Origin of the sequence: Nocardioides sp. (assembly GCF_044226765.1) — a bacterium.
In the GTDB taxonomy this organism is placed as follows: Bacteria; Actinomycetota; Actinomycetes; order Propionibacteriales; family Nocardioidaceae; genus Nocardioides.
This window is the reverse complement of sequence record NZ_JBGAGJ010000003.1, coordinates 57,672-282,605: the sequence shown is the minus strand read 5'-3', so window position 1 is coordinate 282,605 and position 224,934 is coordinate 57,672. Positions and strand designations below refer to the sequence as shown.

219 protein-coding genes and 1 tRNA gene (2 of these 220 running past the window's edge) are annotated in these 224,934 nt (G+C 73.2%); 92 read left to right on the top strand and 128 right to left on the bottom strand.

The genetic code is table 11. The annotated features are described in order from the left end of the window. The 5 genes from ACILRH_RS08975 to ACILRH_RS08955 form a co-directional block, all read left to right on the top strand. Nucleotides 1-816: the 3' portion of a DUF2785 domain-containing protein gene (locus tag ACILRH_RS08975; RefSeq protein ID WP_395692538.1), read on the top strand. 36 nt of this gene lie to the left of the window's left edge; the window shows 816 of its 852 coding nt (coding positions 37-852); its start codon lies off the left edge, out of view; its stop codon occupies nt 814-816. 9 nt (nt 817-825) lie between these two features. Next, nucleotides 826-2,481, top strand: coding sequence for an acetolactate synthase (locus tag ACILRH_RS08970; RefSeq protein WP_395692537.1), 1,656 nt, complete (start codon nt 826-828; stop codon nt 2,479-2,481). Beyond that, nucleotides 2,474-2,974, top strand: a complete 501-nt coding sequence (locus tag ACILRH_RS08965) for a GNAT family N-acetyltransferase (protein WP_395692535.1) — start codon at nt 2,474-2,476, stop codon at nt 2,972-2,974. The genes ACILRH_RS08970 and ACILRH_RS08965 overlap by 8 nt, the downstream gene beginning before the upstream one ends. A 1-nt stretch (nt 2,975) precedes the next feature. Next, nucleotides 2,976-3,347, top strand: a complete 372-nt coding sequence (locus ACILRH_RS08960) for a thioesterase family protein (RefSeq protein ID WP_395692533.1) — start codon at nt 2,976-2,978, stop codon at nt 3,345-3,347. Between the two features lie 288 nt (nt 3,348-3,635). Continuing rightward, on the top strand, nt 3,636-3,710 hold the full coding sequence (locus ACILRH_RS08955; protein WP_369759046.1) for a 50S ribosomal protein bL37: 75 nt from the start codon (nt 3,636-3,638) through the stop codon (nt 3,708-3,710). A 69-nt stretch (nt 3,711-3,779) separates the two neighbouring features. On the opposite strand, the gene rsrA is transcribed toward ACILRH_RS08955, so the two are convergent. The 5 genes from rsrA to ACILRH_RS08930 form a co-directional block, all read right to left on the bottom strand. Further along, the gene (gene rsrA / locus ACILRH_RS08950) at nt 3,780-4,067 is read right to left on the bottom strand and encodes a mycothiol system anti-sigma-R factor (RefSeq protein ID WP_395692532.1); all 288 of its coding nucleotides are present in this window, start codon (nt 4,065-4,067) and stop codon (nt 3,780-3,782) included. Continuing rightward, nucleotides 4,064-4,699, bottom strand: a complete 636-nt coding sequence (locus ACILRH_RS08945; RefSeq protein ID WP_395692530.1) for a sigma-70 family RNA polymerase sigma factor — start codon at nt 4,697-4,699, stop codon at nt 4,064-4,066. The genes rsrA and ACILRH_RS08945 overlap by 4 nt, the downstream gene beginning before the upstream one ends. A gap of 62 nt (nt 4,700-4,761) precedes the next feature. Beyond that, nucleotides 4,762-5,412 carry an alpha/beta family hydrolase gene (locus ACILRH_RS08940; protein ID WP_395692529.1) on the bottom strand — a complete coding sequence of 217 codons (651 nt, stop codon included), beginning with the start codon at nt 5,410-5,412 and terminating at the stop codon, nt 4,762-4,764. Beyond that, entirely contained in the window at nt 5,409-6,173 is a 765-nt protein-coding gene (locus ACILRH_RS08935) for an SOS response-associated peptidase (RefSeq protein WP_395692527.1), read from the bottom strand. Before ACILRH_RS08935 ends, ACILRH_RS08940 begins: the two co-directional genes overlap by 4 nt. 123 nt (nt 6,174-6,296) lie before the next feature. Continuing rightward, the gene (locus ACILRH_RS08930; RefSeq protein ID WP_395692526.1) at nt 6,297-7,043 is read right to left on the bottom strand and encodes a hypothetical protein; all 747 of its coding nucleotides are present in this window, start codon (nt 7,041-7,043) and stop codon (nt 6,297-6,299) included. A 136-nt stretch (nt 7,044-7,179) separates the two neighbouring features. On the opposite strand from ACILRH_RS08930, the gene ACILRH_RS08925 reads away from it, so the two are divergent. Genes ACILRH_RS08925 through rsgA form a run of 4 tightly spaced genes read left to right on the top strand, consistent with a single transcriptional unit; the run spans nt 7,180 to nt 11,498 of the window. Further along, complete coding sequence (locus tag ACILRH_RS08925) at nt 7,180-8,658, top strand: sigma-70 family RNA polymerase sigma factor (protein ID WP_395692524.1); 1,479 nt, start codon at nt 7,180-7,182, stop codon at nt 8,656-8,658. A gap of 9 nt (nt 8,659-8,667) precedes the next feature. Continuing rightward, the gene (locus ACILRH_RS08920) at nt 8,668-9,162 is read left to right on the top strand and encodes a DoxX family protein (RefSeq protein WP_395692523.1); all 495 of its coding nucleotides are present in this window, start codon (nt 8,668-8,670) and stop codon (nt 9,160-9,162) included. A gap of 34 nt (nt 9,163-9,196) precedes the next feature. Continuing rightward, entirely contained in the window at nt 9,197-10,471 is a 1,275-nt protein-coding gene (gene aroA, locus ACILRH_RS08915; RefSeq protein ID WP_395692521.1) for a 3-phosphoshikimate 1-carboxyvinyltransferase, read from the top strand. A gap of 22 nt (nt 10,472-10,493) precedes the next feature. Continuing rightward, nucleotides 10,494-11,498 carry a ribosome small subunit-dependent GTPase A gene (gene rsgA, locus ACILRH_RS08910; RefSeq protein WP_395692519.1) on the top strand — a complete coding sequence of 335 codons (1,005 nt, stop codon included), beginning with the start codon at nt 10,494-10,496 and terminating at the stop codon, nt 11,496-11,498. A 9-nt stretch (nt 11,499-11,507) separates the two neighbouring features. On the opposite strand, the gene ACILRH_RS08905 is transcribed toward rsgA, so the two are convergent. Beyond that, the gene (locus ACILRH_RS08905; protein ID WP_395692517.1) at nt 11,508-11,939 is read right to left on the bottom strand and encodes a DUF2231 domain-containing protein; all 432 of its coding nucleotides are present in this window, start codon (nt 11,937-11,939) and stop codon (nt 11,508-11,510) included. A 63-nt stretch (nt 11,940-12,002) separates the two neighbouring features. On the opposite strand from ACILRH_RS08905, the gene hisN reads away from it, so the two are divergent. The 3 genes from hisN (at nt 12,003) to ACILRH_RS08890 (ending at nt 13,777) form a co-directional block, all read left to right on the top strand. Next, nucleotides 12,003-12,875 (top strand): histidinol-phosphatase, encoded by an 873-nt coding sequence (gene hisN, locus ACILRH_RS08900; protein ID WP_395692515.1) that lies wholly within the window; start codon nt 12,003-12,005, stop codon nt 12,873-12,875. A 69-nt stretch (nt 12,876-12,944) separates the two neighbouring features. Then, a complete protein-coding gene (locus ACILRH_RS08895; RefSeq protein ID WP_395692513.1) occupies nt 12,945-13,376 on the top strand; it encodes a CBS domain-containing protein in 432 nt (143 codons plus the stop codon). A gap of 32 nt (nt 13,377-13,408) precedes the next feature. Further along, entirely contained in the window at nt 13,409-13,777 is a 369-nt protein-coding gene (locus tag ACILRH_RS08890) for an FKBP-type peptidyl-prolyl cis-trans isomerase (RefSeq protein WP_395692512.1), read from the top strand. Nucleotides 13,778-13,792: 15 nt separating this feature from the next. On the opposite strand, the gene ACILRH_RS08885 is transcribed toward ACILRH_RS08890, so the two are convergent. The 3 genes from ACILRH_RS08885 to ACILRH_RS08875 form a co-directional block, all read right to left on the bottom strand. Next, the gene (locus ACILRH_RS08885) at nt 13,793-14,038 is read right to left on the bottom strand and encodes an RNA-binding S4 domain-containing protein (RefSeq protein ID WP_395692510.1); all 246 of its coding nucleotides are present in this window, start codon (nt 14,036-14,038) and stop codon (nt 13,793-13,795) included. 500 nt (nt 14,039-14,538) lie between these two features. After that, the gene (locus ACILRH_RS08880) at nt 14,539-15,948 is read right to left on the bottom strand and encodes a M1 family metallopeptidase (RefSeq protein WP_395692508.1); all 1,410 of its coding nucleotides are present in this window, start codon (nt 15,946-15,948) and stop codon (nt 14,539-14,541) included. Nucleotides 15,949-15,969: 21 nt separating this feature from the next. Further along, nucleotides 15,970-17,232: a DUF445 domain-containing protein gene (locus ACILRH_RS08875; protein WP_395692506.1), complete on the bottom strand. Its 1,263-nt coding sequence runs from the start codon at nt 17,230-17,232 to the stop codon at nt 15,970-15,972. Between the two features lie 269 nt (nt 17,233-17,501). Between ACILRH_RS08875 and ACILRH_RS08870 the strand changes: the two genes are divergently transcribed. Together ACILRH_RS08870 and ACILRH_RS08865 are read left to right on the top strand one after the other, a co-directional pair. Continuing rightward, nucleotides 17,502-17,900 (top strand): adenylyltransferase/cytidyltransferase family protein, encoded by a 399-nt coding sequence (locus tag ACILRH_RS08870; protein WP_395692504.1) that lies wholly within the window; start codon nt 17,502-17,504, stop codon nt 17,898-17,900. A gap of 92 nt (nt 17,901-17,992) precedes the next feature. Next, nucleotides 17,993-19,294, top strand: a complete 1,302-nt coding sequence (locus ACILRH_RS08865; RefSeq protein ID WP_395692502.1) for an APC family permease — start codon at nt 17,993-17,995, stop codon at nt 19,292-19,294. Here the strand turns inward: ACILRH_RS08865 and ACILRH_RS08860 are convergent. Further along, nucleotides 19,242-20,654, bottom strand: coding sequence for a PLP-dependent aminotransferase family protein (locus tag ACILRH_RS08860; protein WP_395692500.1), 1,413 nt, complete (start codon nt 20,652-20,654; stop codon nt 19,242-19,244). The genes ACILRH_RS08865 and ACILRH_RS08860 overlap by 53 nt on opposite strands. Before the next feature lie 34 nt (nt 20,655-20,688). Further along, nucleotides 20,689-21,912: an IS110 family transposase gene (locus tag ACILRH_RS08855; RefSeq protein WP_395692498.1), complete on the bottom strand. Its 1,224-nt coding sequence runs from the start codon at nt 21,910-21,912 to the stop codon at nt 20,689-20,691. Between the two features lie 246 nt (nt 21,913-22,158). On the opposite strand from ACILRH_RS08855, the gene ACILRH_RS08850 reads away from it, so the two are divergent. Beyond that, nucleotides 22,159-22,965: a ceramidase domain-containing protein gene (locus tag ACILRH_RS08850; RefSeq protein ID WP_395692496.1), complete on the top strand. Its 807-nt coding sequence runs from the start codon at nt 22,159-22,161 to the stop codon at nt 22,963-22,965. Here ACILRH_RS08850 and ACILRH_RS08845 read toward each other — a convergent pair. The 7 genes from ACILRH_RS08845 to ACILRH_RS08815 all read right to left on the bottom strand — a co-directional run bounded on the left by ACILRH_RS08845 (nt 22,959) and on the right by ACILRH_RS08815 (nt 28,936). Then, entirely contained in the window at nt 22,959-24,338 is a 1,380-nt protein-coding gene (locus ACILRH_RS08845; RefSeq protein ID WP_395692494.1) for an LLM class flavin-dependent oxidoreductase, read from the bottom strand. The genes ACILRH_RS08850 and ACILRH_RS08845 overlap by 7 nt on opposite strands. 161 nt (nt 24,339-24,499) lie before the next feature. Further along, a complete protein-coding gene (gene ribA, locus ACILRH_RS08840) occupies nt 24,500-25,123 on the bottom strand; it encodes a GTP cyclohydrolase II (RefSeq protein WP_395692493.1) in 624 nt (207 codons plus the stop codon). Next, a complete protein-coding gene (locus ACILRH_RS08835) occupies nt 25,120-25,815 on the bottom strand; it encodes a RibD family protein (RefSeq protein WP_395692491.1) in 696 nt (231 codons plus the stop codon). The genes ribA and ACILRH_RS08835 overlap by 4 nt, the downstream gene beginning before the upstream one ends. Then, the gene (locus ACILRH_RS08830) at nt 25,808-26,572 is read right to left on the bottom strand and encodes a lysylphosphatidylglycerol synthase domain-containing protein (RefSeq protein ID WP_395692490.1); all 765 of its coding nucleotides are present in this window, start codon (nt 26,570-26,572) and stop codon (nt 25,808-25,810) included. The genes ACILRH_RS08835 and ACILRH_RS08830 overlap by 8 nt, the downstream gene beginning before the upstream one ends. Beyond that, a complete protein-coding gene (locus ACILRH_RS08825; RefSeq protein ID WP_395692488.1) occupies nt 26,569-27,516 on the bottom strand; it encodes a glycosyltransferase family 4 protein in 948 nt (315 codons plus the stop codon). Before ACILRH_RS08825 ends, ACILRH_RS08830 begins: the two co-directional genes overlap by 4 nt. Next, entirely contained in the window at nt 27,513-27,905 is a 393-nt protein-coding gene (locus tag ACILRH_RS08820; RefSeq protein ID WP_395692486.1) for a 6-pyruvoyl trahydropterin synthase family protein, read from the bottom strand. The genes ACILRH_RS08825 and ACILRH_RS08820 overlap by 4 nt, the downstream gene beginning before the upstream one ends. Further along, the gene (locus ACILRH_RS08815) at nt 27,893-28,936 is read right to left on the bottom strand and encodes a zinc-binding alcohol dehydrogenase (protein ID WP_395692484.1); all 1,044 of its coding nucleotides are present in this window, start codon (nt 28,934-28,936) and stop codon (nt 27,893-27,895) included. The genes ACILRH_RS08820 and ACILRH_RS08815 overlap by 13 nt, the downstream gene beginning before the upstream one ends. A 20-nt stretch (nt 28,937-28,956) precedes the next feature. Between ACILRH_RS08815 and ACILRH_RS08810 the strand changes: the two genes are divergently transcribed. After that, nucleotides 28,957-31,008: a CDP-alcohol phosphatidyltransferase family protein gene (locus ACILRH_RS08810; RefSeq protein WP_395692483.1), complete on the top strand. Its 2,052-nt coding sequence runs from the start codon at nt 28,957-28,959 to the stop codon at nt 31,006-31,008. An 89-nt stretch (nt 31,009-31,097) separates the two neighbouring features. Here the strand turns inward: ACILRH_RS08810 and ACILRH_RS08805 are convergent, their stop codons facing one another. The 4 genes from ACILRH_RS08805 to ACILRH_RS08790 form a co-directional block, all read right to left on the bottom strand. After that, nucleotides 31,098-31,496: a hypothetical protein gene (locus ACILRH_RS08805; RefSeq protein ID WP_395692481.1), complete on the bottom strand. Its 399-nt coding sequence runs from the start codon at nt 31,494-31,496 to the stop codon at nt 31,098-31,100. 192 nt (nt 31,497-31,688) lie between these two features. Beyond that, on the bottom strand, nt 31,689-32,381 hold the full coding sequence (locus ACILRH_RS08800) for an anti-sigma factor family protein (protein WP_395692479.1): 693 nt from the start codon (nt 32,379-32,381) through the stop codon (nt 31,689-31,691). Then, complete coding sequence (locus tag ACILRH_RS08795; protein ID WP_395692478.1) at nt 32,378-32,890, bottom strand: sigma-70 family RNA polymerase sigma factor; 513 nt, start codon at nt 32,888-32,890, stop codon at nt 32,378-32,380. Before ACILRH_RS08795 ends, ACILRH_RS08800 begins: the two co-directional genes overlap by 4 nt. 79 nt (nt 32,891-32,969) lie before the next feature. Further along, nucleotides 32,970-35,102 carry a DEAD/DEAH box helicase gene (locus ACILRH_RS08790; RefSeq protein ID WP_395692476.1) on the bottom strand — a complete coding sequence of 711 codons (2,133 nt, stop codon included), beginning with the start codon at nt 35,100-35,102 and terminating at the stop codon, nt 32,970-32,972. A 516-nt stretch (nt 35,103-35,618) separates the two neighbouring features. Between ACILRH_RS08790 and ACILRH_RS08785 the strand changes: the two genes are divergently transcribed. After that, nucleotides 35,619-37,058 carry an MFS transporter gene (locus tag ACILRH_RS08785; RefSeq protein ID WP_395692475.1) on the top strand — a complete coding sequence of 480 codons (1,440 nt, stop codon included), beginning with the start codon at nt 35,619-35,621 and terminating at the stop codon, nt 37,056-37,058. Here the strand turns inward: ACILRH_RS08785 and ACILRH_RS08780 are convergent. The 7 genes from ACILRH_RS08780 to ACILRH_RS08750 all read right to left on the bottom strand — a co-directional run bounded on the left by ACILRH_RS08780 (nt 37,031) and on the right by ACILRH_RS08750 (nt 44,774). Beyond that, nucleotides 37,031-37,465 carry a MarR family winged helix-turn-helix transcriptional regulator gene (locus ACILRH_RS08780; protein ID WP_395692473.1) on the bottom strand — a complete coding sequence of 145 codons (435 nt, stop codon included), beginning with the start codon at nt 37,463-37,465 and terminating at the stop codon, nt 37,031-37,033. The two genes, ACILRH_RS08785 and ACILRH_RS08780, sit on opposite strands and share 28 nt — an antisense overlap. Before the next feature lie 67 nt (nt 37,466-37,532). Further along, a complete protein-coding gene (locus ACILRH_RS08775; protein WP_395692471.1) occupies nt 37,533-39,749 on the bottom strand; it encodes a heavy metal translocating P-type ATPase in 2,217 nt (738 codons plus the stop codon). Beyond that, complete coding sequence (locus tag ACILRH_RS08770) at nt 39,746-40,594, bottom strand: hypothetical protein (RefSeq protein ID WP_395692470.1); 849 nt, start codon at nt 40,592-40,594, stop codon at nt 39,746-39,748. Before ACILRH_RS08770 ends, ACILRH_RS08775 begins: the two co-directional genes overlap by 4 nt. Beyond that, the gene (locus ACILRH_RS08765) at nt 40,591-40,806 is read right to left on the bottom strand and encodes a heavy-metal-associated domain-containing protein (protein WP_395692468.1); all 216 of its coding nucleotides are present in this window, start codon (nt 40,804-40,806) and stop codon (nt 40,591-40,593) included. Before ACILRH_RS08765 ends, ACILRH_RS08770 begins: the two co-directional genes overlap by 4 nt. A gap of 50 nt (nt 40,807-40,856) precedes the next feature. Then, nucleotides 40,857-41,876 carry an LLM class flavin-dependent oxidoreductase gene (locus ACILRH_RS08760; protein ID WP_395692466.1) on the bottom strand — a complete coding sequence of 340 codons (1,020 nt, stop codon included), beginning with the start codon at nt 41,874-41,876 and terminating at the stop codon, nt 40,857-40,859. 25 nt (nt 41,877-41,901) lie between these two features. Further along, nucleotides 41,902-43,686 (bottom strand): MFS transporter, encoded by a 1,785-nt coding sequence (locus ACILRH_RS08755; protein ID WP_395692464.1) that lies wholly within the window; start codon nt 43,684-43,686, stop codon nt 41,902-41,904. Then, complete coding sequence (locus ACILRH_RS08750) at nt 43,683-44,774, bottom strand: phosphatase PAP2 family protein (RefSeq protein WP_395692463.1); 1,092 nt, start codon at nt 44,772-44,774, stop codon at nt 43,683-43,685. The genes ACILRH_RS08755 and ACILRH_RS08750 overlap by 4 nt, the downstream gene beginning before the upstream one ends. Before the next feature lie 134 nt (nt 44,775-44,908). Between ACILRH_RS08750 and ACILRH_RS08745 the strand changes: the two genes are divergently transcribed. From ACILRH_RS08745 to ACILRH_RS08735, 3 genes are all read left to right on the top strand, one after another. Next, the gene (locus ACILRH_RS08745) at nt 44,909-46,129 is read left to right on the top strand and encodes an MFS transporter (RefSeq protein WP_395692462.1); all 1,221 of its coding nucleotides are present in this window, start codon (nt 44,909-44,911) and stop codon (nt 46,127-46,129) included. Further along, the gene (locus ACILRH_RS08740) at nt 46,126-46,695 is read left to right on the top strand and encodes a TerD family protein (RefSeq protein ID WP_395692460.1); all 570 of its coding nucleotides are present in this window, start codon (nt 46,126-46,128) and stop codon (nt 46,693-46,695) included. Before ACILRH_RS08745 ends, ACILRH_RS08740 begins: the two co-directional genes overlap by 4 nt. 61 nt (nt 46,696-46,756) lie before the next feature. Continuing rightward, nucleotides 46,757-47,008, top strand: coding sequence for a hypothetical protein (locus ACILRH_RS08735; protein ID WP_395692458.1), 252 nt, complete (start codon nt 46,757-46,759; stop codon nt 47,006-47,008). A gap of 4 nt (nt 47,009-47,012) precedes the next feature. On the opposite strand, the gene ACILRH_RS08730 is transcribed toward ACILRH_RS08735, so the two are convergent. From ACILRH_RS08730 to ACILRH_RS08710, 5 genes are all read right to left on the bottom strand, one after another. Then, nucleotides 47,013-47,561 carry a response regulator transcription factor gene (locus tag ACILRH_RS08730; protein WP_395692456.1) on the bottom strand — a complete coding sequence of 183 codons (549 nt, stop codon included), beginning with the start codon at nt 47,559-47,561 and terminating at the stop codon, nt 47,013-47,015. Nucleotides 47,562-47,665: 104 nt separating this feature from the next. Next, entirely contained in the window at nt 47,666-49,687 is a 2,022-nt protein-coding gene (locus ACILRH_RS08725; protein ID WP_395692455.1) for an acyltransferase family protein, read from the bottom strand. A gap of 168 nt (nt 49,688-49,855) precedes the next feature. Further along, nucleotides 49,856-50,182: a type II CAAX prenyl endopeptidase Rce1 family protein gene (locus ACILRH_RS08720; protein ID WP_395692454.1), complete on the bottom strand. Its 327-nt coding sequence runs from the start codon at nt 50,180-50,182 to the stop codon at nt 49,856-49,858. Nucleotides 50,183-50,255: 73 nt separating this feature from the next. Next, the gene (locus ACILRH_RS08715) at nt 50,256-51,248 is read right to left on the bottom strand and encodes a TIGR00341 family protein (protein ID WP_395692452.1); all 993 of its coding nucleotides are present in this window, start codon (nt 51,246-51,248) and stop codon (nt 50,256-50,258) included. Between the two features lie 66 nt (nt 51,249-51,314). Next, complete coding sequence (locus tag ACILRH_RS08710) at nt 51,315-52,145, bottom strand: class II glutamine amidotransferase (RefSeq protein WP_395692450.1); 831 nt, start codon at nt 52,143-52,145, stop codon at nt 51,315-51,317. Nucleotides 52,146-52,284: 139 nt separating this feature from the next. Here ACILRH_RS08710 and ACILRH_RS08705 point away from each other — a divergent pair, with 139 nt between their 5' ends. Continuing rightward, nucleotides 52,285-53,514 (top strand): hypothetical protein, encoded by a 1,230-nt coding sequence (locus ACILRH_RS08705; protein WP_395692449.1) that lies wholly within the window; start codon nt 52,285-52,287, stop codon nt 53,512-53,514. A gap of 157 nt (nt 53,515-53,671) precedes the next feature. Here the strand turns inward: ACILRH_RS08705 and ACILRH_RS08700 are convergent, their stop codons facing one another. The 13 genes from ACILRH_RS08700 to ACILRH_RS08640 form a co-directional block, all read right to left on the bottom strand. After that, nucleotides 53,672-54,337 carry a PaaI family thioesterase gene (locus tag ACILRH_RS08700; protein WP_395692448.1) on the bottom strand — a complete coding sequence of 222 codons (666 nt, stop codon included), beginning with the start codon at nt 54,335-54,337 and terminating at the stop codon, nt 53,672-53,674. Continuing rightward, nucleotides 54,334-54,720 (bottom strand): carboxymuconolactone decarboxylase family protein, encoded by a 387-nt coding sequence (locus ACILRH_RS08695; protein ID WP_395692446.1) that lies wholly within the window; start codon nt 54,718-54,720, stop codon nt 54,334-54,336. Before ACILRH_RS08695 ends, ACILRH_RS08700 begins: the two co-directional genes overlap by 4 nt. Next, nucleotides 54,717-55,595: an NAD(P)-dependent oxidoreductase gene (locus ACILRH_RS08690; RefSeq protein WP_395692444.1), complete on the bottom strand. Its 879-nt coding sequence runs from the start codon at nt 55,593-55,595 to the stop codon at nt 54,717-54,719. The genes ACILRH_RS08695 and ACILRH_RS08690 overlap by 4 nt, the downstream gene beginning before the upstream one ends. After that, entirely contained in the window at nt 55,541-56,287 is a 747-nt protein-coding gene (locus ACILRH_RS08685) for an SDR family oxidoreductase (protein WP_395692442.1), read from the bottom strand. The genes ACILRH_RS08690 and ACILRH_RS08685 overlap by 55 nt, the downstream gene beginning before the upstream one ends. A gap of 126 nt (nt 56,288-56,413) precedes the next feature. Continuing rightward, on the bottom strand, nt 56,414-57,871 hold the full coding sequence (locus tag ACILRH_RS08680) for an aldehyde dehydrogenase (protein ID WP_395692440.1): 1,458 nt from the start codon (nt 57,869-57,871) through the stop codon (nt 56,414-56,416). Further along, nucleotides 57,868-58,485 carry a hypothetical protein gene (locus ACILRH_RS08675; protein ID WP_395692438.1) on the bottom strand — a complete coding sequence of 206 codons (618 nt, stop codon included), beginning with the start codon at nt 58,483-58,485 and terminating at the stop codon, nt 57,868-57,870. Before ACILRH_RS08675 ends, ACILRH_RS08680 begins: the two co-directional genes overlap by 4 nt. A gap of 2 nt (nt 58,486-58,487) precedes the next feature. After that, entirely contained in the window at nt 58,488-58,691 is a 204-nt protein-coding gene (locus ACILRH_RS08670; protein WP_395692437.1) for a ferredoxin, read from the bottom strand. A gap of 7 nt (nt 58,692-58,698) precedes the next feature. After that, entirely contained in the window at nt 58,699-60,057 is a 1,359-nt protein-coding gene (locus ACILRH_RS08665) for a cytochrome P450 (RefSeq protein WP_395692435.1), read from the bottom strand. Next, complete coding sequence (locus tag ACILRH_RS08660; RefSeq protein WP_395692434.1) at nt 60,054-60,842, bottom strand: SDR family oxidoreductase; 789 nt, start codon at nt 60,840-60,842, stop codon at nt 60,054-60,056. The genes ACILRH_RS08665 and ACILRH_RS08660 overlap by 4 nt, the downstream gene beginning before the upstream one ends. Further along, nucleotides 60,839-62,059 carry a cytochrome P450 gene (locus ACILRH_RS08655; RefSeq protein WP_395692432.1) on the bottom strand — a complete coding sequence of 407 codons (1,221 nt, stop codon included), beginning with the start codon at nt 62,057-62,059 and terminating at the stop codon, nt 60,839-60,841. Before ACILRH_RS08655 ends, ACILRH_RS08660 begins: the two co-directional genes overlap by 4 nt. Further along, the gene (locus tag ACILRH_RS08650) at nt 62,056-62,637 is read right to left on the bottom strand and encodes a TetR/AcrR family transcriptional regulator (protein WP_395692430.1); all 582 of its coding nucleotides are present in this window, start codon (nt 62,635-62,637) and stop codon (nt 62,056-62,058) included. The genes ACILRH_RS08655 and ACILRH_RS08650 overlap by 4 nt, the downstream gene beginning before the upstream one ends. A gap of 154 nt (nt 62,638-62,791) precedes the next feature. Beyond that, complete coding sequence (locus tag ACILRH_RS08645) at nt 62,792-64,342, bottom strand: FGGY-family carbohydrate kinase (RefSeq protein WP_395692428.1); 1,551 nt, start codon at nt 64,340-64,342, stop codon at nt 62,792-62,794. Next, complete coding sequence (locus ACILRH_RS08640) at nt 64,339-65,748, bottom strand: pyridoxal phosphate-dependent decarboxylase family protein (RefSeq protein WP_395692426.1); 1,410 nt, start codon at nt 65,746-65,748, stop codon at nt 64,339-64,341. Before ACILRH_RS08640 ends, ACILRH_RS08645 begins: the two co-directional genes overlap by 4 nt. Nucleotides 65,749-65,951: 203 nt before the next feature. Between ACILRH_RS08640 and ACILRH_RS08635 the strand changes: the two genes are divergently transcribed. From ACILRH_RS08635 to ACILRH_RS08625, 3 genes are read left to right on the top strand one after another with little or no spacing between them, the layout of a single operon-like run. Then, a complete protein-coding gene (locus tag ACILRH_RS08635) occupies nt 65,952-66,356 on the top strand; it encodes a DUF6069 family protein (protein WP_395692425.1) in 405 nt (134 codons plus the stop codon). A gap of 5 nt (nt 66,357-66,361) precedes the next feature. Next, entirely contained in the window at nt 66,362-67,459 is a 1,098-nt protein-coding gene (locus ACILRH_RS08630; protein ID WP_395692423.1) for a sensor histidine kinase, read from the top strand. Continuing rightward, nucleotides 67,456-68,064, top strand: a complete 609-nt coding sequence (locus tag ACILRH_RS08625) for a response regulator (protein ID WP_395692422.1) — start codon at nt 67,456-67,458, stop codon at nt 68,062-68,064. The genes ACILRH_RS08630 and ACILRH_RS08625 overlap by 4 nt, the downstream gene beginning before the upstream one ends. Before the next feature lie 152 nt (nt 68,065-68,216). Here ACILRH_RS08625 and ACILRH_RS08620 read toward each other — a convergent pair whose 3' ends face one another. Together ACILRH_RS08620 and ACILRH_RS08615 are read right to left on the bottom strand one after the other, a co-directional pair. Beyond that, entirely contained in the window at nt 68,217-68,780 is a 564-nt protein-coding gene (locus ACILRH_RS08620) for a hypothetical protein (RefSeq protein ID WP_395692420.1), read from the bottom strand. Nucleotides 68,781-68,972: 192 nt separating this feature from the next. Further along, on the bottom strand, nt 68,973-71,219 hold the full coding sequence (locus ACILRH_RS08615; protein WP_395692419.1) for a catalase: 2,247 nt from the start codon (nt 71,217-71,219) through the stop codon (nt 68,973-68,975). Between the two features lie 129 nt (nt 71,220-71,348). Here ACILRH_RS08615 and ACILRH_RS08610 point away from each other — a divergent pair, with 129 nt between their 5' ends. Beyond that, nucleotides 71,349-72,824 carry a hypothetical protein gene (locus tag ACILRH_RS08610; protein ID WP_395692417.1) on the top strand — a complete coding sequence of 492 codons (1,476 nt, stop codon included), beginning with the start codon at nt 71,349-71,351 and terminating at the stop codon, nt 72,822-72,824. Here the strand turns inward: ACILRH_RS08610 and ACILRH_RS08605 are convergent. From ACILRH_RS08605 to hsaA, 4 genes are all read right to left on the bottom strand, one after another. Beyond that, the gene (locus tag ACILRH_RS08605; protein ID WP_395692416.1) at nt 72,758-73,573 is read right to left on the bottom strand and encodes an SDR family NAD(P)-dependent oxidoreductase; all 816 of its coding nucleotides are present in this window, start codon (nt 73,571-73,573) and stop codon (nt 72,758-72,760) included. The genes ACILRH_RS08610 and ACILRH_RS08605 overlap by 67 nt on opposite strands. Before the next feature lie 94 nt (nt 73,574-73,667). Beyond that, a complete protein-coding gene (locus ACILRH_RS08600; protein ID WP_395692414.1) occupies nt 73,668-77,189 on the bottom strand; it encodes a BTAD domain-containing putative transcriptional regulator in 3,522 nt (1,173 codons plus the stop codon). A 62-nt stretch (nt 77,190-77,251) separates the two neighbouring features. After that, nucleotides 77,252-78,418 (bottom strand): Rieske 2Fe-2S domain-containing protein, encoded by a 1,167-nt coding sequence (locus ACILRH_RS08595; protein ID WP_395692413.1) that lies wholly within the window; start codon nt 78,416-78,418, stop codon nt 77,252-77,254. A 13-nt stretch (nt 78,419-78,431) separates the two neighbouring features. Further along, nucleotides 78,432-79,604, bottom strand: a complete 1,173-nt coding sequence (gene hsaA, locus ACILRH_RS08590) for a 3-hydroxy-9,10-secoandrosta-1,3,5(10)-triene-9,17-dione monooxygenase oxygenase subunit (RefSeq protein ID WP_395692411.1) — start codon at nt 79,602-79,604, stop codon at nt 78,432-78,434. A 149-nt stretch (nt 79,605-79,753) separates the two neighbouring features. On the opposite strand from hsaA, the gene ACILRH_RS08585 reads away from it, so the two are divergent. After that, nucleotides 79,754-81,118 (top strand): flavin monoamine oxidase family protein, encoded by a 1,365-nt coding sequence (locus tag ACILRH_RS08585; protein ID WP_395692409.1) that lies wholly within the window; start codon nt 79,754-79,756, stop codon nt 81,116-81,118. Nucleotides 81,119-81,127: 9 nt separating this feature from the next. On the opposite strand, the gene rocD is transcribed toward ACILRH_RS08585, so the two are convergent. The 4 genes from rocD to ACILRH_RS08565 form a co-directional block, all read right to left on the bottom strand. Beyond that, nucleotides 81,128-82,348: an ornithine--oxo-acid transaminase gene (gene rocD / locus ACILRH_RS08580; RefSeq protein ID WP_395692407.1), complete on the bottom strand. Its 1,221-nt coding sequence runs from the start codon at nt 82,346-82,348 to the stop codon at nt 81,128-81,130. A 169-nt stretch (nt 82,349-82,517) separates the two neighbouring features. Continuing rightward, a complete protein-coding gene (locus ACILRH_RS08575) occupies nt 82,518-83,519 on the bottom strand; it encodes a cytochrome c oxidase assembly protein (protein WP_395692896.1) in 1,002 nt (333 codons plus the stop codon). 159 nt (nt 83,520-83,678) lie between these two features. Next, nucleotides 83,679-85,007 (bottom strand): hypothetical protein, encoded by a 1,329-nt coding sequence (locus ACILRH_RS08570; RefSeq protein WP_395692405.1) that lies wholly within the window; start codon nt 85,005-85,007, stop codon nt 83,679-83,681. A gap of 114 nt (nt 85,008-85,121) precedes the next feature. After that, on the bottom strand, nt 85,122-85,733 hold the full coding sequence (locus ACILRH_RS08565; RefSeq protein ID WP_395692404.1) for a hypothetical protein: 612 nt from the start codon (nt 85,731-85,733) through the stop codon (nt 85,122-85,124). Nucleotides 85,734-85,892: 159 nt separating this feature from the next. Here ACILRH_RS08565 and ACILRH_RS08560 point away from each other — a divergent pair, with 159 nt between their 5' ends. The 4 genes from ACILRH_RS08560 to ACILRH_RS08545 are packed head-to-tail and all read left to right on the top strand — an operon-like array spanning nt 85,893 to nt 90,059. Further along, a complete protein-coding gene (locus ACILRH_RS08560) occupies nt 85,893-87,149 on the top strand; it encodes a cytochrome P450 (RefSeq protein ID WP_395692402.1) in 1,257 nt (418 codons plus the stop codon). 32 nt (nt 87,150-87,181) lie between these two features. Then, on the top strand, nt 87,182-88,168 hold the full coding sequence (locus ACILRH_RS08555) for a PDR/VanB family oxidoreductase (RefSeq protein WP_395692400.1): 987 nt from the start codon (nt 87,182-87,184) through the stop codon (nt 88,166-88,168). Between the two features lie 13 nt (nt 88,169-88,181). Beyond that, nucleotides 88,182-89,228 (top strand): Rieske 2Fe-2S domain-containing protein, encoded by a 1,047-nt coding sequence (locus ACILRH_RS08550; protein ID WP_395692398.1) that lies wholly within the window; start codon nt 88,182-88,184, stop codon nt 89,226-89,228. A gap of 30 nt (nt 89,229-89,258) precedes the next feature. Further along, nucleotides 89,259-90,059 (top strand): acetoacetate decarboxylase family protein, encoded by an 801-nt coding sequence (locus ACILRH_RS08545; RefSeq protein WP_395692397.1) that lies wholly within the window; start codon nt 89,259-89,261, stop codon nt 90,057-90,059. Between the two features lie 145 nt (nt 90,060-90,204). On the opposite strand, the gene ACILRH_RS08540 is transcribed toward ACILRH_RS08545, so the two are convergent. Both ACILRH_RS08540 and ACILRH_RS08535 read right to left on the bottom strand, forming a co-directional pair. Next, nucleotides 90,205-91,626, bottom strand: coding sequence for a pyridoxal phosphate-dependent decarboxylase family protein (locus ACILRH_RS08540; protein ID WP_395692395.1), 1,422 nt, complete (start codon nt 91,624-91,626; stop codon nt 90,205-90,207). A 10-nt stretch (nt 91,627-91,636) separates the two neighbouring features. Further along, complete coding sequence (locus tag ACILRH_RS08535; RefSeq protein WP_395692393.1) at nt 91,637-92,977, bottom strand: glutamine synthetase family protein; 1,341 nt, start codon at nt 92,975-92,977, stop codon at nt 91,637-91,639. A 133-nt stretch (nt 92,978-93,110) separates the two neighbouring features. On the opposite strand from ACILRH_RS08535, the gene ACILRH_RS08530 reads away from it, so the two are divergent. Further along, a complete protein-coding gene (locus ACILRH_RS08530; RefSeq protein ID WP_395692392.1) occupies nt 93,111-93,842 on the top strand; it encodes a type 1 glutamine amidotransferase in 732 nt (243 codons plus the stop codon). 9 nt (nt 93,843-93,851) lie between these two features. Beyond that, nucleotides 93,852-94,511 carry a MarR family winged helix-turn-helix transcriptional regulator gene (locus ACILRH_RS08525; protein ID WP_395692390.1) on the top strand — a complete coding sequence of 220 codons (660 nt, stop codon included), beginning with the start codon at nt 93,852-93,854 and terminating at the stop codon, nt 94,509-94,511. Nucleotides 94,512-94,745: 234 nt separating this feature from the next. Here ACILRH_RS08525 and ACILRH_RS08520 read toward each other — a convergent pair whose 3' ends face one another. After that, a complete protein-coding gene (locus ACILRH_RS08520; protein WP_395692388.1) occupies nt 94,746-95,456 on the bottom strand; it encodes a gamma-glutamyl-gamma-aminobutyrate hydrolase family protein in 711 nt (236 codons plus the stop codon). Nucleotides 95,457-95,546: 90 nt separating this feature from the next. Here ACILRH_RS08520 and ACILRH_RS08515 point away from each other — a divergent pair, with 90 nt between their 5' ends. Genes ACILRH_RS08515 through ACILRH_RS08495 form a run of 5 tightly spaced genes read left to right on the top strand, consistent with a single transcriptional unit; the run spans nt 95,547 to nt 101,319 of the window. Continuing rightward, nucleotides 95,547-97,016 carry an aldehyde dehydrogenase family protein gene (locus tag ACILRH_RS08515; protein ID WP_395692386.1) on the top strand — a complete coding sequence of 490 codons (1,470 nt, stop codon included), beginning with the start codon at nt 95,547-95,549 and terminating at the stop codon, nt 97,014-97,016. Between the two features lies 1 nt (nt 97,017). Continuing rightward, nucleotides 97,018-97,968: a catechol 1,2-dioxygenase gene (locus ACILRH_RS08510; protein WP_395692384.1), complete on the top strand. Its 951-nt coding sequence runs from the start codon at nt 97,018-97,020 to the stop codon at nt 97,966-97,968. A gap of 12 nt (nt 97,969-97,980) precedes the next feature. Continuing rightward, nucleotides 97,981-98,862 carry a fumarylacetoacetate hydrolase family protein gene (locus tag ACILRH_RS08505; protein ID WP_395692383.1) on the top strand — a complete coding sequence of 294 codons (882 nt, stop codon included), beginning with the start codon at nt 97,981-97,983 and terminating at the stop codon, nt 98,860-98,862. Beyond that, entirely contained in the window at nt 98,863-100,362 is a 1,500-nt protein-coding gene (locus tag ACILRH_RS08500; RefSeq protein ID WP_395692382.1) for an aldehyde dehydrogenase family protein, read from the top strand. 24 nt (nt 100,363-100,386) lie between these two features. Next, a complete protein-coding gene (locus ACILRH_RS08495; RefSeq protein ID WP_395692381.1) occupies nt 100,387-101,319 on the top strand; it encodes a TIGR03619 family F420-dependent LLM class oxidoreductase in 933 nt (310 codons plus the stop codon). A gap of 69 nt (nt 101,320-101,388) precedes the next feature. On the opposite strand, the gene ACILRH_RS08490 is transcribed toward ACILRH_RS08495, so the two are convergent. Further along, entirely contained in the window at nt 101,389-102,915 is a 1,527-nt protein-coding gene (locus tag ACILRH_RS08490; protein WP_395692379.1) for an APC family permease, read from the bottom strand. 364 nt (nt 102,916-103,279) lie between these two features. Here ACILRH_RS08490 and ACILRH_RS08485 point away from each other — a divergent pair, with 364 nt between their 5' ends. The 4 genes from ACILRH_RS08485 (at nt 103,280) to ACILRH_RS08470 (ending at nt 106,951) form a co-directional block, all read left to right on the top strand. Then, entirely contained in the window at nt 103,280-103,729 is a 450-nt protein-coding gene (locus tag ACILRH_RS08485; protein WP_395692378.1) for a hypothetical protein, read from the top strand. 106 nt (nt 103,730-103,835) lie between these two features. Then, nucleotides 103,836-104,021, top strand: a complete 186-nt coding sequence (locus ACILRH_RS08480) for a hypothetical protein (protein WP_395692377.1) — start codon at nt 103,836-103,838, stop codon at nt 104,019-104,021. 106 nt (nt 104,022-104,127) lie between these two features. Beyond that, nucleotides 104,128-104,952, top strand: coding sequence for a patatin-like phospholipase family protein (locus tag ACILRH_RS08475; protein ID WP_395692376.1), 825 nt, complete (start codon nt 104,128-104,130; stop codon nt 104,950-104,952). 100 nt (nt 104,953-105,052) lie between these two features. Beyond that, complete coding sequence (locus ACILRH_RS08470; RefSeq protein ID WP_395692375.1) at nt 105,053-106,951, top strand: SulP family inorganic anion transporter; 1,899 nt, start codon at nt 105,053-105,055, stop codon at nt 106,949-106,951. Here the strand turns inward: ACILRH_RS08470 and ACILRH_RS08465 are convergent. Further along, nucleotides 106,914-107,612: a class I SAM-dependent methyltransferase gene (locus ACILRH_RS08465; RefSeq protein WP_395692373.1), complete on the bottom strand. Its 699-nt coding sequence runs from the start codon at nt 107,610-107,612 to the stop codon at nt 106,914-106,916. The two genes, ACILRH_RS08470 and ACILRH_RS08465, sit on opposite strands and share 38 nt — an antisense overlap. A 105-nt stretch (nt 107,613-107,717) precedes the next feature. On the opposite strand from ACILRH_RS08465, the gene ACILRH_RS08460 reads away from it, so the two are divergent. The 4 genes from ACILRH_RS08460 (at nt 107,718) to ACILRH_RS08445 (ending at nt 110,790) form a co-directional block, all read left to right on the top strand. After that, the gene (locus ACILRH_RS08460) at nt 107,718-108,293 is read left to right on the top strand and encodes a hypothetical protein (protein WP_395692371.1); all 576 of its coding nucleotides are present in this window, start codon (nt 107,718-107,720) and stop codon (nt 108,291-108,293) included. Between the two features lie 73 nt (nt 108,294-108,366). Further along, nucleotides 108,367-108,996, top strand: a complete 630-nt coding sequence (locus ACILRH_RS08455) for a class I SAM-dependent methyltransferase (protein ID WP_395692369.1) — start codon at nt 108,367-108,369, stop codon at nt 108,994-108,996. A 94-nt stretch (nt 108,997-109,090) separates the two neighbouring features. Next, complete coding sequence (locus tag ACILRH_RS08450; RefSeq protein WP_395692367.1) at nt 109,091-109,990, top strand: ABC transporter ATP-binding protein; 900 nt, start codon at nt 109,091-109,093, stop codon at nt 109,988-109,990. Next, a complete protein-coding gene (locus tag ACILRH_RS08445; RefSeq protein ID WP_395692365.1) occupies nt 109,987-110,790 on the top strand; it encodes an ABC transporter permease subunit in 804 nt (267 codons plus the stop codon). The genes ACILRH_RS08450 and ACILRH_RS08445 overlap by 4 nt, the downstream gene beginning before the upstream one ends. 26 nt (nt 110,791-110,816) lie before the next feature. On the opposite strand, the gene ACILRH_RS08440 is transcribed toward ACILRH_RS08445, so the two are convergent. After that, on the bottom strand, nt 110,817-111,476 hold the full coding sequence (locus ACILRH_RS08440) for a response regulator (RefSeq protein ID WP_395692363.1): 660 nt from the start codon (nt 111,474-111,476) through the stop codon (nt 110,817-110,819). Next, nucleotides 111,473-112,612, bottom strand: a complete 1,140-nt coding sequence (locus ACILRH_RS08435; RefSeq protein ID WP_395692361.1) for a sensor histidine kinase — start codon at nt 112,610-112,612, stop codon at nt 111,473-111,475. Before ACILRH_RS08435 ends, ACILRH_RS08440 begins: the two co-directional genes overlap by 4 nt. 163 nt (nt 112,613-112,775) lie before the next feature. Here ACILRH_RS08435 and ACILRH_RS08430 point away from each other — a divergent pair, with 163 nt between their 5' ends. Together ACILRH_RS08430 and ACILRH_RS08425 are read left to right on the top strand one after the other, a co-directional pair. Next, on the top strand, nt 112,776-113,255 hold the full coding sequence (locus ACILRH_RS08430; RefSeq protein WP_395692359.1) for a DUF6326 family protein: 480 nt from the start codon (nt 112,776-112,778) through the stop codon (nt 113,253-113,255). 449 nt (nt 113,256-113,704) lie between these two features. Beyond that, nucleotides 113,705-114,856 carry a tyrosine-type recombinase/integrase gene (locus ACILRH_RS08425; protein ID WP_395692357.1) on the top strand — a complete coding sequence of 384 codons (1,152 nt, stop codon included), beginning with the start codon at nt 113,705-113,707 and terminating at the stop codon, nt 114,854-114,856. A gap of 171 nt (nt 114,857-115,027) precedes the next feature. Here ACILRH_RS08425 and ACILRH_RS08420 read toward each other — a convergent pair whose 3' ends face one another. From ACILRH_RS08420 to ACILRH_RS08405, 4 genes are read right to left on the bottom strand one after another with little or no spacing between them, the layout of a single operon-like run. Next, nucleotides 115,028-115,579 (bottom strand): NAD(P)H-dependent oxidoreductase, encoded by a 552-nt coding sequence (locus ACILRH_RS08420; RefSeq protein ID WP_395692356.1) that lies wholly within the window; start codon nt 115,577-115,579, stop codon nt 115,028-115,030. 37 nt (nt 115,580-115,616) lie between these two features. Then, the gene (locus ACILRH_RS08415; protein WP_395692354.1) at nt 115,617-116,504 is read right to left on the bottom strand and encodes an LLM class F420-dependent oxidoreductase; all 888 of its coding nucleotides are present in this window, start codon (nt 116,502-116,504) and stop codon (nt 115,617-115,619) included. Next, on the bottom strand, nt 116,501-117,400 hold the full coding sequence (locus ACILRH_RS08410; RefSeq protein WP_395692352.1) for an SDR family oxidoreductase: 900 nt from the start codon (nt 117,398-117,400) through the stop codon (nt 116,501-116,503). The genes ACILRH_RS08415 and ACILRH_RS08410 overlap by 4 nt, the downstream gene beginning before the upstream one ends. A gap of 2 nt (nt 117,401-117,402) precedes the next feature. After that, nucleotides 117,403-118,080 carry an NADPH-dependent F420 reductase gene (locus ACILRH_RS08405; protein WP_395692351.1) on the bottom strand — a complete coding sequence of 226 codons (678 nt, stop codon included), beginning with the start codon at nt 118,078-118,080 and terminating at the stop codon, nt 117,403-117,405. Between the two features lie 90 nt (nt 118,081-118,170). On the opposite strand from ACILRH_RS08405, the gene ACILRH_RS08400 reads away from it, so the two are divergent. The 3 genes from ACILRH_RS08400 to ACILRH_RS08390 are packed head-to-tail and all read left to right on the top strand — an operon-like array spanning nt 118,171 to nt 120,408. Then, nucleotides 118,171-118,743: a TetR/AcrR family transcriptional regulator gene (locus tag ACILRH_RS08400; protein WP_395692350.1), complete on the top strand. Its 573-nt coding sequence runs from the start codon at nt 118,171-118,173 to the stop codon at nt 118,741-118,743. Between the two features lie 56 nt (nt 118,744-118,799). Continuing rightward, on the top strand, nt 118,800-119,813 hold the full coding sequence (locus ACILRH_RS08395; protein WP_395692349.1) for an aldo/keto reductase: 1,014 nt from the start codon (nt 118,800-118,802) through the stop codon (nt 119,811-119,813). A 10-nt stretch (nt 119,814-119,823) separates the two neighbouring features. Then, nucleotides 119,824-120,408, top strand: a complete 585-nt coding sequence (locus tag ACILRH_RS08390) for a TetR family transcriptional regulator (protein WP_395692348.1) — start codon at nt 119,824-119,826, stop codon at nt 120,406-120,408. 305 nt (nt 120,409-120,713) lie between these two features. On the opposite strand, the gene ACILRH_RS08385 is transcribed toward ACILRH_RS08390, so the two are convergent. From ACILRH_RS08385 to ACILRH_RS08360, 6 genes are all read right to left on the bottom strand, one after another. Continuing rightward, nucleotides 120,714-120,787: transfer RNA gene (locus ACILRH_RS08385), tRNA-Met, on the bottom strand. A gap of 62 nt (nt 120,788-120,849) precedes the next feature. Continuing rightward, nucleotides 120,850-123,921 carry a UPF0182 family protein gene (locus ACILRH_RS08380; protein WP_395692347.1) on the bottom strand — a complete coding sequence of 1,024 codons (3,072 nt, stop codon included), beginning with the start codon at nt 123,919-123,921 and terminating at the stop codon, nt 120,850-120,852. Nucleotides 123,922-123,940: 19 nt separating this feature from the next. After that, nucleotides 123,941-124,525 carry a PPA1309 family protein gene (locus ACILRH_RS08375; RefSeq protein WP_395692345.1) on the bottom strand — a complete coding sequence of 195 codons (585 nt, stop codon included), beginning with the start codon at nt 124,523-124,525 and terminating at the stop codon, nt 123,941-123,943. After that, nucleotides 124,522-125,586, bottom strand: a complete 1,065-nt coding sequence (locus tag ACILRH_RS08370; protein WP_395692343.1) for a PDZ domain-containing protein — start codon at nt 125,584-125,586, stop codon at nt 124,522-124,524. The genes ACILRH_RS08375 and ACILRH_RS08370 overlap by 4 nt, the downstream gene beginning before the upstream one ends. An 86-nt stretch (nt 125,587-125,672) precedes the next feature. Beyond that, a complete protein-coding gene (locus ACILRH_RS08365; protein WP_395692341.1) occupies nt 125,673-125,918 on the bottom strand; it encodes a hypothetical protein in 246 nt (81 codons plus the stop codon). 61 nt (nt 125,919-125,979) lie between these two features. Further along, on the bottom strand, nt 125,980-126,426 hold the full coding sequence (locus tag ACILRH_RS08360) for a molybdenum cofactor biosynthesis protein MoaE (RefSeq protein ID WP_395692339.1): 447 nt from the start codon (nt 126,424-126,426) through the stop codon (nt 125,980-125,982). Between the two features lie 75 nt (nt 126,427-126,501). Here ACILRH_RS08360 and ACILRH_RS08355 point away from each other — a divergent pair, with 75 nt between their 5' ends. Together ACILRH_RS08355 and ACILRH_RS08350 are read left to right on the top strand one after the other, a co-directional pair. Continuing rightward, nucleotides 126,502-127,863: a zinc-dependent metalloprotease gene (locus tag ACILRH_RS08355; RefSeq protein WP_395692337.1), complete on the top strand. Its 1,362-nt coding sequence runs from the start codon at nt 126,502-126,504 to the stop codon at nt 127,861-127,863. Then, complete coding sequence (locus tag ACILRH_RS08350; RefSeq protein ID WP_395692335.1) at nt 127,860-128,459, top strand: NUDIX hydrolase; 600 nt, start codon at nt 127,860-127,862, stop codon at nt 128,457-128,459. Before ACILRH_RS08355 ends, ACILRH_RS08350 begins: the two co-directional genes overlap by 4 nt. Here the strand turns inward: ACILRH_RS08350 and ACILRH_RS08345 are convergent. The 3 genes from ACILRH_RS08345 to ACILRH_RS08335 all read right to left on the bottom strand — a co-directional run bounded on the left by ACILRH_RS08345 (nt 128,396) and on the right by ACILRH_RS08335 (nt 131,161). Continuing rightward, a complete protein-coding gene (locus ACILRH_RS08345) occupies nt 128,396-128,941 on the bottom strand; it encodes a M48 family metallopeptidase (protein ID WP_395692333.1) in 546 nt (181 codons plus the stop codon). The genes ACILRH_RS08350 and ACILRH_RS08345 overlap by 64 nt on opposite strands. A 17-nt stretch (nt 128,942-128,958) precedes the next feature. Continuing rightward, nucleotides 128,959-130,002, bottom strand: a complete 1,044-nt coding sequence (locus ACILRH_RS08340; RefSeq protein ID WP_395692332.1) for a PHP domain-containing protein — start codon at nt 130,000-130,002, stop codon at nt 128,959-128,961. Between the two features lie 331 nt (nt 130,003-130,333). After that, nucleotides 130,334-131,161: an enoyl-CoA hydratase/isomerase family protein gene (locus ACILRH_RS08335; protein WP_395692331.1), complete on the bottom strand. Its 828-nt coding sequence runs from the start codon at nt 131,159-131,161 to the stop codon at nt 130,334-130,336. 189 nt (nt 131,162-131,350) lie between these two features. On the opposite strand from ACILRH_RS08335, the gene ACILRH_RS08330 reads away from it, so the two are divergent. Together ACILRH_RS08330 and ACILRH_RS08325 are read left to right on the top strand one after the other, a co-directional pair. Continuing rightward, nucleotides 131,351-131,509, top strand: a complete 159-nt coding sequence (locus ACILRH_RS08330; RefSeq protein WP_011754982.1) for a DUF5679 domain-containing protein — start codon at nt 131,351-131,353, stop codon at nt 131,507-131,509. A 154-nt stretch (nt 131,510-131,663) separates the two neighbouring features. Beyond that, nucleotides 131,664-132,419, top strand: a complete 756-nt coding sequence (locus ACILRH_RS08325; protein WP_395692329.1) for a hypothetical protein — start codon at nt 131,664-131,666, stop codon at nt 132,417-132,419. A gap of 22 nt (nt 132,420-132,441) precedes the next feature. Here the strand turns inward: ACILRH_RS08325 and ACILRH_RS08320 are convergent, their stop codons facing one another. The 6 genes from ACILRH_RS08320 to ACILRH_RS08295 all read right to left on the bottom strand — a co-directional run bounded on the left by ACILRH_RS08320 (nt 132,442) and on the right by ACILRH_RS08295 (nt 136,087). Beyond that, a complete protein-coding gene (locus ACILRH_RS08320; RefSeq protein ID WP_395692327.1) occupies nt 132,442-132,603 on the bottom strand; it encodes a hypothetical protein in 162 nt (53 codons plus the stop codon). Between the two features lie 116 nt (nt 132,604-132,719). Further along, entirely contained in the window at nt 132,720-132,875 is a 156-nt protein-coding gene (locus ACILRH_RS08315; RefSeq protein ID WP_395692325.1) for a hypothetical protein, read from the bottom strand. Nucleotides 132,876-132,944: 69 nt separating this feature from the next. Continuing rightward, a complete protein-coding gene (locus ACILRH_RS08310) occupies nt 132,945-133,109 on the bottom strand; it encodes a hypothetical protein (RefSeq protein ID WP_395692323.1) in 165 nt (54 codons plus the stop codon). Between the two features lie 75 nt (nt 133,110-133,184). Next, nucleotides 133,185-133,529, bottom strand: a complete 345-nt coding sequence (locus ACILRH_RS08305; protein WP_395692322.1) for a WhiB family transcriptional regulator — start codon at nt 133,527-133,529, stop codon at nt 133,185-133,187. Nucleotides 133,530-133,652: 123 nt separating this feature from the next. Continuing rightward, a complete protein-coding gene (locus tag ACILRH_RS08300) occupies nt 133,653-133,883 on the bottom strand; it encodes a hypothetical protein (RefSeq protein ID WP_395692320.1) in 231 nt (76 codons plus the stop codon). A gap of 152 nt (nt 133,884-134,035) precedes the next feature. After that, a complete protein-coding gene (locus ACILRH_RS08295) occupies nt 134,036-136,087 on the bottom strand; it encodes an ATP-dependent DNA helicase UvrD2 (protein ID WP_395692319.1) in 2,052 nt (683 codons plus the stop codon). A gap of 80 nt (nt 136,088-136,167) precedes the next feature. Here ACILRH_RS08295 and ACILRH_RS08290 point away from each other — a divergent pair, with 80 nt between their 5' ends. Then, entirely contained in the window at nt 136,168-136,419 is a 252-nt protein-coding gene (locus ACILRH_RS08290) for a mycoredoxin (protein WP_395692318.1), read from the top strand. A 124-nt stretch (nt 136,420-136,543) separates the two neighbouring features. Here the strand turns inward: ACILRH_RS08290 and nudC are convergent, their stop codons facing one another. After that, nucleotides 136,544-137,455: an NAD(+) diphosphatase gene (nudC, locus tag ACILRH_RS08285; RefSeq protein ID WP_395692317.1), complete on the bottom strand. Its 912-nt coding sequence runs from the start codon at nt 137,453-137,455 to the stop codon at nt 136,544-136,546. Nucleotides 137,456-137,485: 30 nt separating this feature from the next. Between nudC and deoD the strand changes: the two genes are divergently transcribed. After that, a complete protein-coding gene (gene deoD, locus ACILRH_RS08280; RefSeq protein WP_395692316.1) occupies nt 137,486-138,193 on the top strand; it encodes a purine-nucleoside phosphorylase in 708 nt (235 codons plus the stop codon). 9 nt (nt 138,194-138,202) lie between these two features. Here the strand turns inward: deoD and ACILRH_RS08275 are convergent, their stop codons facing one another. Together ACILRH_RS08275 and ACILRH_RS08270 are read right to left on the bottom strand one after the other, a co-directional pair. Then, the gene (locus tag ACILRH_RS08275; protein WP_395692314.1) at nt 138,203-141,415 is read right to left on the bottom strand and encodes an ATP-dependent helicase; all 3,213 of its coding nucleotides are present in this window, start codon (nt 141,413-141,415) and stop codon (nt 138,203-138,205) included. Next, the gene (locus tag ACILRH_RS08270) at nt 141,412-144,675 is read right to left on the bottom strand and encodes an ATP-dependent helicase (protein ID WP_395692312.1); all 3,264 of its coding nucleotides are present in this window, start codon (nt 144,673-144,675) and stop codon (nt 141,412-141,414) included. The genes ACILRH_RS08275 and ACILRH_RS08270 overlap by 4 nt, the downstream gene beginning before the upstream one ends. Nucleotides 144,676-144,734: 59 nt before the next feature. Here ACILRH_RS08270 and ACILRH_RS08265 point away from each other — a divergent pair, with 59 nt between their 5' ends. The 3 genes from ACILRH_RS08265 (at nt 144,735) to ACILRH_RS08255 (ending at nt 148,307) form a co-directional block, all read left to right on the top strand. Further along, the gene (locus tag ACILRH_RS08265; protein ID WP_395692311.1) at nt 144,735-145,325 is read left to right on the top strand and encodes a DJ-1/PfpI family protein; all 591 of its coding nucleotides are present in this window, start codon (nt 144,735-144,737) and stop codon (nt 145,323-145,325) included. A 372-nt stretch (nt 145,326-145,697) separates the two neighbouring features. Beyond that, a complete protein-coding gene (locus tag ACILRH_RS08260) occupies nt 145,698-146,855 on the top strand; it encodes a CaiB/BaiF CoA transferase family protein (RefSeq protein WP_395692309.1) in 1,158 nt (385 codons plus the stop codon). Nucleotides 146,856-146,939: 84 nt separating this feature from the next. Further along, complete coding sequence (locus ACILRH_RS08255; RefSeq protein ID WP_395692307.1) at nt 146,940-148,307, top strand: glutamate decarboxylase; 1,368 nt, start codon at nt 146,940-146,942, stop codon at nt 148,305-148,307. Between the two features lie 272 nt (nt 148,308-148,579). On the opposite strand, the gene ACILRH_RS08250 is transcribed toward ACILRH_RS08255, so the two are convergent. The 4 genes from ACILRH_RS08250 to ACILRH_RS08235 form a co-directional block, all read right to left on the bottom strand. Then, a complete protein-coding gene (locus ACILRH_RS08250) occupies nt 148,580-149,683 on the bottom strand; it encodes a ring-opening amidohydrolase (protein WP_395692305.1) in 1,104 nt (367 codons plus the stop codon). A 20-nt stretch (nt 149,684-149,703) separates the two neighbouring features. Further along, the gene (locus ACILRH_RS08245) at nt 149,704-150,639 is read right to left on the bottom strand and encodes a carbamate kinase (RefSeq protein WP_395692303.1); all 936 of its coding nucleotides are present in this window, start codon (nt 150,637-150,639) and stop codon (nt 149,704-149,706) included. Nucleotides 150,640-150,728: 89 nt separating this feature from the next. Continuing rightward, nucleotides 150,729-151,463: an SDR family oxidoreductase gene (locus ACILRH_RS08240; RefSeq protein WP_395692301.1), complete on the bottom strand. Its 735-nt coding sequence runs from the start codon at nt 151,461-151,463 to the stop codon at nt 150,729-150,731. Further along, nucleotides 151,460-151,864: a cupin domain-containing protein gene (locus tag ACILRH_RS08235; RefSeq protein WP_395692300.1), complete on the bottom strand. Its 405-nt coding sequence runs from the start codon at nt 151,862-151,864 to the stop codon at nt 151,460-151,462. The genes ACILRH_RS08240 and ACILRH_RS08235 overlap by 4 nt, the downstream gene beginning before the upstream one ends. A gap of 101 nt (nt 151,865-151,965) precedes the next feature. Between ACILRH_RS08235 and ACILRH_RS08230 the strand changes: the two genes are divergently transcribed. Next, nucleotides 151,966-152,643, top strand: coding sequence for a TIGR00266 family protein (locus ACILRH_RS08230; RefSeq protein ID WP_395692298.1), 678 nt, complete (start codon nt 151,966-151,968; stop codon nt 152,641-152,643). A gap of 16 nt (nt 152,644-152,659) precedes the next feature. Here ACILRH_RS08230 and ACILRH_RS08225 read toward each other — a convergent pair whose 3' ends face one another. From ACILRH_RS08225 to ACILRH_RS08210, 4 genes are all read right to left on the bottom strand, one after another. Further along, on the bottom strand, nt 152,660-153,094 hold the full coding sequence (locus ACILRH_RS08225; RefSeq protein WP_395692296.1) for an META domain-containing protein: 435 nt from the start codon (nt 153,092-153,094) through the stop codon (nt 152,660-152,662). Continuing rightward, nucleotides 153,094-154,341 (bottom strand): arginine deiminase, encoded by a 1,248-nt coding sequence (locus tag ACILRH_RS08220; protein ID WP_395692294.1) that lies wholly within the window; start codon nt 154,339-154,341, stop codon nt 153,094-153,096. Before ACILRH_RS08220 ends, ACILRH_RS08225 begins: the two co-directional genes overlap by 1 nt. Before the next feature lie 25 nt (nt 154,342-154,366). Beyond that, the gene (locus ACILRH_RS08215; RefSeq protein WP_395692292.1) at nt 154,367-155,818 is read right to left on the bottom strand and encodes a basic amino acid/polyamine antiporter; all 1,452 of its coding nucleotides are present in this window, start codon (nt 155,816-155,818) and stop codon (nt 154,367-154,369) included. A 61-nt stretch (nt 155,819-155,879) separates the two neighbouring features. Beyond that, nucleotides 155,880-157,946 carry a hypothetical protein gene (locus ACILRH_RS08210; RefSeq protein ID WP_395692290.1) on the bottom strand — a complete coding sequence of 689 codons (2,067 nt, stop codon included), beginning with the start codon at nt 157,944-157,946 and terminating at the stop codon, nt 155,880-155,882. 90 nt (nt 157,947-158,036) lie between these two features. Here ACILRH_RS08210 and ACILRH_RS08205 point away from each other — a divergent pair, with 90 nt between their 5' ends. Continuing rightward, entirely contained in the window at nt 158,037-158,579 is a 543-nt protein-coding gene (locus ACILRH_RS08205; protein WP_395692288.1) for a hypothetical protein, read from the top strand. Between the two features lie 104 nt (nt 158,580-158,683). Further along, on the top strand, nt 158,684-159,373 hold the full coding sequence (locus ACILRH_RS08200) for a hypothetical protein (protein ID WP_395692286.1): 690 nt from the start codon (nt 158,684-158,686) through the stop codon (nt 159,371-159,373). Here ACILRH_RS08200 and ACILRH_RS08195 read toward each other — a convergent pair. The 8 genes from ACILRH_RS08195 to hrpA form a co-directional block, all read right to left on the bottom strand. Next, nucleotides 159,327-159,953: a TMEM175 family protein gene (locus ACILRH_RS08195; RefSeq protein WP_395692285.1), complete on the bottom strand. Its 627-nt coding sequence runs from the start codon at nt 159,951-159,953 to the stop codon at nt 159,327-159,329. The genes ACILRH_RS08200 and ACILRH_RS08195 overlap by 47 nt on opposite strands. A gap of 58 nt (nt 159,954-160,011) precedes the next feature. Continuing rightward, nucleotides 160,012-161,955, bottom strand: coding sequence for a hydantoinase B/oxoprolinase family protein (locus ACILRH_RS08190; RefSeq protein ID WP_395692283.1), 1,944 nt, complete (start codon nt 161,953-161,955; stop codon nt 160,012-160,014). After that, nucleotides 161,952-164,042, bottom strand: a complete 2,091-nt coding sequence (locus ACILRH_RS08185; protein WP_395692282.1) for a hydantoinase/oxoprolinase family protein — start codon at nt 164,040-164,042, stop codon at nt 161,952-161,954. Before ACILRH_RS08185 ends, ACILRH_RS08190 begins: the two co-directional genes overlap by 4 nt. 258 nt (nt 164,043-164,300) lie before the next feature. Further along, nucleotides 164,301-165,503: a fatty acid desaturase family protein gene (locus ACILRH_RS08180; protein WP_395692280.1), complete on the bottom strand. Its 1,203-nt coding sequence runs from the start codon at nt 165,501-165,503 to the stop codon at nt 164,301-164,303. 25 nt (nt 165,504-165,528) lie between these two features. After that, nucleotides 165,529-166,905, bottom strand: coding sequence for an ABC transporter substrate-binding protein (locus ACILRH_RS08175; RefSeq protein WP_395692278.1), 1,377 nt, complete (start codon nt 166,903-166,905; stop codon nt 165,529-165,531). A 96-nt stretch (nt 166,906-167,001) separates the two neighbouring features. Beyond that, nucleotides 167,002-167,334, bottom strand: coding sequence for a type II toxin-antitoxin system PemK/MazF family toxin (locus ACILRH_RS08170; RefSeq protein ID WP_395692276.1), 333 nt, complete (start codon nt 167,332-167,334; stop codon nt 167,002-167,004). 259 nt (nt 167,335-167,593) lie between these two features. Further along, nucleotides 167,594-168,190, bottom strand: a complete 597-nt coding sequence (locus ACILRH_RS08165; RefSeq protein WP_395692274.1) for a hypothetical protein — start codon at nt 168,188-168,190, stop codon at nt 167,594-167,596. A gap of 9 nt (nt 168,191-168,199) precedes the next feature. Next, the gene (hrpA, locus tag ACILRH_RS08160; RefSeq protein ID WP_395692273.1) at nt 168,200-171,997 is read right to left on the bottom strand and encodes an ATP-dependent RNA helicase HrpA; all 3,798 of its coding nucleotides are present in this window, start codon (nt 171,995-171,997) and stop codon (nt 168,200-168,202) included. 151 nt (nt 171,998-172,148) lie between these two features. On the opposite strand from hrpA, the gene ACILRH_RS08155 reads away from it, so the two are divergent. From ACILRH_RS08155 to ACILRH_RS08145, 3 genes are all read left to right on the top strand, one after another. Beyond that, a complete protein-coding gene (locus ACILRH_RS08155; RefSeq protein ID WP_395692271.1) occupies nt 172,149-173,660 on the top strand; it encodes an FAD-dependent oxidoreductase in 1,512 nt (503 codons plus the stop codon). A gap of 1,699 nt (nt 173,661-175,359) precedes the next feature. Further along, a complete protein-coding gene (locus ACILRH_RS08150) occupies nt 175,360-176,091 on the top strand; it encodes a response regulator transcription factor (RefSeq protein WP_395692270.1) in 732 nt (243 codons plus the stop codon). 2 nt (nt 176,092-176,093) lie between these two features. Next, nucleotides 176,094-177,593, top strand: coding sequence for a sensor histidine kinase (locus ACILRH_RS08145; RefSeq protein WP_395692268.1), 1,500 nt, complete (start codon nt 176,094-176,096; stop codon nt 177,591-177,593). Here ACILRH_RS08145 and ACILRH_RS08140 read toward each other — a convergent pair. Further along, nucleotides 177,496-178,125 (bottom strand): TetR/AcrR family transcriptional regulator, encoded by a 630-nt coding sequence (locus ACILRH_RS08140; RefSeq protein ID WP_395692266.1) that lies wholly within the window; start codon nt 178,123-178,125, stop codon nt 177,496-177,498. The genes ACILRH_RS08145 and ACILRH_RS08140 overlap by 98 nt on opposite strands. Before the next feature lie 50 nt (nt 178,126-178,175). Between ACILRH_RS08140 and ACILRH_RS08135 the strand changes: the two genes are divergently transcribed. Then, entirely contained in the window at nt 178,176-179,717 is a 1,542-nt protein-coding gene (locus ACILRH_RS08135) for a flavin-containing monooxygenase (protein WP_395692264.1), read from the top strand. Further along, nucleotides 179,714-180,556, top strand: a complete 843-nt coding sequence (locus ACILRH_RS08130) for an SDR family NAD(P)-dependent oxidoreductase (protein WP_395692263.1) — start codon at nt 179,714-179,716, stop codon at nt 180,554-180,556. Before ACILRH_RS08135 ends, ACILRH_RS08130 begins: the two co-directional genes overlap by 4 nt. Here the strand turns inward: ACILRH_RS08130 and ACILRH_RS08125 are convergent. Then, nucleotides 180,519-181,862: a threonine/serine exporter ThrE family protein gene (locus ACILRH_RS08125; RefSeq protein WP_395692262.1), complete on the bottom strand. Its 1,344-nt coding sequence runs from the start codon at nt 181,860-181,862 to the stop codon at nt 180,519-180,521. The genes ACILRH_RS08130 and ACILRH_RS08125 overlap by 38 nt on opposite strands. Nucleotides 181,863-181,899: 37 nt before the next feature. Here ACILRH_RS08125 and ACILRH_RS08120 point away from each other — a divergent pair, with 37 nt between their 5' ends. Both ACILRH_RS08120 and ACILRH_RS08115 read left to right on the top strand, forming a co-directional pair. After that, complete coding sequence (locus ACILRH_RS08120; protein ID WP_395692260.1) at nt 181,900-182,439, top strand: DUF402 domain-containing protein; 540 nt, start codon at nt 181,900-181,902, stop codon at nt 182,437-182,439. Nucleotides 182,440-182,458: 19 nt separating this feature from the next. Continuing rightward, nucleotides 182,459-183,589: a glutamate--cysteine ligase gene (locus ACILRH_RS08115; RefSeq protein ID WP_395692259.1), complete on the top strand. Its 1,131-nt coding sequence runs from the start codon at nt 182,459-182,461 to the stop codon at nt 183,587-183,589. Nucleotides 183,590-183,615: 26 nt separating this feature from the next. On the opposite strand, the gene ACILRH_RS08110 is transcribed toward ACILRH_RS08115, so the two are convergent. The 3 genes from ACILRH_RS08110 to ACILRH_RS08100 all read right to left on the bottom strand — a co-directional run bounded on the left by ACILRH_RS08110 (nt 183,616) and on the right by ACILRH_RS08100 (nt 186,219). Further along, nucleotides 183,616-184,722 (bottom strand): DNA polymerase IV, encoded by a 1,107-nt coding sequence (locus ACILRH_RS08110; protein ID WP_395692257.1) that lies wholly within the window; start codon nt 184,720-184,722, stop codon nt 183,616-183,618. After that, nucleotides 184,719-185,816 carry an aromatic acid exporter family protein gene (locus ACILRH_RS08105; RefSeq protein WP_395692256.1) on the bottom strand — a complete coding sequence of 366 codons (1,098 nt, stop codon included), beginning with the start codon at nt 185,814-185,816 and terminating at the stop codon, nt 184,719-184,721. Before ACILRH_RS08105 ends, ACILRH_RS08110 begins: the two co-directional genes overlap by 4 nt. Nucleotides 185,817-185,886: 70 nt before the next feature. Then, on the bottom strand, nt 185,887-186,219 hold the full coding sequence (locus tag ACILRH_RS08100) for a hypothetical protein (protein ID WP_395692254.1): 333 nt from the start codon (nt 186,217-186,219) through the stop codon (nt 185,887-185,889). A 191-nt stretch (nt 186,220-186,410) separates the two neighbouring features. Between ACILRH_RS08100 and ACILRH_RS08095 the strand changes: the two genes are divergently transcribed. Both ACILRH_RS08095 and ACILRH_RS08090 read left to right on the top strand, forming a co-directional pair. Further along, entirely contained in the window at nt 186,411-187,727 is a 1,317-nt protein-coding gene (locus ACILRH_RS08095) for a serine/threonine-protein kinase (protein WP_395692252.1), read from the top strand. Nucleotides 187,728-187,806: 79 nt separating this feature from the next. Further along, on the top strand, nt 187,807-189,216 hold the full coding sequence (locus tag ACILRH_RS08090) for a wax ester/triacylglycerol synthase family O-acyltransferase (protein WP_395692250.1): 1,410 nt from the start codon (nt 187,807-187,809) through the stop codon (nt 189,214-189,216). Here ACILRH_RS08090 and ACILRH_RS08085 read toward each other — a convergent pair. After that, nucleotides 189,213-190,403: a site-specific DNA-methyltransferase gene (locus tag ACILRH_RS08085; protein WP_395692249.1), complete on the bottom strand. Its 1,191-nt coding sequence runs from the start codon at nt 190,401-190,403 to the stop codon at nt 189,213-189,215. The two genes, ACILRH_RS08090 and ACILRH_RS08085, sit on opposite strands and share 4 nt — an antisense overlap. 23 nt (nt 190,404-190,426) lie before the next feature. Here ACILRH_RS08085 and ACILRH_RS08080 point away from each other — a divergent pair, with 23 nt between their 5' ends. Together ACILRH_RS08080 and ACILRH_RS08075 are read left to right on the top strand one after the other, a co-directional pair. Beyond that, complete coding sequence (locus tag ACILRH_RS08080; protein ID WP_395692247.1) at nt 190,427-191,653, top strand: phosphodiester glycosidase family protein; 1,227 nt, start codon at nt 190,427-190,429, stop codon at nt 191,651-191,653. Between the two features lie 124 nt (nt 191,654-191,777). Beyond that, nucleotides 191,778-192,788, top strand: coding sequence for an IS481 family transposase (locus ACILRH_RS08075; RefSeq protein WP_395692245.1), 1,011 nt, complete (start codon nt 191,778-191,780; stop codon nt 192,786-192,788). Here ACILRH_RS08075 and ACILRH_RS08070 read toward each other — a convergent pair. Then, complete coding sequence (locus tag ACILRH_RS08070) at nt 192,785-193,195, bottom strand: hypothetical protein (protein WP_395692243.1); 411 nt, start codon at nt 193,193-193,195, stop codon at nt 192,785-192,787. The genes ACILRH_RS08075 and ACILRH_RS08070 overlap by 4 nt on opposite strands. Nucleotides 193,196-193,248: 53 nt before the next feature. On the opposite strand from ACILRH_RS08070, the gene ACILRH_RS08065 reads away from it, so the two are divergent. Continuing rightward, complete coding sequence (locus ACILRH_RS08065; protein ID WP_395692241.1) at nt 193,249-193,815, top strand: mismatch-specific DNA-glycosylase; 567 nt, start codon at nt 193,249-193,251, stop codon at nt 193,813-193,815. Here ACILRH_RS08065 and ACILRH_RS08060 read toward each other — a convergent pair. Together ACILRH_RS08060 and glgC are read right to left on the bottom strand one after the other, a co-directional pair. After that, nucleotides 193,742-194,422, bottom strand: a complete 681-nt coding sequence (locus ACILRH_RS08060) for a hypothetical protein (RefSeq protein WP_395692239.1) — start codon at nt 194,420-194,422, stop codon at nt 193,742-193,744. The two genes, ACILRH_RS08065 and ACILRH_RS08060, sit on opposite strands and share 74 nt — an antisense overlap. 89 nt (nt 194,423-194,511) lie before the next feature. Next, entirely contained in the window at nt 194,512-195,756 is a 1,245-nt protein-coding gene (gene glgC / locus ACILRH_RS08055) for a glucose-1-phosphate adenylyltransferase (protein WP_395692238.1), read from the bottom strand. Between the two features lie 45 nt (nt 195,757-195,801). Between glgC and glgA the strand changes: the two genes are divergently transcribed. Next, nucleotides 195,802-196,989 carry a glycogen synthase gene (gene glgA / locus ACILRH_RS08050; protein ID WP_395692236.1) on the top strand — a complete coding sequence of 396 codons (1,188 nt, stop codon included), beginning with the start codon at nt 195,802-195,804 and terminating at the stop codon, nt 196,987-196,989. Here the strand turns inward: glgA and ACILRH_RS08045 are convergent. Further along, nucleotides 196,971-198,230 (bottom strand): MFS transporter, encoded by a 1,260-nt coding sequence (locus ACILRH_RS08045; RefSeq protein WP_395692234.1) that lies wholly within the window; start codon nt 198,228-198,230, stop codon nt 196,971-196,973. The genes glgA and ACILRH_RS08045 overlap by 19 nt on opposite strands. 139 nt (nt 198,231-198,369) lie before the next feature. Between ACILRH_RS08045 and ACILRH_RS08040 the strand changes: the two genes are divergently transcribed. Beyond that, entirely contained in the window at nt 198,370-199,038 is a 669-nt protein-coding gene (locus ACILRH_RS08040; protein ID WP_395692233.1) for a hypothetical protein, read from the top strand. On the opposite strand, the gene ACILRH_RS08035 is transcribed toward ACILRH_RS08040, so the two are convergent. From ACILRH_RS08035 to ACILRH_RS08010, 6 genes are read right to left on the bottom strand one after another with little or no spacing between them, the layout of a single operon-like run. Further along, nucleotides 199,017-199,403 carry a DUF427 domain-containing protein gene (locus ACILRH_RS08035; RefSeq protein ID WP_395692231.1) on the bottom strand — a complete coding sequence of 129 codons (387 nt, stop codon included), beginning with the start codon at nt 199,401-199,403 and terminating at the stop codon, nt 199,017-199,019. The genes ACILRH_RS08040 and ACILRH_RS08035 overlap by 22 nt on opposite strands. 52 nt (nt 199,404-199,455) lie before the next feature. Beyond that, nucleotides 199,456-200,508, bottom strand: coding sequence for a DUF1707 domain-containing protein (locus ACILRH_RS08030; RefSeq protein ID WP_395692229.1), 1,053 nt, complete (start codon nt 200,506-200,508; stop codon nt 199,456-199,458). A gap of 15 nt (nt 200,509-200,523) precedes the next feature. Next, the gene (locus tag ACILRH_RS08025) at nt 200,524-201,879 is read right to left on the bottom strand and encodes a GntP family permease (protein ID WP_395692227.1); all 1,356 of its coding nucleotides are present in this window, start codon (nt 201,877-201,879) and stop codon (nt 200,524-200,526) included. A gap of 30 nt (nt 201,880-201,909) precedes the next feature. After that, the gene (locus ACILRH_RS08020) at nt 201,910-202,401 is read right to left on the bottom strand and encodes a gluconokinase (protein ID WP_395692225.1); all 492 of its coding nucleotides are present in this window, start codon (nt 202,399-202,401) and stop codon (nt 201,910-201,912) included. Then, nucleotides 202,398-202,979 carry an alpha/beta hydrolase gene (locus tag ACILRH_RS08015; RefSeq protein WP_395692223.1) on the bottom strand — a complete coding sequence of 194 codons (582 nt, stop codon included), beginning with the start codon at nt 202,977-202,979 and terminating at the stop codon, nt 202,398-202,400. The genes ACILRH_RS08020 and ACILRH_RS08015 overlap by 4 nt, the downstream gene beginning before the upstream one ends. 29 nt (nt 202,980-203,008) lie before the next feature. Then, nucleotides 203,009-203,557 carry a hypothetical protein gene (locus ACILRH_RS08010; protein ID WP_395692221.1) on the bottom strand — a complete coding sequence of 183 codons (549 nt, stop codon included), beginning with the start codon at nt 203,555-203,557 and terminating at the stop codon, nt 203,009-203,011. Between the two features lie 102 nt (nt 203,558-203,659). Here ACILRH_RS08010 and ACILRH_RS08005 point away from each other — a divergent pair, with 102 nt between their 5' ends. The 7 genes from ACILRH_RS08005 (at nt 203,660) to ACILRH_RS07975 (ending at nt 209,011) form a co-directional block, all read left to right on the top strand. Continuing rightward, nucleotides 203,660-204,814, top strand: a complete 1,155-nt coding sequence (locus tag ACILRH_RS08005; protein WP_395692219.1) for an acyl-CoA dehydrogenase family protein — start codon at nt 203,660-203,662, stop codon at nt 204,812-204,814. Nucleotides 204,815-204,824: 10 nt separating this feature from the next. Beyond that, nucleotides 204,825-205,964: an acyl-CoA dehydrogenase family protein gene (locus ACILRH_RS08000; protein ID WP_395692217.1), complete on the top strand. Its 1,140-nt coding sequence runs from the start codon at nt 204,825-204,827 to the stop codon at nt 205,962-205,964. 54 nt (nt 205,965-206,018) lie between these two features. Continuing rightward, complete coding sequence (locus ACILRH_RS07995; RefSeq protein ID WP_395692215.1) at nt 206,019-206,675, top strand: CPBP family intramembrane glutamic endopeptidase; 657 nt, start codon at nt 206,019-206,021, stop codon at nt 206,673-206,675. Between the two features lie 61 nt (nt 206,676-206,736). Further along, nucleotides 206,737-207,048, top strand: coding sequence for a WXG100 family type VII secretion target (locus ACILRH_RS07990; RefSeq protein WP_395692214.1), 312 nt, complete (start codon nt 206,737-206,739; stop codon nt 207,046-207,048). Next, nucleotides 207,045-207,350, top strand: coding sequence for a WXG100 family type VII secretion target (locus ACILRH_RS07985; protein WP_395692212.1), 306 nt, complete (start codon nt 207,045-207,047; stop codon nt 207,348-207,350). Before ACILRH_RS07990 ends, ACILRH_RS07985 begins: the two co-directional genes overlap by 4 nt. After that, entirely contained in the window at nt 207,347-208,711 is a 1,365-nt protein-coding gene (locus ACILRH_RS07980) for an RNase A-like domain-containing protein (RefSeq protein WP_395692210.1), read from the top strand. The genes ACILRH_RS07985 and ACILRH_RS07980 overlap by 4 nt, the downstream gene beginning before the upstream one ends. Nucleotides 208,712-208,720: 9 nt before the next feature. Next, nucleotides 208,721-209,011 carry a contact-dependent growth inhibition system immunity protein gene (locus ACILRH_RS07975; RefSeq protein WP_395692208.1) on the top strand — a complete coding sequence of 97 codons (291 nt, stop codon included), beginning with the start codon at nt 208,721-208,723 and terminating at the stop codon, nt 209,009-209,011. 79 nt (nt 209,012-209,090) lie between these two features. Here the strand turns inward: ACILRH_RS07975 and ACILRH_RS07970 are convergent, their stop codons facing one another. Then, nucleotides 209,091-209,231 (bottom strand): hypothetical protein, encoded by a 141-nt coding sequence (locus tag ACILRH_RS07970; protein WP_395692207.1) that lies wholly within the window; start codon nt 209,229-209,231, stop codon nt 209,091-209,093. 244 nt (nt 209,232-209,475) lie between these two features. Further along, the gene (locus ACILRH_RS07965; protein ID WP_395692206.1) at nt 209,476-209,625 is read right to left on the bottom strand and encodes a hypothetical protein; all 150 of its coding nucleotides are present in this window, start codon (nt 209,623-209,625) and stop codon (nt 209,476-209,478) included. Between the two features lie 31 nt (nt 209,626-209,656). Between ACILRH_RS07965 and ACILRH_RS07960 the strand changes: the two genes are divergently transcribed. From ACILRH_RS07960 to ACILRH_RS07940, 5 genes are all read left to right on the top strand, one after another. Then, nucleotides 209,657-210,262 (top strand): hypothetical protein, encoded by a 606-nt coding sequence (locus ACILRH_RS07960; RefSeq protein ID WP_395692205.1) that lies wholly within the window; start codon nt 209,657-209,659, stop codon nt 210,260-210,262. 122 nt (nt 210,263-210,384) lie between these two features. Next, entirely contained in the window at nt 210,385-210,903 is a 519-nt protein-coding gene (locus tag ACILRH_RS07955; protein ID WP_395692203.1) for a hypothetical protein, read from the top strand. Further along, nucleotides 210,900-211,667 carry a CPBP family intramembrane glutamic endopeptidase gene (locus ACILRH_RS07950; RefSeq protein ID WP_395692201.1) on the top strand — a complete coding sequence of 256 codons (768 nt, stop codon included), beginning with the start codon at nt 210,900-210,902 and terminating at the stop codon, nt 211,665-211,667. Before ACILRH_RS07955 ends, ACILRH_RS07950 begins: the two co-directional genes overlap by 4 nt. Before the next feature lie 10 nt (nt 211,668-211,677). Beyond that, the gene (locus ACILRH_RS07945) at nt 211,678-212,853 is read left to right on the top strand and encodes a sensor histidine kinase (RefSeq protein WP_395692199.1); all 1,176 of its coding nucleotides are present in this window, start codon (nt 211,678-211,680) and stop codon (nt 212,851-212,853) included. Next, nucleotides 212,850-213,575: a response regulator gene (locus ACILRH_RS07940; protein WP_395692198.1), complete on the top strand. Its 726-nt coding sequence runs from the start codon at nt 212,850-212,852 to the stop codon at nt 213,573-213,575. The genes ACILRH_RS07945 and ACILRH_RS07940 overlap by 4 nt, the downstream gene beginning before the upstream one ends. On the opposite strand, the gene ACILRH_RS07935 is transcribed toward ACILRH_RS07940, so the two are convergent. Both ACILRH_RS07935 and ACILRH_RS07930 read right to left on the bottom strand, forming a co-directional pair. After that, nucleotides 213,568-215,733 (bottom strand): glycoside hydrolase family 15 protein, encoded by a 2,166-nt coding sequence (locus ACILRH_RS07935; protein ID WP_395692196.1) that lies wholly within the window; start codon nt 215,731-215,733, stop codon nt 213,568-213,570. The two genes, ACILRH_RS07940 and ACILRH_RS07935, sit on opposite strands and share 8 nt — an antisense overlap. Before the next feature lie 44 nt (nt 215,734-215,777). Continuing rightward, nucleotides 215,778-216,320: a DUF4234 domain-containing protein gene (locus ACILRH_RS07930; RefSeq protein WP_395692195.1), complete on the bottom strand. Its 543-nt coding sequence runs from the start codon at nt 216,318-216,320 to the stop codon at nt 215,778-215,780. 127 nt (nt 216,321-216,447) lie between these two features. Between ACILRH_RS07930 and ACILRH_RS07925 the strand changes: the two genes are divergently transcribed. Then, nucleotides 216,448-217,065 carry a maleylpyruvate isomerase family mycothiol-dependent enzyme gene (locus tag ACILRH_RS07925; protein ID WP_395692193.1) on the top strand — a complete coding sequence of 206 codons (618 nt, stop codon included), beginning with the start codon at nt 216,448-216,450 and terminating at the stop codon, nt 217,063-217,065. A 6-nt stretch (nt 217,066-217,071) separates the two neighbouring features. Here the strand turns inward: ACILRH_RS07925 and ACILRH_RS07920 are convergent, their stop codons facing one another. Next, nucleotides 217,072-217,503, bottom strand: a complete 432-nt coding sequence (locus ACILRH_RS07920; RefSeq protein WP_395692191.1) for a hypothetical protein — start codon at nt 217,501-217,503, stop codon at nt 217,072-217,074. A gap of 107 nt (nt 217,504-217,610) precedes the next feature. Between ACILRH_RS07920 and ACILRH_RS07915 the strand changes: the two genes are divergently transcribed. Beyond that, nucleotides 217,611-217,802 carry a hypothetical protein gene (locus ACILRH_RS07915; RefSeq protein WP_395692190.1) on the top strand — a complete coding sequence of 64 codons (192 nt, stop codon included), beginning with the start codon at nt 217,611-217,613 and terminating at the stop codon, nt 217,800-217,802. Nucleotides 217,803-217,966: 164 nt separating this feature from the next. Here the strand turns inward: ACILRH_RS07915 and ACILRH_RS07910 are convergent, their stop codons facing one another. Then, on the bottom strand, nt 217,967-218,968 hold the full coding sequence (locus ACILRH_RS07910; RefSeq protein WP_395692188.1) for an aldo/keto reductase: 1,002 nt from the start codon (nt 218,966-218,968) through the stop codon (nt 217,967-217,969). Between the two features lie 80 nt (nt 218,969-219,048). On the opposite strand from ACILRH_RS07910, the gene ACILRH_RS07905 reads away from it, so the two are divergent. Then, the gene (locus tag ACILRH_RS07905; protein WP_395692186.1) at nt 219,049-219,381 is read left to right on the top strand and encodes a TfoX/Sxy family protein; all 333 of its coding nucleotides are present in this window, start codon (nt 219,049-219,051) and stop codon (nt 219,379-219,381) included. Here ACILRH_RS07905 and ACILRH_RS07900 read toward each other — a convergent pair. After that, nucleotides 219,354-219,722: a TraR/DksA family transcriptional regulator gene (locus ACILRH_RS07900; RefSeq protein WP_395692185.1), complete on the bottom strand. Its 369-nt coding sequence runs from the start codon at nt 219,720-219,722 to the stop codon at nt 219,354-219,356. The genes ACILRH_RS07905 and ACILRH_RS07900 overlap by 28 nt on opposite strands. Further along, nucleotides 219,719-220,855 carry a 23S rRNA (uracil(747)-C(5))-methyltransferase RlmC gene (gene rlmC, locus ACILRH_RS07895; RefSeq protein WP_395692183.1) on the bottom strand — a complete coding sequence of 379 codons (1,137 nt, stop codon included), beginning with the start codon at nt 220,853-220,855 and terminating at the stop codon, nt 219,719-219,721. Before rlmC ends, ACILRH_RS07900 begins: the two co-directional genes overlap by 4 nt. A gap of 250 nt (nt 220,856-221,105) precedes the next feature. Between rlmC and ACILRH_RS07890 the strand changes: the two genes are divergently transcribed. After that, nucleotides 221,106-223,463 (top strand): DUF11 domain-containing protein, encoded by a 2,358-nt coding sequence (locus ACILRH_RS07890; RefSeq protein ID WP_395692181.1) that lies wholly within the window; start codon nt 221,106-221,108, stop codon nt 223,461-223,463. A 4-nt stretch (nt 223,464-223,467) separates the two neighbouring features. On the opposite strand, the gene ACILRH_RS07885 is transcribed toward ACILRH_RS07890, so the two are convergent. Next, complete coding sequence (locus tag ACILRH_RS07885) at nt 223,468-224,430, bottom strand: bile acid:sodium symporter family protein (protein WP_395692179.1); 963 nt, start codon at nt 224,428-224,430, stop codon at nt 223,468-223,470. Between the two features lie 45 nt (nt 224,431-224,475). Next, nucleotides 224,476-224,934, bottom strand: the 3' portion of a protein-coding gene (locus ACILRH_RS07880; RefSeq protein ID WP_395692177.1) for a hypothetical protein. The gene runs 1,140 nt beyond the window's last position; 459 of the gene's 1,599 nt are visible here — the last part of the coding sequence; the start codon falls outside the window, past its right edge; the stop codon is at nt 224,476-224,478.

Sequence of the window (224,934 nt, the reverse complement as noted above, 5' to 3'; positions counted from 1 at the left end):
GGGCTGGCGGTCCCCCAGGACCGTCCCCTCGACGACCTCACCGCCGAGCTCACCCGGATGCTGGGGGACCCGGACCCGGCGCTGCGCGACGGCATCGCCTACCCGACGCTGACCACCTGGATCGACCGCGGCGTCTACGACGACCTGCTGGGCGGACTGGGCGACGGGATGGCGGTGGGCCTGCAGGTGGGGCTCGGCGAGACCGGCACCGACACGGTGTTCCGCCGCAGCTTCTCCGCGCTGGTGCTCGGCGAGTGCATCGCCCGCGACAACGCCCGCCCGCTGCTGGCCAGCGGCAAGATCCTCGAGTGGGGCGACCGGGTCGCGACCTGGCTGCTGCGCGAGCGCGACCTGCGCGCGTTCGTGCCGGCCCGGGGGTGGGCGCACGCGGTCGCGCACGGCGCGGACACCCTGGCCGTGCTCGCGCAGTCGCCGCACCTGGCCCAGCCCGAGCTGACTGTCGTCCTCGACGTGATCGCGGACCGGGTGCTGCTGCCGGTCGACCGCCTGTTCACCAGCGGCGAGCCGGACCGGTTGGCGTTCGCCACCATGAACGTGCTGCGCCGCAACGTGGTGCCGCTGCGGGTGCTCGAGCCCTGGGTGCGCCGGCTCGCCGCGTCGGCGGGCACCCGGTCGTCGTACGACGGTCGCGACCCGTACCTGCTCGGCGGCAACGCCGAGTCGTTCCTGCGCGCCCTCTACTTCCAGCTCGCGATGGGCGGACGGCCACCGCAGGTGCGGTCGGACCTGCTGCTGGTCGTCGTCGACGCGCTGAAAGCGACGAACTCGGCGTTCCTCGCTGCTACGGATGAGTAACATCCGACCATGTCCACGGAACTGAACGGCCACGCCGGCGAGCTCGCGGTCGCCGTCGCCCAGGCGCACGGGGTCGAGACGATGTTCACCCTCTCCGGCGCCCACGTCTTCCCGCTGTACGACGGCGCGGTCAAGGCCGCCAGCCCGCTCCGGCTGCTCGACGTGCGGCACGAGCAGACCGCCGCGTTCGCCGCGGAGGCGACCGGCAAGCTGACCCGGACCCCGGGCCTCGCCGTGCTCACGGCCGGGCCGGGCGTGACCAACGGCCTGAGCGCCGTCGCCCAGGCGCAGTTCGCCGGGTCGCCGATGGTCGTCGTGGGCGGTCGCGCCCCGCAGGGCCGGTGGGGCACCGGCGCCCTCCAGGAGCTCGACCAGCCGCCGATCTTCGCCCCCGTGTCCAAGCTGGCCCGCACGATCCCGACCGCGGCCGACGTCGTGGCGGGCATGGACGAGGCGTTCGTGACGGCCGGCTCCTCCCACCGCGGCCCGGTCTTCGTCGACGTCGCGATGGACGAGCTGTTCAACACCGGTGCCGGCACCCTCGCCACGGTGAGCGTGCCGCGCGGCGCCGAGCCGGACCCCGACGCGCTCGCCACGGTCGCCGGCCTCCTCGCCCGCGCCGCCCGGCCGGTGCTGATCCTCGGCACCGACGTGTGGGCCGACCGTGCCGAGGAGGCCGCGCTGCGCTTCGTCGAGGCGACCGGCGTGCCCGCGATCACCAACGGCATGGGCCGCGGCGTCGTCCCCGGGGGCCACCCGCTGCTGGTGACCAAGGCGCGCAGCCACGCCCTGGGCAACGCCGACCTGGTCGTGGTCGTCGGCACGCCGCTGGACTTCCGTCTCAACTACGGCGTCTTCGGGGGACGCGACGGCGCCGACCCCGCCCAGGTCGTGCACGTGGCGGACTCCCCCGGACAGGTCTCCGGGCACGCCGCCCTCGCCGGCTCGGTGTCAGGCGACCTGACCAGCGTCTTCGACGGGCTGCTCACCTCCCTCGAGGGCGCCGGGAGCCGCGCGGACCGCTCGTCGTGGGTCGCCGACCTGCAGGCGGCCGTGGCGGCCGCCCAGGAGCGGGACGCGGCGCTGCTGGGCGCCGAGGCGGACCCGATCCACCCGGCCCGCATCTACGGCGAGCTGGTGCCCCGCCTGGCCGACGACGCGGTCGTCATCGGCGACGGCGGCGACTTCGTCAGCTTCGCCGGCAAGTTCGTGGAGCCGAAGCGGCCCGGCTGCTGGCTCGACCCCGGCCCCTACGGCTGCCTGGGTGCCGGTCTCGGTGCCGCGATCGCCGCGCGGCTGGCCCGCCCGTCCGCCCAGGTCGTGCTGCTGCTCGGCGACGGCGCCGCCGGCTTCTCGCTGATGGACGTCGACACGCTGGTGCGCCACGGCCTGCCGGTGGTCATGGTGATGGGCAACAACTCCGCCTGGGGCCTGGAGAAGGGGCCCATGCAGATGCTCTACGGCTACGACGTCATCGCCGACCTCGCGCCCCGCACGGCGTACGACGAGGTGGTGCGCGCCCTGGGCGGCGCCGGTGAGACCGTGACCGACCCGCGTCAGGTCGGCCCGGCGCTCGACCGGGCCTTCGCCTCGGGCGTGCCCTACCTGGTCAACGTCATCACCGACGTCGACGCGACCTACCCACGGAACAGCTTCGGTGTCTGACCCCGCTCCCGGGCTGCTGGTCCGGCGAGCTCGTCCGGAGGACCTGGACGCGGTCGGCGACGTCACCGTGGCGGCGTACGCGGAGTTCACCACCGGCCCCGACGACCACTACGTCGCGCTGCTGCGAGACGCCGCCCGGCGCGACCGCGAGGCCGAGCTGTGGGTCGCCGAGCGCGCCGGCGAGGTGCTGGGGACGGTGACGATCGCGCTGCCCGGATCGCCGTGGCGCGAGATCAGCACCGACGACGAGGGCGAGTTCCGGATGCTCGCCGTGTCGCCCGCGGCCCGGCGGCAGGGGGTCGGGGAGACGCTGACCGCGCACGCGCTGGACCGCTTCCGAGCCCTCGGGTTCACGGGCGTGGTGCTCTCCAGCCTGGCCGAGATGACCGCCGCCCACCGGGTCTACGAGCGGCACGGCTTCCGGCGCGCCCCCGAGCGCGACTGGTCGCCGATGCCGGGAGTGCACCTGATCGCCTTCGTGAAGGAGCTGTGAGGTGGAGTCCGCGCTGACCTTCACCGTGACCGACGCCGACACGGCCGCCGCCGTCGGCTCCGGCAGCCTGCCCGTGCTCGGCACGCCCCGGCTGCTGGCGTGGTGCGAGGCCGCCACGTGCGCCGCCCTCGAGCCCACCCTCCCCGAGGGCTCGACCAGCGTCGGCACCCGGGTCGACCTCGAGCACCTCGCCGCCAGCCCGGTCGGGCAGGAGGTCGAGGTCACCGCCTCCGCGTCGTACGTCGACGGCCGGCTGCACCGCTTCACCGTCGCCGCCCGCCACGTCGGCGGCAGCTCCCCCGGCAGGGTCGTCGGCACCGGCGAGATCACCCGCGTGGTCGTGGACGCCGAGCGGTTCCTGTCGCGACTGTGACGCTCCCCCTGCCGCCCGGTCGTTCCCGCGCAATTGAACGATCACGCACCGGTTGCGGGTCCCCCAGGCGCTCGAGAGCGCACAATTGAACGCCCAGGCGCGGTTCCGAGACACGTCGCAGCGGGTCGCTGCGCGCACCACCGCCGACGCCCTCGACCTCCTCGCCGGGTCGACCGGCCCTCGCCGGCTCGGTCCGATCGGCTCGGAGATTTCGCCCTCGGCCGGGCATTTGAGAGACTGGTCGTTGGCCCCTGAACGGGCCGACCACGTCCGATCAGGAGGAACACCATGGGCAAGACCGGCCGCAAGCGCCGCGCTCGGAAGAAGAAGGGCGCGAACCACGGCAAGCGCCCCAACGCCTGAGCGCTCCTGCTCCAGCAGGAACAGCAGAACCCCCGGACCAGCGGTCCGGGGGTTCTCGCGTTACGGGGCTCAGCCCTCGCGGATCTCGACCTGCACCTGGCGGATCTGGAAGAGCACCCGCTGACGCAGCTCGTCGGGGGCGGCCTCGTGGCACGACCGGGCGACGACGGACTTCACCGTGCGCTGGAGGTCGTACTTGGCCAGGCAGGGGTTGCAGGTGTCCAGGTGCACCTGGACCTCGCTGCAGTCGGCCTCGTCGAGCTCGTTGTCGATGAAGTAGACGATCCGCTCAAGGAAGTCGGCGCAGTCCTGGGCGCTGGGCTCCGGCCCGGCGTGGGAGTGATGATCGTGGGTCACGACGCACCCCCGTCCCGGCCGACCGTGAGGAGGTCGTTGTCGCGCACGTAGTCCGAGAGCATGTCGCGCAGCTGGCGCCGGCCCCGGTGCAGCCGGGACATGACGGTGCCGATCGGGGTCTCCATGATCTCGGCGATCTCCTTGTAGGCGAAGCCCTCGACGTCGGCGAGGTAGACGGCGAGCCGGAACTCCTCGGGCAGCCGCTGCAGGGCGTCCTTGACCTGGGAGTCCGGCAGGTGCTCGAGCGCCTCCATCTCCGCCGACCGCAGACCGCTGGACGAGTGCGACTCGGCCCGGTGCAGCTGCCAGTCCTCGACGTCCTCGGACATCGACTGCTGCGGCTGGCGCTGCTTCTTGCGGTAGGAGTTGATGAACGTGTTGGTGAGGATGCGGTAGAGCCAGGCCTTGAGGTTCGTGCCCGGCTTGAACTGGTGGAACGAGGAGTACGCCTTCGCGAACGTCTCCTGCACGAGGTCCTCGGCATCGGCCGGGTTGCGCGTCATCCGCATCGCGGCGGAGTAGAGCTGGTCCAGGAACGGCAGCGCGTCACGCTCGAAGCGTGCCGACCGCTCGGCTTCGGTCTCGGTGTCGAGGTCGACGACCTCCGGGGTCGTCTCAACGGGATCTGTCATCGTCTCCCAGACTAGCCCCGCGGCGGGGCGTTCGAGCACGGCGAGCATGCGGGAGGAACGCCTCAGCCGGTGCGGTCATTCCCGGCGACCTCGCGGGTCACCCACTCAAGGGTCGACTCCACGATGATGCCCAGCGCCTCCTCCTGGCTGAGCTCGCCGGACCGCGGCACCCGGAAGGAGTGGTCGGCCCCGGGGACCACCGCGAGGTCGACGTCGGCCGGGAACTCGTCCGGCCGGCCCATCGTGTCGCGCTCCCCCTGCACGACCAGGGTCGGCACGCCCGCGCCCTCGAGCTCGGCGAGCCGCGACCGCTCCGGGCGGCCCGGTGGGTGCAGGGGGAAGGCCAGTGCCAGGCAGCCGCTCGCGCCGAGGGAGCGGGCGCACCGCGCGGCGGAGCGGGCGCCGGCCGACCGGCCGCCCACCACCAGCGGGGTGCGCACGCGCAGCTGGTTGGCCGCGGCCGTGAGCCCGTCGTCGAGGGTCGGTGGGGCGGTGGCGACCTTGCGCCCGGCCACCCGCCAGGGCTGCTCGAGGCGCACCACCGTGACGCCGTTGCGCGGCAGGTCGCGGGCGAGCGCCTCGAGGTCCGCGGTGTCGATGCCGACCCCCGCACCGTGGCTGAGCAGCAGCGTCGCGAACGGGTGCCGGGCCCGGTCGGTGACCAGCCGGGCCTCGCCGTGCGGGGTCTCGATGCGACGCTCGGTCGAGGTCATGGCGTCACCCCCTCGGGGACGTCGGCCAGCGGCAGCGGCTCGAGCAGCTCGGGGCCGTTGTTGCGGACGTTGCTGACCAGCGTGGAGACCGGGTAGGCCTCCAGCGTCCCGGGCGCGGCCGGGACGAGCAGCTCGAGCAGGTGGTCCGGCGGCTGGCGCGGGTCGAGCCAGGACGCCCAGCGGTCACGCTCGACCATCAGCGGCATCCGGTCGTGGATGTGACCGACGGCGTCCTCGGCGTCGGTGGTGATCACCGTGCAGGTCCAGCGGAACCGATCCGGGTCGTCGTCGGCCTTGGTGGGGTCGCGCCAGATCTCGTAGAGACCGGCCATGGCGAGGATCCCGTGGTCGCGCGGCCGGATGAAGAAGGGCTGCTTGCGCGGCTTCCCCTTCACCGTCAGCTCCTGCGTCGGATACCACTCGAAGTACCCGTCGGCCGGCAGCAGGCAGCGCCGCTTGGCGAACGCCCGCTTGTACGCCGGCTTCTCGGCGACGGTCTCCATCCGGGCGTTGATCATCCGGTTGCCGATGGAGGGGTCCTTCGCCCAGGACGGCACCAGGCCCCAGGTGACCACCCGCAGCTGCCGCTCCGGCGGCTCCTCGCTCTCCCGGCTGGGCGGCCGCTCGACGACCGCGTAGACCTCCTTGGTCGGCGCGACGTTGTAGTCGGCGGCCAGCGGCTCGGGGATCCGCACGTCGGCGATGTCGAACTCCTCGACGAGGTCCTCGGGTCGCCTGCTCGACGCGTACCGGCCGCACATGTCACGACCCTAGCCGGGCACGACGGAGGAGTGCACGGCGTGGGGCGGGAGGTTGAGCAAGCCTGCGGCCGAGCTTGCGAGGACGCAACGGCGCGTCGAAACCCCACCGGGGCAAGGGTGACGCTAGGCGCGGGCGAGCTCGTCGAGGAGCCGACCGGCCCCGTCGTCGGTCTCGGGGAGCCCCTCGATCCAGACCCGGGCGACGGTCGGGCCGGCGGAGAGCATCCGGCGCAGCAGGCCGGCGCGGCGAGCGATCCGGTCGTCGCGCTCGGCGAGCACGACCACCCGGGCGGGTCCCACGCGCCCGATGGTCTCCGCGCCGGCGAACACCGTGCGGGCGGTGTCGCCGACGCGGGCGACCCGCAGCGCCCGGGTCAGGGCGTCGTCACCGCCCTCGGCGGACCCCGGTGCCGTGGGGCCGGAGACGACCACGAGCGCGTGCGAGTCCGCCGCCGGCGTACCGCTGTGGCGACCCGCGCGGTAGATCTCCGCGATCCGGCTGCGGAGGTGGGCCTGGCTGGCGAGCCCGGTCAGCGGGTCGTCGCAGGCGAGGTCGTGGACGTAGCCGAGCATCACGTCGCTCCAGGCGACCGCCAGGGCGACGGTGTCGGCGTGGTCGGGCGGGGTCCCGCGCACCAGCCGGCTGGTGGCGGCGAGGGCGGTGAGCGCCTCGGCGAGCGACCGGCCGTCACGAGCGAGGTCGCCCCCCGCGACCTCGCACGCGCCGGTCGTGCCCGACCCCGAGGCGAGGGCCTCTCCAACTGCCTCCAGGCGCGGCGGCAGCGCCGCTCGCAGCCTCGGGGACAGCTCCCCCACCGCCTCGGGGCCGGCCGTGGCGCCACGTCGACGGTGCGTCGTGAACTTCCCCACGGTGGCTCCCCCTCAGTTGGTCTGCCGAGGGTGGAACGGGCGGGACCGGAGACCATGACGCGACTTCGCCGAGGTCACCCGGAGATATTTCCGGGCCTCCACCGTGATCTTTGGCCCGCTCGCGCGTTGGACGGTCATGCCGACCACCCTGGTGACCGTCGACGGTCCTCCGAGCGACGCCGAGCTGATCTCGGCCGTGCGCGCCGGGGACACCGACGCGTACGGCGAGCTGTTCGCCCGGCACGTCGACGCCGCCCGCCGGCTGGCCCGACAGCTGGTGTCGGCCGGGGACGCCGACGACCTGGTCTCCGAGGCGTTCGCGAAGGTGCTCCAGGTGCTGCAGCGCGGGGGCGGGCCCGACCTCGCGTTCCGGGCCTACCTCCTCACCGCCGTGCGCCGCCTGCACGTGGACCGGATCCGGAGCACCGCGCGGCTGCGCACGACCGACGACCTCACGCCGTTCGACCCCGGCGTGCCGTTCCGCGACACCGCGATCGAGGGCTTCGAGAGCGAGACGGCCGCCCGCGCCCTGGCCTCGCTGCCCGAGCGCTGGCAGGCCGTGCTGTGGCACACCGAGGTGGAGGGCCAGCGGCCCGCCGAGGTCGCGACCCTGCTGGGCATGACGCCGAACGCGGTGTCCGCGCTCGCCTACCGTGCCCGCGAGGGGCTGCGGCAGGCCTACCTGTCGCTGCACGCCCAGGACGTCGAGGACGACGCCTGCGCACGCACCCGGGCGGCGCTCGGCGCCTACGTGCGCGGCGGGCTGTCCCGGCGCGACTCCGCCCGCGTCATCTCGCACCTCGAGGAGTGCCGGGCCTGCGCGGCGATCTACCTCGAGCTCACCGAGGTCAACTCCCACCTCGGGGCGCTGCTCGCGCCGCTGCTGCTCGGCGCCGCCGGCGCCGCCTACCTCGCCGGCAACGCCGGGGGGGCGACGCTCGCGGGCGGGCTCGTCCTGCTGGCGGACCGCGCGAAGGAGGCCGTGGTCGCCCATGCCTCGACCGTCGCGGTGTCCGGGGCCGCGGCCGCCGTCGTCGCCGCTGCCGTCGTGCTCGGGGTGCAGCAGCGCGGGTCCGACGTGCCGACCGCCACCGACGTCCCCGCCCGGACCGCCGACGTCCCGGGCGGCTCCCCCGCCGCCACCCGCCCCACGAGTGCCCCGACAGGCGCCCCGACCGCCGCTGCGAGCGCCCCGGGGGGACGCGCCGGCGCGGGTCGGGGTACGCCGGTCCGGTCGGGTGTCCAGGCGCCGAGCGGCCCCGCGGCAGGCGCCGCGACCGGGCCCGGCGCGGACGGCCCGGCCGGACCTGGTGCCGGACCTGGTGCCGGACCTGGTGCCGGACCCGGTGCCGGACCCGGTGCCGGATCTTCGGGCGGCCCGTCCTCGGACGGTGGGCCGGCACAGCCGTCCCCCCCGCAGCCGACCGCTCCGTCGCCGAAGCCGTCGCCGCCCGCCCCGGTGCACGTCGACGTCGCCGCCTGGGCGGGCCCCGGCGGGGTGACGGCCAGCGTCGGCGCCGGGGTCGGCGGGGCGTCGCTGCCGCCGGTCCAGGTGACGGTGCCGCTGCCCGACGGCGGCTCGTCCGGTGGACTGCTCCCGCGCCCGACCGGGTAGAGGGAGGGCATGACCGTCAGCAGACTCATCGCCCGTCCGATGCTCGCGTCGATCTTCGTGGTGGGAGCGACGACCGCGCTGAAGAACACCGCCGGCTCCGCCGGCAAGGCGGATCCCGTGACCTCGCGCCTGGTGCCGCTGGCCCAGAAGGCCGGGATCCCACTGCCGAGCGACCCCGAGACCCTGGTCAAGCTCAACGCCGGTGTCCAGATCGGCGCGGGCCTCGCGCTCGCCACCGGCCGCCTGCCGCGGCTCTCGGCGGCCGTGCTCGCCGCCTCCCTGGTCCCGACGACCGCTGCCGGTCACCGGTTCTGGGAGTCCGACGACGAGGCGACGCGCACCCAGCAGCGGCTGCACTTCTTCAAGAACGTCGCACTCGTGGGCGGCCTGATCATCGCCGCGGGTGACACCGAGGGGCGGCCAGGTGTCGCCTGGCGGGCCCGGCACGCGGCGAAGGACGCGCGTCGCGAGGCCAAGCTGCTCAAGGCGAAGGTGGCGTCCTGACGCCCCACCCGCGCGGGCTCTAGGCTGTCGGCTCGTGACCGAGCCCTGGCCAGCACCGCGCGCCCACCACCCCGTGGACGCGGTCGTCTCGCTGCCGGGCAGCAAGTCGCTGACCAACCGGGCGCTCGTGCTGGGCGCGCTGGCGGACGGGCCCAGCGTCGTACGCAGACCGCTGCGGTCCCGGGACACGACGCTCATGGTCGGGGCGCTGCGCGGCCTGGGCGCCGGCATCGACGACTCGTCCGACGGCGAGTGGACGGTGACCCCCGGGGCCCTCTCCGGGGACGCGACGGTCGACTGCGGGCTGGCCGGCACCGTGATGCGGTTCGTCCCTCCGGTCGCCGGCCTGTCCACCGGGACGGTCTCCTTCGACGGCGACCCGCACATGCGGCTGCGACCGGTCGGGGAGATCCTCGGGGCGCTGCGCACGCTCGGTGTCGACGTGGTGGGCGACGCGCTGCCGTTCGCCGTCCGGGGCACGGGCGCGGTGCGCGGCGGCACGGTCGTCGTCGACGCGTCGGCGTCGTCGCAGTTCGTGTCCGCCCTGCTGCTGGCCGGCGCGCGCTACGACGAGGGCGTCGACCTGCGCCACGACGGCCCGCCCGTCCCCTCGCTGCCCCACGTGGAGATGACGGTCGCGATGCTGCGCGAGCACGGCGTCGAGGTCGACGCTCCGACACCGGGGGGCGACGCGAACCGGTGGCGGGTCGCGCCGGGACCGGTCCACGCGGTCGACCGCGTCATCGAGCCGGACCTGTCGAACGCCGCGCCGTTCCTGGCGCTCGCCGCCGTCTCGGGCGGCAGCATCACCGTCCGTGACTGGCCGCGTGAGACCACCCAGGCCGGCGACGCGCTGCGCGAGATCCTGACGACGATGGGCTGCGAGGTCGCGTTCGTCGACGAGGGCCTGCGGGTCACCGGAAGCGGCACGCTGGCGGGGATCGACATCGACCTGCACGACGTGGGCGAGCTGACCCCTGCCGTCGCAGCCCTCTGCGCGCTGGCCGAGGCGCCCTCGCACCTGCGCGGGATCGGCCACATCCGCGGCCACGAGACCGACCGCCTCGCGGCACTGGCCACCGAGCTCACCGGGCTCGGCAGCATCGTCACCGAGCACGCAGACGGCCTCGACATCGAGCCCGCTCCCCTCCACGGCGGTGTCTGGCACACCTACGCCGACCACCGGATGGCCCACGCCGGCGTGATCCTCGGCGCGGCCGTCGAGGACGTCCTCGTCGAGGACGTGGCGACGACCGGCAAGACCTTCCCCGAGTTCGCCGCCCTGTGGGCCGGGCTGGTCTCGGGCTGAGGACGAGCGGGGCCGACCGGGGATGAGCGGGCGCTACTCCGACCACGACGTCGAGCACTACGACCGTCCCCGGCGGCGCACGCGCCCGCGCACCAAGGAGCGCCCGACCTACGACGACGCCGAGGACGCCCTCGTCGTCACCGTCGACCGCGGCCGGTTCACGCTGCTCCTCGACGGTCGCACGGTCCTCGCGATGAAGGCGCGGCCGCTGGGCCGCAAGGGCGTGGTGGTCGGTGACCTCGTGCGCGTCGTCGGTGACACCAGTGGCGACGACGGCTCGCTCGCCCGCATCGTCGAGGTCACCCCGCGGCGCACGGTGCTGCGCCGCACCGCCGACGACGACGACCCCGTCGAGCGGGTGATCGTCGCGAACGCCGACCAGCTCGTCGTCGTCACCGCGCTCGCCGACCCCGAGCCCCAGCCGCGCCTGATCGACCGCGCGCTCGTGGCGGCGTACGACGCCGGGCTGCAGCCGCTGCTCTGCCTGACCAAGTCCGACCTGGCCGACCCGGAGACGCTGCTGGCGACGTACCGCTCCCTCGGCGTGCCCTGGCTGGTGACGCGCAAGGGCGGCGACCTCGACGAGCTCCGCGGGCGTCTCGCGGGGCGCACGAGCGTGCTGCTCGGCTCCAGCGGGGTCGGCAAGTCCACGCTGGTCAACGCGCTGGTGCCCGACGCCGGGCGCGACGTGGGGCGGGTCAACGCGGTGACCGGGCGCGGGCGGCACACGTCGACGTCGGCCTACCTCCTCCAGCTGCCGGGAGACGTCGACGGGCCGGGCGGGGGATGGATCGTCGACACCCCCGGGATCCGGTCGTTCGGGCTCGCGCACGTGCAGCCCGAGCACCTCATCGAGGCGTTCCCGGACCTCGACGAGATGACCGAGGACTGCCCACGCGGCTGCACCCACGGCGACGACGAGCCCGAGTGCGGCCTCGACGAGGCCGTGCGCGAGGGACAGGCGGACCCGCTGCGCGTCCAGTCGTTCCGCCGGTTGCTGGAGGCCCGCAGCGAGTCGGCGTACTGACCCCCGGCCTCAGCCCCAGACTGCCCGCGCCCCGGCGTCACCGGTCAGCACGACCCACACCAGCAGCGCGACCGCCGCGGCCGCGAGGAGCACGTCGAGCACGACCTTCAGCGCACCGCTGCGAGCCAGCCACAGGTCCAGCAGCGCGACGACCCCGAAGCCGACCGTGATCCACAGCAGCTGCCGCGCCCGGTGCTCGTGGGTGAGGACCGCGCTGCTCCCCTGCAGCTCGGGCTTGCTGCCCAGGAAGCTGGTGCCCGTGACGTACGCCGTCACGATCGCGCCGACGGCGAGGACGACGACCACCAGCAGCGGCCAGGTCAGGCGGTCGCGCCAGCGCGGGACCGCGACCCTCACGAGGGCGGTCAGTGCCGCGACCGGACCCAGGACCACGGCCGCGTGGACCACGAGCGGGTGCAGGGGGAGCCCGTTGACCTCCATGCCCCGTACACGGCTCCGCGGGCCCACCGGTTCAGCGGGCGCCGCAGTCACTAGGGTGAGGTCGTGCCGACCTCCACGGACTACACCGACGACCTGCGCCTGGCGCATGTGCTCGCCGACGACGCCGACTCGATCACCGAGAGCCGGTTCCGCGCCCTCGACCTGCACGTGATGAGCAAGCCCGACCTGACGCCGGTCAGCGACGCCGACCACGCGGTCGAGGAGAGCATCCGTCGCACCCTGTCGCGGGTGCGGTCGCGCGACGCCATCACCGGCGAGGAGCAGGGCTCGACCGGGCACAGCCAGCGGCGGTGGGTCATCGACCCGATCGACGGCACCAAGAACTTCGTCCGCGGCGTCCCCGTCTGGGCGACGCTCATCTCGCTGGTCGTCGACGACGAGGTCGTGCTCGGCGTGGTCTCGGCGCCCCTGTTGCAGCGGCGCTGGTGGGCCTCGACGGGCCACGGTGCCTGGACCGGCCGGTCGCTGCTCAAGGCGACCCGGTGCCAGGTGTCCGACGTGCGGCGGCTGGAGGACGCGTCGCTGTCCTACGCCTCACTCTCGGGCTGGGAGGACCGGGGCCGCCTGGAGGACATGATGTCGCTGATGCGCCGCTGCTGGCGGACCCGCGCCTACGGCGACTTCTGGTCCTACATGCTGCTCGCCGAGGGCGCGGTCGACATCGCCGCGGAGCCCGAGCTGCAGGTCTACGACATGGCGGCGCTCGACGTGATCGTCCGCGAGGCCGGCGGCCGGTTCACCTCGCTCGAGGGCACCGACGGACCGTTCGGCGGCAACGTGCTCGCGACCAACGGCCACCTGCACGAGGCGGCGCTGTCGTTCCTCGGCTCGCTGCCCGACGACGGTGACGACCCCGACGTGCCCCGCACCGGGCCGGGGTCGGTGTCCGAGCTGCGCGACCACCGCCGCGACTGACCCGCGCCCGGTCCCCAGCATTGGACGCAGGGGTGTACGACGGCGCACTGCCCGCACTACGGTCGACCCATGCGCATCGGTGAGGTTCTCCAGGCCAAGGCGAGCCACGAGGTGGTCACGATCACTCCGGAGGCGGGCGTCCGCTCGCTCCTCGCGCTGCTCGCCGAGCACAACGTCGGCGCCGTGGTCGTCAGCTCCGACGGCCAGACCGTGGACGGCATCGTGAGCGAGCGCGACGTCGTCCGCCACCTGCACCACGACGGCACCGTCATCAACAACACGGTGGGCGCGATCATGACCGACGTCGTCGAGACGTGCGACGAGGACGCCCCCGTCGACGTGCTGATGAAGGTGATGACCGACCGCCGGATCCGGCACGTCCCGGTCGTCACCGACGGCCGGCTGGTCGGGATCATCAGCATCGGCGACGTGGTCAAGCACCGCATCGACCAGCTGGAGTTCGAGCGCGACCAGCTGGACAGCTACGTCCACCAGATCTGACCCGACGACCACCGGGTCCTAGGGTGGTCGGCATGGACAAGCCCGAGATCGACTTCCCCGACTACGACCCGCCGGCCGACCTCGTCGTCACCGAGATCACCGAGGGCGACGGCGCCGAGGCGACCGCCGGCTCGACCGTGTCGGTGCACTACGTGGGCGTGGCCCACTCCACCGGCGAGGAGTTCGACGCGTCGTACAACCGCGGCCAGCCGCTGCAGTTCCGCCTCGGCGTCGGCCAGGTCATCTCCGGCTGGGACCAGGGCGTGCAGGGCATGAAGGTCGGCGGCCGCCGGCAGCTGGTGATCCCGCCGCACCTCGGGTACGGCGACCGCGGCGCCGGAGGCGTGATCAAGCCGGGTGAGACGCTGATCTTCGTGGTGGACCTGCTCGGCGTCAGCTGAGCCGCCGGCCGGCCCTCACCAGGGCAGGCCGTCGTCGGCCCCCTCGTCGGCGACCCGGGCGGCCTGCGCGGCCAGCGACACCACGTCGCCCTTGACCAGCTGGCGGCCCCGCCGGGTCTCGACCTGGTCGTTGACCCGCACCATCCCGGCCGCGATCAGCGGCTTGGCCTCCGAGCCGCTCTCGACGAGGTTGGCGAGCTTGAGGAACTGCCCCAGGCGGATGGACTCGTCGCGGATCGGCACGTCGTACGGCTCGGGCATGGCCCCATTGTCCCTGCTCGGGGCGGGTCCTGGTGTCACCCGGGCGCGGGCGCATGGCCGGGGTGGTGGGGTGGCGCGTGTCTGGCTGGCCCCACGCGTCGCAGTTTCATCAAGGGATGCAGGCCTACCTGCACCTCCCATGGTGGGCATGCCGTGGGAAGGGCAGGCTCGACCACAGACCTTGATGAACCTGCGGCGGCCGGGGCGAGCGGGGCCGTCGGGTGGGTGCGGCGCTGGCGCGGCTGCTCGACCAACCACCCGGTGGTCCAGCAGCGAGCGCCAGCGACCCCGGAAAGCCGGGAACCGGCGACGACCCCCGGCGCGCCGTCCCCCCTTCGCTGCCTGTCGGTCGCAACCCGAACGCAGACCCGCGGGCTCCCGGCAGTCACCACCGCGTCGGGTGCGGGGAGCTCGACGGGCGGTCGTCGCTGCGCTCCTCCCAGCTCGACCGACGGCGACGGGCGGTCGTCGCTGGCGCGGCTGCTCGACCACCGGAGCCGTCAGCGGCCGAGGCCGCCCGGGAACAGGTTGGCGCGGGAGGGGCGGCCGGTCGTGAGGACCCAGTCGCGCCAGAACGACGTGAGGTCGACACCGGTGAGCCGCTCGAGCTGGTCGCGCCAGCCGTTCATCGAGAGCACGCCACCGCCGTCGCGGCGCTGGATGGTGCGCATGGCGGCGAAGAAGCGGGCGTCCCCGATCTTGTTGCGCAGGGCGTGCACGAAGTACGCGCCCTTGACGTAGACCGGCGAGTCGAACTCGTCGCCCGCGCCCATGTCGTAGAGCTTCCCGCCGAACAGCTCCTCGCCGCCGCGGCGGACGCCCTGGCGGTAGATCCGGTCCAGGTCGGCGCCTTGGTGCTCGCGCCAGAGCCACTCGGAGTAGGACGCCAGGCACTCGTTGAAGCAGATGTCCTTCCAGCGGTGCAGCGCGATGTGGTCGCCCCACCACATGTGTCCGTTCTCGTGCACGATCGTGAGCAGGCTGGTGCGCGTGGAGTAGACGGGCCGCCCGTAGGTCTCCAGCTCGTAGGGGATGTCGTCGTCGACGAACATCCCGCCGGCGGCCGGCGCCGGGTAGGGCCCCCAGCGCTGGGAGAGCACCCGCAGGATCTCGGGCAGCCGCGCCTCGCGGCGCATCACGGCGGCATGGCCGGGGCCGTACGCGGACACGACCGGCGTCCCGTCCGCGAGCCGCGAGCGCTGCACGGTCAGCCGGTCGGCGTACCAGCCGACCAGGTACGTCGAGATCGGCTCGCTCATCCGCCACCGGTAGGTGCGCACCGGGACGCCGTCACGCACGCCGGCCGTGGTGGGCCCCTGGACGCCCACCGAGACCAGCTCCAGGGGGCGGGGCACCGTGATCGCGAGCGCGTAGCGCGCCTTGTCGGTGGGGTGGTCGTTGCAGGGGTACCACGTCGCACAGCCGTGCGGCTCGCCCTCGAGGTAGCCGGCGCCCGGGGCACCGCCGCCGGCGATGAAGCCGCTGGGGGCGCCGCCGTCGTCGACGTTGTGCAACCGGCCGTGGTAGCGCACGACCACCTGGAAGGCGGCACCGCTGCCCACCGGCCGGGCCGGCGTGATCACCAGCTCGTGCGCACCTGCCCGGCGCCAGGTCGCGCGGCGCCCGTCGACGGTCACGTCGGTGACGGTGAGCCCGTCGAGGTCCAGGTCGAAGCGGGGAAGCCGCTTCGTCGCCCGGGCGCTCACCGTCGCGCTCCCCGCGATCGTGTGGTCCCGGCCGCCGTAGTCGACGGCGATCCGGTAGGACCGGACGTCGTAGCCGCCGTTGCCGTCGGTCGGGTAGTACGGATCACCGATCCCCACCCGGGACGCGGACGCCCCCGGCGCCAGGGTCGCGGTCAGCAGGAGGCCGAGCAGGGTCGCGAGGAGGATCCGGGTCCGAGAGGTCACTCCACCACGCTAGCCCTGGGGTCAGCCGATCAGCAGGGTGATGGCGTGGATGAGCACCCCGACCAGACCACCGACGATGGTGCCGTTGATCCGGATGAACTGCAGGTCGCGCCCGACGTGCAGCTCGATGCGCCGCGCGGCCTCCTTGCCGTCCCACCGCTCGATGGTGTGGGTGATCACCGTCGTCACCTCGGTGCCGTAGCGCTCGACGGAGAAGACCGCCGCGTCCGCCGCGAGCCCGTCGAGACGCTCGCGGAGCGTGGCGTCGGCGACCAGCCGCTCCCCGAACGACGTCAGCTCGTGGAGCACGCGCTCGCGGACCGCGCCCTCGGGGTCGTGGAGCGAGCCCAGCAGCGACCGGCGCAGCGCGTTCCAGAGCGAGACCGACGAGGTGAGCACCTGCGGGTGGTCCAGCAGCCGCTCCTTGAGCCGCTCGGTGCGCTGCTGGGCGACGGGGTCGTGCTGCAGGTCGTGGGCCAGCTGGGCGAGCATCGAGTCGAGCGCCTCGCGCACGTGGTGGTGGGGGTCGTCGCGGACGTCGGCGACCCAGCGCACGAGTTCGCGGTGGACCCGCCAGGTCACGGCCTCGTTGAGCCGGTCCGGCGCCCACCAGGGCGCCCGCTCCCCCAGCACCTCGGTCACCGTGTCGGGGTTCTCGACCAGCCACCGGTGCAGCTCCTCCAGGCCGAGGTCGACGAGCCCGTGGTGGAGGTCGTCGCGGGTCGTCTCCTCCAGCAGCGACCCCAGCAGGGGCGCGAGCTGCTCCTCGCGGAACCGCGGCACCAGCGCGTCGCGGATCAGCCCCTCGACGTGCTCGTCACGGACCCGGTTCAGCACGCTCACCGCGATCTCCGCGATCTCGTCGGTCGCCCTGCGGGCGTGCTCGGGCACCGCCAGCCACCGACCGACCCGCAGGGAGATCGTCGCGGCCGCGACCCGGTCGCGGACGATGTCCTCCTGCAGGAAGTTCTCGCCCACGAACTCCTCGAGGCCGCGCCCGAGGTCGTCCTTGCGCTTGGGGACCAGCGCGGTGTGCGGGATCGGGAGTCCCAGCGGGTGCTTGAAGAGGGCGGTCACGGCGAACCAGTCGGCGATCGCGCCGACCATGGAGGCCTCCGCCCCGGCGTTGACGAACCCGAGGAACCCGTCCTGGCCGAGCGTGGCGACGTACACGACGGCGGCGAGGACCAGCAGCGACACGGCGAGCGTGCGCATCCGGCGCAGTCCCTGGCGGCGCAGGGCGTCCGCGGCGGGGTTGGGCGTGATCATGGCGACGGTGCTCATCGGGGTCCCTGCGGCGTTGTCGGGCGGAGGAGCGGAGCGGGGGAGGCCGAGAACGGCGTGGGGTGGTTCATCGGGGTCCCTGCGGCGTTGTCGGGCGGAGGAGCGGAGCGGGGGAGGCCGAGAACGGCGTGGGGTGGTTCATCGGGGTCCCCGCGGCGTTGTCGGGCGGAGGAGCGGAGCGGGGGAGGCCGAGAACGGCGTGGGGTGGTTCATCGGGGTCATCCTCCCGCATGCGGGGTAGCCGCCCGGCGCGTGCCAGAATGCGCCGCATGTCACGCACGGTCATCACGTTCGGCACGTTCGACGTCTTCCACGTCGGCCACCTGCGCGTGATCGAGCGCGCCGCCGCCCTGGGCGACCGCCTCGTCGTGGGTGTCTCCGCCGACGCGCTCAACCTTCGCAAGAAGGGCCGCGAGCCGGTGTTCAGCCAGGCCGAGCGGCTGGCGATCGTCGCGGCGCTGAAGCCGGTCGACGAGGTGTTCGTCGAGGAGAGCCTGGAGCTCAAGCGCGACTACATCGTCAGGTACGGCGCCGACGTGCTCGTCATGGGCGACGACTGGGCCGGCCGCTTCGACGAGATGGAGGACATCTGCGAGGTGGTCTACCTGCCGCGCACCCCCGCCATCTCCACGACCGCCCTGATCGAGAAGATCTCCAGCACCTCCTGACCCGGGCCGGTCCGGGCGCCACCCGATTGGCCCAGCCGACCGCTCCCGGATTGGCGCTGCGCCAGGACCGCTGCGGACCCTAGGTTGAGCCCGTGACCCGCGCTCTCACCCCGGACCCGCTGCCCGCCGGCGACCCCCTGGCGACACCCTCGCTGGGGGTCGCCCAGGGCGCCGCGCTCACCCTGGGGGCCGTCCTCGGCACCGGCGTCATCTCCCTGCCCGCGCTCGCCCTCCACGAGGCCGGCCCGGCGTCCCTGGTCGCCTGGCTGACGCTGGTGCTGCTGTCGGTGCCGCTGGCCACCACGTTCGCCGCGCTCGGCGCCCGCCACCCCGACGGCGGGGGCGTGTCGACGTACGCCCGCCGAGCCTTCGGCGCCGGCGTCGCCACGGTGATCGGGTGGTGCTTCTACGTCGCGATCATGCTGGGCGCCCCCGCAGCGGCCGGCTTCGCCGGCGCGTACGTCGCCGACGGCCTCGGCGGCGGACGGCCCACCCAGCTGGTGACCGCCGGCCTCCTGATCGGCACGGTGGCGGTGATGAACTGGTTCGGCATCCGGGTCTCCGGACGGGTCCAGCTCGCGATCGCCGGGACCCTCGCCGCCCTGCTGCTCGTCGCCACCCTGGTGGCGCTCCCCCATGCCAGCAGGGCCAACCTGACGCCGTTCGCGCCGCACGGCTGGGCCTCGATCGGCACCGCGGCGGCCCTGCTCATCTGGGCCTTCGCCGGGTGGGAGGTGGTCACCTCGCTCAGCGCGGAGTACCGCGAGCCGGCGCGCGACATCGGCCGGGCCACGGTCGTGGCGCTGGTCGTGATGGGCGTGATGTACCTCGGGGTCGCCTTCGCCACCGTCGCGGCTCTCGGCGACCACGCCGGCAAGGCTCCGCTCTCGGACCTGCTCGTCCTCGGCTTCGGGGAGCCGGCGCGCGGCGTCACGACCGCCGTCGCCGTCCTGCTCTCGATCGGTGCGATGAACGCCTACTTCGCCGGCAGCGCCCGGCTGGGGGCGGCGCTGGGACGCGACGGGTCGCTGCCCGCCTGGTTCGCGCACGGCGCCACGGCCGGCCAGGTGCCGCGCCGCTCGCTGGCGGTGGTGACCGCGGGCGCCCTCCTCACGCTGCTCGGCGTGGCGGTCACCGGCGTCGCGATCGAGCGCACCATGCTCCTGGTCACCGGCGCGTTCGCGATCGTGTACGTCGTCGGCACGGCCGCCGCCCTGCGGCTGCTCCCCCGGGGCACCTGGGCGCACCGCGGCGCCGTCGTGGCGTTCGCGTCGTCGCTGGTGCTGCTCGGCCTGACCGCGCGCTACCTGCTCCCCCAGCTCGTCGTCGCGGTCGTGGCGGTCATCTGGCTGGCCCGCCGAGCAGCCGCGCCAGCCGCTCCAGGCCCGGCGTGACCGACGCGGTCGCCGCGGCGCCGTAGCCGACCACGAGGCCCGTCACGCGCTCCTCGACGGCGTAGGACGACAGCGCCTCGACCGCCACGCCCTCGGCGAGCGCGGCCGCGACGACCGCCGCCTCGTCGACCGGCCCCCGGAAGGTCGCGGCCACGTGCAGCCCCGCCGCCGAGGGCACCACCTCGAGCGCCGGGACGCGAGCGATCCCGGCGAGCACGAGCTCGCGCCGCTCGGCGTAGACGCCGCGGGCCCGGCGCAGGTGCCGGGCCAGCTGTCCGTCGGCGACGAACCGGGCCAGCGCGACCTGCTCGTGCGGCGCGCCGAACCCGTCCGCGAGCTGGCGGGCGCCCACCAGGGCGTCGCGCAGCGACCGGGGCGCCACCAGGTAGCCCGCCCGCAGGGCCGGCAGCAGCGACTTGGAGAAGGTGCCGAGGTAGACGACCCGGCCGTGCCGGTCCAGCGCGTGCAGCGTCTCCAGCGGGCGCTCGGTGAAGCGGAACTCGCTGTCGTAGTCGTCCTCCACGATCGCCACGCGGTGCCGGTTGGCGAACTCCAGCAGCGCCTGGCGCCGCGCGAGGGACAGCGGCGGCCCGAGCGGGAACTGGTGCGAGGGCGTCGTGAACACCAGCCGGGTCCTCGGCGGTAGCGCCTCGACGACGAGGCCGTCGGCGTCGACCGGCACCGGCACCACGCGAGCGCCGTGCGACGCCAGCACCTCGCGCGCGAACGGGTAGCCCGGGTCCTCGATCGCCACCACGTCGCCCGGCTCGACGAGCACCCGGGCGACCAGGTCGAGCGCCTGCTGGGTGCCGTGGGTCACGACCACGTCCTCGGGGTCGGCCGCCACCCCGCGGGAGTGCGCGAGGTGGCGCGCGAGGGCCGCGCGCAGGGCGGGGTGTCCCGCCGGGCTCGCGTAGCGCCCGGGATCGTGCGCGCCGCTGCGGAGCTCGGCGGCGACCAGCCGGCGCCAGGTGTCGAAGGGGAACAGCGCCGCGTCCGGGATGCCGACGCGGAAGTCGTACGGCGGCACGCCGGTCTCGCCGCTCACGCGCACGGGCGAGAAGGTCCAGCCCGCCCGCGGGTGCAGCGCGCCGGGGTGCCGCGGTGCCGGCGCTGGGGCCGCGAGGTCGGCGACGAAGGTGCCGTCCCCGACCCGCGCGTCGAGGAACCCCTCGGCGACCAGCCGCTCGTACGCGGTGGCAACCGTGTTGCGGGCGACCCCGAGGTCACGGGCGAGCGAGCGCGTCGGTGGCAGCCGGTCGCCGGCCCCCAGCCGACCCGACCGGATCGCGGCCAGCAGCGCACGGTAGATCGCCCCGACCCGGTCGCCCCGGGTGTCGAGATCGACCGACAGGTCCATGCCGACACCCTAGATATCCCAGGGGTGCAGGGCGTCAAGCGGCTGCGGGTTGGCGGTGTGCCCAGGCGGTGGTCTCGTCGTAGGTCGTCTGGTTGCGTAGGCAGCCGTCGAGGATGCCGACGAGGCGGTTGGACAGGGCGCGGAGTGCTTGGTGGTGGGTGGCGCCGCGGGCTCGGTGATGGTCGTAGAAGGCCCGTGCGCCAGGTGAGGCGCTGAGGGCGGAGAAGGCCTGCTGGTGCAGCGCGTCGGCCAGTCGTTTGTTACGGGCGTAGCGGGCGAGGACGACCTTGCTTTTGCCCGAGGTCTTGGTGATGGGGCTGGTCCCGGCGTAGTTGCGGCGGGCCTTGGCGTCGGCGTAGCGGTCCTTGTCGTCACCGAACTCGGCAAGCACCCGGGCACCGAGGACCACACCGAGGCCGGGCTGGCTGGTGATGATCTCAGCGTCCGGGTGCTGGCCAAAACACCGCTCCACCTCGCCCTCGAGGGCAGCCGCCTGGGCGACCATCGTGGTCAGTACCGCCACCAGCGAGGTCACGCTGACGCCGTAGGCCTCGGTGAGCGCGTCGGACAGCCCGAGGTGCTCGGCGCGCAGGGCGGTGGAGATCTCCTGGGCCCGGGCCTGCAGGTTGCGCTGTCTTCCGGCCTTGCGCAGCACACTGACCAGCCGTGCCGTGGAGAGTGCCCGCCCAGCGGCCGGTGTCGCAGCGACCGCGAGCACGGCGAGCGCGTCGCGGCTGGCCAGGTCCTCGCCGAACGCCTCGAGGGCGGCGGGGTAGAACTCTCGCAGCATCGAGCGCAGCTGGTTGGCCTGCCGCTGCCGGGTCCAGATCATCGTCTGGTGGGTGCGGGCCACGGTCTTGACGACCTCGGCCTGCTCGCTGTCCCCGGCGATGACCCGGTGGTGCTCACGGTCCAGGCGGACGATCTGGGCCAGCACGTGCGCGTCACCGGGGTCGCTCTTGGCGCCGGAGGTGGTGAGCCGTTCGCGGTAGCGGGAGGCCTGTTTCGGGTTGATCGCATAGACCGTGTAGCCGGCCGCGACCAGCGCGTGGACCCAGCCGCCGCGGTCGGTCTCGATCCCCACCAGGACCGACTCCGGCTCATCGTGGTCGGCGAGGTGATCGGCGATCAGCGCATGGAGCTGGCCCAGCCCGGTCACCCCCTCGGGCAGCCGACACCGTTTCAGCACCCGGCCACGCTCGTCTTGGAGCTCGATGTCGTGATGGGACTCGGCCCAGTCATCACCCAGGAACAGCACCCGATCTCTCCTCAGTCGCGAACGGATCGTCCAGAAGAGGCTCGCAGGCGACCTAATGGTTCAGTGCTCACCGCACACAGCGGGGCTCGTCATCCCAGCAGCCATCAACGCCTCCTCGTCACCGGCGGGGGCACGATCTAGAGCTAGACCTCCCGGGCCTGGGTGGAACAGTGCTCACCCACCGGCGGACTCGGACACCACTCTGGCCGAAACCCGACCGGTGCAGCCCCATTAGGGTGGGTGACCGTGCCCGACCGGTCGCTGCGTCCACTCGCCACGGCCGCCGTGGTGGCCGTCGCGTCGACCGGCCTGCTGGTGCTGGCGGTCGGCGCGGGCTGGCTGGGGCCGGACGTCGGACGCGGCGCGAACTTCTGCGAGGCGGCCCGTGCGGGCTGGGTGAAGCAGCCGGCGAACACCTGGTCCAACGCGGGCTTCGTGGTCGCCGGTCTGGTCGTCGCCTGGCACGCCGGCCGCGCGGACGTGGCCCGCACGCTGCGCGGCCTCGCGACGCCGTACGCGTGCTTGGTCGTGCTGTTGGGCCCGGCCAGCGCGGCGATGCACGCGACGCAGTCGGCGGCGGGCGGTCAGCTCGACCTGCTGAGCATGTACCTGGTCGCGTCGTTCGCCGCCGCGTACGCGCTGCTGCGGTGGTTCGACCGGGACCGGGTCTTCTTCTGGCAGCTCTTCCTGCTCTTCGTCGCGGGCTGCGAGCTGGTGGGGCTGTACGGCGGCCACGTCCCGGTGGTCACGTACGCCGGCAACGTGGCGTTCGCGGCGCTCCTGCTCGTCGCCGTGGTGATGGAGGTGCGGCTGTGGCGGCGACCGGCCGGTCCGCACACGGACCTGCGCTGGGGCGCGGGCGCGCTCGGCTCGATCCTCGTGGCCTTCGCGATCTGGAACGCGACCAAGACCCGGTGGTGCGACCCGCAGTCGCTGCTGCAGGGGCACGCGGCGTGGCACCTGCTCGACGCGCTGTCGGCCTACCTGCTCTTCCGGCTGTGGGCCTCCGAGCGGACCCCTGTGGGGGAAGCCCCCGGGGCACCACCTCAGTAGAAGCCGAACCGGTCCAGCGGCCCGACCAGCTCGGACTCCTCGAAGGCCAGGTGCGCGGTCAGGGTCCGGGCCAGCTCGTCGACCGCGGCGCGCAGGCCGGTGAGGCCGCCCGGCTCGGCCACGAGCCCGACCAGCGCCCGGTCGACGGCCTCGAGGGTGCCGTGGATGACGTGGTGCTCCTGCTCGAGCCGGTCGAGGACCGGGCCCAGGGCCGGGTCGGCGGCGCGCAGGTGCGGGAAGACCGCGGTGTCCTCCAGGGTGTGGTGGGTCGTCACGAGCCGGCAGTAGGACTGGCAGTAGGCACCGAGGGTCCACTCGTTCTGCCGCATCGTCATCTGGTTGATCGCGCCGCGCGCCGCGGCCGGGTCCAGCGTGCCCGCCTCCACCTGGTCGATCAGGTCGTGCACCTGGCGCAGCTCGGCGCGCAGGTGGTCGTGGACGTCGACGAGGTGCTGACCCGCTCCCCCGGCCGCCGGCTCCACCCGGTCCCGGGCCGGGGCCGCCGGCGCGGCGACCGTGCCGGCCCGCTCGGCCGCGACGAGCTCGCGCACGGCGGGGGCCACCTCGGCGCCGTACCGCTGCACCAGGGCGGGGTCGTCCCCGGTGACGATGAAGACGCTGGTGCCGTGCGTCAGCGCCTGCTCGGCCAGCCACTCCGGCCAGCCGGGGTCGTCGGAGGGGGTCACGTTGTAGAGCCGGCGCACCTGCACCGGGTCGCGGCCCGCGGCCACCGCGGCCTCGTCGATGCGGGCGTTGCGCTCGGCGAGGGTGTCGGGCGGCACGTAGGACTGGCTGGGCAGCCAGCCGTCGCCGACGCGTCCGATCAGCTCGAGCATCCGCGGCCCGACCGCACCGACCCAGATCTCGACGGGGTGCGCGGGCGCCGGACCCGGGTGCACGCCGCGCACCGCGTAGTGGTCGCCGTCGACGCGGACCGACCGCTGCGCGGTGTCCCACGCCCCACGGATGACCGCGATCCCCTCCTCCAGCGCCCGCAGCGCCTCGCCGGGCGTGCGTCGAGGGCCACCGGCCGCCTCGATCGCGTCCCAGAACCCACCCGCGCCCAGCCCGAGCTCGACGCGACCCCGGCTGAGCACGTCGAGGCTCGCGACCGCCTTGGCGAGCACGAACGGCGGCCGCAGCGGCAGGTTGGTGACGTTGGTCGTCACCCGCAAGGTGCTGGTGCGCGCGAGCACGGTCGCCGCCAGCGCCCAGGCGTCGAGGAACCGGGCCTGGTAGGGGTGGTCCTGGAAGGTAGCCAGCTCCAGGCCCGCGGCCTCGGTGAGCAGCGCGAGCTCGACGGCACGCTCGGCCTGCGCGGCGTCGGGCGTGATGAAGGTGCCGAACTGCAGGTCGTGGCCGTAGTCGGTCATGGCCCCATCCTCGCGTGCGGTCGGGTCACCCGGTCCGCACGACGCCCGGCTAGCGCCGCCTCATGATCAGCGCGAGCACGATCACGAGCGCCGAGACGACGGCGAGGAAGAGCATCAGCTCGAGCGGTCCGACTCCGAACATGCGGCGAGACTACTCATGATCAGCCGACGTCGCTCCACGAACCGTCGCAGAGCCGGTGCCCCTGGCGCGCCTTGGCGGCGAGGTAGCGGGCGTTGGCGGAGGACAGGTGGACGGCGGTGGGCACCAGCTCCACCTCGAGCCCGTGCCCGGTCAGCTGCCCGGCCTTGTCCGGGTTGTTGCTCAGCAGCCGCAGGCGCGGGACCTCGAGCGCCTCGAGCATCTGCGCGGCGACCGTGTAGTCGCGGGCGTCGGCGGCGTACCCGAGTGCGAGGTTGGCCTCGAACGTGTCGAGACCCTCGTCCTGCAGGGCGTAGGCGTCGAGCTTGGCGTAGAGCCCGATGCCGCGGCCCTCCTGGCGCAGGTAGAGCAGGTAGCCGCCGTGGGCGTCGATGCGCTGGACCGCCTCGTGCAGCTGGGGTCCGCAGTCGCAGCGCTCGCTGCCGAGGACGTCGCCGGTGAGGCACTCGCTGTGCAGGCGCACCAGGGGTACGTCGGCGGGCGGCCCGAGGCGCAGAGCCAGGTGCTCCCCGCCGTCGGCGAGCCCGGTGAACGTGGTCACCTCGGCGATGCCGGACCAGCCGCGCAGCCGGAGAGGGAGCACCAGCGAGGTGCGGACGGTCGCGGCCTGGTGGGGGCTGCTCATGCCGACTCCGCGAACCGGTCGGAGAGGGCGTAGCGCAGCAGCACCACCTCGCCGATCCGGCGCACCTCGACCAGCTGCGCGGGCCGGTCCGGACGGAAGGGGAACGGCCCGTCGTCGACGAACCGACGGGCGCGCGAGTCACCGACGAAGAAGGGCGCCACGACCAGCTGCAGCTCGTCGGCGACGTCCTCGGCGAGGAACTGGGTGTGGATCGTGCCCCCGCCCTCGACCATCAACCGGGCCACGCCGCGGGCCGCGAGGTCCTCGCAGAGCCCGCGCATCGACACCCGCGCCGACGCGTCGACCACGGTGGCGACGTCGCCGAACCGGGTGCGCGCCGCACGGCCCGAGGACGCCGGGCAGTAGACGAGCTTCTCCGCGTCCCCGGTGGTGAAGAAGCGGCCGCGCGGGTCGAGGTCGGCCCGGCAGGTCACGGTCACCTTGGCCGGGCTGGCCGCCATCCCGCGGGCGACCCGCTCGCTGCGGCGCTCCGCGCGCCGCACCAGCAGCCGGGGGTCGTCGTTGCGCACCGTGCTGGCCCCCACCAGGATCGCGTCGCACCCGGCGCGCACCTCGTCGACGCGGTCGAAGTCGGCCTCGTTGGACAGGATCAGCCGCTCGTCGCCGGCGCTGTCGAGGTAGCCGTCGATCGACATCCCACAGCTCAGCAGCGTGTACGGACGGTCAGCCACGGACCACTCCCCTCGTCCAGCCTCTCGTCAGGACCACCGCGCCCGGCAGCGTCGCGACCAGCGCCAGGACGCCGTAGAGGACCGCGACGGTGGCGCCCTGCGCCGCCCCCAGCCCGGCCGCGGCGAAGGCCCACGCAGCGACGCCCTCGCGCGGCCCCCAGCCCGCGAGGTTGAGCGGGACGGCGGCGGCCAGCATCACCAGCAGCGCCAGGGGCAGCAGGTCGGGGAGGGAGGCGGCCGTGCCCGCGGCTCGGGCCGCGACGAGGAACACCACGACGTGGCCGGCCGCCGAGACCAGCGACGTCGCCACGACGTGCGGCCACCGGACGAGCGCGACGAGCACCACCAGGCCGAGCAGCGCCGCGGCCCAGGGCGCGGGGCCGAGCAGCAGCAGGGCACCCGCCGCGACCAGCTGCACCACCTGCCCGGAGCCGCGGTCGGCCACGACGGGCAGTGCGCCGTGGCGGACGGCCCGGTGGACGTCACCGACCACGCCGCCGGGCAGGGTGGCGTTGAGGAACTGGGAGCGGTAGTACGCCGAGACCGCCTCGGGGAGCGACACCTCGACCCCCATCGCTCGGGCGAGCACGCGCCACCGCCAGGCACAGGCCAGCGTCGTGACGGCGGTGATGGCCAGGGCGGCGGCCAGGGCGCCCGGGCCGGCCGACCGGACCGCCTCGGCGAAGGGCTGCGGGCCCACCCACCACACCACGACGGCCAGCACCGAGGCGCCGACGAGCACCTTGAGCCACCTCATCGCGCCGCCTCGAGGGCTGCGTCGAGGGCTGGGTCGAGGGCCACGTCGAGAGCTGCGGAGAGCCGGGCCACGGTGCGGTCCCAGCCGGCCAGCCGCACCCGTCGCCCGCGCGCCACCATCCGCAGCGCCGCCCGGCGCGTGGGCGAGGTCAGCCAGGCGCGGAGCGCGGCCGCGAGTGCGTCCGGGTCGTCCGGCGGCACCAGGAGCCCACCCCCGTCGAGGGACTCGCGCACCCCGCCCACGTCGGTCGCCAGCACCGGGATCCCCCGGGCCAGCGCCTCGGTGACGACCATCCCGTAGGTCTCCGCCCGGGACGCCAGCACGAGCAGGTCGGCCTCGGCGTAGGTCGCGTCCAGCTCGGCCCGGGTCATCGGCCCGGTGAGCCGGACCGTGTCGCCCAGTCGGGCCGCGAAGTCCGGCTCGACGGCGGTCGACCCCACGCCCCGGCAGGTCCACGCGAGGTCGCCGAGCCGCTCGAGCGCGGCCGCGAGCACGTCGTACCCCTTGGTCGCGGTGACGGCGCCGACGGTCAGCAGGGTGGTCCCCTCGGCGCTGCCCGGGACCACCTCCGCCGGGTCGACGCCGGGCTCGGCCACGAACACGCGATCGGGGTCCAGACCGTCGCGGACCAGCAGCCGGTCGCGGCTCCACCGGCTGGTGACCACGACGCCGGCGGCCGCGCGGAGCACCTGGCCCTCCCAGGGCTCCCCGCGCGGCATGTGCACCAGCACGACGATCCGCAACCGCTGCGACTCCGCCACCAGCTCCGGCGTCGCGCAGAGCCCGTCGACCAGCACCAGCGCGCCGTCGGGCACGGTCGCGGTCGAGGTGTGCTCGACGGCGCCCAGCGCCGCGGCCACGCGCCGGTCGTAGACGTTGCCGCCCGACGGGCGCGCCGGGTCGTCGACCCAGGCGGGCCGCACCAGGTGCACGGCCCGGCTCACCGGGCCTCCTCCAGAGCCCGCTCATAGCTGGCCCAGGCGACGTGCGACTCGTGGAGGGTGACCACCAGCCGGGTCACCGGGCCCAGCGACGCGACGCCCGGGGCCAGCCGGTCGGCCACCACCTGGGCCAGCACCTCGGTGGACGTGTTCGTCCCCGAGAAGGCCGGGTCGTCATCGAGGTTGCGGTAGGTCAGGCCGGCGAGCACCTCGTGCAGCAGGCCGGTCGCCGCGCCGATGTCCAGCAGGATCCCGTCAGGCCCCAGCTCGGGACCGGAGAACGAGGCGTCGACGACGTACGTCGCCCCGTGCAGCCGCTGCGCCGGACCGAAGACCTCCCCGCGGAAGCTGTGGGCGACCATCATGTGGTCGCGGACCGTCACGGTGAACACGGATCCTCCTCGGCGGCGGGGTAGCCGATCGTGTGGCACAGCGCCGGCAGGTCGCCGGACGCCAGCCGCGCCATCACGCCGGGCAGCTCGTCGAACGGCGACTCGCCTGTCAGCAGCGCGTCGTACGCCGGGTCGCGCAGCAGCCGCAGCGCGAGCGCCAGCCGGTCGGCGGGCGTGCGGCTGGACCGGCGCGCCGGCGCGACCTGGCCGACCTGGCTGGCCCGGACCGCGAGCCGCCCGGAGTGAAAGGCGCCGCCGAGGTCGAGCTCGACCGGGCGGTCGCCGTACCAGCTCAGGTCGAGCACGGTCCCCTCGCGCCCGAGCAGGTCGAGGGAGAGCCGGAGACCGGACGCCGTCGCGCTGGTGTGCACGACGGCGTCCCGCTGGTCCGCCGCGTCGTGGGGGGACTCGAACGCGACGCCCAGCTGCTCCGCGACCCCGGCCCGACCGGGGTCGACGTCCACGAGGGCGACCTCGACGCCGGGGACGCCCGCGAGGAGGCGGGCGACGCAGCAGCCCACCATGCCGGCACCCACGACGGTCACCCGGTCACCGACCAGCGGTCCGAGGTCCCACAGCGCGTTGACCGCCGTCTCCACGGTGCCGGCGAGCACCGCCCGCCGGGACGGCACGCCTGCGGGGACGGGGTGCACCGCGGACGCCGGCACGACGTACGCCGTCTGGTGGGGGTGCAGGGCGAAGACGGTGCGGCCCACCAGCGCGTCCGGGCCCTCCTCGACGACCCCCACGCTGAGGTAGCCGTACTTGACCGGTCCGGGCAGGTCCCCAGCCTGGAACGGCGCCCGCATCACCCGGCGCTGCGAGGCCGGGACGCCACCGCGGAAGACGAGGGTCTCGGTGCCCCGGCTGATCCCGGAGTGCAGCGTGCGGACCAGGACCTCCCCGGGCCCCGGCGCCACCAGGTCCTCGGAGCGGATCTCGCCCCGGCCGGGCTCTCGCACCCAGAACGCCGCAGCGCTCGTCCGCCGGGCGCTGAACCCCGTCGGCCGCGCCTCCGTACGACTGGTCACACCACACACACGGAGGACGCGTGCTCCAGGTTCAGCACCCCGCGAACGTCGTGACGGGCACCCGGGCCGTCCTCGCGCTGACGTTCGCCGTGGAGGGCCCGACGACCCTCGGGCTGACCCTGGTCGTGGTCGCCCTCGCGCTGGACTGGGTCGACGGTCAGGTGGCGCGGCGCACCGGCACCGTGTCGGCCGGCGGCGCCCGGTTCGACATGGAGACCGATGCGTTCCTCATCGCGGTGCTGAGCGTCTACGCGGCCCCGTCGTACGGCTGGTGGGTGCTGGCGATCGGGGCCGCGCGGTACGTCCTCTGGCTCGCCGAGCGGGTGCTGCCCTGGCTGCGGCGGCCGGTGCCCCCGCGCTACTGGCGCAAGGTGGTCGCCGCCGTGCAGGGCGTCGTCCTGACGGTCGCGCTCTCGGGGATCCTCCCCCACGCGCTCGGTGAGGCGCTGCTCGTCGTGGCGCTCGCGCTGCTCGCGGAGTCCTTCGGGCGTGACGTGTGGTGGCTGTGGCGGACCCGGCTGCCCGCGGGCGCCGGACTGCCCTACCCGACCGGCGGCGGGGCGACGCTGGTCGCCGCCGGGGTGGTCTGGGCCGCCCTGGTGCTGCCCGAACGGGTCGGCGACCTGCTCCGGTTGCCGGTCGAGGCACTGCTCGTGCTCGTGGTGGCCCTGCTGCCCTGGCGCCGCGCCCGCCGGCTCGCGGCGGTCACCCTCGGGGTGCTGCTGGGAGCGGTCGTCGTGCTGCACGCGTTCGACGTCGGCTTCCGCACCGTGATGGATCGCCCGTTCGACCCGGTCGCCGACTGGGTCTACCTTGGACCCGGGGTCGGCGTGCTCGGCGACTCGATCGGGGTGGCGGCGGCCCGGGCGACCGCCGTCGCGGCGGTCGTGGCCGCCCTCGCCGTCGTCGCTCTCGTCCCGGCGGCCACGGTCCGGGTGACCGGCTCGCTCTCGGGCCACCGGCGCGGTGTCGCCGTCGCCGCCGGGGTGCTTGCGCTCGCCGCGGTCGCGCAGGTGGGCTCGACGAACGCTGCTGTGCTCGCGATCGGCCAGGTCGGCCAGGTGCGGTCCGACCTCGCCGACCGGCACCGGTTCGGCACGGAGATCGCCGCGGACCGCTGGGCCGCGGTCCCGCCGGACCGGCTGCTCGGCCGGCTGCGCGGCACGGACGTGCTGCTCGTCTTCGTCGAGAGCTACGGCCGCGTCGCGGTGCAGGGCTCGTCCTTCTCCCCCGGCGTCGACAGCGTGCTCGACGACGGGAGCCGGCGGCTCGCCGCGGCCGGGTGGACGGCCCGCAGCGGCTTCCTCACCTCACCGACGTTCGGCGCGGCAAGCTGGCTCGCGCACTCGACCACCCAGTCCGGGCTCTGGGTCGACAGCCAGCGCCGCTACGACCAGCTGCTGGACTCCGACCGGCTGACCCTGACGTCGGCGTTCTCGCGGGCCGGGTGGCGCACGGTGTTCGACGTGCCGGCGGACACCCGCGACTGGCCCGAGGGCGCGGCCTTCTACGGCTTCGACCGGATCTACGACTCCCGGGACGTCGGCTACGCCGGCCCGCAGTTCGGCTACGCCCTGGTGCCCGACCAGTACACCTGGAGCGCCTTCTCGCGTCTCGAGCTCGACCGGCCCGACCGGCGCCCGGTGATGGCCGAGATCGACCTGGTCTCCAGCCACCACCCGTGGGCACCCTCGCCGGACCCGGTGCCGTGGGACCGGGTCGGCGACGGCTCGGTCTTCGCGACCACGGGCACCCAGCCCGACTCCTCCGACGTCCGGACGCTCTACGGCCAGTCGGTCGAGTACACGATGAGCACGCTGGTCTCGTGGCTGCAGACCCAGCCGGACCGCGACCTGGTGCTGCTGGTGCTGGGTGACCACCAGCCGCACTCCTACGTGACCGGTCCGGACCCCGGCCACGACGTCCCGGTCTCGGTCATCGCGCGCGATCCCCGTCTGGTCCGGCGCCTCGCCGACCCGGGGTGGACCACCGGGTTGCGACCGGCCCCGGACGCCCCGGTCTGGCCGATGAGCCAGGTCCGTGACCGCTTCCTCGCTGCCTTCAGCTCCTGACCCCCGCCGAGTCGGCGTGAATGCATGTCAACAAGAGCCCGACTCGGCGTGAGTGCAGAGGTTGCGCGCCGCACCGGCGCCGAGTCGGCTCAGCTCGGGTGGGAGCTGACCCAGTGCGCGTGGAAGTGACGGGCGGTGCCCCCGTGCGTGCCCTGGTTCCACGCGCCCTTGACCGCGTGGCTCGTCGTCCACTCACCCCACGAGCAGTAGTACGCGTCGGCGCAGCTGGTCGACCAACGCGCGTGGGACACGTCAGCCCCGCCGATGTCGAGGTGGTTGATCCGGAAGTGGTCGACGCGGCCGTGCCGGTAGTTGAAGCGGATGTGGTTGCCGTGCCCGTCCCGGCCGGCGTAGTGGCCTTCCAGCGCCACCCCGCTGCGCATCGTCGCCGGCAGCGGCGTCGTGCCGGCGCTCGCGGTCGGTCCGGCTGCCAGCAGGCCGGCGGCCGCGACCAGCAGGGCGACGGCGGCGGCGATCCTCAGCTTCATCCCGGTGCCTTCCGGACGACGGTCGCGTGTCCCGGGACCCGAGGCCGGGGGCCTCGACGAGCACCGAACCTACTGCGCTCCGGCGGGCGTGTCAGCCCTGACCTGGACCGCATTCACGCCGACTCGACCCCTCACGGCGCGGCAGTGGCGCCGACTCGACCCCTCACGGCGCGGCAGTGGCGCCGAGTCGGCTCAGCTGGTGAGGCGCAGGACCGGGGCCCCGGTCTCGGTGCGGACCTCGACCGAGGCGATCTCGGCGGTGGTGAGCGCCGTCGCGCCGGTGACGTGCATCGTCCGGCCCGGGAGCGCCTTCCAGGTGGCGACCCGCTCGGACCCGCCGTCGCGGGTGCGGACGACCAGGGCGTAGGTGTGCGGCTGCTCCGAGTACGTCGGGGTCGGCTCGTCGTAGGCGCAGGTCAGGTCGACCCGGGTCCCCCACGCGACCGGGGTCAGCGCGAGGTCGCCGTCGACGGCGCTCTGGTCGACCTGGGCCATCTCGCGGGCGGGCGCCAGCGACGGGGCTGCCTGCGGCGGCGCCCCGTCGTCACCGGACGTCGAGACGAGGACCGCCGACCCGGCGCCGACGACCACGACCGCCGCGGCCGCCGCCAGCCCGACCGCCCACCGCCGGCGCAGCTGCCGGCGGCGTACCTCGTGGACCAGGGCGGGCAGCAGCGTCGGCGGCACCGGCTCGGGCTCGGGAGCGGACTCCACGACGTCGGCCGAGACCTGGGCGAGCAGGCCCGGGAGCCCGGCGAGGTCGCGGACCGCCGCCGAGCAGGTGGGGCACCCGGCGAGGTGCCGCTCGTAGGCCAGCCGCTCGTCGGGCGCGAGGGCACCGAGGACGTAGGCACCATCGAGGTGGCTCTCGGGGCACGCGCTCACGCCACCACCCCCATCTCCTGGAGAGCGAGCCGCAAGGCGCGCAGCGCGTAGTGGGTGCGTGACTTCACGGTCCCCTCCGGCACGCCCAGGCGCCGGGCCGCCTCGGCGACCGACTGCTGGCGGTAGTAGCACTCCAGGAGCACGGCCCGGTGGTCGTCGGACAGCCGGGTGAGCGCCTCGGCGACCACCCAGGACTGCAGCAGCTGGTCGGTCTGCTCGGCGCCGGTCGGCGTCTCGGGCACGTCGGCGACGCTGAGCTCGCTGCGGGCGCGCTTGGTGCGCCACTCGTCGATGACCAGGTTCCGCGCGACGGTGAACAGCCACGCCCGCACCGACCCCGTGGACTCGTCGAGCTTGGGCAGGCTCCGCCAGGCGCGCAGGAACGTCTCCTGCACGACGTCCTCGGCCCTGGCCCGGTCGTGGCCGGTCAGACCCAGGCAGTAGCCCCAGAGCGCCGCGGCGTGCTCGTCGTGCAGCCGCGTCATCGTCACCACCGGACTCCCGTCCATCACACCTCCCACCCCTCTCACGGGCGCGGGGCCCCGGTGGTTCAGTCCGCCCCCCGCCGTACGGCGGCGGAGCGGCCGCTCAGGCGGCCAGCCGCTCCTCGAGAGCAGCGGTGAGCAGCGCGACCAGGGCCTCGAGCTGCACGTCGACGGAGGACCCGACCTCCTCGTCGGACCCGTCCAGAGCGACCGCGGCGAGCCCGGCCTTGCTGTCGATGAGCTCGGCGACGCGGGTGTCGATCGTCTGCGAGGCGATGATCCGCCACGCCGTGACCGGCTCCTCCTGGCCGATCCGGTGCACCCGGTCGATCGCCTGGGTCTGCTCGGCGTCGGTCCACGACAGCTCGCTGAGCACGACGTTCGAGGCGACCTGGAGGTTGACGCCGACGCCGGCCGCGGTGAGCGAGCAGACGATGACGGCGACCTCCGGGTCGTTGGTGAACGCGTCGATGTTGCGCTGGCGGACCGTCGTCGTCTGGTCGCCACGGATCGAGGAGTAGCGCAGCCCGCGGGCGGCGAAGGTCTCCTCGGCGGCGTCCATGACCTCGATGTGCTTGGCGAAGAAGACGACCTTGCCGACGCTGCGGGCCAGCTGGGCCGCGTAGTCGGCAGCCAGCCCGGCCTTCGCGGCACCGATGCGGCGCATCATGCTGAACACGTTCTCGCCGGTCGAGGTGTCCATGTCCTCGCGCTCCCACGTGGCGACGCGGCGCACCAGGTCGTGGTCGATGCCCTCGACGGTGCGGCCCTCCTTGCGGGTGGCCAGCGCCATCTCGTAGCGCTCCACCAGTCGGCGGGCGAGCTCGCGCTCGGCCGCGCGGATCGAGCGGCCGGCCTCGTCGTCGAGCTCGACGGGCAGGTCCGCGATCCGCCGGGCCGGGATGTCGGCGGCGACGTCGATCTTGCGACGCCGCACGATGCCCATGTCGACGACCGCACGCCGAGCGTTGGGGTAGAAGCCCGGGTCGGCCGGGGTGAGGCCGGTGTCCTCGAGCCGGTCCATCAGGCCACCGAGGGGGCGTTTCTCGTCGATCCAGCCCAGGAACTCCCAGATCGCCTGGAAGTCCTCGATGTCGTTGATCAGCGGGGTGCCCGTCAGCGCCATGAGGAGCGGCCGGCCGAAGCGGCTGCGGATCCGGTCCGACAGGTGCAGCACGTGCTGGGAGCGCTGGGAGGACTTGTTCTTGATGAAGTGCGCCTCGTCGACCACCATGCCGCGCATGCCGTGGTTGCCGAGCCAGCCGACGTGGCGGTCGAGGATCTCGTAGTTGACCACGAAGATGTCGGCGAAGCCGTCGACGTCCTCGCCGTCGCCGTGGATGACGGTCACCGAGCGCTCCGGCGTCCACAGACCCACCTCGCGGGCCCAGTTCATCTTGACGACGTTCGGCACGACGACCAGCAGCGGATAGGCGTCCGCGGCCTGGGCGGCGAGCAGCGCCTGGGCGGTCTTGCCCAGGCCGGGCTCGTCGGCCAGCAGGAAGGTGCGGTGACCGTCCGCGGCCGAGGCGACCAGTTGCGCCTGGTGGTGCATCAGCTCGCGGCCCGCGGGGAGGCGGACGGGCTCGGGCTCGGGCAGCGGCATGCAGGAGACGCCGTTGCTGGCGTACTCGAAGGACCGGAACAGCGGCCCGAGCAGCTCCCAGCCGGCCAGCCGGCGGGGCCGCCCGCTGCCGGGCCGGACCACGGTGAAGTCGGGGACCAGGAACGGGTTGGCCAGCTGGCGGGCGACCACCGACTGCGGGACGACCCGCCGGCTGGTGACCGGCGCGGCATCGGGGTCGGGCTCGGCGACGACCTCCTCGGGGACCTCGATGCCGGCCTGGCCGAGCATCCGGCGGCGCAGCGCCCGGGCGTCGTCGGACACCTCGGAGTCCTCCGCGAGCAGGGCCAGGAGGGACGGGTGCACGGCGGCCGTCTTGGCGAGGATCGTCGCGATCCCGTCGAGGCGCTTGAGCTGGTCGGCCCGGTGCGCCTCGGTGGCCTCCTGGTCGGCCTTCAGGCTGGCCCGCTCCTCGCGCACCAGCAGCGCGACGACCTGGAACTTGGTGCGGGTGGAGTCGTTGACGTTGCCCCGTTGGACCGCGGTCTCCACCTCCCGCACGGCGCGGGCGAGCACCGGGATGATGCCCTCGTTGTCGAGGGCACGACCGCGGCGCTGGTTGCGCGCGGGCGTACGACGGTTCGCCTGCTGGCGCTGGCCCTGTCGAGCCAAGGACCCCTCCTCCGGAGTGCCCGGACGTCATGATCTGGGTGGTACGACGTCCGCCGGGTCCGGGCGGCCCCAGCGAACGGCTGTGCGAACGGCTGTGCAAACGGCTGGGGAGGCGTCTCGGTGGACGATCGCGGATGGACGATCGTGGCCGACCGGGTCGGGGTGGGGCCCCGCGACGTGCTCCCACGGTGCATGCGCCGGGGCCACGCTGCTGTCGCGCGCTGCCGTCGGCTCGCCGCCATGCTAGCAGCCGGGTGGCCGCCGGTGGCCATCCCTGCGGACCCAGCGGGTCGGCTCGTCACCATGCCGGTGCCGGAAATGGCGACGTTTGGTGACCAACCCCCCGACTCGAGCCCGAGAACCTGCGGTTGGTGACCAAACGTGGGGTGTCTCGACGACTGGCGGCCGGTCCGGGTCCAGCGTGCTCCGGTCGGCGTCCCGCCGGGTGGCGCACACCACACCGGAAGCCGCCACCACCGGATAGTTGTCAGCGGCAATCATATGTACGATGCATCGGTGCCCGACGACTCCCCCGGCTCCGGCCGCCCGCGGTTGGCGGTCGCCGTCCTCTGCTTCGGCGGCCTCGCGGCGTCCCTGACCCAGACCCTGGTCATCCCGATCCAGGCCGAGCTGCCCGACCTGCTGCACACCTCGGCGGCGAACGCCGCGTGGGTCGTGACCGTCACGCTGCTGGCCGCCGCCGTCTCGATGCCGGTCGCCGGGCGGCTGGCGGACCTGTTCGGCAAGCAGCGGGTGCTGGTGAGCACCTCGGCGATCCTCGTGGTCGGGTCGCTCGTCTGCGCGCTGTCCGACACCCTCGCGCCGCTGCTGGTCGGCCGGGCGCTCCAAGGCATGGCGATGGGGTTCATCCCCGTGGGCATCTCGCTGATGCGCGAGATCACCCCGCCGCACCTGACCGCCACCGCGGTCGCGGCGATGAGCGCGACACTCGGCGTGGGTGGTGCGATCGGCCTCCCCCTGTCGGCCTGGATCGTGGACGCCGGCAGCTGGCACGACCTGTTCTGGGTCGCCACCGGGCTGGCCGCCGCCGTCACGGCGCTGACCTGGTTCGTGGTGCCGCACGTGCACGACGCCCAGCCGGGACGCCTCGACGTCGTCGGTGGGCTTGGCCTGGCGGTGGGCCTGGTCTCGCTGCTGGTCGGCATCTCCAAGGCGACCACGTGGGGCTGGGGCGACGCCCGGACCTGGGCCGCGATCGTGGCGGGCATCGCGGTGCTGCTGGTCTGGGGTGCCTACGAGCTGCGCCAGGACGATCCGTTGGTCGACCTGCGCACGACCGCCCAGGTCCCGGTGCTGATGACCAACGTGGCGGCGGTCGCGATCGGCTTCGGGATGATGGCGCAGGCCGTCGTCGTGCCCCAGCTGCTCGAGATGCCCATCGCCACCGGCTACGGCCTCGGTCAGACCATCCTCGAGGCCGGGCTCTGGATGGCTCCCGGCGGTCTGATGATGATGCTCTTCGCACCGGTCTCGAGCCGGTTGATCCGGACCATCGGCGCCAAGGTGACCCTGATGATCGGCGGCACGGTCCTCGGCGCGGGCTACCTGGTGGCGTTCTTCCTGATGGACGCCCCGTGGCAGCTCCTGGTCGCCTCGTGCATCGCGAGCGCGGGCGTGGGGATCGGGTACGCCGCGATGCCGACCCTCATCCTGGACGCCGTGCCGATGCGCGAGGCGGCGTCCGCGGTCGGCCTGAACGCGCTGATGCGATCGGTGGGCACGACGCTGGCGGCCGCTGTGATGGGCACCATCCTCACCGGCGGCACGATGGCGCTGGCACCCGGCGTGGAGGTGCCGACGATGGGCGCCTTCCAGCTCTGCTTCGTGGCCGGGGCGGTCGCCGCCTTCGCCGGCGTCGCGCTCGCTGCAGCCATCCCGCGGCGGACCGTCGACCGACCGGCGCCTGCTCAGCGCGAGGTGCGCACCGCGGCGTGAGCCCGGTCGAGGGCGTCGTTGAGGTCGCGCAGGCTCGCGACCAGGGCCTCGCCCCGCTCCGTCCCGAGCGCCTCGAGGGCACAGCTCCAGACCGCGCCGCGCAGCCGGCCGTCGTGACGGTAGGCGTCGCGACCCTGCTCGGTCGGGCGCACCCGGCGCGGTGACGCGCCGTACCGCTCCACCAGACCGTGTCCCAGTGCCGCGGTGACCTGCCGGCTGATCGTCGACTGCTCGACCTGCAGCTCCAGGGCGAGCTCGCGCAGCGACCGCGGGCCCTCCTCGACCAGCACCATCAGGATCCGGAACGCCGACTCGTCGAGGACGGAGCCCGGGTACGTCGTCGCGCGGCGCCGGGTCAGCCGCATCACCTCGGTGCCCAGCGCACGCACCCGGGCCTCGTCGTCCACGCGTGCGACCCTACTGTCCCGACGGGCCCGGGGCTCCTGCCCAGCGGCACGTCGGGCAGCGGCGCCGTCAGCGGAACCGGCGCAGCCGCAGGCTGTTGCCGACGACGAAGACCGACGAGAACGCCATGGCGGCACCCGCGATCATCGGGTTCAGCAGGCCGGCGGCGGCCAGCGGGATCGCGGCGACGTTGTAGCCGAAGGCCCAGACGAGGTTGCCCTGGATCGTCCGCAGCGTGCGCCGGGACAGCCGGATGGCATCGGCGGCCACCCGCAGGTCACCGCGGACGAGGGTGAGGTCGCTGGCCTGGATGGCCACGTCGGTGCCGGTGCCCATCGCGAGCCCGAGGTCGGCCTGGGCGAGCGCCGGCGCGTCGTTGACGCCGTCGCCGACCATCGCGACCACCCGACCCTCGGCCTGCAGCCGCTGGACCACCTCGACCTTGTCCGCGGGCAGCACGTCGGCGACCACGCAGTCCGGCTCGATGCCGACCTCGGCCGCGACGGCCCGGGCCACGCTCTCGTGGTCGCCGGTCAGCAGCACCGGGCGCAGCCCGAGGTCGCGGAGCAGGGCGACGGCCTCGGCCGAGGTGTCCTTCACCCGGTCGGCGACCGCCAGCACTCCACGGGCGCGACCGTCCCAGCCGACGGCGACCGCCGTGCTGCCCCCCGCCTGTGCGTCGGCGAGCGCGCGCTCGAGGTCCGCCGGGAGGTGCTGGGACCACTCGGCGAGGAGACCGGGTCGGCCGACCAGCACGGCGTGGCCGTCGACGACGCCCTGGACGCCGAGCCCCTCGACGTTCGTGAAGCCGTCGACGGCGGGGAGCGGCCCCGCCTCGCGCGCGGCGTCGGCGACCGCCCGGCCGATCGGGTGCTCGGAGGCGTCCTCGAGCGCCCCGGCCAGGCGGAGCACCTCGGCGCCGTCCTCGCCCTCGGCCGCGGTCACCGCCGTCAGCGACATCCGGCCCGTGGTGACCGTGCCGGTCTTGTCCAGCACGATCGTGTCCACCGTGCGGGTCTGCTCGAGCACCTCCGGGCCGCGGATCAGGATGCCCAGCTGCGCGCCCCGGCCCGTCCCGACCATCAGGGCGGTCGGTGTCGCCAGGCCGAGCGCGCACGGGCAGGCGATGATGAGCACCGCGACGGAGGCGGTGAGGGCCGCGGTGGCCCCGGCGCCGGTGCCGAGCCAGAAGCCCAGCGTCGCCACGGACAGGGCGATCACGACCGGCACGAACACCCCGGAGATCCGGTCGGCCAGCCGCTGGGCGGAGGCCTTGCCGTTCTGCGCCTCCTCGACCAGGCGGGCCATCTGGGCCAGCTGGGTGTCGGACCCGACCCGGGTGGCGCGCACGACCAGCCGCCCGCCCGCGTTGACGGTGGCGCCGGTGACCGGGTCGCCCGGGCCGACCTCCACCGGCACGGACTCACCGGTGAGCATCGCCGCGTCGACGGCGGAGGTGCCCTCCTCGACGACGCCGTCGGTGGCCACCTTCTCCCCCGGCCGCACCACGAAGAGGTCACCGACCACGAGCTGGTCGACCGGCACCCGCAGCTCCACGCCCTGCCGGAGCACCGCGACGTCGCGGGCGCCCAGGTCCATCAGGGCGCGCAGGGCCGCCCCGGCACGGCGCTTGGCGCGAGCCTCGAAGAACCGGCCGGCCAGGATGAACGTCGTGACCCCGGCCGCGGCCTCGAGGTAGATGTTGCCGCTCCCGCCCGAGCGCTCGACGGTGAGCTCGAACGGGTGCGTCATCCCGGGCTCGCCGGCATCGCCGAGGAACAGCGCGTAGAGCGACCAGCCGAACGCGGCCAGCACGCCCATCGAGACCAGGGTGTCCATCGTCGAGGTGCCGTGCCGCAGGTTCGTCCAGGCGGCCCGGTGGAACGGGTAGGCGCCCCACACCACCACCGGCGCCGCCAGCGTCAGCGATGCCCACTGCCAGTAGGTGAACTGCCAGGCCGGCACCATCGCGAGGAGGGCGACCGGCACGGACAGCACCGCGCACACGACCAGTCGCTGCCGCAGCGCCCGGACCTCGGGGGCCTCGTCGTCCTCGTCGGGCTGCTCGGGGACGCGAGGCACCGGGAGCCGGGCGCCGTAGCCCGCAGCCTCGACCGCCGCGATCAGGTCGTCGGTGGTGATGGAGTCATCGAAGCTGACCTTGGCCTTCTCGGTGGCGTAGTTGACCGTGGCGGTCACGCCCTCGACCTTGTTGAGCTTGCGCTCGATCCGGTTGGCGCAGGACGCGCAGGTCATCCCGGTGAGCAGCAGCTCGGTCTCGCTCATGACGCCTCCAGGACGAGATGAGCCGTCCGGACCGCACCGTCGTGGGCGTAGTCGAGGAAGAGGTGGTAGGTGCCGGAGCTCGGCACCTCGACGCCGAACTCCAGGCCGTCGCCCGGGTGGACGTGGAGGTAGGCGAGGTCACCCTCCCGCAGCGCGATCAGGTGGCCGGCGGCACCCAGGTACGGCTCCAGGTCGGTCACCGGCGCTCCGTCGCGCGTGACCGCCATCGTGAGCATCGAGTGCTCACCCGCGACCAGGTCCCCGTCGACGGTGACGGTGTCGCCGTCGACGGTGTCCGTGCGGGTCACCGGCGCCGCGGGAGCCGGCGCGAACCGGCCCGGGACCAGCAGGTCGGCGCCCAGCACCAGGTCCTCCCCACCGGCCGGCACGAAGTCGGCCAGCACCCGCCAGGCCCCGGCGGCCAGGGGGACCTCGGTCGACCACTCGCCGGTCGCCCGGTCCAGGACCGGGTGGACGTGCCGGAAGCCGGTCAGGTCGCGGCGCACCACGACCAGGTGCAGCCGCTTCTCGTGGGCGACGTCGTACGACGTCACGGGCCGCCCGTCCGGGCCGACCACCGTGAACGCGACCCGCTGTCGGCCGGCCGGCAGCACGCCGTCGGCGAGCACCAGCCGGTAGCCGTCCTGCGCGACCGCGAGGCCGCCGGGGAGATGCTCGCCGGAGGCCGCCTCCTGGTGTCCGTCGTCTCCGGCCGCCGGCATCGCGTGGCCGGCCGGCACAGGGTCGTCGACCACCGGTCCGACTGCCGCCCCGGCCGCCCACGACACCCCGAGCACGACCACGAGACCGCCGACGAACCCGGCGACCCGAGCAGCGGCCTTCATGCCAGCTGGTAGCCGGCCTCGGTGACCGCGGCTCGCACGGCCTCGGGGTCGACGGGCCCGGAGGCGGTGACCGTGAGGGACCCGCTCGCGAGGTCGACGTCGACGGCGGTCACCCCGGGCACCTCCTGGACCTCCTCGGTCACCGACGCGACGCAGTGGCCGCAGGTCATCCCGGTGACGGTGTAGGACGAGACGTACTGGTCTTCAGCCATGCTCGCAATATACCCCCCAGGGGTATCACTCTCAACCGGGGGTCACGTCGTCAGCGCCAGCCGAGAGCAGGTGCCACATGGGTGAGCACGCTCTCGAGCACGTGCGCGTTGTAGTCGACCCCGAGCTGGTTCGGGACGGTGAGCAGCAGCGTGTCCGCCGCGGCCACGGCCTCGTCCTCGACGAGCGCCGCGACCAAGCGGTCCGGCTCGTCGGCGTAGGTCTTGCCGAACCGCGCCGGCCCGCCCTCGAGGTGGCCGACCTGGTCCTGGCTGCGCGACTCGTGGCCGAAGTACGCCCGGTCGGCGTCGCTGACGATCGGGAAGATGCTCCGGCTGACCGAGACCCGGGGCTCGCGCTCGTGCCCCGCCTCGGCCCAGGCGTCGCGGAACCGCTGGACCTGCTCGGCCTGCAGCTGGTGGAAGGGCACACCGGTGTCCTCGGTGAGCAGCGTCGAGCTCATCAGGTTCAGGCCCTGCCGGCCCGTCCACTCCGCGGTGGCGCGACTCCCGGCACCCCACCAGATCCGCTCGCGCAGGCCCGGCGAGTACGGCTCGACGCGCAGCAGTCCCGGCGGGTTGGGGAACATCGGACGCGGGTTGGGCTGGGCGAACTCGCGGCCGTCGACGACCTCGAGGAACACGCGCAGGTGCTCCCGGGCCATGTCGGCGTGGTCGGAGCCCTCGGATGGCGCGTAGCCGAAGTAGCGGTAGCCGTCGATCACCTGCTCCGGTGACCCGCGGCTGACGCCGAGCTGCAGGCGACCACCCGCGATCAGGTCGGCTGCGCCCGCGTCCTCGGCCATGTAGAGCGGGTTCTCGTAGCGCATGTCGATCACCCCGGTGCCGATCTCGATCCGGCTCGTGCGCGCGCCGACCGCCGCCAGGAGCGGGAACGGCGAGGCCAGCTGCCGGGCGAAGTGATGGACCCGGAAGTACGCGCCGTCGACGCCCAGCTCCTCCGCGGCGACGGCCAGGTCGATCGACTGCAGCAGCGCGTCGGCGGCCGAGCGGGTCTGCGAGTGGGGGGACGGCGACCAGTGCCCGAAGGACAGGAACCCGATCTTCTTCATGGCCGCACCAACGCTCGTTGAACGCTCAATCTTCCGGGGCGGTCGGGCAGGTCGAGCCGCGCGGCAGCTTGTAGGGCGCCGCGATCCGGTAGGTGCCCGCCGCGGGCGCGTGCAGGACCAGCCAGTTGTCGCGCAGCGAGCGCGGCGACTCCTGCGGCAGCTCGGCCGCCAGGCTGCTCAGGCAGGCCTGCGCCTCGGGATCGGCGACCGCTCCCGCGCCGTCGCTCGACTCCGCGGACGGCAGCGGCTCGCCGTCCGCGTCGACCAGACTCAGCCAGGGCGAGTCGGCGATCCGCACCACGACCCGCGCAGGGCCGGGCGTCCTGATCGTCAGCTGGGCGGCGTCGTAGGAGACCACCTGCGCCGGCGGCGTGACGAGCGGCGTGGCGTCGCGGACGTGGTAGAGCACCCAGTCGTCGTCGGACCAGACCCGCACGAGGTACGGCGGCGCGCTCGCGACCAGCTCCGCCTCCTGCGCCGCGGCCGGGTCCGGCGTCGCGGAGGTCGACAGCACGACGTAGCCCACCGCCCACCGGTGCAGCCAGTGGTGATAGGCCCGCGCGGTCAGCGGCGGACGGTCACGGTAGAACAGCGGGTTGCGCTCCGCGTCCGCCTGCCGGTTCCACCCGCGGGCCAGCGGCACGTGCGGCGCGAGGGCCGCGGCCTCGCGGTGGCTCTTGGTCGGGACCACCTCCACCCGGGCCAGAGCGGCCTGGCGGGAGTCGAGCTGCGCGAGCAGCGGTGCCAGGTCGGAGGTGAACGACTCCGGCGGCGCGGAGCTGACCACGTCGCGGACCGCGTAGGCGACCTGCCAGGTGGTCGAGGTGATCAGGGCGACGGCGAGCAGCACCTGGGCGGCGCGGGTGCCGTAGCGGCGGCCGACCCACGAGCTGCGCCAGGCGCCGAGGGTGACCGCCGCGACCAGCACGACGCCCCCGAAGAGCAGCCCGAGCCGTGACACGTTGGTGCCAACCGGTGAGGGCACCAGCCAGGCACCGACCACCGCGACGACGTAGAGCGCCGCACCGAACTGGACGGTGCGCCAGCTGCGCGGGGTGAGGATGACGACCGCGACGCCCATCGCGATCGGGAGGATCGTGGAGTACCACGCCATCGGCTGCCGGCCCGAGAAGGGGAACAGCAGGGCCGAGGCCGCGACGACGACCACGGGCGGGACCCCGAGCGCGTACGCCGCCGGCCGGCGCCGCCGCAGCCACAGCGTCGCGGCCACCAGGCCCAGGAACGCACCGGCGACGGGGCTCGCCGCTGTCGCGAGCCCGCTGGCGCCCGCGGCGAGACCACCGCGGACCCATCGCTCGGCGGTCGACGTCGAGGGGCGCGGCCAGGCGAAGACGACGCAGAGGGCGGCCAGCGCGAAGAGCGTGCCCAGGGCGAAGGTCACCCGGCCGGACAGGGCGTTGCCGGCCAGTGCGACCGCGCCGTAGACCGCGACGACCCAGCGGTTCTTGTCGTCGCTGCGGCTGACGACCAGCCAGGCCAGCAGACCCGCCGAGAGGGTGCCGGCCAGGATCATCGTCGCCCGGACGCCGACCTGGGCCATGATGTAGGGCGAGACCACGCTGTAGGAGACCGGGTGCATCCCGCCGTACCACGCGAGGTTGTAGGCACTGTCGGGGTGCGTCCTCGCGAACTCCGCCCAGGCGTCCTGGGCGGCGATGTCGCCGCCGGACGTGGCGATGAACTGCCACCACAGCAGGTGCAGCACGGCCGCGACGAGGACGGCGAGCAGCACCGGTGGGACCGCGCGCATGCGGTCGGTCACCAGCGCCGGACGCTGGACCAGCGTCATCCGGTCCTGCCCCGGTCGTCCAGGTGGGGCCAGTGCACGGTGAGCCGGGCCAGCAGGACGGCCACGACCGCGATGGCGACACCGGCGACGTCGTCGACGACGAAGTGCATGCCGAAGTAGATGGTCGCGAGCACGACGAGGAACAGGTAGGCGGACATCACGGCGCTGAGCCAGCGCAGCCGCAGGTGCAGCGCCACGAGCAGGATGGCGCAGGTGAACGCCGTGTGCAGGCTGGCGAACGCCGAGATGCTGGCGAACGCGTCCGGCGCGGCCGGGTCGGCGAGCAGGTGGGCGCGGTCGACCAGGTACTCCGCCTGCGCGGTCGACACCCCCGTCACGGGGAGCCGGGCGAAGTCCTCCGGCGACGTCGCGAACGGACCGAGGCTGGGCACCAGGTAGTAGGAGGCCACGCCGAGGATCCACACCCACGTCCCGGTGACGAGCATGACGTAGGCGTCCTTGATGCGGGGCAGGAGCGCGATCGTGCCGACGACGGCCGCGACGACGACGTACACGAACGACTCGTAGAAGAAGGCCAGCACGGTGGCCGCGTGGCCGGTGCCGAGCAGGTCGTGCAGCAGGGCGGCGGGGTCGTGCCCGAGGAACAGGGTGCGGTCCAGGTCGTGCAGCGCCTGGTCCCGGTCACGGTTGAACGCGTCCCAGCTCTTCAGGTTGCGGTAGCAGACGTAGACCACGTGGTAGGCGACCAGCCCGGACACCGCGAGGAACGTGCGCCGCACCGTCCACCGTCGCCGCAGCGAGTCGACGAAGCCGCCCACCAGGCCGCGCAGCGACCGCTCCGACCACCACGCCCGCACCGCCGCGTCCACGAGGACCAGCACCAGGAGCAGGGTGAAGGCGCTCTGCATCCGGCCCAGGAACATCCGGCCGTCGGGGTCGCGCAGCGGGATCCCGACGGCCTGGGAGCGGGCCAGCGTGACCACGCCGAAGGCGAGGGCGACCGACCAGAGCGCCAGGGTGAGCCGGAGGACCTCGCGGCGCGGCGGGTCCGCGGGCGCCGTCGCGCGACCCCCGCCCGTCCCACCGGTCGGCTCCGTCAGCGGGCGGACCTGCTCGTCCGCGCTCACCGGGCACCCGTCCGAGTCACCACTGCCACGAGGCCGAGGCTACCGGCCGGGAGCCCCGCCACCGGCATCAACGCCCACCGCTCCGGAGAGTGGCCGGCTGCGGCTCGGGGCCGGTCGTGGTCGAGACTGGACGGGTGACCGAGGTGAGGACCCGGGGCGAGCACGACTGGACGCCGTGGCGTGCGGTCGTCGCGTTCGGCCTGGTCTCGCTCGCGGCCGACATGGTCTACGAGGGCATGCGGTCGGCCGCCGGACCGTTCCTGGGCGAGCTCGGCGCCTCCGCACTGACCGTCGGCCTGGTGACCGGTGCCGGCGAGGCGATCGCACTCGGGCTCCGGCTGGTCACCGGTCCGGTCGCCGACCGGACCGGGCGGCACTGGGGCCTGACGACCCTCGGCTACGCGCTGACCGCGGTCTGCGTGCCGCTCCTCGCGGTCACCCCGCTGCTGGGGGCCGCGGCCGTCGCCGCCGCCAGCCTGCTGATGCTGACCGAGCGAGCCGGCAAGGCGATCCGCTCACCCTCGAAGTCGACGCTCCTCGCCACGATGGCCGTGCCGGTGGGTCGAGGCCGCGGCTTCGCGGTGCACAAGGCCCTCGACCAGGTCGGCGCGTTCGCCGGCCCGCTGGTCGTCGCGGGTGTCGCCGCGCTCACCGGCCAGCTGGCCCTCGGCTTCCTCGTGCTCGCCGTGCCCGGCGTCGTCTCGCTGGTGCTGCTCGCCCGCCTGCGCCGGCACGCACCGGCCGAGCCGCCGCAGCCGCACGAGGCCGAGGAGGTCTCGGCCGGTCGCCCCGCTCGGCCTCCGCTCCCCCGCTCCTTCCGGCTGTTCGCGTTCTCGTGCTCCGCGAGCACCCTGGGCCTGATGACCTTCGGGCTCATCTCCTACGCGTTCGTCGACACCGGACTGGTGCCGCTCGCCTGGGCCCCCGTCGTGTACGCCGGTGCGATGGCCGTGGAGGCCGTCGCGGCTCTGGCGACCGGGGGCCTCTACGACCGGTCCGGCGCGCGGGTGCTCTACCCCCTCCCCCTGCTCGTGGCCGTGGTCCCGGCACTGGTCTTCGCCGACCGGCTCGCGGTCGTGCTCCTGGGCGTCGCCGTCTGGGGGGTCGCGACCGGGGTCCAGGACTCCACGGTCAAGGCGCTCGTGGCCGACCTGGTCCCGGCCGGGTCGCTGGCGACGGCGTACGGCGTCTTCGCCGCCGCCCAGGGCGGCGCAGCGCTGATCGGTGGGGGCCTCGCCGGACTGCTGTACGCCGACCACCTCGGCGCGCTGGTCGCGGTGGTCGCCGTGCTGCAGGTGGCGTCCTTGGCGACTCTCCTGCTCGCCGTCCGGGAGCGGGATAGGTTCGGACCGTGATCGAGCTGAGCAGGGGCGAGGAGCTGGTGCTGGCCACCGAGGAGGGTGCGCCGGTCACCCACCTCCGGATGGGCCTGGGATGGGACAAGTCCCGCACCGCGGGAGCTGCCGGCAGCGGCCTGCCCGACATCGACCTGGACGCGTCGGCGGTCCAGTTCACCGGTGACCAGCTCTTCGACCTCGCCTTCTACAACAACCTGCGGACCCGCGACGGCTCGGTGGTGCACCTCGGGGACAACCTGACCGGGCGGGGCGACGGCGACGACGAGGTCGTGACGGTGGACCTCGGCCGGGTGCACCCGCCCGTGGACCGGATCGTGCTCCTCGTCAGCAGCTACCAGGGTCACAGCCTGGAGTGGATCGGGCACGCCTACTGCCGACTCGTCGACGACGACAGCGACGTCGAGCTGGCTCGCATCTCCCTGACCGGAGGGGTCCCCGAGACCGGCCTGGTGATGGCGGTGCTCGCGCGCGACCCCGAGGGCTGGCGGGTCCGGGCGGTCGGTGCCGGGATCGCCGTGACCGTCCCGTCGCAGGCGACCGCGAAGCTCCGCCCGTTCCTCTGATCCGACCACCGGTGGTCCAGGCAGGACGTGTCGGGGCCTGCGGCAGCGGGTACCGACGGGCATGGCAGTCCACGGCACGGACCCGACGACGGACCGCACCATCATGTGGGCGGTGGTCCTCGTCATCGGGACGCTCGTCGCGTGGGGCGCCGCCGGCAGCGCCCTCGGCGAGGCACCCGGGTTCGCGACCGCGCTGGTCCTCGGCACCGTCGTGGCCGCCGTCGGCTGGCGCGACCGGATCACCTTCGACCTGATGTGCAACCTCGCGCTGGTCGCCCTGCCCGCCGCGGTCGTCGGGCTGTGCGTGTCCTGACCGGCTACCGGTCGACCAGCCCGCTCTCGACCGCCCACCGGACCGCCTCCGAGCGGCGGGTCACGCCGAGCTTGGCATAGGCGGAGCGGATGTAGGACTTCACGCTGTTGATGCTGAGGTAGAGCTGGTCGGCGATCTCGGGGTTGGTGCGCCCGCGCGCGATCAGCCGCAGGATCTCCTTCTCCCGGCCGGAGAGCCCGAGGCGGTCCTGCACGACCTCCGTCGCGGTGCCCAGGCCGACCAGTCGCTCGACCACCTCCAGCAGCTCGGCGCCCTCGACGGTGAACGGCACCACCGCGACGGCTCCGAGGTCGAGCGCGAGCTGGGCGAGGTCGGGCCGTCCGGCCGGCTGCAGGCCGACGACCGCGCTCGTCGCGGCGAGAGCACCCAGGTCGGTCGGCCGGTCGTCGATCCCGTCCAGGTCGTGCACCACGACATCGGGGTCCCGGCCCCGCGGCGGGCCCTCGAGCACGCGCAGCCTGCCGGAGGAGGTGGCGGAGAGCAGGGTCGACAACCCGGCCCTGACGACCGGGAACCGACTGACGACGACCACCGTTGGCGCCTGCCTGCGCACCCTCGCTCCCTCGACGACTCCCTCCGAGACCGTTCTACCCGGTGCTTCGTCGTCCCGTCGGCCGCGGATGGGATGGCGCGCGACTAGTCCAGACCAGAGCCGACCACGCAGCCCGGGGCGGGCGTCCCGCCCGCGGGGAAGGCCCGGGCGAGCGCGTTGCCGATCCGCGCCGCGCGCGCGGCGTACCCCGCACTGGTGAAGTGGATCCCGTCGGAGACGAACCAGCTGTCGCGCACCTCGGAGCGCCAGTCGTAGACGCGCAGATCGGGGTACCGTCGGCACGCGTCCAGCAGCGCGTCGTCGAAGGCCCGCATGTTGGCGTCGTCGTAGGGGCCGCTGTCCAGCCGGCTCTTGACCGTCAGCCAGAGGACCGGCTCGTGGCCGATGGCGTGCATGAGGAGGTCGATACGCTCGGCGTACGGGTGGACGCCGCCCACGGCCTGGTTGGCCGCGTCGTTGGTGCCCATCGCGACCGTCCAGCACCCGGTGTAGCCCGACGCCCGCAGGGCCTGGACCGCGTCCTCCGCGTTCGGCTCGTCGTGCCAGCGCTCGACGATCGAGCGCGCTCCGCGGATGTCGGTGCGAACCCGTCGGACGCCGTGGCTCTCCAGGCGGGCCGGCAGCCGCAGTGCGGCCTGCGGCAGGTACGCCGGGTCGACCAGGCCGATCGAGGTCGACTCGCCGATGTGTGCGACCGCCCGGCACGAGGTCTGCAGCGGCTGGTCCCGGCGGGTGCCCGCCGCCGACCCGGCGTGTGCCCGGACGGGCGGTGACGGCACCGGGTCGGGGTCCACGACCGTGCCGACGTCGGGTGGGACCGGTGGCAGCCCCGAGCCGGCGAGGGCGGCCTGGGCAGGTGCCGCGCCGTCGTCGTGCTGCCAGGGCACGAGCACGAGCGTCCCGAGGAGGACGAGGCACGCGGCGCTCACCGGCAGGACCGGGACCCGGAGCACCCGCACGGTGCCGCGCACCGGAGGCACGGTGACCTGGCGGATCTGGCGGAACGCCCCGACGAAGCCGTGGCGACGGATCGGATCCTCCACGAACCGCCACGACAGCTCGGCGAGCACCAGGGTGGCACCCACGAGGACGACCGACGTCAGGGCGCGGCTCCCGGCGACCGCGGTCGTGCCGATCGCCACCACGATCGGCATCTGCCACAGGTAGATGCCGTAGGAGCGCTCACCGATCCAGCGCAGCGGCTCGAGGCCGAGTGCTCGGTTCAGCACGCCGCCCGGGACGGCGACCGCCGCGACCGCGGCAGCGGTGGCCACCGAGAGGACGAGGATGCCCCAGTCGTAGAGGCCGAGCGAGTAGTCGTCGGTGCCGGCGACGAGCCACCCGGCGACGACGAGACCGAGGACGCCGGCGACCTGCACGGCGTACCGCACCGCCGCACTGCGGTCCACAGCCGCGACGACCTGCGGCCAGCAGAGGGCGAGCACGGCTCCGACGAGGATGCCGCCGGCCCGGGTGTCGGTGCCCTCGTACGCGCGGGTGTGGTCGAAGCCCGGCACGGCGAGGAGGGACAGGAGCGCGAAGGAGGCGGCCGCCCCGGCGACGGTGGTCGCCACGACCTGGGCCCGGGTGAACCGGAGCCGGAACATCGCGACCAGGAGCAGCGGCCAGAGGAGGTAGAACTGCTCCTCGACCGACAGCGACCACAGGTGGTCCAGCGGCCCGGGCCCCGCGAACCGGTCGAAGTAGGTGTCACCCCGCGCGATCGTGTGCCAGTTCGCGACATAGACCAAGGCGCTCCAGGACTCGCCCCAGCGGCGGCCGAGCGCAGCCCGGTCGACCAGCGCCGTGCCGGCGAGGACGGTCACCAGCACCAGCACGACCGCCGGCAGGAGCCGCCGGGCACGGTGCACCCAGAACCGCTTGAGCTGGAAGCTCCCGGTGCGGTCGTGGCTGGCGACCAGGATCCGGGTGATCAGGAAACCGCTGAGCGTGAAGAACATGCCGACCCCGAGGAGGCCGCCGCTCATCCACGGCACCCCGAGGTGGTAGCCGAGGACCGCAACCACTGCCAGCGCCCGCAGCCCGTCGAGGCCGGGCACGTAGCTGCCGGCCTGCTCCGGGTTCGTCCCTACGGGGCGGGGCATCTGGGCTCCTGGTCGACGGTCGTTGTCGGTGCGGCCGGGCAGGTGCCCACCAGGGGGCACGACCGTACCGAGGTCGCACCCGCGCCCGCCAGCCCACCGGTCCTCCCCAGCATGAGGGTCACGCGCGGCCGCATCGGGAGGGCGCGCCGTCGCCCGGTGCCCATGGCGTCAGGCGGCGACCGGCTGCCGCGCCGCGACGGCGTACGGCGCCAACGTCGGCTCGTCGCGATCGAGCCGGGTCAGGACGAGGGCGAGGACGACGGAGGCGATGCCGACCGGGATGTTGACGAACGCCAGGATCGCGCCGCCGGTGTCCACCAAGGCTGCGCAGTCCCAGAAGCCGTGCAGGACCATCGCGAGCAGCAGGGTCCCCGTGCCACGGCGGAGCAGGTAGAAGGTGGTGCCGGAGAGGAAGGCGAGCCCGACCTGGCCGACTGCGGCCGGTCCACCCCCGAAGACCCAGTTGGGCAGGTGCATGAGGCCGAAGAGCAGCAAGCGCCGCCGGCCTGACGCTCATCTCCACCGGGGCGCTCGTCTTCTGAGGCGACTCGGGGGTCGTCACGTCCGCCTACGACACCGTGCCGACGTCGATGGTCTCGCCGTGGACGAGATCGACCTCCACCTTGAGGCCGCTCGGGACCCTCCCGTTGAGCCGCTCGAGGAGGGTGTCGGAGGACGGCAGCTCGTCCGGCGACTCGACGTGGATGACGAACGTGATGCCGTCGTGGTCGACTCCGGTCACGCGGGCCTTGGGCTCGCTCGCCAGCCATCGGGTCGCCTCCGCGTCGACGGTCGAGGTCCACGACGCGACCAGCCAGACACCGAGGGTGTTGAGACCGAGCGGCACGAGGACGAGCACGAGGAGCGCGCCGAGCTTGAGGTACTGGCGCCGGAGCGAGTGTGCGGCGCCGGCCGGTTCCTTCTCGTATCCCAGGACCGTGAAGACGAAGACGCCCGCGAGGACGAGCGCGACGAAGTTGGACACGAAGAGCAGCAGCGCACCCAGCGCCCACTCGACCTCACCGTCGCCCAGGCACACGCCCACCACCGCGAGCGGCGGGACCAGCGAGATCGCGATCGCGACTCCCGGCAGCACGGCGGCCACGTCGCGCCGGGCCAGCGCCACCGCCCCGGCCAGCCCGGTCGCGACGGCGGCCACCAGGTCCATGAGGTTCGGCGAGACGCGCGAGGTGATCTGGCCGTTGTCGGCGAGGGGTTCGGTGTTGGGGACCAGGGAGAACAGCACACCGACGGCGACCACCAGCACGACCCCGACCGACACGTAGAACAAGGACCCGTTGCGCTGCCCCTTCACCGCAGCGAGGGCCAGCCCCATGATCGGGGTCGACAGCGGAGCGATGATCATGGCGCCGATGACAGTCGCCGTGGAGTCGGTGAGCACGCCGGCGGTCGCGATGACCGACGACAGCACGAGCATCGTCCAGAAGGCCGTGGTCTTCGACCGACGGTCCCCCTGCCGCAGCACCAGGTCGTCGGTCAGCTGCTCGAGGGTGCGTCGCTGCTGCTGGGGGACGAGGCGGGCACGGATGTTCCGGGACACGGCGTCATTCTCGACGAGTCGCTAGGGACGCACCGAGGATTGCCCGAGATCTCAGGGCGACACCTCCTACGGCGCGACGGGCGCGAACGAGCCGAGGTCCTCGCCCGCACCGTGCACGACGACGTATGACGACTCGGGCACCTCGCGCCACGCACCCTGCAGGTCGCCCAGGGGCTCGGAGACCACGAGCCGCGCGTCGTCGGACAGCTCGTGCAACATCGGGTTGTCGGGGTACTGGTCGCGCAGCGTCGACACGTCGGTGCTGTGGAACAGCGACCGCGAGTCGTGGACGCTGGAGTAGCGGAACGCCCAGGTGGTCGACCCGTCGGTGGTCGCGACCGTCATCTGGATCGGCTGCTGCACGCCGTGGCGGCGCCCGGCCTCCTCGATGACCCCGACCGCGCGGGCGACCGCGGCAGGTGGGTCGTCGCGCAACCCGAAGCTGAGGGCGAGGTAGAAGAAGAGCTCGGAGTCCGTGGAGCCCTCGATGTCGGCGAACAGCGCCGGGTCGACGGCGACCGCGAGGTCGCGCTTGACGAGGTGGAAGTCCCCGATGACGCCGTTGTGCATCCACAGCCAGTTCTCGTGGCGGAAGGGGTGGCAGTTCGACTGCTGCACCGCGGTCCCCGTGGTGGCCCGGATGTGCGCGAACACCCGCCGCGAGGAGGTGACCCCCGACAGGTCGCGCAGGTTGCGGTCGTTCCACGCGGGCTCGGTGCTGCGGTAGGCACCGGGCCGGCCCTGGTCGTCGTACCACCCGATGCCGAAGCCGTCGCCGTTGACCGTGGTCGCCCCCAGCTGCGAGTGCATGCTCTGCATGACCAGGGAGTTCTTCGGCTTGAACAGCAGCTCCTCCAGTCGCACCGGCGCGCCCGAGTAGGCCAACCATCGACACATGTCCTGCCTCCTGCCCCGGGTCGCCCGACCCGGCTCTCGGACCGACTGTCCTCCGCGGGACCGGCCGCTCCTAGAGGCCATGGTCCCGACCCCGAAGCACCTGCTTGACACCTGTCTGAACACCTGCTCGAATCGCGTGGTGGTCACGTCCAGCCGCTACGCCGACCTCACCCACGGCGCGCTGGCCGGACTGGTCCCCGAGCTGCTGCTGACCGGCCACCTCATCGACCGGGCCGGCATGGCGTTCTGCATCGAGGCGTTCGGCCAGCAGGGGATGACCGACGTCGCCATCGAGGAGTGGGCCGGCGCGAGCCCCCTCTACACCCGCCGGATGCAGCGGGCGCTGCGGTTCGAGGGCGACGACGTCGTGACGATCTTCAAGGGCATGCAGCTGGAGATCGGCGCGCCCCCGCAGTTCATGGACTTCCGCTACTCCGTGACCGACCGTGACCACGGCGCGTTCCACCTCGACCACTGCGGCGCGCTCCTGGACGTCGAGCCGATGGGTGAGTCCTACGTACGGGCGATGTGCCACGACATCGAGGACCCCACCTTCGACGCGACCGCCGTCGCCACCAATCCCCGGGCCCGGGTGCGCCCCGTGCACCGCCCACCGCGGCACCCCGCCGACCGGCAGCCGCACTGCGCCTGGACCGTCACCATCGACGCGGACTCCCCGGAGGTCCAGCCGATCCCGGCGCTCGCGGTGAACGCCCGCAGCCGGGCCGCCGGGCTGGAGCTCGCCGAGGTAGACCGCAGCCAGCCGGGCCTGGCCGACTACAGCGGACCGCTGGTCGACGACGTCGACTTCACCGCGTTCTCGCACTCGGCGCTGGTCCGGATCGCCGACGAGGTCTGCCTGCAGATGCACCTGCTCAACCTGTCGTTCCTCCTGGCCGTGCGGGCCCGCACCACCGACGAGGCGACCGCCCGACGGATCGCGGTGCGTCAGCTGACCGGGCACGCCGGACTGACCGCCGAGCGGCTCCACCGGGCGCTCGGCCTGCCCGCCACCCCCGAGGGCGCGGCGCGCCTGCTCGAGCTGCACCCGCTGGCCAACCCGGCGGCGTACGTCGACCTCGCCCGCGACGGCGCCACGGTCACGGTCCGACGGTCACCGGCGCACGAGGACGGCGCGTGGATCGCGCTCTGCGGACCGGGCAGCACCGCACCGCTGCAGGCGGTCGTCCGGGCGGTCGACCCGCACCTCGACGTCGACGTGACCGGCTCCGCGACCGAGTGGGTCGCGACCGTCGTCCGCACCGACGTCGCCGCCCCCGAGGCCGGCGAGGTCGCGGTCGCCAGGCTCAGCGGCGGCGCCCGCTTCAGCTTCGAGCCGCGCCGGTCGCTGCCGATCTTCACGGCCTGAGGGGCCGGATGAATCCCCGGTCAGCCGGGGATTCATCCGGGGTTGTCAGGGGTTGCGTGACGTTGTCAGGGGTTGCAACGCCTGACAACGACAGGTTGAGCCTGACCGGCCTCCCGGCCTCCCGCCTCCCGGCCCCGGCCTCCCGCCCCGGCACAGGTCACTCCCCCAGCGCGTCGATCAGCCGCTCGGCCTCCTCGCCCGCGGCCCAGCGCGGGACGACGAAGAGGCCCTCGGCCTCGACGGTGACACCGTCGGGGTCGGCGACGGTGGCCTCGACCACGACCTTGCGGCCCTCCTCGCGGACCACCCGGCCCTCGAGGCGCACCGGTCCGAGCGGCGTGCCGCGGCGGTAGCGCAGGGTCAGGGTGCCGGTGAAGGTCACCCGCCGGTGCCCGCTGGCGGTCTCCCCCATCAGGTGGTCGAGCAGGAGGGCGGTCACGCCACCGTGGACCAGGCCGGGCGGGCCCTCGTACGCCGCGCCGAGCACCACGTCGGCGTGCACGAGGCCCGAGGAGTCGTGGACGACCTCCATCGGCACCGCCACGGCGTTGCGCTGGCCGACGACCGCGTTGCCCCAGCTCCAGCTCCGGCCCTCGGAGTTGTAGCGCACGCCCGCGGGGCCGGGGAGCTCCGCGGCCCGCAGCCGCGCCGTCAGCGCCTCGACCTCGGCCTGCACCGCTCGCACCTCGTCCTCGGCCACCGTGGTGCGGATGGTCGCGTCGACCAGCGACCGCACCGCGTCCGCCAGCCCACGGTGCAGCGCCTCGAGCCGGTCCACCTCGGCGGTCGGCGTCTCGTCGTGGACGAAGCTGCCCAGGCTCATCCGTCGGCGCCGCGCCGGCGCGCCTTCGCGATCGTGTCCTCCACGATCGAGCTCAGCCGCGCGCCGTTGGGCCACCCGGCGTAGTGGCACAGGAAGATCACGATCTCGCGCAGCTCGTCCTCGTCGAGCTCCCCGGCGGCGTACGCCGCAGGCACCTGGATGGTCAGCACGTCGTGACCGCCGCTGCCGGCGAGCAGCCCGATCAGCAGCAGGCGCCGGTCGCGGTCACTGAGGCCGGGCCGGTTCCAGATGTCGGCGAAGAGGTGGTCGGCGGTGTAGCGGAAGAAGTCGCCACTGCCGTCGGTCATGTCGAACCCGTAGACCTGCTCCATCCGCTCCAGCCCCCGCCGCCGCACCTCCGGCAGGTCGTCGAACTTGCTCATGCCAGTCCCAGCTCCTTCCCCAGCCTCGGCAGCGCGTCCCGCGCCATGGGTACGTCGACGCCGAGCTCGTCGGCGAGCGCGATCGCGAACGTCAGGTCCTTCTCGCCCAGCGCCACCACGTGCTCCATCACGCCGTGCCAGAAGTCATCCGGCGCGATCGGCGCGGTCGTGTCGCGCAGCATGATCGCCCCCGGGCCACCCGTGATCGCGTCGGTGTGCCGGACCACCCGGCCCAGCTCAGCGACGTCGAGCCCCGCGGCCTCGGCGAGGCGCGAGGCCTCCATGGCTGCGGTGAAGGACACGAAGTGCAGCAGGTTGCGCGCCAGCTTGAAGCGGGTGCCGGCACCGACCGGTCCGGCGTGCACCACCTTCGAGCCCATCGCCTCCAGCGCTGGGCGGGCGGTCTCGAAGGCGTCGTCCGGACCTCCCACGAGGATCGCGAGCGACCCTGCGGCCGCCCCCATCGGGCCGCCCGACACGGGGGCGTCCAGCACCCGGTGCCCCGCCGCCGCGAGCTCGGCGGGCGTCCCGGGAGCAACCGTCGAGTGGACGACCAGCACCGGGTCCGGCCCGACCTCGCCGGCGACCGCGCGCACCTGGTCGTCGTCGCGCACCATCACGCACACCACGTCGACCTGCGCGGCGAGCTCCCCGACACTCCCCGCCGCGGTCGCGCCGGCCGCGACGAGCTCCTCGACGGGCTCGGGCACGACGTCGTGGACGCGGACGTCGATGCCCTCCGCCGCGGCCAGCCGCAGCGCCATCGGCTTCCCGATGTTGCCGAGCCCGACGAAGCCGACCCGGAGGTGGCGTGACGTGATCATGGCCGGAACGTCTGTCCGCCGTCGACCGCGACGATCTGCCCGGTCACCCACGACGACTCGTCGGAGAGCAGGAAGAGGCAGGCGCCGACCATGTCCTCCGGCTGGCCCATCCGCTTGATCGCGAGGTTCTTGACCAGCTCCTTCGCGGCGTCGCCCGCCTGTGTCCGCGTCGCGGCGGTGTCGGTGGGGCCGGGCGCGATCGCGTTGACCCGGATGCCCATGCCCCCGAGCTCGTGCGCCAGCTGCTGCGTCAGACCGTTGACGCCCACCTTGGCCAATCCGTAGAAGCCCGAGTAGAGGTAGGCCGCGGTGCTGGACTGGTTGACGATCGAGCCGCCGCCTCGGCGCTGCATGGACCCGTACGCCGCGCGGGTCATCACCAGGGCCCCGTCCATGTTCACCGACATGAAGCGGCGGTAGTAGTCCCAGTCCACGCTGATGAGCAGGTCGAACTGCATGTCGCCGTAGATCGCCGCGTTGTTGACCAGACCGTCGATGCCGCCGTACTCGGCCTCGGTCACCTCGACCAGGGCGGCGGCGGACTCGTGGGATGAGACGTCGGTGCGCACGAACAGGGCCCGCCCACCGGCTTCGCGGATCTCCCCCGCCACCCGCTCGCCGGAGTCGGTGTTGAGGTCGGCGACGACCACCGCGGCGCCCTCGACCGCCAGCGCCCGCGCGTACGCCTCGCCGATGCCCTGCGCCGCGCCGGTGACGACGACGACCTTGTCCTGGAACCTCATGGGTTGCTGCTGCCTTTCGTCTCAGGGGTCTCGATACGCCGCTCGTTCCTCGCGGCTACTCGACCACCGATCGCTCTCGCCGGTCGAGTAGCCGTCGCGAGGGACGAGCGACGGCGTATCGAGACCTCACGCGGGCTCCGCCACGACTTTGGTCTCCAGGTACTCCTCGAAGCCGGCGACGCCCATCTCCCGGCCGATGCCGGACTGCTTGTAGCCGCCGAAGGGCGCGTCCGGGCTGAACCAGACGCCGCCGTTGACCGCGACCGTGCCGGTGCGGATCCGCGCGGCGACCGCCTTCGCGCGCTCGAGCGAGCCGGACTCGACCGACCCCGACAGGCCGTAGGCGGAGTCGTTGGCGATGCGCACGGCGTCGTCGTCGCCGTCGTGGGGGACGACGACCAGGACGGGGCCGAAGATCTCCTCCTGCGCCAGCCGCGAGGAGTTGTCGAGACCGGCGACGACGGTGGGCTCCACCCAGAACCCCGGCCGGTCGATCACGTGGCCCCCCGTCGCGAACGTCGCGCCCTCCTCCTCGGCCAGCCGCAGGTACGCCGCCACCCGGTCGCGCTGGGCCCGGGAGATGACCGGTCCGCAGATCGCGCCAGGATCGGCGGGGTCCGCGACCCCGATGGACTCCATCGTGGCCGCGGCGACCTGCACCGCCTCGTCGTACCGCTCGCGGGGGACGACCAGCCGGGTGGTGATCGCGCACCCCTGGCCGGCGTGGATGCACGCGGCGAACGCGGTCGCCCCGGCGGCCGACGCCACGTCGGCGTCGTCGAGCACGACCGCCGCGGACTTGCCACCGAGCTCGAGGAACACCTTCTTCAGCGTCGGTGCGGCGGCGGCCATGATCGCCCGGCCGGTCGCGGTGGAGCCCGTGAAGGACACCATGTCGACGCGAGGGTCGGTGCCCAGCACCGCCGCGACCTCGTTGGACCGCGGCGTGACGACGTTGAAGACACCGGACGGCATGTCCGTGTGCTCGGCGACCAGCCGGCCGAGCTCGCACGCGAGCCATGGGGTGTCCGGTGCCGGCTTGAGCACCACCGTGCACCCGGCGGCCAGCGCCGGACCGACCTTGGCCAGGTTGATCTGGGTCGGCACGTTCCACGGCGTGATGGCGGCGACGACGCCGACGGGCTCGCGGCGCACCGTCCGGCGCGAGGCGATGCCCATCGGGTGCGCGACGCCGAGGTCGGTCTCGAAGTCGTAGGACTCCAGCAGGTCCGTCACCCACCGCAGGCCGTCGACGGGCACGTCGAAGCCGGCTGCGCCCATCATGAAGCCGGGCATGCCGACCTCGGCCGTCGTCAGTGCCTTGAACGCATCGGCGTCGTCCAGGAGCGCGGTGTGCAGCTGGCGCAGGCAGCGGACCCGCAGCTCCCGGTCGGTGGCCCACCCGGACTCGTCGAAGGCGCGCCGCGCCGCGGCGATCGCAGCGTCGACGTCGGCGGCCGTCCCGTCGGGGGCGACGCCGATCTCCTCCCCCGTCGCCGGGTCGACGATCGGGTACGTCGTCCGGCCGGACGCGCCCGCGAGCCTCCCGTCGACCAGCTGCTGGGCGGGCGGCGGCAGGCTCACGACGTGGGCTCCTGCGTCACGAACTCGCCCGCCTCGACCGGCGGCGGCCACACCGTGGACGGCAGGTCCTCGGGCCGGTAGTGGCCGGGAACGCCGAGACCGAAGACCTTGAGCCGCTCGAGCAGGGAGTCGGGCGCCTTGCCCGACGCGACGACCGCGCCCATCGTGTGTGCCATCGCGCCGAAGTCGAACCAGTCGCGCTGCCAGGCGATCCGCACCTCACCCGCGTCCGAGCCGGCGGTCTGCCGCTCGACGCCGAACCAGCTGCCACCCAGCCCGGGGACCTCGAACTCGCGGCCGGTCGCGTCGTCGACGATGCCGGAGCGCTGCTTCCAGAAGCCCACGATCATCGCGTTCTTCTCGTCGATCACGGTGGCCAGGTAGTCGTAGTGCCAGCCGTCGAAGCCGTCCATCTCGATGCCGATCGCCCAGTCCCGGATCTGGTCGCGGCCGACGGCCATGAAGTGCTCGTCGGGGGTCAGCATCCAGCCGTACGTCGCGTCCTCGGCGTAGCTGTCGGCCAGCACCCGCCAGTCGCCGGTACGCTCGGCCTCGCGGTTGACCGCCAGCCAGGAGTCCCAGAACTCCTCCATCTCGGTGCGGGTCAGGGACATCCTCACTCCTCCTCGAGGGCAAGTGCCATGGCCGGGCAGTAGCGCACGGCCGCCTCCACCTGGGGACGCAGGGACGGGTCCGGGTGCTCCTGGAGCACCGTCACCTGGTCGGTCCCGTCGTCGAAGCCGAACACGTCCGGCGCCTCGCCCTGGCACATCTGGTGCCCCTGGCACAGGCCGCGGTCGGCCACCACCCGCAAGCTCATCGCGACCTCACCTGTCTCGGCGCCGGTAGCGGACCCGGCAGGGTTGCTCGAGCTGGATGACCATCTTCGACAGGTCGTCGCGGTAGCTCTGCGACGGCTGGGCCATCTCGAACTCGTAGTCGCGCAGGACGACCGAGAAGATCGCCTTCATCTGCATCAGGGCGAAGGCGTTGCCGACGCAGCGGTGCTTGCCCGCTCCGAACGGGATCCAGGTCCAGCGGTGCTGCAGGTCGTCCTGGCGGGGGTCGACGTAGCGCCCGGGATCGAAGGCGTCAGGGTCGGGGAAGTCCTCCGGCAGGCGGTTGGAGACCCGCGGCGACGCCGCGACCAGGGTGCCGACCGGGATCGTGTGGCCGGCGAGCTCGACCTCCTCGGCGACCACGCGCATCAGGATGATCAGCGGCGGGTGCAGGCGCAGCGTCTCCTTGAGCACCGACTCCAGCACCGGGATGGACCGCAGCGCCTGGAAGGAGACCTCGGAGCCATCCGCGTAGAGGTCGTCGAGCTCCCGCACCACCTCGGCCATCACGTCGGGGTGGCGCATCAGCTCGATCAGCGCCCACGACGAGGTGCCCGACGTGGTGTGGTGCCCGGCGAACATCATCGAGATGAAGATGCCGGTGATGTAGTCGGCGGTCATGTCCAGCGAGATCAGCACGTCGAGGAGGTCGCGCTCCTCGCGCGCGACCGGGCCGCGCTCGCGGCGGCGGTCCACGATGCCCTGCACCATCTCCACCAGGCCCGCCCGGCCGGCGTCGCGGCGCCGGAACGACTCGATGTCGGCGTACGGGTCGACGTAGGCGATCGCGTCCGTCCCGCGCTCCAGGTCGTGGAAGTAGCCGACGAAGCCGGGATCGAGCTCCTCGCGGAACGGCTTGCCGATCAGGCAGGCCGAGGTCGTGTAGACGGTCAGCTCCCCGAAGAAGTCGAGCAGGTCGATCTCGCCGCCGTCGCCCCAGCCGGCGACCATCCGCCGGACCTCGGCCTCGATCGTCGCCGCGTGGCCGCGCATGTGGTCGCCGCGCAGCGCCTGGTTCTTCAGCATCTGCTGGCGCTCCTCGGGCGACGCGTCGAAGACCACGCCCGGGCCGAAGACCGGCTTCATGAAGGGGTAGGCCGCCGCCTGGTCGAGCGTCGCGTCCGGCGCCCGGAAGAACTGCTCCTGCGCCTCCGCGCCGAAGACGAGCACGACGTCGCGGTCGGCGAGCCGGAACCGCCCGATCTCGCCGCACTCCGCGTGCACCCGGTCGAAGAGGCCGACGGGGTCGACCCGCAGCTCGGCGAGATGGCCGTGGCCGTCGTCGGGGACTGCGAAGGAGACCTCGGGGATGCCGGCGAGCGCCGGCTGCGTGGCGGTGCTGGTCACGTGTCCTCCAGGGGTGCCTCGGGCGAGACCTCGATCAGGTTGAGGTGGACGCCGCGGGGTGCGCTGACGACGGTGGTGATCGCGTCGGCGATCGCGGCCGGCTTGAGGAAGTGCGGATGTCGCGCATGCCCGAAGCGCACCCACTGCTCGAGCACGCGCGCCGCCTCGTCGACGTCCCAGTCGCTGCCCATCTCGCTCCAGGTCGGGCCGGGGCGCACGATCGAGGCGCGGACGCCGGTGCCCTCGAGCTCCATCTGCATGGCGTGGGCCAGACCCTCCAGGCCCCACTTGCCGGCGGCGTACGCCGACATGAACGGCCGCGCCCGCACGGCGACGTCGGAGGAGACGAAGACCAGGTCACCGCGCCGCCGCTCGACCATGCCGGGGACGAAGGCCCGCACCAGCCGGTGCACCCCGATGATGTGGAGGTCGAGCTCGCGCGCGAAGCGGGTCGTGTCCACCTCGTGGGTGGTGCCCGGGGCGACCGAGCCGGCGTTCGAGACGACGACCTCGATGTCACCGAGCTCGGCCGACACCCGCTCCGCGAAGCCCGCCACGGAGGTGTCGTCGGTGAGGTCGAGCGAGTGGGCGACCGCCTCCCCGCCGGCGGCCCGGACCTGCTCGGCGACCTCCTCGCAGCGCTCGGCCCGGCGGGCGCCGAGGGCGACGGGGAACCCTGCGGTGGCCAGGGCCAGCGCCGTCGCCGCCCCGATCCCCGAGGACGCCCCGGTGACCACGGCGGGGCGGCGGGCCGGCTGGGCGTACTTCTCGCGACCGCCCGTCACCTGGCCACCATCCGCACCGGCACCGACGAGAACCCGCGGACGTTGATCGAGTGCACGCGCTCGCACTCCTCGTGCGCCACCTCGACGGTCCCCACCCGACGGACGAGCTCGCGCAACGCGATCTGTGCCTCGAGCCGGGCCAGGTTGGCGCCGAGGCAGAAGTGCCGGCCGCCGCCGAAGCTGAGCAGCTGGGCGAGCTCCTCCTTGTCCCGGAAGATGTCGTAGCGGTCCGGGTCGCGGAAGACCCGGTCGTCGCGGTTGGCCGACCCCAACACGAGCACCGCCTTCGCGCCCGCGGGCGCGACCCGGCCGTGCAGCGCGACGTCCGCGAGCAGGTGCCGCGCGACCATCTGGCTCGAGGTGTCGTGGCGCAACGTCTCCTCGATCCACGGCGACACGAGGTCGTGGCCGTCGTCGGGGTCGGCGAAGACCCGCTCCTGCTGCTCGGGGTGGGCCGTCAGGTGGAACAGCGCGTTGCCCAGCAGCTTCGTGGTCGTCTCGTTGCCGGCGACCACCATCAGGAAGAGGAACGCGATGATCTCCTCCTCGGTCAGCCGGTCGTCCCCGAGGTGGGCGGAGATCAGCGCGCTGGTCAGGTCGTCGGTCGGGCGCTTCGCGCGGCTCTCCACCATCTCGGTGAAGTAGACGACCAGCGTGAGCGCGGCCTCCGAGCCGGCCCGCGGGACGTCACGGACGCCGGGCTCGCGGTGCACCAGCAGGTCCGCCAGCCGGCGTACCTCGGCCCGGTCGGCCTCCGGGACGCCCATCATCTCGGAGATGACGTCCATCGGGAGGCGGCCGGCGAAGTCGTGGATCCAGTCCGAGGACCCCGCCTCGATGCACCGGTCCAGGTGGAGGTCGGTCAGCCGCCGGATCTGGGGAGCGAGCTCGGCGACCCGGCGCGGGGTGAACCCCTTGGAGACCAGCGACCGCAGCCGCGTCTGCCGGGGCGGGTCCATGCCGAGGAAGGACATCACCCGGTGGGCATCGGGACCCCACGCGCTCTTGTCGATCGAGACCCCCATCGCGTTGGAGTAGACCTCCGGGCTGCGCACCGCCTGGTGGACGTCGGCGTACCGGGTGATGAACCAGACGTCGAGCTCCGGGTTGTGGTGGAGCGGGTCCTCGTCGCGGCAGCGCCGGTACGTCGGGTAGGGGTCCTCCTGGAAGTCGTAGTCGTAAGGGTCGAACACGATCCCGCCGTCTGTCACCGTCATCGCACGTTGTCGTTCATGATCACGGCCACGACGTCGTCGAGCCGCACGGCCAGCTCGTCGTAGGTCAGCAGGCCCATCCCGCACTGCAGCAGCGCACCGAAGAACGCGAGCGTGACCGCCTCGACGAGGGCCGGTGGTGCGTCGGCGCCGAGCGCCGTGGCGAACCGGTCGACGACCTCCGCGCCGATCCGCAGCCGTAGCCGCTCGACGTCCGGGTCGCTGCCCAGCAGCGCGGGGGTCACCGCCGCGGCCAGGGCGGGCGCCTGGGCGAGCCGGGCCGCGAGGTGCCGGGTGACGGACTGGACCCGCGCGACCGCGGTCTCCCCCACCGGCTCCCGCTCGGCGTCGTCGACCAGGTAGCGCCAGAAGAGCTCGGCGAACAGGTGGTTCTTGGACGCGAGGTAGGTGTACGCCGTCGCCGGCGAGACGCCGGCTCGCTGGGCCACCGTGCGGATCGTGAGCGCGTCGTGGCCGACGGCCGCCAGCTCCTCCGCCCCGGCGGCGAGCAGGCGCTCCGCCGTCTCCGCCTGCCGCGGGTTGAGGCCCTGACGCGGCGACACGGACAGTTGGCTGGACATGTGTCCAGACCTTAGGGAGGGTCGACGCCCGGCGCAACCCCCCGACATCGCAGGTTGAGTTGAGGATGGTGACCGGTCGAGTTGAAGGTGGTGCCGGCCCGGGTGGTCACGACCCTCAACTCATGTGGCCACAACCCTCAACTCGACGTCGAGGTCAGCGGTTGAGGCGATGGAACATCTTGCGCTGGGACGTGTAGAGGCCGGGGAACTCCGCGAAGAGGCGGTCGTAGACGCCACGGTTGGCCGGGTCGGGGGTGAAGGTCCCGGCGAGCGGGACCAGGTCGCGCAGCTCGCCCCGGTCGACGTCGCCCAACGTCATCCCGGCCGCCAGCCCGACACCGCGCAGCCCGCACAGCAGCGGGTCGGCGACCTGCTCGACGGTCCGGTCGGTGACGTCTGCGACGATCCGGCACCACAGCGCCGACCGCGCGCCTCCCCCGACGATGCGCAACGGCTCGAGCCGCCGGCCGGTGAAGTGGTCGGCCGCCTCCAGCAGCCAGCGCACGTTGCACGCGACCCCTTCCAGCACCGCTCGCGCCAGGTCGGCCGTCGAGGTCGTGACCGAGACGTTGTGGAAGCCGCCGCGCGCCGAGCGGTCGTCGACCGGGCTGCGCTCCCCCGCGAGCCAGGGCGCGAAGAGCACGCCCCCCGACCCGGCCGGGGCCGTCTCCGCCAGCGCGACGATCTCGTCGTACGACGCCTGCGGCAGCACGGTGTCGCGGAACCACTCCAGACAGCGGCCGGCCGTCTCCTGGTTGTTGCCGAGCACGTACGGCGCCTCGGCCCACGACCCGACCCCGGGGACCGACGCGAGCTGGCGGATGACGTCGGTCTTCTTCACCGGCAGCGGACAGCCCACCCAGGAGGTGGTGCCGATGGAGACGTGGGTCTCGTAGGCGCCGACGCAGCCCGAGCCGACCGTCGTGCCGTGCAGGTCGGGCAGTCCCGTGACGACGACCGCGTCCTCGGGGATGCCGAGGAGCTCGGCGACCGACGGCTGCACGGGGGCGATCAGCGACCCGGACGGCACCAGCGGCGGCAGCTTCTCCGCGGCGACGCCGGAGCGGCGCAGCAGCACCGGGTCGTACTCCAGCACGTCGAGGCGCCGGTTGTCGGTCAGCCAGGCGGCCGTCATCGACATGTGCGAGGCGGCCGCGACACCGGTGAAGCGCATGGTGAGGTAGTCCACCGGCTCGAGGTACCAGCGGGCCCGCCGCGCGACCTCGGGACAGTCCCGCTCGAGGAAGAGCAGGTGACCGAGCGGGTCGTCGCCGTTGGGCGACGGCACGCCCGCGGTCCGGCGCACCCAGGAGACCAGCGCGCGCGGGTCGTAGCCGGACACCGGCCCACCGACCACCGCCCGGGAGTGCTCGCGTCCGCGCGAGTCCATCCACATGACGCAGTCGCCCACCGGCACGCCGGCGGCGTCGACCGGCACGGTGCTCGCCCACTGCGAGGTCACGGCCACGGCGACCACCCGGCGGCCGTCGACGCCGGACTCGGCGAGGCCGGCGCGCGCCCCGTCGACCACCAGGCGCCACCACTCCTCGGCGTCCTGGGTGGCCGCACCGCCCGGACCGCGGTGGGTCTCGACGGCACGGTGCCGCCACCAGAGGACCTCACCCCGCGTGGTGACCAGGCCGACCTTGGGACCGCCGGTGCCGAGGTCGACGGCGAGGACGACCCGGTCGCTCGCTGCGGTCACGACGCCGCGGGCGGCAGCGACTGCTGCGTGTCGAGCATGTCGGTCATGACCAGCGAGACGAAGTCCGCCACGTCGTCGGTCAGGCCGCCGGCGACGCCCCCGTAGATCGCGGCGCTGAACGCGTCCTCGCCCGCGGCGGCCTTCGCGACGGCGTACGGCACCGCCTCGGCGAGGTCGGCCTCGAACTGCTCGACGAGGCCGGGCTGCGTCTGCGGGCCGGTGACGGCCATGTGGATGGCGTTGGGGTACTGCTGGCCGTTGAACCGCCAGCCGCGCTCCCGCATGAAGTCGGCGACGTGGTAGATGTCGAACGCGTCGGAGGTGAAGCTGAAGCAGAACGTCGGTGCCCCGAGGATCCGCAGCTCCGGGTGCGAGCGGACGGCGTCCTTCATGCGCTCGGCCGTCGAGAAGATCGCCCGCGCGTGCTCGAGGTAGCCCGCACGGCCGTACTCGACCATCGCGGCCCACGTGGCGGCGATGAGGCCGCCGGAGCGGGAGCCGGCGATGCTCGGCGACATGTACTTGCCGCCGCTCCAGCCGACCAGCTGGAAGTACTGCGCGTTGCGGTAGGCCTTGTCGCGGAAGAGCAGCGTCGAGGTGCCCTTGAACGCGTAGCCGTACTTGTGGGTGTCCGCCGAGATGGTGGTGACGCCCGGGACGCGGAAGTCGAACGGCGGCACGTCGTACCCGAGCTGCTCGCCGAAGGGCAGGATGAAGCCACCCAGGCAGCCGTCGACGTGCAACGGCACCCCGCGCTCGAGAGCCACCTGCCCGAGCTCGGCGATCGGGTCGATCGTGCCGTAGCCGTAGTTGCAGGCCGAGCCGATGATGCCGATGGTCCGCTCGTCGATCAGACCCGCCACCGCCGCGGGGTCGACCGTGGTCGCCTCGGTGACCGGTGCGACGCGCAGCTCGAGACCGAGCAGGTGGGCGGCCTTGTCGAACGCCGGGTGCGCGGTCTCCGGCTTGACGATGTTGGGTCGGCCGGTCGAGCCGTCGATGCCGCGGACCTTCGCGGCGTGCTCGCGGTAGGCGAGCATCGCGTGGAGGATGCTGTCGGTCCCGCCGCTGGTGATCAGCCCGGCCGGCGTCGTGTCCTCGACCGCGTCGGCGTGCATGAGGTCGAGCGCCATCGCGATGATCTCGCCCTCGAACTTCGTCGCGCTCGGGCACATGTCGCGCTGCAGCACGTTGACGTGCGCGAAGAGCCCGAAGACCTCGTTGAGGTAGGCATAGTGGTCGTGGTCGCCGGAGTACATCGTCCCCGAGCACTTCCCGGTCTCCCAGGTGGCGTCCTCCTCGGCCGCCATCGTGCGCAGCTCGGCGAGCACCTCCTCGCGCGGGCGCCCGCGGTCGGGCAGCCGCCGGTTCACCGGGAACCGCTCGGCGTACGGGAAGTCGGACATCTGGCACCAGCCCCTCTGCAGTCGTCAGCCTGCACGCTAGGGGCTCCCGACGGCCGCCGTCAGGGAGTCGGAGCACCTCACCACCGGCATCGGACATTTGTCGCGGTCGAGCCCCCACATCCGGCCCTGCCGCCGGAGCCGTCGCCGCTCCTAGCGTCGTCCTCGTCGTCCCGCTCGGGACGGGAGCGAGGAGGAGCGAGATGATGACCGACCTGGTGGAGCGGGCCCGGCCCGCGCGCGGCAGCTGGCACGACGACCTGCCGGTGGCGGGGGTGGCGGCCGGGGCAGCCGGTGCCCTGTGGGGCGCGGCGTGGGCCGCTGGCATCGCGCTGGACGTGCACGCCGGCTCGGGCACCCAGCCGGTCGGGCTCGTGTCCGTGCTCGTCACCGCGGTCGTCGTCACCCTGGTGGGTGGCACGGCGCTGCGGGTCCTCAGCCGGCGCCGACGCCGTCGGTGGTGGAAGGTGGTCGCGCTGGGCGTGCTGACCCTGTCGATGCTCGGCCCGCTGTCGGCGGCGTCCGCCGCGGCCGGCCTCGTGCTGGCGACGATGCACCTCGTCGTCGGCGGGGTCGTCGTGATCGGCCTGCCCCGGCGGGCACTAGCGTGAGCACCGTGCGGGATCGTCTCGGGTGCGGGTGGCGACGCAACGCGGTCGCGCTGGTCTGGATCCCGGTGCTGCTGCTCGGGCCGGTCCTGGACCTGCACGGCAGCCCCGGCGAGGTCGCCTTCCAGGTCACGATCATCCTGGTCATCGCGGTCGCCACCGCGACCGCGGGTCTGACCGGCGGGCCGCCGTGGCGGTCGGCGACGCCGTACGTCGCCCTCTCGACGTCGCTGGCGGCGACCGTCGCCGGGGCGATGCACGCGAGCAGCCAGTGGCTGCCGACCTGGATCCTGCTCGCCAACGCCCTGCCCGCGGTGCTGCGCGGACGCGTCCTGGTGGCGGCCGTGCCGTCGGTGGCCCTGCTGTCGATGGGCGCGGCGGCGGTCGTCGAGCCCTTCGAGTGGGCCCGGCTCTGGGCCGAGGGCTTCGTGGTGCTGCTCGCCGGGCTCGCGAGCTCGGCGTTCATCGCGCTCATCGACACCGTCGGGGAGCTGCGCCGCACCCGTGCGGAGCTCGCCCGGGTCGCGGTGGCGGAGGAGCGTGAGCGCTTCTCGCGCGACCTGCACGACCTGCTCGGGCACACGTTGTCGGTGATGGTGGTCAAGGCCCAGGCGGTGCGCCGACTGGCCGGGCACGACGATGAGGCGGTCGTCGCCCACGCGACCGACATCGAGAAGATCGGGCGGCAGGCCCTGGTCGACGTGCGTCGGGCGGTCGACGCGATGCGCGTCCCGACGCTGACGGACGAGCTGGACAACGCCCGGCGCGCACTGGCCGCCGCCGGCATCGCCACGACGGTGTCCGGCGACGGCCCGGACGTCGGCGGACCCGACGAGGTGCTGGCCTGGGTCGTGCGCGAGGCGGCGACCAACGTGCTGCGGCACTCCGGCGCCTCGACCTGCCGCATCGAGGTGGTCGAGCGGGACGGGCGGGTGGCCCTAGCGGTGACCGACGACGGGGTCGGGGCCCCGGCGTCGCCGACAGTCCGGTTCGGCGGTCTCGACGGCCTCCGCGACCGGGTGGCCGCGGCGGGCGGAGAGCTGCGGGTGGACGCCACCGACGGCGGCTTCCGGCTGGTCGCCACCGTGCCGGGAGGCGCCCGATGACCATCCGCGTGCTGCTCGCCGAGGACCAGGCGATGATGCGCGGCGCCCTCGCGGTGCTGCTGGACCTCGAGCCGGACGTGGAGGTCGTCGCTCAGGTCGGGACCGGGACGGAGATCGTCCCGGCCGCGCTCGACGCGCGCCCTGACGTGGCCCTCCTCGACATCGAGCTCCCCGGTCGCTCGGGGCTCGAGGCCGCCGCCGACCTCGCCCGGGAGCTGCCCGGCTGCCGGGTCGTCATGGTGACGACCTTCGGTCGGCCGGGCTACCTCCAGCGGGCGATGGCGGCCGGCGCGGTGGGCTTCCTGGTCAAGGACGGCCCGATCGAGGGCCTGGCCGACGCCATCCGACAGGTCGTCGCGGGCCGGACCGTGGTGGACCCGCAGCTGGCCGGGCAGGCGCTGCGCACCGTCGCCAGCCCGCTGACGCCCCGCGAGCGCGACGTCCTCGCGGCCGCCGAGGACGGGTCGAGCGTCGCCACCATCGCCGCCCGCCTGCACCTCTCCGCGAGCACCGTGCGCAACTACCTGTCCGACGCGATCGGCAAGACCGGCACGCGCAACAAGACCGAGGCGGCGCTGCTGGCACGGCGCAACGGGTGGCTCTGACCTGCCCGCCCCCCCGGGTGCCAGGACGTCATGCGTTCCGAGCAACCCCGTGCTCGGAACGCATGACGTCCCCGGCTCGTCCACAGGCAGACAGGGAGCGGTGGGCCGCCGTCCTCCTCGGCGGCCCGCGCGCCCAGCTCGACGGCGCTGCCTCACTCGTCGCGTCGGGGCTGCAGCGCTTCGACCTGCACCGGATCCGGGTCTCGGTGCCTCGCGGCTCCCGCGTGCGACGGAGCGCCCGCTACGACATCCGCCAGACCCGCCGCTGGTCGGCTACCGACCAGGCCCCGGGCGGCATCCCGCGCACGCGGGTCGAGGTGGCAGCCGTGCGCGGCCCGCTCTGGGCCCAGACCGACCGTGAGGCGACGTACCTGTTCACCCTGGCCGCGCAGCAGGGGATGGTGCGGCCGGAGACCCTCGGCACCGAGCTCCTGCGGGTGCGACGCGATCGGCGCCGGCTGCTGCTCCACACCGTCGTCAACGACCTGCTCGACGGCGCCCGGAGCCTGGGCGAGCTCGACGTCGCCCGTGAGCTGTGCCGGCGGGGACTGCCGGCACCCGACCGGCAGGTGTTTCGCAGGGACGGCGCGGGTCGCTACTACCTCCACCTCTACTGGCCCGACCTGCGGCTCGTGGTCGAGATCGACGGTATCCACCACGCCTGGGCTGAGAACGTCGTGGGTGACGCGCTCCGCCAGAACGCACTCGCTCTCCACGGCGCACCGTCCTGCGGTTGCCGCTGCTGGGCCTCAGGCTCCAGCCCGACGACTTCTTCGCCCAGGTCGAGTCCGCCGTCCGCGCGGCCGGCTGGGTGCCCGACGCCGCCTGACGACCCGGGACGTCATGCGGACGGAGCAACCCCCGGCTCCGAGCGTATGACCTCCGGGCCCGCCGCCCGGGCACTGGACTCAGGCCGAGAACCGCTCCCACACCCGGTGGCCGGCCATCTGCTCCTGCACCCGCTCGAGCACCTCCACGGCCGCGTCGCCGCGGACGATGCCCGGGGCACCGGCCACGCCGGCGGTCTCCAGGACCGTGGCGCCCGCGCCCCAGGCGCCGATCACCTTGCAGTGCCGGTAGGCCTCCTCGAGCAGCAGCACCACCCGCGGGTCGACCGTGGCCGTCGCCGCCGCGCCGGCCTTCGCGTCGCGGGCCGGCAGCGCGTCGGGGGCGGGGACGGGCGAGCCGGCGACGAGGACGACGTCGAGCTCCACCGACCGGACGGTGGCGAACGTCCGCTGCACGGGCAGGCCGCCGATCGTGCCGCCGTGCGGCCCGATGACCAGCGGCACCATGCCCGCGGCGAAGACGGCCGCGCGCACCTCCTCGACACCGGCGAGGTCACCGTCGGGGTCGACGACGATCCCGACCATCCGTCCGTCCGGAGGCCAGGTCTGCCCGACCTGCGAGAGCGCGGGGCTCGGCTCCGCGTCGACGAGCGGCACGATCGGCTCGGGGGCTGGCAGCCCGAGCCCGGCCGCCACCTCGGCACACAACCGCGCGTCGATGTTGGCCAGGCACTGCAGCTGGCGCTCCTTGACCACCTGCTCGTAGCACTTGCCGAGCTCGAACGCGTAGGCGCGGATGATGTGCTCCTGCTCCACCGCCGACATGCTCGACCAGAACTGGCGCGCCTGGCTCCAGTGGTCGTCGTACGACGCCGGCTGGGCGCGCACCTTGGTCCCCTCGGCCACCCGCGCGGGCAGGTGCTCGAACGACCCGGGCACGTCCGCGCCGGCCACGAACGGGCAGCCGCCGTCCAGCGAGTTCGGCCGGTACGGCGCCACCCCCGCGTGCACCGCGTGCTGGTGGTAGCCGTCGCGCAGCATGTCGTTGGTCTCGGCGTGGGGGCGGTTCACCGGGATCTGGTTGAAGTTCGGGCCGCCCAACCGGGTCAGCTGGGTGTCGACGTACGAGAAGAGGCGGGCCTGGACCAGCGGGTCGTCGGTGGCGTCGATGCCCGGCACCAGGTGCCCGACGTGGAAGGCCACCTGCTCGCTCTCGGCGAAGAAGTTGGTCGGGTTGCCGGTGAGCACCATCAGCCCCACCGGCTGCACCGGCGCCAGCTCCTCGGGCACGAGCTTGGTCGGGTCGAGCAGGTCGATCCCCTCGAAGACCTGCTCCGGGTCGTCCGGGAAGACCTGCAGTCCGAGCTCGTACGCCGGGTACGCGCCCGCCTCGATCGCGTCGTAGAGGTCGCGTCGGTGGAAGTCGGGGTCGAGCCCGGCCAGCAGCTGCGCCTCCTCCCAGGTCAGCGAGTGCACGCCGAGCTGCGGCTTCCAGTGCAGCTTGACCAGCGAGGTCTCCCCTGCCTCGTTCTGCACGCGGAAGGTGTGGACGCCGAAGCCCTCCATCATCCGGTAGGAGCGCGGGATGCCGCGGTCCGACATGTTCCACATCGTGTGGTGCTGGGCTTCGGTGTGCAGCGAGACGAAGTCCCAGAAGGTGTCGTGGGCGCTCTGCGCCTGCGGGATCTCCCGGTCCGGGTGCGGCTTCCCGGCGTGGATCACGTCGGGGAACTTGATGCCGTCCTGGATGAAGAAGACCGGGATGTTGTTGCCCACCAGGTCGAAGTTGCCCTCGGTGGTGTAGAACTTCGTCGCGAAGCCGCGGGTGTCGCGCACCGTGTCGGCGGAGCCGCGAGAGCCCAGCACGGTGGAGAACCGCACGAACGTCGGCGTCTCGACGCCCTCGCGGAGGAACGCGGCCTTGCAGACGGGATCGGCGGTGCCGTAGCCGACGAAGACCCCGTGCGCACCGGCGCCGCGCGCGTGCACGACCCGCTCGGGGATCCGCTCGTGGTCGAAGTGCGTGATCTTCTCGCGCAGGTGGTGGTCCTGCAGCAGGGTCGGGCCACGCTCGCCCGCCTTGAGCGAGTGATCGGTGTCGCGCAGCCGCACGCCGGTCGACGTCGTCAGGTGCGTCTCCTGCTGCGAGCGCGCCGTCGGCGGGGCGCCGGTGTCCACCCCGGTCGCGGTGCGGACCTCGGGCGCCGCCTGGTCGTGGCGGGGCGGCAGCGGTGCCCGGGCCTCGACCGGCTCGGTCAGCGACGGCGGCTCGGGTGCCGGGGCTCCGGGGACGGCCGGCTCGGCCTCGCCGGTGACGCCCGCCACGATCTTCGCGAGGGTCTGCTTGGCCAGCTGCGTGGGGTCCATGGGCCTCGGTAACCCGACCCGCGGGGGCCATGCCACCCACCGGGGTGATCGACCGAGGAAGCGCCCCGCCCTGGCAACCGCGGCGACGCCGGCCTTGTTTTCGAACGAATCTTCGAATATGATCAGGCCATGTCTCGGGAGGACGCCATCGACGATCTCGACGCCAGCGGGGTCCTGGCCGCCAGCGGCGCGACCCGCTCCGCACGGCTGGCCGCCCAGGTCCGGGACCTCGAGCTGGTCCTCGCCTGGGCCGACCTGCACTCCAGCGACCCGCAGGCGGAGCCCGGAGCCGTGCCCGTGCGGTACGGCGGGGACCGACTCGTCCTGCTCGGCGGCGACGGCACCCCGCGGGTGCAGGACCTCTGCGTCCACGAGCTCGCGATCGCCCGCCAGACCCACCCGGCGGCGACCCGGGCGACGATCGGCGACGCGTTGGACCTGCGGCACCGGCTCCCGCTCACCTGGGCGGTCGTGCAGGACCTGGGCTGCGAGGTGTGGGTCGCCACCAAGGTGGCCCGGATGTCCCGCGACCTGGACCGCGACCGGGTCGGCCTGGTCGACGCCGCGGTCGCGCAGGCGATCGGGGGGACCGCGCCGGGGCGGGTGCTGGCACTGGCTGAGGGCAAGGTCGTCGAGGCCGACTCGGCCGCCCACGCCGCCCGGCTGGAGGAGGAGCGCCGCCGGACCGGTGTGTGGGCCGGGCGCACCGACACCCCCAGCGGCACCCGCACCGTGGTCGCGCGGGTCACGCCCGGTGACGCCGCCTGGGTCGACGGCGTCCTCGAGCGCATCGTGGACGCCTTCCTGGCTCGACCCGACGTCCTGCGCGACCACCACCCCGACCTGCCGGCCGACATCGACGATCTGAGTCGGCAGCAGCTGCGGGCGATCGCGTTCGGCTGGCTGGCCCGCCCCGAGGACGTGCGGGACCTCTTCGCCGCGGCCCAGGAGGCGAGCGTCACCGTGCCCCGCACGGCCCGGTCGGGCCAGCGGGTCGTGGTCTACCTCCACCTGCACGAGTCCGCCGTGCTCGGCGCATCCACCGCCCCGGCGCGGGTCGAGGGGCTCGGGCCGATGCTGCTCGAGCAGGTCACGCGCCTCGTCGCCCACGCAGAGGTGGTCGTGAAGCCGGTGATCGACCTCGAGGAGCACACGGCCGTCGACGCCTACGAGTTCCCGGCGGCCGTCACCGAACGGACGCGGCTGCGCTGCGTCGGCGACACATTCCCGCACGCGGTGGGCACCCTCACGATGTCGGGGCGCTACGACGACGACCACCCTGTCCCCTACGACGGCAACGGACCCCCCGGGCAGACCGGTGACCACAACGACGCACCGCTGAGCAGATCCCACCACCGGGCGAAGACCCACCGGGGCTACCGGGTCCGACAGCTCGACGACGCGACGTACCTGTGGACCAGTCCGCACGGGCTCCACCGGCTGGTCGACCCGACCGGCACCCACGCCGTCGACGACGCGGATGCCTGGCGGATGACGCACGCCGACGTCATCCTCGCCGCCCTCGACCGGGTGTCCGGTCAGCCGCCGAAGGCGGCCACCGAGACCGGCTCCCAGGCATCCCACTCCGCGATCCGGCCGGCGTAGGTGGCCTTGGCCAAAGCTTGGGGGTTGCGGCCGAGGAAGATCCGCAGCGGAGGCTCCGCGGCGTCGACCACCGCGAAGATCGCCGGCGGCGTCGCCTGCGGGTCTCCCGCCTCCGCCTCGTCGATCATCTTCTCGACGGCTGCGTGGACCTCCGCGTACTCCGGCATCCGGTCGGCCACCTGCAGCGACGAGCCGAGCCAGTCGGTCGCATAGCCCTCGGGCTCGACCAGGGTCACCTTGATGCCGTGACCGGCCACTTCCGCCGCGAGCGACTCCGAGAAGCCTTCCAACCCCCACTTGGTGAGCTGGTAGGCGCCGAGCGTGGGGACCTGGAAGTGCACGGTCTGGGAGGAGACCTGGACCACGTGGCCGCCGCCGTTCGCCCGCATGACCGGAAGCACGGCCCGAGTCAGCCACCACGGCCCGAGCAGATTGGTCTCGACGACCCGCCGGAGCTGCTCCTCGCTGACCTCCTCGAGGGCGCCCACGACGCCGTAGCCGGCGTTGTTGACCAGCACGTCGATGCGACCGAAGTGCTCGGCGGCCGCGCGGACCGCCGCCTCGCTGCCCGACATGTCGGTGACGTCGAGCTCCAGGGGCAGCACGGCCTCGCCGTACCTCGCGGCCAGCGAGTCGAGGGCGGCGATGTCGCGCGCGGTGGCGGCGACCCGGTCGCCCCTCTCCAGAGCCGCTTCAGCCCACGTGCGTCCGAGCCCGCGGCCTGCGCCGGTGATGAACCAGGTCAACATGTCGTTCTCCTTCGCTCCTGCCGGGCCTGAGCGACCCGACGCGAGCACGGTCGCGCACGCCGCTGCAAGCGTGCTGCAACCGGACCGCTCAGGATCAGAGCCGGCGCAGGCGCCGGGCGTCGTCCCTGGCCAGCTCGAGATCGACACCGGCGCCGAGGGCGGCCCACGCGATGACCGCCTCGTCCAGCAGGCCGGCGTCATCGAGGACGAGCCCGCGCACCGACGCACCCAACGCGCGACCCAGCGGGGTCGGCTCGAACGACACCTCGGCGAGCTCACGGCCGACGTCGTCGAGACCCGCGCGCCCCCCGAGCCGGAGCACGCGGGGCAGGAGCTCGGCGGCGCCGTCCCGTGCGGCGTACGCGCCGAGGTCACCGAGCCCGGTCAGCACCTCGATCGCCTGCTGCACGTCACCGACGTCGAGCGCGTGGCGGGCGCAGATCACCGCGGTCGCAATCACGTGCCGCAGGTCGGTCGCGTCGGCCGGTGGCGTTGCCAGCACCTCCTCGACGGTGCGGTCGTCGACGCGTCCGAGGTCACCGAGCGCGAGCGCCCGCTGCACCACGACGTAGCGGCCCATGGCATCGCTGGCGTGCTCGATCCGGTCGGCCTCGGCCACGCACTCCTCGGCCCGACCGAGCTCCCACAGGCACCGCAGACGCTCGGCAGCGCCGAAGGAGACCAGGAACTCCATGCCGGTGCGCCAGGCATAGTCCTCGAGCTCCTCACGGATCCGCAGCTCGGTCGCCGGACCCGACCAGTGGTGGGCGGCGCCCGCGAACCACTGTCGGGTGCCGAGCACGACGAACGGGGGCAACCGGCCCGGACCACGCTCCTGGGCGCGCTGCATGTCGGCGAGCCCGCGCCGGTCGCCCAGGGCGAGGCGGGCCCGCCCGCGGGTCGCGAACGACAGCACGGCCAGGTCCGGGTCTCCGTGCCGTTCGGCCAGGGCGATCGCACGGTCCGACACCTGGAGCGCGCGCGTGAACGCCTCGGGGGTCTGTCCGATCACCAGGTTGACCGCGAGCACGCCGAGCGTGCTGATGTGCTCGGGACCGTCGGGGAAGTCCTGCAGGATCCCGGCCAGCAGCGCCTCGTCCTGCGGACGGCCCCAGGCGAAGTCGAGCTGCAGCGTGAGGAAAGCCGCGGCGACCCTGGTCGCGCCGTCACGCGCGTCAACCAGGCTCCGCGCTCGGAGCACCGCTGCGTCGGCTTCCACGAGGGCGCGCTTCTCGGCGAGTGCCTCACCGAGCTCGACGAGCGTCGCGGCCTCCTCGGGGCGACCGACCGAGAGGGCGACCGCGCGCTCCAGGAAGGTGACCGCCGCGGCGGTGTCCAGCCCCCGGGCGGCAACCGCGGCGGCGCGTGATGCACGCCTCGCCACGTCCGCCGCCTCCGCAGCCGCCGGGTCGGTGACACCGGCGGCCGTGAACAGCTCGTGAGCGAGCCAGGCGTGCTCAGCCACGATCGCCTGATCGGTCGCCCGCTCCAGCGCCGCCCACCAGCGTGCCGCGGCAAGGTGACCGCGGGCCCGGTCGGGTCGCAGTAGCCGTTCGTACGCGGCGTCGCGGAGCAGGTCGTGCCGGAACCGGTACTCGTGCGCCTGCGCGACCGTCGACGGTTCGACGGGCACGACGAACTCGCGCTGCAGCAGGGCATCGAGCGCGGCCGGGTCGGCGCCGATCGCCTCGGCCCAGAAGGTCGAGCCCAGCACGGAGGCGTCGAGGAGCAGGTCGCGTGCGGCCTGCTCCAGGCTGTCGATCCGGGCGGCCAACAGCTCGCCGAGGTGGGTCGGCACCCGCTGACCGGCCCCGGAGCTGATCGCTCGTCCGAGCTCGACCGCGAAGAGGGGCACCCCACCGCTGGCGGCGGCGAGCTCAGCGACCGTCGCACCCGAGCCGCCCGCGTGGGTGAGCACGGCGCCCACCAGCGCGGACGTCTCCTCGGGGCCCAGCGCGCCCAGCCGCACGGTGGAGGGCCCGGATGCCCAGCCGGGGCGGCGCCACTCGATCTCCGGGCGCGCGGTGACGACCAGCACCAACGGCGCTCGGACCGGAGCCACGGCCAGCTGGTCGACCAGGTCGAGCAGGACCTCGCTCGCCCAGTGCGCATCCTCGAGGCACACGACGACCGGCTCGTCGGCAGCCAGCGCGGCCAGCGCGTCGGACCATGCGGCGATGGCCTCGGTCCGTGTCCCGGCTGTCGCTGCGGCCAGGCCCGGGAGAGCGTCCGCGAGCGGGTCCATGCCGCTGCGCTCGCCGAGCGCGTCACACTGCACCGAGACCCAGCGCGCCGCACTCGTCCGGCTCCGCGCCTCGGCCACCAGGCGGGTCTTGCCGATGCCCGCCTCCGCGACGACGAGAACCACGACCCCGCGTCCGGTGCGGCCCGACTCGCGGACCGCCGCAGTCAGCCGGTCGACCTCTCGGTCTCGACCCACGAAGGGGACCAGGCCGTGGTCCTCCACCGGAGGCCTCGGCGCCCAGTCGGCGCTGACCTCACCGGTCGGAGCCGTCAGCGCGAGCGCGGCCGCCCGGTCGGCGACCGGTCCGAGCCGGTCCAGCTCCCCGGTCACCAGCGCCCAGCCCGAGGTCACGCCAACCCGCGCACCGGTCGCCGCGATCCTGCGGGCACAGAGCAGGGCCCGTGCCGCGTCGTCCTCGTGGGCGGTCTCGGCGCCGAGGACGCCGATCACGACCGCGCCCGGGGTGCGGACGAGGCGTCCCCCGAGTCGGGACAGCTCCTCGGCCGCCACGGCCTGCAACCGGTCGTGCGCCAGCTGCGCGACCTCGGGATCGGCCTCGCGCTCCGAGACCGCGGCCGCGACCAGAGTGACGTGACGGCGCTCGCCCCGGCGCGCGCTCGCCGGTGGACGTCTCGCTGTCGCCGGCCGGAGCACCTCGGCCTGCGCCGCTCGCAGCTCGGCGCCGGGCTCGAGCCCGAGCTCGTCGCGCAGGGTCTCGCGAGCCCGGGCGTACGTCGCCAGGGCCTCGGCCGGGTCGCCGACGCCGCGCCACGCGCGGACCAGCAGCACCCACAGGCGCTCGTTGGTCGGACTGCTGGCGAGCAGTGCCTCGAGCTCGGCGACCAGCTCGCGCGACGGCGAGGTCGCGAGGTCGACCTCCATCCGACGTTCGAGCGTCTGCATCCTGAGCTGGCCGAGGCGCTCACGCTCCTGATCGACAAGGGGGCTGCCCTCGACCCCGTCGTAGGCGGGACCCTGCCCCGGCCAGAGGGCCAGCGCTCGACGCAGCGCCTCGGCTGCCTCCCGGGTGCGGCCCTGGGCGAGTAGCGCCGCGCCGCGACCGGCCGCCGAGTCGAACTGGTGCGCGTCCACGGCGGCCGCCGGGAGCGCCAACCGGTAGCCGTTCGTCGTCGTCACCACGCGGGTCGGCCCGATCACCCGGCGCAGCCGCGCGACGTGCGACTGCAGCGTCGCCCCGGCCGCCGCCGGTGCGGTGGGTCCCCAGACCTGGTCGATCAGGACCTCGGCGCGCAGCCCCGTCTCGAGCTCGGTGGTCAGGAGCGCCAGGATCCGCCCGGGGATCGCTCCCGGCAGGGGGACCTCGACACCCGCGTCGACCACCCGGACCGGACCGAGGACACGGACCAGCACGTCACCGCTCCCGAGTCGCCCACGGCTGCACCCGACGAGGGTAGGACAGCCGCGGCGGGTCGTCAGCCCGACCCGGCCGGCTCCTGCGCTGCCGCCCGACGCGCGAGGTTGTCGGCGACCTCGGCCTCCCAGTTCGCCCGCGAGTACGACGTGTCGACCTCGTACTCGAACCGTGCCGTCATCTCCGGGGTGATGTCCGCGACGTCGACGTAGAACTGCTCGTACCAGCGCCGCAGCTGGTAGACCGGACCGTCCTCCTCGCACAGCAGCGGGTTCTGGATCGGCGTCTTGTTGCGCCAGATCCAGACGTCCTGCAAGAACCCCTCGGCGAACATCTTCGTGAACTTCTCGGCGACGTCCTGCGAGGTCGCGTCGTCGAGCCCCTCGATCTTCTTGACCATCAGCCCGAACTGCAGGCGGAAGTCGGTCGGGGTCACCGGGTAGTGGCAGTTGACGAGGATGACCTCGATGTCCAGGCCGTGGTAGCTCGTGGTCAGCGGGTTGATCATGTAGGACGGCCCGTAGTAGGCAGCCTCCGACGTCAGCAGGCTCTCCTCCGCCGGCGACGCCGAGCGGGTCATGTCCGGCCTGCTGCGGGAGTTCATGTACTGCGCCGCGACATGACCCTCGAAGACGTTGCGGAAGTAGGTCGGGAACCCCCCGTGGATGTAGAAGAAGTGCGCCATGTCGACGATGTTGTCGATGATCTCGCGACAGTTGGAGCCGGGGATGTCGATGACCTCCCACGTCATCGCGCTCCAGCTGCCGTCGTCCAGCTCGGGGATCTCGGGGACCATCTGCTCCGCGATGGGCGGGTTGAGCTCGGGGTCGTGCCACACGAAGAGCTGGTGGTTGCGCTCCATCGCGTGCCAGGTGCGTGTCTGCGCTCGCAGCGGCACCCGCTTCGCGTAGGGGATCTCCTTGCAGCGCCCGTCACCGCCCCAGCGCCAGTCGTGGAACGGGCAGGCGACCTCGTCGCCCTTGATCGAGCCCTGGCCCAGGTCACCCCCGAGGTGGCGGCAGTAGCCGTCGATGACCTGCAGCCGGTCCTGGGTGTCAGCCCAGACCACGAGCTTGGTCCCGAAGGCCTCGACGGTGTGCGGGGCGCCGTCCCGGAAGGTGTCGGCCATCCCGAGGCAGTGCCAGCCCCGCGCGAACCGAGTCGGCGGCGTGCCCGGGTCGATCAGCCGCGAGCTCCTGCGTGCCGGTTGCTGCTCCGTGGTGCTCATCCCCTCGCCCCCATCAGTACATCCCCGGCGCGATCTTCTGGCCGACCTCGGCCGCGCCGTACATCCGCAGCGCGCGGTCCGGGTCGTTGGCCGCGTGCACCCGGCCCGCATGGGCGTCGCGCCAGGCGCGTTGCAGGTGGCCGCTGCGGGCCAGGGCCCGGGCTCCCGCGCTGTCGAACATCAGGTCGATCGCCTCGATCGCCCGCTCGGTCCCGACGACCTGGTCGCGCCGCACCTTCAGGCGCAGGGCGAGCGGGATCTGCTCACCGCGTGCCACGCAGGCCTGGAGCTCACGCAGGTTCTGGGTGAGCAGCGCCCAGGCCGCGTCGACCTCGGAGGCCGCGCGGGCGATCCGCACGTGGGAGAACGGGTCCTCCGCCGCGCGCTCGCCGACGTACGCGGCGCGCACCCGTTCGCGCTGGGTGGCGACGTGCTCGGCGTACGCGCCGTACGCCATGCCGATGATCGGCGTGGTGATCGCGGAGGTGAACAGGGAGTGGAACGGCAGCTTGTAGAGGTCTCCGTCGTTGACCGCCTGGCCCGGACCCTCGCACCGCCCGGTCTCGGTCATCGACAGCGTGTGGTCCGCCGGCACGAACGCGCCCGGGACGACGATGTCGTGGGAGCCGGTGCCGGCGAGCCCGACGGTGTCCCAGGTGTCCTCGACCAGGTAGTCGCGGCGCGGCAGCAGGAACGTGCGGAAGTCCACCATCCGGCCGTCGTCGTCGGTCACCAGCGCGCCCAGCAGCACCCACTGCGCATGGTCGCACCCCGAGGAGAACGACCAGCGCCCGCTGACCTGGTAGCCGCCGTCGACGACGGTGGCCTCGCCGGTCGGCGCGTACGACGAGGAGACGAGCGTCCCCGCGTCGGCACCGTAGACGGCCTGCTGGGCCGGGTCGGGGAAGAGTGCCAGCTGCCAGGCGTGCACCGCCAGCACCGATGCGACCCAGCCGGTCGAGGCGTCGGCCGACGCGATCAGCCGGATGCCCTCGTAGAAGTCGAGCGGGTCGCCCTCGAGGCCGTCGTAGCGGCGCGCCTGCAGGATCCGGAGGAAGCCGGTCGCCGCCAGCTCCTTGACCGACACCGCCGGGACGCAGCGGTCGACCTCGGTCTCCGCGGCCCGCTCGCGGAACGACGGGAGCAGGTCGCGGACGTGGTCCAGGACGGGTGCGGTGGCCGGCATGGGTCCTCCTCGGGGCGGGCGCCTCCCCGAGGCTAGAACGTGTTCTATTTCCCGGCGGAGGGCGAGAGGTCCCGCTGCGCCGGGCCTTGGGTCCCGAGCTCGACGGGCCCTCTGGCCGCCGTCGCACCATCACCGCGATGCTGGTGCCCATGAGCCCTCCGACCTCCCGACGTGCCGTCCTGCACGGTGGCGCCGCGGCCGCCGTGGCCACCCTCGCGGCGCCCGCGCGTGCCGCCGCCCGTCGTCGCGTGCTGGTGGTCGGCGCCGGCATGGCCGGGCTCGCCACGGCGTCGTGGCTGCACCGCCGCGGCCACGCGGTCACCGTGGTGGAGGCGCGCGAGCGCCTCGGCGGCCGGACCCACACCTCCACCGGGCTGGGCGTCCCCCTCGACCTCGGGGCGAGCTGGATCCACGGCTCTCACGGCAACCCGTTCACCCCGATCGCCCGGCGGCACGGATTCGCCACGGTGCCGACCGACTACGACAGCGAGGTCATCGTGGGCGCGGACGGCCGGGAGATCGGCCGTCGCCGCGAGGTGCGGGTCTACGACGACCTCGACCTGCTCTACCGCGCGATCGCCCGCGCCCAGCGACGCCGGCCCCGGGACGAGCCGCTGGCCCGCTTCGTCGACCGGTTCCTGGCGCAGCAGCGGTGGGACGCGGCGCGCGCGCACGACCTCCGGTTCGCGGTGAACACCGAGATCGAGCACGAGTGGGGCGGCAGCACCTCCGACCTGTCGCTGTGGTGGTTCGACGCCGACGGCGCGTTCCCCGGCCCGGACCTGCTGCTGCGCGGCGGCTACGTGCAGCTCGTGGAGCTGTTCGCCGCGGGCCTCGACGTCCGTCTCGGCGAGGTCGTGCGGGAGGTCCGGCACTCCTCGCACGGGGTGCGCGTGCGCACCGAGCAGACGACGTACGCCGCCGACGTCGCGGTGGTCACGGTTCCGCTCGGCGTCCTGAAGCAGGGGGACGTGACCTTCTCCCCCGCGCTCCCCGCTCGCAAGCAGCAGGCGATCGACCGGCTGGGCATGGGCGTGCTGGACAAGTGCTTCCTGCGCTTCCCCCGCGTCTTCTGGGACCGTCGGTTCCAGCTGATCGGCCACATCGGGGCGCGCACCGGGCGCTGGCCGGAGTGGTACGACATGGAGCGGGTCGTCGGGGCGCCGGTCCTGCTGGGGTTCAACGCCGGCGACTACGGTCTCGCGCTGGAGCGCCGCAGCGACCGCGAGGTGGTCGCCGACGCGCTGTCGGTGCTGCGCACGATCTTCGGCCGGTCGGTCCCCGACCCCACCGGCGCGCTCGTCACGCGGTGGGGCCGCGACCGCTACGCGCTCGGCTCCTACTCGCACCTGCCGCCGGGATCCTCCCCGGCCGACCACGACACCCTGGCCGAGCCGGTCGGCCGTCACCTGGTGTTCGCCGGCGAGGCGACCCACCGGCGCTTCCCCGCCACGGCGCACGGCGCCTACCTGTCGGGGCTGCGCGCCGCTCGCCAGGTGGCCGGCGCGGCCTGAGCGGTCGCCTCAGCCGGCGGCGGCGACCAGGTCGCCGACGGCCCCGCGCACCTGCTCGAGCCCCCACTCCAGGTCGGCGCGGTCGATGGTCAGCGGCGGGGAGACGCGGATCGTCGAGCCGTGGGTGTCCTTGACCAGCACGCCGCGGCCCACGAGGGCCTCGCAGAGGTCGCGGCCAGTGCCGAGCGCCGGGTCGAGGTCCAGCCCGGCCCACAGGCCGCGCACGCGCAGCCCGACCAGGCCGTGCCCGAGCAACGGCGCCAGCCCGTCGCGCAGCACCGGCTCCAGGTCGCGGGCCCGCTGCTGCGGCTCCCCGGTCGCGAGCAGCCGGATCACCTCACGTCCGACGGCGACCGCCAAGGCATTGCCGCCGAAGGTGCTGCCGTGGCTGCCCGGGTCGAGCACGCCGAGCACGTCGCCGTCGGCGACGACCGCCGACAGCGGCACGATGCCACCGCCGAGCGCCTTGCCGAGCACGTAGACGTCGGGGACGACGCCCTCGAGGTCGCAGGCGAACGTCTCGCCTGTGCGGCCGAGACCGGACTGCACCTCGTCGGCGACCATCAGCACCCGGTGCTCGGTGCAGATCCGGCGCACCTCGGCCAGGTAGCCCTCGGGCGGCAGGACGACGCCGGCCTCGCCTTGGACCGGCTCGACGAGCACGGCGACCGTGGTCTCGTCGATCGCGGACTCCAGGGCTGCCGCGTCGCCGTACCCGACCACCCGGAAGCCGGGCGTGTAGGGCCCGTAGTGGTCGTGCGCCACCGGGTCCCCGGAGAAGCTGATGATGCTGATCGTGCGACCGTGGAAGTTGCCGTCCATCACGACGACGGTGGCCTGCTCGTCGGGCACGCCCTTGACCTCGTAGCCCCAGCGCCGCGCGACCTTGAGCGCCGTCTCGACGGCCTCGGCGCCGGAGTTCATCGGCAGCACCATCTCCTTGCCGGCGAGCTCGGCGAGCTCGGCGCAGAACGGACCCAGGAGGTCGTGGTGGAAGGCGCGGCTCGTCAGCGTCAGGCGGTCCAGCTGCTCGTGCGCCGCGCGCACGAGGTCGGGGTGGCGGTGGCCGAAGTTGAGGGCCGAGTACGCCGCCAGGAAGTCGAGGTAGCGGTGGCCCTCGTCGTCCCAGACCCAGGCGCCCTCGCCGTGCGAGACGGTCACCGGCAGCGGGTGGTAGTTGTGCGCGCCGTGGACGTCCTCGAGCTCGATCGGGGTGGCGGTGACGGACATCGGGGTCCCTCCAGGTCGTCAGGCGCGCGACGTCCCGGCCCCGAGCACGGGCGTCGACGCACCGTGCGGTCGCGTGTCAGACAATCCCACGGTAGCGCCACCCGACCCCCGCCACCGCTGCGGGCATCAGACCGGGCACGGCCGGGGACCGTGCTCCTCCTGGGCGGCGTCAGGGCCGCTGACCAGGCTCCTGGGCCGACCCGTCGAGCCGGCGCAGCATCCGGTTGTAGGCCTCGAGTGCGGCGTCGTCGTCGTCGATCGTCGCGCTCGTCGACCGCTCCGCCTCGGTCCCGACGTGCTCGTAGAACGCCTGGGTGCGGGCCGAGTCCAGCCACGAGCCGAGGAACTGGTCGCGCCCGTGGCCGAGGAGCAGCGCGACGACGATCCCCACCGCCAGCACCATCATCAGGCCGTCCCCGCCGACCCACATGAGCGAGCCCGCGACGTCGATGTCGTCCAGCGGCGCCATCGTCCACGCCGGTCGCATCATCATGTAGTCGGGGAACGGCACGGTGGTGGCCTGCATGAGGACCAGCCCGACCAGGGTGTCCGGGATCATCGCGGCGATGAGGATGATGATCCGGAACAGGTAGGGCGTGTGCCAGCGGATCGGCTCGTCGCCGATCGTGCCCACCAGCAGCATCCAGCCGGCCACGACGTACGCCACCTGCTCGGCCGGCATCAGCCAGGGGTGCACCATCATCTGGTCCATGAACGACGTCATGTGGGTGTAGAAGATCACCGACGAGTAGACCAGCAGCCCGACCAGGGGGTGCGTGAGCACCGCGACGGGACCGTGCTGCACGACCCGGTCGAAGCGGGCCTGCCACCGCTCGTCGCCGGCGGCACGCACGACGGTCAGCGGGCTGCCGAGCACCAGCAGTGCCGGCACCACCATGATCAGCGTCAGGTGCTCGACCATGTGCACCCAGAACAGCGCCATCGCGTAGCCGTCGATCGCCGAGGCGGTGCACCAGGCGAGCACCAGCAGGGCGCCGTAGAAGCAGGCCACCCGCGCCGGGTGCACCGGCATGCCCGCGCGACCGCGCGCACGGCGCAGCGCGACCAGGTAGCCGACGCCGGCCAGCACGCAGAAGAGCAGCCACCCGAGGTTCAGGTGCCAGGTGTGCCAGAACGCATGCCACCCGAAGGGTGGGAGGTCGGGCATCATGTGCACGCCGTCAACCTCCGCATGTCCGGTCTCCCGGCCCCGCGACGCCGGCCTGTTGCTCGAACTCTAGGCCGACCTGTCGTCGCTCCGGCGCCGGGGTCCCCGACCACGTCGGGTCGGCTACTCCCGGCGCCGCGACCGACGCCGCGGGACCGAGCGTCACCGGTCTGACAGCACGCGCATCCGCAGCGGGCGCTCCTCCTGCTCCCACAGCAGGGCCACGTCACCGCTCGGCGTCACCTGGACCGCGAGGTCCTCGAGGACGTCGACCTGACCGACATCGGCCTGCACCGTGGTCGTGGCCTGCCAGCCCCGACCAGCGGCCTGGTAGCGGCCCCAGATCCCGTAGTTGTCGTGCCAGCCGGCGAACAGGTCGCCGCGGGCGTCCACCCCGGCGACCACTCCGGCGGGCTGGTGCTCGGGGACGACGAGGGTCGTCGGCCCGCTCCAGCGGCCACCGGGGGCCCGGCGTACGGCGTCGACGCGGTCGGGGCGCACCAGGTAGGTCACCAGCACGGCACCGCGCGCGCTGATCGCCGCGGCCCAGTCCTGCACCCGGAGGTCCGGAGGCGTCACCGCGTCCGGCGGCGCCCAGGTGCCTGCGGCGCCACGGTGGGCGACGAGCACCCGGCCGCGGGACAGCAGCGCCACGAAGAGCACCCCGTCCGCGCGGACGCCGATCGCCCCGACGGCACCGAGCGCGACCCGCTCGGCGGGTCGCCAGCCCGAGGCCGCGCGCGACCGGACCACGACCCGCTCCCGGCCCCTCGTGGGGGCCCAGGTGTAGGCCACCGAGGCGGTGCCGTCACGGGCCACGACGGCATGCACGTCGATCGCCTGGCCCGGGCCGTTGGTCAGGGTCTGCACCCGCCCCCAGGCACCGCTCCCGGTCCGGTAGACCACGTCGACGCGGAAGGGGACCTCCCGGTCCCAGCTGCCGGACCGCCACGTCACCAGGGTGGCTCCCGACGGGCTCGTCGCGATGTCGAGACCCGTGGCCCCGTAGGTGGACGCACCGTCGGGGTAGCCGGGTGCGGCGCGGTCCGTCGAGACGTGGACCGGCCGGGTCCACGGCCCTCCCGCCGGTTTGCGCGCGACCCACACACCGGTCGTCCAGCCGGCCCTGTCCCGGCACCAGGTGACCGTCAGGTCGCCGCCGGCGTCGCTCGCGACGACGGGTGCGTAGCCGACACCGAGCGTCACGGGCGCCCGCCACCGGCCGTCGGAGGTGCGCTGCGCCACCTTCACCCGCTCGGGCCACCCGCGCTGGGAACCCCAGGCCACGGTGACGACGTCGTGCGGACCGACGGTCACCGACTGGCCGCGCGGGTCACGCTCGAAGCGGTGGACCGGCCCCCAGGTGGCCGCTCCTGCCGAGGAGACCACCCGGGGGGTCGCCGCCGTTCCGGCACGGGCGACCTGGACGGCCTGGGTGGACATGGTCAAGGACAGCGCCGTCAGCAACAGCGCCCACGATCGAACGGACATCCCGAAACCTCTCCGTGCGGCGGTGACGGCGTTGTCACCACCTCCTTCGAGGCTCCCGCCAGGTCGTCCCCCTCACCAGAGGAGGTCGCCCCCGATGATCAGGGGTACTTCGTCCTAGCCGCGCGGGCGGGTCTTCCCGCGGTTCTTGTACAGCTCGACCAGCATCGCGGTCACCTTCGCCTTCGTCGGCAGCACCGCGGTCCGCGTGTACTGCTGGTTCTTGCACGAGGGACCACCGTCGTTGACGATCACGTAGGTGAAGCGGAACCGCCACCCGGCCTGGTAGATCCGCATCCGGGAGATCTTCCCGGAGGGCAGGCTGACCGACTGCGACCAGGTCTTGGTCTGGGAGTTGCCGGTCGTGCTGCTGCGGTTCCACTGGTGGTTGTACTTCGTGCTCACGTTGGCGACGCCGAAGTTGAGCCCTCCTCCGGCCTCGGCCGTGTCCGCCGAGCCCTCGGTCTTCGAGGTCTGGGCACCGTCGGACTCCGAGTAGCCCTGCTGGCCGCCCTGCTGCCAGCCGCTGCGGTTGCTGGGCGAGCTGAAGTGGTTGCTCGTCGGGATCCAGACGGCGGCGCCGCGCTCGGTGCTCTTGACGAACGCGTGGTCGTGGAAGCAGATCCGGGCCGAGGCCGAGTCGACCGTGGCACCGACCGCGAGCGGGGTGAGCGCACCCGCGGCCAGCGTGGCGGCGGCGAGCAGACGAGAGGAGCGTGCGTGGGCCATGGGGCCGACCTTCCCGAGAAAGATGCGAGGACTGGTGCGCACCTCGTTCCCCTGACCGCGGATCGCAAACCCACCCCTTGACGCGCCCTACCCCGGCCGTTACGTTCGGATCCAAACGAACTGCGCAACGGAGCCGCTCGGAGCAGCAAGGAGCCTCGCATGGAACCCACTCCCGTCCCGCTCGACGAGGTCGACCTGGCGGACCTCGACGTGTTCGTGGAGAACCGCGCATGGGGCATGTTCGACACCCTGCGGCGCGAGGACCCCGTGCACTGGTGCGAGGAGCACGACGGGGGCTCGGGCTTCTGGGCGATCACGCGCTACGACGACATCGAGAAGGTCGACAAGGACCCCGAGACGTTCACGTCGATGAACTTCACCAACCTCGAGGAGCCGCCGCCCGAGCACCAGGAGCGTCGTCGTTCCATCCTGGAGACCGACGGACCCCGGCATCTGGCGCTGCGCAAGCTCCTCATGCGCGACTTCAGCGTCGCGCAGCTGCGCCGCTACGAGGACTTCCTGCGCGGGCTCGCCAGCTCGACCGTCGACGCCGCCCTCCAGCAGGAGGAGATGGACTTCGTCGACGCCATCGCCGCCGACTACCCGATCGCGGTCCTGGCCCGGCTGCTGGACACCCCCGAGGAGATGACGCCCCAGCTGATCGCGTGGGGCAACGAGATCGTCGGCTTCTCCGACCCCGAGTACGCCCGGGTGCTGGTCAACTCCGAGGAGGCGCAGAAGTACCGCCACCTGCCCTTCAGCTCCCCGGTGTCACTGGAGATCTTCGAGTACGGCCGCAAGCTCGCCGCCGAGCGCACGGGCGGCGACGCCGACGACCTGGTGAGCAAGCTGGTGAACCGGATCCCCGAGGACGGGGTCCCGCTCTCCCCCGAGCACTACGACAACTACTTCCTGCTGCTGGTCGTCGCCGGCAACGAGACCACCCGGCAGGCGATCAGCCACTCCATGAAGGCGCTCATCGACTACCCCGAGCAGCGGCAGTGGCTCCTGGAGAACCCCGACAAGATGCAGATCGCGATCGAGGAGCTGATCCGCTGGGCCTCGCCGGTCTACCACTTCCGGCGCACGGCCACGCGCGATGTCGAGATGCACGGCAAGACCATCAAGAAGGGCGACAAGGTCGTCATGTGGTTCGCCTCGGGCAACCGCGACGAGACCAAGTTCGACGACCCCTACGAGCTGCGCCTCGACCGGATGCCCAACGACCACATGACGTTCGGCAAGGGCCCGCACACGTGCATGGGCTCGAACCTGGCGCGCTTCGAGATGCGGATCATCTTCGAGACGCTGCTGCCGCGGATCGCCGAGATCGAGCAGACCGGCGAGATCCGGCGGGTCCGCAGCAACTTCGTCAACGGCATCAAGCAGTTCCCGCTCCGCATCGTCAGCAAGTAGCCGCGCCGATGACTCAGCCGATGACCCAGCCGATGACAGAGTCCACCACCGCAACCCGCACCACGCTCCGCGAGCACGAGGGCGACCTGGTCGTCGAGGCGGTCGACCGGGTCGCCGACGACGTCGTCGCGCTGACCCTCGTCGATCCCGACGGCGACGCGCTGCCGCCCTGGACGCCCGGCGCCCACGTCGACCTGATCCTCGGCGACGGGCTGGTGCGGCAGTACTCGCTGTGCAGCGACCCGGCCGACAGCCGGGTCATCCGCGTGGGGGTGCTCAAGGCGCCCGACAGCCGCGGCGGCTCGGCGTACGTCCACGACCAGCTGGCCGTCGGCAGCACCGTGCGGGTGCGCGGCCCGCGCAACCACTTCTCGTTCGTGGCGTCGCCGCGCTACGTCTTCCTCGCCGGCGGGATCGGCATCACCCCGCTGCTGCCGATGATGGCGGAGGCCGAGGCGGCCGGTGCGGACTGGCACCTCTGGTACGGCGGTCGCACCCGGTCGTCGATGGGGTTCGTCGACGAGCTCGCGGCGTACGGCGAGAAGGTCACCCTGGTCCCGCAGGACGAGGCCGGCCTCCTCGACCTCGCGACGGTCCTCGGCGAGCCGCGCGCGGACACCCTGGTCTACGTCTGCGGGCCCGAGGGGCTCCTGGGCGCCGTCGAGGCCGTCTGCGAGACCGGCTGGCCCCCCGGGGCGCTGCACCTGGAGCGGTTCGCGGCCAAGGAGACCGAGGCGCCCGCCGAGGGCGAGCGCTCCTTCGAGCTCGTGCTGGCCTCGTCCGGCATGACGCTCACCGTGCCGCCGGACCGGTCGGTCTTCGACGTGATCCAGGACGCCGGCATCCCGGTCCTCGGCTCCTGCCACGAGGGCATCTGCGGCACCTGCGAGCAGCTCGTCCTCGAGGGCGATGTCGACCACCGCGACTCCGTCCTGAACGAGGCCGAGCAGGCGGCGAACGACGCCATGATGGTCTGCGTGTCCCGGTGCCGTTCCGACCGCCTCGTCCTGGACCTGTGAGGAGGGCCCGCCGATGACGTCTCCCCGCAGAGCCTTCTCCTCCGCCGTCCCGAGCGACTGCTGGTACGCGCTCTCGTCCTCCGAGGACGTCGGCCGCGACCTCCTGTCCGTCCGCACCGTCGCCGGCCCCGTGGTCCTCTACCGGACCGAGGGCGGCGCGGTCGTCGCGCTGGAGGACCGGTGCGCCCACCGCCCCTACCCGCTCTCGGCGGGCAGCCTCGTCGGCGACCACGTCCGCTGCGGCCTGTGCGGCTTCGTGTACGACGCCGGCGGCCAGTGCGTGTCCGTGCCGACCCAGCCGCGGGTCCCCTTCGGCGCGTGCGTCACCGCCTATCCCGTGGACGAGCGCGACAGCGTGGTCTGGGTCTGGCTGGGCGAGCCGGGCCGGGCCCGCCTGCACCGGGTGCCCGACCTGCCCTGGCTCGCCGGCGCCGGGTGGGACACCGTCGGCGCGACGACGGAGGTCGCCGCCGGCCTCCTGCTGCTGCACGAGAACTTCGCCGACGTCACCCAGGTCCCCTTCGTCGCGCCCGAGATCGCCCCGGCGGTGCTCGACGGCGCTCCCCCGCCCCTGGACGTCGTGGTCACCGAGACCACCGTCGAGCTGCGCCGCCGCTTCCCACCGGCCCCGATGCCGGCGTGGCAGGCGGCGATGACCGGCAGCGGGGGCCGCGAGCTCGCGACGATCCAGGAGGGCTACTTCGTCTCCCCCGCCCTGTGGGTCGACCACTGGGACGTCGCCGACGACGACGGCGTGGTCGCCCGGCTGCGCTTCACCCACCTGATCACCCCGGTGGACGAGGGTCGCAGCCGCCTGCACTGGCGGGTCAGCCGCGACTTCGCCCTCGGCGACGCGGACGCGGACGAGCAGATGCGCACCATGTTCGCCGACTACTACGCGCGGGTGCGGACGGCGATGGAGCTCACCCAGCGGGTGATCGACACCGACGGCCCCGGACCCGAGGTCAACGTCGGCGCCGACGTCGCCGGCCTCCGGGTGCGCGAGATCGTCCTTGCCATGCTGGCCGACGAGGGCGTCGTGCCGGCGACCCGCGCCTGACCCGCTCACCACCGACGACAGGAGCCTCCCGTGCCCGAGCTCAAGGGCTTCGCCCCGCCGTTCACCGAGAGCGGACGCAGCGCGCTCATCCCCCACCCGCCGTGGTTCTACAGCGGCGACCTGCTGACCGTTGAGTACCGCACCGACGTCGAGCGGGTCCGGGCGATCCTGCCGGACGACGTCGAGCTCGCCGAGGAGGATCCCGGTGCCGTGGCCTTCATCTGGGCCGACTGGCAGTCCTGCTCCGACGGCGGCGCCGAGCTGCTCGACCCCGCGCGGTCGCAGTACAAGGAGGCGTTCGCGGTCGTGCGGTGCCGCTACGAGGGCGTGACCTACTCGCGGTGCGTGCTGATCTGGGTCACCACCGACTTCGCGATCGCCCGCGGCGTCTACCAGGGCTATCCCAAGAAGCTCGGCTCGATCCACCAGACCCGGCCGATGCCCTTCGGCAAGGCGGCGCCGCGCATCGAGGCCGGCGGCCGCTTCGGCGCCACCCTGGCGGCGTACGACCACCGCCTGGCGCAGGCCACGATCACCCTCACCGGGCCCAGCGACACCAACGGGTTCGTCAACGCGCTGCCGATGCTCCACCACCGCCAGGTCCGCCCGATCGAGCGGGGCGCCGACGGGTGGTCCCTGGACGAGGTGCTCACGATGAGCGGCGTGGGCTTCGAGGCGGGGCAGGCCTGGAAGGCCGACGCCACCCTCGAGCTCTTCGACTCCCCGTGGGACGACGTGGCCTCCACGCTGCCGGTGCGCGAGGTCATCAGCGGCTACCACGTGCAGGTCGGCACCAGCTGGGACGGCGGCACGACGCTCGCCCACCGCTGAGCCTGGCCCTCCGGGCCGGCGGTGCGTGAGCCACCGGCTCGCCGCCCGCATCGGTGTCCGGCTCACCGCCCACCCGCGCCCACCCCGGCCGGCGGTGACTCATCCACCCTTCGACCACTCGATTCGGTGGCCAGCTCACCGCCGGTCAGCCGGCGTCCAGCTCCCGCCCCAGCTCGTCGGCGAGGTCGACCAGCGCCTCGACGTCGGCGAGCGTGGTGCGGAAGTTGACCACGCACGGACGCAGGTAGGTCACCCCGTCGATGACGGCACTGGTCACGTAGACCCGGCCGTCCTCCTGCAGGGCCCGGGCCAGGCGCCGGTTGTGGGCGTCGGGGTCGCCCGTGGCGGGCAGCCGCCGGAAGGGCACGGTCGACAGCTCGGGAGCGCCGTCGAGCAGCTCGAGCCCCGGCCGCTCCCGCACCAGCTCGGCCAGGTCCCGGGCCAGCCCGATCGTGGTCGTGATCGACCGGCGGAACGACACGGCGCCGTGGGCGCGCAGGGCGGTCCAGAGCTTGAGCGAGCGGAACGGGCGGGAGTACTCCATGGTGCCGTCGACGGGGTGGACGTAGCCCTCCTCCTCGACCATGTACGCCGCGTCGTGGCGGAAGGCGTCCCGCAGCGTGGCCGGGTCGCGGACCAGGAGGATCCCGCACGCCTTGGGCACGAACAGCCACTTGTGTGCGTCGACCGATGCCGAGTCGGCGCGGTCGAGGCCCGCGAAGAGCCGGCCGGCCGGCTCGCTGCACGCCGCCGGCAGCCCGTAGGCGCCGTCGACGTGGAGCCAGGCGCCCGTGCCGTCGACCACGTCGGCGATCGCGCCGATCGGGTCGACGCTGCCGGTCAGCGTCGTCCCCGCGGTGGCGACCACGGCCATCGGCGTCACGCCGGCGGCCCGGTCGGCGGCGATCGCCGCGGCCAGCGCAGACGCGTCCATCCGCCGCCGGCCGTCGATGGGCACGTCGCGCAGCGCGTCGCTCCCGAGCCCGAGGACCTCGACGGCCCGCGCGACGCTCGAGTGCGCCTCGGCGCTCGCGTAGACCGCGGCCCGGGTCCCCGCCATCCCCGCGCGCCGGCTGTCGGGGAAGACCCGCGTCCGGGCGGCCATCAGGGCGGTCAGGTTGGAGACCATCCCGCCGCTGGTCACCGTGCCGCCCCCGGCCGGGTAGCCCACCAGCTCCGCCACCCAGTGCAGCGTCTGCTGCTCGACGAGGTACGCCGCCGCCGACTCGGCAGCGAGGTTGACGTCGTGGGAGATCGCGAGCGCGTCGGCCAGGACCGCCGACTCCAGGCCCGAGGAGCCGACGTACCCGAAGAAGCGCGGGCGCGACTGGGCCAGGCTCTCGTCCAGCACCCGGTCGGCCTCGTCGAGCGCGGCCCGCACGCCGATCCCCTGCTCGGGTAGCGGCGCCCGGAGGAGCGAGCGCCGCTCGGGGGAGATCGGCGGCTGGTGCGGTCGCGGCTCGTCGAAGGAGTGCCACGACCGCCGCAGCAGCTGCACGCCGTGCTCCAGCGCCTCGGCGCGCTCGTCGCGCAGGGAGAGCGGCCGCCCGGCCTCGGCGTCGGTCACGATCGCCGGCTCACAGGTGGTAGGCGTACTCGCGGAACTCCCAGTCGGTGACGAACCGGCTGAACCGCTCGACCTCGTTGCGCTTGTAGGTCAGGAACGACTCGACGAAGTAGCTGCCGACGACCTCGCCGAACTCGGTGTCGGCCTCGAGCGCGTCCAGCGCCTCGGGCAGCGACTGCGGCAGCATCGGCGCCGCCTCCGGGTCGTAGCCGTAGCCCTCGAGGGCCGCCTGCGGCTCCAGCTTGTCGCGCACGCCGAGGTAGGCCGCGGCGCAGACGCCGGCGATCGCCAGGTAGGGGTTGGCGGTGGCGTCACCGAGCCGCACCTCCATCCGGGAGCCGGGCCCGCGCTCGGGCGGGATCCGGACCATCGCGCTGCGGTTGTCCAGGCCCCAGTCGATCAGCCACGGCGCCAGGGTGTCGGGACCGAACCGCTTGTAGGAGTTGATGGTCGGGTTGAGGATCGCGGCGAGCGCGGGCGCGTGGGCGAGGACGCCGGCGATCGCGTGCCGGCCGACATCGGACAGCCCGTCCTGCCCGTCGGGGTCGCCGAAGACGTTGTCGCCGGCCTCGTCGACCAGCGAGACGTGGAGGTGGAAGCCGCTGCCGCCCTCGTCGTTGAAGGGCTTGGCCATGAAGGTCGCGAGCATGCCCTCGTAGCGGGCGATCTCCTGCACCGCGGACTTCATGCGGAACGCGCGGTCGGCGGCGTCGACCATCTCGGAGTGGTCCAGGTTGATCTCGAACTGGCCACCGCAGAACTCGTGGTTGGCGGCGGTGACGTGCAGATCGGCGTCGCGCAGGTGACGCAGCATCGTGAGCAGCACGCCCTTCGGGTCGCCCTTGCGGCCCACGACGTACACGTTGCCCGGCGCGTCGGCGTAGCGCCGCCAGCCCGGGGTGCCCTCGCACTCCTCGAGGAGGTAGAACTCCAGCTCCGGTCCGACGACCGCCCGCAGCCCGAGGCCACCCAGCATCGCGGAGACCCGGCGGGCCACGTCGCGGGGCGACTCCTCGGCCGGCCCACCGCCCTCGGCGTGGGTGTCGGCGAGGCACCACAGCGCGCCCGGCTCCCACGGCAGGTCGGTGAGGGTCGCGAGGTCCGGCACGGCCTTGATGTCCGGGAGCCCGGCCTCGATCCCGCCGGCGACCGGGACGACGTCGCCCATCGGGGTGGTGTGGTAGACCGCCCGGCAGAACGCGATCCCGTGGCCGAGGGCGCTCTCGAGCTCCTCGAGGAGGACGTCGCGCCCCCGGTCCACGCCGATCAGGTCGGGGTAGGACACGCGGATCACGTCGATGCCGCGCGACCGGAGGTCGTCGACGAGGGCGGCGATGTCAGCCTGGCTCATGGGGATCTCCCGGGTGTGCATCCGTGCTATCGTTCGGGACCGAACGATGGAGGCACTGTAATGGCCCCGCCAGGCGTTGGGAAGGGTCCTTCCGCCTGACCTCCGGCCCGTGGTGCCGGGGAAGGGAGCCCGGATGCGCGTCCTGTTCGTCCAGCACGACCACGTCTCGCCGGTCGGCACGATCGGCGACCAGCTCGCGGCGCACGGGTACGACGTCGAGGAGCTCCTCGTCGTGCCAGAGGACCGGTTCCACGACCCCGCGGTCAGCGTCACCTTCCCCGACCCCGAGGAGTACGACGCGCTCGTCCCGATGGGTGCGCCGTGGTCGGTCTACGACCACAGCACCATCGGCGCCTGGGTGCTGGAGGAGCTGACCTTCCTGCGCCGCGCGCACGAGGCCGGCGTCCCGGTGCTCGGCATCTGCTTCGGCGGGCAGGCGGTCGCGGCCGCCCTGGGCGGCTCCGTGGTCCGCGCCGAGGAGTCCGAGATCGGCTGGTACCCGATCGAGACCGACGACCCGGGCCTGGTCGGGGCCGGGCCCTGGTTCGAGTGGCACCACGACCGGTGGGTCGCGCCGCCCGGCGCCCGGGTGGTCGCCCGCACGCCGGCCGCCGAGCAGGCCTTCGTGCTCGGGCGCACCCTGGCCGTGCAGTTCCACCCCGAGCTGACGCCGCCCATGCTGGACGGCTGGCTGGCCAACGGCGGGCGGCAGTACATCGAGTCGCACGGGATCGACGTGGAGGAGCTGCGTGCTCGCACAGCCCACGAGGCGCCGGCGGCCGAAGAGCGCGCCCGTCGCCTGGTCGACGCGTTCGTGGCGCAGGTGGCCACCGCGGACCCCGGCGCCTCGGCCCGACCTGCCTAGGATGACGGCGTGCCCAGGCTCCCCCGCTCCGCCGACGACACCGCCCCCCTGCCGGGCGGCCACGGCGGGCCGCCGCACACCGACGAGTGCGACCCCGAGCGCTGCCCCTGCGACGACGCTGCCTGCTCACTGAGCCGCTACGCCCGCGCCGCGGCCGCCGCCGGGGACGCCGGGTCGGGCGAGTTCACGCTCGAGGCCACCGAGCAGGCCGTCGCCGACCGCCTCGACGGGATGGCTGTGGACATGGCGGCGATGACCGCGGTGTCGAACATCTACCGAGCGGCCAACGCGGTGCGCAACCACCTCGAGCGGACCGTGCTCGCCGAGCACGGACTGACCTGGACCGGCTGGGTGGTGCTCTGGGTGATCTGGATCTGGGGCGAGGTGGAGAGCCGGCACGTCGCCCACGAGGCGGGCATCTCCAAGGGCACCCTGACCGGGGTCCAGAAGACCCTGCAGGCCAAGGGGCTCGTGCACCGCGAGGTGCACCCGCAGGACGCCCGCCGCGTGCTCCTCTCGCTCACCGACGAGGGTCAGGCGCTGATGGCCGAGCTGTTCCCGGCGTTCAACGCCCAGGAGGTCTTCGTGACGCAGGCGCTGAGCGAGGAGGCCGTGCTGAGGATGGCCCGGTCGCTGCGGGCGGTCGTCAAGCAGGCCGAGGGCGCCTGAGCGCTCGACCTGCAAGGCCGCACCATCAGCGCATCGTCGGCCACTCGATGTCGGCCGTGGGACGTGCTGAGGTCGGCGCTGGTTGCTGCCACCTGCCACCCGATCGCGGCGAGCCGGTCAGGCTCTGCCTGACGTTGTCAGGGGTTGCAACCCCCGACAACGTCAGGCAACCCCTGACAACCCCGGATGAATCCCCGGCTGACCGGGGATTCATCCACTCCCCACGACCAACCCTCAGCGGGAGTGGGCGGCGTCGACGAGCGCGCGGAAGAGCGCCAGCTGGGCCGGGTCGGTGGTGACGGTGTCCTCGGGGTGCCACTGGACGGCGAGGAACCAGCCCGGTGCGTCGGTGAGCACCGCACCCTCGACGGTGCCGTCGGCCGCCCAGGCGACCGGCTCGAGCCCGGCGCCGAGCCGGCGGGCACGCTGGTGGTGGTAGCAGGACGCGGCGACGGTCGGGCCGACCACGCTCGCCAGCAGCGACCCCGGCTCGGTCGACACCGGGTGGACGACGTGGCGGTGCGGCTGCGGCATGTGCTGCTCGAGGTCCCCGCCGAGCGCGACGTTGACGACCTGCCAGCCCCGGCAGACCGCGAGCAGCGGGACGCCCCGCTCGACGGCCCAGCGGGCGACCGCGAGGTCGAAGGCGTCCTGCTCCGCGTCGACGTCGTAGACCTCGTCGCTGACGGGCGGCTCGCCGTACGTCGCGGGCGCCAGGTCGCCCCCGCCCGGCAGCAGCACCGCGTCGGCGAAGCCGAGGCGTCGGTCGAGGTCGGCCGCGGTCACCTGTCCCTCGGGCGCCCAGGGGTGCACGGCGAGCGGCTCTCCACCGGCGCGCAGGACGCCCTCGGAGAGGGTGCGCGCCGTGGTCAACGCCTGGTAGCGGTGGGCGGAGGCGGACGCCGAGAAGCGGGCCGGGACCACCACCAGGGGGTTGCCTGACATGTCTTGACGCCTCCGCCGCTCGGCAATACGTTTGTGTCCGAACGATATCGGTGTCCTGCACGCTTGACCAGACGAACGACCGGAGTCCCCATGAGCATCGTGACCGTCGCGGGCGTCGAGGTCGACACCCGCCACTGGATCGGCGGCGAGCGGGTCGCCGGCACCGGGACCTTCGAGGACGTCTCCCCGCTCGACGGGCAGGTGATCGCCGACGTCAGCCGGGGCGGCCAGACCGAGGTCGACGCCGCGGTCGCCGCCGCGAGGGCGGCGTTCGCCACCTGGTCGCGGACCACCCCGGAGGAGCGCGCCGACGTCCTGGGCCGGGTCGCCGACGGGGTCGAGGCGCGCATCGAGGACCTCGCCCAGGTGGAGACCCGCGACAACGGCTCGCTGCTGCGGTCGCACCGGCGCGGCGTGATGCCACGGGTGGCGATGAACATCCGGTTCTTCGCCGAGCACCTGCGCAGCCTGGCCCATCCCGACTTCGACACCCGCGGGCACCGCAACCACGTCACGTGGGACCCCGCCGGCGTGACGGCGATCGTCACCCCCTGGAACGCCCCCTTGATGCTCGCGACCTGGCGGATCGGCCCGGCCCTGGCGGCCGGCAACACCGTGGTCGCCAAGCCGCCGGAGTGGGCGCCGCTGACCGCCTCCCTCTTCGCCGACATCGCCCACGAGGCCGGACTGCCCGCCGGCGTCTTCAACGTCGTGCAGGGGCTCGGGGTCGAGGCCGGTGCGCCGCTCGTCGCGCACCCCGACGTACGACGGGTCTGCTTCACCGGCTCGGTCCCCACCTCGGTGAAGATCGGCGAGGCCGCCGCGCGCAACACCACCCCCGTCAGCTTCGAGCTCGGCGGCAAGTCCCCGCTGCTGGTCTTCGACGATGCAGACCTCGACCTGGCGGTCGACCTGGCCGTCGAGCAGTTCGACAACTCCGGGCAGGTCTGCCTGGCCGCGGTCCGGATGCTGGTGCAGGACGGCGTCTACGACGAGTTCCGCACCCGGTTCCTCGAGCGCGCCGCGCAGGTCCGGCAGGGCGACTCCCGCGACGAGTCGGTCGACATCGGCCCGCTGGTGAGCAAGGCGCACTTCGACCGGGTCGACGGCTTCGTCAAGCGGGCCGTCGCCGACGGGGCGCAGGTGATCCTCGGTGGTGGCCCCCACGACGAGCTCAACGCCGCCACCGGCGGCTTCTACTACCGGCCCACGGTCTTCGAGGGCGTCGACCGCACCCAGGAGATCACCTGCCAGGAGGTCTTCGGACCGGTGCTCACGCTCCAGCGCTTCACCTCCGAGGAGGAGGGCGTGACGATGGCCAACGACACCGACTACGGGCTGGCGGCGACCATCGTGACCGGCAGCCAGGAGCGGGCCGAGCGGGTCAGCGGCCTGGTCCGAGCCGGCACCGTGTGGGTCAACTGCTTCTTCGTCCGCGACCTGTCCGCGCCGTTCGGCGGCAGCGGCCGGTCGGGCATCGGTCGCGAGGGCGGCACCTGGTCCTTCGACTTCTACTGCGACGTGAAGAACACGGTTTTCGCACCGAGAGGATGGAACTGACATGGGCGAGGTCGTCGGCGCGGGTCTGCTCGCGCACGTCCCCACGATCATGCTTCCGCCGGAGACCCGGCTGGAGCTCAACGACGGCAAGGAGATCTCCCTGGTCCCCGGCCTCCATCAGCTGCGCGCGGACGTGTTCGAGACGCTCGACTACGACACCGTCGTCGTCCTGGACTCCCACTGGTTCACCACGGTCGAGTTCGTGGTGACCGCCCAGGACCGCCGGGCCGGGCTCTTCACCGCCGAGGAGCTCCCCCGCGGCATGTGTCGGATCCCCTACGACTGGCGCGGCGACCCCGAGCTGGCGTTCGCGATGGAGGACACCGGCAGGGAGCACAGCACGTGGGTCACCGCCATCGACGACCCGTACCTGCCGATGTACTACGCGACGCTCAACCTGTGGAAGTTCCTCGGCGAGGGCCTGGACAAGCGCTGGGTCTCGGTCAGCGTCGCGCAGACCGGTGACCGCGAGGACTTCCTGCGGGCCGGCCGCGCCGTCGGCGACGCGATCGCGCGCAGCGACCGCAAGGTCCTGCTGATCGCCTCCGGCGCGCTGTCCCACACCTTCCACAAGCTGCGCCACCTGCGCGACCACGAGGCGAGCGACCCCTCGCACATCCACAGCAAGGAGGCGTACGCCGCCGACCTGGACCGGATCGCCTGGTTCAAGGAGGGTGACCACGCCCGGGTGCTCGACACCATGGACGAGTTCATGCCGTTCCGGCCCGAGGCGATGTTCGCGCACTACCTGATGCTCGCGGGCGCCTGTGGCGAGTCGGACCTGCGCGCCACCGCGCGGCAGTACGGCGAGTACGAGAACTCGATCGGGACCGGCCAGGTCCACCTGTGGTTCGACCGGCCCGACGGCGGCTTCCCGGCGCCGCACCGGACGCCGGTGGACCCCGACTTCGTGCGCCAGAGCGGCGGCCCCGACCTGCCCGCGGCCGGCTGAGGGCGCCGCGACATGACCGAGCTGCGCCGCATCCTGCTCGACGGCTCCGCCGTCCAGGTCGTCCGCCACGGGGACACCCTCGTGGCCGGTGACGGCCGCGAGGTGGCCGTCGACGACGCCATCCACCTGCCCCCGACCGAGCCGACCAAGATCATCGCGGTGCACCTGAACTACGCCAGCCGCACCGAGGAGTTCATGACCCGGCTGCCGGCGGCGCCGACGTACTTCCACAAGCCCGTGACGGCGCTGAACTCCCACCGCGGCGCGATCGTGCGCCCGGCCGGCTGCAGGTGGCTGAACTACGAGGGCGAGATCGTCATCGTGATCGGGCGCACCTGCCGCAACGTCTCGCCCGACGAGGCCGGCGACTACATCGCCGGCTACACGATCGGCAACGACTACGGCCTGCACGACTTCCGCGACACCGACGCCGGGTCGATGCTCCGGGTCAAGGGGTCGGACACGCTCGCGCCGGTCGGCCCGGGCCTGGTGACGGACTGGGACTTCCGCGGCAAGACGTTGCGCACGCTGGTGAACGGCGAGGTCAAGCAGGAGGCGTCGACCGACGAGATGGAGTGGGACATGCACTACCTCGTCGCCGACATCGCCCGCACGATCACGCTCAGCCCCGGCGACCTGCTCTTCTCCGGCACCCCGGCGAACTCGCGCCCGGTGCAGCCGGGCGACGTGGTCGAGGTCGAGGTCGACGGGCTCGGCCGCCTGACCAACCACGTCGTCACCGGTCCGACCCCGATCCGCACCGACGTCGGCGCCCAGCCGACCGAGAGCGAGGAGGTCGTCTCGACCGCGCTCGGCGGCGACTGGGAGTTCCGCGGCATCCGGACGCCCAGCAAGGACCTCTACCCGTCCACGGTCGAGGCGGAGGAGGACTGAGTGACCGCGACGTTCACCGAGGACGCCGGCCACTGGAGCCGTCTCGCCGCGTCGATCATCCTCCCCCAGCAGATGCTGGTGGGCGGCGAGGACGTGGCCGGCTCCGGCACCCTCCCGATCGTCTCCCCCCGCGACGGCCGCACCCTGGTCGAGGTGGCGACCGCGTCCGACGAGGACGTCGACCGGGCGGTCGCGGCGGCGCGCGCGGCGTTCGACGAGGGCCCGTGGCCGCGCCTGAAGCCCCGGCAGCGTGCCGAGGTGCTGCTGCGCTGGGCCGACCTGATCGAGGCCGACCGGGACACGATCGCGCTCCTGGTGTCGCTGGAGATGGGCAAGCCGATCCGCGACGCGTGGAGCATCGAGCTGCGCGCGCTCCTCACGACGATCCGCTTCTACGCCGAGCTGGCCGACAAGGAGGCGGGCGAGGTCCCCGCCGTCGGCGAGGACGACCTGGCGCTGGTCACGCGTGAGCCGACCGGCGTGGTCGCGGCCGTGGTGCCGTGGAACTTCCCGCTCACGCTCGCCGGCTGGAAGCTCGGGCCGGCGCTCGCCGTGGGCTGCACGGTCGTGCTCAAGCCGTCGGAGCTCTCGCCGCTGTCGGCGCTGCACGTCGCCTCCCTGGCCCGCGAGGCGGGCCTGCCACCCGGCGTCCTCAACGTCGTGAACGGCACCGGCATCACCGCCGGCAGAGCCCTCGGGCTGCACCCTGACGTCGACGTGCTCGCCTTCACCGGGTCGACCGAGGTGGGCCGCCACTTCCTGCGCTACGCCGCGGACTCGAACCTCAAGAGGGTCTGGCTGGAGCTCGGCGGCAAGTCCCCCAACATCGTCTTCGCCGACGCCCCCGACCTGGACGCCGCTGCGGAAGCGGCCGCCTGGGGCATCTGCTTCAACTCCGGTCAGATGTGCACCGCCGGGTCGCGCCTCCTCGTCGAGGAGGACATCGCCGACGACTTCACCCGCCTGGTCCTCGACAAGGCGGGCGGGTGGGTGGCGGCCGACCCGTTGGACCCGGCCACGCGGCTGGGGCCCGTCGTGAGCGAGGACCACCTGGCCCGGGTGCTCGGCCACGTCGAGCGTGCCCAGCACGCCGGTGCCCGGCTGCTGGCCGGCGGGTCCCGCACGCTCTCCGGCACCGGGGGCTCCTACGTCGAGCCGACCGTCCTCGACCGGGTCCGGCCCGACAGCGACCTGGCCCAGCAGGAGGTCTTCGGCCCCGTGCTCGCGGTCCTCCCGTTCCGCGACCGCGACGACGCGGTCCGCCTCGCCCGCGACACCAGCTACGGGCTGGCCGCCGCGGTCTGGACGTCCGACCTGCGCACCGCGCACCGGGTCTCCCGTGCCGTGCCGGCCGGGACCGTCTGGGTCAACTGCTACGAGGAGGGCGACCTGACGGTGCCCTTCGGCGGGATGAGGGCCAGCGGCAACGGGCGGGACAAGTCGCGCCACGCCCTGGAGAAGTACACCGAGCTGAAGACCACCTGGATCAGCCTCGGCTGATCCAGGAGCCTGTCGAGGAGCAGCATGGGCGACGTCCGCTGGTTGATGGTGCTGACCGAGAACGAGGCGATCCTCGACCCCCGGGACCTCGGCGGGCTGGTCGACCTCGCCGTGACCGCGGAGGCGCACGGCATCGACGCCGTGCAGCTGAGCGAGCACGTGGTCCTCGGCCGCGACTCGGGGGCCGCGGGGCCGATGCACAACCCGCGGGACTACGCGGCACCGGGCAACCAGTCCCCCGACTACCCCTGGCCCAGCAGCCTGGTCCTGATGTCGGCGATCGCCCGGGCCACGACGACGCTGCGGCTGGTGGCCGGCGCGGTGATCCTCCCGCTGCGCCACCCGCTGCTGCTGGCCAAGGAGCTCGGCACGCTCGACCTGCTCTCGGGGGGCCGGCTCGTGGTGCTGCCGACGGTGAGCTGGAGCCGCGACGAGTACGCCGCCCTCGGCGTCCCGTTCGGCGAGCGGGGCCGGATCCTCGACGAGCAGCTCGAGGTGCTCGCGAAGGCCTGGGGGCCCTACCCGATCAGCCACGACGGGCCGCGGTTCCCCTTCACCGACGTCTGGCTCGAGCCGGGCGCCGCCACCCCGCAGGGGCCGCCGCTGTGGTTCGGCGGCCAGGGCATGCCGCCGCACGTCGTACGCCGGATCGCCCGCTACGGCCGCGGCCTCGACCCGTTCGGGGCGCTGACCGACGAGGACCTCGCCCGGCTCGCGGCCGGGATGCAGGAGGTCGGCCGCGACCTCTCCGAGCTCGAGCTGGTCGGCGGCATCCGTGGCCGGTTCGACGGCCCGGACGCGGTCGCCGACGTCGACGAGGCGCTGGCGGACCTGCCGCGTCAGCTCGAGCAGGGGTTCACGACCGTCTCGTTCAAGCCGGCGATGTTCTGCCGCAGCGTCGACGAGGTGCCCGCGCTGTGCCGCCACCTCGTCGAGGCCGGACGCCGGCTCTCCTGAGCAGGCGGCGGGCCCCGGAGGAGTCCTCCGGGGCCCGCCGTACGCGCGCTCGTGTGACGACCTGGTGACTCAGGTGACGAGGTCCGCCACGGCGTCCTCGTTCTCCTCGCTGAGCCGCAGCTTGCCGACGATCGTGCCGACCACGAAGAGCACGAACGGCGCGAGCACCAGCGTCCAGCCGGTCGCGTTGAGACCCCAGGGCTGCGTCGTCGGGTCGACGCCGTCCTTCACCGTGCCGGCCAGCAGCGCGAACCGCGACATCAGCAGCCACAGCCCCACCAGCAGGCCGCCGATCGACAGCAGCGGCGCGAAGACCGACGCCCAGACCGATGCCTCGCCGCGGTGCCGGGAGAAGAACGCGATGACGGCGACCGAGACCAGGATCTCCACGAAGACGATGGCGATCACCGCGAGGCCGGAGAACCAGTAGAAGAGGTTGAGGACCGGGTCGCGGCCGGTGATCGCGAAGGTCGCGATGACCGCCAGCGAGATGACCGAGGTGACGACGGTCGCCGTCCACGGCGCACCCCGGCCGTTGACGCGGTCGAGCGACTGCGGCAGCACGCCGGCGCGGCCCATCGCGTAGAAGTAGCGTGCGGCGGAGTTCTGGAACGCCAGGAGGCCGGCGAAGAGCGACGAGATCACCAGCCAGCTCATCAGCTCCTTCATCCAGCCGCCGACGTAGGTGTCGGCGACGCTGAAGAGCACGTTCGCCGGGTTGGCCAGCGGCACCTTGTCGACGGTGGAGAGCTCGACGGTGCGGTCGATCACGGTCGACGCGCCCAGCCCGGTGACGATCGCGAAGGCGGTGAAGCCGAAGATCACGGTGATCGTGATGACCGCGAGGTACGTCGCGCGGGGCACGGTGCGGTGCGGGTCCTTGGACTCCTCGCCGTAGATCGCGGTGGCCTCGAAGCCGATGTAGGAGGCGAAGGCGAACGCCAGCGCGATGCCCGCCGTGCTGCTCAGGCCGCCGGAGAAGATGTTGGCGAAGGAGAAGGAGGCTCCCAGGTCGATGCCCTCGGGCTTGTCGGAGGAGAGCAGCACCGCGAAGGCGGTCACGACCAGCGAGAGCAGCTCGATCCCCATCAGGACACCGAGGACCTTGGCGCCGATGTCGACCGACAGGGCCGAGAGGCCGGTGACGACCGCCCAGGCGATCAGCGTCCAGACCCACCACTTCCACTCGATGCCGAAGCTGTCGGCCATCTGCCCGGTCACCACGCCGCCGAAGAAGCCGAACACGGCCAGCTGCACCGCGAGGTAGGCGACCAACGAGACGAACGCCGACCCGACGCCGGGGATGATGCCGAGCCCGCGCCCGACGAAGGCGAAGAAGGCACCGACGTTGGTCACCTTGGTCGCCATCGCGGCGTACCCGACGGAGAAGAGCAGCAGGATGATGCCCACGACGACGTAGGCGCCCGGTGCCGCGGCGCCGTTGCCGAGCACGATGGCCACCGGCACGGCGCCGGTCATGCCGACGAGCGGGGCCGCCGCGGCGACCACGAAGAAGACGATGCCCAGGATGCCGAGACGGCCGCGGTGCAGCGCGGTCTCGGGCGTCTCCTGGGGTGCTGGCTGGAGCTCGGTCATGTGGCTCTCCTGGACGGCCCGAGACGGCGGGTCAACGGCACAGCAGATCCGTTCGGATCCGAATGACTTTCGGTAGCGTGCCGCCCCCACCGTGTGATGTCAAGCACTTCGGCAGAACCGGCGCCTGCTGGGAGCAGCAGCCCGCGCGGCGTGCCCCCGCGGGTGGTCGGCCCGGTGACGTCATCCGACCTGGTCGCCCCCACAGCCACCCCGGATGACGTCCCGCCGCCCCCACGCAGTCGTCATCCGACCTGGTCGCCCGAGCAGCCGGACCGGATGACGTCCCGCCCGCCCCCCACGGCTCACCGATCGCGCCCGGCACGCCGCAGTCGACCGATCCGGCCAGGAGGGGGACGATGGGGTCATGCGCCACCTCCTCGCTGCCACCCTCCTGGCCGGCACCGTCCTGCTCGCCGGCTGCGGCGACGGCTCCGACTCGACGGCCACCGACCCCACCGGCCAGTCCTCGAGCCCGGCGCCGTCGTCCGCCTCCGCCTCGCCCTCCCCCACGTCGACGGTCGAGCCGGTCAGCATCCGCAAGACCTGCAAGGCGCTCTACTACACCCCGCACCAGTGGATGCAGCACGCGATCGCGGTGGTGCGCGGCAAGGAGTCGGACAAGGGCCCGACGGCCGCCGAGATCGTCGCGGGGCTGGCCGCCGTCAAGGCCGAGGCAGCGCCCCAGCTGGTGGACGACCTCGAGATCACCAGGGCGGGCGTGGCCGCCGCGGCCGCCGGGCAGGACGTCGACAAGACCGCGTTCTTCCAGGCCGGCAACCGGCTCGCCGACCACTGCGAGCTCTACCTCGACTGAGGCCCGGACCTGGGGCTGGCTCGCCGCGCCACACGGGTCGACCCGCGGGGGTGTGGTCCTCGGCGTTCGGGTACCGGGGACTCGACCGCGGCGAAAGGGCTCGGACATGACCACTCGGGACTCGGGCGGGCCGACTCCCGTCCAGAAGGCTCGCACCGTCGGACTGGTCCTGCTCGGCGCGATCTTCCTGGTGCTGGCGATCTTCTTCGTGATCACGCTGCTGGCGGGAGACCCCACCGATCACCTGCAGGAGCGCCAGCCGCAGCGTGAGGCGCCGAGCTCGACCCGTTGAGTGGGCCGGCCCGGGACCAATGGCGCGCGCGCACCGGGGACTACGGCCCTGACCGGGTGCGCGTCGGCGACCTCACGCTGAGGGTGGACCCACCTCAGGAGGTGTGATGGCCAAGCGCCACTCGCGTGCCGGAAACGTCGACGTCGACGGCCAGCCCGCGCTGCTCCAGCAGCGGCACCCGCTGGCGATGGTGTACGGCGGCGGCGGCGTCGTCGGCATCGCCTACACCGCCGGCGTCGCGGCCGGCCTGGTCGCCGCGGGCATCCCGGTGGCGGGTGCGCCCGCCCTGGGCACCTCGGCCGGCTCGTGGACCGCGTCGGCGCTGGCCCTCGGTCTCACCTACGACGACCTCGCCGACCTGCCCGTGCCCTCGGTGCCCGCCGTGCGCAACGGGGTCCTCGCCGAGATCGCCCGGATGGTCTTCGAGGAGTCGAGCCACCCGCTCGTGTCGGTCTCGGCCGTGTGCGTGCGGTCCCGGCGCCGACACATCCTCGACGGTGGCAAATATGCGCTCGCCGACCTGGTCGCCGCCTCGTCGGCCGTGCCCGGCCTGCTCCCGCCGCACCGGGTCGACGGGCGGCTCTACGTCGACGGCGGCATGTGGTCCGCCACGTCGGTCGACGCGGCCGAGGAGGCCGACCGGGTGATCGTCGTCGCGCCCCTGGCGGGCCGGGTGATGGGCCCGATGGGGCGCGTGGCCGGCGCCCTGCTGGACCGGGAGCTCGACCGGTGGCAGCAGCGCCACCCGGAGGCCGACATCCACATGATCCGGCCGAACCGGGAGATGTCGAAGATCGTCGGCGTCCGTCCCCTGGCCCTGTTCGACGTCGAACGGGCCCGGGCCGTCCACCCCCTGGCCTACGAGCAGGGCGTGCGGTGGGGCGAGCACATCCAGTCCACCGGGTCGTCCCGCCGCGAGAGCACCGGTTGACCAGGACCGGCTGGGAGCGGCCGGCCCGATCCACGCTTTCCCGACGCCGACCCGGCGGCGCCACTAGCCTGCGACGGACAGGTGGCGAAGGTGGACCGGCATGACGGACGGCGCGCAGGTCGGGGAGGGCCGCTCGTGGCGGCGGCTCCCGGTCGCGGTGTGGCTGCCCCGCTACCAGCGGGGCTGGCTGCGCGGTGACGCCGTCGCGGGCGCCGTGGTCGCCGCCCTCGCGGTCCCCCAGGCGCTCGGCTACGCATCGATCGCGGGCGCGCCGGTGCAGGTGGGGCTCTACTCGGTGCCGGTGGCGCTGGTCGTCTACGCGGTGCTCGGCTCGTCGCGACAGCTCGTCGTCGGGCCGGTGTCGACGGTCTCGGTGCTCACCGGCTCGTTCCTGGCGGGGTTCGGCGTCGCCGGGACGGCGCAGGCGGCGTCGTACGCCGCCGCGCTGGCCCTCGGGGCCGGACTCGTCCTGGTGCTGGCGGGGTTCCTCGGCGTCGGCTGGATGGCGGAGTTCCTCTCCAAGCCCATCGTCACCGGCTTCGTCCTCGGCCTGACGGTGCTGGTGATCCTGGGCGAGGTGCCGCACCTGCTCGGGGTGCCGACCCCGCAGGGCCAGGTCGTCGAGCGGATCGGCGCGCTCGGCTCCAGCGTCACCCACGGCAGCGCGGACTCCACCACGGTGCTCGTGTCGGGCGTCGCGCTGCTCCTGCTGTTCGGGGGTGAGCGGGTGGCGCCTCGCGTCCCGTGGGCGCTGGTCGTGCTGGTCCTCGGCCTGGTCGCCTCGTCCGCCCTCGACCTCGCCGCCGACGGCGTCGAGGTGGTCGGACCGGTGCCGCGGGGGCTGCCCACCCCCGGCGTCCCCTCGGTGGCGGCCGGCGACCTCGGCAGGCTGCTCACCGCAGGTGCCGCCCTGGCGCTGGTCGGTCTCGCCGAGGGGCTCAGCGCCGCCCGGCTGTTCGCCGGCCGCGGTCACTACCGCATCGACGCCGACCAGGAGCTGGTCGCGGCCGGCGCCGCCAATGTCGCGTGCGGGCTGTTCGGCGGCATCGGGGTGGCCGGCAGCCTCTCCAAGACCGCGGCGGCCGACGACGCCCGGAGCCGGAGCCAGGTGTCCGGCCTGGTGGCGGCGGTGCTCGCCGTCCTGGTCATCCTTGTCATCGCCCCCGTGCTGTCCGACCTGCCGCGGGCGGTGCTGAGCGCGATCGTGGTCAACGCCGTGTGGAGGCTGATGGACTGGGGCGCCCTGCGCCGCTACGCGCGGGTCCGCCGCAACGACGTGATGGCCGCCGTCATCGCGGCGACCGGCGTCCTCGTGCTCGGGCCGCTCGACGGCCTGCTCCTCGCCGTCGCCGCCTCGGTGGTCGGGCTGGTCTACCGGTCGAGCCGGGTCCACGTCGACGTGATGGGCAAGGTGCCGGACGAGAAGGCTGCGTGGGGGAGCCTGCACGACCACGCCGAGCGGCCGACGTACCCCGGCGTGCTCGTGCTGCGGGTGGACGCCCCGATGTTCTGGGTGACGGCGGCCCCCATCCAGGACACCGTGCTGAGCCGGGTCGAGGCCGTCCCGGGGACCCGGGTCCTGGTGCTCGATCTCGAGGCCACCAACCAGATGGACGTGACCAGCGCCGACGCGCTCTCGGACCTGCTCCGGACGCTGCGCGAGCGCGACGTCGACCTCTACCTGGTGCGGGTGATGTGGCCGGTGCGCCGGGCGCTGGCGCGCACCGGCTTCATGGCCGAGATCGGCGAGGACCACCTGTGGCACAGCATCTCCCAGGGGGTCCGCGAGGCACGTCGCGCGCACGGGCTGACCGACCTGCCGGCCGAGCCCGGAGTCCGCGGCGCCCCCCAGCCCCAGCTGCCGCGGCTCGAGCTCGACGTCGCCGAGGGCCCGGAGGAGGAGCAGGAGGTCGAGGAGCACATCGCCGCCCGCACGCCCGAGCCCGACCCCGGTAGGGACGTCAGACCGCCTCGAGGACGAAGAACAGGAAGCACATGAAGGACCGGCCGGGCTCCAGTCCCGGCGGGAGCAGGTCGGGAGGGGTGTCCGGGGCCGGCGGCGGCTCGCTCACGGTCCGGATGCGGAACCCCGCGGCCGCGAACGCGTCGGCCATGGCGTGCAGCGGCCGGTGCCAGAAGGTCAGCCAGACGACCTCGCCGTCGAACGTGTAGTCCTCGGAGTACCGCGTCACCGCGAAGTAGTCGCCGTCGGGATGGACGATCGCGTACGCCGCCGGGTGGTTGACCGAGACCAGGAGGCGACCCCCGGGCCGCACGACCCGGCGCAGCTCGGCCAGCGGCTGGGTCCAGTCCTCCAGGTAGTGCAGCACCAGGGACGCCACGACGTCGTCGAACTCCGCGTCGGCGAACGGCAGCCGCCCACCCAGGTCGGCGACGCGCAGGTCGACCTCCTCGCCCAGCCTGCGGCGGGCCAGCTCGACCATCGCCGGGCTCACGTCGAACCCCGAGACGACGGCACCGCGGTCGCGCAGCCCCTCCGTCAACGGGCCCGATCCGCACCCGGCGTCGAGCACCCGCCGGCCTGAGACGTCGCCGAGGAGGCCGAGCATCGCGGGTCGCTCGTAGTGGGCGTTGAAGAGCCCGGTCTCGTTCTCCGCCGCATAGGCGGCGGCGAAGCGGTCGTAGTCGGCGGTCGTCATCGTGGACTCTGTCCCGAGAGAGGCATGGTGACTTCCTACCAGGGGCACATCGCACGGCCTCCGCGCTGACCGACAGCGCGCCGTCTCTGGACTAGGCTCGGCGCCATGAGCGCGCGAGTCCACCCCCTGCTGTGGATCGTGGCCGCGACCGCTCTGGTGGCCGGGCTCCAGACCCCGGCCGCTGCTCCCGCAGCACCCGCCGGGCGCACGCTGCCACCCGCACCGGTGACCTGGAACGGTTGGCGGGGCGTCGGCTTCGGCACTCCGCTCGTGCGTGCTCACCAGAGGCTGGGTGGGACCCTCCACCTGGAGGCGAGCCCGTATGGCTGCGGGGACGTGCTGACCATGCCGCGAGCCCAGCTGGACGGCAACGTGTCACCGCGGCCACACCGGTTCGGCACCATCCTCGCGCGCGGGCCGCTGCGCTTCCCCCTGGGCATCCGCTCGGACATGACCCCCGACCGGATGACGGCACTGGTCGACCGCAGCGGGTTCCGACTCCACGTGAAGCGCGTCGACCCCTACGGCACTGGTGACTACGACTACCTCAACTGGGTGGTCGGGCCCAGCGGCCGCACGCTGTGGTTCGCCTACACCAGCGGTGACGACTCGGCGTACCGCATCGGCCTGTCGGCCACCAAGCGGGTGGCGATGGGCCAGCTGACGATGAACGGCTGCTGACCGCCCGCGGCCACCGTCCGCGCGCCCGGGCCCGTCCCTTCCGTGAGGTGAGCCGACCGCGGACAATGGGGCGGTGGGCCTCGCGCAGCAGTTCGGTCGTCCGTCCGGGCTGATCGGTGCCGTCGTGGGACGGGCGATGGCCCGGGGCAACGCGGCGCTCAGCCGGTGGGTGGTCGACCAGGCTGCTGCCGGTCACGACGACCCGGTCGAGCGCGTCGCCGAGCTCGGACCCGGCCCTGGAGTCGGCATGGAGGCCCTGCTCGCCCGGTTTCCGGATGCGCACGTCTGGGGCGTCGACATGTCACCGGTCATGCTGTCGCAGTCACGCAAGCGCAACCGGTCCGCGGTCACCGCCGGTCGGCTGACCCTCATCGAGGGCGGCGTGCCCGAGCTCGCCGCGAGCGCCCCGGCCGACCTCGTGATGGCGAACCACGTCCTGTACTTCTGGGCGGATCCCGTGGCCGAGCTGACCCGCATCCACGCGGTCCTGCGCCCCGGCGGTCTGCTGGCCCTGGGCTACCAGCTCCGGCACGACATGCCGGCGATGGCCCAACGGAAGTTCCCCGTCGCCGGACATCGCCTCTACGACGCCGAGGACGATGTGACCGGGCTCGCCGACGAGGCGGGCTTCGGCTCGGCGACCCAGATCGTCAAGGGTCCCGCGGACGCGCCCGGAGGTCGGGTGCTGCTGGCCGTCTCCTGACCCGAAGGAACGGGTCCGGCCCCGTACTTCCGGCCAGGCCAGGACCGACCACCGGACCGATGACCGCCCGGCGTCACGACGCGAGGGTGGGGCCATGATCACTGTCGACTCCCTGACCCGGAGGTACGACGGCATCACCGCCGTCGAGGACGTGTCCTTCACCGCTCTGCCCGGTCGGGTGACCGGGTTCCTCGGACCGAACGGCGCCGGCAAGTCCACCACGATGCGCGTGCTCGTCGGCCTGACCGCCCCGACGTCCGGCGCCGCGACCGTCAACGGAGCGCGGTTCGCCGAGCTCCCGAACCCGGGCCTCGAGGTGGGCGTGCTGCTGGACGCATCGGCGCAGCACGCCGGCCGCACCGGACGCGAGGTCCTCACGCTCGCCTCCGACACGATGGGCCTGCCCCGCTCCCGGGTCGACGAGATCATCGGGCTGGTGGGCCTGACGTCCGACGAGGCCGGGCGCCGGGTGCGCACGTACTCCCTCGGCATGCGACAGCGGCTGGGCATCGCGACCGCGCTCCTCGGAGACCCCGAGGTGCTGGTCCTCGACGAGCCCGCCAACGGGCTCGACCCAGCGGGGATCCGGTGGATGCGCGACCTGCTGAGGGGGTTCGCGGACCGTGGCGGCACCGTGCTGCTGTCCTCGCACCTGCTCCACGAGATCGAGGTCGTCGCCGACGACCTTGTCGTGATCGGCAAGGGACGGATCGTCGCGGCCGGCACCAAGGAGGAGCTGCTGGCCGCCGGGGGGACCCAGGCCCGGTCGACCTCGCCGCGCGACCTCGTCGACGCCCTCGCGCAGGCGGGTATCCCCAGCACGATCTCGGAGGACGGCGCGGTCCGCACCGACGCCGAACCCGCCCGGGTCGGGGCGGTCGCCCTGGCTGCGGGCCTCGCCCTCACCGAGCTCCGGTCCGCCGACGGCACCGGGCTCGAGGACCTGTTCCTGTCGCTCACCGCCGACAGCCGGCGCGACGGAGCTGCGGCATGACCGCCCTGACCGCGACCTCGCCCGCCACCACGACCCGTCGGTCTGCCCGGCCCATCCCCCTGACCCGGCTCGTGACGGTCGAGCTCCGCAAGATGTTCGACACGCGGTCGGGTCTCTGGCTGCTGGTCAGCATCGCGGTCCTGTCGGTCGTGGCGACCGGGGCGGTCGTCGTCCTCGCTCCCGACGACGCCGTCACCTACGAGACCTTCGCGGCGGCGATCGGCCTGCCGGTGTCGGTCCTCCTGCCGCTGCTCGCGATCCTCGCCGTCACGAGCGAGTGGAGCCAGCGCACGGGACTCACGACGTTCACGCTCGTCCCGAGCCGCGACCGCGTGATCGGCGCCAAGGCACTCGCGACCCTGGTGGTCGGGGTCGTCTCCATGACCGTCGCCCTGGCGGTGGGCGCCCTCGGCAACGTCACCGGTTCGGCGCTCGCCGGGGTCCACACCGTCTGGGACGTCTCGTGGTCCACCGTGCCCCAGGTCGTGCTCGGCAACCTCGTCGGCATGGCCGTCGGATTCACCCTCGCCGTCGGGCTGCGCAGCTCGCCCGCAGCGGTCGTGGGCTACTTCGTCGCCTCGTTCGTCGTCTCGGGCATCCTGGTCCTCCTGGCCCAGGTCCGCCCGGGGTTCGAGGACCTGCAGCCGTGGATCGACTGGAACGCCACGCAGGAGACACTGCTCGACGGCTCCACGGACACCGCGGAGGAGTGGGCGATGCTCGGCTCGACCACGCTGATCTGGATCGTCGTCCCGCTGGCCGTCGGCCTGCTGCTCCTGCGCCGCTCCGAGGTGCGGTAGCCACCCTCACGCCCACCGGCCCGATGTCAGCCGTCCGTCCTGACGCGTCTGGTGTCGTAGGCCCACATCGCGATCTCCACGCGGTTGCGGGCGCCGAGCTTGGCCATCAACGAGGCGACGTGGGTCTTGACGGTGCTCAGGCCGACGAAGAGCTCGGTGGCGATCTCGGCGTTGGTCCGGCCGCGCGCCACCAGCGCGAGGACCTCCTCCTCACGCTCGGTAAGCGGGACGACCGGCTGGACCGGCACCGCCGGCGCCTGGTCGGCGAACGTCGACAGCAGCCGGCGGGTGATGTTGGGCGCGATCAGCGCGTCCCCCGCGGCCGCCGCCTCGATGGCCTGCACCAGGAGCTCCGGCCCGGCGTCCTTCAGCAGGAAGCCGCGGGCACCGGCGCGCAGCGCCCCGAGGACGTACTCGTCCAGGTCGAAGGTGGTGATCACGACGACTGCCAGCGGGTCGGCCACGTCCGGCCCGGCCAGGCGCCGCGTCACCTCGACGCCGTCGAGGCCCGGCATCCGGATGTCGACGAGGAGGACGTCGGGACGCAGCCTGTTCGCGAGGTCGAGTGCGGTGAGCCCGTCCGCTGCCTCCCCCACGACCTCGAGGCCGGGTTGCGCACCGAGGATCATCACCAGCCCGGCGCGGACCAGGTCCTGGTCGTCGGCGACGACGACCCGGATGCTCATGCCGGCGTCTCCACGGGCAGCACTGCCTCGACCACCCAACCACCCGCGCGCCCCGGCCCCGCGATGAGCGACCCGCCGAGGAGCTGGGCGCGCTCGGTCATCCCCAGCAGGCCGAAGCCGGGCTCCGGGACCGGCCCCGGCTCGGTCCGTCCGTCGTCGATGACGCGCAGCCTGACGGCGTCACGCTCCCGGCGTACGTCGATCCGGATGCGCGTCGCGCCGCGGGCGTGCCGCAGGGCGTTGGTCAGCGACTCCTGCGCGAGCCGGTAGACCGCGGCATCCACGGGCGGTGCCAGCCGGGTCGACGAGCCGTCGACCGCGACCTCGACGGTGGGCGTCCCGTCGGCGCGGGCCAGGGCGGGCAGATCCGTGACACCCCGCTGCGGCGTGTAGGCGACGGCTTCCTCCTCCCGCAGCACCCGCACCATCGACCTCATCTCCGCCAGGGTCCGTGACGCCTCGGACTCGATCGCGGCCAGGACCTCGGCGGCCTTCTCGGGCTGGACCCCGGCGACGACCCCACCGGCCTGCGCCTGCACCGCGATCGCGGAGACGTGGTGGGCCACGATGTCGTGCAGCTCGCGCGCCAGCGCCACCCGCTCCTGGTTGCGGATCTCGCGCTGCTGGCGGTGCCAGAGGTCGGCGCGGTAGCGGAACACCGCCGCCAGGGCGACGACCAGCAGCAGCAACGCGACCCCGCCGAGGGCGTCCGCCCAGTCCGCTGCAGCGGCGTACATGCCCAGAGCGACCACGACGGCCACGAACGCCGATCCCGCGACGACCTCCCGGCCCGAGCCCCACCGCGCCAGCGAGTAGAGGAGGACCAGGACGACCATCATGGAGAGGAGTCCGAGGTCGTCGGTGTGTGCGGTCAGCTGGAGCACCGACAGCAGCCCGGCGACACCCCACCCGACCAGAGCAGCCGGCAACGGGTGGTCCCGACGCCAGAGCAGGGCCGGAGCCAGCGCCAGGGCGAGCACCGTCACGAGGGGTCTCCAGGCCAGGTCCGGCCGGAGGGCGCCCTCGGCCAGGGCAGCGACCGCGAACGCGCCCACCAGCAGCCAGTCGGCACGACCGACCGGCGGGGCGTCGGCAGGCCTCGGCTCCTGCCAGAGGGAGCGCCGCACACGGACCACGTCCTCAGCCTAGGGACCCTCGCGCCCCGGCGGACCCGCCGAAAGAACGAGACGGCGACCATCCCATCGGCCGGGCGACCTGCGGCCTCCGGGCCGATGTGCGCAGCGCCGCGCCCGGCGATCGTGGATGGGCCGATCCCCTACCACCACGACGGAGCCCCCGATGAGCACCAGCCGACCCGGCCCAGCACTGGACGACCAGCCGGTCCCGGTGCGGGTGAAGCTCGCCGCAGCGTGGACGAGCCTCACGTTGCTGTATGCCTACGTGGACATCCTCAACTTCTACACACCCGGCGTCGTCGCGGACATCCTCGACGGCAGGGTCTTCGAGTTCGACGTCTCCCAGACCTTCTCGACCGTAGCGCTGGCCCTGGTGGCCGTCCCGACCCTCATGGTCGTGCTCTCGGCGATGCTGCCGGCCCGGGCGAACCGGGTCACCAACCTGGTCGTGGCTGCTCTCTACGTCCCCGTCACGGCGTTCAACCTGTCGGGCGGGTCCTGGCTGGCCTTCTACGGCCTCGGCGTCGCGCTGGAGCTGGCCCTCCTCGCCGTCATCCTGCGCTGGGCCTGGACCTGGCCCCGCACGGCGCCGTCGCTGATGACCGCACCGGACCGCGCCGTGCCTGCCCAGCAGCCCGCGTGACGTCCGCCGGCGGGTTCGATCTGAGGATCATGTGCTCAGGGTCGTGTGCTCAGGGTCGTGTGCTCAGGGACGTGTGCTCAGGGACGTCAGGCGTCTGGAGCCGTCGGTGGCACCAGGCGCAGGACGTCCTGGGCAGATATCCGGTCGTGCCGTGCTGCGCGTCCAGCTGATGCCCACATGCGAGAGGCCCCCACCGTCAGACGGTGAGGGCCTCTTGCGATTTGTAGCGGGGGCAGGATTTGAACCTGCGACCTCTGGGTTATGAGTGCCGTGTCAGCCTCACACACTGCCTCACATTCCCCTCGACCCACGCCTTCTGTGAGCGTAAAGTCGCAGTTCACAGGCATATTCGGTTTCCGCGATCCTTCGCTGACCTTCGCCGACCTTCGGGGCAACGTTTGCGGACACCGTGCGGACATCAAGATTTGAAGCCCTTCCGGGAGGCACCGATGGCGTGGGTCAAGGAACGCATCACCGACGAGGGCGACAAGCGGTTCGTCGCCTGCTACCGCGACCCCGAAGGACGCCAACGCTCCGCCGGCACCTACTCCTCTCGCCGGGCCGCCGAACGCGCCGCCAACCGGGAGGAGGCCAAGGTCCGCGAAGGCGCCTGGCACGACCACTCCCGCGGCCAGGTCACCTTCGCCGAGTACGTCGAGACCGTATGGCTGCCCTCCAAGCACGTCGAGACCTCCACCCTCGCGGCGTACCGGTCCTACCTCGACAAGCACTTCATCCCCACCTTCGGGAAACGACCGATGGGCAAGATCCTGCCCTCAGAGATCCAACGCTGGGTCACTACCGCCACCGAGCACGGCCTCTCGGCCGCCAGCGTCCGCAAGTACCACACCATGCTGCACTCGGTCTTCGAACGCGCGCAGCGTGACCGGGTGGTCACCTTCAACCCCTGCGCCCACACCGAGTTACCAAAGGTGATCAAGAAGAAGGCCCGGACGCTCACGCCAGAGGAGTACGTCGCCATCCTGACTGCCCTCCCGGCCCAGCATCGGCTGATGATCGAGACCGCCATCAACACCGGCCTCCGCTGGGGCGAGCTCATCGCGCTGAAACCCCGCCATCTCGACCTCATCAAGCGCACGCTGAGCGTCGAAGAGACAGTCGTGGAGGTCTCGATCAAGAACTCCCCCACCGGCGCGCGGATGCTGACCAAGCCCTACCCCAAGGACAACGAGGCCCGCACGATGGCACTCCCGGCCGACCTCGTCGGCCAGCTGGCCGACTGGATCACCTCTCGGCGCCTCGGACCTGATGATCTGCTGTTCGCGACCCGCGAGGGCACCCCGATCTCACGGAACACCTTCCGCACCCGTGTGTGGCTGCCCGCCGTACGAGCATCCGCAGTCGACTTCGACGTCCGCGTCCACGACCTCCGCCACGCCCACGCCTCCTGGCTCCTCGCAGGCGGGTCCGATCTGAAATCGGTGATGGATCGCATGGGTCATGCGCAGATCACCACCACGCAGAAGTACCTGCATGCCCTGCCCGACGCCGATCAGAAGAACCTCGACGCCCTCAATCGCATCCGCGGCAGGGAGGCCCACCCCGACGGCGCAACCGGCGAGGAGGGGCAGGCGGACTGACGGGCGGATCCGCAGCCGCGCCACCGCCGAGCCAAGGCAGTGCTGGGCCTTCTCGGCGGGCAGGTTGGCCTCGGCGCCGCGCAGTTACGCCTCCCTGGTTCTGGGTGTGATCGGTTTCGCGGCCCTCGCAGCGTCATCGTGACGCGGGCGCGCGGTGATGCGGCGGGCGTCTCAGGCGGTGGCGCGGAGTTCTTCGCCGGCGAGGAGGTCTCGGTAGCGGGCGCCGTACTCTGCAAGCGCTGCCTCGTCGAGGTGGCGGACGCCGTGCACCACGAACGGCTCGGCGAGCGCTATGCCACACAGGTGCGCGGTGGCGTCGAGCGGGCGGAGCAGGTCGCTCATCGTGAACCTGTTGTAGCCGCTGGCCCGGTAGGACTCGTTCGGACCGCCAGTGGTGGTCACGACCTGCAGGGTCTTGCCGTGCAGCTTGGTGCCGCCTGCCCCGTAGGCGAAGCCGTAGAGCAGCACCTGGTCCATCCATTCCTTGAGGATGCCGGGGACGGAGTACCAGTACCAGGGGAACTGGAACACGACGGTGTCGTGCTCGACGAGCAGCGGCTGTTCCTCGGCAGCGTCGAAGCCGTCCGCTCGACGGACCGCGGCGAGGTCGCGGATGTGGACGCCTTCCAGGTCGCGGATGGCGTCGGTGAGTGCGCTGTTCACGCGGGACCCTGCGGGATCTGGGTGGGCGAGGAGCACGAGGGTGCTGGGCTTCCGAGACATGGCGCGTTCCTTTGTCGGTGCGGTTCCGGTGGTGCGGTCAGAGCTGGGAGAGGTGGGGTACGACGTGTTCGCCGAGAGACCTGACGAAGCCGACCGGGTCGCCTTGGAGCGGCATCACGTGCACCTCCTCGATTCCGACGTCCGCGAGTGCGCGCATCTCCTCGACGAACGCGGCGCCTCCGGCACGATCGGGTCCGACGAGGCCGTTGTAGAGAACGGTCTTACGGATCGCGTCGTAGGCCCGTCCCTCCTGGTCGCACCACTCGCGCAGGACGGCGAGCTTGTGTGCGACCTCGTCGGGACCGGCGCCTTGGCCGGCGAAGACGTTGCAGGCGTCGGCGTGCTTCGCCACGAGGCGGAGCGTCTTTCTCTCACCGCCGCCACCGACCATGATCGGCGGGTGGGGCTTGTGCAGCGGTTGCGGGGAGTTGATCGTCTCGGCGAGCTGGTAGTGCTTCCCGACGAAGGGGCCGTCGTCGTCGCTCCACATCTGACGCACGATCTGCAGGGTCTCCTCGAGCCGTTCGAACCGCTCGGACAGTGGCGGGAACGGTACGCCGAGGGCGCGGTGCTCCCGTTCGTACCAGGCCGCGCCGATGCCGAGGGCGGCACGCCCGCCGGAGACCACGTCGAGTGTGGAGACGATCTTGGCCAGCAGCCCCGGGTGGCGGTAAGTCACTCCCGTCATCAGGAGCTGGAGCTCGACCGTGGAGGTGTGCGCGGCGAGGAAGCCGAGGGCGGTGTAGCCCTCGAGCATCGGGTCGTTGGCCCCGGCGAGGAACTCGAGCTGGAAGTAGTGGTCCATGAACGACACGTTGTCCAGCCCTGCCTCCTCGACCGCCGTGCCGGTCGCGGCGAGGGTAGGGCCAATCGACTCGGGGCCGCCGGGCAGGGTGAAGTTCACCAGGTGAACGCCGAGCTTCATGTCTGATCCTTCGCGTCGAGCTGGGAGTTGTTGTCGTGCTGGATGCCTACGAGCGTGGAGCTGACCTCCCAGAGCCTGTGTGCCAGGTGGCGGTCGTAGCTGGCGTTCGATGACTTCTTCGCCTGCTGGTTGGCGAAGTAGGCACCGCTCACGCCGTCGACGTCGGGGGAGCTCGCCAGGTAGATCGGGGTCGCGGCCCCCTGGTCGGGGGTCTTCATGAAGGGCCGCACCAGGGGGAGCATCAGCCGCATCCATCGACCGCTGTCTTCGTGACCGAAGGAGGTGCGCACCACGCCGGGGTGCAGCACGTTCGCGGTCACGCCGGTGCCCTCGAGCCGGCGGGCCAGCTCGTAGGTGAACAGCACGTTCGCGAGCTTGGACTGGTTGTAGGCGCGCTGGCCGTTGTAGGACCGCTCGCCCTGCAGGTCGTCGAGGTCGATCCGCCCCATGGCCTGCGCCCCCGAAGACACGGTCACCGCCCGAGCGGGAGCGCTGGCGACGAGCAGGTCGTGCAGCTCGCGGGTGAGCAGGAACGGGGCGAGGTGGTTGAGCGCGAAGGTGTGCTCGAGGCCGTCCACGGTGACGTGCCGGTGCGCCCAGTAGCCGCCGACGTTGTTGACCAGCACGTCCAGACGCGAGTAGGTCGCCTTGACCTCAGCGGCCAGGCGCCGTACCTCGGCCTGGGCGGACAGGTCCGCCTCGAAGACGTCCACCTGCGCCGACGGCACCTTGCTTCGTACGGCGTCGGCCGCGGCCGCGCCGCGCGTGGCGGAGCGGCCCACGATCCCCACGCGGGCACCGAGGCCGGCGAGACCGGTGGCCGTGGCCAGCCCGATCCCGCCGGTGCCCCCGGTGACCAGCACGGTCTTGCCGCCCATGAGGTCGCGGGCGCTCATGGTCAGCGGACGATCTTGAAGTTAAACGTGCCGGTGCCCAGCGTGCCCATCAGCCGCAGCCAGACAGGCAGGAGCATCTCGGTGCCACGTGCCGTCTCGAGCGGGCCGAGGTCGATGACGTCGTCGTGCCCGAAGCTCTCCAGGAGCGAGACCACGGTGGCCTTGGCCTGGGCATCGTCGCCGGAGACGAAGATCGTCGAGGACTCCCCGAGCGACTTCGGGTCGACCATCAGCGAGGCCGTCAGCGTGTTGAGGGTCTTGACGACCTTCGTCTCGGGGAAGGCGCGCTGGATCTGCTCGCCCAGGGAGTCGGTGTCCTTGACCGACAGGGTGGGCGGGAACCCGTTGGAGAAGTCCAGCGGGTTGGCGATGTCGACGAGCACCTTGCCGGCCAGGTTGTCCGCACCGGCGAGGCCGAGCACGTCGAGAGCGGCGGCGCCGGAGGAGGCGTTGACCACGAGCTCGGCGCCAACGGCGGCATCGGCGAAGGTGGCGACTGCCACGCCCTCGTGGGCCGCGCGCCAGGCCGAGAACGGCGGGTTGCCCATGCCGACGGGCTCGGTGCGGGCGAGCGTGGCCTCCGGGTCGCGGGTGCCGATCACCACGGTGTGGCCGAGCTCGTGCAGACGGCCGGCGATCGCCTGGCCGACCATGCCGGTGCCGAGAACTGCGATGTTCATGAGATGCCCTTCGAGAGGTTCCGAGACGGTAGACAGGTTTGTCTGCCGTTGGCATGGACAGTAACAGACAGGTCTGTCTATCATCAAAGGGTGACCCCCTCCCCCGCCCGCGAGCGCATCCTCGACACCGCCTTCCGGCTGTTCTATGCCCGTGGTATTCGAGCGGTCGGCGTGGACCTGATCATCGCCGAGTCCGGCGTGGCGAAGGCGACCTTCTACAAGCACTTCCCGGCCAAGGACGAGCTCGTCCTCGCCTACCTCGAGAAGGTGGACGGGATCTGGACTGGACAGCTCCGGGCGGCCGCCGAAGCCGCCGGCCCCAACCCCGCGGACCAGCTGGTCGGGCTCTTCGACGCCCTGGGAACGGCCTGCCGCCGGGACGGCTACCGGGGCTGCGCGTTCATCAACGCTGCCGCAGAGGCCGCTCCCGGCACTCCGGTGCACGAGCGCACCATCGCGCACAAGCGGGCCGTGCTCGCGTGGCTGCGCGACCTGACCGCCCGCACGGGCGCCGACGACCCGGACTCGCTGGCGAGGTCACTGGCGCTGTTGCTCGACGGCGGCCTCGCGGACGGCGCGCTCGCCGCGGACCCCGAGGCCCCACGTGCAGCCAAGCAGGCGGCTCGCGCCCTGATCGCAGGCGCGCTCACCCGCGCGGCGTAACGTTAGATCAAGTGACAGAATTTGCAATCTGTCACTTGATACTTCACCATGGTGGCATGACTACGCACCCCTCCACCATCACCCCGCCGCGTCGACTGGGCACCACGGGCCCCACCGTCGCCCCCCTCGGCCTCGGCCTGATGGGTATGTCCGACCTCTACGGGCCGGCCGACGAGGCCGAGAGCATCGCCACCATCCACGCGGCTCTCGACGCCGGCGTCACACTGCTCGACACTGGCGACTTCTACGGCATGGGCCACAACGAGCTCTTGCTGCGCGAAGCGCTCCGCGGCCGCGACCGTGACCAGGTGCAGGTCAGCGTCAAGTACGGCGTGCTGCGTGGCCCGGACGGCTCCTGGAACGGCGTCGACACTCGGCCGGCGGCGACCAAGAACGCCCTCGCCCAGACGCTGCGCAAGCTCGGCACCGACCACGTCGACATCTACCGACCCGCACGCCTGGACCCGTCGGTCCCGGTCGAGGAGACCGTCGGCGCGCTCGCCGAGCTCGTCGCGGCCGGCTACGTACGTCACATCGGCCTGTCCGAGGTTGGCGCGCAGACCCTGCGCCGGGCGGCCGCCGTGCACCCGATCGCCGACCTGCAGATCGAGTACTCCCTGGTCTCGCGCGGCATCGAGGCCGAGATCCTGCCTGCCGCCCGTGAGCTCGGCGTGGGGATCACGGCCTACGGCGTCCTCTCTCGAGGGTTGCTCTCCGGTCACTGGAGCGCCGACCGGGAGGTCCGTGACTTCCGTGCGCACCTTCCCCGGTTCACCGGCGAGAACCTGGAGGCCAACCTGCGCCTGGTCGAGGTGCTCCGCGACGTCGCCGAGGCCCAAGGCGCCACCGTCGCCCAGGTCGCGATCGCCTGGGTGGCCTCGCGGGGCACAGACATCGTGCCGCTGGTCGGCGCTCGGAGCCGGGCCCGGCTCGAGGAGTCCCTCGGTGCGCTGGACCTGGACCTGTCCGAGCCTGACCTGGCAGCAATCGAGGCGGCCGTGCCCCCGGGCGCGGTGGCCGGCACCCGCTACGACGCGGCGCAGATGTCCTTCCTGGACAGTGAGAAGTAGGTTGCCGCCCGTGCCCGAGGCGCTGACCGCCGAGAGCATCATGCAGGCCGCTGAGGAGGTGCTGCGTCGCTACGGACCGGCCAAGACCACCGTGGTCGACGTGGCCCGCGCCCTCGACGTCAGTCACGGCTCGGTCTACCGGCACTTCCCCAGCAAGGCCGCCCTGCGCGACGCGGTCACCCAACGCTGGCTGGACCGAATCTCGGCACCACTTGAGGAGATCGTCGCCGAAACCGGCGACCCGGCGGGGCGGCTGCGGACCTGGGTGCGGCAGTTGGCCGCGTCCAAGCAGAGCATCGCTCGCGAAGACCCGGAGCTGTTCGCCACCTTCCGCAAGGTCACCGCGGAGTCCGGCGAGGTGATCGACGCGCACGTCGAGCACCTCGCCGCCCAACTCGCCCGGATCGTGCAGGACGGAGTCGCCGACGGCGTACTAGCCTCCGTCGATCCGCAGGTGTCCGGCCGAGCCGTGCTGCAGGCCACGGCGATGTTCCACCACCCGGCACACGCCGACGAATGGGCGGACCCCGCTCTCCACGACCAGCTCGAGGCCGTGCTCGACCTGCTCCTCGAGGGGCTCCTGCCCCGCGGCTGAGGACCCCCCGGCAAACGTGTCGACCGCTGGGCACTGAACCTGCGGTCGCTGATTGCCTTTGTCGCCGATCAGGCGAGGCGAACGCCAGGCCAACACTGGCTGGCGATCGCGACCTCTGGGTCATCGGCAAAAAGGTCGCCCAAATCGACCTTCCGCCATTCCTCGCCAAGCATCGCGGTTCTTCGCCAGACGACCTTGCCGGCATCCCTTTGGAGGCAATGTCAGCAGACATCGTGCTGACAACAGATGCCAGAACCGGGCCCTGGTAACCCACGAGCCCGGCTCTGACCTGCGATCTTCCTTTGTAGCGGGGGCAGGATTTGAACCTGCGACCTCTGGGTTATGAGCCCAGCGAGCTACCGAGCTGCTCCACCCCGCGTCGGTGAACACCACCGTAGTCGAAGGTGGCGGCCAACCCAAATCGGACGGGCGTGGGGGTGATCACCCGGAGGCGGAGCCGGAGGACGACGCCGACGGCGAGGAGCCGGCGGAGGCGCCGGCCGACGGGGACGCCGTAGCGCCCGCCTTCTCCTTGTCGGGCAGCTCCTTGGCGAGGTCGAAGGCCCTGGCGACGAGGGCCTTGCCCTCCTCGGTCAGCCGTGCGGCCTCCACCGGGTCGCCCGAGCGGGCGGCGGCGTCGGCCGCGGTGAACTTGCCCTGCGCCTGGTCGAGCAGGTCGTGGATCCGGCTGACCAGCGATCCGCTCGAGGTGTCACCGCCGTTGTCGCCGCCGTTGTCACCCCCGTTCCCGGTGCCGCCGTCGCCCGTGTCCCCGCCGGTGTCACCGCCCGTGTCCGGCGGCAGCGAGCTGTCCAGCGCATCGGCCAGCGCCGCGGGCAGCGAGGTGCCGATCCCCACCTGGCCGTTGTAGGAGACCAGGACGTACGCCAGGCTCGGGTAGCTGACCGACGACGCCGCGCGCTGCCCGTAGACCGGCTCGACGTAGAGGAATCCGTCGTCGAGGGGGATCGTGAGCAGGTTTCCGTTGATCACCTGACCGCCGCTGCGGTTGAAGACACCGAACTTGTCGGCGACGTCGGCGTCGGAGTTGAAGTCGTTCGCAACCTGGCCGGGGCCCTTGGCGCCCTGGTCGGCGAGCTGGAGGACCCTGATCTTGCCGTAGTCAGGGGAGCTCGCGTCGGAGTCGACCGTCATGAACGCCGCCAGGTTGCTCTTCTTGTAGGGCACCAGGCTCGATGTCAGCGAGAAGACCGGCTGACCGGCCCCGGCGCCCTCGGACTGGTCCACGAACAGCCGGTACGGCGGCTGCAGGTTGCTGGTCGAGTTCGGGTCGACCGGCACCTCCCAGCGGTTGTTGCCCTGGTAGAAGTCGCTCGGCTGCACGTGGTAGCGGGCGAACTGGTAGCGCTGGGCCTTGAACATGTCCTCGGGGTACCGCAGGTGGTCGGTCACGGCCTGCGGGATCTCCGACTTCGGCAGCACGGTGCCGGGGAACGCCTTCTCCCAGGTCTGCAGGATCGGGTCGGTCTGGTCCCAGGCGTAGAGCTTGACCGTCCCGTCGTAGGCGTCGACCGTCGCCTTCACCGCGTTGCGCATGTAGTTGATCTCGTCGGTCGGCACCGTGCGCAGGGTCTCGTTGGTCTGCAGCGAGTCGTTGGTCATCGTGTCGAACGACTCGCGCTGGGAGCCCGGGTAGCGATCGGTCGTGGTGTAGCCGTCGAGCACCCACAGGATCCGGCCGTCGGCCACGATCGGGTAGGCGTCGCCGTCGACGGTCAGCCAGGGTGCCGCCTTCTCGACCCGGGTCCGCGGGTCCCGGTTGTAGAGGATCTTGCTGTCGGCGTTGACCCGCCCCGAGAGCAGGAAGTTCGGCTCGCCGTACTTCACCGCGTACATCAGCTGCCGGAACGTGCTGCCGATCGGCACCCCGCCGGTGCCGTCGTACGTCGTGGTCTGGTCGGAGTCGGACTGGTCCTCCGACGAGGTGCCGGTCGGCAGGTCGAGCTCGACCGAGCTGGTGCCGGGCACCTTGCCGACGATCGAGTAGTCGGGGCTCTGCTCACCGAAGTACACCCGCTGCTCGAAGTCGCCGGTCGCCTGGGCGAGGGCGTCCTGGCCGGCCCCGCGACCCTGCGCCCACTGGGTCGTGTCGAGCGAGCTGTCGGTGCCCGAGGGAAGCTGGTCCGCGGTCGTGCGCTGGTTGCCGTAGGCCGCGATCACGCCTGAGCCGTGGGTGTAGACGGTGTGCAGGTTCGACCAGTTCTGGTCACCGTCGGGGATGCCGGACTGGTCCAGCTCGCGCACGCCGAGGACGAGCGCGCGGTCGGTCCCGTCGATGGGGTAGTGGTCGACGTCGAGCACGTCGGCGACCGAGTAGTACGCCCGTCCCTGCTGCACCTGCTCGAAGGTCGGGCTCACCAGCTTCGGGTCCACCAGCGGCACGGATGCGGTCTGGGCGTCCAGGAGCGTCCTGCTGGACGTGCTGATGGTCGCGTCGGGGACCGTGGTCACGCTGATGTCGTCGATGTCGTACGCCGCGCGGGTCGCCTCGATGTTGCGGGTGATGTACGGCAGCTCCTTGTCGGCCTCCGAGGGCTTGACCTGGAACTGCTGCACGATGCCCGGCCAGATCAGCCCGAGCAGGATCGCGGAGACCGCGAGCAGCGCGAGACCGACCGAGGGCAGCAGCCAGGTGCGCCGCCAGACGTTGACGAAGAACAGCACCGCGCAGAGCAGCGAGATGGCGAGCAGGATGTTCTTGGCCGGCAGCACCGCGTGGTCGCCGGTGTAGTTCATGCCGGTGATCAGCGACCCACCGTGGTTGACCAGGTCGAAGCGGTCGAGCCAGTAGTCGGCCGCCTTCGCGAGCACGAAGAGGCCCAGCAGCAACGACAGCTGCGCCTGCGCCGGCCCGGAGAAGCGGTCGCGCGGCGTCTGCAGCCGGATGCCGCCGTAGAGGTAGTGCGTGACGGCGGCGGCGATGACCGAGATGACCAGCGCGGCCATCGCGAAGTCGACGAGGTAGTGCAGCCACGGCAGGTCGAAGACGTAGAACCCGATGTCCTTGTTGAACCAGTGGTCCTTCTCCCCGAAGGGGACGCCGTTGCGCCACAGCAGGTAGTCGCGCCACTCCCCGATCGCCGAGCTGCCGGCGAAGGCACCCAGCACCAGGGAGATCCCGACCAGCAGCCAGGTGCGGATCGGCGTGACCGCGTCGCGGTAGCGGTCCAGGCCGGTCTGCTCGTTCGAGCTCGGCCGGAAGAACGGGCGGAATCGGTAGGCGAGATAGATGTTGAGCCCGACCACCACCGCCATCAGCGCCCCGAAGCCGAGGAACAGGCCGGTCTTGGTCCAGAAGAGGGTCGAGAACACCGAGCCGTAGCCGCCGACCCGGTACCAGAGCCGGTCGGTGTAGAGCGTGGCGAAGGTGCTCAGCCCGAAGAACAGCACCACGAGCACGACCGCGGTGATGATCAGGGCGCGCGACCGGCGCGACCCCTGGCGGGGCGCCGGCCCGGCGGGCTCGGTCCCCTCGTCGAACAGCTCACTCATGCGGGCCTCACTCCGGTGTTCACTCCCGGGTCTCCTCCTCCAACGTCGCCACGAGCAGCTCCAGCAGCCCGGGCACCAGCTGCGCACCGCCCACCACCGACTGGTCGTCGTCGTGGGCACGCAGTCGCAGCGCACAGTACGTCGACCCGCCACGCGTCGCCCCGGCCACGATCCGGACCTCCTGCCGGTCGGGGTGCTCGCGGGCGAACTCCTCGGCCGAGCCCGGGTCCTCCGGCAGGTCGTCGTCAGCCCCCGGCGGCAGCACGAGCCGCTCGACCACGGCGGCACACCCGGCGACCTCCGGCGACCACGTGATCGACTCCAGCGCCACCTCCAGCGGCTGGTCGGCCGCGAGGTGGTCCTGCTCGACGGCGGTCAGGGAGCCCTCGGCCGACGCGTCGTCCAGGCCCATCGCGGCCGCCAGGGCCGGCTCCCGCCGCACCAGGGACGCCGTCTCGACCAGCGCGTACAGGCGCGCGGGACGGTCCCAGCCCTCGGCGGCGGCGTGGCCCTCGATCTCGAGCACCGCGGTCGCCAGGGCCGGGTCGACGTCCAGGTCGGGCTCGTGGCCCGGCTCGCCACCGGGCTCGTCGGCGTCGCTCACGAGGCCACTCCCTCACAGCTCGGCAGCGTCGCGTCCGGGTCCTTCACCCAGGCCTGGATGGCGACCCGCGCGTCGTGCATGGTGTCGGCGCGCACCAGGCGCATGTCGCCGTTGGGTGCGCCCAGCGCGTCCTGGCAGTTGTCCGGCGGCACGAGGAACAGCTGGGCGCCGGCGTCCCGGGCGCCCACGATCTTCTGCTGGATCCCCCCGATCGGGCCGACGGCACCCGTGGCGTCCATGGTGCCGGTGCCGGCGACCGTCTTGCCGCCGGTGAGCGAGCCCGGGGTGAGCGTGTCGTAGATGCCGAGGGAGAACATCAGCCCGGCGCTGGGACCACCGATGCCGTCGGACAGGTTGATCGCGACGTCGACCGGCAGGTCCTTCTTGACCTGCGCCCCCACCGAGATGCCCACCTGGGGCTTGCCGTCCACGGTGCGCGGCGTCACCTGCACGGTGCGGCGCTGGCCGTCGCGGCGGACCACGAACGTCACCGGCTCGCCCGCCGACGCGGACGTCACGGCGTCGACGACGTCCTGGGTCGTCGCGGTCGCGGCACCGTCCACGCTCAGCACCACGTCACCGGCCCGCAGCCGGCCCTCGGCCGGGGCGCCGGCGGTGACGTCCGCGACGACCGGCTCGGTGACGTCGTAGCCGAGCTCCTCCAGCGCGACCGCTGTCGCAGCGTCCTGGGAGGAGGTCATCTGGGCCGCTCCCTCCTGCTTGTTCTGGGCGACCGTCTCGTCCTGGCGGTAGACCGCGTCGTAGGGGTAGACGGCGTCCTCGTCGCTGGCCCAGTCACGCATCAGCTCGAAGAGGTTGTTCTTGCCCTCCGGGCGCGGCTGGGAGACGTAGACCGTCGTCATCCGCAGCTGCCCGTCGTCGGCGTAGGACTTCGCCCCGGTCACGGCGATGATCGGCTTGCCGTCGTCGTTGTCACCGAGCACGTTCACGGTCAGGCCGGGCTCGTAGGTGACGTAGGGCAGCGGGACGAGCGCGGCGGTCACCCACAGACCGATGAGCAGCGGCACGGCGAGGATGCCGGCGAGGGTGCGCTGCGTCATGGCGCAAGCCTGTCAGATCCACCCTGAACCGAACCCAGGTGACCCTGAGCGTGGCCCAAGAGTTCCCCCGCGGACCCGGTGGTCCCTCAGGAGGCCCGGCGCGACGGCCGCACCGCGATGCCGGTGGAGCGGTCGGCCTCGGGTCGGGGTGCGGCGTAGCCCGGGGTGGGCCGGCGGCGGCGCCGGTCGTCGGGCTCCAGCGCGGCGGCCAGCCGGCGTACGGCGATCTCCCGGTCGACCTCGCCGCGGCCCTCGCGGCCCCACCAGGCGACCCAGAGCATGGCGACGAAGGTGACGACGACCGACGGCACCAGCCAGAGCAGGACCTCCACGCGGACGAGGGTACGGACCGCGGGGCCCCGGAGCGGGGAGGCGCGCTCGGCCTGCTGCCGGCTACGGCGTCCCGACCCACTCGTCGGAGCCGTCGCCGAACCGCTGGTGCTTCCAGATCGGCACCTCGGCCTTGAGCGTGTCGATCAGCGCCCGCGAGGCGTCGAAGGCGACGCCGCGGTGCGCGGCGGTCGTCGCGACGACGACCGCGATGTCGCCGACCGCGAGCGACCCGACCCGGTGGACCGCGGCGACCCCGTGCACCGGGTGGTCGGCGGCCACCCGCTCGCAGATCGCGCGCATCGTCTCCAGGGCGGTCGGGTGCGCGGAGTAGTCCAGGCCGTCGACGCCCTTGCCGCCGTCGTGGTCGCGCACCCGGCCCACGAACAGGGTCAGGCCGCCCGAGGCGTCGTCGTCGAGCGCGGCGACCACCTCGGCGACGTCGAGGGGCGTCTCACGCAGGTCGACGAGCCGGACGGTCGGGAGGGCGGGACGCTCGAGATCGGTCACCCGGCGATGCTAGGCGGCGGTCCGCCGCCGGAGAAGGCCCGCCGCCGGTTGCCGCCGGGCGCGTACCGTGGAGGCATGACCGACAAGCCCGGCGACGGCTCCGACTCCCCGGACGAGGGCCAGAACCCCTTCAAGGGCACCCCGTTCGAACAGCTCTTCAGCGCGTTCGGCGGCGGCTTCGGCGCGATGGGCGCCCCCGGCGGCGCCGCGGGCGCCGGCATGCCCGACCTCAACCAGATCTTCAGCCAGCTGCAGTTCCTCATGCAGCCCCACGACGGCCCCCTCAACTGGGACTTCGCGCTCGACGTGGCGCGCAAGACCGTTGCCCAGGAGCCGGACCCGAGCCCGACCCAGCGGCAGCAGGACGCCGTCGCCGACGCCGTGCGGCTGGCCGACCACTGGCTCGACGACACCACGACGTTCCCCTCCGGCGTCACCTCGACCGCGGCCTGGAGCCGTGCCGAGTGGATCGTCGCGACCACCGATGTGTGGAAGGTCCTCGTCGAGCCGATCGCCGAGTCCTCGGTGAACGCGTTGTCCGGTGCGCTGCCGGCCGAGGCGCAGGCGATGTCGGGGCCGTTGCTGGGCATCCTGGGGCAGGCGGTCGGCGGCATGCTGGCCCAGCAGGTCGGCTCCGGGCTCGGCACCCTGGCCGCGGAGGTGCTGAGCGTCTCCGACATCGGGCTGCCGCTGGCGACCCGGGGCCGGGCCGCGATCCTGCCCGCCAACGTCGCGCGGTTCGCCGAGGGCCTCGACGTGAGCGAGGACGACGTGCTGCTCTACCTCGCGCTGCGTGAGGCCGCCCACCAGCGGCTGTTCGCGCACGTGCCGTGGCTGCGCGACCACCTGATCGGCGCGGTCGCCGACTACGCGCGCGGCATCGAGATCAACGCCGAGGGCATGCAGGCACGGATGGAGGAGCAGATGCGCGGCATCGACCCCACCAACCCCGAGTCGATGCAGCAGCTCCTCGAGGGCGGCATGTTCGACCTGCCCCAGTCCCCCGCCCAGGCGGCCGCCCTGCAGCGCCTCGAGGTCACCCTCGCGCTGGTCGAGGGCTGGGTGGACGAGGTGGTCGGTCAGGCCACCGCGGAGCGGATGCCGACGGCGACCAAGCTGCAGGAGGCGTTCCGACGGCGCCGGGCCTCGGGCGGGCCGGCGGAGCAGACCTTCTCCACGCTGGTCGGCCTCGAGCTGCGTCCGCGCCGGCTGCGTGACGCCTCCACGCTGTGGGCCTCGTTGCGGACCCGGCAGGGCACCGAGGCGCGCGACGGCGTCTGGATGCACCCCGACCTGCTCCCCACCGCCGCCGACCTCGACGACCCGCTCGGCTTCCGCGAGGACGCGACCGCGCCGCCGGAGCTCAGCGACGCGGACTTCGACGCCGAGCTCGCCAAGCTCCTCGACGGCGAGACCGGCGACGAGCCGGAGGCGTGACGCTCCACGCTGACGCGCTCGCGCTCCTCCAGGGTTGGGCCGCGCCGTCGCCCGCCCAGGAGCGGCTGCGCCGTCGGTACGTCGAGCACCTGCGCGCCCACCCCGACGGGCTGGACCGCGGCTGCCGGCCCGACCACCTCACCGCGAGCACGCTGGTGCTGGACACCTCCCGGGACGCGGTGCTGCTCACCCTGCACGCCAAGGCACATCGGTGGTTCCAGCTCGGCGGGCACTGCGAGCCCGTCGACGAGTCCCTCGCGGGCGCGGCGCTGCGCGAGGCCCGCGAGGAGTCCGGGATCGGGGGGCTGGTGCTCGACCCGGTGCCGGTGCAGCTCAGCGAGCACCCGGTGCCCTTCTGCGGCCCGGACGGCGACGTCCACCACCTCGACGTCCGGTTCGTCGCGGTCGCACCACCGGGGAGCGGCTCGACGGTGAGCGAGGAGTCGCTCGACGTGCGCTGGTGGCCCGCCGACGCGCTGCCCGAGCCCCAGCCCGACCTCGTGGAGCTGGTGGAGCTCGCGCGGGCTCGCGCTCAGTCCAGCTCGTCGCTGGGCGGCGGCTCCAGACGCGCGGCGGCCGACCACCCGATCAGGTAGCCCTTGGCCCGCTCGGCCTGCGGGTAGCGGTCGACCCAGGCCCAGAAGTTGGCGTCGTGCCCGGGCTCGAGGAGGTGGGCGAGCTCGTGGACGAGCACGTAGTCCACGACCCACTGCGGCATGCCCCGCAGCCGGCCCGACAGCCGGATGGTGCGGTCGCCCGGGGTGCACGACCCCCACCGCGACTGCTGGTTGTCGACCCACCGCACCGACTCGGGGACCGCGAGGCCGCCGAGGTAGCGGTCGCTCAGGTCGTGGGCGCGGCGCAGCAGGTCGCCGTCGCTGGGCCGCCGCCGTCGCTCGGATCGCTCGAGGCGGGCGATCATCGTCTCCACCCACTCCGCCTCCTCCTTGCGGGAGAGCGACGCCGGGATCATCACGACCACGCGGTCGCCGTCGCGGTAGGCCGAGACGGTGCGGCGGCGGCGCTTGGAGCGCCGCACCTCCACCTCGGGCCGCGCACCGGACGGGGTCGTCGACATGATTCGAACCTACCCGGTCACGCCCCCTTCGCGGCCCAGGCGAGCAGCCGCTCTCGGGGCCAGGTGTTGACGATCCGGTCGGTGTCGATGCCGGCCGCCTCGGCCCGCTCGCACCCGTAGACCTGGAAGTCCAGCTGACCGGGCGCGTGGGCGTCGCTGTCGATCGAGAACAGGCAGCCCACGTCCCGGGCCAGCTCCAGCAACCGGGTGGGCGGGTCGCGACGCTCGGGGCGGCTGTTGATCTCGACCGCTACGTCGTGCTCGGCGCACGCCTCGAACACCGCGCGCGCGTCGAACTGCGATCCCGGCCGGGTGCCGCGGTTGCCGGTGACCAGCCGCCCGGTGCAGTGGCCCAGCACGTTCGTGCGGGGGTTGCGGACCGCCGCCACCATCCGGCGGGTCATCGCGTCGGCGTCCATCTTCAGCTTGGAGTGGACGCTGGCGACCCGGACGTCGAGGCGGGCGAGCAGGTCGTCGTCCTGGTCGAGGCCGCCGTCGTCGAGGATGTCGACCTCGATGCCGGTCAGCAGTGTGAAGCCCGCGCCGGCGAGGTGCTCGTTGACGGCCTCGACCACCCCGAGCTGGCGGACCAGCCGCTCGCGGCTCAGGCCGTGGGCGACGGTCAGGCGGGGCGAGTGGTCGGTCAGCACGAGGTAGTCGTGGCCCAGCTCGATCGCGGTGAACGCCATCTCCTCGATCGGCGACCCCCCGTCGGACCAGTCCGAGTGCGAGTGCAGGTCGCCGCGCAGCCGGGCCCGCAGCTCGGCGCCGCCCGGGACCAGCGGGCCGCCGTGCTCCTCCTCCAGCGCCGCCAGCCGGTCCGGCAGCTCGCCGCGCACCGCTGCGGTGATCACCTTCGCGGTGCTGGCCCCGACGCCCGGCACCGACGTGATGGTGCCGTCGGCGACCATCGCGGTCACCTGGTCCGGTGGCAGCGGGAGGATCGCGGCGGCCGCGGCGCGGTAGGCCTTGACCTTGTACGTCTCCTCCCGCCCCCGCTCGAGCAGGAACGCGATCCGGCGCAGCGCGGCCACGGGACCGCCGTCGTACGGCTCCGACACGCCGGCCTCCTCCGAGAACTCGGTTGGTTTTCTTCTCTCCACACCCGGTGGACGGCCATTGTCGCTGGTCAGCACCGGGGCCGCGACGCCCGGGCCCGGGCTCTCCACAGGTCCGTCCCGGGCTTGTCCACCGGCTCCGGCCGCTCGTCCACAACGTTGTCCACAGCGTTGTCCACAGGTGGGGTCCACCCGGCGTTGACCCCCGTCCGCCCCGGCTCCTAGCGTGGGCGGCAGATGAGGCCCCCGGCCCACCGACGGACGCTCGCAAGGGGAAGGCAAGCGTCCGCGCGGAGGGTCGGGGGCCTCTCTGCGTCTGCTCGGCCGTGCCGCCTCAGCGGCCGGTGAAGGTCGGCGCCCGCCGCTCCTGGGCGGCCCGGATGCCCTCCTGCAGGTCCGCGGTGGCGAGCGTGACCGGCTGCGCGAGGGCCTCCCACTGCAGGCAGCTCTCGAGATCGGCGTGGCCGCCGTCGCGCAGCGCCAGGGTCGTCAGCCGGCTGGCGATCGGCGCGGTCGCCGCGATCCCCTCGGCCGTGGCCAGCACCTCGTCGAGGAACGTCGCCGGCTCGATGACCCGGGACACCAGGCCCAGCCGCAGCGCCTCCTCGGCGTCGACCACCCGCCCGGTGAGCAGCAGGTCGCGGGCGTGCGCCTCCCCGACCACGTTCGGGAGCAGGTAGGTGCCGGCCATGCCCGCGTGCATCCCCAGCTTGACGAAGGGTGCGCCGAGGCGCGCGCCGGCGGCGGCGTACCGCAGGTCGCAGGCCAGCGCGAGGCAGAGGCCGGCACCGATGGCGGGTCCGTTGACCGCCGCGATCGTCGGCACCTCCAGGCGGCGGATCGACAGCCAGGCACGGTAGAAGGGCATCATCCGGTCGCGCAGCTCGTCGACGGTCGCGTGCGGCTCGCTGGCGATCCAGGACGTGTTGCCCCCGGAGCAGAACGCCGATCCCGCGCCGGTCACGACCACGGCCCGCACGGTGCGGTCGGCGGCGAGGGCGTCGATCGCGCGGACCCACGAGGCGGTCATCTGGTCGGACATCGCGTTGCGCTGGTCGGGGTTGTCCAAGGTGAGCACCGCGACCCCGTCGGAGGGGCGCTCGAGGCGCAGGTGGACGAGGTCGGACGGGTCGCTGGGGGTCGCTGCGGGCTGGTCGGGCATGGGCACAAGGTACTGGGGCCCCGCCGTCGCCGCCGTGACCGGATTCACCGCCTGCGGTGTGCCTGTCACGCTCACGACCGCCCGTGTCGTAGGGTCAGGGACGGTTCGGCGGCATCGTGCCGGACTCCGACGGGTCTTCCCTACCTACCCCGTCGCGACGACCGAGATCAACTAGGCAAGGAGGCCGTCATGGCGGAGACCTGGAGCGGCGAGTTCTACTGCGTGAAGTGCAAGGAGAAGCGCGAGGCCGAGGGCGAGGTCAAGGTCAACGACAAGGGCACCCGGATGGCCAAGGCCGTCTGCCCCGTCTGTGGCACCAACCTCAACCGGATCCTCGGCAAGGCCTGACGCGCGAGCGCAGCGCCCCACGAGTTCCACGACGGCGCCCGGCCGGTCCCCTGCGGACCGGACGGGCGCCGTCGGCCGTCCGGCCCGTCGGGTCCGGACGAAGCAGCCTGTGGACGACCGCGTCCGACGGGCGCCCAGGGGGTAGGTGTCGGTCATGGCACCTCCCCGAACGGGACCACTGCGACTGCGCCCGGGGCTCTTCGTCGTCCGTCGCGACGATGACCACCTCCAGGTCGGGCTGGACCCGCCGTGGCGGGTCGTCGCCCCCGACCGGCCCGACGTGCGCCGCCTGCTCACCGACCTGCGCGCGGGGCGGCCCGCGGACCCCGCCTCACCGGCGGCCCACCGCACGCTGCGGGAGCTGACAGACGCCGGGATGCTGGACGGCGGGTCCCCGCCGCCCGCCGGGGTGCGGCGCGTCGCGCTGCACGTCGAGCCCGGCCTGCGCGAGGAGGCGGAGGCTGCGCTGGGCGCGGCCGGCGCCGTGCCCGACCCGGCCGGAGCGGTCGCCCTGGTCGTCGCCCCCGGTGAGCTGCACCGGCCCGACGTCGACGCGCACGTGCGCGACGGGCGGGCGCACCTGGCGGTGGCCGCCGGGCCGCTCGGGTGGACGATCGGCCCGTTCGTCGTCCCCGGCGCGACCGCGTGCCTGCGGTGCGTCGACGCCCACCGCGGGGAGCTCGACCCGCGTCGCGCCCTGGTCGTCGACCAGCTGGCCGGTCGGCCGGCGGCCCCGGCCGACCCGGTGCTCACCGCGCTCGCGCTCGGCTGGGCGGTCCGCGACGTGCTGCGTCACCTCGACGGCGAGCGGCCCACGACCTGGTCGGCGACCGTCGAGCTCGGCCTCGACCTGCGCCCGCGCCACTGCCCCTGGGCCCGGCACCCGCACTGCGGCTGCGCCTGGGCCTGACGTCCCGGCTGCTCGGGGAGGCTCACCAGAACTCGGAGTCGAGCTTGCCCTCCATCGCGCGCAGGTGGGTCCGCGAGCACTCGTCGCAGTAGGTCCGGCGCCGTCGGTTCTCGACCGAGACGGTCCAGGAGAGGGTCGCGGCGTCGTCCGGCTCGACCCGGCCGCAGAAGTCGCAGGTCGCCATGGCCCCACGCTACGCCCGGAACGACGAAGAGCCGGTACGGCGACCGGCTGGTCGCCGTACCCGGCTCGGTGACACCCGCGATCAGGTCGGGCCTGAGGTGTCGTCACGCCACCCGGTCAGAGCGACCGGGCGAGGGCCAGGCGGGCCCGCTGGGCGGCCTGCTCGGCCTTGCGGCCGAGCCGGCGGGCGCGGGCCAGCTGCGCCCCGCGCTGGAGCTGCTGCGCCTCTCCCAGGCGCGCGGACTGTTGCGCGCGGGCCAGGTTCTCGTGCATGAGATTCATGGTGGTACGTCCGTTCGGGTCGGTGTTCATCGGTGGTGGTTCCTTCGGTGGTGGGACCGCTCAGAGGGTCCGGGCGAGCGCGAGCCGGGCCTGCTGGGCGAGCTGCTCGGCACGGCGGCCGGAACGCCGCGTGCGCGTCAGCCGGCGTCCGGCGCGGGCCTGCTCGGCCTCGCCGAGGCGGGCACGCACGTGCGCGCGGGCCAGGTCCTGGTGGTGGAGGTTCATCTCGGTGTCCTTTGACGTCGTTGTCGCAGAAGGGTGGAGGTGGTGCTGGGACGCTGCCGGTCGAGCGGTGCTGGACTAGGCGGCGACGTGGTTCTTGCGGGGCCGGCCGCGGGGCCGCTTGCGCGGGATCACCACGCCCTGCAGGAAGAGCTGGCCTCCCCAGACTCCCCACGGCTCGCGACGCTCGAGCGCGCCGTCGAGGCAGAGCGTCCGGACCGGACAGTCCTGGCACAGGGCCTTGGCCGCCTCGACGTCCGCAGGGGACTCGGCGAACCACAGCTCGGGGTTGTTGACCCGGCAGGGCAGCAGCTCGTCGTCGACCCGGCTGGCCTGGTCGTGGAGCTCCCCGAGGCTCAGGGCTGCGGGGGGCAGGTCCACCGGCAGGACCGCGTCGGTGCGGACGAGTTCACTGATGGTCATGTTTCACCTCCTTCTTCTGACCTGATCGCGATGGGTGGTGCGGTTCGGGTTCGGAGAAACGAAAAGGCCGCGGATCCCGGGTTTCGGGTTCCGCGGCCTGGAGGCTGCCGGTGGCTGTCGGTGTCAACAGCTCGGTGGTCTCCAGGCACTGGTCCCCGGGAAGTAGGACGGCGCGAGGCCCATGTCTCCCTTGGTGGCGCCCTGGGCGGCCGCGACGATGGCGTTGCGCTCACGCACGGCGAGTGCCGTCGCGGCGGTCCGGACATCGGTCGTCACGCGGAAGGCGTGGCCGCACGTGGGCATGCCGATGGGCGACGGGGTCTGGACCGTCGTACGGGTGATGGTGCTGTTCACGGGGCCACCTCCTTCGGTGAGTCGGGCGCCGATCCTGCCAAGATCGTGTGCGCGGACGTGCAAGGCCAGAAACGTATCGTCCCCGCCGTGTAATGGGCAAACGATTTAGTGGCCATTTCGCGAAATTTTTTCGTCGGGGCCCGTCGAGACGGTCAACCGACCAGCTGGAGGACGTCCTCGCCGTACCGCTCGAGCTTGGAGCGGCCGATCCCGCTGATCCGCAGCAGCGCCTCGGGGGTGCGCGGCTTGTGCTCGGCGATCAGTTGCAACGTGGCGTCGGTGAACACCACGAACGCCGGGACGCTCTCCTCACCCGCCCGCTCCTTGCGCCACTCGCGCAGCCGGTCGAACAGCTCCTCGTCGTACGACGCCGGGCAGTCCGCGCAGCGGCCGCGCTTCTTCTCCGCACCGGTCGTCAGCGGCCGGCCACACTCGCGGCAGCCCGCCACCTTGCGGTGCCGCGGCAGCTCGCGCTGGGCGCGGGCCTCGTCCGGCAGCAGCGTGTCGAGGAAGCGCGAGGGCTTGCGCGAGGCCCGGCCGCCCGGCGACCGGGCCGCCGACCAGGACAGGTGCAGATCGACGCGTGCTCGGGTCATGCCGACGTAGAGCAGCCGGCGCTCCTCCTCGATCGCCGCGGGGGTCTCGGCGTAGGTGATCGGAAGGGTGCCGTCCTGCAGCCCGCACAGGAACACCGCGTCCCACTCCAGGCCCTTGGCGGCGTGGAAGGTCGCGAGCGTGACGCCGTCGGCCACCGGGGCGTGCTGCTCGGCGGCCCGCCGGTCGAGGTCGTCGACGAAGGCGTTGAGTCCCGTTCCCGAGGCATCGGCGGCCCGACCGGCCGCGAACTCGGTGGCCTGGTCGACCAGCGCCTGCCAGGACTCCCAGCGGTCGCGGGTCTGCCCGCGGGTGGTCGGTGCCGTCGGGCTCCAGCCCATGCCGGCCAGGGTCGCACGCACCACGTCGACCCAGTCGTCGGCAGCGTCGGCCTCGCCGGACCGGGCGGCGCCGCGCAGCCGGGTGACCGCCTCGCGGACCTCCGGACGCTCGAAGAAGCGCGCGGCGCCGCGCACGACGTACGGCAGGGACCGCGCGGCCAGCGCCTCCTCGAACGCCTCGGACTGCGCGTTGATGCGGAAGAGGATCGCGACCTCACCGAGCGACCGGCCCGCGTCACGCATCCGCTGCACCTGCGCCGCGACCGCCTCGGCCTCGGCCACCTCGTCGGGGCGCGGGGTGTAGGACACCTCCGGCCCGGAGGGCCGCTGGGCGCGCAGGCGGACCCCCGCGCTGCCGGTGCCGGCCAGCAGGGTGTTGGCGGCGTCGACCACCTCGGGGGTGGACCGGTAGTTGCGCACCAGCTCGACCGAGGTGGTGCCCGGGTGCTTCTGGGGGAAGTCGCGCAGGTAGGCCGCGTTCGCGCCGGCGAAGGAGTAGATCGTCTGCGCCGGGTCGCCGACGACGCAGATCTCGTCGCGCCCGCCGAGCCATAGGTCGAGGAGGGCCGACTGCAGCGGCGAGACGTCCTGGAACTCGTCGACGACGAACCACTTGTACTGACGGCGCACCTGCGCCGCCACGCGCTCGTCGTCGGCCAGCATCCCGGCGGTGAGCAGCAGGACGTCCTCCATGTCCATCCGGCCCTGTCCGCGCTTGACCTCCTCGTAGCTGCCGAACACGCGTCCGACGGTGTCGGGGTCCTGTCCGGCGACGCTGCGCCCGCGGCCGGCGGCGATCCGCGCGTAGTCGTCGGGGTGGACGTTGCTGACCTTGGCCCACTCGACCTCGGACGCCAGGTCGCGCAGCAGCGCCTGGTCGGCCTGCAGCCGGTGCCGCCGGGCCGCGACCGCGAGCATCCCGAGCTTGGACTCGGTCAGCGTCGGCAGCTCGGTGCCGTGCACGGTCGACCAGAAGTAGCGCAGCTGGCGCAGGGCGGCCGAGTGGAACGTCCGGGCCTGCACCCCCGGCGCCCCCAGGGCCCGCAGCCGTCCCCGCATCTCGCCGGCCGCCCGGGTCGTGAACGTGACGGCCAGGACCTCGGTCGGCGCGTAGACACCGGTCGCGACGCCGTACGCGATCCGGTGGGTGATCGCCCGGGTCTTGCCGGTGCCGGCACCGGCGAGCACGCGCACCGGGCCGCGCAGCGCCTCGGCCACCCGGCGCTGCTCGGGGTCCAGCGCGGCGAGGAGCTCCTCAGGGCTGGGCATGCGGTGGAACATCTCCTGGGTGACGGTGGTTGAGTCCGACGAACGTCCGACACCCTAGACGCCGGAGGCGACACTCCCCGATGACCAGCTCGTTCACGATGTACACCACCCCCTGGTGCGGCTACTGCCACCGGCTGAAGAGCCAGCTGGACCGTGAGGGCATCGCCTACGACGTCGTCGACATCGAGCAGGACCCCACCGCGGTGGAGATCGTCGAGTCCGCCAACAACGGCAACCAGACCGTCCCGACCCTCGTCTACACCGACGGCACCGCGCACACGAACCCGTCGCTCGCGCAGGTCAAGGAGAAGCTCGCCGCCCTGGCGGGCTGAGCGGCGTTCGTTTCACCGGTCGCCCGGCGAAATGTGCACGACACGCCGGGGCGGTACGGCGTGTCCTGCACATTTCCCCTGACGACCCCCCTCAGGACGGTCCGGAGCGGTCGTGGGTCGCTCGTCACCAGTGCCCGGGGAGCGTCCCGCCGTACCAGTGCTCGACCAGCGAGCGGCTGATCGAGACCCCGCCGGGGAGCACCAGGGTGCCTGCTTCGGCGAGCTCCCTCATCTCGGCGCGGGTGAACCAGCGCGCGTCCTCGATCTCGTCCTGGTCGACGGTGACCTCGGTCGTCTCCGCACGCCCCACGAAGCCCACCATCAGGCTGGCCGGGAGCGGCCAGGGCTGGTTGCCGAAGTACTCGACCTCTCCCACCCGCACGCCGACCTCCTCGCGCACCTCGCGGCGCACGGCGTCCTCGAGGGTCTCGCCGGGCTCGCAGAAGCCGGCGAGCGTGGAGTAGCGGCCCTCGGGCCACACCGCCTGGCGCCCGAGCAGGCAGCGCTCGTCGTCTGCTCCCGGGGTGCCCGCGGTGACGACCATGATCACCGCCGGGTCCGTGCGCGGGAACTGCGAGTGCCCGTTGGCGCACACCAGCTCGTGGCCCGAGCGCCGGGGCCGCAGCGGCTCCGCGCAGCGCGGGCAGAAGCGGGTCGCGAACAACCACTCGGCCAGGCCGAGGGCGTGGAACACCAGCGGCGCCGCCGCCACCGCGTCGTCGGCGAGGCGCGGCAGCAGCCCGCGCAGCGGCGTCCACTCGCCCTGTGCAGCCGCCTTCGACACCTCGGCGTCCACGACCACCGCGAACCAGGCCCGGTCGTCGTGCTCGCCCAGCAGCACCCGCAGCCCCTCGGGCGCGTCGCCCGGAGACACCCAGTCGATCTGGCCGTCGCGCGGGCGGATCCGTGTCCCCGACACCACCAGGACCCGGGTGTCGGGGTCGGCCCAGCGCCCGGCCAGCCAGGCCTCGTCCTCCCGGCGCTCCGCGGTCCGGTCGTGCGGGTTGGCCGCCAGGCGCTCGTGGGGGAAGCTCACCCGGGCGAGGCTAGCCCTAGGGTGGCCACGGTGAGCACCCACATCGGCGCCGAGCGCGGCGACGTCGCACCCCTCGTCCTGTTCCCGGGCGATCCCCTGCGTGCGCGGTGGATCGCGGAGACCTACCTGGAAGACGCGCGGCTCTACACCGAGGTGCGCGGCATGTACGGCTACACCGGCACCTGGCAGGGCCACCGGGTCTCCGTGCAGGGGTCCGGCATGGGCCAGCCGTCGCTGGCGATCTACGTCAACGAGCTGCTCGGCGAGTACGACGTGCAGACGATCATCCGGGTCGGCTCCTGTGGTGCGATGACCGAGCGGCTCGCCGTCCGCGACATCGTCCTCGCCTCCGGCGCGTGCACCGACTCGTCGATGAACCGGATCCGGTTCGAGGGCCTGGACTACGCCCCGGTCGCCGACTTCGACCTGCTCCACGCCGCCCACGACGCGTCCGCGGGCCGCTCCGGTGTCCACGTCGGGCTGGTCTACAGCAGCGACTCCTTCTACTCCTCGCGACCCGAGCTCGCCCAGCGGCTGGTCGACTACGGCGTGCTCGCCGTGGAGATGGAGGCCAGCGCCCTCTACACCCTGGCCGCGAAGTTCCGCCGCCGGGCGCTCGCCGTCTGCACCGTCTCCGACCACCTGTTCACCGGCGAGGAGACCACTGCGCTCGAGCGCGAGCAGACCTTCGGCGAGATGGTCGAGATCGCGCTCGCCGCCGGTACCGCCGTCGGCTGAGGCGGGTACTCAGAGCGAGAGCAACGCCTCGAGGCCGGCCCGGTCGGGCAGGTCGCGAGGCTCGACGAGCTCGCCGCCGCGGACGTAGAAGAACGCCGCCCGCACCTGGTCCGGCGCCAGGCCGTGGAGCTCTGCCCAGGCCAGCCGGTAGATCGCCAGCTGCAGCGGGTCGGCGGTGGCGGCGCGGTTGGTCTTCCAGTCCACGACGAGGAACGACCCGTCGTCCTCGACGTAGACCGCGTCGATCCGGCCGCGCACGACCTGGCCGGCCAGCATCAGCGCGAACGGTGCCTCCACCCGCAGCGGCACCCGGTCGCCGAACGGACCGGCCACGAACGCCTCCTCCAGCTCCTGCAGCTCGGACTCGTCGTCGATGCCGAGGTCACCGCGGCCGGGCAGGTCGGCCGGGTCGAGCAGCGGCTGCTGGCCGAACCGCGCCTCGACCCACGCGTGGAAGAGCGTGCCGAACCGGGCCGCGGACGACGGGGGGCGCGGCATCGGCCGCACCAGACCGTCGGCGAACGCCTCCGGGTCGTCGCGCAGCCGGGCCAAGGCGGTGGCCGACAGGCTCGCCGGCATGGGTACGGCGACCGTCGACGACCGCTCGCGGCGCGCCTCCTCCAGCAGCCGCTCGAGCTCGGCGTCCCAGTCCTGGATCCGGGCCAGGTCGACCAGGTCGGTCGCGGGGTCGGTCGCGGGGTCGGGCGCGTCCGGGCCCGCGGCCAGCGCCGCCCCCACCAGCTCGGCGGCCGCCAGCCGGCGCAGGGCCTCGGCGGTGTGCTCGGTCACCGGCCACGGGTGCTCGCGCACGCCGGCCTGCAGCGGGTTCGGCGTCCCGCGCTCCGGGGTGTCGATCCAGGCGGTGGGCACGGCGCCCCACCGGGCCATCGCGTCCCGGACCACGCGCTGGTAGGGCGACGGTCCGAGCGGGGACTTGCGGTCCTCGGTCCAGACGTAGGACGACACGACCAGCCGGTGCCGGGCGCGCGTGAGCGCGACGTAGCCCAGCCGCAGCTCCTCGGTCGCCTCGTGCTCCTTGGTCTGCTGCTGCAGGTCCGCGAGGCCCTGCTTGTCCCAGCTTCGCAGCGCGGGGAGGTCGCGGGCGTCGCCGCGCAGCGGCGTGGGCAGGAGGTCGACGCGGAAGGGCCACAGCCCGCGGCTGCGCGTGTGCGGGAACCGCTCGGCGCAGGCGCCGACCAGGAACACCACGTCCCACTCCAGGCCCTTGGCGCGGTGGACGGTGAGCAGCTTGACGGAGTCCGCCTCGCTGGGCGTGGCCACGTCGAGGCCGTTGCCGAGCTCGTCCTCGGCCTCGAGCCAGGCCAGCAGCGACGGCAGCGTCACCGTGCCGTCGATCGCCTGGAACTCCGCGACCGCCTTGATGAACAGGTCGAGGTTCTCGCGTCGGGCACGGGCCGCCTCACTCACCGACGCCGCCAGCTCCACGTCGATGCCGCACGCCTCGACGATGCGCCGGACCAGCTCGAGCAGCGGCTCCCCGGCGTGGCTGCGGAGCATCCGCAGCTCGGCCGCGAGCAGCCCGAACCGCTCCCGCGCGGCGCGCGAGTAGGGCAGGTCACCGGGGTCGTCGAGCGCGTCGGAGAGCGCGGCCACCTCGGTGGGGTCCGCGCCCGCGACGGCCCGGGCCAGCTCGTCGCGGACCGACCCGAGCCGCTCGCGCGGCGCCGGGGCCCCCGCCAGCGCCGCTGCCCGGCGACCGAGCAGCGCGAGGTCGCGCGGACCGATCGCCCACCGCGGGCCGGTGAGCAGCGTGAGCAGCTCGGCGTTCGCGGTCAGGTCGTCGAGGAGCGTGAGCGTCGCCAGCACCTCGGCCACCTCCGGCAGCCGCAGCAGACCGTTGACGCCCACGATCTCGACGGGCACGCCGGCCGCGGTGAGGGCGTCGAAGACGTCCGCGGCGTGCGCGTTGTCGCGCACCAGCACGCCGATCTCGCGCCAGGACGGCTCCGTCGACCCGTCGTGGGCCATGCCGTCGTGCGCCGACCGCACCTCCTCGGCCAGCCAGGCCAGCTCGCCGGCGTACGCCTCGTGGACGACCGTGTCGACCTCGCCGTGCTCCTCGGTGCCGTGCTCGAGCGGCGCCACCTGGGGGAACTGTCGCTGCAACGGCTCGGCGAGCGCGTTGGCCACGTCGAGGATCCGGGTGTCCGAGCGCCGGTTGACCGTGAGCGCGTACGACGCCACCGGGCCGCCGTCGGCGCGCGGGAAGTCCTCGCCGAACCGCAGGATGTTGGACACCGACGCGCCGCGCCAGCCGTAGATCGCCTGGTTGGGGTCGCCCACCGCGGTCACGGGGTGACCGCCGCCGAAGAGCCGTCTCAGCATCAGCGCCTGCGCGACCGAGGTGTCCTGGTACTCGTCGAGCAGCACCACGCGGTACGTCGTGCGCTCCAGCTCGCCCACCACCGGGTGCTCGTCGGCCAGCCGGGCCGCGAGCGCGATCTGGTCGGAGAAGTCCATCAGGCCCAGTGCCGACTTGAACGCGCGGTACTCCTCGACCAGGTCGAGCGCCTCGGCCCGCCGCGCGAACGCGCTCTCGACCTTGTCCACGGTGCCGCGGGGAGCGTCGGCCAGGCCGGCACGGAACCGGGCGAGCTCGGCCGCGTCGAAGGCCCGCAGCTCGGCCGGGGTGCGCAGGTGCTCGCTGAGGGCGCCCTCGAGGGTGAGGACGTAGTCGATGACGTGCTTCGGGCTGTCGGAGAGCACCCGCACCGGGCGGGTGTGCCGGTCGATGACCCGGGCGGCGAGCTGGTAGCGCGACGCGTCGGCCATCACCCGGGTGTCGGGCTCGTGACCGATCCGCAGGCCGTGCTCGGCCAGGAGGGCGGAGGCGTAGGCGTTGTAGGTCGCCACGACGGGCTCGAGGACCTCGTCGGCCTCGTCACCGGCACCACCGGGAGGGGTGGCCGCGCCGCGGCCGTGGCCGGCCGCCTCGAGCGCGGCGCGGACGCGCTGCGCCAGCTCGCTGGCCGCCTTGGTGGTGAAGGTCAGCCCGAGCACCTGGTCGGGCGTGACCTGACCGGTGGCGACGAGGTAGACCACCCGGGCCGCCATCAGCGAGGTCTTGCCCGAGCCGGCCCCGGCGATCACGACCGCGGGCTCCAGCGGCGCGGAGATCGCGGCCCACTGCTGGGGGCTGACCTCGTAGTCGGTGCCCATCACCGCACGCAGCTCGGCGGGGCCGGCGATCTCGATGCTCACGACAGCACCGTCCCCGAGGTCTGCGCCGGGCACAGGGCGTGGAAGTCGCAGTGGTCGCAGTGGCCACCGGGCCGGGCGGGGAAGCTCTCCTGGCGCACCGCCCGGGCCGCGGCCATCAGCTGCCGCTCGATCGGCCGGACGCCGTCCTCGCCGGGCTCCTGCGGCTCCTGGCGCTGGACCTTGAGCTTGCGGTAGGCCTCGTGGCGCAGCTGCCAGAGCTCCGCGCCCCCGGGCTCGGCGCCCGGGGCGACGTCGTCGAGGGCGCCGTGCTCGACCGCCAGCTGGTAGAGGCCCAGCTGCGGGTGGACGGTCACCTCCTCACCGGTCGGGACGTACTTGCTGGTCTTGAGGTCGACGACGACCACCCGCCCGTCGGCGTCGAGCTCGAGCCGGTCGGCGTAGCCGTGCAGCACCACGACCTGGCCGTCGGGGAGCTTGACCTCGGCCGAGATGCGCTGCTCGGTGGCCACCACCCGCCGGGCGTCGGCGCGCCGGTGGTGGACGAGGAACCGGGTGAGCGCGGCCCGGACCTCCTCGCGCTCCCGCGCCCCGGACCAGGGGGTGCGGAACGGGACCTGCTCCCAGACCTCGTCGACGTGGCCCATCAGCTCGCCGACCAGCTCCTCGACGGGCGTGTCCGCCGCCTCGGCGACGCTGAGCCGCTCCGCCAGCGCGTGCACGACGTTGCCGAAGCCCTGGGACTGCGTCGCGGCGCGCGCTCCCCCGGCCTCGGCCTCGAGGAACCACTTCGCCGGGCACTGCTCGAGGCTGGTCAGCGCGCTGGCACTGAGCACGACCGGCCGGTCGGGATCACGCAGCGGCTGGTCGGCGCGGGTCGCCGCACGGGTGCCCCACCAGCTCGCCGGATCGGCCGCGGGCACCCACGCGGCCCCGGCGCGGTGGGCCTCGGTCAGCCGGGCCAGCCGGAGCGCGGCGGCGAGGCGGAGCTGCTCGGGGCTGGTGTCGTCGGCCACCGTCCGGCGCAGCTCGGCGACCAGGCCGGGCAGCGAGAGCGGCCGCCGGGGACGGCCCTGCCGGTGCTCGACCTGATCGGGACGCGCGAGCAGCTCGGAGACGAACCGGGACGCCTGCTCGCCGTCGTCGTCGGTCGACGCGACCGCGGTCACGACCAGCCGCTCCCGGGCGCGGGTGCAGGCGACGTAGAAGAGCCGGCGCTCGTCGGCGAGCACCTCGCGCAGCGAGGTCGGCGGGACCAGCCCGTCGGTGCCGATCCGGTCGGCCTGCAGCAGCGTCGCGCGCCGGCGCAGGTCGGGCCACGCCTCCTCCTGGACGTGGGCGACCACCACCAGCCGCCACTCCAGGCCCTTGGAGCGGTGCGCCGTCAGCAGGCGTACGGCGTCGCCGCGGATGCCCTGCTCGGCCAGCGTGTCCCCGGGGATCTGCTGGGCGACCATCGTCGCGAGGAACGACTCCAGGCCGGTGTGGCCGCGCCGCTCCTCGACCCGGGCCGCCTCCTCGAAGAGCGCGCAGACGGCGTCCAGGTCGCGGTGCGCGGTGCGCGCCGCCCCACCCCCGCGGCCGACCGCCTGGCGCAGCCGCGCGGGCCAGTCGGTGCCGGACCACAGCTCCCACAGCACCTCCTCCGCGGTGGCTCCGGCGAGCAGCCGCTCGCGCGCCCGCCGCAGCAGCCGGGCGAGGGCCGCAGCCCTGGCGACCGCGCGTGGGTGGTCGCCGGCCTCGAGGTCGGTCAGCTCCTCCAGCACCGAGGCGTCGACCAGGGCCTCGCGCAGCAGCTCCGGCGAGGGCGAGGGCCCGCGCTCCTCGGCGGTGGCCCGGCGCTGGTCGCGGCCCCGCAGGAGCCGGGCGAGCGCCCGCACGTCGGCCGCGTCGAGGCCGGCGAGCGGGGACTGGAGGAGACCGTGCGCCCGGACGGCGTCGACGTAGCCCGGCAGCTGCGGGTCGGTCTCCTCGAGGTGGAGGACCGCCTCCAGGGCGTCGACCAGCGGGCGGACGGCCGGTTCGCGCACCAGCGGCGTGTCGTCGGCGGCGACCTCGACCGGCACACCCGCGGCGCCCAGGGAGCGCCGCAGCGGCGGGATCGAGGTGCGGCCCGAGCGCACGAGGACCGCCATCTGCGACCACGGCACGCCGTCCTCGAGATGGGCGCGGCGCAGCAGGTCGGCGAGGTGCTCGGCCTCGGCCCGCTCGGTGTCGAAGGTGAGGACCTGGACCCGCCCCTCGGTCGACGCCCCGACCGCCTCCGGTGCCAGGAACGCCGTGCGCGCCGCCTCGTCGACCGAGCCGGGCATCGGCAGGCGGGCGGCCACCCGCTGGGAGGCCCGCAGCAGCGCCGGCCCGAAGCGCCGGGTGCGCCGGAGCACGACGACCTCCGCCCGGGCGCCGTCGGCGCGAGGGAAGGCGGCCGGGAAGTCGAGGATGCCGCGCACCTCCGCTCCGCGGAACGCATAGATGGACTGGTGGGGGTCCCCGACGACGGTCAGGTCACCCCCGTCGCCCGCGAGCGCACGGAGCAGGGCGACCTGCCCGGGGTCGGTGTCCTGGTACTCGTCGACGAAGACGTGGCGGTAGCGGGACCGCAGCTCGGCGCGGTGCTCCTCGGCGACGAGCACGGCACGGCGGATCAGGTCGGCGTAGTCGACGGCGCCGCGGCTGTCGAGGACGGTGAGGTACTGCTCGAGGAACTCGCCGGCGGCGACGTACTCCGGCAGGTCGTGCTCGAGCCCGAGCCGGGTGAGGTCGGCCCCCTCGAGCCCCTTCTCGCGGGCCCGGGCCAGCACCGCCTGGACCTCCGCGGCGAAGCCGCGGGTGCCGACGGCCCGGCGCAGGCCCGCCGGCCACCGCACCGACTCCGGCGCGTCGGTCAGCAGCTCCTGGAGGACGACGTCCTGCTCCGGCGCGCTGAGCAGGCGCAGCGGCCCCTCGTAGAGGTCCGCCGGCGCGAACTGCCGGATCAGTCCGTAGGCGAACGAGTGGAACGTCGAGCCGAGGCTGGTCTCGGTGGTGCGCCCGACCCGCGCGGTCACCCGGTCGCGCAGCTGCTCGGCAGCCTTGCGCGAGAAGGTCAGCGCCAGCACCTGGTCCGGCGACGCGCCACGCACCTCGATCCGGTCGACGATCGCCTCGACGAGGGTGGTCGTCTTGCCGGTGCCGGGGCCGGCCAGCACCAGCAGGGGTCCACCGGGGTGGTCGACGACGCGCTGCTGGTGCTCGTCGAGCTTCGGCACGGCGACGGCACCGTCGGGACGCACGAGGTGGTACGTCGTCGGGGTGGCCGCCATGTGGTCATTCGACCACCTGGCACCGACACCGGGCCGACCGTGGGTCGAGAATGGTCCGCGTGGACCACCGGACCGTCGCCATCCTCGCCTTCGACGACATGGAGGTGCTCGACTACGCGGGGCCCTACGAGGTGTTCAACGTGGCCGGGGAGCTCGGCGACGGCGCCCCGTTCCAGGTCTTCTCGGTCGGGCTCACCGGCGCCCCGGCCGTCGGCCGCGGCGGGTTCACCGTGCTGCCGACGTACGCCCTGGAGGACGCGCCGCCGCCGGACCTGCTGGTGGTCCCGGGCGGTGCCGGCACCCGCCCCCTGGTGCGCGACGAGCGCCTCCTCGCCTGGCTGCGGGAGCGGGCCGCCGAGGTCGAGCTGCTGATGTCGGTGTGCACCGGAGCGCTGCTGCTCGGTGCGGCCGGGCTGCTGGAGCGCCGGGCGGCCACGACGCACCACGACGCGTACGACGAGCTCGCGGCGATCTCGCCGACCACGAAGGTGGTCCGCGGCCAGCGGTTCGTGCGCAGCAGCGACACGATCCTCACCTCGGCCGGGGTGTCCGCCGGCGTCGACCTGGCCCTGCACGTCGTGCAGCTGCTCGCCGGCCAGGAGACACGCGACCGCACCGTCACCGAGATGGAGTGGATGTGGCAGTCCTGAGCCGCCCTGGTCCGAGCCTGCGAGGGCCAGGAGCCGGCGGCCAGATCGAGTAGGCCCGCGACCGACGAAGGAGGTCGCGACGGCCGTATCGAGATCTCGCCGCCCTGGTCCGAGCCTGCGAGGGCCAGGAGCCGGCGGCGAGATCGAGTAGGCCCGCGACCGACGAAGGAGGTCGCGACGGCCGTATCGAGATCTCGGTCGTGCGGGTCTCGATACGCTCGCTGGCGCTCGCTACTCGACCACCGAGGGGACGAGGCGCTCGCTACTCGACCACCGAGGGGACGAGGCGCTCGCTACTCGACCACCGAGGGATCGAGGGGTTGGCACCTCTCGCCGTAGGCCCTGGGGGGCGCAGTCAGTAGCGTGCCCGCCATGGATGACGGACCGCTCTCCGACCTGCTGGTCGTCGACCTGACCCGCGCGCTCGCGGGCCCGCACGCCGCGATGATGCTCGGCGACATGGGGGCGCGGGTCGTCAAGGTGGAGTCGCCGGCCGGTGACGACACCCGGGGCTGGGGCCCGCCCTTCGTCGGCGAGGGCGAGGAGCGCGAGTCGACGTACTTCATGGCCGCCAACCGCAACAAGGAGTCGCTGGTCCTCGACCTCAAGGACGAGGCGGACCTGGCGATCCTCGAGCGGCTCGTCGCGCGCGCCGACGTGCTCCTGGAGAACTACCGCGTCGGGGTGATGGACCGGCTCGGCCTCTCCGTCGAGCGGCTGCACGAGCTCAACCCCGGCCTCGTGGTCCTGTCGATCACCGGGTTCGGCCACGACGGCCCCGAGGCCAGCCGGGCCGGCTACGACCAGATCGCGCAGGGCGAGGGCGGACTGATGTCGATCACCGGCACCGAGCAGCCGACCAAGGTGGGCGTGCCGATCGCCGACCTGATCGCCGGGATGAACGGCGCCTTCGGCGTCCTGGCCGCGCTGCACGAGCGGTCCCGGACCGGCCGTGGGCGGGTCGTGCGCACGTCGCTGCTGGCGGGGATGGTCGGGGTGCACGCGTTCCAGGGCACCCGGTGGACCGTCGCCGGGGAGGTGCCCGGGCTCGCGGGCGACCACCATCCGTCGATCGCGCCGTACGGCATGTTCCGGACGCAGACGGTGCCCGTGCAGATCGCCTGCGGCTCGGAGAACCTCTGGCGGGTGCTCTGCGGCGTGCTGTCGTGGGACCCCGCCGAGCCCGGCTTCGCGACCAACCCCGAGCGGGTGGCGCACCGCGACGCGCTCGTCGACCGGCTCGAGGCGCACTTCGCCGACCGGCCAGCCGAGCACTGGCTCGCGCTGCTGGCCGAGGCCGGCGTCCCCTCGGGCATGGTGCGGTCGATGGACTCCGTCTACTCGTGGGAGCAGGTGCTGTCCCAGGGGCTGCTGCTGAGCGTCGAGCACGCCACCCAGGGCGAGCTGCGGCTGCCCGGGTCGCCGATCAGGTTCGACGACCAGCCCTGGTCCGGTGGCCGCTCCCAGCACCTCGCTCCGCCGACGCTGGACCAGCACGGGTCAGCGATCCGGGAGTGGCTGGAGGACTGACCGGTCTGGTCACCCGATCCGGGTGGTCCCTACCGCCGCCGCGCTCTGCCACGTTGGGCACGACCGACGCGCTAGGAGGATGCGATGACCAGCTCGATCGACCCGGCCGCTCTCTACGGGAACCGGTTCATCACCCAGGAGGTCCCGAGCAAGGAGTTCCCGGCCGATGGCATGACCTCCGTGGAGGCCATGCGGCTGGTGGCCGAGGACCTCGCGATCGAAGGGGACCCGGCCCGCAACCTGGCGACCTTCGTGACGACGTGGATGGAGCCGGAGGCGCAGAAGCTGATCGCGGCGAACCTGCACCGCAACTTCATCGACCACGCCGAGTACCCGCGGACCGCCGAGATCGAGCAGCGGTGCATCCGGATGCTCGCCGACCTCTTCCACGCGCCCGGCGAGACCACCGGCGCGCGCACCCAGGGCTCGTCCGAGGCGGTCATGCTCGGGGCGCTGTCGCTGAAGTGGAAGTGGCGCGAGCGGCAGGAGGCCGCCGGGCGCCCGACCGACCGGCCGAACCTGGTCTTCGGCGGCGACGTGCACGTCGTGTGGGAGAAGTTCTGCCGCTACTTCGACGTCGAGCCGCGGATCGTCCCGCTGCGCCCGGACAAGTTCACGATCGGCCCGGAGGACGTCGAGCCGCACCTGGACGAGAACACGATCGGCGTCGCCGCCGTCCTCGGCACCACCTTCACCGGTCACCGCGACGACATCGTCGGGATCAACGACCTGCTGCTGCGGGTGCGCACCGAGCGCGACATGGACATCCCCCTGCACATCGACGGCGCGAGCGGCGGCTTCGTGTGGCCGTTCCTCTACCCCGACTCCCCGTGGGACTTCCGGCTCGAGCAGGTGCGGTCCATCAACGTGTCCGGCCACAAGTTCGGCCTCGTCTACCCCGGCATCGGGTGGCTGGTCTTCCGGTCACGCGACGACCTCGCCGAGCCGCTGGTGTTCAAGGAGAACTACCTCGGCAAGACCGACGAGACCTTCACGCTGAACTTCTCCACCGGCTCGTCGATGGTGCTGGCGCAGTACTACAACTTCGTGCGCTTCGGCCGCAGCGGCTACGCCTACATCATGAAGCAGATGCAGCAGAACGCCGAGCAGCTCGCCGACCTGATCCAGGACGTGGGCCGCTTCGAGGTGATCGGCCGCGACCAGGAGCAGCTGCCGCTGGTGGCGTTCAAGCTGGCGGGGCCGGAGAACTTCGACGAGTTCGACGTGGCCTGGCAGCTCTCCGCCGAGCGCGGGTGGATGGTGCCGGCGTACACGATGCCTCCCGACGCGCAGGAGGTGACGATCATGCGCGCGCTGGTGAAGGAGACGATGAGCCGCGAGCACGTCGACACCCTCGCCCGCGACATCCACGACGCCTGCGACACCCTCACGGCCAAGGGCGGCGCCCACGAGTCCGAGCGCGCGAAGATGGTGACCGGCCCGGGCCACTGACGGCTCGGGGACGTCATACGAACCGGCAGCCAGGGCGACCAGAACGTATGACCTCCCGCCGGCCCCCGGGAGACGTCATACGAACCGGCAGCCCGGGCGACCAGGACGTATGACCTCCCGCCGGCCCCCGGGCGACGTCATACGAACCGGCAGCCCGAGCCACCAGGACGTATGACCTACCGCACGACCCCGGCAGACGTCATACGAACCGGCTGTCCCGGCGACCAGGACGTATGACGTCCCGCAGGGGCCCGGGAGCCCGCGAGCGGTGCTCAGCCCAGGTCGACGATGGCGGCGACCGGGCCGCCGCCGTCGGGGCCCTGGTGGGCGGCGGAGACGGAGACGAAGACCGCCGGGTCGCCGGTGACCGCGGCGGTGACGCCGCCGACGCACGCCTTGATCTGGCGGTGCCAGTGCACGTCGGAGTCGTCGAGCATCGCGTTGCGGCGGCCGCGGACCTGGCCGTCCTGGGACGCCTCGCACTTGAGGAACACGTTGACCAGGCGTCCGTCGAGGTCGGAGGTGCGCGGCCGGTCGGGCAGGTCGAGGCCGGCGTCGCGGATCGCCTCCCAGATGCCGTCCTGGTCCAGGGCGTCCTTCATCACCGAGTGCCCGATCCGGTAGCGGCCGCCGACGCCGGGCGCGTTGCCGACGACCACGACCTGCGCCTGGTCCAGCTCCACCCCCGACGAGCAGGAGGCCACCGAGGAGAACAGCGAACGGTCGTGCATGACGTCCTCGTCCGACGGCATCTCGATCTCGCCGAGGGCGACCGCGATGCCGAGCGCGGTGCACCCGTTGGAGAGGTCCATCGACTCGTGGGTGTGCTCGGTCCAGACGGTCTCGCCGCGCGACTTGGCGTCGCGGATCGTGTGGATGGTCAGCAGCGGCGTCTTGGTCTGCACGTAGTGCACGTCGGCGGGGTCGGTGATCCCGGCGCGCTCCATGGCGACCTTCACCGCGTCCGCGACCTTGGTGATCATCGCGGTACGCCCGATGTCCTCGGGCAGCAGCCGCTCGCTCATCGCGAAGCCCACCGTCAGCCTCGGCTCCTCGGTCGGCTCGACCTGGTCGGGCGGGACGGTGGCGAAGATCGTCGCGTGCGGGCTGATCACGCCATCGGTCCCACCGGACCACACGATCGGCACCTGCCGCACGGCGTCGGGGTCGGCCCCCTTCTCGACCAGCACCTCCCGGAAGGCCCGGTCGGCGATGATCCGGGTGTAGTCGTTCACCCCGCCGTTGCCCTCGGTCTTGCCGATGATCGCGACGACGCGGTCGGCCGCCACGACCCCCTCGTCGATGAGGCTCGCGAGCTCGCTGGCGTCGGCGACGGAGTGGATCGGGACCTTGCGGACCTCGATGGCCTCGGGCATGTGGCTACCTCTCGTTTCGGTCAGCCGGGTACGACGACGGTGCCGGCGTCGCCCCGGATGGCATCGGTGATGTGGGCGAGGTCGGTGATGACCGCCCGGGTCCCGCCCTGCTCGACGAAGCGGCACGCCGCGTCGACCTTGGGGCCCATGGAGCCGCTGGCGAAGTGCCCCTCGGCGGCATGGGCACGCATCCGGGTCACGGTCACGGTGCCCAGCGGCTCGGCGTCGGGCGTGCCGAACCGCAGGACGGCGTGGGGGACGTCGGTGCCGATGACCAGGACGTCGGCGGCGACCGCGCGGGCGAGCAGGGCGGCGCCCAGGTCCTTGTCGATCACGGCCTCGACGCCCCGCAGCGAGCCGTCGGGCTCCTCGACGACGGGGATGCCGCCGCCGCCGTTCGCGACGACGACGAACCCGGCCTCCACGAGCGCCTGGACCGCGGGCGCGTCGACGATCCGCACGGGGTCGGGCGAGGCGACCACCCGCCGCCACCCCTTCTCCCCGCGGTCCTCCCACGTCTCGCCGTGGTCGACGAGGACGGCGGCCTCGTCGGCCGGGAGGTAGCGCCCGATCGGCTTGGTCGGGCGCTCGAAGCCCGGGTCGGCGGCGTCGACCAGGGTCCGCGTGACGACGGTGGCGGTGCGCCGGTCGACCCCACGGGCCGCGAGAGCGGCGTCGAGCGCGTTCATCAGGACGAACCCGAGCGTGGCCTGGGTCTGGGCGCCGCACCAGTCCAGCGGCACCGGCGGCACGACGGCAGCGGCGAGCTCGTTCTTCACCAGCAGGTTGCCGACCTGCGGGCCGTTGCCGTGGGTGAGCACCACCTCGACGTCGTGCTGCAGGAGGTCGGCGACCTCGGCCATGGCGACCCGGGCGGCGGCGATCTGGTCCTCGGGGCGGGCTCGGCCGTCGGCGTTCGTCATGGCGTTGCCACCGAGCGCGAGCAGGACCCTCATGCCGTCGAACCTAATCACCGGCCCGGCACCGGGCACCGTGGGCGGCGACGACGCCCCCGGGGTCGGGCTGGCAACTGTTGCCAGCGAGGTCAGCGGCCGCCCGCGACGCGCAGCGTCGTCCCGGTGACGTACGACGCCTGCTCGCTCATCAGCCAGGCGATCGCGTCGGCGACCTCGTGCGGCTCACCGGCCCGGCCGAGCGGCACGAGCGGGGACACCCGCTCCACCCGGCCGGGCTCCCCGGCGTCGGCGTGGATGGTGGTGCGGACGATGCCCGGCGCGACGCCGACGACCCGGATCCCGTCGCCGGCGACCTCCTGGGCCAGGCCCACCGTGAGGGCGTCGACGCCGGCCTTGGCGGCGGCGTACTGCACGTACTCCCCCGGCGCGCCCAGCGTCGCCGCGCCGGAGCTGACGTTGACCAGCACGCCGCCCTGCCCGCCGAAGGAGCGACCCATCGCCCGCACGGCCGCCCGGGCGACCAGCAGCGCGGCGGTGAGGTTGAGGTCGACCGTCGCCCGGACCACCTCGACGGGGGTCTGGGCGAGCGGGCCGAGGTGGAGGGTCGCGCCGGCGTTGTTGACGACACCGGTCACCGGGCCGGCCTCTGCGAAGAGACGGTCGACGCCCGCGGGCTCGGTGAGGTCGGCCCGCACGGTGCGGCAGCGCGCCCCGGCGTCCTCGACCGCCAGCCGGGTCTCCTCCGCGGTCCGGTCGTCGCGGGCGTAGCCGAGCACCAGGTCGTGCCCGTCCCGGGCCAGCCGCAGGGCGGTCGCGGCCCCGATCCCGCGGGAGCCGCCGGTGACCAGCGTCAGCGGCCTCATGCCAGCTCGAAGTCGTCGAAGTCGAACCCCGGGGACACCAGGCAGCTGACCAGCGCGTCGGTGCCGCTCGGGAGCGTGCGCTGCCAGGCACCGGCCGGCACCAGCACCTGGGGTCGGTCCGGGCCCACCGAGACGGTGCCGGCCCCGACCGGCCGCGCGGCGTCGCCCCCGAGCTCGAGGGTGACCGAGCCCTGGTGGGCGAGCCAGACCTCGTCGGACGCGACCCGGTGCCAGGCCGAGGACTCCCCCGCGGGCAGCAGGAAGTAGATCAGCGTGGCGGTCGGCCGGACCCGGCCGTCCGCCAGGGTCACGGTCTCCGGCGACGCCCAGGTCTGGCGGTACCACCCGCCCTCCGGGTGCGGGGCGAGGTCGAGGGCGTCGGCGAGCGGCGGTCGGTCCACGCAGACGAGTGTCTCAGCCCGCCGGACGGCGGGGTCGGCGGTGACTAGGCTCGGGACGTACCCGTCCCCCGGCTCGGGCCACGCATAGGAAGAGGCTCACCATGCAGACCGAAGTGCTCTACGGCCCGGCGTACGCCGCCGCGAAGCTCACCCTCGCGCAGGGCGAGACCGTCCGGGCGGAGGCCGGGGCGATGCTGGCGATGTCGCCCGGCATCACCTTGGAGACGTCGACCCAGGGCGGCATCCTCAAGGGCCTGAAGCGCTCGGTGCTCGGTGGCGAGTCGTTCTTCATGAACACGTTCACCGCTCAGACGGCCGGCGCTGAGCTGTGGGTCGCGCCGTCGCTGCCGGGCGACGTGGTCGCGTGGCCGCACCAGGGCACCCTCTTCGTGCAGTCGGGCTCCTACATCGCGTCGTCCTCGGGCGTCGAGATCGACACCAACTGGGGCGGTGCGAAGACGTTCTTCTCGCGCGAGGGCCTCTTCATGCTGCGCGTCTCCGGGCAGGGCGAGCTCGTGCTGTCCAGCTACGGCGCGATCCACGCCATCGACCTGCAGCCGGGCCAGACCTACACCGTCGACACCGGGCACATGGTGGCCTGGACCGAGGGCGTGCAGTACGCCGTCCGCAAGGTCGGCGGCTGGAAGTCGACGTTCCTCTCCGGCGAGGGCCTGGTCTGCGACCTGACGGGGCCCGGCCGCATCTACATCCAGACCCGCAGCCAGGACGCCTTCTTGGACTGGCTGATCCCGAAGCTGCCGCAGCAGACCGGCAACTAGCGACCGGGACGGGGCGTCAGTCGGCCTCGAGGACGATCTCCGCGTCGTCGGACGCGGTGAGCACCAGCGTCGAGTTGTTGACGTCGGCCTTCACCCCGTCGGTGAAGATCCCGGTCAGCCACTTGTCCTGGGCGGTCAGCTCGTCGTTGCAGGCCATCATCGTGGAGGCCGCAGGACCGGTCCACTTCAGCGTGCCGTCGGTGACGGCGTACGCCGCCGACATCGTGTTGCAGCCGCCGTTGACGCCGAGGTTGCCGTCCTTGAAGGTCAGCACCACCTGGGTGTCCTTGACCATGTCGTAGCCGGTGACCTCCGAGGAGGTGTAGGTCGTGTTGTCGAGGTCGCCGGCCGTCGCCGGGCTCCCCTCGCGGCCGGTCGGGCCGTCGGAGCCACCGCAGGAGGTGAGCAGGACGGTGGCAGCTGCCAGGGCGAACAGGGTCGTAAGGCGCATCAGTACTCCACGGGCTCTCGGATGATCGGACAGGTCATGCAGTGACCGCCGCCGCGGCCGCGCCCGAGCTCGGCGCCGACGATCGTGATCACCTCGACCCCGGCCTTGCGGAGCAGGGTGTTGGTGAGGGTGTTGCGGTCGTAGGTGAACACCACGCCGGGCTCCAGTGCGACGGCGTTGTTGCCGCTGTCCCACTGCTGGCGCTCGGACTGGTAGACGTCGCCGCCGGTCTCGATGACCCGGAGCGAGTCCAGTCCCAGCGAACGGGCGACGACGTCCACGAACGGCGTCGACCCCTCGTCGACCACCTCGAGGCCCGGGGCCAGGTCGGAGGGCAGCAACGAGAAGGTGTGGACGGCGTCCATGATCTCGGGGTAGAGCGTGACGATGTCACGGTCGGCGAAGGTGAAGACGGTGTCGAGGTGCATGGCCGCACGCAGCTTCGGCATCCCGGCGACCACGACCCGGTCCGCGGCACCCTGGGCGAACAGGGCGGAGGCGACCTGGGTGATCGCCTGGCGCGAGGTGCGCTCGCTCATGCCCATGAGGACCACGCCGTTGCCGACCGGCATGATGTCGCCGCCCTCGAAGGTGGCTTGGCCCCACTCCTGCTCGGGATCGCCCCACCAGACCGTCGACCCGACGAAGTCGGGGTGGAACTCGTAGATCGCCTTGTAGACCAGCGTCTCGTCCTTGCGCGCCGGCCAGTACAGCGGGTTCAGGGTCACGCCGCCGTAGAGCCAGCAGGTCGTGTCGCGGGTGTAGAGCGTGTTCGGCAGCGGCGGCATCAGGTACTCACGGGCGCCGGTGGACTCGCGCGCGAGCGAGAGGTACGGCGTGCGGAAGTCCTCTGGGAGGTCCTGCGTCGCGAGCCCGCCGATGAGGAACTCGGCGAGCTGCCGCGACGACAGCGTCTCCAGGTAGCCACGCGTGGCGTCGACCAGGCCCAGGCCGACCCGGTTCGGCACGATCTTGCGGTCCAGCAGCCAGTCGCGCGCGCCCGGCACGTCGAGGGTCTCCGCGAGCAGGTCGTGCAGCTCGACGACCTCCACTCCGCGCTGAGTGAGCTTGTTGACGAAGTCGGCGTGGTCGCGCTGGGCGTTCTCGACCCACATCACGTCGTCGAAGAGCAGCTCGTCGTTGTTGCTGGGCGTGAGCCGCCGGTGAGCCAGTCCCGGCGCGCAGACCAGCACCTTGCGCAGCCGGCCGACCTCCGAGTGCACGCCGTACGTCGATGAGGTGGTCATGTCCCGCCCTTTCTCTCCGTGATGCCTAGAGGCTGATCCGGCCGGTCCACAGGCCGACGGCCCCGGCCACCCCACCCGTGACGATCAGGACGAACAGTCCGACCTCCGCCGGGCTGAAGATCCGCCGCCCGTGCTCGCTGCGCGCCTTGACGTAGAGCAGCGCGGCCGGGGCCAGGATGACGGTCATCAGCAGCACGAACTTCATCCCGGCCGCGTCGAACAGGAACACCGTGTACGCCGTCGCCGCGCCCGCGACGATCGTCTCCTTGCGCCGCGTGCGCGCCGAGACACCTTCATAGGCCTCTCCGGTCAGTCCCAGCTTGAGCGCGTAGGCCGCAGCCAGGACGTAGGGCAGCAGCGACAGGCTGGTGGCGAGGTCCAGCATGAAGTTCAGCGCGTCGGTGACGAAGAGCGTCAGCGCGAGGAGCCCGGTCACCCCGAGGGAGGTGACGACCAGGGCCGTGATGGGGGTGCCGGCGGCGTTCTCCTGCCCGAGGAACTCCGGCATGTCGTCCTGACGGGCCGGGATGTACATGACCTCGGCGGCCATCAACGTCCAGGCCAGATAGGCACCGAGCACCGACACGATCACCGCGATGCTGATGAACCACTCGCCCCAGTCGCCGACGACCGACTGGAAGACGCCGACCATCGAGGGCTGCCGGGTCGCGGCGAGCTCGGGCTGCGGCACGACGGAGTAGCTCGACAACGTGACGAGGGCGAACAGCGACAGCACGCTGAGGAAGCCCAGCACGGTGGCCCGCCCCACGTCCTCGCGCCGCTCGGCGTAGCGCGAGTAGACGCTGGCGCCCTCGATGCCGATGAAGACGAACGTGGTGATCAGCATCGTGTTGCGGACCTGCTCGTTCAGCGAGCCGAGGTCGCCGTACCCGTAGCCGGTCCAGTTGTCCGCGAAGACCCCGGCGTCGAAGTTGACGAACAGCACGACGATGAAGACCAGGATCGGGATGATCTTGAAGACCGTGACGATCCGGTTGATCACCGCGGCGTCCCGCACGCCGCGGGCGATCAGGTAGTGGAACAGCCACACGCCCGCGGTCCCCACCGCGACCGCGAGCACGGTGTCCCCCTCGCCGAAGCCGTCGAAGAAGGCTCCCAGCGTCGAGCCGATGAAGACCCAGTAGAAGGCGTTGCCGGCCACGGAGCTGGCCCAGAAGCCGATCGCCGAGTTGAAGCCGGCGTAGTCGCCGAACCCGGCCTTGGCGTAGATGAAGACACCCGAGTCGAGGTCCGGCTTGCGGATCGCCAGCGTCTGGAAGACGAACGCGAGCATGAGCATGCCGGCGCCGGCGATCGTCCAGGCGATCAGGGAGCCGAGGATGCCGGTCGCGACGCCGAACCGGGCGGGCAGGGAGAAGACGCCGGCCCCGACCATGCCGCCGACGACCATCGCCGTCAGCGTGGGGACGCTCATCCTGGCGACGGCACCACCCGGAGATGCCTCGGTCTGGGTCACCTCCGGCATGCTGCCGACCGGGTCGAGGCGACGCCTCACCCGTTCCGGACGAGTGTGGTGCTCAGTCCAGCCCGTTGAGGGTGTCCACCACGCTCATCAGGTCGCCCTGGTCGTAGTAGTCGACCGCGACGAAGTTCGCCGGCCGGTCGCGCTCGCGCTCGCACTGCTCGACGCGCCGCAGCAGGACCCCCCGAGCGTTGACCTTCGCGGCGTTGCTGACCGTGGCCCTCTTGTCGCTGATCCAGTGGTTGACCAGGAACAGCGGCGCGTCGGCGGGACCCCGGTTGCGGTCGCAGCTGAACTCCGCGGGCGACCGGAACAGGTACGGCGTGTCCTGGACCCAGCGGAACCCCTGCAGCAGCCAGGGCCACTCCTCGCCGCCGCCGCGCTTCTCCATCAGCACCACCAGCCGCTTGCCGCTGTCGATCATCTGGCCCAGGGTCGGCCACGGGGCGGTCGCGGGGTCGCCGGACGGCGTGTAGACGTAGGGCAGCAGGCCCGCCTTCTCGATCAGGTCGGCGGTGTCGGCCGGGCTGACCTCGTCCTGGACGAACAGCGTGACGACCTCGGTCGGGTGCTGCTCGAGCCACGTCCGGGTGTCGCGCAGGCTGTCGAGCCACGGCGTCGAGCCGAGCTCGCACATGGCGTGGCACAGGTAGGGCTGCACCCGGCCGCGCGGCGCCAGCCCGAAGGCCTGCTGCAGCCGCAGGGCGCTGTCCACGGTCGCCGCACCGTAGGTGTCCCGCGCCTCCGCGATCGCCTTGGCCCGGCTCTCCTCGGCCGTCGCGACGACCCCGGGCCGGTCGGTGCGCTGGCCGTACCAGCTGTCGACGAGCAGCACGCGGATCCCGTGGTCGAGCTGGGCGACGATGCCGTCGGGCTGCTCGGGGAAGAACCAGCCCTTGATGTCGGCTGCCGACATCGAGTTGTGGGTCGCCGGGAAGACGACCTCGTCGTAGCGGCGCGAGCACAGCTCGACGTGCCCGTTGCAGCCCTCGCCGGCGGCGAGCGCGGCGCGGCCGGTGGGCAGCTGCTGGCTGGTCGGCAGCACCAGCACGATCCACCCCGCGACCAGCACCCCGACCGACACGACCGCCCACGTACGAGCCCGCGGGGTCCGCACGATGGTGACCACGAGCGCCACGACGCCCCACACGAGGAGTCCCAGGCCCGCGATCTCGAGCAGCGCGGTGAGCACGGCCATCGGGTCCGCGAGCAGCGCCAGGCCGGCGACCCCGAGGACGATGGCCCGGCCGACCGCCTCGAGCGGCTCGTGGGCCGGGCGGAGCAGGCTGCGGAGGTCGGCGTCCTCCCGCGAGACCAGCACGCCGACGGCACCGACGGTGACGACCAGCGCGGTGGCCAGCCAGAAGGAGCTCGAGAGCTCGGCCCAGGCCGCGTGCGCGAGCGCCCCGTCGAGCGTGCTGCGGTCCGCGCGCCGAGCGAGGAACGCCACCGTCAGCACGACCAGCGCGAGCCCGAGCCCCGCGACCAGCGCACCGCGCCCGACCTCGCGCAGCAACCCGCGCACCCGGGCGCCGCGGGGCGCGAGGAGGACACCCCCCACGCCCAGCAGGAGCAGACCGAGGAGCGGGCACAGCCGGGCGATCCAGGCGACCCAGTGCACGTGCGAGACGACGGTGGTGTCGTAGTGGGCGCCCCCGAGCTCGGAGAGCCGGACGTCGAGGTCGGGGGGCACGGTGGCCCGGGCCTGCGGTGAGACCTCGGTGACGACGCCGATCACCACCGCCGCCACGTCGGCGAGCCGCAGCACGAGCGGGTCCTCGCCCTGGCCGAGCACGAGGGCGCGGTAGAGCGGAGCGACGACCGACCGCACCAGCGGGCTGACCGCCGGGCTGGCGACCAGGTCGGTGGCGGTCGACTCCACCAGCGGCCGGAGCGCCACCAGGTCCGGCTGTTGCTCCAACAGCCGCTCGGTGATCACCGCGCCGAGCTCACGGCTGACGTCCGGGTCGGTCCGCACCGTGTCGACGTGCGCCGCGAAGCGGTCGGCGTCGAGGACCTCGCGGTTGACGACACCGGCGAGCGTGCCGACGAGGATCAGCAGCGCGCCCAGCCCGATGACCACGCCGTGCCAGGCCCGGGTGACCGAGTGCGAGGGTGCCACGCGCGTAGCGTGGCACACGCCGCCGGGCCGCCGGTCCAGCCCACTACCGGTGGACGTCCGGTGCTGCCCGAATCCTGCGAGAGTCGTCGCATGTCCGTGCGCGTGGTGACGCTCTACGTGAGCGTGCTGGTGATGCTGCTGACGATGACCTGGGTGTTCTTGAGCATGCGGGCGGTGATGGACATCGGCGGCAGCTGCGGCTCCGGTGGTCCCTACGTCTACGCCACCCCCTGCCCTGCCCACGTCGGTGCCTTCATGGGTCTCGGCATCCCGGTCATGCTGATCTCCGCGTTCATCGGCTCCGGCGTGGCGATGGGACTCGGCGCGCCGAACCTGCTGCTCCCGATGTGGTGGCTGCTGTTCGGCTCGCTGGGCTGGAACTTCCTCGACTACGGGCTCTTCTCGGGCGACGTGGTGTGGGGGTGGGCGTTCTGCGGGATCGTGTTCGTGCTGATGGCGCTGCCGGCGCTCCTCATCTCGCTGCCCTGGGGCTGGTCCGGCCCCGAGCGGGTCGCGGCCCGCACCCGGCGACCTGAGGGCAGCGCCGGGCCGGGGCGGTGGGTGGCGGCGTACGTCGTCCTCGGCGCGGCCGGCGTCCTCCTCGGCTGGTGGTCGTTCCACGCCTGGTCGTGACCGGATCGTCGTCCCGGGACCGTGGTCCTGGGACCGTGGGACCTCGGGCCGCTCCGCCGGGGCCGCCGGGATCCTAGAGTCGACGGATCAGGGGGTCGACCGACATGACCGACGACGACACCCGCCCGGTCGCACGGCTGTGGCAGCTGACCGGCGGAGACCTGCACGACCCGGCGGTCGCCCGGGCCGTGTGCGAGCTGATCGTGCCCCGGGTGCGCGACCTCCCGGGCTACCTGGGCCTACTGATGCTCGTCGACCGCGCGCGCAGCGTCCTGCGCGGCGCGGCGTTCTGGGACGGCCCGGAGTCGGAGGAGGCGTCCCGGCCGTTCGGCGCCCGTGCCGCGCAGGCCATGGTGGGGATGTCCTCGGCCCGGTTCGACGGGCAGTGGACGTACGAGGTGGTCCTCAGCCGCTTCAAGGACGGCCTGGGAGGGTTGTCGACGATGAGCCAGGTCGACCACCTGCTGGTGCGCAGCCTGCGAGGGGGCGGTGCCGAGGGGCCGGCCACCGGCGCGGTCGAGGCGCTCCGCGCCTCGCTGACCGGCTGCTACGCGCTGCTGCCGTGCGCCGGTGCCCTGCTCCTGTGGGCCCCGGACCGCGCGGAGGTCATGGCCGCCAGCTTCTGGACCGACCTGGCCGCGGCGCAGCGGGGGTCCGCACTCCCCCTCGGCCGGTCCGAGGCGACCGACGTTCCCAGTGACTCGACCTCGTCGGAGGCGACCTACGAGGTCGTCGTCAACGACCCGATCACCTGGCCGACCGGTGCCGGTCGGACCACACCTCGATCACCCTGAGCAGCAGCAGCGCGAGGAGCGCCAGCAGCCCGGCGTCGGCGTCGACGGCGCTGATGGCGGCACACACCGCGAAGACCGCTGTCGTGAGCCATCCCCAACGCGCCCGGCCCGACGGCCCGACCTCCCGGTCGACCACCACCGTGATCGCGGAGGTCAGCAGCGAGAGCACGAACATCGTGCCGATGTAGAAGACGGCCGTGCCGGTGGTGACCGCGCGGCCGACCAGGGCGGTCGGGAACGGGAGGAACGCGATCACCAGGAGCCACAGCAGGTTGAGGGCCCGCCAGCCCGGCGCCTCGACGCCGGCCCGCTCGAGCCGGCGCACGGCGGTGCCCTGGGCCGCCCAGAAGACGTAGACGACGGCGAAGCTGATCACGAACGACAGCAGGAGGTCGCTGCGCTCGGAGACGACGCTCCAGACGTCGTCGGGGTCCACCTCCCCGGCGACCTCGACGAGCGGCAGGACCAGGAGGGTCATCGCGATCGCGACCACGGCGTCGGTGAGCGCGATCGTGCGCAGCAGGCCCGGCCCGTCCCCCTGGTCCTCCGCCAGGGGCAGCGGCTCCTCGGTCTCGGTCACCAGCAGGCTCCTCCCGCGTCGCGACGACGAGCGCCAGGCTAGCGGCTCCGACCGCCGGTCAGAGCGTGTCCACGTCGGCGTGCGAGGCACCACCCGCGAGCCGGGCGTACCCCGGGCCGCGGTCGAAGAACGCCGGGTCCGGCGCGGGTCGCGCGGAGCGCTCGGCGGCGGTGGCCGCCGCGTCGTACGACAGGGAGTCGTCCTCCACGGAGCCGGTGAGCACCACGCCGTAGTCGGCCAGGGCGGCCCCGGGCGAGACCTTGCGCCACACGACGTCGCGCACGACCAGCTCCGGGTCGCGCTGGAGTGGGTCACCCCAGCCGCCCCCGCCGGTGGTGCGGATGCGGATCACCTCGCCGGCCCGCACCGGTTCGGCGTCCGCGAGGGCGTCGACCTCGCGCTCGGCCGGTCCGCCCGGGTCGATCGTGACCTGGAACGGCTTGCCGGCGCGACCGCCGCGCACACCCCAGCAGGCCAGGATCGACCGGTCCGCGATCGACATGAAGTGCGCGTCCTCGAGCATCCGGACGTGCTTCTCGTAGCCGAGCCCGCCGCGGAACTGCCCGGCTCCGCCGCTGTCGACCGCGAGCGAGAGCGACTCGACGCGGAACGGGAACCGCGCCTCGGTGAACTCGGTCGGCAGGTTCCGCGAGTCCGGCACGACGTGGATGGTGTCCTCGCCGTCCGCGTAGTAGCGACCCCCCGAGCCCCCGCCCAGCACCTCGCGCATCAGGTACGGCCGGCCGTCGCGGTCCTCGCCGTACACCCCGGTGTAGCGGATCGTCTCCTGGTCGGCCGGCATCCGGCCGTCGACCGCCTTGGCGACCACGCCGGCCAGCACCCCGAGCAGCCGCAGGATCACGAAGGTCCGGGCGTTCGTCGGGGCGGGGAACACCGGGGTGAGCAGGGTCCCGGGCTCGGGGAAGCGCATCTCGATGAGGGGCACGACGCCCTCGTTGACGTCGAGCTCGGCCATCCGCTCCGGGCTGTCGGCGAGGTTGCGCAGGATCGGCGCGAGCCACTTCTTGAGGAAGACGCCGTCGCTGTGGTCGCCGCAGTGGTTGATCGGACCCTTGGCCTGCGGGCTGGTGCCGTCGAAGTCCAGGACCAGCCGCTCGCCCTCCGGGTCGTCGGCCGGCGTGTGGGTCAGCGTGATCCGCTGGGCGTGCAGCCGGGGCTCGTCGACCCCGTCGTGCTCGGCGTAGTCCTCCCACACCCAGCTGCCCACCGGGATCTTGGCGAGGATCTCGCGCCGGTAGGTCTGCGTGGTGCGGCTGATGATCGCGTCGAAGCAGGACTCCACCGTCTCGACGCCGTAGCGGTCGAACAGCTCGCCCAGCCGGCGGGCGCCCATCAGGCAGGCCGAGCACTCGGCGTCGAGGTCGGCCGCCAGCGACTCGGGCATCCGCGAGTTGCGGGTCATGATCGCGAGCGCCGCCCGGTTGGGCACGCCGGCGTCCCAGAGCTTGATGGGCGGCACCATCAGCCCCTCCTCGAAGACGCTGCGCGCGTCCGAGGGCATCGACCCGGGCACGGCACCGCCGATGTCGTCGTGGTGGCCGAACGCCTGCACGAACGCCACCACCCGGCCCTCCGAGCTCCCCTGATGGTCCGCTCCGCCCCGCTTCGCGAACACGGGCACGGTGACGCAGAGGTCCGGCAGGTGGCCGATCCCGCCCTCGGAGCGGTAGACGTCATTGTGGAAGAAGACGTCGCCCTCCCGCATCTCCTCGATCGGGAAGTCCCGGGCGACCGGGTGCACGAGCGCGGAGTAGGACCGCCCGGTGAGCTTGCGCAGCAGCCGGTCGTGGATGCCGGCCCGGAAGTCGTGGGCGTCGCGGATCATCGGGCTGCGGCTGGTGCGGCCGATGGCCGTCTCGACCTCCATCTCGACGCTGGCCAGCGATCCCTGGACGATCTCGACGAGGACCGGGTCGGCGCCGGCACCCGCGTCGTCGGTGAGGAAGCCGAACGGGAACTGGGTCGGGACGCGGCGGCTCACGGTGCGCTCCTGGTGACGATCAGGTTGAGGTGCTCGTCCATCCGCACGGTGAACCCGGGGTGCAGCGGCACCGTGGACCCGAACTCCTCGATGACGGCCGGACCGTCGACCCGTACGCCGGGGGCGAGGTCAGGCCGCCACAGCACGGGCGTGTCGACGTACCCCTCGGCGGGGTCGAAGCAGACCGGACGCCGCCCGGTCGGGACCGGGTCGGGGACGGGCTCGACCACCGGGTGCCGCCGGACCTCGGGGCGCCGGATCGGGCCGATGCCCGACACGCGGAGGTTGACCCACTCGACCTGCTGGCTCGGGTCACCGGCGAAGTCGTAGCCGTAGAGACCCCGGTGCTCGGCGTGGAACGCGTCGGCGACCGCGGACAGCGCGGCGTCGTCGAGGGCGCCGGGCGGGACGGCGACGCGCACCTCGAACGCCTGGCCGAAGTAGCGCAGGTCCGCGGTGCGCACGAACTGGTGGTCGGCGGGCGCGAACCCCTCGGTGGCCAGCGCCTCGGCGGCCCGGGCGGTGAGCGCGTCGTAGGAGCGGCCGACCTCGGCCGCGTCGAGGTGCTCGGCCAGGGCCACGTGGGTCTGCACGTAGTCGTTCTTGACGTCGACGGTGAGCAGCCCGAACGCGGAGACGTTGCCGGGGTTCGGCGGCACCAGCACCGTCGGGACGCCGAGCACGTCCATGAGCCGGCACAGCAGCAGCGAGCCCGACCCGCCGAAGGTCGTGAGCGTGAAGTCGCGGACGTCCAGACCGCGCTTGACCGTGACCTGGCGCAACGCGTTGGCCTGGTTCCAGGCGGAGATCTCCAGCACGCCCGCGGCACAGGCCTCGACGCCGAGACCGAGGCGGGCCGCGAGCGCCTCGACGCCCGCGCGGGCGGCGTCCACGTCCAGCGGTATCTCCCCGCCGAGCAGGTGCGGAGGGATCCGGCCGAGCACGACGTGGGCATCGGTGATGGTCACCTCCGAGCCGCCCCTGCCGTAGCAGATCGGACCCGGGTCGGCGCCCGCCGACTGCGGCCCGACCTTGAGCGTGCCCTCGGGCGACAGCCAGGCGATCGAGCCACCGCCGGCACCGACGGTGACCACGTCGATCATCGGGATCTTGGACGGGAACGCACCCACCGACCCCTCGGTCGTCAGCGTCGGCTCGCCGCCGATCACGACGCTCACGTCGGTCGACGTGCCGCCGCCGTCGGAGGTGAGGACCCGGTCGAAGCCCGCGACCTGGGCGACGAGCGCCGCACCGAGCGCGCCCGCCGCGGGGCCCGAGAGGACGGTGGTGATCGGCTGGTGCACGACCTCGTCGGCCGACAGGACGCCGCCGTTGGACTTCATGACGTAGAAGGGGATGTCGCGGCCACCGTCGGGCCGGTACTGCGCCGACAGCCGGGACTTGATGTTGGAGACGTACGCCGACAGCCGTGGCTTGACGGCCGCGTCGACGAGGGTCGTCATCGCGCGCTCGTACTCGCGGTACTCACGCAGGACCTGGCTGGAGACCGAGACGACCGCGTCGGGGTGCTCCTCGGCGAGGATCGCGCGCATCCGCTCCTCGTGGCAGGGGTCGGCGTAGGCGTGCAGGAAGCAGACGCCGAGGGTGGTGACGCCCTGGTCGCGGAACCACCGCGCGACCGACCGCGCACCGGCCTCGTCGAAGGGACGGACCTCGGCTCCGGTGAAGTCCAGGCGCCCCTCGACGCCCTTGACGAGGTGCCGCGGGACGATCCGGTCCGGCTTGACCCAGAAGTAGGAGTTGCCGTAGCCGTCGGGCACCGACTGCCGGGCGATCTCGAGCATCGCCTCGTAGCCGGTGTTGGTGATGAACCCGAGCCGGTCGACCTTGCCCTCGAGCAGCTGGTTGGTGGCGACCGTCGTGCCGTGGCTCACCGCCTCGACGTCGGCGCCCGTGGCGCCCAGCAGGCCCAGCACCTTCTCGATGCCCGCGAGGAACCCGTCTGCCGGGTTGGCAGGGGTCGACGGCGTCTTGGTGGTCACCAGCTCGCCGGTCTCCTCGTCGAGCGCGACGACGTCGGTGAAGGTCCCCCCGGTGTCGATGCCGATCCGGATCCGCCGCGCCATGGCGACGATTCAACCGGCGCCCGACGACACCGGCCACGGCGACAGTTGCCGACCGCCCGGCGATCCTCGGGCAACCTCTGCCAGGGGGTTGTCGGCCGGGCGGGGAGGTGCCGGGCGGGGGGCGCCGCAACAGGTTCATCACGGTATGCAGACGAAGCGGCACTTCCCACGGCCTGCCCGCCACGGGGAGTGCCGGTTCACCTGCATACCGTGATGAAACAGCGCCAGCAGCGGCCCGAACGGACCGGGTCGGCCCGACTAGCTGCCGGCGGCCACCGGGGCGGGCTGGACCAGGCGGCGCAGCTGGGGCACCAGGTTGCGGCGGTTGGTCTGGGCCAGCCAGCCGTTCGGGAGCGAGAGGCGGACGACCTTGTGCCACGCGCTGCCGACCTGGCGCACCAGCGGCCGGGAGTTGTAGGGCAGGCCGTGGCGGGCGAACACCGCCCGCACGCGGGGGGCGACCTCGGCGTACCGGTTGCTCGGCAGGTCGGGGAAGACGTGGTGCTCGATCTGGTGGGACAGGTTGCCCGTCAGCACGTGCACGAGCCGCGGGCCGGAGATGTTGGCGGAGCCGAGCATCTGGCGCAGGTACCACTGGCCGCGGGTCTCGTCGTCGGGCACCGACGCCTGCTCGAAGGTCGAGACCCCCTCGGGGAAGTGGCCGCACATGATGACCGAGTGGCTCCACAGGTTGCGCACCAGGTTGGCGGTCGCGTTGGCCGCGAGGGTCGAGCGCCACGACCGTCCCGACAGCGCCGGGTAGAGCACGAAGTCCTTGGTGAGCTGCCGGCGCACCTTGGCCAGCGCGACCTTCACCTCGGCCTTCTTCTCCGGGGTCAGCTGCCGCTTCTCCCCCAGGTTGTCGCCAAGGTCGAGGTCGAACAGGGTGATGCCCCACTCGAAGACGCAGGCGGTGACGAAGTTCAGGGCCGGCTGGAAGAGGTGCCGCGGCGCCCACTCCTGCGCCTCGTCGACGCGCATGATCCCGTAGCCCAGGTCGTTGTCCTTGCCCAGCACGTTGGTGAACCGGTGGTGGGTCTCGTTGTGCGCCCGCTTCCACTGCACCGCCGGCGAGGTGTGGTCCCACTCCCAGGTCGTCGAGTGGATCTTCGGGTCGCGCATCCAGTCCCACTGGCCGTGCAGGACGTTGTGCCCGATCTCCATGTTCTCCAGGATCTTGGCCAGCGCCAGGCCGGTCGTGCCGAGCACCCACGGGACCCGGCGGCGGCTGCCGAGCAGCACGGCACGGCTGACCAGCTCGAGGACCCGCTGCCCGCGGACGAGTCGGCGGATGTACGCCGCGTCGCGCTCGCCGCGGCTGTCCAGCACCTCCTGCCGGATCGCGTCGAGCTCGCGCCCGAGCTGCTCGGTGTCGATCCTGTCGAGCTCGGTCCCGGGGAGCCCGGCCCTCGGGGTCTCGGGGGCCGGCCTGTCGAGGGACCGCTGCGCCGTCGCCGTCATGATCCACCCATCGTAGCGACGCCTGCTACGAGCTCGGGCTCGCCGACTCCGACGTCGTCGGGGTCGGGGGCGGCGACAGAATGGGCTGGGAGATCTCGTCGATCTGCTGGGTGACCGCGTCCAGGTCGAGCACCCCGGTGCCGTAGACCAGCTCCCGCAGCTGCGGCTCGACCGCGGCCTCCAGGGCGCCCATGGTGTCGATGAGCGGCCCGAAGTCCATCGACCGGACCGAGGAGTTGAACACCTGCGCGTGCTCTGGCGGCCGGCCCGGCTGCAGGAACGTGTCGCTGAGGGCGACCTCCAGGTTGGCCGGGGCCAGGTAGCCCGTGCGGGTCACCCGGGTGACGGCGTCGACGGAGATCTCCCCGGCGAGGAAGTCGGCCGCGTCCGGCGTGCTGGCGGTGGCGGCGGACAGGCACAGCCCGCTGACGTCGCCGACGGTCGCGGCGCTGTCGAGCACCGGCATCGGCAGCACGTCCCACTGCAGGCCCGGGACCCGGCGCAGCCGCGGGACGAGCGACCGGTAGCCGGCGATCATGCCGAGCTGGCCCTTCTCGAAGCGGGCCAGCGCCGAGGACTGTTGCAGCTCGGACTGGCTCGGGGTGAGCCTCGGGTCACGAAGCACCTGGAGCGTACGGTCGAGCGCCGCCTTCGAGCCGTCGCTGCTGAAGGCCAGCGAGGTCGGATCGCTGGTGTCGTCGAAGACCGAGCCGCCGCCGGACTCGATGAACGGCGCCAGTCCGGGCAGCGTCGGGTCGACGTGCACGCCCTTGGTCCCGCGCGAGACCCGGCTGGAGAACTGCGCGGCGGCGGCGAACTGGTCGAACGACCAGCTGGTGGCGTCCTGGTCGGGCACGTCGAGGCCCCGGCGGCGCATCCGGTCGAAGTCGATGAGGTCGGTGTTGTAGTAGACGACCATCGGCGAGACGGCGTACGGCATGCACTGCAGGCGGTCGTCGGCGCTGAAGGCCTGGAGGGCGTCGCGGGAGTAGACGTCGCCGAACTCGACGCCGCGGTCGTCGAGCAGGTCGTCGACCGGCTGGGTCAGCTGGTCGTCCAGCAGGCGGCGCAGGTCGGTGCGCGAGGCGAGGAAGACGTCGGGCAGCTTCTCTCCCGACTCCATCGCCTCGCGGAACGCCTCGTGGGTGGCCCAGGTCTTCAGGACGACCTCCGGGCCCTCGGAGGTCGCGTTCCACTCGTCGACCGTCGTCTGGAACGCCGCGAGCTCGGCCTTCGGTCCGTAGACGCCGAACGTCAGGCGGGTGACGGCCGGACTGGCCGAGCTCGAGGGCGCCGGACCGGGCGCCGGCTCGCTGTCGCCGCTGCACCCCACCGCAGCCAGCCCGAGGCCGAGCAGCGCCACCGCCCCGATCGCCGTACGGCGGACCCGGCTCGCCCTCACTCGATCCTCCTGGTCGCGGACACGTCGGACCCGGGGGTCCGGGGCCGCGGCCACCCTATCGAGTGTCCGGACCGCGGCCGCGAGCGCTCGGTTCTGCTAGGCGAGGGTGCCGCGCTGCCGGGCCGCGGCCACCACCCGGTCGAAGACGGCCCGATCCAGCGCCGCGCCCTCGCGCCGCACGCCGGAGGCGGTGAGCTCCAGGAGCCGGTCCAGGCGCACCTCGCTCGGGCGCCGCTCGCGGTCCCACGCGCCGGTGCCGACGTCCATCCAGTAGCGGCCCCACCGCGCCTCCTGGGCGGCGTCCCGGTCGTGGTCCTTGCTGGTGAGCATCAGGCCGAGCAGCCGGTCACCGTCCCGCCCGACCAGCAGCACCGGACGGTCCTTGCCCTGGGTCGGGTCGTCCTCGTAGGCCACCCACGCCCAGACCACCTCGCCAGGATCCGGTCGCCCGTCAGCGACGGGCGCGTAGGTCACCCCCGACCCGGTCGCGGGAGACGACCCGGGCACAGCTGTCCGGGACCGACTGAACAGACGGCGCAGCGATCGCATGCGGCGAACCTAGCCGCCGCACCCGGACAGATGGAGCACGCCGGACCGGGAGCGCCTCACGGCGCGTGGCCGCTCGTAGCGGCTGATGTTGGGACCCGGGGCTGCCGCGGCCCGGCGTGCTCCGACGAGTGTAACGGCCTCAGGCCAGATGATGTTCCAGCTCCGCGTGCCCCGCCGCCTCGAGCTGCTCGGAGAGGGCCAGCATCCGCTGCACGTCCGCGGTCGAGCGCTCACTGAGCGAGGCCCGGCCGGTGGCGACGACCCGCGCGAACGCGGCCGCCCGCAGCAGCACGTCGGCGAAGTCACTGCCCGCGATCCCGCGTAGGACCTCGTCGACCATCGCCTGGAGCTGCTCGGGTCCCGGCGGGTCCGCGACGCCCGCGACCACGCGAGCGACCTGGGCACTGCGCCGCCCGGCCTCGAACTCGCGGGCCACGCCGACCGGGTCGGCGTACACCCACGAGCGCAGCAGGTAGAGCCGCCACAGGCACCCCGCCAGGGAGTCCGCCGGGGCGCCCGCCCAGACCTCGGCGATCGTCTCGATGCCCTCGGTGTCGGCGAGATGCAGGAGCCGGTCGGCGACCTCGGCGTCGTCGGAGCCACGGGCGCCGCGCACGAGGAGGTACGCCGCCCGGTCGGCCGCCTCGCTGACCACGGCCGGGTCCGTGCCGCCGAGCAGCGCCTCGAAGAAGGGGCTGCCCGGGGTCGTGGGGCGGTGGTACCGGCGCTCGGTCATCCGCCGAGCCTACGTGTTACCGGACGCGTCAAGGGCGCGCCGGATGCGCTGGTCGCTCACCGGCCCCGCGGTGCCGAGCTGCTGGGCCCACAGCGACACGCGGTACTCCTCCAGCATCCAGCGCACCTGCCGCAGCCGCTCCCCCGGCGGCCGGCCCTCCGGCAGCGCGTCGAGGCGGTGCAGGTAGGCGTCCTGGAGGTCGGCGACCTGGTCCATCAGCTGGCGGTCGCGCCCGACCTGGGCCTCCAACCGCTCCCGGCGCTGGGCCAGCGCGGCCAGGTAGGTCGGGTAGCGACGCAGCCGGGCGACCCCGGCCTCGGCGACGAAGCCCCGGTGCACCAGGCGCTCGAGCTGGGCGCGCATGTCGGTCAGCGCCGGCAGCAGCAGCAGGTCGGCCCGCCCGCTGAGCGCCTTCTCGGCGCCGCGCCAGCCGTCCAGCACCCGCACGACGTCGGCCATCACGCCCCGCAGCTGCGCCTCGAGGTCGCGACCGGCCTCCGCCCGCAGGGCGTCGTACGCCGCCTGGTCGCGCACCGGCGGCCGGGCGTCCACGACCGACCCGACGACGGCGGCGCGGCAGTCCTCGAGCAGCTCGGCGACCGAGGGGTACGGCGACCCGGCGAGACCGAGCTTCTCGGCGTTCGAGAGTCCGTCGAGCACGGCCTTCACCGGCGAGGGGAGCCCGAGCAGCAGCAGCCGCCGCACGCCGAGCCGGTGGTGCGCCTCGGCCTCGTCGGCGGACCCGAAGACCTGCAGCCCGACGGTCGCACCCTCGTCGACCAGGGCGGGGAAGACCTGCACCTCGTGGCCGGCCCGGTGCCGGGTGAGTGAGGGGTCGAGGGTGCCGAAGACCCACGCCGTCTCGCCGGTGCGGGCGAGCCCGCTGTCGTTCGCGACCTCCCGCATCGCCCGCGCGAAGGTCGGGCGCAGCGGCTCCTTGAGCGCCTCGAGGTCCTTGCCGCGCGCCTGCTCCTGCCCGGCCTCGTCGACGACGCGGTAGGTCGGGCGCAGGTGCTCGGGCACCTTGGACCAGTCCCACGCCTCCCGCGGCACCACCACGCCGGTCGTCGAGCGGCACCACCGCTCGAGGGCGTCGAGCAGCGGCTCGTCGCCGGGTGGGACCGTCGCGAGGAACTCACGCGCCTTGTCCGGCGCCGGGACGAAGCTGACCCGCAGGTTCTTGGGCAGGCTGCGGATCAGGTTCGTGACGAGCTCGTGGCGCAGGCCGGGGACGTTCCACGAGAAGTCCTCGGCCGCGACCCGGTTGAGGGTCGCGACGGGGACGTCGATGGTCAGGCCGTCGTCGGCGGCGCCGGGCTCGAAGTGGTAGCTGATGGGGAAGGTCAGCCCCTCCCCCTCCCACTGCACGGGGTAGTCCGACTCGTCGACCTGCTCCGCGGTGTCGTGGGTCAGCATCGCCGGGTCGAAGGTGAGCAGCTGCCCGCGGCGTTGTCGCTCCTTCTTCCACCAGCTGTCGAAGTGGGCGCCGCTGACGACCTCGGCCGGGACCCGCTGGTCGTAGAAGTCGAACAGCGTCTCCTCGTCGACGACGATGTCGCGGCGCCGCGCCCGGTGCTCGAGCTCCTCGGCCTCCTCCAGCAGCCTCCGGTTGGTCTCGAGGAAGCGGTGCCGGCTCGCCCACTCGCCCTGCACGAGCGCGTGCCGGATGAACAGCTCCCGGGCGAGCGGCGCGTCGATCCGGCCGTACTGCACCAGGCGGTCGGTGACCAGCGGGACGCCGTACAGGGTCACCCGCTCATGGGCCATGACGGACGCGCGCTTCTTGCTCCAGTGCGGCTCGCTGTAGGAGCGCTTGACCAGGTGGGCGCCGAGTCGCTCGGCCCACTCCGGCTGGATCGCGGCGTTCTGCCGGGCCCACAGGCGGCTGGTCTCGACGAGCTCGCCCGCCATGAGGAACGCCGGGTTCTTCCGGTGCAGCACGCTCCCGGGGAAGATCGCGAACCGGGCGCCGCGCGCCCCGAGGTACTCCCGGGGGCCCCTCGGCCGCGCGGCGTCGCCCTTGTCGCGCACCTCCAGCATCCCGATGTGCGACAGCAGGCCGGACAGCAGCGCCTGGTGGATCCCGTCGGCGTCCGGCGTGTCGGCGGGCCGCCCGACCGAGATGTCCATCTCCTTGCAGACCTGGCGGAGCTGGGACTCGAAGTCCTGCCACTCGCGGACCCGCAGGTAGTTGAGGAACTCCCGCGTGCACATCCTCCGGAACGCCGACCCGGACAGCTCGCGCTGCTGCTCGCGCAGGTAGCGCCAGAGATTGAGCCAGGTGAGGAAGTCGCTGCCGTCGGCCTTGAAGCGGGCGTGCAGCTGGTCTGCTTGCGCCTGCTCCTTCGGGCGGTCGGCGCCGGGGCGCTCACGCGGGTCCTGCAGCGACAGCGCCGCAGCGATGACGACGACCTCGCGCACACAGCCCAGCCGCTCGGCCTCCAGCACCATCCGGCCCAGGCGCGGGTCGATCGGGAAGCGGGCCAGGCGCCGCCCGGTGCGGGTCAAGCCCTTGGGCGTGACGGCGCCGAGCTCCTCGAGCAGCTGCACTCCGGCGCTGACGTTGCGGCGGTCGGGCGGCTCGACGAAGGGGAACCGGGCGATGTCGCCCAGCCCCAGCGACGTCATCTGCAGGATGACGCTGGCCAGGTTGGTGCGCAGGATCTCCGGGTCGGTGAACTCCGGCCGGCCCTCGAAGTCATCCTCGGAGTAGAGCCGGATCGCGATGCCGGCCTCGACACGCCCGCAGCGGCCCGACCGCTGGTTGGCGGACGCCTGGCTGATCGGCTCGATCGGGAGCCGCTGGACCTTCGTCCGCGCCGAGTAGCGGCTGATCCGGGCGACGCCGGTGTCGACGACGTACCGGATGCCCGGCACGGTCAGGGAGGTCTCCGCGACGTTCGTGGCCAGCACGACCCGGCGGGTGGTGCTGGGATGGGAGGAGAAGACGCGGTGCTGGTCGGCGGCGCTGAGCCGGGAGTAGAGAGGGAGGACCTCGAGCGTCCCCCGGTGGTCGAGCCTGTCGAGATCCCCGAGCGCCTCGGCGGTGTCGCGGATCTCGCGCTCGCCGGGGAGGAACACCAGGACGTCGCCCGGGCCCTCGGTGCTCAGCTCCTTGACGGCGTCGACGATCGCCTCGGTCTGGTCGCGGACGACGGCCTCGCCCTCATCGTCCTCCTCGGGCAGCTCGATCAGCGGGCGGTAGCGGACCTCGACGGGGTAGGTGCGCCCCGAGACCTCGACCACCGGCGCGTCGAAGTGCCGGGCGAAGCGCTCGACGTCGATGGTCGCGGAGGTGATGACCAGCTTGAGGTCCGGGCGGCGCGGCAGCAGGCGCTTGAGGTAGCCGAGCAGGAAGTCGATGTTGAGGCTGCGCTCGTGGGCCTCGTCGATGATGATCGTGTCGTAGCGGCGCAGCTGACGGTCGCGCTGCAGCTCCGCGAGCAGGATGCCGTCGGTCATCAGCTTGACCCGGCTGCTGCGCGAGGTCCGGTCGGTGAAGCGGACCTGGTAGCCCACGAGGTCGCCGAGCTCGGTGCCCAGCTCGCTGGCGATCCGCTCCGCGACCGAGCGGGCGGCGATCCGGCGGGGCTGGGTGTGGCCGATGATGCCGCCCCCGGGTCCACCGGCGCCCCGGCCCAGCTCGAGGCAGATCTTGGGCAGCTGGGTGGTCTTGCCCGACCCGGTCTCCCCCGCCACGATCACCACCTGGTGGTCCCGGATCGCGGCCGCGATGTCCTCCCGGCGCTGGGTGACCGGCAGCTCCGGCGGGTAGGCGATCTGGAGCTCGGGGGTCGGCGGGGTCATGACCGACCCATTCTGCCTGCTGCTGGGTGGGTCTCGATACGCTCGCTGCGCTCGCTACTCGACCAACGAAGGCGCCTCGGTGGTCGAGTGCCCGTCGCGAGGGACGAGCGACGGGCGTATCGAGACCTAGAACGTGTTCTAGGATCGGCGCATGAGCGATGCGTACGACGTCGTCGTGGTCGGGTCGGGCGGCGGAGCGATGACCGGTGCCTTCCTGGCGCAGCGGGCCGGGCTCGCCACGGTGGTCGTCGAGAAGACCCCGCTGCTCGGCGGCACGTCGGCGTACTCCGGCGGCGCGTGCTGGCTGCCCGGCAGCCAGGTGCAGCAGCGCGCCGGGATCGCGGACTCGACCGAGTCGGCGCGCGCCTACCTCGCGGCGATCCTGGATGACCCCGACGACGCCAAGGTGGAGGCCTTCCTCGCCCACGCGCCGGTGCTCGTCGCGGAGCTGGAGGCCGACGAGGCGATCGACTTCGAGTGGCTGCCGTTCCCGGAGTACTACGACGCTCCCGGACGGGTGCCGTTCGGCCGGTCGATCCAGCCGACCAACGTCAAGCGGGCCGACCTGCCGCAGCGGGTCGGCGAGCTGGTGCGGCCGCCGGTCGAGCGCGACCGCGCCGGCGAGGGCGGCCGCAACACCCTCAGCGGCGGCCAGGCGTTGATCGCCCGACTCCTCGACGGCTTCCTGCGCGAGGGCGGGACGGTGCTGACCGACCTGCCCGTGACCGGCTTCGTGCTCGACGGCGACCGGGTCGCCGGGGTTGCGGCGATGACCGCCGAGGGTGCCGTCGAGATCCACGCCCGGCGCGGGGTGCTGGTCGCGGCCGGCGGGTTCGAGGGCAACGCCGACCTGCGCCGCGAGCACGGCGTCCCCGGAGACGTCGCCTGGACCATGGCCCCGGCAGGCACCAACACCGGCGAGCCGATCCAGGCCGCGATCGCCCTCGGCGCGGCCACCGACTGGCGCCCCGTCGGCTGGTTCTGCCCCGGTCTCGAGCAGCCGGACGGCGGTGGGTCGTTCACGCTCGGCTTCCGGTCCGGTCTCATGGTCGACCAGCACGGCCGGCGGTACGCCGACGAGTGCCTGCCCTACGACCGGTTCGGCCGGGAGATGGCGAGGTCACCGGAGCGGATTCCGTCCTGGTTCGTCTTCGACTCCCGCGAGGGCGGCCGGCTGCCCGCGATCGCGATGCCCGAGGGCGACCCGGCCGAGCACCTGGCGGCCGGCACCTGGGTGCGAGCCGAGTCGCTGCCGGAGCTGGCCGACGCGATCGGCGTATCGGCCGACGCGCTGGTCGCCACCGTCGAGCGGTTCAACGGGTTCTGCGAGACCGGCGTCGACGAGGACTTCGGCCGCGGGGCCGACGAGTACGACACGTTCTTCACCGGTGGCGACGGCCCCAACAAGGCCCTGACCCCGTGCACTCAGGCGCCCTTCTACGCGGCCCGCTTCGTGCTGTCCGACCTCGGCACCAAGGGTGGCCTGGTCACCGACGAGCGCGGCCGGGTGCTGCGCCCGGACGGCACTCACGTCGAGGGGCTGTACGCCTCCAGCAACTCCGCCGCGTCGGTCTTCGGCAGCGTGTACCCCGGCCCCGGCGCGCCGCTCGGCTCGGCGATGGTCTTCGCGTCGCTGGCGGTGCGCAACCTGATCGGCGCCTGAAGGGACGGGTCGCGGCCGGTGCGCGCCGCTCCGGACCGCCCAGGGTCCTCGACCCCGAGCGCGCCGTAGTGCACGCTCGCCCGGAAGCCCTCGAGGTCGTAACGGTCGTTGCCCGCCGCGGCGACTGCGCACAGGACGTAGTAGCGGCCCGCAGCGTCACGGCGCAGCAGTCCGAGGAGCCCGGTCTGCGTGATGGTGAACCAGCCACGACGGGGCGGGACCACGACCGGGTCCACGGTCCTGCCTCGCGTCGTGACCAGGGCCGCAACCGCGCGGCTGCCGGGCCGGCTGGGTGCCGCGGCGCCGTGGACCGCCAGCTTGAAGGAGGAGTAGGAGCCCCGGTAGGACCTCGGCAGGTACACCCGGTGGACGACGGTCACGTGGGCGTCCGGCCGACGGCACCGGGCATCAGGGACCAGCCCGACCGAGCCCGACCAGCCATGTGCCGAGGGGCGGGTGACCGCCCCGCACGGACCAGGATCGGCGCCGACGAGGGTCGGGGCGGCACCGAGCTGCCAGCGAGAGCGCTGCACCCGGTACACGGCATGCGAGACCGCCACCGAGTCCTTCACCACGGTGTGGTTGCCGGCAGCATCGGCGAGATCGAGCACGATCGCGTACCGCCCCGCTGGGAGCACGTCCCTACCGCGCCGGGCCGACCAGGTGAAGTACGAGTCCATGGCCCACGCCGAGACGGGGAACTGGTCGACGATCCCACCCGGTCCCCGGAACGTGACGGTGCCGCTGACCTCCTCGTCGGCCCCGTACTCGAGCTGCACACGGGTGGGAAGCACGTCGTACCTGTGGATGAGCGGGTAGATCGTGCGTTGGTCCGCGGGCACCCTGAGGTGCACCTTCGGCGCGACACCGTCGACGCGGATCCACACCTCAGGCGACACGTCGTCGCTGGTCCCGACCAGGTGTCCGAGGAGCTCGCCGCCATCGAGGTCGGCCTTCAACCGCAAGAGATAGCGCCCGTCGGCGAGGCCGGGCGGGATGGTGACCGACAGCGTTCCCTCCGGGGCCGGATCGATGACCTCGCCGGATGCCAGCGCCCTCGAGATCGGCGCTCCCACGCGGGTCACGACCCATTCCAGTCGGACGCCCGGAAGCATCGGCGACAGCCAGTAGCCGAGCTGGCGGACCCCGCCGCTCGCACCGACAGGTGCTGGGTTCTCGGTATCGAACGCCCATCCGGTGTGCAGCGACGCGACCAGGGTGAGGCGCGGTGAGCCCGTGACGAAGCGGCAGGCGCTCTCGTCACAGTGAGTGACTCGCAGCCACTCGCGCTCGGTGTACCCCGAGGGGAAGTCGAAGACGTAGGTGCCGGGCCCCGACACCTTCAGCACCTGCCTCTCGGAAGTCACGTAGTAGGGGTACTGACCGTCCCCGGACACGCTGAACTCGTACGCGTGGGCCAGGGGGTTGAACGTCGTGAACTGCGGCCAGGTGAAGGTGGGGTCGGGCGCTGCGGCAGCGGCATCGGCCTCCACCGGTCGAGGCAGCATCGAGAGCAGCACCCCCAGGACGAGTGTCACGACCAGCTTCACGAGGGGGCTCCCGAGATGTCGGCGAAGGTCAGGCGAGGGGCCGGACGAGCCTAGGCACCCACGGGCCCGCTCGCAGCCGAACGCGCGAGACGCTGCACAGACCCCTCACAGCAACACAGCCCGCGCACAGGTCGGGCACAGATAGCCTCATGACGATGAGCGGCATGGAGCTGACCCGACCGGACGGATCTCCCCTGCGCGTGCTCGTCGTGGACGACGAGGTCAACATCGCCGAGCTGGTGTCGATGGCGCTGCGCTACGAGGGCTGGCAGGTCGCGGCCGCGCACACCGGGTCGAAGGCGGTGGCGACGGCCAAGGAGTTCCGGCCGGACGCGGTGGTGCTCGACGTGATGCTGCCCGACTTCGACGGCCTCGAGGTGCTGCGCCGGATGCGGTCCACCGAGCCCGACCTGCCCGTGGTGTTCCTGACCGCGCGTGACGCGGTGGAGGACCGGATCGCCGGGCTGACCGCCGGCGGCGACGACTACGTGACCAAGCCCTTCTCGCTGGAGGAGCTGGTGGCCCGGCTGCGCGGGCTGATGCGCAGGGCCGGGGCGCAGCAGGCGCAGTCGTCGTCGGTGCTCGTCGTCGGTGACCTCGAGCTGGACGAGGACAGCCACGAGGTGCGCCGCGGCGGCGAGGAGATCGCGCTGACCGCGACCGAGTTCGAGCTGCTCCGATTCCTGATGCGCAACCCGCGCCGGGTGCTGAGCAAGGCGCAGATCCTCGACCGGGTGTGGAACTACGACTTCGGCGGGCAGGCGAACGTCGTCGAGCTCTACATCTCCTACCTGCGCAAGAAGATCGACGCGGGCCGGGAGCCGATGATCCACACGATGCGGGGCGCGGGCTACGTGCTGAAGCCGGCCCAGGGGACGTGACGGTGAGGATCTTCCGCTCCCTCACCTCCCGGCTCGTCCTCACGACCGTCGTCCTCGTGCTGGCGGTCTCGGTGCTGCTCGGGGCCGCCACCGCCCTGGCGATGCGCAGCTACCTGCACGACCAGCTCGACCGGCAGGTCCGCGAGACCCTCCACCTGACGGTCGCGAACGCCGGCCGCCCGGACCAGCCCGGCTTCGGCGCCCCCGGCACCGTGGTCGCCGGCTTCCCCACGTCGGGCGACCCGAGCGGCTACGTGATCTCCGCCGGTGACGGAGACGGCGACGACCGCGTCGCCCCGAAGACACTCGACGCGGCGACGCTCGACGCCCTCGCCTCGGCACCGAGCGGCGAGGACGACGCCAGCACCGTCTCGCTCCCCGGGCTGGGCTCCTACCGGGTCGCGGCCGCCCGGGTGCCCGGCGGCACCATCGTGGTCGGGCTCTCCGAGCACCAGGTGACGGAGACGCTGGCCAAGCTGGTCTGGTGGGAGGTCGTGTTCGCCGCGCTCGCCGTCGTCGTCGCGGCGGCGGCGGCCCTCGTCCTGGTACGCCGGCAGCTGCGTCCCCTGCGCGAGGTCGCCTCCACCGCGCACACCGTGGCGGCGCTGCCGATGGCGTCCGGCGCGACCGCGATCGAGGAGCGTGTGCCCGACCGGCTCACCGACGAGCGGACCGAGGTCGGCCAGGTCGGCGCCGCGCTCAACACCCTGCTCGCGCACGTCGAGAGCTCGCTGGACGCGCGCCACCGCAGCGAGCAGCAGGTGCGCCAGTTCGTCGCCGACGCGTCGCACGAGCTGCGCTCGCCGCTGGCCACGATCGCCGGCTACACCGAGCTCGCCCGCCGCCGGCCCGGGGACGCGGAGACGGTCGGCACGGCCCTGGACAAGGTCGAGGAGGAGTCCGGCCGGATGACCTCGCTGGTCGAGGACCTGCTGCTGCTGGCCCGCCTCGACTCGGGCCGGCCGCTGGAGCGCCACCCCGTCGACCTCACCCGGCTGCTGGTCGAGGCCGTCTCCGACGCCCAGGTCGTCGACCCGGCGCACCGCTGGCGGGTCGAGGTGCCCGACGACGCCGTCGACACGCCGTACGAGGTGCAGGGCGACGCGCTCCGGCTGCACCAGGTCGTCACCAACCTGCTGACCAACGCCCGCAAGTACACCCCGGCCGGCACGACGGTCACCGTGACCGTGCGGCGTGACGGGTTCTCCGTGCACGACGACGGCCCCGGCTTCCCGCCGGCCCTCGTGGACCGCGCGTTCGAGCGCTTCGTGCGCGGCGACGCGGCCCGCACCCGCGGCGCGGAGGTCGGTGTCGGCCTCGGCCTCGCGCTCGTCGAGGCGATCGTGACCGCCCACGGCGGGACCGTGTCGCTGCGCTCGGTGCCGGGCGACACCACGATCGACGTCAGGCTGGCCCCGGCGTCGACCCCGTCGGACCCGCCGCCGCCTCCACCAGGGCCGGCAGCGACGCCGCCATCACCTCGAGGAGCTGGTCGCGGCTGACCCCGCGGGGATCCTCGATCCAGGAGAGCACCAGCTCCTCGACCATCGCCGACCACCCGCGCACCACCAGCCGCGTCGCGGGCGTGTCGGGCACGATCTCGCCGCGGACCTCGTCGTCGAAGACCCGCCGGTTGAGCGCCGAGCGAGCCTCCTCGTAGATCTCGCGCAGGGTGTCGTTGCCGCCCGCCGCCGCCTTGACCAGCGAGAGGTAGCCCTCGTGGTTGTCGACCACGTAGTCGAGGTAGGCCGCCAGCGACACCAGCAGCCGCTGCAGCGGGTCACCCGACGCGGGCGGTGCGGTCTTCGCGATCAGGTCGTCGGCGGCGCGCCGCACGACCGCGACGTGGAAGTCGTGCTTGTTGCCGAAGTAGTGGTAGAGCAGGCCGCGCGAGATGCCGGCCTCCTCGGCCAGAAGGTCGATCGAGAGCTCGTCGAGCGACCGGGTCGCGAGCAGCCGGACGCCCAGATCCAGCAGCTGCTCCCGGCGCTGCTCGGGCGACAACCGGGTCCGCGGCGTCGTAGTCTGGCTCACGCCCCGCACTCTATTGACACTTTTTCAATACCGCCAGTACGGTCGGCCGCATGTCCTCCCTCCTCCCCGCCGATCACCTTCCCGTGCGGGTGCGGCACCTCGTCGTCGGCGCCGGGTTCGCCGGGCTGTGCGCGGCGATCAAGCTGCAGGAGGACGGCGAGACCGACTTCCTGGTCGTCGAGAAGGGCTCCGACGTCGGCGGCACCTGGCGCGACAACACCTACCCCGGCGCGACCTGCGACGTCCCGAGCCAGCTCTACTCCTACTCGTTCGCCTCGAACCCCGAGTGGTCGTCCTCCTACTCGGCCGGGCCGGAGATCCAGGCGTACATCCGCGACGTGGCCGAGGGCTCGGGGACCCTGGACCGGTTCGAGTTCGACACCCGCTTCGAGGACGCGGCCTGGGACGCCGCGGCCCAGGTGTGGCGCTCCCGGATCACGGGTCCGGACGGCGAGCGGACCGTCGTGTCGACGACCCTCGTGGTCGGCGCCGGCAGCCTGTCGGAGCCCCGGCTCCCGGAGATCGACGGCATCGAGACCTTCCGAGGCGCCCTGTTCCACTCCGCGCAGTGGGACCACACCGTCGACCTGGCCGGCAAGCGCGTCGCCGTCATCGGCACCGGCGCGTCGGCCATCCAGATCGTCCCCGAGCTGCAGCAGGTCGCGGCGGCGACCGGCGGCCACCTCGACGTCTACCAGCGGACGCCACCGTGGATCATCCCGCGCAACGACCGGCGGTACGGTGCCCTCGAGCGGCGCGCGCTGCGCCGGCTGCCGCTGCTGCGCAAGCTCTACCGGACCGGCATCTACTGGGCGCACGAGGGCTACGTGCCGGCCTTCACGATCGAGCCGCGGATCGCGGCTCCGGCCAAGCAGGCGGCGCTGGCCAACATCCGCAAGGGCATCTCAGACCCGGCGCTGCGAGAGCGCGTGACGCCGCACTACGAGATCGGCTGCAAACGGATCCTGCGCTCCAACACCTGGTACCCCGCACTGGCCGCCGCCGAGGTCGAGCTGGTCACCGACCCGATCTCCGCCGTGACCGCGAGCGGGGTCGTCACGGCCGACGGGACCGAGCGGCCGGTCGACGTCATCGTCGTCGCCACGGGGTTCCACACGACCGACCTGCCGTTCGCCGAGCACGTCACCGGCGCCGCCGGCCGCACCCTGGCCGACGTGTGGAGCGAGAGCGGCATGGCGGCGTACAAGGGCACGACCGTGCCGGGCTTCCCGAACCTCTTCGTGCTCGTCGGACCCAACACCGGCCAGGGCCACACCAGCATGGTGTTCATCATCGAGGCCCAGGTCGCCTACCTGCGCAGCGCGCTGCGGGCGATGCGGGAGCACGGGTGGGGCGCGGTCGAGCCGCGCCTCCCGGCGTACCGCCGCTGGAACGCGAACCTGCAGCGTCGGATGAAGCGCACCGTGTGGACCACCGGCGGCTGCCAGAGCTGGTACCTCGACGAGCACGGCCGCAACACGACCCTGTGGCCGAAGTCGACCGTCACGTTCCGCCGGCAGCTCGCCACCTTCGACGCCGACGCCTACACGACCACTCCCCTGGCACCGACCCGCGAGGAGCAGCCCGCATGAAGAGCTTCGACGACAAGGTCGTCGTGATCACCGGCGCCGGGTCCGGCATCGGCCGAGCGCTGGCGCAGGACCTCGGCCGCCGCGGCGCCCGGCTGGCGATCTCCGACATCGACGACGCCGGCCTCGCCGAGACCGTCCGCCTCGTCGAGTCGGCCGGGGTCCGCGAGGTCCGCTCCGACCACCTCGACGTCGCCGACCGGGCGGCGTTCGCGGCGTACGCCACGGCGGTCGCCGACCACTTCGGCCGGGTCAACGTGGTCGTCAACAACGCCGGCGTGGCGCTGTCGGGCAACTTCGAGGACCTCGAGTACGCCGACATGGACTGGATCATCGGCATCAACTTCTGGGGCGTCCTGCACGGCACCAAGGAGTTCCTGCCGCACCTGATCGCCTCGGGCGACGGGCACCTGGTCAACATCTCCTCGGTCTTCGGCCTCATCTCGATGCCCGGCCAGAGCATGTACAACGCCGCCAAGTACGCCGTCCGCGGCATGTCGGAGGCCCTGCGGGAGGAGATGCTGGTCGCCGGGCACCCGGTGGGGGTCACGGTGGTGCACCCCGGCGGCATCAAGACCGCGATCGCCCGCAACGCGCGCGTGTCGGCCAAGGAGGACAAGCAGGCGACCGCGCAGCTCTTCGACGAGAAGCTCGCCCGGATGACACCGGAGCGGGCCGCGGAGATCATCGTCAAGGGGGTCCAGGGCAGCAAGGCCCGCGTGCTGGTCGGCCTCGACGCGCACGCGATCCACCACCTGGCGAAGCTGACCGGTTCGCGCTACCAGGACCTGGTCGCCCGGGCCGCTAGCCGCGTCCTGCCGGAGCAGACGGGCGTCGTCTGACCCGCCGGACCCGGAGCGGACCGACCAGGCGGGGGCCGGCGAGCCGGTTCTCCAGGCGCTGCGCCTCGCGCCCGAGCGGCTGCGCGACGTACTCGCCGAGGATCACCCCGGACGCCAGGGCGATCGCGATCGACACCGCGGTCACCATGGCGAGCAGCCCGGCGGACGTCTGGTGCCCGCCCTCGGTGAGCAGGCTGAGCGCCCGGTAGATCGACAGCCCGGGCAGCATCGGCACCACCGCGGGCACGATCACGACCAGCGGCGGCACGCGCATCCGTGCGGCGACACCGAAGCTGACCAGGCCGACGAAGAACGCCGCCAGCGCCGTCGACCAGGTGCTGCCCACCCCGCCCAGCCCCACGGACTGGGAGATGACCATGGCGGCCGCGGCGACCACGCCGACCGGCAGCAGGGAGCGGCGCGGCGCGTACGACGCGAACGCGAACGCCGAGGCGCTCACGGCCGCACCCAGCGCCATGACCGACAGCTCCTTGAGGTCGGAGGCCCCGGGGTCGAGCCGCCCCACCTCCACGCCGGCCAGGTCGGCGACCTGGAGCCCACCGCTCACCCCGGCGATGATCCCGGCCGTCGCGAGCAGCGCCTCGGTCAGCCGCGCCCCCGCGGTGACGTAGAAGCCGGACAGCGCGTCCTGCAACGCTCCCATGAAGCCGATGCCGGCCAGCAGCATCACGATGTTGGCGGTCACGACCAGGGACGGGTCGAGACCGGTGCCCACCGACGCCGCGAGCACCGCGATCAGCGTCGCGATCCCGGCCCCGGCGACCTGGCGGTAGAAGAACGGGATGCGGCGACGCCCCATCGCCTGCTGCAGCAGGTCGATCGCGACCGCCGCGGCGAACGCGATCCCCACCACCGCCGTGTCACCCCCGAGCTGGAGGCCGACGCCGGCGGCCATCGCCCCCCAGCCGAGCGTCGCCGCCCAGCGCGGCAGCACGTGGCCCGACGAGACGATCCGGGCCAGCCGGGAGCGCGCCTCGCCCAGCTCGACGTCGCCGTGCAGGAGGTCGCGGACCAGGTGGTCGACCAGCGTGAGGTCCTCGTAGTCGATCTCGCGCTGCTTGACCTGCCGGATCAGCACGACCGGCGGCTCCTCGGGGTCCTGCTGGTGGCTCATCGACAGCGACGTGAAGGTCACGTCTGTCTCGGGGTGACGCACGCCGTAGCGCCACGCGACCGCCTGCATGGTTGCGGTGACGTCGGCGGCGCCGGCCCCTGAGGACAGCAGCAGCTCGCCGATCCGCAGGCACAGGTCGAGGGTCAGGTTCAGCTCCCGAGTGGCCGACATGGCCGCCATGGTGGCAGCCGGCTGGTAGACAGGTGAAATGCCCTTGGCGCCCGGGTCCGACGTGCACGTGGCGATGACCAAGTGGGGTGACCGACCCCACTGGGAGTTCGCCGCGACCTACCTCGGCAGCGACCGTCACGGCGACTGGCTGGGCATCGTCCGGGGCACGCCGATGAGCCGCCCCGGCGCGTCGTACGTCGCGCCGACCCACCAGGTCGGCCTGGTGCCGGCGCCCGGACCGGACCAGGACCGGGGGTGGCTGGCCACGTTCCACGACGTGGGCGGGCCGGTGCAGGTGTACGTCGATGTCACCACGCCGCCGACCTGGGACGAGGCGACGATCCGGGCCGTCGACCTGGACCTGGACGTCGTGCGGGGCCGGACCGGCCGGGTGTGGGTCGACGACGAGGACGAGTTCGCCGCGCACCGGGTCCGGTTCGGCTACCCCGAGGAGGTCGTCGAGGCCGCGCTGGCCTCCTGCGAGCGGGTGCACGCCGCCGTCGCGACCGGCGCACCGCCCTTCGACGGGGCCGCCGCCGCGTGGCTGGACCGGGTGCGGGAGTCCACCGCCACCTGAGCTGTGGAACGCTTCCGGTATGCGGATCGACTTCCACGGATCGCCCGAGCCCACGCTGGGCGTGGAGTGGGAGCTCGCGCTGGTCGACCGGCGCAGCAGGGACCTGCGCAACGACGCGACCCACCTGTTCGCCCGCGCCAAGCCCCGGCTCGCCGACCCGGGCAAGCTGCACCAGGAGATGCTGCGCAACACCGTCGAGATCGTGAGCGGTGTCTGCCACACCGTCGATGAGGCGATGACCGACCTGCGCCGGACCCTCGAGGCGGTGGTGCCGGCCGGTGACGAGCTCGACATCGACCTCTACGGCGCCGGCACCCATCCCTTCGCGTCCTGGACCGGCCAGCAGCTCACCGAGGGGCACCGCTACCAGGAGCTGATCAACCGGACCCAGTGGTGGGGCCGGCAGATGCTGATCTGGGGTGTCCACGTCCACGTCGGGCTGCCGGAGCGGGAGCGGGTGATGCCGGTGCTGTCCGCGCTGCTCACCTACTACCCGCACCTGCAGGCGCTCTCGGCGTCGTCCCCCATCTGGGCGGGCATCGACACCGGCTACGCGTCCAACCGGGCGCTGATGTTCCAGCAGCTGCCGACCGCCGGGCTGCCGTTCCAGTTCGAGCGGTGGTCGGAGTTCGAGTCGTTCGTGGCCGACCAGGTGGTCACCGGGGTGATCGAGGAGCTCACCGAGATCCGGTGGGACGTCCGGCCGTCCTGCGCCCACGGGACGCTGGAGAACCGGGTGTGCGACGGGATGTCGACGTTCGCGGAGCTGTCCTCCCTGGTCGCCCTCATGCACTGCCTCGTGATCGACCTCGACACCCGGGTCGCCGCGGGCGAGACTCTGCCGGTGCTGCCGCCGTGGCACGTGCAGGAGAACAAGTGGCGCGCCGCCCGCTACGGCCTCGACGCCATCGTCATCACCTCTCCCGCATCGGACGAGCGGCTCGTGACCGAGGACCTCGCCGACCTCCTCGACCGCCTCGCCCCGGTGGCCGACCGGCTCGGCTGTGCCCCCGAGCTCGCCGCCGTGGCCGACATCCCGGCCCGCGGTGCGTCCTACCAGCGCCAACGCGCGGTCGCCGACGAGACCGACGGCGACCTGGTCGCGGTCGTCGACTCCGTGGTCCGCGAGCTGCGCGCCGAGCTGGGGTAGGCGCCGGCGAGCTCCCGCGCACCGTCTCAGTAGCCCTCGGGCGGCGGGACCATCTCCAGGCGCACGCCCAGCAGGCGGACGGGTCGGTCCTGGTCGCGGGGGTCGAGACGGTCGAGCAGCGAGACCGCAGCCTCCTCCAGCACCTCGGGGTCACGCGTGGGCGCCGGCAGGGTGAGGCTGCGGCTCACCGTCACGAACGGTCGCAGCCGGACCTTGAGCCCGACCCGGGCGGCCGGGCGGCCCTCGGCATCGATGTCCGCCAGGGCCCGCCGGGTCAGCGAGCGGACCGCCGCCGCGACCTCCGCGCGGGTCTCCAGGTCGACCTGGAAGGTCTCCTCGCGCCCGTGTGCCCGCGCCACCCAGGGAGTCGCGTCGACCGGGCTGGTGTCCACCCCTCGGCCGAGCCGGTGGTACCAGGGGCCCATGGTCGGGCCGAGCTCGGCGGCCAGGACCCGCGCATCGGACGCGGCCAGCTGGGAGACGGTCTCGATGCCGAGCGCCGCCAGCTTCTTCGCCGTCCGAGCGCCGATGCCCCACAGCGCGGTCGTCGGCCGGTCCCCCATCACCTCCGACCAGGTCGCCTCGGTCAGCTGGGCGACCCCGCGGGGCTTCTCGAAGTCGGTCGCGATCTTCGCGCGCAGCTTGTTGTCGCCGATGCCCACCGAGCAGTGCAGCCCGGTCGCGGACAGGACCTCGGTGCGCACGTGCGCGGCGAAGTCACGAGGGTCGCCGAGGTCCCCGTGGTGCGCTCCCGCCGCGAGGAACGCCTCGTCCCACCCCAGCACCTCGACCACCACCGGCACCCCGCCCCACGCGAGGCCGCGCAGGGCCTCCATCACCTCGGCGGACGCGGCGTCGTACGCCGGCTTGTCCACCGGTAGGAAGACCGCGTCCGGGCACTTGCGGGCCGCCACGCGCAGGGGCATCCCCGACCCGACGCCGAACGCCCGCGCCTCGTAGGACGCCGTCGCCACCACGCCCCGCTCGGTGGGGTCGCCGCGCCCGCCGACGACGATCGGTCGGCCGGCCAGCTCGGGGCGGCGCAGCACCTCCACCGCCGCGATGAACTGGTCGAGGTCGACGTGCAGCACCCAGGGCTGTGCCGTGCCCGAGGCGGTCTCCGCAGCGGTCATCGGGGCGGCGGCAGCGCGTCGGTCGACTCCAGCTGGTCGAGCCCGGAGACCATGAGCAGGTCGGCGATCACCGACCTCAGCTGGGCCAGGATCGCCTCCGCCGCGAGCACCTCGGAGCGCTCCACCCGCCCCGTGGCGTCGGCCACGGCGAGCAGCGCGGGCCGGGCCGCCACCGCCATCCGGTTGGACGCCAGCTCCTCGGCCACGTCGTCCGTGGCGTCGGCCAGGTCGAGGGTCAGCAGCGCGTAGGAGCCGGGCACGGGCCGCCGGTGGTAGGCGGCGACCGCGGTCTGCCGCACCAGCACGCGGGTGCTGCGCAGCGCGCGGTCGAGCGGGTCGACCAGCTCGGCCATCTTGCGCAGGTCGTCGCGGTGGCGCACCCGGAACGGCGAGGAGTCGACGACCGACAGTCCCTCGTCGGCCGCGTCCTGGAGCTCCCGGATGAGGGAGTCCGTCGCCCGTGCGTCCGCGAGCAGCGCCATGGCCCGCTCGGACTCGCCCTCGGTCATCACCGCGCTCGCGGCACGCAGCAGGTCCGCGATCTTGCGCGCCACGACCGCCGCCTGCTCACGGGGTCGCCGCAACGGCGCCGCCGGCACCACCGTGGCTGCCACGAGCGCGACCAGTCCGCCGACGACCGCGTCCGTCCACCGGGTGAACGCCTGCCCGGGACCGGCGACCAGCCCCACGATGACGATCGACTGCACCGCCGCCTGGGTCACGAACAGCTGGCCGCCGTCGAGGAGGAACGCGGCGGTCATGGCGAGGGCGACGATCAGCCCGATCTGCCAGGCCCCCGAGCCCAGCCACACCACGAGGAGGTCGGCGAGGAAGACGCCGACGGCGACGCCCACCGTCACCTCGGCGACCCGCCGCAGCCGCTGGCCGTAGGAGGTCCCGAGCGCGACGACGGCGGCGACCGGCGCGAAGAACGGCGTCGGGTGGCCGAGCAGGTCCGCCGCGATGAACCAGGCGACCCCGGCGGCGACCGCGCACTGGCCGATCTGCCACGCCTTCGACTGCACCCGCCGGACCCGGGCTCGCGCCGACGTGCGGCCGCGGTCCCACATCCGGTCGAGCGACCCCGCCTCCATGGTCGCGATCCTGCCACGCCGGTCGGCCCGTCCGCCGCGGCCGGGACGACCGTGGGCGCGACGACCTCGGTCACCCGGCCGCCGCCTGCCGATGGGCCCAGTCGAGGGCCTGCTTCAGGTCGGCGAGGTCGCGGTACCAGGTGCGCACCTCCACCCGGCACCGGACCCGGTCGACGCGCCGGTCGTACTCCGAGCACTCCGCGCGCGCCTCGGACCCCGTCGGCGGGAACACCCCGGTGCCGTCGTAGTGCCAGATCTCGAAGCCGTTGCGCGCGTCGCCGGTGACATCGACGACGGTGTCGCCGGGCGGAGCGCCGCCGCGGGTCGACGCTGCGGCGACGCCGCCGGCACCGGTCACGAGCAGGAGGGCGATGGCGACGATCCACGTCAGGGTCTGCTTCACGATGGCTCCCGAGAGGTCGTGCGCCGGCGGGTCCGACGCACGAGCGACGCTAGGAGGGACCGCGGACCGCGGCGGTCGACGGCGCGGCGGCCTGTGGACGGGAGTGCTGGAGCACTCCCCGGTGGACGGAGGGCGGGCCGAGCCGCCGGCCCGGGGTTCGGCACCGGCCACCAGCGGGTACCAGCACGGGCGTGACGGAGGGTGCGAGCGGTGCCGCGGGGCTGCTGGACGGGCGGTACCGCCTGCTCGGCCGTCTCGGGAGCGGCGGCATGGGCACGGTCCACCGCGCCCACGACGAGCGGTTGGACCGCACGGTCGCGGTCAAGCTGCTGCGCAGCGGGGACGACCCGGTGCACCGGGCCCGGCTCCTCTCGGAGGCCCGGCTCGCCGGCGGGCTGCACCACCGGGGCATCGTCCGCGTCCACGACTACGGCGAGGCGACCACGCCGGCCGGCACCGTGCCGTACGTCGTCATGGCACTGGTCGAGGGCGAGCCCCTGTCCGACGTGCTCCGCGAGCGGCGCACGCTCCCGCCCGAGGAGGTCGCCGCCCTCGTCTCCCGCATCGCCGAGGCCCTGACCGTCGCCCACGCCGCCGGCGTCGTGCACCGGGACCTCAAGCCGTCCAACGTCATCGTGACTGCGAACGGCCCCGTCGTGGTCGACTTCGGTGTCGCGCGGTCCGACGCGGCCGACCCGCTGACCGACACCGGCCTGGTCGTCGGCACCGCCGACTACCTCAGCCCCGAGCAGGCCACCGGGTCCCGTGCCACGGCCGCGTCCGACGTCTACGCCCTCGGCGTGGTCGCCCACCAGTGCCTCAGCGGGGTCTCGCCGTTCCACCGCGAGACTCCCGTCGCCACCGCCCTCGCCCACCTGCGTGACGACGTGCCCGCGCTGCCCGCCGACGTGCCTGCCGGGCTGCGGGCCCTCGTGTCCTCGATGACCGCGCGAGCCCCGGAGGACCGGCCCAGCGCCGCGGAGGTGGCCCGGTGGGCCGAGGCACCGGCGACGACAGCGGTGGTGCTGCCGCCGATGCCGCCGACGCCACCCACCGCGCCCCAGCCCCGGACCCAGCCCCGGACCCAGGTCGTGCCCCAGGTCGTGCCCCAGGTCGCCGGCTGGTGGTCCCGCCGGCGGCTCGCCGTGGTCGCGGCGGCGGCCACCGTGATCGTGGCCGGCTCGACCCTCGCCGCACTGCACAACGGGGACGCCGCGGCGCCGGCCGCGGACGCCACCGGGGCGACCCACCGCTCGGGGGCCCACCGGTCCGAGCGGCCGAGCCCCACCGCGACGCCGACGACCGACCCCACGCCGGTCGGCACGCAGACCCCGGCCCGGTCGGACCAGCACTCCAAGCCGCACCCCAAGCCGAAGCCGCACCCGAAACCGCACCCGAAGCCGAAGCACGAGCCGAAGCCGAAGCCGAAGCCGAAGCCCAAGCCCGGCCACGGGCCCGGCCACGAGCACGGCCACGGGCACGGACACGGGCACGGACACGGGCACTGACCAGACCGCTCGACGGTTGTGGCCGTCGTCACGACAGGCCACACTCGGACGCCACACCGACGACAGCAGGGGGAACAGCGTGGTCACTCCGATCGACCCGACGGCGACGGGGTTCCTCCTCGCGGAGAACCGCAGCATGCCGATGCACGTCGGCGGCCTGCAGCTCTTCGAGAAGCCCGAGGGCGCCGGGCGCGACTATGCGCGGCAGATGTACGAGGCGATGCGCGACGTGCAGGAGATCGCGCCGCTCTTCCTCAAGCACCCGCACCGCTCGCTCTCCACCGCCGGCCAGCTGGTCTGGGTCGAGGACGAGCAGTTCGACATCGAGCACCACGTCCGGCACAGCGCCCTGCCCCGACCGGGACGAGTCCGCGAGCTCCTCGAGCTTGCCGGCCGCCTGCACAGCACGCGGCTCGCCTGGGAGCGGCCCCTGTGGGAGGCCCACGTCATCGAGGGCCTCAAGGACGGCCGCGTGGCGCTCTACACGAAGACCCACCACGCCCTGGTCGACGGCATCTCCGCGATGCGCCTGCTCCAGAGCGTGCTCTCGACCGACCCGGACCGGCGTGACATGCCCGCCCCGTGGGACGCCAGCACCCGCCGGAAGAAGAAGCCGCTCGAGGTCACCGACGGCCCGTCCGGCAGCCTCGCGGACATCCCGGCCAGCGCGATGCGCTCGGCGCTGGGCATCGCCTCCGAGGCGGCCGGCATGCCCGGGGCGCTGCTGCGGACGCTCACCAAGGGGGTGCGCAACGAGACCTCGGCGATCTCGCTCTACGCGCCGCGGACGATCTTCAACCGCACGATCACGGGCTCGCGCCGGTTCGCCGCCCAGGACTGGCCGGTCGAGCGGCTGCGAGCGATCGGCAAGGCCACCGGGACGACGATCAACGACGTGGTCCTCGCCATGTGCAGCGGTGCGGTCCGCACCTACCTCGAGGAGCTCGACGCCCTGCCCGACTCACCGCTCGTGGCGATGGTCCCCGTGGGCCTGCGGGCCAAGGAGTCGGGCACCGCCTCCACGGAGGGCGGCAATGCGATCGGCGCGGTGATGTGCCAGCTGGGGACCCACCTCGCCGACCCGGCCGACCGTCTCGAGGGCATCCATCGCTCGATGAAGGACGGCAAGGAGGCGCTGTCGAGCATGACGCCGACGCAGATCCTCGCCATGAGCGCCCTCGGGCAGGCACCGGCCATCGTCGCGCCGATCCTGAAGATGCAAGGCATCGTCCGGCCGCCGTACAACCTGATCATCAGCAACGTCCCGGGCCCGCGGACCACGCACTACTGGAACGGCGCGAAGATGGTCGGCACCTATCCGCTCTCGATCCCGATCAACGGGATGGCGCTCAACATCACCTGCACGTCGTACGACGGCAAGATGGGCTTCGGGCTGATCGGCTGCCGCCGCACGGTGCCGAGCCTGCAGCGGCTGCTGGGCCACCTCGACACCGAGGTGGCCGCCCTGGAGAAGGCGGCCGGGGTCTAGGCCGACCCCGGCCGGGGCGACGGGGCGGGCAGCTCCTCGAGCCCGCCGCCCACCGTCGCGGCGACCGCGCGCAACCGGGCGCGGGTGATGTCGGCGACCGTGCGCAGGCCGGCCGTCCGGGCGTTGGACCCGGCCCGGGTGGGCTCGGCGGAGTTGATACTCACGCACCGTCGGGTGCCGCCGTCCGCGGCGTTCTGCAGCGCCACCGCGTGCCCGGTCGTGCCGCTGCCCGCGAAGAAGTCCAGCACCAGCGCGTCGTCGGGCATGGTGCCGAGGATGCGGCGCACCAGCCCGGTCGGCTTCGGTGACTCGAAGACGTGGCCGACGAGGTCCTTGAGCTCCTGCACGGCCGTGTCGGTCGACCCGACCTCCTCGGCGAGCCAGATCGTCCGCAGCTTCTTGCGCCGTCCGCCCGGGACGTCGGGGTGCAGCCAGTCGCGCTGGAACACGTCGACCCGCTCCCCCAGCCGCCCCTGCACGCGCCGGCAGACCAGGTCGTCGGGCCGCTGGTCGATCAGCGGCCGGCTCCACCGCCACACCGCGGGACGCCCGTCGCCGAACACCGGGCCCACTTCGACGGCGCCCCGGAACGGCGTCGTGCTCACCCTCCCCGAGTCGGGGTCGCCCCACACCGTGAAGGCGAGCGTGGGGGCGGTCACGGGGTTGAACTTCTTGTTGGTGTTGCGCAGGGGCAGGTGGCGGAACCGCCGCCCGTCCGCGGTCGTCAGCGGGAAGTCACGCTCGTCGACCGCGTCCGGCGACGTCGCGTCGAGCACGCACCGGCGGGCGTCGCGGGCGTAGACCAGCAGGTACTCGTGATTGGTCGCGAAGCCCTTGCCCAGCTGGCGTCCCTTGGCGTTGAGGTTGACCACGACCTGCGCGAGCAGGTTCTGCTCGCCGAACAGGTCGTCCATCAGCAGCCGCAGGTGTGCGACCTCGTGGTCGTCGATGCTCACGAAGACCGCACCGGTCTCGGCGAGCACCTCGCGCGCCGCGGCCAGCCGCGGGCGCATCATCGCCGCCCAGTGCGCGTGCCCGCGGAAGTCGTCGCAGTAGGCGAACTCGTTGCCGGTGTTGTACGGCGGGTCGGTGTAGACCAGGTCCACCGGACGGCCCAGAAGCTCTGGGAGCGTGGGCAGCACGTCGAGGTTGTCACCCTCGATGAAGGTGTTCCACGGACGGCCCACGGCCCGCACCCTAGCCTTCGAGGGTGCACGTCCGACCGGTCCTCCTCGTCGCCGTGGCCGCGGTCTGCGCATTGACCGTCCCGCCGGCGCTCGCGGGCCCCGCCGGCCCCCATCCCGGTACGACGCGTCGCGCCCCGCAGCCGCGGGTCTCGTCGGCCGACGAGCCGGTGACGACGGTCCCGGCACGCACGAGCCGCCACCCCCGGACCACGACCTCCGACGAGGTCGGCTGGCAGGTCGCGCCGGGCGTCACCTACTCCAGCTGGCGACAGACGGACGCGCGCGGCCCCGTCGTCGCGCACCTGCTCACCATCGACCCCTCCACCCCGGGGCTGCGCATCGACTACGCCAGCGGGGCCACGGTGCGGCAGGTCGCCACCGTCGCCCACCTGGTCGAGGAGGCCGGCGGGGTGGCCGGCGTCAACGGCGACTTCTACGACATCGGTCGCACCGGCGCACCGCTGGGGGTCGGCGCCGACCCACGGCACGGGCTCCTGCACGCACCCCGCTCCGGGTGGAACGACGCCTTCTTCCTCGACCGCCGCGGCCGGCCCCGGATCGGCGAGCTGCCGATGGCCGCCCGGGTGCTGCACCACCCGCGGCTGCGGATCACCAACCTGAACTCGCCGTACGTCGCCCCCGGCGGCATCGGTGCCTACACACCCGCGTGGGGACGCACCGCCGGCTACCGGGTCGTGCTCGGCCAGCACCGACGCGTCCGCTCGGTGCTCGTGCAGCACGGCCGGGTCGTGCGCAACCGGGCCCGGCTGTCGGTGGGCCGGCCCGTCGACGGCGTGCTGCTGGTCGGTCGCGGCCGCGGGGCCCGGCTGCTCAGGGACCGGCTGCCCGTCGGGTCCCGCGCGCGGACGCGGTGGTCGCTGGCCGGCCACCCCCGGATGGCGATCAGCGGCGACCACTTCCTGGTCCGGGCCGGGGTGGTGACCGCGGTCGACGACCGGGTGGTCGCGCCCCGCACCGCTGTCGGCATCGACCGCTCGACCGGTGACGTGCTGCTCCTCGTCGTCGACGGCCGCTCCCGCCGGAGCCGGGGCAGCACGATGGTCGAGCTCGCCGACCTGATGGTCGACCTGGGCGCCGACGACGCGCTCAACCTCGACGGCGGCGGCTCCTCGACGATGGTCGGGCCCGAGGAGACCGGCTCGTTCGCGGTCCTCAACACCCCCTCAGACGGCTTCGAGCGACGCGTCGCCGACGCGCTGTCGATCGGCTACCAGGCGCCGGCCGGCTAGCTGTGATGCCCAGGCACGTTGGTCGAGAAGGTGTGACGACACGATCTGAGGTCGTGGATGGGTGAAGGCCTCCCGGTGTGGAGTGGAGCTGTCTAAGAAACCGCTTCGCACCAAGGAGGCCTTCGTGTCCCACGCTACCCATGCCAACGCTGCTCTGACTCCACGTGCCCGGCTCAAGCTCGCTCGGTTGATCGTCGACCAGGGCTGGTCGGTCCCACGCGCGGCCGAGCGGTACGACGTGTCGTGGAAGACCGCCAAGAAGTGGGCCAACCGCTATCGGGCCGAGGGGCCCGTCGGGATGCTCGACCGGTCCTCGCGGCCGCACCGCCAGCCCCACCGGACGCCGGCGCCGGTGGTGCGCAAGATCGTCCACCTGCGCTGGAAGCAACGACTGGGACCGGTGGAGATCGCTGACCGGCTCGGGATGGCTTCCTCGACCGTGCATGCCGTGCTCGTGCGGTGCCGGATCAACAGGCTCACCCACCTTGACCGCGTCACCGGCGAACCGATCCGACGCTATGAGCACGACCATCCCGGTGACCTGCTCCACCAGGACGTCAAGAAGCTGGGCCGGGTCCCCGACGGCGGTGGCTGGCGCTATGTGGGACGCCAGCAGGGTGAGAAGAACCGATCGACGACTGTCGCTCGCACCGGTGCACCTCGCAGCAAGCACCGTGACCCGTTGATCGGGACCTGCTACCTGCACACGATCATCGACGACTACTCCCGCGTCGCCTACGTCGAGGCCCACGACGACGAAACCAAGGAGACCGCGGCGCTCGTGCTGCGCAACGCGGTCGCCTGGTTCGCCGAGCGCGGCGTCACCGTCCAGCGGGTCCTGACCGACAACGGCGGCTGCTACAAGTCCCACCTATGGCGCGACACCTGCGCAGAGCTCGGCATCACGCCCAAGCGGACCAAGCCTTACCGACCCCAGACCAACGGCAAGATCGAGCGGTTCCACCGGACCCTGGCCGAGGGCTGGGCGTTCAAGAAGTTCTACAGCTCCGAGGCAGCCAGGCTCGCCGCCCTGCCAGGATGGCTCCACCAGTACAACCACCACCGGCCCCACTCGGCCATCGGCAAGCGTTCACCCATCACCCGCTTGGACAACCTGGCTGGGCATCACAGCTAGCCGGGGAGCCCGGCGACGCCGACCGTGGTCACCGGCGCGAAGCACTCGGCCGGCGGCTTGCCGATCACGCGCGGGACGATCACGTCGCCGCGCACGAACGCGCTGGCGGGCACGCCGCATCCGATCGACACCACCTGGGCGACCACGACGTCGCCCTCGACCTGCCCGGCCGCCCGGGTGACCTCCGCGGCCAGGCCGTCGTCGAAGCGGGCGACGTACGACGCCAGGTCGGCGGGGTCGGTGACGTCGGTCGCCCGGCTCTCCTCGGCGCCCCCGCCGGCCGTCTGCGAGACGAGCACGACCTCGGGGGCCGGGCTGTCGCCAGAGGGCGGGGACGCGGGGCGGGCGTCGTCGCTGCCGCACCCGGCCAGGGCGAGGAGCAGGACCGTTCCGAGAAGGAGTCGCATGGTGGTGGGACGGTAGCGGCCGCCGCCGGGTTCCACCGTGGCAGGCTGCGCAGGTGCCCCGCTTCAGCCGCGCCGAGCTCGAGTCCTTCCGCGACCGGGAGGTCCCCGACCTGGTCGGGCCGGACCTGCGACTGCTCTTCGTCGGGATCAACCCGGGGCTCTGGACGGCCGCGACCCAGACCCACTTCGCCCATCCGGCCAACCGGTTCTACCCCGCCCTGCTGCTGGCCGGCATCATCACCGAGCCGGTCAGCCCGTCGGACGGCATGACCGACGACGACCGTGACCGGCTCCGGGCCCGCGGCGTCGGCATCACCAACCTCGTGCGCCGGGCCACCGCCCGCGCGAGCGAGCTCTCGGCCGAGGAGCTCCGGGCCGGCGGGGCCGAGCTGGTCGAGACGGTGCGGCGGACGCGTCCGCGCGTGGTCGCGGTCGCCGGGATCACGGCGTACCGCACCGCGTTCGCGCGACCGAAGGCCCGACCGGGCCGTCAGGAGGAGCGGCTCGCGGACGCCGAGCTGTGGGTGGTGCCGAACCCGAGCGGGCTCAACGCCCACGAGACCACGGCGACGCTGGCCGGGGCGTACGGTGCGGCGGCACGGGCCGCCGGGGTGCTGTAGGCGCCGGCACGGCCGCGATGCCGGCCTCGAGGAGGTCGCGCAGGCGGGCGTCGGTGCCGGGGTCGCCCGCGGCCACCACTCCCTCGACCGCGCAGCGGACCATCGTCGGTGCGCAGCGCTCGGCGAAGGAGCGACGGTCGATCCGGCCGCGCACGTCGAGCCGCTCCACCCAGGCGACGGCACCGGGCACCTGGTCGAGCGCGACCCGGGCCCGGCGGGTCACCCCGGCGAGCCCGGGGTCGGCGGCGGCGACCTGGACCGCCCGCAGCAGCCCGGCGGCCAGCACCCGTTGGGTGGCCTCCGGCTGGTCGAGGAGCTGACGGGACGCGACCGCGACGGAGAGCGCGACCGGCGTGTCCTCGTCGCCCACCAGGCCGACCACCGAGGGGATCAGCGGCGGCAGCCCGCGCCGGCCCTCGTCGGAGATCGCGTCGTTGACCTGGCGCGCCAGCTGGGCCAGCAGCGGGTGTGTGCAAGAGGGGTGGTCGCTCCACCGCTCCCCGGCGAGGACCGACGCGAGCTCCATGAAGCACGCGCCCCGCTTGGCGTTGCGGTGGCGGCCGCGGGACAGGATCGGCATGCCGTCCGGAAGAGTGGATGACGTCATCGAGGGCCTCCTGGTTCGAGGATGCGCCTCACCTCGCCGCGTCGGCAACCCCCTACGGAGGTGGATTCGGGCCGGGCTGGCTGGCCCGGTCAGGCCGGGAAGACCTGGTCCTTCCCGAGCACCGTGAGCCCGTCCTCGACGACGAAGCCGCGCGCCCGGTCGGCGTCGTGGTCGACACCGAGCTCGGCGCCCGGAGGGATGACCACGTTCTTGTCGACCAGCGCGTTGCGCACGACGGCGCCGGCGCCGACGCGGACGCCGTTCATCAGCACCGAGCCCGTCACCTCGGCACCGGCGTCGACCCGCACCGCGGGCGAGAGCACCGACCGGCGCACGCGGCCGCCGGTGATGACGACCCCGGGCGAGAGCACGGCCTCGTCGGCGCTGGGCACCTGGCCGTCCGCCTGCACCAGCTTCACCGGCGGCTGGGGGCCGTAGGAGGTGTAGATCGGCCAGCGGAAGTTGTAGAGGTTGAAGACCGGCAGCGGCGAGACGACATCCATGTGGGCGGCGTAGTAGGAGCCCAGCGTCCCGACATCGCGCCAGTAGTCACGGTCGCGCTCGGTCGACCCGTCGACGTCGTTGTCCTTGAAGTCGTAGACACCGGCCTGCTGCCGGCGCACGAACGACGGCACGATGTCTCCGCCCATGTCGTGCTTGGACCCGATCTCGGTGGAGTCGCGGGTGACCGCCTCGACCAGGGCGGGTGCGTCGAACACGTAGTTGCCCATCGACGCCAGCACCTCCCCGGGGCTGTCGGGCAGACCCTCGGGGTTCTTCGGCTTCTCGAGGAAGTCGCGGATCCGCCCCGGGTCGTCGGGGTGGACGTCGATGACGCCGAACTGGTCGGCCAGCTCGATCGGCTGGCGGATCGCGGCGACCGTGCACGCGGCGCCGCTGGCGATGTGCGCCTTGACCATCTGCTTGAAGTCCATGCGGTAGACGTGGTCGGCGCCTACCACGACGACGATGTCGGGTTCCTCGTCGCGGATCAGGTTGAGCGACTGGTAGATCGCGTCGGCGCTGCCGAGGTACCAGTGCTTGCCGACGCGCTGCTGGGCCGGCACCGGGGTGACGTAGTTGCCCAGCATCGTCGACATCCGCCAGGTCTGCGTGACGTGGAGGTCGAGGCTGTGGGACTTGTACTGCGTCAGCACGACCACCTTGAGGTAGCCGGAGTTGACGACGTTGGACAACGCGAAGTCGATCAGCCGGTAGATGCCGGCGAACGGGACCGCCGGCTTGGCTCGGTCCGCGGTCAGCGGCATCAGGCGTTTGCCCTCCCCTCCGGCCAGCACGATCGCGAGCACCTTCCGGCGGGAGCTGAGGGCCATGCGTCCAACCTAGTGGGGCGCCCCGAGCACCGGTAGGTTCGAGTCGTGCGAGTCGACGTGCTGTCCCGCGAGTACCCGCCCGAGGTCTACGGCGGTGCCGGTGTCCACGTGGCCGAGCTGGTCCGGGCGCTGCGCGATCGGCCGGACGTCGAGGCCCACGTCCACGCCTTCGGGGCGCCACGCGACGAGGCGCTCACGGCGTCGTACGCCGACCTCGCCGAGCTGTCCGGCGCCAACGCGGCGCTGCGCACGCTCGGCGTCGACCTCGCGATCGCCGCCGGGTGCGCGGGCACCGAGCTCGTGCACTCCCACACCTGGTACGCCAACATGGCCGGCCACCTCTCCGCGCTGCTCTACGACGTCCCGCACGTCGTCAGCGCGCACTCGCTCGAGCCGCTGCGGCCGTGGAAGGCCGAGCAGCTGGGCGGCGGCTACGCGATCTCGTCGTGGGTCGAGCGCACCTCCTACGAGGCGGCCGCCACGGTCATCGCGGTGTCAGCCGCGATGCGCGACGACGTGCTCGCGTCGTACCCCGCCATCGACCCGGCGCGGGTTCAGGTGGTGCACAACGGCATCGACACCACCGACTGGTCGCCGCGGCTCGACCCCGACCGGGTGCGCGAGCTCGGCGTCGACCCCGACCGGCCGTCGGTCGTGTTCGTCGGGCGGATCACCCGGCAGAAGGGGCTGCCGCTGTTCCTGCGCGCGTGCGCCTCGCTGCCCGCCGACGTGCAGATCGTGCTGTGCGCCGGCGCTCCCGACACCCCCGAGATCATGGCCGAGGTCGAGTCGCTGGTCGCCGACCTGCGCGCCTCCCGCACCGGCGTCGTCTGGATCCCGGAGATGCTGCCGCGGCCCGACGTCGTGGCGCTGCTGACCGGTGCGACGGCGTTCGCGTGCCCGTCGATCTACGAGCCGCTGGGCATCGTCAACCTCGAGGCGATGGCCTGCGAGACCGCGGTCGTCGCCACCGCGACCGGCGGCATCCCCGAGGTCGTCGTCCCCGACGAGACGGGGCTGCTCGTGCCGATCGAGCAGGCGACCGACGGCACCGGTACCCCACTGGACCCCGACCGCTACGTCGCCGACTTCGCCGACGCCCTCACCGCGGTCGTCTCCGACCCCGACCGGGCCGCGGCGATGGGCCGCGCCGGTCGCCAGCGGGCGATCGACGCCTTCTCCTGGGCCGCGATCGCGGAGCGGACCGTGGAGGTCTACCGCTCGGTGCTCTGAGCACCGCGCGGCAGGTGCCGGACCGCCGGCACCGCCGCGACCACGAGCGCCGCGCCTACACCGACGACCGTCATGCCCGCGAGCGCGGTGTGGATGCCGACGGCCGCGCTCACCGCGCCGGCCAGGACGTTGCCGAGCGGGATCATGCCGGCGCTGGTGAGGTAGTCGTAGCTCGACACCCGCGAGAGCGACCGCTCCGGCACGTGCTCGCCCAGCGAGGTCTCCCAGAGCGTGAACGCACCAGTCACGCAGACGCCCGCGGCGAGCTCGAGCGCGCCGATCCCCCACGTGCCCAGGCCGCTGCCGATGAAGGCGGCCTGGCAGGACGCGCCGACGAGCATCAGCGCGGCGACGCGCAGCGCGAACGCCGGGCGCCAGCGCAGGAACAGCAGGTCGCCGAGCACCGAGCCGACGCCGAAGCAGGCGACCACGACCGCCCAGGACCGCGCGCCGTCGAGCTCCTGCTCCATCAGGACCGGACCGATCACGAAGATCGCCGGCAGCACGGCCACGTGATAGGCGGCGAAGCCGCCGAGGAAGGCCAGCACCCACGACCGTGACCGGACCTCGCCCCACCCGTCGCGCAGGCTCGCCCAGAAGTGCTCGGTGGTCGCGGTCGGGTCCTCCTCGGCGACGGCGTCGACGACGCGGCTGCGCAGCGGCAGCAGCAGGGCGACCGACACCGCGAACGTCGCGGCGTCGAAGAGCAGCGCACCTCCCGGACCGCCCGCCACCGCGATGAGCACCCCCGCCAGCACCGGCCCCACGATCGACCCGACGGAGAACGTCAGCCCGCGCAGCGCGTTGGCGGGCTGGATGTTCGCCGGGGTCACCGTGGTGGGCAGCAGCCCGCTGAACGCCGGCGCGAAGAACGCGTCGGCGGCGCCGTACACGGCCGCGAGGACGGTGAGGTGGACGACGTCGGCCCGTCCGGACAGGAGCAGCGCCGCCGCGACGACCTGGCAGACCAGCCGGACGACGTCGGAGGTGACCAGGATCCGCTTGCGGTCCCACCGGTCGGCCCACACGCCCGCCGGCAGGGCGAGGACGACGAACGGCAGGAACTGCGCGGCCGACACCAGCGCGACGGCGCCCACGTCCCCACCCACCGACATCACCGCGAACGGCAGCGCCACCATCGTCACCCGGTCGCCGAGCACCGAGAGCACCTGGCTGCCGAAGAGCAGCCGGTACTGCGGCTCCTCCCGGAGCACGGCAGGCACGCGCACCGTGGTCAGCACGCGACGAGGATCCGCGAGACGTCGTGGGCACCGCAACTTGTCGGCGTGAACCATCACTTGTCGGCTGAAGCTTTGGCCGACAAGCGAGGGTTTACCCGGTCGACCGGGTAAACCAGCACGCGCCCGATACGTTCGGCCCGTGACCAAGCACGTCTTCCTGCTCCGCACCCTCACCGGCTCGGCACACGACCCCGGCCTGCACGCGGCGCTGGCCGCGGCCTGGGTGAGCCGGCTCCAGGTCAACGTCGACGACGAGCCGGTCGCGGCAGCGATGCGGATCCCGCAGCTGGACCCACCGGTCGCCGCGGTCGTGAGCACCTGGGACGGTGATCCGGCGGCGACCGCCCGCGCGCTGGGCGAGGTCGCCGAGCGGGTGCACGGGTACGCCGTGGACGAGCGCCGACGGCTGGACCCGCCGGAGGCCTGGGACGGCAGCCGGGCCGACGCACTGGCGAACGTCGCCGTGCTGCGGCGCCCGGCGGAGCTCGCCCCTGAGGAGTGGCTGCGCCGCTGGATGGTCGACCACACGCCGATCGCGATCCGCACCCAGGCGACCTTCGGCTACGTGCAGAACGTGGTCACCGCCGCGACCACCCCCGACGCGCCGCCGGTCGACGCGATCGTCGAGGAGCTGTTCCCCAGCGCAGGCGTGAGCGACATCCACGCGTTCTACGGCAGCGGCGGCGACGACGCCGAGCTGGCGCGGCGGATGACCGAGCTGATGGCCAGCGTCGCCCGCATCGGGGCCGACCGCGACCTCGACCTGGTGCCGACCAGCCGCTTCCTCTACGCGCTCGCGCCCGGGTAGCCGCGCACGTCGACCACCTCGGGGTAGAACGCGACGTGACCGGCGATCTCGGCCACCGCGTCGTACGGCGCGGCGTACTCCCACACGGCGCCGGCGTGCGTGTCGCCGTCGACCACCAGGTCGTAGTACGACGCGTCGCCCTTGTAGGGGCAGTAGGTCGTGCGGTCGCTGCGCACCAGCACCGCGGCGTCGACGTCCCGGAGCGGGACGTACTGCACGGCCGGGTAGCCCGCCTCCTGCAGCGTCAGCGCCGAGGTCGTGTCGGCCACCATCCGCTCCCCCAGCGTCACCACGACCCGGTGGCCGGTCGGCGAGATCGCGATCGGGTGGCTGTCGTCGGGCAGGAGCACCGGCTTGTCCGTCATACCGGCCCAACGAGGGGACCGCGGCCGATGTTCCGGTCCAGGCCGGTCGGGCTCAGTGCTCGGTGGAGTCCCAGGTGATCCGACCGTCGGGGCGGGCGCCGAGGTAGACGGTGTCGCCGAAGTCGTTGGACGCGTAAGCCCACACCGCTGCGCCGCTCTCGTCGGGGGCCCGCACGATCGCGTACCAGGTGTCCTCGTCGGGCATCTTGCTGCGGACCTTGCGGACCAGGTCGACCACCACCTGAGGATCCACCGACGCGAGGTCGGTGCGCGGGAAGGACGAGGAGCTCTTGATGTCGTTGGAGGTCAGCTCGCTGCCGTCCCAGTACCAATACTCCTCGTGGGCGGTCCGGTGGTCCACGGGCAGCTCGACGACCGCGTAGGTCGGGTAGAGGACCGCCGAGAACGCCGTCGTCGACCCCGACTGCTCGCGCACGGCGTCGAGGAGGTCGGTGTAGCCCTGCACGCTGATGACGTTGGCGTCCTGGTGGTCCAGGGCGCCCAGGACCCCGGAGGTGGTGTTGTCGCGGATCGCGTTGACGATCGCGGTGATCCCGCCGATGGCGAGGACCGCGACGACGACCACGCCGACCAGCGGCACGAGCAGGAGCCGCTTGGACACCCGGGCCGACGAGGCCGTGGGGGCGGGGGTGGGCATCGGCGAGCCGTACGGCACGTGCGGCGGCGGCTGGGCCGGGGTGTCGGGCAGCCAGGTGGCCGGTGGGACCTCGGAGCCTGCCTCGGTCCCGGCCGCCTCGGCCGCCTCGGGATCCGGAGTCGGGTCGGCGGCGGGCGACGAGCCGCCCGGCTGGTACTCCCGGTAGCCCGTCGGAGCCAGGTACGCCGCCGGCACGACCGCACCCGCCGCATGCCCCGGCTCGGGGCCGGCCTCGGGGCCGGGCTCGGGGCCGGGCCCGGGCGCCGGCGTGGACTGGAGGTCGTGGACGAGCATCTGGACCTCGCCGAGCGTCTGCGCGCGGCGCAGCTCCTCGATCCGCTTGTCGCGGTCGGCCTCGACGATCCGGCCGTCGCTCCAGGCCGCCTCGACGACCTCGATCGCGGCGTCCCGGTCCTTATCGCGGGCGCGCTGGTCCGGCGTGCTCACACGTGCACCGTAGTGCTAGACGAACACTCCCAGCAGCAGAACCGCGAGGAGGCCGGTCACCGACAAGACGGTCTCCATCAACGACCAGGTGCGGACGGTCTGGCCGACGCTCATCCCGAAGTACTCCTTGACCAGCCAGAACCCCGCGTCGTTGACGTGGGAGAAGAACAGCGAGCCGGCACCGACCGCGAGGACGACGAGGGACGTCTCACCGGTCGACATGCCCTGGACCAGGTCGACCATGAGCGAGCTCGCGGTGATGGTCGCGACCGTCGCCGACCCGGTCGCCAGCCGGATCAGCACCGCCAGCACCCAGGCCAGCAGCAGCACCGACACGTTCGCGTCCTTGGCCCAGTCGGCGAGCAGCGTGCCGATCCCGGTGTCGACCAGTACCTGCTTGAAGCCACCGCCGGCGGCGACGATCAGCAGGATGCCGGCGATCGGCGGGAGCGAGGCGGAGACGGTCTCGGAGATCTCGCGCCGGCCCATGCCGGTGCCCACGCCGAAGGTGAGCATCGCGACGAGGACGGCGACCAGCAGCGCGACGAACGGGTTGCCGATCACGTCCGCCACCTGCTGGACCCGGTCGTCGGGGTCGTCGACGACGATGTCGACGACCGCCTTCCCGAGCATGAGCACGACCGGGAGGAGCACCGTGGCGAGCGTGACGCCGAAGGACGGGCGGCGACCGTCGGGCCGCTCGTCACGCTCCCAGGTGCTCGGCGGCTCGACCACGACCCAGCGGCCGGCGAGGGAGCCCCACAGCGGACCGGCGACGATGATCGTGGGGATGGCCACCAGGATGCCGAGGCCGAGGGTGACGCCGAGGTCGGCGTGCAGGTTCTGGATCGCGATGACCGGGCCGGGGTGGGGCGGGACGAACCCGTGCATCGCCGAGAGGCCGGCCAGGGCGGGGATGCCGACGGTGACCAGCGAGAGGCGGGACCGGCGCGCCACCAGGTAGATGACCGGCATCAGCAGCACCAGCCCGATCTCGAAGAACATCGGCAGGCCGATCAGCGCGCCGACCAGCGCCATCGCCCACGGCAGCGCCCGGCCGGACGCCCGCCCGACGATCGTGTCGACGATCTGGTCGGCGCCGCCGGAGTCGGCGAGCAGCTTGGCGAAGATCGCGCCGAGCGCGATCAGCGAGCCCACGCCCGCGGCCGTGGTCCCGAACCCGGTCGTGAACGACGTCAGCACGTCGTTCATGTCCTGGCCGGCCAGCAGCCCGACGGCCAGCGCCCCGAGGATCAGGGCGAGGAACGGGTGCATGCGCACGACGGTGATGAGCACGACGATCAGCGCGATCGCGACGAGCGCAGCCGTCAGCAGCTGCCACCCGGCCGCGACCGGGTCGACGACGTCCATGGGTCTCCTCCGAGTCGGAGTCCCCCGTGATCAGGAGACGGTCGACTCCACGTACCCCTGCACGATCCGGTCGACACCCTGGTCGACGTCGAGGGCGACCCCGTCCTCGTCGGGCTGCAGCGGCTCGAGCGTCGCGAGCTGCGACCGGAGCAGCGAGGCCGGCATGAAGTGCCCGGGCCGGTCGGCCTGCCGGCGGGCGATGACCTCCGGCGAGCCGGTGAGCAGCAGGAACCGGACGCCCGGTGCGTGCCCGCGCAGCCGGTCGCGATAGGCCCGTCTCAGCGCCGAGCAGGCGACGACGCCACCGGCGGGGTGGCCGGCCAGCCAGGTGCCGACCGCGTCCAGCCACGGGCGGCGGTCGTCGTCGTCGAGGGGGTGACCGGCCGCCATCTTCGCGACGTTCTCCGGCGGGTGGAGGTCGTCGCCGTCCTCGAAGGGCACACCGAGACGGCGCGCGAGCGCAGCCCCGACGGTCGACTTCCCCGACCCCGAGACACCCATCACGACCACGAGCGGGCTCACCCCAGCAGCGTACGCACCACGAACCCGGCGGCCGCGACCTCGAAGGCCCGCGCGTGCCGCAGCATCGCGTGCTCGCCGCCCGGGACCTCCCTGAGCTCGACGTCGGTGCGGCGGCGCAGGTTGGCCACGACCGATCTGGCACGCTCGATGGACGCGACCCGGTCGTCGGTGCCGTGCACGACGAGCACCGGCCGCCCGGTCAGGTCGGCGTCGTCGTCGGGGTAGACCCACGGGTTGAGCGCCACCACGCTGCGGACCGGCTCCGCGCCGCCCGCGAGGATCGCCGCCCGGCCGCCGAGCGAGTGGCCGACGAGGGCGACGGGCCGGTCGCCGTACCGCTCGCGAAGCCGACCGAGCGCCCAGTGCACGTCGTCGACCGGCGTGTGCGCGGGATCCCAGCCGCGCGTCGAGTTGAGCAGCCGGTGCACCGCCAGCCGCCCGCGTCCGGCTCGGCCGAGCCGTCGGGCGACCGGGACCATCCGCAGCACCGAGAGCTGCGCGGGACTGACCGCGGGACGGTCCGGGCGGCCGGCGCCACCGTGCAGCACCAGCGCGACGCCCGCCGGCTCGCGGGGCACCCGGGTGTCGAGGAGCCGGGGCGCGCCGCTCAGGGGACGAGCACGGTGAAGGCCACCGTGTTGGTCGGGCGGTTGGGCTTGCCGGCCTTGAACGCGAACGTGCGCACCCCGATGTCGGTGCCGGCCGGGCAGCCGAACGCCGACTTCGACAGGTAGGCCGAGAGGTTCGCACCCGACGAGTTGTCCCAGTCGACCGTGACCACGGGAGCCGTCCGGGCCGGGTCGATGCTCGAGTCCGACAGGGTCAGGCAGTAGACACCGGTCGCCGGCCGGGTCATCCGCGAGAAGCCCTTGGTGCGGGCGGGCTCGATGGCCGCACGGGGGCTGACCACGACGCTGGTCCAGGCCCGGACCTGCAGCGCACGCACGGTGTTGGCGCTGAGGTCGGCCGGCTGTAGCGACCCGTCGCGGACCCGGGTGCTCGTGATCGCACTCTCGTGGACCTTGGTGCTGGTGACGGCTCCGTCGGCGATGTCGCTCGTGCCGATCTGACCGGCGGCGTAGCCTGCGCCGGCTCCGGCGAGCACCACCGCGAGAACGGCGACGAGCAGGGCTGGGGAAGGGATCAGTCGACGCACCCCAGCAGCCTACGGACGACGGGGCGACGATCTCGGGACCAACGCCGCGCGCCGGCGTACCTGCCAGTAACGTGTCCGGCAACCGATCAGGGAGGACCACCGATGCAGCTGGCGTTGTCGGCGGAGGACGCCGAGTTCCGCGACGAGATGAGGGAGTTCTTCACCACGAAGATCCCCCAGAGGATCCGGGACGCGGTGCGCGACCGGCGCGAGCTCACCCGCGAGGACCTCGTGGAGAGCATGCAGATCATGAACGCGGCCGGCATCGCCGTGCCGAACTGGCCGGCGGAGTGGGGTGGCCGCGACTGGTCGTCGCTGCGCCGCCACATCTGGCACGAGGAGATGCAGCGGGCGTACGTGCCGGCACCGCTGGCGTTCAACGCCTCGATGATCGGCCCGGTGATCGCGCAGTTCGGCTCGCAGGAGATGAAGGAGCGGTTCCTGCCCGCGACCGCGAACCTGGACATCTGGTGGTCGCAGGGCTTCTCCGAGCCCGACGCCGGCTCCGACCTGGCCTCGCTGAAGTGCCGTGCTGAGCGCGACGGCGACGAGTACGTCGTCAACGGCCAGAAGACCTGGACGACCCTGGGCCAGTACGGCGACTGGATCTTCAACCTGGTCCGCACCGACCCGGAGGCCAAGAAGCAGGCCGGCATCTCGATGCTGCTCATCGACATGAAGTCGCCCGGGGTGGAGGTCCGCCCGATCGAGCTGATCGACGGCGGACACGAGGTCAACGAGGTCTGGTTCACCGACGTCCGCGTGCCGGTGGAGAACCTCGTCGGCGAGGAGAACCGCGCCTGGGACTACGCCAAGTTCCTGCTCGGCAACGAGCGCGTCGGCGTCGCCCCCGTGGGTGCGACCAAGCGGACGCTGGCGCAGGCCAAGGAGTGGGCCGGTCCGCTCCTGGAGGACCCGCTGGTCGCGTCCCGGTTCGTCGAGCTCGAGAACGAGCTGCTGGCGCTGGAGCTCACCGCGCTCCGCGTGGTGGCGCACTCCGCCGACGGCAAGCCCCACCCGGCCTCGTCGGTGCTCAAGCTCAAGGGCACCGAGCTGCAGCAGGCGGTCACCGAGCTGGTCGTCGACCTCGCCGGCCCGGCCTCGCTGGCCAGCGGCGCAGCAGACGACGCCACCGACCTGCCCTGGTGGACCCGGCGCTCCACGCCGGTCTACCTGAACTTCCGCAAGGCCTCGATCTACGGCGGCTCCAACGAGGTGCAGCGCCAGATCATCGCCCGCACGATCCTGGGACTCTGAGGAGCGCGACATGGACTTCACGTACGACGAGGAGCAGCAGGCGCTGCGCGAGGCCGTGCGCGGCCTGGTGGGCAAGGCCTACGGCGACTTCGAGGAGCGGCGCCGCACGGTGTCCGAGGAACCCGGGTTCAGCGAGAAGGTCTGGTCGCAGCTCGCCGAGATGGGCGTGCTCGGCCTGCCCTTCGAGGAGGAGCACGGCGGCATGGGTGCCGGACCGATCGAGGTCGGCATCGTCGCCCAGGAGCTCGGCCGGGTGCTCGCGCCCGAGCCGTTCCTCACCTCCGTGGTGCTGGCCGGCGGCCTGGTCGCCGCGGCCGGCTCGGACGAGCAGAAGGCCGAGCTGCTCGGTGCGCTGTCCTCGGGCGAGTCGGTGCTGGCGTTCGCCCACGCCGAGCCCGGGTCGCGCTGGCAGCCCACGGCGGCGTCCGTGCGCGCCTCGGAGTCCGGCGGCACGTGGACCCTCGACGGCGTCAAGGAGCCGGTCGTCCAGGGCGCCCGGGCCGACGTGCTCGTGGTCAGTGCGGTGCTGCCGGACGGCGGGACCGGGCTGTTCGTGGTCACCGACCTGTCCGGCGTCGCGCGCGAGTCCTACCGGACCCACGACGGCGGCCGCGCCGCGAAGGTCGTGCTCACCGGCACCCCGGCCACTCCGCTGGGGGCCGGTGGTGACGCGACGGGCGTCATCTCCCGGGCCCTCGACGCGACCCGCGTGGCCGCGTGCAACGAGGCGCTGGGGCTGATGGAGGTCGCGCTCGAGACGACGGCGTCGTACCTCAAGAGCCGCAAGCAGTTCGGCGTCACGCTCAACACCTTCCAGGCGCTGAACTTCCGGGCGGCCGACATGTACGTGTCGCTGGAGCTCGCCCGGAGCATCGCCACCTGGGCGACGATGGTGCTCGCGGACGAATCCGGGGAAGAGGCGTCGGTCGCCGCGTCGCGTGCCGCATTGCAGGTCAGCCGGGCCGGGCGCCACATCGGCCAGGAGGCGATCCAGCTGCACGGCGGCATCGGCATGACCGCGGAGTACTCCATCGGCAGCTACACCAGCCGGCTCACGGCGCTCGACCATCTCCTCGGCGACGGCCACCACCACCTGGCCCAGCTGGCCTCGGCCGTCGGCGGCTACGACGAGGTCGACCCGCTGCCGTAGCAGGAGGACCTTGGCCTCTGCCCCCGGCGCCGCCACCGGCGGACGCTGGGGGCCGTGGTCCTGCCACTGAACCGCCTGCGGGCTCTCGCGGCGGTCGAGGTCGCCCTGGCCGCGGTCGTCGTGCTGCTCGACCTGGCGATCCCGTCCGTCGTCCTCGTCGTCCTGGCCGCGGTGTCGCTCGCCGTTCGCCAGGACCGGCCGAGCAGCCTCGGCTTCCACCGGCTCCGGCGACCGTGGCGCACGACCGGGGTGGTCGTCGTGCTGACCGTCGCGTGGACGCTGCTCGAGGTCGGACTGGTGATGCCGCTGCTCGAGCACGCGACCGGGTCGCAGCAGGACATGTCGGCCTTCGCGGACCTCGAGGGCGACGTCGGGATGCTGGTGGTCCTGCTCGTCGCGTCGTGGACGCTGGCCGCCGTCGTGGAGGAGACCGCGTTCCGGGGCTACCTGCTCACGCGCGTGACCGAGGTGGTGGGCACCGGGACGGTGGCCGTCGTGACCGGCGTCGCCGTCTCCTCGGCCCTGTTCGGCCTGATCCACACCGAGCAGGGCCTGGTCGGTGTGCTCCTCAGCGGGTTCGACGCCGTCTACTTCGCCGTGCTCCGCCTGCGTGCCGGCAGCGTGTGGGCCGCGGTGCTCGCGCACGGCACCAGCAACACGATCGGCATCGTGGCGGTCTTCCTCGTCGGTCCGGTCACCGGGCTCTGGTGAGTTCTCCACAGATCCGGATCGCCCGGTGTCGACTGCGGCCGATCGCGGGCAGGGTCGTGGCATGGAGGAGATCACCGCCGACCACGCCGCGTTCCGCGCCGCGGTGGTCGGGCTGGACGGGGCTGCGGCCCGGCTGAGCGAGGCGCGGGCCGGTGCGGCGCGATCGGTCGACGCGCTGCTCGGCAGCTGGAGCGGCACGGTCGCGACGTCGTACGCCGAGGGCTGGGACGCGTGGCGGTCGGGGGCCGACCGGGTGCTCGACGGACTCGGGAGGATGTCGCGGCTGCTCGCCGCCACCGACCAGGACCTGGCCGCGACCGACACCGCCTCGGAGGCCGACCTCGGGCGGCTCGCGGGGCGGCTGGGCCGATGACGGGCGCGCCGATGTACGCGGTCGACCTCGAGGAGCTGCTCGCCACGATCGACGACCTCGGCCGGGCCGGCGACGACCTGGACGACGTCCTGGCCCAGGTCGCCGCCCGGGTGACCGCCCTGCAGGGGACCTGGAGCGGCCGGGCCGCCGCCGCGCAGCGGCTGGCGCAGGAGGAGTGGGAGGCGGGCTTCCGCGAGATGCGGGCCGGGATCTCGGCGATGCGGGAGGCCGCGCGGGTGGCGCACGGCCGCTACGGCACGGCTGCGGCCACCAACCTGCGGATGTGGGAGCAGGTCTCGTGAGGCTCGCCGTGCTCGGGAGCGGCTACCAGGGCGCCGTCGAGGCGTTCGTGACCGGCAACGAGCTGGCCGCCGACGCGACCACGGCCCTCGCGGACGGGCTGGCCGGGTCGGCCGGCATGGCGGGCGACGACACGACGGCGACCGGGTTCGCGTCGTCGTACGACGACGCCGCGGCTGCCTCGCTCGAGGCGCTCACCCAGCTGACGGGCGGCTTCGCGTCGCTCGCCCAGCTCGCCGACGCCTCGCTGCGCAACCACGCGCACGCCGAGACGGTCACCGGACCGCCGACCGCAGCGGGCCGGTCGTTCGGGGTCGTGGTGGGGGCGCCGCCGTCCTCGCTGGGGGCGGGGCCGTCGTCCCTGCCGGGGTGGGCGCACCCGGTGCTCGCCGCGCTCGAGGGCGTCTTCTGGCCGACCGCGGACATCGGGCGGCTGCGCTCGGCCGGCGCCACCTGGCGGGCGGCGGCCGCGTCGGTCGGACTGCTGGCCGCGCACTGCTCGACGGCCCTCGCCGCGCTCGCCGACGAGGTCTCCCCCGAGATCCCCCTCGCGGTCGCCGCGACCGAGGACCTCCGTGGCCACACCGAGGCGCTCGCCGACCAGCTCGCCGCGCTCGGCACCGCGTGCGAGGCGTACGCCGACCAGGTCGACGCCAAGCGCGACGAGGTGCTCGACCTGCTCGAGGAGCTCGCCTGGGAGCTCGGCGTCGGTGCCGTCGTCTCCGGCGCGCTGACCTTCGTCACCGGCGGTGGGGCCGCCCCCGTTGCCGGCGCCGCCGGCACCGCCCGGGTCGCCGCCGCGTCCGCCCGGGTGCGCGGGGTGCTGGACTCGCTCGCGGTCCTCACCCGCGGCACCGCCACCACCCTGCGCCCCGTCGCCACCTCCCTCCGCGACACCCGCGCCTACCTCTCCCGCCTCGCGGCTGCCCGGCGGATGGAGATGACGGAGCGCGGGAGCGCTGACTTTGGCGCCTACCTGCGCCGTTCCAGCGGATTCCTCAGGCGACATGAGGGCGTGGGCCGCGGCCACAGCATCGAGCGCCATGTCGCCAAATCAAGAGAGTGGTTGCAGGAGCGAGTGGTTAATCACCGCACGGCCCGGTTCGCATCCTCGTTCCGCGACGAAGCCGTCGCAGATCGGGCGGTGACAGGCCTCTTAAGAACCCGGACCTCGGAGATCGAGGCATGGATGAGCGCGTCGGATCGCCAACTCACCATGCAGGCTCGACTTCGCAACGCCATCGGCATCTGCGTCGACCGATCGGGCAACGTGGTTGACGCCACCGGCATCAGGATCGTGCTTGTGAAGGATCCAACGATGGCGGAGGGTTTCTACATCAAGACAGCTTTCCCTACGCCCTAGGAGACGATGGTGGCCCCGACACCGGCGCTCGGACATCTTCTCGGCGCCTACTACAACCAGGACTGGGCGGACTTCTACGCCAGCGATGAACAGACCATCGACGAGTTCGTCGCGGACTCCCCAGATCGCATCAGGCCGCTGGTGAGCGAGATTGCTTGGGTTCTCGCGGAGTTCCCGGATGAGTCGGACCTCGACGCCTACCTGCTCTCGCAGGGGTGTGAGTACATCCCCCAGGGGCCCGGGGGCTACCGCGCCTGGCTGCAGCAGATCGCGGACCGCGTCCGCGCGGCGACCGCCTGAGACGCCGCCGGGACGTCATACGAACCGGCTGCTCCGGCAACCAGCTCGTATGACGTCCCGGCGGGTCCGCGGCGTGCCGTCACCGCACGGCCTGCAGCCGCAGGATCTCGTGCTGCACGTGTCGATGCTGCTGGGCGCGCAGCGCCTCGAGCCGCTGGTGCTTGTCCTGGCGCGAAAGCGCCCGCCACGCGTTGCGGCGCTGGATCTGCTGGGTCTTCATGTCGGTTCCCTTCACATCGAGGCCCGCCTCCCTGGCGGGCACGCCCATCGTGTGGGCGCCCGCTTGGGGCGGACTGGGAGCCGACTTGGAGGGGTCTGTCAGGCGCCGACCCGGTCAGGGAGTTCATGACGTTGTCAGGCGTTGCAACCCCCGACAACGTCATGAAGAGCCTGACAACCCCGGATGAATCCCCGGCTGACCGGGGATTCATCCAGTCCCCGGCACGAACCCCACCGCCAGGGGGTCAGCCGGACTCGTCGAGGCGCTCGCGGAGCCGGTCGCGGACCTGCTCCGGCGTGAGCTGCGCGCGTTGGCGCTGGTCCCGCGCGATGATGGCGCCGGTGGCGGCCACCCCGGCCAGCCCGGCGAGCCCCAGCCACTTCCACAGCTTCACGACCACACCCTCCTCGACACCCAGGACCCCGATGACCCAGCTCACCCTCGACGCCGCGGTCGACCTGACCCGCACCGGCGACCTGTGGCTGTTCCGTGGCCACTCGGCCGCGGACCACGCTATCCGGGTCCTCACCAACGCGCCGGTCAACCACGTCGGCATGGCGGTGGTCCTCGACGACCTGCCGCCGCTGATGTGGCACGCCGAGCTCGGCAAGGGGCTGACCGACGTGTGGACGGGGACCAACCACCGCGGGGTCCAGCTGCACGACCTGCGCGCCGCCGTGGAGCAGTGGACCGGCCGCTACGAGCAGCAGGCCTGGCTGCGCCAGCTCGACGCGGCGGTGACCTCCGAGATGGAGGACGCCGTGCTGCGCACGATCGCCCGCCTGGACGGCACGCCGTTCCCGGCCACCGCCAAGCTGGTCGGGCGGTGGGCGCGCGGCCGGGTGCGCAAGGCGGCCTCGGCCGAGCTGACCTACTGCGCGGAGGTGGTCGCCGCCACCTACACCGCGATGGGGCTGCTCGACGGTGCCCGCCCCACCAACTACTACGACCCCGGCAAGTTCTGGTCCGGCGACGACCTCGAGCTGCTTCGCGGCGCCCGCCTCGGCGAGGAGATCCGGGTCCTCACGTAGCCGTCTCCACCCTGGGGTGGAGATCGGCGGATCCACCCGTACGCCGACGCCGGGGACCCCTCCGGATTCCTAGCGTCCTCTCGTCAGCAACGACGACCCAGCGTCGTTGCGGAGAGGAAGAAGTGTCCACCACCCAGTACCTGCTCAACCTCGGGCTGCTCGCCTACATCCTGATCTCCAACGTCGGCACCCATGAGGTCACCCGCCGGCGCCTCCTGCTGCCGGTCGCCCTCGTCGTCGTCGCGGGCGCGGTCTTCCTGAACGACCCACCGACCGCCGGCAACGACGTCCACCTCGAGCTGGTCGGCGTCGCGGCCGGCGTGGCGCTCGGCGTCGTGGCCGGTCTGCTGGTCCGGGTCCGGGTGCACGCCGGCCGGGTCCTGATGACCGCCGGGGCGGCGTACGCCGCCCTGTGGGTCGCCGTCATCGGTGGCCGGATGGTCTTCGCCTACGGAGCCGACCACTGGTTCTCCCAGCAGATCGGGCTGTTCTCCTACCACCACCAGATCTCCGGCGCCGACGCCTGGACCACCGGGTTCGTGGCGATGGCGCTGGCGATGGTGCTCACCCGCGTGCTCGTGACGTGGGTCCGCAGCCTCGCCGCGGTCCGCGGCTCCGACGCAGCGGTGGTGCTGGCATGAAGGCGTTCGCGAAGGCCCTCACGCTCTGGCTGGCGGTCATGGTCGTCACCGCCGGCGGCGGTCTGCTGACCCGCGCCTACCTCCCCGACGTCGACGGCATGGTCCGGGCGCTGCTCGTGGTCGAGGCACTGTTCGCGATCGCACTGCTGGCGTGGCCCTTCGTGGGCGACGTGCGCCAGCTCGGCCTCACCCGGCCGTCGCAGTGGCGCCGCCCGGCCCTCTTCGTGCTCCCGCTCGTGGTGGCGGTCAGCCCGCTCGCGCTGGGCGTCCGGCCGGTCGGCGGCGGCCTCCTGTTCCTGCTGGTCCTCGGCTACGCCATCACCGGTGTCACCGAGGAGCTGATCTGGCGGGGCCTCGCCATCCGTCTGCTCGGCCCGCTCGGTGACCGGCGGGCGGTCGTCATCGCGGCCGCGCTCTTCGGCGCGGCCCACCTGGCCAACGTCTACTTCCGCGACAGCACCGGCCTGGTCCTCGCCCAGGCGTGGGGCGCCTTCTGCTTCGGCCTGGCGTACGGCGCCGTCCGCGTCCGCACCGGCACCATCGTGCCGCTGATGGCGCTGCACGCGCTCACCGACCTGGCCGCAGCCATCGGCAACGTGCCCAGGATCCCCGTGCTCGTCGCCGAGGACGTCGTCCTCCTCGGGTACGGCGTCGTCCTGCTCGCGCTGCGTCCTCGTGAGGACACCCCGGCGACCTCCGACCCGCACCCCGTCCTCGACCGGCTCGACCGCGACCTCTCCCCCGTCCCGGAGAGGGCCCACTAGGTTGACGCCGGTGACCACTCCTGACGTCCTTGCTGCGGCGTCACCGCCCGACGAGAGGCGGTGGCGCCGCGGCGTGCGCGCGCTCGGCCTCGCGTGCGCCGTGGTCGTCGTGCTGGGCACCGCCCGAAGCCTCGACGGCCCGCTGCCGACCGCCGTGCTGCTCGGTGGCGTGACCCTCTGGGTGGTCGAGCTGCTCGCCACCCCGCCCGCGCCGCTCGTCGAGCTGACCCTGCTGACCCTCATCGGCGCGTGCGGCGGCGTCCTCAACGGGCTGGCACCCACCTCGGCCGGGTTCCTGCTGGCCTACTTCGCCGCTGCCGCGCTCGGGCTGCGGTTCACGGCCCGCCACGCGGCCGCCGCGATGGGGGTCGTCCTCCTCGTCCTGGCGGCCGGCATCGTCCGCAGCGACCGCGAGGACGTCGTGACGTCATTGGTGACCAGCCTGCTCGGTGTCGCCTTCGCGTTCGCGGTGGCCGCGGCGACCCGCAACGCCCGCCTGGCGCACGCCCGCTCGGTCGCCCTGGTCGCCGAGCTCGAGGCCACCCGGATCGCCCAGGCGGAGGCGTCCATGCTGGCCGAGCGCGCCCGGCTGGCCCGCGAGCTCCACGACATCCTGGCCCACGCCCTGTCCGGCCAGGTGATGTCGCTCGAGGGGGCGCACATGCTGGCGGAGCGGACCGGGGCCGACCCCCGGCTGGTCGCCGAGATCGACCGGGCGCACCGGCTGGCCCGCAGCGGGCTGCTCGACGCCCGGGGCGCCATCGGGGCACTGCGCGGCGACGCCCTGCCCGGGCCCGAGCGGCTGCCGGCACTCGTCGACGAGGCCTCGAGAGCCCACGGCGTCCGCGCCACCCTCCGCATCGAGGGGACGGCCCGCCCGCTCCCAGCGGAGGCCGGCCTGGCGATCTACCGCACCGCGCAGGAGGCGATCACCAACACCGCCAAGCACGCGGGCCGGGGCGCCGCCACCGAGCTGGTCCTCACCTGGGGTGCGCGCGAGGTCACCCTCACCGCGACCGATGTCCGCGGCGGGGGCGGGGCCCCGACGGTGCCCGGGGGCGGCTACGGGCTGACCGGCCTGCGCGAGCGTGCGGAGCTGGCCGGCGGCTCCCTGGAGGCCGGACCCACACCGGACGGGTACGCCGTGTGCCTGGTCCTCCCCTACGAGCACGGGACGAGCCGATGAGCGCCGACGAGCAGCCGCGAGGAGGCGGACCGGTGCGGGTCCTCGTGGTGGACGACCTGCGCGTGGTCCGCGAGGGACTGCAGATGCTGCTGGGGCTCCTCGACAGCGTCGAGGTCGTCGGGGTGGCCGCCGACGGGCAGGAGGCCATCGAGCACGTGACGGTGGACCCGCCGGACGTGGTGCTGATGGACCTCCACATGCCGCGCCTGGACGGCATCGAGGCGACCCGGCGGCTCGCGGTGTCGCACCCCCAGGTCCCGGTCGTCGTGCTGACGACCCTGTCGGACGACCAGCAGGTCTTTGCGGCCCTGCAGGCCGGCGCTCGCGGCTACCTGACCAAGGACGCGGGCGCCGCCCAGATCGAGGACGCGATCCTGACCGCCGCGCGCGGGCAGGCCTCGCTGGACCCCGACGTGCAGCGCCGGCTGCTCGACGCGCTGCGTGCCGGGTCGGCGTTCGGGGTGTCGTCGCCCGGGCCGGCCCCCTTGCCCGGGGCACTGCCCGACGGCCTCACCGCCCGCGAGGCGGAGGTGGTGCAGCTGATCGCGGCCGGGCACTCGAACACCGAGATCGCGGCCGAGCTGTTCGTCTCGACGGCGACGGTCAAGACCCACGTCAACCACATCTTCGCCAAGACCGGCCTGCGGGACCGGGCCCAGCTGGTGGCCTACGCCTACCGGGTCGGCCTCGCCGAACCGGAGCGACCCGGTCCGCTCACCTGAGGTAGCGGTCCGCGACCACCGGCTGCTGGTCGACCGGACGGCCGCGCTGGATCGACCAGGCCAGCCGGACCAGCTGGGCGTGCGACCAGACCAGCGGCGTGGCCGACCGGGTGCCCTCACCGGCCGGGCAGCAGGAGCGGCCGGTGGGCGGGCGGCGGTCCCAGACCTGCTCTGCCAGCATCCCCGTCGGGCCGGCGGCCCGGGCCATGGTGCGCAGGTACTCCGACGCCCGCGCACCGGCGGCGACGGCGTACTCGCCCCGCTCGCCGGTGAGCAGCGGCCACCCGCGGCCCAGGGTGGTGTGGGTGCCGGGGTCGGTGATCGTCCACTCCCCGCCCTGCCGGGTCTCGCCGTAGCCGTCGTGGCTGAACCGGTGCCAGAACGGGCCGTTCGGCGTGCGGTAGCGCAGCTGCCGGTCGACCACGCCGAGGGTGTTGCGCACCGCCGGGTCGCCGGGCCGCAGCACGCCGAGCCGCACCAGGTCGAGGAAGCTCGGGTCCACCACTCGGCGCTGGTCGATCGACCTCGGGCCGCCGTCGCCCATCGCGTAGGGGCTGGCGGTGTTCGGCTCGCCGTTCTTGGTCAGCCGCAGGAAGTACGGGCCGTCGTCGAGGGGGCCGTTGGTGGTGACCGTCCAGGCCTTCACGTGGGCCCGCCACCGATCGGCGGTCCGCAGCCACTGGCGGGCGAGCTCGGGGTGGCCGTGGCGCCGGGCCAGGTCGGCCGCGCAGACGAGCCCCGCGACCTCGGCCGCGATGGTCGCCGGCGAGTAGCCGGACTGGTTCTCCCACCGCTCCTGGGGCGTGTACGGCGCCGGGCGGCCGGTCTCCTCGTCGCGGAAGCCCACCAGGAACTGCGCCGCCCTGCGCACCCCGCGCCAGGTCGCGGCGTCGTCCTTGCCGACCAGGTGGGCGAGCACGATCGGCAGGGCGACCTCGTCGAGCTGCAGGGAGCCCCACACGGGCTTGCCGCTGACGTCGGAGTTCTGCGGGAACGACCCGTCGGGCAGCTGCTGGGTGCCGAAGAGCCAGCTCACGATCCGCCGCGCCGCCGCGCGGTCGCCCATCGCCCACAGCGCGGTGCCGAACTGGTAGGCGTCACGCGACCACACCAGGTGGTAGGCGCCCGAGGGCGAGGACAGGTCCGCCACCTCGTCGCCCCACACCCACGGCGCGGACGGCGACGCGACGAACGCACCCGGGTGTCGCTTGTCCTCGGCGGCGGCGAGCACCAGGGCCGAGGCGAGGTACTCGCGCCGCAGCGTCGCGGCGCTCGCCGGCACCGGCCGCAGTCCCGCGACGTAGCGGTGCCAGCCGCGGTCGTACGACGTCGCGACCGGGCCGAACCCGCGGTGCAGCGAGCCCCGGGCCTGGGCGAGCGCGTGCCCGGTGTCGCGACCGAGGCCGAGGGCGAGGGTGGCCCGGTTGGCCAGCCGGGCGGCCTGCACGACGTTGCCGGGGCCGGCCGAGGCGTGCCGGTGACCCAGCGCGGGCCACGGGTCCGTCGAGGTGCCGGCGATGCCGCTGGTGGTGCCTCGCAGCGCCGGCCGGGCCAGCACCGCGGAGGCGGTGGACCCGTCGGACGCCAGCAGCGCGTGCGGACGGCTGCGGGCGCGGTCGTCCATCCCGTCGTTGGTCAGCGCCGGGTCGTAGAGCGCCCACAGGTGGTAGCGGCCACCGTCCAGCGAGCTCAGCCGGGCGCGCACCACGAGGCTGTCGTGGGCCGGGTCGGTGACGTAGTCGGACACCACCCGGTAGTGGCCGCCCCGGTCGGTGCTGGTGATCGTGTAGCGCAGGCTGCGGGCGTCGTCGCGGGTCACGATCGTGCTCCACATGTCCGCGGCGCGGTCCGCGAAGGACGGCCCGGTGACCGCGAGCTCGAGGCTGCGCACGCTCGGGGTCGACAGGTCGGGGTAGAACACCTCGCTGACCCGGCCGGCCTGCAGCGTGAACCAGACGTTGCTGCCGCGGCTGCGCGCGGTGCCGAAGCCGTCCTTGTCGGCCTCGGTCCACGTCGACCGGGTGCCCTCGGCGCGCGGGGCCCGCTCGGCGGCGCCGGGCGCCGCCGTGCTCGGCAGGGACACGAGGGCGCCGGTCACCGCGGCGGCGAGCGCCGCGGCCCCGGCCACGAGGCGCAGGCCCCGGACGTGGAGGGTCATGGGGCCGCCGTACCCCTGTGACCCCCGTCACAAACGGGGGAAGCTCAGCCCTGGGTCGCGCCCTGCGAGCGCCAGTAGTCGTTCAGCGCGCCGTTGGTCTTGACGAACCACACGATCGGGCCGATCAGGAACAGCCAGCTCAGCAGGATGTACCACAGACCGGTGATCGCGGTGACCGGTGGCTTGCGGCCCTGCCGCACGTAGAGGTTGCCCGCCTCGTGGGAGGAGATGAACGGCATCACGAAGCCGACCAGGATCGCCAGGAGCAGCGCGATGCCGCCGCCGATGCCCTCGCCGCTGTGCTCCTTCATCTCCTGGGAGGTCTTGTAGTACCAGTACCAGGTGTAGAAGCCGAGCGTGACGATGGTGAGCAGGATGCAGGCGCCGGTGCCGCGGACCTGGCCCACAGGTCCGGTGGACGGGTTGCCCACCGTGGCGAGCGGGGCCAGCGGCTCGATCACCTCGGGCGTCGCCGACGAGGCGTCGGCGGCGGGTGCCTGGTAGGGCGGCGGGACGGCGGACGCCGTCGGCTCGCCGGGTGTCTCGTCCGGCGTCTCGAGCGGTGCGTTGTCCGAGGACTCGGTCATGGTCGATCCCTCCTGGGGAGCCCGATGTCTGTCGATCGAGGCTAGGACCGGCGACGGGCCGTCGGCGCCGGAACCACCGGTGGTCTGGACCAGGTGACGGGGGTCCCGCACCCGGCAGACTGGGCGCGTGCAGACCCGTGCCACCTTCGACGCCGCCGCCCGCAGCTTCCTCGACCTGGTCGAGCAGGTCCCGCCCTCCGCGTACGACGGTCCGGGGCTGGGCGACTGGGACCTCCGCGCGCTGGTCGGGCACGCCGGACGGTCGCTGGTGACGGTCGCGACCTACCTGGGCACCCGGGCGGACTCGGTCGCCGCCGCGACGCCGGCGGAGTACTTCGCGGTCGCGAGCCGGCTGGTCGGGCGCGACGACGACGGGGCGATCGCCCGGCGCGGCGTCGAAGCCGGGCGGGCGCTCGGCGACGACCCGGTCGGGGCGCTGCGCGCGTCGTACGCCGCCGCGACCGCGGCCCTCGACGGCCTCGACGGCGCCGACCCGGTGGTGGAGACGGCGGCCGGCGGGATGCGGGTCAGCGACTACCTGCCCACCCGGACCTTCGAGCTGGTCGTGCACTCCCTCGACATCGCCCGCGCGTGCGGGGTCGCCCACGAGCCGCCGGCGGACGCGCTGGCCGAGGCGCTGGGAGTCGCGGCGGCGAGTGCGGTCGAGCTCGGCCTCGGCCCCGACGTGCTGCTCGCCCTCACCGGGCGCGAGCCCCTGGCCGCGGGGACGTCTGTCGTGCCGTGACGGCGGTCAGGGCAGCGACCAGATCCCCGGCCGGCCCTTGGTCATCTCGCCGTCGGCGACCAGCGCCTGGCGAGCCCGCCGGGCGGCGTACCTCCAGCGCAGCTCGCCCTCGGGCGTGGGGTCGTGGTCGGCGGCGGTCAGCCGCTCGCCCATCCGCTCCTCGAGCCGCCGGAACAGCTCGTCCTGCTCCAGCTCCCCGCCGGCCTCGGTGAGCACGGCGACGATGGCCGCCTTGAAGGCGTCCGGCGGGGTCCACTTCCGGGCCACCTGGCGGGTCGGCGCGGCGGGAGCGGCCGGCCGGGAGGCCCTCGGTGCGCGCGGCGCCCGCGGGGTGCTGGTCCGCGCGGTCGCCCGTGGCGGCGGCGGGGCGGGTGGGTTGCCGTGGATGCAGGTGGACCTGGGGAGGTCGCACAGGTCGCAGTAGTCCTCGACGCTCATCGGGACCCACCTTAGTCGGCACCTGAGGTACCCAGCAGCCCGGGCGGGGGGAGATCTACGGTGACCGCCCGATGTGGACCGCTACCTCAGTCGGCGACGGTCGTCCCATGACCACACACCAGGACCCCACCACCGCCGGCACCCCCCTCAGCCGATCGATGGGCGACCCGATGGGCGCGCTGCTGACCTCCCTGCTCGACTCCCACGAGCTCGGCCCCTCCCACGTCCGGCGGGCGAGCCTGCGTCGCCGGCAGCGCCGCTACGCGGCCCAGGCCCGGATCCGCCGACTGCTCGCCTGACTCGGCGGGCGCCGCCCTGGCGCCGCCCTCGGGTGCGGGGGACAAGCCCGGTGGTCGAGCAGGGAGGAGCGCCAGCGACGACCGCCCGACGAGACCCCCCACCCGACCCACCGCCCCACGCGGGTGCGGGGGTCTCGACAAGCTCGACCACCGGACGAGCGGGGCTACCAGCGACCGTGCACCGCCTCGCGGAAGAAGCGGTCGTAGAGGTCGCGCACGCCGTCGAGGAAGGCCGGGGCCAGCGGGTCGGCGTCGCCGGCGGCCGCGTTGGCCCGGGCCTGCTGGGCGCTGCGGGCGCCGGGGATCACCGTGGTGACGCCCGGCTGCTGCCACACCCAGGCGAGCGCGACCTCGGCCGGGCTCAGGCCGGTCGGACCCACCGAGTCGACCAGCGCCGAGAACTCCCGGGCGGCCTGCACCCCGGTCGCGAAGTCCACGCCCGAGAACGTCTCCCCCACGTCGAAGGCGCTCCCGTCGCGGTTGAAGCTGCGGTGGTCGTCGGGGGCGAAGGTCGTCGACTCGTCGTACTTGCCCGACAGCAGCCCCGAGGCCAGCGGCACCCGGGCGATGATCCCGACCCCGGCCGCCTGCGCCGCGGGCAGCACCTCGTCCAGCGGCTTGAGCCGGAACGCGTTGAGGATGATCTGGATGGTCGCCACGTGCGGGCGCGCGATCGCGGCGAGCGCCTGGTCGCAGGTCTCCACGCTCAGCCCGTAGGCCGCGATGACTCCCTCGGACACCAGGGTGTCGAGGTCGTCGTAGACGCGGTCGGCCTCGACGACCGCGGTCGGCGGGCAGTGCAGCTGCACCAGGTCGAGGGTGTCGACGCCGAGGTTGCGGCGCGACCGGTCGGTCCACGACCGGAAGTTGTCCAGCGTGTAGTTCTCCGGCACCTGCTCCTGGCGCCGGCCCATCTTGGTGGCGACGGTCAGGCCCGGGTGCTCGGCGGCGAACCGGCCGACGACCTGCTCGCTGCGGCCGTCGCCGTAGACGTCGGCGGTGTCGATGAACGTGACGCCGGCGTCGACCGACGCCGCGAGCACGGCCCGGGCGTCCGCCTCGGTGACGTCGCCCCAGTCGGCGCCGAGCTGCCAGGTGCCGAGGCCGACCACCGAGACGTCCCGGGTGGCGCCACGGTCGCTGCTGATCAGGGTTCGCTGCTCCATGGGGCCAGTCTGGCGGGTCGGTGGTGGTGGCCGGTCTCCTGGTGGTGGCACACGGGACGTCGGTGGTCCACCATCGGTGGGTGAGCTACGACGAGCGCCTCGCCGACCGGATCCGCGACCTCGTCGAGGGGGAGCCGGGCTTGACCGAGCAGCGGATGTTCGGCGGGCTCGCGTTCCTGGTCCACGGCAACATGGCGGTGGCCGCCAGCAGCCAGGGCGGCCTGCTGCTGCGGGTCGACCCGGTCGACCTCGACACGCACCTCGCGCACCCCCACACGGACCCGTTCGTCATGCGCGGGCGCGAGATGACGGGCTGGCTGCGGGTGGTGCCCGAGGGCCTGGACACCGACGTCGAGCTGGACAGGTGGGTCACCGTGGGCGTCACCTACGCCCGGACGCTCCCGCCGAAGTAGGCCCCGCGCTCCGCGCAGCCGACGCAGGTCGCCGCCGCCGGGCGCACCTCCAGCCGCTCGGCGGGCACCGGGCGGCCGCACGCCACGCACACGCCGTACGTGCCGGCGTCGAGGCGGGCCAGGGCGGCGTCGACCGCCTCGAGGTGGTGCTCGGCCTGCCGCACCAGCGCGGCGACCTGGGACCGCTCGAACGCGATGGTCGCGCCCTCGGGGTCGTGCTCGTCGTCGGCGTTGGTGTCCTTCGACGCCTCGACGAACCCGCGGTGGTCGCCGCGCAGGGCGTCGAGGTGGAGCGCGGTGCGACGACGCTCCTCGACCAGCCGGGGACGCGGGTCGGTCACGACCGCTCCAGCAGCACCAGCACCTCGTGGTGCGCGGTGTTGGGGAACATGTCGAGCAGCTGCGCGCGCACCGGCCGCAGCGACGGCATCGCCGTGAGGTCGCGCGCCAGCGTCTGGGCGTTGCAGCTGGAGTAGAGGACGTGCCCGGTCCCGGACGTCTCGAGCCAGCCGGCGAGATCGGCGCCGATCCCGCGGCGGGGCGGGTTCACCACGACCAGGTCGGGCGCGGCGCTGCGGGCCAGGGCGTACGCCGTGGCGTCGCCCGCCTGGAACCGGACGTCGGTGAGCCCGGCGTCGGCGGCGGACTGGGTCGCCGCAGCGACCGCCTCGGCGCTGACCTCGACGCCGGTCACCTGCCGACCGGGGGCAGCGAGCGCGAGGCCGAACCCACCGACGCCGCAGTAGAGGTCCCACACGCTGCGTGGGCCCACCTCGGCGACCCAGGCCCGCGCGCGCCGGTAGAGCTCGGCGGCCATCGCGGCGTTGGTCTGGAAGAACCCCTGCGGTCGCAGGTGCAGGTGGAGACCGGCGACGCGCATCGTCAGCGTCTGCTGGTCGGTGAGCACGATCTCGCGGTCGCCCTCGAGCACGGCCTTGTGCTCGGGCTGCAGGTTCACGGACGCGACCACGAGCCCCGGCAGGTCACCCTGCAGGGCGGGGAGGTGCTTGCGGATCCGCGCCAGCGGCTCCTGGGAGCGCAGCACGAACCGGACCATCAGCTCGCCGTCCGGCGACTCCGTCACCAACAGGTGCTTGAGCTCGCCGCGCCTCGACGGCACGTCGTACGGCGCCAGGTCGGCGCGGCCGACGAAGTCGGCGAGCACCGGCAGTGCGGCGCGGATCCCCGGGGTGTGCAGCGGGCAGTCGCGCAGGTCGACACCCGAGCCGGTCGGGCCCAGGATGCCCAGCGTCGGCGCCGCCGCGGTGCCGTGCACCACCATCTTCGCCTTGGTCCGGAAGCCGAGCTGCGGGCCGGCGACCGGTGGCAGCCACCCGACCTCGCCGACCAGGTGACCGAGCAGGTCCTCCACCTGCTGCTGCTTGGCGACCAGCTGTGCGTCGTACGGCGTCCCGAGCCACGTGCACGACCGGCAGCGGCCGGCCTCGAAGTGGTGGCAGAGGACGGAGGACATGGCCCGCCCAGGCTAGGCCGTTGGGGGTCGGGACGGTCCCCCCCGAGGATCCTCAAGGTTTCCTCTACCCCTTCCTGGGCGCGACCGGGCGGGTCTCCCCGGCGCTACCGTCGAGTGAGCCGCGGACCGGAGGGTTCCACGCACCGGGGGGGTGCGCACGGGCCGCGGCAAGGGGGGATCGGCTGTGTCCACGCCGGTGGGCACCGCGGCGCGCCGCGGTGCGGTCAGGCTTGCCCGGAGCATCGTGCCAGTGGGCGTCGTCCTGGTGGCGGCGCTGACGCTCTCGCTCGTCGCGCTCGTGCCGACCGCGGGACCGGCCTCCGCCGGCAGCGGCAAGGACCCCGCCGGCAACAACGGCACCGTCAAGGTCGCCGAGCTCGGCGACATGGACGCCCCGCCCGACAACGACCCGCACGTCGGCTGCACCTTCACCGTCGAGTGGTACGGCTTCGACGAGGGCGCCGACATCATCTCGCACGTCCGGTTCGAGTCCTGGGCCCCGACCGCCGACGCCGTCCTCGACGTGAAGGGCCCCTCCGAGGTCTTCGTCGGCGGCGACCCGGCCAGTGGCGCCGGGACGCCGACCGGTCTCGACGGCCGCGAGGTCTACACGCTGACCTTCCACGGCGAGCCGCAGCCGAAGCAGGGCTTCCACGTGAAGCTGACCGTGGACACCCCGGGCTCCCAAGGAGCCGACAAGAAGAGCAAGGTCTTCTGGGTCGACGGCTGCCAGGCGCAGCCGCCGAAGGAGCCGGCGATCCACCTGGAGAAGCGGGTCACCGACGCCTCCGGCGACGGCGTCGCCACCCTCGGTGAGGAGCTCACCTACTCGATGACCGTCTCCAACACCGGGAGCACGGTCCTGGAGAAGGTCACCGTCACCGACAAGATGCTGGGCCTCGACGGTGCGCTGTGCGCCGAGAAGCTGGCACCCGGTGAGTCGACGACCTGCCCGTTGCTGCCCGCGCTGACGCACGCGGTGACCGCCGAGGAGGTCGAGGCCGGTTCGGTCACCAACGTCGCGACCGCCTCCGGCACGCCGCCGGGTGACAAGCCGGTCTCGGACGCCGACGACGCGACGATCGAGACCGAGGACGACGCTCCCCTGCCGGCCGACCTGGCGCTCACCAAGACCGCCGACGTGTCGATCGTGGCGCCCGGCGACAAGGTCACCTACACGCTGCGCGCCACCAACGCGGGACCCGGCGTCGCCCGCGACGTCGTCGTGACGGACGTGCTGCCGAAGGGCACGACCTACGTCTCCGGCAGCGCCGGCTGCTCGGCCGCCGGTGGCACCGTGACGTGCCTGCTCGGTGACGTCGAGGCCGGCAAGGACGCGAGCGCGCGCATCACCGTGCTCGTCGACGCGCTGCCGAGCTCGATCACCGGGCACGACCACCAGCTCGACGTCACCAAGATCGAGAGCCACCTCTCGGTGCTGGCCGGCCAGACCGGGTCCGCGACCACCCAGTGCCCCGGCGGCTACCTGGCCACCGACGGCAGCGTCCGCCTCGACCACGTCGACCAGGGCACCGGCACCTTCGACGACGCCATGGTCCTGCGCTCGCAGGCCACCGCCGACGGACGCGGCTGGACCGGCACGGTCCGCAACGACACCACCGGCCAGCTCCAGGCCAAGGTCAACGTCGTGTGCACCAGCGACCACACCGTCTCCGGCGAGGACCACTCCCACCCGGTCGTCATCTCCGACTCGTTGACGACGACCCGGACGTTCGCGACCGGGGAGCACGGCGTCGACCTCGCCTGCGGCGCGGGCACGATCGCGATCACCCCGGGCTTCGACTTCCTCTCCGGTGACGGCACCGTGACCAGCCGGCCGATCGACGGTGGCCGGCACTTCACCGTCCGCACCGAGCACGACGGGCAGGTCACGCTGACCGCCCGCTGCCTGCGCACGACGCTGGGCTTCGTGCGCGACCACACCCACCAGCTCGCCGTCACCGAGTTGACGGGGTCGGCGGTGGTCCCGGCCCAGGGCACGATCGAGCGCAGCCTGACCTGCCGCAACGGCGCGAAGGGCATCGTCGCCTGGGTGGACTACTCCGGCGACCCGCTCGGCACCGACCCCCAGCCGGTCACCCGCCTCTTCCGCTTCTACAACCCGTCCGACGCCGCTCTGCCGGTCTCCTACGGGCTCACCTGCATCGACGTGCGCACCTCGGCGGGCAACCAGGGCTCGCGCGACATCGAGAACACCGCACGGGTGTCGACCAGCAGCGAGGACACGGCGTCGTACGACGACGTGGCCACCGCCACCGTGTCGGTGACGCCGACCGGGGTCCGGCCGGAGGGCTCGGCGGTCGTCTCCGACGGTCCCCGGCCGGCCGTGCTGCTGGCCGTCGACGCCGACCTGCGGCGGACCGTCGCCTTCTCGGTGGTCGCCACGCGTCGCGTGCCGGGCACCGAGGTGCGCCGCGGCACCGTGCTGGCGACCTCGACGGTGCGGCTCGCCGGCCACGGCACGACCGTGCGGCTGCCTGCGACCGCCCAGGCGCGAGCCGCCCTGGCCGGTGACCGGGTGCACGAGGCCCGGCTGGTGCTGCGCACCGCCCGGGCGACGCAGATCCGCACCGTGCACCTGCGCTGAGCGCTCACCCGTCCGGCGTGGGTCCGCCGACCGCCACCGTCTCCCCCGCTCGGATCGAGGCGCGACGCCACCACGTCGAGAGCAGCAGGCCGGTGAACGAGTCCCACATGCCCCACAGGGCGGCGACGACCGCGACCCCGCCCAGGTCACCGAAGAACCCGAGAGCGAGGACGACCGACAGCCCGGTGTTGCGCACGCCGAGCTCGAACGTCATCGCCCGGACGCTGGGCACCGGCAGCCGCAGCGACCGCCCGGTCAGGTTCCCGACTGCGAGGGAGACGGCGTTCTGCACGATGATCGCGATCGCCACCACGCCCGCGTAGTCGCGGAAGGTCTGGAGCTGTCCGGCGAGGGCCCCCACGACGATGAGCAGGAGCAGGACCAGCGCGCCGGGCTCGACGACGGGCCGCGCCCGCTCGGCGAATCTCGGGAACCGCCACGAGACCAGGAGCCCGGCAGAGAACGGCACGCCGATCAGGAGCGCGATCTCGAGCACCATCTCCCAGGGGTCGATCGAGACGTCGCGCATCAGCGCGTCCGCCGAGCTGTTCAGCCCGGTCCAGAACGCCACGGCGATGGGGGTGAGCACCAGGGCCACGACGTTCGAGGCCGTCGTCAACGAGATCGAGAGCGCGACGTCACCGCGGGCGCGGTAGGTGAAGATGTTGGACAGGTTCCCGGCGGGACAGCAGACCACCAGGATCATGCCGATCGCCACGGAGCCGCGCACGTCCAGCGCGTGGGTGAGCAGCACCGTCAGCGCCGGCATGACGACGAACTGGGCGACCAGGCCGACCGCGATCGGCAGCGGCCGGCGCACGACGTACCCCAGGTCCTCGAACCGGACGTCCAGGGCGACCCCGAAGAGGAACAGGGCGATGATGATCTTCATCGCGAGCTGCAGCCCGCCGTTGATCTCGATGTGCAGCTGGTCGATGTCGCCCGCCAGCGCCGTGATCCCCACCACGGTCGACAGCATCGACCACCGGGGTCCGGTTCCGCACGGGAATCGTCATCCCGGGACGACGCGCACGACGACCGCTCGCGAGGACCCGTCCCGACCGGTGGTCCGGACCCGGAACGCGTAGCGCCGGCCGTCGCGCAGCCCCCGGTCGCGCAGCGAGCGGGCTCCCGGACGCAGCCGCCAGCGCTCGTCGGGGCCCGGGCCGGTGCGCACGACCTGGAAGCCGGTGACGCGCGCGGACGTCGGCGGCAGCCGCCACGACAGCACCGCGCGGCCCGGACCCGGGCGGGCGGAGACGCCCGTCGGCGCGGGTGGGCGGACCGGGTCGACCGTGATCGCGACGACCTGACCACCGAGTCGCAGCGGCAGCGTCGTGCCGACCCGGGAGGCCACCGCGCGCGGCCCGTCGGTGGGTCGGTGGACCGTCAGCCGGTGGCTGGTCGCGAACCTCAGCGTCACCGCGGCGGAGGTGACGGTCAACGGCGTCTGCTCCTGCGGGTCGAAGAC

Coding starts and splice junctions, on each gene's coding strand:
- ACILRH_RS08105 (WP_395692256.1), bottom strand. CDS start 185,816: ATGGAGGCGGGGTCGCTCGACCGGATGTGGGACCGCGGCCGCACGTCG.
- ACILRH_RS08735 (WP_395692458.1), top strand. CDS start 46,757: ATGGCAGTCCACGGCACGGACCCGACGACGGACCGCACCATCATGTGG.
- ACILRH_RS07960 (WP_395692205.1), top strand. CDS start 209,657: ATGACCCAGCTCACCCTCGACGCCGCGGTCGACCTGACCCGCACCGGC.
- ACILRH_RS08185 (WP_395692282.1), bottom strand. CDS start 164,042: ATGGCGCGGCGGATCCGGATCGGCATCGACACCGGGGGGACCTTCACC.
- ACILRH_RS08695 (WP_395692446.1), bottom strand. CDS start 54,720: ATGAGCAAGTTCGACGACCTGCCGGAGGTGCGGCGGCGGGGGCTGGAG.
- ACILRH_RS07950 (WP_395692201.1), top strand. CDS start 210,900: ATGAAGGCGTTCGCGAAGGCCCTCACGCTCTGGCTGGCGGTCATGGTC.
- ACILRH_RS08150 (WP_395692270.1), top strand. CDS start 175,360: ATGACGATGAGCGGCATGGAGCTGACCCGACCGGACGGATCTCCCCTG.
- ACILRH_RS08535 (WP_395692393.1), bottom strand. CDS start 92,977: ATGAGCCAGGCTGACATCGCCGCCCTCGTCGACGACCTCCGGTCGCGC.
- ACILRH_RS08755 (WP_395692464.1), bottom strand. CDS start 43,686: ATGACGCTGGTCCAGCGTCCGGCGCTGGTGACCGACCGCATGCGCGCG.
- ACILRH_RS08890 (WP_395692512.1), top strand. CDS start 13,409: ATGGACAAGCCCGAGATCGACTTCCCCGACTACGACCCGCCGGCCGAC.
- ACILRH_RS08370 (WP_395692343.1), bottom strand. CDS start 125,586: ATGACGCAGCGCACCCTCGCCGGCATCCTCGCCGTGCCGCTGCTCATC.
- ACILRH_RS08885 (WP_395692510.1), bottom strand. CDS start 14,038: ATGCCCGAGCCGTACGACGTGCCGATCCGCGACGAGTCCATCCGCCTG.
- ACILRH_RS08035 (WP_395692231.1), bottom strand. CDS start 199,403: ATGACGGACAAGCCGGTGCTCCTGCCCGACGACAGCCACCCGATCGCG.
- ACILRH_RS08060 (WP_395692239.1), bottom strand. CDS start 194,422: ATGACGTCATCCACTCTTCCGGACGGCATGCCGATCCTGTCCCGCGGC.
- ACILRH_RS08485 (WP_395692378.1), top strand. CDS start 103,280: ATGCGCCACCTCCTCGCTGCCACCCTCCTGGCCGGCACCGTCCTGCTC.
- ACILRH_RS08700 (WP_395692448.1), bottom strand. CDS start 54,337: ATGAGCCTGGGCAGCTTCGTCCACGACGAGACGCCGACCGCCGAGGTG.
- ACILRH_RS08125 (WP_395692262.1), bottom strand. CDS start 181,862: ATGTCGGCCACTCGGGAGCTGAACCTGACCCTCGACCTGTGCCTGCGG.
- ACILRH_RS08475 (WP_395692376.1), top strand. CDS start 104,128: ATGGCCAAGCGCCACTCGCGTGCCGGAAACGTCGACGTCGACGGCCAG.
- ACILRH_RS08290 (WP_395692318.1), top strand. CDS start 136,168: ATGACCAGCTCGTTCACGATGTACACCACCCCCTGGTGCGGCTACTGC.
- ACILRH_RS08805 (WP_395692481.1), bottom strand. CDS start 31,496: ATGAAGCTGAGGATCGCCGCCGCCGTCGCCCTGCTGGTCGCGGCCGCC.
- ACILRH_RS08395 (WP_395692349.1), top strand. CDS start 118,800: ATGACTACGCACCCCTCCACCATCACCCCGCCGCGTCGACTGGGCACC.
- ACILRH_RS08245 (WP_395692303.1), bottom strand. CDS start 150,639: ATGAGGGTCCTGCTCGCGCTCGGTGGCAACGCCATGACGAACGCCGAC.
- ACILRH_RS08830 (WP_395692490.1), bottom strand. CDS start 26,572: ATGAGGTGGCTCAAGGTGCTCGTCGGCGCCTCGGTGCTGGCCGTCGTG.
- ACILRH_RS08565 (WP_395692404.1), bottom strand. CDS start 85,733: ATGGCCCACGCACGCTCCTCTCGTCTGCTCGCCGCCGCCACGCTGGCC.
- hsaA (WP_395692411.1), bottom strand. CDS start 79,604: ATGCCGGCCACCGCACCCGTCCTGGACCACGTCCGCGACCTGCTCCCG.
- ACILRH_RS08480 (WP_395692377.1), top strand. CDS start 103,836: ATGACCACTCGGGACTCGGGCGGGCCGACTCCCGTCCAGAAGGCTCGC.
- ACILRH_RS08270 (WP_395692312.1), bottom strand. CDS start 144,675: ATGGCGGCCACCCCGACGACGTACCACCTCGTGCGTCCCGACGGTGCC.
- ACILRH_RS08070 (WP_395692243.1), bottom strand. CDS start 193,195: ATGCGACTCCTTCTCGGAACGGTCCTGCTCCTCGCCCTGGCCGGGTGC.
- ACILRH_RS08550 (WP_395692398.1), top strand. CDS start 88,182: ATGACGTCTCCCCGCAGAGCCTTCTCCTCCGCCGTCCCGAGCGACTGC.
- ACILRH_RS08000 (WP_395692217.1), top strand. CDS start 204,825: ATGGACTTCACGTACGACGAGGAGCAGCAGGCGCTGCGCGAGGCCGTG.
- ACILRH_RS08765 (WP_395692468.1), bottom strand. CDS start 40,806: ATGGCTGAAGACCAGTACGTCTCGTCCTACACCGTCACCGGGATGACC.
- ACILRH_RS08025 (WP_395692227.1), bottom strand. CDS start 201,879: ATGGACGTCGTCGACCCGGTCGCGGCCGGGTGGCAGCTGCTGACGGCT.
- ACILRH_RS08410 (WP_395692352.1), bottom strand. CDS start 117,400: ATGAGCGCCCGCGACCTCATGGGCGGCAAGACCGTGCTGGTCACCGGG.
- ACILRH_RS08970 (WP_395692537.1), top strand. CDS start 826: ATGTCCACGGAACTGAACGGCCACGCCGGCGAGCTCGCGGTCGCCGTC.
- ACILRH_RS08130 (WP_395692263.1), top strand. CDS start 179,714: ATGAAGAGCTTCGACGACAAGGTCGTCGTGATCACCGGCGCCGGGTCC.
- ACILRH_RS08560 (WP_395692402.1), top strand. CDS start 85,893: ATGGAACCCACTCCCGTCCCGCTCGACGAGGTCGACCTGGCGGACCTC.
- ACILRH_RS08795 (WP_395692478.1), bottom strand. CDS start 32,890: ATGGACGGGAGTCCGGTGGTGACGATGACGCGGCTGCACGACGAGCAC.
- ribA (WP_395692493.1), bottom strand. CDS start 25,123: ATGAGCAGCCCCCACCAGGCCGCGACCGTCCGCACCTCGCTGGTGCTC.
- ACILRH_RS08250 (WP_395692305.1), bottom strand. CDS start 149,683: ATGCCCGAGGCCATCGAGGTCCGCAAGGTCCCGATCCACTCCGTCGCC.
- ACILRH_RS08585 (WP_395692409.1), top strand. CDS start 79,754: ATGAGCCCTCCGACCTCCCGACGTGCCGTCCTGCACGGTGGCGCCGCG.
- ACILRH_RS08685 (WP_395692442.1), bottom strand. CDS start 56,287: ATGAGGTTCCAGGACAAGGTCGTCGTCGTCACCGGCGCGGCGCAGGGC.
- ACILRH_RS08135 (WP_395692264.1), top strand. CDS start 178,176: ATGTCCTCCCTCCTCCCCGCCGATCACCTTCCCGTGCGGGTGCGGCAC.
- ACILRH_RS08775 (WP_395692471.1), bottom strand. CDS start 39,749: ATGAGCGAGACCGAGCTGCTGCTCACCGGGATGACCTGCGCGTCCTGC.
- ACILRH_RS08310 (WP_395692323.1), bottom strand. CDS start 133,109: ATGAACCTCCACCACCAGGACCTGGCCCGCGCGCACGTGCGTGCCCGC.
- ACILRH_RS08405 (WP_395692351.1), bottom strand. CDS start 118,080: ATGAACATCGCAGTTCTCGGCACCGGCATGGTCGGCCAGGCGATCGCC.
- ACILRH_RS08905 (WP_395692517.1), bottom strand. CDS start 11,939: ATGGAGGTCAACGGGCTCCCCCTGCACCCGCTCGTGGTCCACGCGGCC.
- glgC (WP_395692238.1), bottom strand. CDS start 195,756: ATGGCCCTCAGCTCCCGCCGGAAGGTGCTCGCGATCGTGCTGGCCGGA.
- ACILRH_RS08640 (WP_395692426.1), bottom strand. CDS start 65,748: ATGTCCGACTTCCCGTACGCCGAGCGGTTCCCGGTGAACCGGCGGCTG.
- ACILRH_RS08255 (WP_395692307.1), top strand. CDS start 146,940: ATGACCAGCTCGATCGACCCGGCCGCTCTCTACGGGAACCGGTTCATC.
- ACILRH_RS08325 (WP_395692329.1), top strand. CDS start 131,664: ATGGCACCTCCCCGAACGGGACCACTGCGACTGCGCCCGGGGCTCTTC.
- ACILRH_RS07930 (WP_395692195.1), bottom strand. CDS start 216,320: ATGACCGAGTCCTCGGACAACGCACCGCTCGAGACGCCGGACGAGACA.
- ACILRH_RS08445 (WP_395692365.1), top strand. CDS start 109,987: ATGACCGCCCTGACCGCGACCTCGCCCGCCACCACGACCCGTCGGTCT.
- ACILRH_RS08430 (WP_395692359.1), top strand. CDS start 112,776: ATGAGCACCAGCCGACCCGGCCCAGCACTGGACGACCAGCCGGTCCCG.
- ACILRH_RS08320 (WP_395692327.1), bottom strand. CDS start 132,603: ATGGCGACCTGCGACTTCTGCGGCCGGGTCGAGCCGGACGACGCCGCG.
- hrpA (WP_395692273.1), bottom strand. CDS start 171,997: ATGACCCCGCCGACCCCCGAGCTCCAGATCGCCTACCCGCCGGAGCTG.
- ACILRH_RS08440 (WP_395692363.1), bottom strand. CDS start 111,476: ATGAGCATCCGGGTCGTCGTCGCCGACGACCAGGACCTGGTCCGCGCC.
- ACILRH_RS08515 (WP_395692386.1), top strand. CDS start 95,547: ATGAGCATCGTGACCGTCGCGGGCGTCGAGGTCGACACCCGCCACTGG.
- ACILRH_RS08230 (WP_395692298.1), top strand. CDS start 151,966: ATGCAGACCGAAGTGCTCTACGGCCCGGCGTACGCCGCCGCGAAGCTC.
- ACILRH_RS08845 (WP_395692494.1), bottom strand. CDS start 24,338: ATGACCGACTACGGCCACGACCTGCAGTTCGGCACCTTCATCACGCCC.
- ACILRH_RS08945 (WP_395692530.1), bottom strand. CDS start 4,699: ATGACAGATCCCGTTGAGACGACCCCGGAGGTCGTCGACCTCGACACC.
- rocD (WP_395692407.1), bottom strand. CDS start 82,348: ATGTCCGTCACCGCCACCCCGATCGAGCTCGAGGACGTCCACGGCGCG.
- ACILRH_RS08490 (WP_395692379.1), bottom strand. CDS start 102,915: ATGACCGAGCTCCAGCCAGCACCCCAGGAGACGCCCGAGACCGCGCTG.
- ACILRH_RS08570 (WP_395692405.1), bottom strand. CDS start 85,007: ATGTCCGTTCGATCGTGGGCGCTGTTGCTGACGGCGCTGTCCTTGACC.
- ACILRH_RS08925 (WP_395692524.1), top strand. CDS start 7,180: ATGCCGACCACCCTGGTGACCGTCGACGGTCCTCCGAGCGACGCCGAG.
- ACILRH_RS08330 (WP_011754982.1), top strand. CDS start 131,351: ATGGCGGAGACCTGGAGCGGCGAGTTCTACTGCGTGAAGTGCAAGGAG.
- ACILRH_RS08380 (WP_395692347.1), bottom strand. CDS start 123,921: ATGAGTGAGCTGTTCGACGAGGGGACCGAGCCCGCCGGGCCGGCGCCC.
- ACILRH_RS08225 (WP_395692296.1), bottom strand. CDS start 153,094: ATGCGCCTTACGACCCTGTTCGCCCTGGCAGCTGCCACCGTCCTGCTC.
- ACILRH_RS08610 (WP_395692417.1), top strand. CDS start 71,349: ATGTCTCGGGAGGACGCCATCGACGATCTCGACGCCAGCGGGGTCCTG.
- ACILRH_RS08355 (WP_395692337.1), top strand. CDS start 126,502: ATGACCGACAAGCCCGGCGACGGCTCCGACTCCCCGGACGAGGGCCAG.
- ACILRH_RS08345 (WP_395692333.1), bottom strand. CDS start 128,941: ATGTCGACGACCCCGTCCGGTGCGCGGCCCGAGGTGGAGGTGCGGCGC.
- ACILRH_RS08650 (WP_395692430.1), bottom strand. CDS start 62,637: ATGTCCAGCCAACTGTCCGTGTCGCCGCGTCAGGGCCTCAACCCGCGG.
- ACILRH_RS08505 (WP_395692383.1), top strand. CDS start 97,981: ATGACCGAGCTGCGCCGCATCCTGCTCGACGGCTCCGCCGTCCAGGTC.
- ACILRH_RS08425 (WP_395692357.1), top strand. CDS start 113,705: ATGGCGTGGGTCAAGGAACGCATCACCGACGAGGGCGACAAGCGGTTC.
- ACILRH_RS07985 (WP_395692212.1), top strand. CDS start 207,045: ATGACGGGCGCGCCGATGTACGCGGTCGACCTCGAGGAGCTGCTCGCC.
- ACILRH_RS08470 (WP_395692375.1), top strand. CDS start 105,053: ATGACGGACGGCGCGCAGGTCGGGGAGGGCCGCTCGTGGCGGCGGCTC.
- ACILRH_RS08860 (WP_395692500.1), bottom strand. CDS start 20,654: ATGGACCTGTCGGTCGATCTCGACACCCGGGGCGACCGGGTCGGGGCG.
- ACILRH_RS08920 (WP_395692523.1), top strand. CDS start 8,668: ATGACCGTCAGCAGACTCATCGCCCGTCCGATGCTCGCGTCGATCTTC.
- ACILRH_RS08260 (WP_395692309.1), top strand. CDS start 145,698: ATGGATGACGGACCGCTCTCCGACCTGCTGGTCGTCGACCTGACCCGC.
- ACILRH_RS07910 (WP_395692188.1), bottom strand. CDS start 218,968: ATGGAGCAGCGAACCCTGATCAGCAGCGACCGTGGCGCCACCCGGGAC.
- ACILRH_RS08875 (WP_395692506.1), bottom strand. CDS start 17,232: ATGAGCACCGTCGCCATGATCACGCCCAACCCCGCCGCGGACGCCCTG.
- ACILRH_RS07940 (WP_395692198.1), top strand. CDS start 212,850: ATGAGCGCCGACGAGCAGCCGCGAGGAGGCGGACCGGTGCGGGTCCTC.
- ACILRH_RS08760 (WP_395692466.1), bottom strand. CDS start 41,876: ATGAAGAAGATCGGGTTCCTGTCCTTCGGGCACTGGTCGCCGTCCCCC.
- ACILRH_RS08155 (WP_395692271.1), top strand. CDS start 172,149: ATGAGCGATGCGTACGACGTCGTCGTGGTCGGGTCGGGCGGCGGAGCG.
- ACILRH_RS08895 (WP_395692513.1), top strand. CDS start 12,945: ATGCGCATCGGTGAGGTTCTCCAGGCCAAGGCGAGCCACGAGGTGGTC.
- ACILRH_RS08530 (WP_395692392.1), top strand. CDS start 93,111: ATGCGCGTCCTGTTCGTCCAGCACGACCACGTCTCGCCGGTCGGCACG.
- ACILRH_RS08675 (WP_395692438.1), bottom strand. CDS start 58,485: ATGTCCCTGACCCGCACCGAGATGGAGGAGTTCTGGGACTCCTGGCTG.
- ACILRH_RS08465 (WP_395692373.1), bottom strand. CDS start 107,612: ATGACGACCGCCGACTACGACCGCTTCGCCGCCGCCTATGCGGCGGAG.
- ACILRH_RS08605 (WP_395692416.1), bottom strand. CDS start 73,573: ATGTTGACCTGGTTCATCACCGGCGCAGGCCGCGGGCTCGGACGCACG.
- ACILRH_RS08935 (WP_395692527.1), bottom strand. CDS start 6,173: ATGTGCGGCCGGTACGCGTCGAGCAGGCGACCCGAGGACCTCGTCGAG.
- ACILRH_RS08335 (WP_395692331.1), bottom strand. CDS start 131,161: ATGCCCGACCAGCCCGCAGCGACCCCCAGCGACCCGTCCGACCTCGTC.
- ACILRH_RS08575 (WP_395692896.1), bottom strand. CDS start 83,519: ATGATGCCCGACCTCCCACCCTTCGGGTGGCATGCGTTCTGGCACACC.
- ACILRH_RS08595 (WP_395692413.1), bottom strand. CDS start 78,418: ATGAGCACCACGGAGCAGCAACCGGCACGCAGGAGCTCGCGGCTGATC.
- ACILRH_RS08165 (WP_395692274.1), bottom strand. CDS start 168,190: ATGACCGAGCGCCGGTACCACCGCCCCACGACCCCGGGCAGCCCCTTC.
- ACILRH_RS07970 (WP_395692207.1), bottom strand. CDS start 209,231: ATGAAGACCCAGCAGATCCAGCGCCGCAACGCGTGGCGGGCGCTTTCG.
- ACILRH_RS08520 (WP_395692388.1), bottom strand. CDS start 95,456: ATGTCAGGCAACCCCCTGGTGGTGGTCCCGGCCCGCTTCTCGGCGTCC.
- ACILRH_RS08710 (WP_395692450.1), bottom strand. CDS start 52,145: ATGTGTCGATGGTTGGCCTACTCGGGCGCGCCGGTGCGACTGGAGGAG.
- ACILRH_RS08120 (WP_395692260.1), top strand. CDS start 181,900: ATGCCCTTGGCGCCCGGGTCCGACGTGCACGTGGCGATGACCAAGTGG.
- ACILRH_RS07915 (WP_395692190.1), top strand. CDS start 217,611: ATGACCACACACCAGGACCCCACCACCGCCGGCACCCCCCTCAGCCGA.
- ACILRH_RS08495 (WP_395692381.1), top strand. CDS start 100,387: ATGGGCGACGTCCGCTGGTTGATGGTGCTGACCGAGAACGAGGCGATC.
- ACILRH_RS08770 (WP_395692470.1), bottom strand. CDS start 40,594: ATGAAGGCCGCTGCTCGGGTCGCCGGGTTCGTCGGCGGTCTCGTGGTC.
- ACILRH_RS08420 (WP_395692356.1), bottom strand. CDS start 115,579: ATGTCTCGGAAGCCCAGCACCCTCGTGCTCCTCGCCCACCCAGATCCC.
- ACILRH_RS08510 (WP_395692384.1), top strand. CDS start 97,018: ATGGGCGAGGTCGTCGGCGCGGGTCTGCTCGCGCACGTCCCCACGATC.
- ACILRH_RS08200 (WP_395692286.1), top strand. CDS start 158,684: ATGACCGACGACGACACCCGCCCGGTCGCACGGCTGTGGCAGCTGACC.
- ACILRH_RS08115 (WP_395692259.1), top strand. CDS start 182,459: ATGCGGATCGACTTCCACGGATCGCCCGAGCCCACGCTGGGCGTGGAG.
- ACILRH_RS08555 (WP_395692400.1), top strand. CDS start 87,182: ATGACAGAGTCCACCACCGCAACCCGCACCACGCTCCGCGAGCACGAG.
- ACILRH_RS08110 (WP_395692257.1), bottom strand. CDS start 184,722: ATGACCGCTGCGGAGACCGCCTCGGGCACGGCACAGCCCTGGGTGCTG.
- ACILRH_RS08180 (WP_395692280.1), bottom strand. CDS start 165,503: ATGACGGCGACGGCGCAGCGGTCCCTCGACAGGCCGGCCCCCGAGACC.
- ACILRH_RS08295 (WP_395692319.1), bottom strand. CDS start 136,087: ATGCCCAGCCCTGAGGAGCTCCTCGCCGCGCTGGACCCCGAGCAGCGC.
- ACILRH_RS08315 (WP_395692325.1), bottom strand. CDS start 132,875: ATGCACGAGAACCTGGCCCGCGCGCAACAGTCCGCGCGCCTGGGAGAG.
- ACILRH_RS08240 (WP_395692301.1), bottom strand. CDS start 151,463: ATGAGGCCGCTGACGCTGGTCACCGGCGGCTCCCGCGGGATCGGGGCC.
- ACILRH_RS08870 (WP_395692504.1), top strand. CDS start 17,502: ATGTCACGCACGGTCATCACGTTCGGCACGTTCGACGTCTTCCACGTC.
- ACILRH_RS08415 (WP_395692354.1), bottom strand. CDS start 116,504: ATGAAGCTCGGCGTTCACCTGGTGAACTTCACCCTGCCCGGCGGCCCC.
- ACILRH_RS08940 (WP_395692529.1), bottom strand. CDS start 5,412: ATGACCTCGACCGAGCGTCGCATCGAGACCCCGCACGGCGAGGCCCGG.
- ACILRH_RS08460 (WP_395692371.1), top strand. CDS start 107,718: ATGAGCGCGCGAGTCCACCCCCTGCTGTGGATCGTGGCCGCGACCGCT.
- ACILRH_RS08655 (WP_395692432.1), bottom strand. CDS start 62,059: ATGACGGTGACAGACGGCGGGATCGTGTTCGACCCTTACGACTACGAC.
- rlmC (WP_395692183.1), bottom strand. CDS start 220,855: ATGTCCTCCGTCCTCTGCCACCACTTCGAGGCCGGCCGCTGCCGGTCG.
- ACILRH_RS08670 (WP_395692437.1), bottom strand. CDS start 58,691: ATGAGCTTGCGGGTGGTGGCCGACCGCGGCCTGTGCCAGGGGCACCAG.
- rsgA (WP_395692519.1), top strand. CDS start 10,494: ATGAGCGGGCGCTACTCCGACCACGACGTCGAGCACTACGACCGTCCC.
- ACILRH_RS08450 (WP_395692367.1), top strand. CDS start 109,091: ATGATCACTGTCGACTCCCTGACCCGGAGGTACGACGGCATCACCGCC.
- ACILRH_RS08635 (WP_395692425.1), top strand. CDS start 65,952: ATGACCGACCTGGTGGAGCGGGCCCGGCCCGCGCGCGGCAGCTGGCAC.
- ACILRH_RS08305 (WP_395692322.1), bottom strand. CDS start 133,529: ATGACCATCAGTGAACTCGTCCGCACCGACGCGGTCCTGCCGGTGGAC.
- ACILRH_RS07920 (WP_395692191.1), bottom strand. CDS start 217,503: ATGAGCGTCGAGGACTACTGCGACCTGTGCGACCTCCCCAGGTCCACC.
- ACILRH_RS08220 (WP_395692294.1), bottom strand. CDS start 154,341: ATGACCACCTCATCGACGTACGGCGTGCACTCGGAGGTCGGCCGGCTG.
- ACILRH_RS07990 (WP_395692214.1), top strand. CDS start 206,737: ATGGAGGAGATCACCGCCGACCACGCCGCGTTCCGCGCCGCGGTGGTC.
- ACILRH_RS08205 (WP_395692288.1), top strand. CDS start 158,037: ATGTCCGTGCGCGTGGTGACGCTCTACGTGAGCGTGCTGGTGATGCTG.
- ACILRH_RS08615 (WP_395692419.1), bottom strand. CDS start 71,219: ATGGACCCCACGCAGCTGGCCAAGCAGACCCTCGCGAAGATCGTGGCG.
- ACILRH_RS08005 (WP_395692219.1), top strand. CDS start 203,660: ATGCAGCTGGCGTTGTCGGCGGAGGACGCCGAGTTCCGCGACGAGATG.
- ACILRH_RS08625 (WP_395692422.1), top strand. CDS start 67,456: ATGACCATCCGCGTGCTGCTCGCCGAGGACCAGGCGATGATGCGCGGC.
- ACILRH_RS07935 (WP_395692196.1), bottom strand. CDS start 215,733: ATGACCCTCCACGTCCGGGGCCTGCGCCTCGTGGCCGGGGCCGCGGCG.
- ACILRH_RS08725 (WP_395692455.1), bottom strand. CDS start 49,687: ATGCCCCGCCCCGTAGGGACGAACCCGGAGCAGGCCGGCAGCTACGTG.